The organism is Limosilactobacillus reuteri (genome assembly GCF_013694365.1).
GTDB classification, from domain to species: domain Bacteria; phylum Bacillota; class Bacilli; order Lactobacillales; family Lactobacillaceae; genus Limosilactobacillus; species Limosilactobacillus reuteri_E.
Window position 1 is genome coordinate 749,727 of record NZ_CP059275.1, and the last position, 230,686, is coordinate 980,412.

Annotated in this window: 285 protein-coding genes, 2 tRNA genes and 6 pseudogenes (2 of these 293 only partly in view); 292 read left to right on the top strand and 1 reads right to left on the bottom strand. The window is 39.5% G+C overall.

From position 1 onward, the window contains the following. The 254 genes and pseudogenes from HHK02_RS04350 to HHK02_RS05595 form a co-directional block, all read left to right on the top strand. Positions 1-41: the 3' portion of a sirohydrochlorin cobaltochelatase gene (locus HHK02_RS04350; RefSeq protein WP_063164357.1), read on the top strand. It extends 736 nt beyond the left edge of the window; the window shows 41 of its 777 coding nt (coding positions 737-777); its start codon lies beyond the left edge, outside the window; its stop codon occupies positions 39-41. Next, positions 42-1,436, top strand: a complete 1,395-nt coding sequence (gene cobA, locus HHK02_RS04355) for a uroporphyrinogen-III C-methyltransferase (protein ID WP_003675134.1) — start codon at positions 42-44, stop codon at positions 1,434-1,436. After that, entirely contained in the window at positions 1,437-2,195 is a 759-nt protein-coding gene (cobK, locus tag HHK02_RS04360) for a precorrin-6A reductase (protein WP_003675135.1), read from the top strand. Beyond that, positions 2,196-2,921, top strand: a complete 726-nt coding sequence (gene cobJ / locus HHK02_RS04365) for a precorrin-3B C(17)-methyltransferase (protein ID WP_003675137.1) — start codon at positions 2,196-2,198, stop codon at positions 2,919-2,921. Continuing rightward, on the top strand, positions 2,922-3,977 hold the full coding sequence (locus HHK02_RS04370) for a cobalt-precorrin 5A hydrolase (RefSeq protein WP_152697233.1): 1,056 nt from the start codon (positions 2,922-2,924) through the stop codon (positions 3,975-3,977). Further along, positions 3,978-4,739 (top strand): cobalt-precorrin-4 methyltransferase, encoded by a 762-nt coding sequence (locus HHK02_RS04375; RefSeq protein ID WP_035159597.1) that lies wholly within the window; start codon positions 3,978-3,980, stop codon positions 4,737-4,739. Next, complete coding sequence (locus HHK02_RS04380) at positions 4,740-5,294, top strand: decarboxylating cobalt-precorrin-6B (C(15))-methyltransferase (RefSeq protein WP_003669930.1); 555 nt, start codon at positions 4,740-4,742, stop codon at positions 5,292-5,294. A gap of 6 nt (positions 5,295-5,300) precedes the next feature. Continuing rightward, on the top strand, positions 5,301-5,900 hold the full coding sequence (locus tag HHK02_RS04385; RefSeq protein WP_003669929.1) for a cobalt-precorrin-7 (C(5))-methyltransferase: 600 nt from the start codon (positions 5,301-5,303) through the stop codon (positions 5,898-5,900). Continuing rightward, positions 5,901-7,052 (top strand): cobalt-precorrin-5B (C(1))-methyltransferase CbiD, encoded by a 1,152-nt coding sequence (gene cbiD / locus HHK02_RS04390; RefSeq protein WP_152714863.1) that lies wholly within the window; start codon positions 5,901-5,903, stop codon positions 7,050-7,052. Then, complete coding sequence (locus HHK02_RS04395; RefSeq protein ID WP_003675149.1) at positions 7,053-7,739, top strand: cobalt-precorrin-8 methylmutase; 687 nt, start codon at positions 7,053-7,055, stop codon at positions 7,737-7,739. Beyond that, the gene (gene cbiB, locus HHK02_RS04400; protein WP_063164354.1) at positions 7,740-8,699 is read left to right on the top strand and encodes an adenosylcobinamide-phosphate synthase CbiB; all 960 of its coding nucleotides are present in this window, start codon (positions 7,740-7,742) and stop codon (positions 8,697-8,699) included. It begins immediately after the preceding gene. Then, entirely contained in the window at positions 8,700-10,064 is a 1,365-nt protein-coding gene (locus HHK02_RS04405) for a cobyrinate a,c-diamide synthase (RefSeq protein WP_063164353.1), read from the top strand. After that, positions 10,065-11,153 (top strand): pyridoxal phosphate-dependent aminotransferase, encoded by a 1,089-nt coding sequence (locus HHK02_RS04410; RefSeq protein ID WP_003675156.1) that lies wholly within the window; start codon positions 10,065-10,067, stop codon positions 11,151-11,153. Beyond that, complete coding sequence (locus HHK02_RS04415; RefSeq protein WP_003675157.1) at positions 11,154-11,720, top strand: cob(I)yrinic acid a,c-diamide adenosyltransferase; 567 nt, start codon at positions 11,154-11,156, stop codon at positions 11,718-11,720. Continuing rightward, positions 11,721-12,560 carry a GNAT family N-acetyltransferase gene (locus HHK02_RS04420; protein ID WP_181462808.1) on the top strand — a complete coding sequence of 280 codons (840 nt, stop codon included), beginning with the start codon at positions 11,721-11,723 and terminating at the stop codon, positions 12,558-12,560. Continuing rightward, positions 12,561-13,010, top strand: a complete 450-nt coding sequence (locus HHK02_RS04425) for a flavodoxin (RefSeq protein ID WP_003669920.1) — start codon at positions 12,561-12,563, stop codon at positions 13,008-13,010. Then, complete coding sequence (locus HHK02_RS04430) at positions 13,011-13,439, top strand: EutP/PduV family microcompartment system protein (protein ID WP_003669919.1); 429 nt, start codon at positions 13,011-13,013, stop codon at positions 13,437-13,439. It abuts the gene before it with no gap. Then, positions 13,440-14,000, top strand: coding sequence for a cadmium resistance transporter (locus HHK02_RS04435; protein WP_003669918.1), 561 nt, complete (start codon positions 13,440-13,442; stop codon positions 13,998-14,000). Next, positions 14,001-14,633, top strand: coding sequence for a histidine phosphatase family protein (locus HHK02_RS04440; protein ID WP_003669917.1), 633 nt, complete (start codon positions 14,001-14,003; stop codon positions 14,631-14,633). Then, positions 14,634-15,428 (top strand): tyrosine-protein phosphatase, encoded by a 795-nt coding sequence (locus tag HHK02_RS04445; protein ID WP_003669916.1) that lies wholly within the window; start codon positions 14,634-14,636, stop codon positions 15,426-15,428. After that, entirely contained in the window at positions 15,429-15,776 is a 348-nt protein-coding gene (locus HHK02_RS04450; protein WP_003675166.1) for a BMC domain-containing protein, read from the top strand. Next, entirely contained in the window at positions 15,777-16,964 is a 1,188-nt protein-coding gene (locus HHK02_RS04455) for an acetate/propionate family kinase (protein ID WP_003669914.1), read from the top strand. Then, positions 16,965-18,086, top strand: coding sequence for a 1-propanol dehydrogenase PduQ (locus HHK02_RS04460; RefSeq protein ID WP_035159581.1), 1,122 nt, complete (start codon positions 16,965-16,967; stop codon positions 18,084-18,086). Further along, positions 18,087-19,514 (top strand): CoA-acylating propionaldehyde dehydrogenase PduP, encoded by a 1,428-nt coding sequence (pduP, locus tag HHK02_RS04465; protein WP_003669912.1) that lies wholly within the window; start codon positions 18,087-18,089, stop codon positions 19,512-19,514. After that, positions 19,515-19,988 (top strand): GlcG/HbpS family heme-binding protein, encoded by a 474-nt coding sequence (locus HHK02_RS04470; RefSeq protein WP_003669911.1) that lies wholly within the window; start codon positions 19,515-19,517, stop codon positions 19,986-19,988. Further along, on the top strand, positions 19,989-20,576 hold the full coding sequence (locus HHK02_RS04475; RefSeq protein ID WP_003669909.1) for a cob(I)yrinic acid a,c-diamide adenosyltransferase: 588 nt from the start codon (positions 19,989-19,991) through the stop codon (positions 20,574-20,576). 6 nt (positions 20,577-20,582) lie between these two features. After that, positions 20,583-20,855, top strand: a complete 273-nt coding sequence (locus HHK02_RS04480; RefSeq protein WP_003669907.1) for a EutN/CcmL family microcompartment protein — start codon at positions 20,583-20,585, stop codon at positions 20,853-20,855. After that, positions 20,856-21,359: a PduM family microcompartment protein gene (gene pduM, locus HHK02_RS04485; RefSeq protein ID WP_003669906.1), complete on the top strand. Its 504-nt coding sequence runs from the start codon at positions 20,856-20,858 to the stop codon at positions 21,357-21,359. Next, the gene (locus tag HHK02_RS04490) at positions 21,360-22,004 is read left to right on the top strand and encodes a phosphate propanoyltransferase (protein ID WP_003669904.1); all 645 of its coding nucleotides are present in this window, start codon (positions 21,360-21,362) and stop codon (positions 22,002-22,004) included. Then, entirely contained in the window at positions 22,005-22,292 is a 288-nt protein-coding gene (locus tag HHK02_RS04495) for a BMC domain-containing protein (RefSeq protein ID WP_003669902.1), read from the top strand. Then, positions 22,293-22,862 carry a BMC domain-containing protein gene (locus HHK02_RS04500; protein ID WP_003669901.1) on the top strand — a complete coding sequence of 190 codons (570 nt, stop codon included), beginning with the start codon at positions 22,293-22,295 and terminating at the stop codon, positions 22,860-22,862. Further along, positions 22,863-23,219, top strand: coding sequence for a glycerol dehydratase reactivase beta/small subunit family protein (locus tag HHK02_RS04505; protein ID WP_181462809.1), 357 nt, complete (start codon positions 22,863-22,865; stop codon positions 23,217-23,219). After that, positions 23,220-25,067, top strand: a complete 1,848-nt coding sequence (locus HHK02_RS04510; RefSeq protein WP_085680280.1) for a diol dehydratase reactivase subunit alpha — start codon at positions 23,220-23,222, stop codon at positions 25,065-25,067. Next, entirely contained in the window at positions 25,068-25,583 is a 516-nt protein-coding gene (locus HHK02_RS04515; RefSeq protein WP_003669895.1) for a diol dehydratase small subunit, read from the top strand. It begins immediately after the preceding gene. Continuing rightward, complete coding sequence (locus HHK02_RS04520; protein WP_003669893.1) at positions 25,584-26,294, top strand: propanediol/glycerol family dehydratase medium subunit; 711 nt, start codon at positions 25,584-25,586, stop codon at positions 26,292-26,294. Then, positions 26,295-27,971, top strand: coding sequence for a propanediol/glycerol family dehydratase large subunit (locus HHK02_RS04525; RefSeq protein ID WP_003669892.1), 1,677 nt, complete (start codon positions 26,295-26,297; stop codon positions 27,969-27,971). Continuing rightward, entirely contained in the window at positions 27,972-28,688 is a 717-nt protein-coding gene (gene pduB / locus HHK02_RS04530; protein WP_003669200.1) for a propanediol utilization microcompartment protein PduB, read from the top strand. It begins immediately after the preceding gene. Beyond that, entirely contained in the window at positions 28,689-28,967 is a 279-nt protein-coding gene (locus HHK02_RS04535; protein ID WP_003669890.1) for a BMC domain-containing protein, read from the top strand. Beyond that, positions 28,968-30,062, top strand: coding sequence for a helix-turn-helix domain-containing protein (locus HHK02_RS04540; protein ID WP_003669888.1), 1,095 nt, complete (start codon positions 28,968-28,970; stop codon positions 30,060-30,062). Next, on the top strand, positions 30,063-30,896 hold the full coding sequence (gene eutJ, locus HHK02_RS04545; protein WP_003669887.1) for an ethanolamine utilization protein EutJ: 834 nt from the start codon (positions 30,063-30,065) through the stop codon (positions 30,894-30,896). It begins immediately after the preceding gene. Further along, positions 30,897-31,604: an MIP/aquaporin family protein gene (locus HHK02_RS04550; RefSeq protein WP_003669884.1), complete on the top strand. Its 708-nt coding sequence runs from the start codon at positions 30,897-30,899 to the stop codon at positions 31,602-31,604. Continuing rightward, entirely contained in the window at positions 31,605-32,528 is a 924-nt protein-coding gene (locus HHK02_RS04555) for a hypothetical protein (protein ID WP_181462810.1), read from the top strand. Beyond that, positions 32,529-33,173: pseudogene (locus HHK02_RS04560) on the top strand (sugar phosphate isomerase/epimerase family protein); the annotation flags it as partial. Next, the gene (locus HHK02_RS04565) at positions 33,174-34,286 is read left to right on the top strand and encodes an AI-2E family transporter (RefSeq protein WP_181462811.1); all 1,113 of its coding nucleotides are present in this window, start codon (positions 33,174-33,176) and stop codon (positions 34,284-34,286) included. Beyond that, the gene (locus tag HHK02_RS04570; RefSeq protein WP_152697230.1) at positions 34,287-35,012 is read left to right on the top strand and encodes a B3/B4 domain-containing protein; all 726 of its coding nucleotides are present in this window, start codon (positions 34,287-34,289) and stop codon (positions 35,010-35,012) included. Further along, positions 35,013-35,465, top strand: coding sequence for a MarR family winged helix-turn-helix transcriptional regulator (locus HHK02_RS04575; RefSeq protein ID WP_003664931.1), 453 nt, complete (start codon positions 35,013-35,015; stop codon positions 35,463-35,465). It begins immediately after the preceding gene. Then, the gene (locus HHK02_RS04580) at positions 35,466-35,993 is read left to right on the top strand and encodes a DUF1836 domain-containing protein (RefSeq protein ID WP_035159628.1); all 528 of its coding nucleotides are present in this window, start codon (positions 35,466-35,468) and stop codon (positions 35,991-35,993) included. Further along, on the top strand, positions 35,994-36,518 hold the full coding sequence (locus HHK02_RS04585; protein ID WP_003669873.1) for an NAD(P)H-binding protein: 525 nt from the start codon (positions 35,994-35,996) through the stop codon (positions 36,516-36,518). After that, positions 36,519-37,382 (top strand): P-loop NTPase family protein, encoded by an 864-nt coding sequence (locus HHK02_RS04590; protein ID WP_181462812.1) that lies wholly within the window; start codon positions 36,519-36,521, stop codon positions 37,380-37,382. Beyond that, complete coding sequence (locus tag HHK02_RS04595; protein WP_035159564.1) at positions 37,383-38,711, top strand: hemolysin family protein; 1,329 nt, start codon at positions 37,383-37,385, stop codon at positions 38,709-38,711. It abuts the gene before it with no gap. Beyond that, positions 38,712-39,179 (top strand): class Ib ribonucleoside-diphosphate reductase assembly flavoprotein NrdI, encoded by a 468-nt coding sequence (gene nrdI / locus HHK02_RS04600; protein WP_003669868.1) that lies wholly within the window; start codon positions 38,712-38,714, stop codon positions 39,177-39,179. It begins immediately after the preceding gene. Continuing rightward, the gene (locus tag HHK02_RS04605; protein ID WP_003669866.1) at positions 39,180-39,605 is read left to right on the top strand and encodes a VOC family protein; all 426 of its coding nucleotides are present in this window, start codon (positions 39,180-39,182) and stop codon (positions 39,603-39,605) included. Further along, the gene (locus HHK02_RS04610) at positions 39,606-40,775 is read left to right on the top strand and encodes a CynX/NimT family MFS transporter (protein ID WP_181462813.1); all 1,170 of its coding nucleotides are present in this window, start codon (positions 39,606-39,608) and stop codon (positions 40,773-40,775) included. After that, entirely contained in the window at positions 40,776-42,257 is a 1,482-nt protein-coding gene (gene zwf, locus HHK02_RS04615; protein WP_035159561.1) for a glucose-6-phosphate dehydrogenase, read from the top strand. Next, positions 42,258-43,694: an NADP-dependent phosphogluconate dehydrogenase gene (gndA, locus tag HHK02_RS04620; protein ID WP_003669861.1), complete on the top strand. Its 1,437-nt coding sequence runs from the start codon at positions 42,258-42,260 to the stop codon at positions 43,692-43,694. 405 nt (positions 43,695-44,099) lie between these two features. Next, positions 44,100-44,267: a hypothetical protein gene (locus HHK02_RS04625; protein ID WP_003664220.1), complete on the top strand. Its 168-nt coding sequence runs from the start codon at positions 44,100-44,102 to the stop codon at positions 44,265-44,267. Beyond that, on the top strand, positions 44,268-44,834 hold the full coding sequence (locus tag HHK02_RS04630) for a VanZ family protein (RefSeq protein ID WP_181462814.1): 567 nt from the start codon (positions 44,268-44,270) through the stop codon (positions 44,832-44,834). Beyond that, positions 44,835-46,181, top strand: a complete 1,347-nt coding sequence (locus HHK02_RS04635; RefSeq protein WP_098046534.1) for an amino acid permease — start codon at positions 44,835-44,837, stop codon at positions 46,179-46,181. It abuts the gene before it with no gap. Beyond that, positions 46,182-46,637: a Fur family transcriptional regulator gene (locus HHK02_RS04640; protein ID WP_035159873.1), complete on the top strand. Its 456-nt coding sequence runs from the start codon at positions 46,182-46,184 to the stop codon at positions 46,635-46,637. Then, complete coding sequence (locus HHK02_RS04645) at positions 46,638-48,077, top strand: MFS transporter (protein ID WP_181462815.1); 1,440 nt, start codon at positions 46,638-46,640, stop codon at positions 48,075-48,077. Then, positions 48,078-48,617: a DNA-3-methyladenine glycosylase I gene (locus HHK02_RS04650; RefSeq protein WP_181462816.1), complete on the top strand. Its 540-nt coding sequence runs from the start codon at positions 48,078-48,080 to the stop codon at positions 48,615-48,617. It abuts the gene before it with no gap. Continuing rightward, positions 48,618-49,805: a methionine adenosyltransferase gene (gene metK, locus HHK02_RS04655; RefSeq protein ID WP_003670795.1), complete on the top strand. Its 1,188-nt coding sequence runs from the start codon at positions 48,618-48,620 to the stop codon at positions 49,803-49,805. It abuts the gene before it with no gap. After that, positions 49,806-52,226, top strand: coding sequence for a leucine--tRNA ligase (gene leuS / locus HHK02_RS04660; RefSeq protein ID WP_181462817.1), 2,421 nt, complete (start codon positions 49,806-49,808; stop codon positions 52,224-52,226). Further along, entirely contained in the window at positions 52,227-52,490 is a 264-nt protein-coding gene (locus HHK02_RS04665; protein WP_003664210.1) for a type II toxin-antitoxin system HicB family antitoxin, read from the top strand. After that, complete coding sequence (locus HHK02_RS04670; protein ID WP_181462818.1) at positions 52,491-54,140, top strand: putative polysaccharide biosynthesis protein; 1,650 nt, start codon at positions 52,491-52,493, stop codon at positions 54,138-54,140. Next, the gene (locus HHK02_RS04675) at positions 54,141-55,001 is read left to right on the top strand and encodes an NAD(P)H-hydrate dehydratase (protein WP_181462819.1); all 861 of its coding nucleotides are present in this window, start codon (positions 54,141-54,143) and stop codon (positions 54,999-55,001) included. Continuing rightward, on the top strand, positions 55,002-56,405 hold the full coding sequence (pepV, locus tag HHK02_RS04680; RefSeq protein ID WP_013923795.1) for a dipeptidase PepV: 1,404 nt from the start codon (positions 55,002-55,004) through the stop codon (positions 56,403-56,405). It begins immediately after the preceding gene. Further along, positions 56,406-56,903 carry a universal stress protein gene (locus HHK02_RS04685; RefSeq protein WP_035159876.1) on the top strand — a complete coding sequence of 166 codons (498 nt, stop codon included), beginning with the start codon at positions 56,406-56,408 and terminating at the stop codon, positions 56,901-56,903. Beyond that, positions 56,904-57,935, top strand: a complete 1,032-nt coding sequence (locus HHK02_RS04690) for a glycoside hydrolase family 73 protein (RefSeq protein ID WP_181462820.1) — start codon at positions 56,904-56,906, stop codon at positions 57,933-57,935. Continuing rightward, on the top strand, positions 57,936-58,568 hold the full coding sequence (locus HHK02_RS04695; protein ID WP_003664204.1) for a deoxynucleoside kinase: 633 nt from the start codon (positions 57,936-57,938) through the stop codon (positions 58,566-58,568). Further along, the gene (locus tag HHK02_RS04700; protein WP_019251768.1) at positions 58,569-59,177 is read left to right on the top strand and encodes a hypothetical protein; all 609 of its coding nucleotides are present in this window, start codon (positions 58,569-58,571) and stop codon (positions 59,175-59,177) included. Next, on the top strand, positions 59,178-60,194 hold the full coding sequence (gene rbsR, locus HHK02_RS04705; protein WP_003670804.1) for a ribose utilization transcriptional repressor RbsR: 1,017 nt from the start codon (positions 59,178-59,180) through the stop codon (positions 60,192-60,194). Beyond that, complete coding sequence (rbsK, locus tag HHK02_RS04710) at positions 60,195-61,118, top strand: ribokinase (RefSeq protein WP_085680957.1); 924 nt, start codon at positions 60,195-60,197, stop codon at positions 61,116-61,118. Further along, a complete protein-coding gene (locus HHK02_RS04715; protein ID WP_181462821.1) occupies positions 61,119-61,349 on the top strand; it encodes a hypothetical protein in 231 nt (76 codons plus the stop codon). Further along, complete coding sequence (locus tag HHK02_RS04720; protein WP_078009457.1) at positions 61,350-62,030, top strand: CPBP family intramembrane glutamic endopeptidase; 681 nt, start codon at positions 61,350-61,352, stop codon at positions 62,028-62,030. Then, positions 62,031-62,309 (top strand): heavy metal-binding domain-containing protein, encoded by a 279-nt coding sequence (locus HHK02_RS04725; RefSeq protein ID WP_085680961.1) that lies wholly within the window; start codon positions 62,031-62,033, stop codon positions 62,307-62,309. After that, positions 62,310-62,393 (top strand) — tRNA-Leu (locus HHK02_RS04730). It abuts the gene before it with no gap. Between the two features lie 3 nt (positions 62,394-62,396). Continuing rightward, positions 62,397-62,792 (top strand): ASCH domain-containing protein, encoded by a 396-nt coding sequence (locus tag HHK02_RS04735; protein ID WP_181462822.1) that lies wholly within the window; start codon positions 62,397-62,399, stop codon positions 62,790-62,792. After that, positions 62,793-63,128, top strand: a complete 336-nt coding sequence (gene folB / locus HHK02_RS04740; protein WP_003670811.1) for a dihydroneopterin aldolase — start codon at positions 62,793-62,795, stop codon at positions 63,126-63,128. Next, complete coding sequence (gene folK, locus HHK02_RS04745) at positions 63,129-63,641, top strand: 2-amino-4-hydroxy-6-hydroxymethyldihydropteridine diphosphokinase (protein ID WP_003670812.1); 513 nt, start codon at positions 63,129-63,131, stop codon at positions 63,639-63,641. Next, positions 63,642-64,220: a GTP cyclohydrolase I FolE gene (folE, locus tag HHK02_RS04750; RefSeq protein ID WP_098046606.1), complete on the top strand. Its 579-nt coding sequence runs from the start codon at positions 63,642-63,644 to the stop codon at positions 64,218-64,220. Beyond that, positions 64,221-65,480, top strand: coding sequence for a bifunctional folylpolyglutamate synthase/dihydrofolate synthase (locus HHK02_RS04755; RefSeq protein ID WP_181462823.1), 1,260 nt, complete (start codon positions 64,221-64,223; stop codon positions 65,478-65,480). Next, positions 65,481-66,068, top strand: a complete 588-nt coding sequence (locus HHK02_RS04760) for a non-canonical purine NTP pyrophosphatase (RefSeq protein ID WP_098046604.1) — start codon at positions 65,481-65,483, stop codon at positions 66,066-66,068. After that, positions 66,069-67,232: a dihydropteroate synthase gene (gene folP / locus HHK02_RS04765; RefSeq protein WP_085680589.1), complete on the top strand. Its 1,164-nt coding sequence runs from the start codon at positions 66,069-66,071 to the stop codon at positions 67,230-67,232. Next, positions 67,233-67,568 (top strand): hypothetical protein, encoded by a 336-nt coding sequence (locus HHK02_RS04770; protein ID WP_003670821.1) that lies wholly within the window; start codon positions 67,233-67,235, stop codon positions 67,566-67,568. It abuts the gene before it with no gap. Beyond that, positions 67,569-67,841: a hypothetical protein gene (locus tag HHK02_RS04775; RefSeq protein ID WP_003670823.1), complete on the top strand. Its 273-nt coding sequence runs from the start codon at positions 67,569-67,571 to the stop codon at positions 67,839-67,841. Beyond that, a tRNA-Gly gene (locus HHK02_RS04780) sits at positions 67,842-67,912 on the top strand. Beyond that, positions 67,913-68,851 (top strand): L-lactate dehydrogenase, encoded by a 939-nt coding sequence (locus HHK02_RS04785; protein ID WP_003670825.1) that lies wholly within the window; start codon positions 67,913-67,915, stop codon positions 68,849-68,851. Next, positions 68,852-69,667: a bifunctional hydroxymethylpyrimidine kinase/phosphomethylpyrimidine kinase gene (gene thiD, locus HHK02_RS04790; RefSeq protein ID WP_003670827.1), complete on the top strand. Its 816-nt coding sequence runs from the start codon at positions 68,852-68,854 to the stop codon at positions 69,665-69,667. Next, complete coding sequence (gene argS, locus HHK02_RS04795) at positions 69,668-71,356, top strand: arginine--tRNA ligase (RefSeq protein WP_181462824.1); 1,689 nt, start codon at positions 69,668-69,670, stop codon at positions 71,354-71,356. It abuts the gene before it with no gap. Further along, positions 71,357-73,522 (top strand): PBP1A family penicillin-binding protein, encoded by a 2,166-nt coding sequence (locus tag HHK02_RS04800; protein WP_003670830.1) that lies wholly within the window; start codon positions 71,357-71,359, stop codon positions 73,520-73,522. After that, positions 73,523-73,894 (top strand): YlbF family regulator, encoded by a 372-nt coding sequence (locus tag HHK02_RS04805; protein ID WP_003670831.1) that lies wholly within the window; start codon positions 73,523-73,525, stop codon positions 73,892-73,894. It begins immediately after the preceding gene. Next, a complete protein-coding gene (locus HHK02_RS04810) occupies positions 73,895-75,079 on the top strand; it encodes a metallophosphoesterase family protein (protein WP_085680583.1) in 1,185 nt (394 codons plus the stop codon). Further along, entirely contained in the window at positions 75,080-77,572 is a 2,493-nt protein-coding gene (locus tag HHK02_RS04815; RefSeq protein WP_181462825.1) for an ATP-binding protein, read from the top strand. Further along, the gene (locus HHK02_RS04820) at positions 77,573-78,511 is read left to right on the top strand and encodes a peptidylprolyl isomerase (protein ID WP_003670836.1); all 939 of its coding nucleotides are present in this window, start codon (positions 77,573-77,575) and stop codon (positions 78,509-78,511) included. Beyond that, complete coding sequence (locus tag HHK02_RS04825; RefSeq protein WP_003668512.1) at positions 78,512-78,742, top strand: hypothetical protein; 231 nt, start codon at positions 78,512-78,514, stop codon at positions 78,740-78,742. It begins immediately after the preceding gene. After that, a complete protein-coding gene (locus HHK02_RS04830; RefSeq protein WP_085678897.1) occupies positions 78,743-79,177 on the top strand; it encodes an HIT family protein in 435 nt (144 codons plus the stop codon). After that, a complete protein-coding gene (locus HHK02_RS04835) occupies positions 79,178-79,915 on the top strand; it encodes an ABC transporter ATP-binding protein (RefSeq protein WP_078009441.1) in 738 nt (245 codons plus the stop codon). Continuing rightward, the gene (locus tag HHK02_RS04840; protein ID WP_098035276.1) at positions 79,916-81,118 is read left to right on the top strand and encodes an ABC transporter permease; all 1,203 of its coding nucleotides are present in this window, start codon (positions 79,916-79,918) and stop codon (positions 81,116-81,118) included. Then, on the top strand, positions 81,119-81,760 hold the full coding sequence (trmB, locus tag HHK02_RS04845) for a tRNA (guanosine(46)-N7)-methyltransferase TrmB (protein WP_003670841.1): 642 nt from the start codon (positions 81,119-81,121) through the stop codon (positions 81,758-81,760). Next, on the top strand, positions 81,761-81,919 hold the full coding sequence (locus tag HHK02_RS12575; RefSeq protein ID WP_224758104.1) for a YSIRK-type signal peptide-containing protein: 159 nt from the start codon (positions 81,761-81,763) through the stop codon (positions 81,917-81,919). Beyond that, positions 81,920-82,375, top strand: a complete 456-nt coding sequence (locus tag HHK02_RS04850) for a hypothetical protein (protein WP_169470908.1) — start codon at positions 81,920-81,922, stop codon at positions 82,373-82,375. It begins immediately after the preceding gene. Continuing rightward, positions 82,376-82,783: a hypothetical protein gene (locus HHK02_RS04855; protein WP_181462924.1), complete on the top strand. Its 408-nt coding sequence runs from the start codon at positions 82,376-82,378 to the stop codon at positions 82,781-82,783. It begins immediately after the preceding gene. Further along, positions 82,784-82,879 (top strand): annotated as a pseudogene (locus HHK02_RS13005) (glutaminase A); the annotation flags it as partial. 3 nt (positions 82,880-82,882) lie between these two features. Then, positions 82,883-83,221, top strand: a complete 339-nt coding sequence (locus HHK02_RS04865) for a PepSY domain-containing protein (protein WP_078009437.1) — start codon at positions 82,883-82,885, stop codon at positions 83,219-83,221. Next, positions 83,222-83,542: a thioredoxin family protein gene (locus HHK02_RS04870; protein WP_085678888.1), complete on the top strand. Its 321-nt coding sequence runs from the start codon at positions 83,222-83,224 to the stop codon at positions 83,540-83,542. It begins immediately after the preceding gene. Next, positions 83,543-84,190 carry a YtpR family tRNA-binding protein gene (ytpR, locus tag HHK02_RS04875; protein WP_085678885.1) on the top strand — a complete coding sequence of 216 codons (648 nt, stop codon included), beginning with the start codon at positions 83,543-83,545 and terminating at the stop codon, positions 84,188-84,190. Next, positions 84,191-85,495: a UDP-N-acetylmuramate--L-alanine ligase gene (gene murC, locus HHK02_RS04880; RefSeq protein ID WP_085678882.1), complete on the top strand. Its 1,305-nt coding sequence runs from the start codon at positions 84,191-84,193 to the stop codon at positions 85,493-85,495. Continuing rightward, on the top strand, positions 85,496-86,209 hold the full coding sequence (locus HHK02_RS04885) for a Bax inhibitor-1/YccA family protein (RefSeq protein ID WP_003668494.1): 714 nt from the start codon (positions 85,496-85,498) through the stop codon (positions 86,207-86,209). Between the two features lie 46 nt (positions 86,210-86,255). Then, positions 86,256-86,783: a YoaK family protein gene (locus tag HHK02_RS04890; protein ID WP_231124905.1), complete on the top strand. Its 528-nt coding sequence runs from the start codon at positions 86,256-86,258 to the stop codon at positions 86,781-86,783. Continuing rightward, positions 86,784-86,912: a hypothetical protein gene (locus HHK02_RS12880; RefSeq protein ID WP_269204226.1), complete on the top strand. Its 129-nt coding sequence runs from the start codon at positions 86,784-86,786 to the stop codon at positions 86,910-86,912. Next, positions 86,913-89,579, top strand: coding sequence for a DNA polymerase I (gene polA / locus HHK02_RS04900; protein ID WP_085678879.1), 2,667 nt, complete (start codon positions 86,913-86,915; stop codon positions 89,577-89,579). Next, on the top strand, positions 89,580-90,410 hold the full coding sequence (gene mutM, locus HHK02_RS04905; RefSeq protein WP_003670851.1) for a bifunctional DNA-formamidopyrimidine glycosylase/DNA-(apurinic or apyrimidinic site) lyase: 831 nt from the start codon (positions 89,580-89,582) through the stop codon (positions 90,408-90,410). It begins immediately after the preceding gene. Continuing rightward, positions 90,411-91,010, top strand: coding sequence for a dephospho-CoA kinase (coaE, locus tag HHK02_RS04910; protein ID WP_152711746.1), 600 nt, complete (start codon positions 90,411-90,413; stop codon positions 91,008-91,010). It abuts the gene before it with no gap. Then, positions 91,011-91,475 carry a transcriptional regulator NrdR gene (nrdR, locus tag HHK02_RS04915; RefSeq protein ID WP_003668489.1) on the top strand — a complete coding sequence of 155 codons (465 nt, stop codon included), beginning with the start codon at positions 91,011-91,013 and terminating at the stop codon, positions 91,473-91,475. After that, the gene (locus tag HHK02_RS04920) at positions 91,476-92,837 is read left to right on the top strand and encodes a replication initiation and membrane attachment family protein (protein WP_085678866.1); all 1,362 of its coding nucleotides are present in this window, start codon (positions 91,476-91,478) and stop codon (positions 92,835-92,837) included. Beyond that, entirely contained in the window at positions 92,838-93,779 is a 942-nt protein-coding gene (gene dnaI / locus HHK02_RS04925) for a primosomal protein DnaI (RefSeq protein ID WP_003670857.1), read from the top strand. It abuts the gene before it with no gap. Beyond that, positions 93,780-94,292 (top strand): translation initiation factor IF-3, encoded by a 513-nt coding sequence (infC, locus tag HHK02_RS04930; RefSeq protein ID WP_003664107.1) that lies wholly within the window; start codon positions 93,780-93,782, stop codon positions 94,290-94,292. It abuts the gene before it with no gap. Then, positions 94,293-94,490 (top strand): 50S ribosomal protein L35, encoded by a 198-nt coding sequence (gene rpmI, locus HHK02_RS04935; RefSeq protein ID WP_003664106.1) that lies wholly within the window; start codon positions 94,293-94,295, stop codon positions 94,488-94,490. Beyond that, entirely contained in the window at positions 94,491-94,844 is a 354-nt protein-coding gene (gene rplT / locus HHK02_RS04940) for a 50S ribosomal protein L20 (RefSeq protein ID WP_003664105.1), read from the top strand. It begins immediately after the preceding gene. A gap of 348 nt (positions 94,845-95,192) precedes the next feature. Then, entirely contained in the window at positions 95,193-95,378 is a 186-nt protein-coding gene (locus HHK02_RS04945) for an Eco57I restriction-modification methylase domain-containing protein (protein WP_181462826.1), read from the top strand. After that, complete coding sequence (locus HHK02_RS04950; RefSeq protein WP_231124906.1) at positions 95,379-96,119, top strand: methylase; 741 nt, start codon at positions 95,379-95,381, stop codon at positions 96,117-96,119. Beyond that, entirely contained in the window at positions 96,120-97,337 is a 1,218-nt protein-coding gene (locus HHK02_RS04955; protein ID WP_181462827.1) for a hypothetical protein, read from the top strand. It abuts the gene before it with no gap. After that, a complete protein-coding gene (locus tag HHK02_RS04960) occupies positions 97,338-97,694 on the top strand; it encodes a hypothetical protein (protein WP_181462828.1) in 357 nt (118 codons plus the stop codon). It begins immediately after the preceding gene. Continuing rightward, on the top strand, positions 97,695-98,618 hold the full coding sequence (locus HHK02_RS04965) for an IS30 family transposase (protein ID WP_181462829.1): 924 nt from the start codon (positions 97,695-97,697) through the stop codon (positions 98,616-98,618). Further along, complete coding sequence (rlmD, locus tag HHK02_RS04970) at positions 98,619-99,992, top strand: 23S rRNA (uracil(1939)-C(5))-methyltransferase RlmD (RefSeq protein ID WP_181462830.1); 1,374 nt, start codon at positions 98,619-98,621, stop codon at positions 99,990-99,992. Then, entirely contained in the window at positions 99,993-101,000 is a 1,008-nt protein-coding gene (locus tag HHK02_RS04975) for a diacylglycerol kinase (protein WP_181462831.1), read from the top strand. Further along, entirely contained in the window at positions 101,001-102,425 is a 1,425-nt protein-coding gene (gene gatB, locus HHK02_RS04980; RefSeq protein ID WP_003664499.1) for an Asp-tRNA(Asn)/Glu-tRNA(Gln) amidotransferase subunit GatB, read from the top strand. It begins immediately after the preceding gene. After that, positions 102,426-103,898: an Asp-tRNA(Asn)/Glu-tRNA(Gln) amidotransferase subunit GatA gene (gatA, locus tag HHK02_RS04985; protein WP_099979545.1), complete on the top strand. Its 1,473-nt coding sequence runs from the start codon at positions 102,426-102,428 to the stop codon at positions 103,896-103,898. It begins immediately after the preceding gene. Further along, a complete protein-coding gene (gene gatC, locus HHK02_RS04990) occupies positions 103,899-104,216 on the top strand; it encodes an Asp-tRNA(Asn)/Glu-tRNA(Gln) amidotransferase subunit GatC (RefSeq protein ID WP_003668759.1) in 318 nt (105 codons plus the stop codon). Next, positions 104,217-105,332, top strand: a complete 1,116-nt coding sequence (locus HHK02_RS04995) for a CamS family sex pheromone protein (protein ID WP_003664505.1) — start codon at positions 104,217-104,219, stop codon at positions 105,330-105,332. Next, a complete protein-coding gene (gene ligA / locus HHK02_RS05000) occupies positions 105,333-107,375 on the top strand; it encodes an NAD-dependent DNA ligase LigA (RefSeq protein ID WP_181462832.1) in 2,043 nt (680 codons plus the stop codon). Beyond that, positions 107,376-109,649, top strand: a complete 2,274-nt coding sequence (gene pcrA / locus HHK02_RS05005) for a DNA helicase PcrA (RefSeq protein ID WP_099979542.1) — start codon at positions 107,376-107,378, stop codon at positions 109,647-109,649. Beyond that, positions 109,650-110,777 carry an ATP-grasp domain-containing protein gene (locus tag HHK02_RS05010; protein ID WP_003672668.1) on the top strand — a complete coding sequence of 376 codons (1,128 nt, stop codon included), beginning with the start codon at positions 109,650-109,652 and terminating at the stop codon, positions 110,775-110,777. After that, positions 110,778-111,353 (top strand): xanthine phosphoribosyltransferase, encoded by a 576-nt coding sequence (locus HHK02_RS05015; RefSeq protein WP_003672669.1) that lies wholly within the window; start codon positions 110,778-110,780, stop codon positions 111,351-111,353. Further along, positions 111,354-111,980 (top strand): glycoside hydrolase family 73 protein, encoded by a 627-nt coding sequence (locus tag HHK02_RS05020; RefSeq protein ID WP_181462833.1) that lies wholly within the window; start codon positions 111,354-111,356, stop codon positions 111,978-111,980. It abuts the gene before it with no gap. Continuing rightward, positions 111,981-112,754, top strand: a complete 774-nt coding sequence (locus tag HHK02_RS05025; RefSeq protein WP_035160390.1) for a (S)-acetoin forming diacetyl reductase — start codon at positions 111,981-111,983, stop codon at positions 112,752-112,754. Then, the gene (gene rpsI, locus HHK02_RS05030; protein WP_003664516.1) at positions 112,755-113,150 is read left to right on the top strand and encodes a 30S ribosomal protein S9; all 396 of its coding nucleotides are present in this window, start codon (positions 112,755-112,757) and stop codon (positions 113,148-113,150) included. Next, positions 113,151-113,594: a 50S ribosomal protein L13 gene (gene rplM, locus HHK02_RS05035; protein WP_003672672.1), complete on the top strand. Its 444-nt coding sequence runs from the start codon at positions 113,151-113,153 to the stop codon at positions 113,592-113,594. Continuing rightward, entirely contained in the window at positions 113,595-114,365 is a 771-nt protein-coding gene (gene truA / locus HHK02_RS05040) for a tRNA pseudouridine(38-40) synthase TruA (protein WP_078009224.1), read from the top strand. It begins immediately after the preceding gene. Further along, complete coding sequence (locus HHK02_RS05045; protein ID WP_085680800.1) at positions 114,366-115,169, top strand: energy-coupling factor transporter transmembrane component T family protein; 804 nt, start codon at positions 114,366-114,368, stop codon at positions 115,167-115,169. Continuing rightward, positions 115,170-116,033: an energy-coupling factor transporter ATPase gene (locus tag HHK02_RS05050; protein ID WP_181462834.1), complete on the top strand. Its 864-nt coding sequence runs from the start codon at positions 115,170-115,172 to the stop codon at positions 116,031-116,033. After that, complete coding sequence (locus tag HHK02_RS05055; RefSeq protein ID WP_139561401.1) at positions 116,034-116,861, top strand: energy-coupling factor transporter ATPase; 828 nt, start codon at positions 116,034-116,036, stop codon at positions 116,859-116,861. After that, positions 116,862-117,245, top strand: coding sequence for a 50S ribosomal protein L17 (gene rplQ / locus HHK02_RS05060; RefSeq protein WP_003664528.1), 384 nt, complete (start codon positions 116,862-116,864; stop codon positions 117,243-117,245). Beyond that, positions 117,246-118,190: a DNA-directed RNA polymerase subunit alpha gene (locus HHK02_RS05065; RefSeq protein ID WP_003664530.1), complete on the top strand. Its 945-nt coding sequence runs from the start codon at positions 117,246-117,248 to the stop codon at positions 118,188-118,190. It abuts the gene before it with no gap. After that, positions 118,191-118,580 (top strand): 30S ribosomal protein S11, encoded by a 390-nt coding sequence (rpsK, locus tag HHK02_RS05070; RefSeq protein WP_003664532.1) that lies wholly within the window; start codon positions 118,191-118,193, stop codon positions 118,578-118,580. Then, a complete protein-coding gene (gene rpsM / locus HHK02_RS05075) occupies positions 118,581-118,946 on the top strand; it encodes a 30S ribosomal protein S13 (protein ID WP_003672679.1) in 366 nt (121 codons plus the stop codon). It abuts the gene before it with no gap. After that, positions 118,947-119,066 (top strand): 50S ribosomal protein L36, encoded by a 120-nt coding sequence (rpmJ, locus tag HHK02_RS05080; RefSeq protein WP_003664535.1) that lies wholly within the window; start codon positions 118,947-118,949, stop codon positions 119,064-119,066. It abuts the gene before it with no gap. Continuing rightward, complete coding sequence (infA, locus tag HHK02_RS05085; RefSeq protein WP_003664537.1) at positions 119,067-119,285, top strand: translation initiation factor IF-1; 219 nt, start codon at positions 119,067-119,069, stop codon at positions 119,283-119,285. Between the two features lie 6 nt (positions 119,286-119,291). Continuing rightward, positions 119,292-119,945 (top strand): adenylate kinase, encoded by a 654-nt coding sequence (locus HHK02_RS05090; protein ID WP_278930513.1) that lies wholly within the window; start codon positions 119,292-119,294, stop codon positions 119,943-119,945. After that, on the top strand, positions 119,946-121,262 hold the full coding sequence (secY, locus tag HHK02_RS05095) for a preprotein translocase subunit SecY (RefSeq protein ID WP_003672683.1): 1,317 nt from the start codon (positions 119,946-119,948) through the stop codon (positions 121,260-121,262). It begins immediately after the preceding gene. Beyond that, positions 121,263-121,697 (top strand): 50S ribosomal protein L15, encoded by a 435-nt coding sequence (gene rplO, locus HHK02_RS05100; RefSeq protein ID WP_085680806.1) that lies wholly within the window; start codon positions 121,263-121,265, stop codon positions 121,695-121,697. After that, on the top strand, positions 121,698-121,880 hold the full coding sequence (rpmD, locus tag HHK02_RS05105; protein WP_003664541.1) for a 50S ribosomal protein L30: 183 nt from the start codon (positions 121,698-121,700) through the stop codon (positions 121,878-121,880). Next, complete coding sequence (gene rpsE, locus HHK02_RS05110) at positions 121,881-122,390, top strand: 30S ribosomal protein S5 (RefSeq protein ID WP_085680809.1); 510 nt, start codon at positions 121,881-121,883, stop codon at positions 122,388-122,390. It begins immediately after the preceding gene. Next, positions 122,391-122,747 carry a 50S ribosomal protein L18 gene (gene rplR / locus HHK02_RS05115; protein ID WP_003664543.1) on the top strand — a complete coding sequence of 119 codons (357 nt, stop codon included), beginning with the start codon at positions 122,391-122,393 and terminating at the stop codon, positions 122,745-122,747. Next, on the top strand, positions 122,748-123,284 hold the full coding sequence (rplF, locus tag HHK02_RS05120; RefSeq protein ID WP_078009227.1) for a 50S ribosomal protein L6: 537 nt from the start codon (positions 122,748-122,750) through the stop codon (positions 123,282-123,284). Then, on the top strand, positions 123,285-123,683 hold the full coding sequence (rpsH, locus tag HHK02_RS05125) for a 30S ribosomal protein S8 (protein WP_003664546.1): 399 nt from the start codon (positions 123,285-123,287) through the stop codon (positions 123,681-123,683). Then, positions 123,684-123,869, top strand: coding sequence for a type Z 30S ribosomal protein S14 (locus HHK02_RS05130; RefSeq protein ID WP_003664547.1), 186 nt, complete (start codon positions 123,684-123,686; stop codon positions 123,867-123,869). After that, positions 123,870-124,412, top strand: coding sequence for a 50S ribosomal protein L5 (gene rplE, locus HHK02_RS05135; protein WP_003668784.1), 543 nt, complete (start codon positions 123,870-123,872; stop codon positions 124,410-124,412). It begins immediately after the preceding gene. Continuing rightward, positions 124,413-124,721 (top strand): 50S ribosomal protein L24, encoded by a 309-nt coding sequence (gene rplX, locus HHK02_RS05140; RefSeq protein ID WP_152720417.1) that lies wholly within the window; start codon positions 124,413-124,415, stop codon positions 124,719-124,721. It begins immediately after the preceding gene. Continuing rightward, complete coding sequence (rplN, locus tag HHK02_RS05145; RefSeq protein ID WP_003664550.1) at positions 124,722-125,090, top strand: 50S ribosomal protein L14; 369 nt, start codon at positions 124,722-124,724, stop codon at positions 125,088-125,090. Beyond that, positions 125,091-125,357 carry a 30S ribosomal protein S17 gene (gene rpsQ, locus HHK02_RS05150; protein ID WP_003664551.1) on the top strand — a complete coding sequence of 89 codons (267 nt, stop codon included), beginning with the start codon at positions 125,091-125,093 and terminating at the stop codon, positions 125,355-125,357. Further along, positions 125,358-125,564, top strand: a complete 207-nt coding sequence (gene rpmC / locus HHK02_RS05155) for a 50S ribosomal protein L29 (RefSeq protein ID WP_003664552.1) — start codon at positions 125,358-125,360, stop codon at positions 125,562-125,564. Next, a complete protein-coding gene (gene rplP, locus HHK02_RS05160; RefSeq protein WP_003664555.1) occupies positions 125,565-125,999 on the top strand; it encodes a 50S ribosomal protein L16 in 435 nt (144 codons plus the stop codon). It abuts the gene before it with no gap. After that, positions 126,000-126,665, top strand: coding sequence for a 30S ribosomal protein S3 (gene rpsC, locus HHK02_RS05165; RefSeq protein WP_003664556.1), 666 nt, complete (start codon positions 126,000-126,002; stop codon positions 126,663-126,665). Then, complete coding sequence (gene rplV / locus HHK02_RS05170; RefSeq protein WP_003664558.1) at positions 126,666-127,013, top strand: 50S ribosomal protein L22; 348 nt, start codon at positions 126,666-126,668, stop codon at positions 127,011-127,013. Beyond that, positions 127,014-127,292: a 30S ribosomal protein S19 gene (gene rpsS / locus HHK02_RS05175; RefSeq protein ID WP_003664560.1), complete on the top strand. Its 279-nt coding sequence runs from the start codon at positions 127,014-127,016 to the stop codon at positions 127,290-127,292. Next, a complete protein-coding gene (gene rplB / locus HHK02_RS05180; RefSeq protein ID WP_003664563.1) occupies positions 127,293-128,138 on the top strand; it encodes a 50S ribosomal protein L2 in 846 nt (281 codons plus the stop codon). Then, positions 128,139-128,435: a 50S ribosomal protein L23 gene (gene rplW / locus HHK02_RS05185; RefSeq protein ID WP_003664564.1), complete on the top strand. Its 297-nt coding sequence runs from the start codon at positions 128,139-128,141 to the stop codon at positions 128,433-128,435. Next, positions 128,436-129,059: a 50S ribosomal protein L4 gene (gene rplD, locus HHK02_RS05190; protein ID WP_003664566.1), complete on the top strand. Its 624-nt coding sequence runs from the start codon at positions 128,436-128,438 to the stop codon at positions 129,057-129,059. Next, positions 129,060-129,719 (top strand): 50S ribosomal protein L3, encoded by a 660-nt coding sequence (gene rplC, locus HHK02_RS05195; protein WP_003664567.1) that lies wholly within the window; start codon positions 129,060-129,062, stop codon positions 129,717-129,719. Further along, positions 129,720-130,028, top strand: a complete 309-nt coding sequence (gene rpsJ, locus HHK02_RS05200; protein ID WP_003664569.1) for a 30S ribosomal protein S10 — start codon at positions 129,720-129,722, stop codon at positions 130,026-130,028. Further along, positions 130,029-132,116, top strand: coding sequence for an elongation factor G (gene fusA, locus HHK02_RS05205; protein WP_003672254.1), 2,088 nt, complete (start codon positions 130,029-130,031; stop codon positions 132,114-132,116). After that, complete coding sequence (gene rpsG, locus HHK02_RS05210; RefSeq protein ID WP_003668788.1) at positions 132,117-132,587, top strand: 30S ribosomal protein S7; 471 nt, start codon at positions 132,117-132,119, stop codon at positions 132,585-132,587. Beyond that, a complete protein-coding gene (gene rpsL, locus HHK02_RS05215; RefSeq protein ID WP_003664576.1) occupies positions 132,588-133,007 on the top strand; it encodes a 30S ribosomal protein S12 in 420 nt (139 codons plus the stop codon). Further along, entirely contained in the window at positions 133,008-133,682 is a 675-nt protein-coding gene (locus HHK02_RS05220; RefSeq protein ID WP_099979536.1) for a prepilin peptidase, read from the top strand. Beyond that, on the top strand, positions 133,683-134,858 hold the full coding sequence (locus tag HHK02_RS05225; RefSeq protein ID WP_013923833.1) for a DUF998 domain-containing protein: 1,176 nt from the start codon (positions 133,683-133,685) through the stop codon (positions 134,856-134,858). It begins immediately after the preceding gene. Continuing rightward, positions 134,859-138,494, top strand: coding sequence for a DNA-directed RNA polymerase subunit beta' (gene rpoC / locus HHK02_RS05230; protein ID WP_003672258.1), 3,636 nt, complete (start codon positions 134,859-134,861; stop codon positions 138,492-138,494). Then, positions 138,495-142,103: a DNA-directed RNA polymerase subunit beta gene (gene rpoB, locus HHK02_RS05235; RefSeq protein WP_003664582.1), complete on the top strand. Its 3,609-nt coding sequence runs from the start codon at positions 138,495-138,497 to the stop codon at positions 142,101-142,103. Then, positions 142,104-142,706, top strand: coding sequence for a TetR/AcrR family transcriptional regulator (locus HHK02_RS05240; protein WP_003664584.1), 603 nt, complete (start codon positions 142,104-142,106; stop codon positions 142,704-142,706). It abuts the gene before it with no gap. After that, positions 142,707-145,199 carry an ATP-dependent Clp protease ATP-binding subunit gene (locus HHK02_RS05245; RefSeq protein ID WP_003672260.1) on the top strand — a complete coding sequence of 831 codons (2,493 nt, stop codon included), beginning with the start codon at positions 142,707-142,709 and terminating at the stop codon, positions 145,197-145,199. Continuing rightward, complete coding sequence (locus tag HHK02_RS05250; RefSeq protein WP_013923834.1) at positions 145,200-145,667, top strand: CtsR family transcriptional regulator; 468 nt, start codon at positions 145,200-145,202, stop codon at positions 145,665-145,667. Further along, positions 145,668-146,696: an alcohol dehydrogenase AdhP gene (gene adhP, locus HHK02_RS05255; RefSeq protein WP_003672262.1), complete on the top strand. Its 1,029-nt coding sequence runs from the start codon at positions 145,668-145,670 to the stop codon at positions 146,694-146,696. A gap of 129 nt (positions 146,697-146,825) precedes the next feature. After that, positions 146,826-147,347 (top strand): annotated as a pseudogene (locus HHK02_RS05260) (IS30 family transposase); the annotation flags it as partial. A 35-nt stretch (positions 147,348-147,382) separates the two neighbouring features. Beyond that, positions 147,383-147,904, top strand: a pseudogene (locus tag HHK02_RS05265) (IS30 family transposase); the annotation flags it as partial. Next, positions 147,905-148,567: pseudogene (locus tag HHK02_RS05270) on the top strand (amino acid ABC transporter permease); the annotation flags it as partial. Next, positions 148,568-149,308 (top strand): amino acid ABC transporter ATP-binding protein, encoded by a 741-nt coding sequence (locus HHK02_RS05275; protein WP_085650388.1) that lies wholly within the window; start codon positions 148,568-148,570, stop codon positions 149,306-149,308. Continuing rightward, on the top strand, positions 149,309-151,111 hold the full coding sequence (gene aspS, locus HHK02_RS05280; RefSeq protein WP_085650389.1) for an aspartate--tRNA ligase: 1,803 nt from the start codon (positions 149,309-149,311) through the stop codon (positions 151,109-151,111). Then, a complete protein-coding gene (locus tag HHK02_RS05285; protein WP_087215898.1) occupies positions 151,112-151,960 on the top strand; it encodes a fructosamine kinase family protein in 849 nt (282 codons plus the stop codon). 156 nt (positions 151,961-152,116) lie between these two features. Then, positions 152,117-152,554, top strand: a complete 438-nt coding sequence (gene dtd, locus HHK02_RS05290; protein ID WP_003665822.1) for a D-aminoacyl-tRNA deacylase — start codon at positions 152,117-152,119, stop codon at positions 152,552-152,554. Next, entirely contained in the window at positions 152,555-154,792 is a 2,238-nt protein-coding gene (locus tag HHK02_RS05295) for a RelA/SpoT family protein (RefSeq protein WP_181462835.1), read from the top strand. Next, positions 154,793-155,128, top strand: a complete 336-nt coding sequence (locus tag HHK02_RS05300) for a hypothetical protein (protein WP_181462836.1) — start codon at positions 154,793-154,795, stop codon at positions 155,126-155,128. Next, positions 155,129-155,869, top strand: coding sequence for a 16S rRNA (uracil(1498)-N(3))-methyltransferase (locus HHK02_RS05305; RefSeq protein ID WP_181462837.1), 741 nt, complete (start codon positions 155,129-155,131; stop codon positions 155,867-155,869). It abuts the gene before it with no gap. After that, positions 155,870-156,829 carry a 50S ribosomal protein L11 methyltransferase gene (gene prmA / locus HHK02_RS05310; RefSeq protein ID WP_181462838.1) on the top strand — a complete coding sequence of 320 codons (960 nt, stop codon included), beginning with the start codon at positions 155,870-155,872 and terminating at the stop codon, positions 156,827-156,829. 33 nt (positions 156,830-156,862) lie between these two features. After that, on the top strand, positions 156,863-157,168 hold the full coding sequence (locus HHK02_RS05315; protein WP_003668153.1) for a hypothetical protein: 306 nt from the start codon (positions 156,863-156,865) through the stop codon (positions 157,166-157,168). Continuing rightward, the gene (locus HHK02_RS05320; RefSeq protein WP_003668154.1) at positions 157,169-157,348 is read left to right on the top strand and encodes a hypothetical protein; all 180 of its coding nucleotides are present in this window, start codon (positions 157,169-157,171) and stop codon (positions 157,346-157,348) included. Beyond that, complete coding sequence (locus tag HHK02_RS05325) at positions 157,349-158,308, top strand: L-lactate dehydrogenase (RefSeq protein WP_003665815.1); 960 nt, start codon at positions 157,349-157,351, stop codon at positions 158,306-158,308. Then, positions 158,309-158,485, top strand: a complete 177-nt coding sequence (locus HHK02_RS05330) for a hypothetical protein (protein WP_003671106.1) — start codon at positions 158,309-158,311, stop codon at positions 158,483-158,485. After that, on the top strand, positions 158,486-159,562 hold the full coding sequence (locus HHK02_RS05335) for an Ldh family oxidoreductase (protein ID WP_152726815.1): 1,077 nt from the start codon (positions 158,486-158,488) through the stop codon (positions 159,560-159,562). It abuts the gene before it with no gap. Then, the gene (locus HHK02_RS05340) at positions 159,563-160,978 is read left to right on the top strand and encodes a C69 family dipeptidase (protein ID WP_181462839.1); all 1,416 of its coding nucleotides are present in this window, start codon (positions 159,563-159,565) and stop codon (positions 160,976-160,978) included. It abuts the gene before it with no gap. Further along, positions 160,979-162,118, top strand: coding sequence for a helix-turn-helix domain-containing protein (locus HHK02_RS05345; protein ID WP_181462840.1), 1,140 nt, complete (start codon positions 160,979-160,981; stop codon positions 162,116-162,118). Then, positions 162,119-162,793 (top strand): hypothetical protein, encoded by a 675-nt coding sequence (locus tag HHK02_RS05350; RefSeq protein ID WP_086141341.1) that lies wholly within the window; start codon positions 162,119-162,121, stop codon positions 162,791-162,793. Next, positions 162,794-163,900 (top strand): LysM peptidoglycan-binding domain-containing protein, encoded by a 1,107-nt coding sequence (locus HHK02_RS05355; protein ID WP_181462841.1) that lies wholly within the window; start codon positions 162,794-162,796, stop codon positions 163,898-163,900. Beyond that, positions 163,901-164,332 (top strand): phage holin, LLH family, encoded by a 432-nt coding sequence (locus HHK02_RS05360; protein ID WP_181462842.1) that lies wholly within the window; start codon positions 163,901-163,903, stop codon positions 164,330-164,332. Then, positions 164,333-164,635, top strand: coding sequence for a hypothetical protein (locus HHK02_RS05365; RefSeq protein WP_003663688.1), 303 nt, complete (start codon positions 164,333-164,335; stop codon positions 164,633-164,635). Then, positions 164,636-165,238, top strand: coding sequence for a hypothetical protein (locus HHK02_RS05370; RefSeq protein ID WP_181462843.1), 603 nt, complete (start codon positions 164,636-164,638; stop codon positions 165,236-165,238). After that, complete coding sequence (locus tag HHK02_RS05375; protein ID WP_181462844.1) at positions 165,239-165,901, top strand: hypothetical protein; 663 nt, start codon at positions 165,239-165,241, stop codon at positions 165,899-165,901. It abuts the gene before it with no gap. Further along, positions 165,902-168,223, top strand: a complete 2,322-nt coding sequence (locus HHK02_RS05380; RefSeq protein ID WP_181462845.1) for an SGNH/GDSL hydrolase family protein — start codon at positions 165,902-165,904, stop codon at positions 168,221-168,223. Continuing rightward, complete coding sequence (locus HHK02_RS05385) at positions 168,224-168,661, top strand: hypothetical protein (RefSeq protein WP_181462846.1); 438 nt, start codon at positions 168,224-168,226, stop codon at positions 168,659-168,661. A gap of 3 nt (positions 168,662-168,664) precedes the next feature. Then, entirely contained in the window at positions 168,665-171,184 is a 2,520-nt protein-coding gene (locus HHK02_RS05390; RefSeq protein ID WP_181462903.1) for a phage tail protein, read from the top strand. Continuing rightward, entirely contained in the window at positions 171,185-172,027 is an 843-nt protein-coding gene (locus HHK02_RS05395) for a phage tail domain-containing protein (RefSeq protein WP_086131862.1), read from the top strand. Next, positions 172,028-176,527, top strand: a complete 4,500-nt coding sequence (locus HHK02_RS05400; RefSeq protein ID WP_181462847.1) for a phage tail tape measure protein — start codon at positions 172,028-172,030, stop codon at positions 176,525-176,527. It begins immediately after the preceding gene. Positions 176,528-176,698: 171 nt separating this feature from the next. Continuing rightward, a complete protein-coding gene (gpG, locus tag HHK02_RS05405) occupies positions 176,699-177,055 on the top strand; it encodes a phage tail assembly chaperone G (RefSeq protein WP_086131864.1) in 357 nt (118 codons plus the stop codon). Next, complete coding sequence (locus tag HHK02_RS05410) at positions 177,056-177,685, top strand: major tail protein (RefSeq protein ID WP_086131865.1); 630 nt, start codon at positions 177,056-177,058, stop codon at positions 177,683-177,685. It begins immediately after the preceding gene. Continuing rightward, the gene (locus tag HHK02_RS05415) at positions 177,686-178,105 is read left to right on the top strand and encodes a hypothetical protein (protein ID WP_003663709.1); all 420 of its coding nucleotides are present in this window, start codon (positions 177,686-177,688) and stop codon (positions 178,103-178,105) included. Then, positions 178,106-178,480, top strand: a complete 375-nt coding sequence (locus tag HHK02_RS05420; RefSeq protein ID WP_003663710.1) for an HK97-gp10 family putative phage morphogenesis protein — start codon at positions 178,106-178,108, stop codon at positions 178,478-178,480. It begins immediately after the preceding gene. After that, the gene (locus HHK02_RS05425; protein WP_003663711.1) at positions 178,481-178,726 is read left to right on the top strand and encodes a phage head completion protein; all 246 of its coding nucleotides are present in this window, start codon (positions 178,481-178,483) and stop codon (positions 178,724-178,726) included. Then, positions 178,727-179,140, top strand: coding sequence for a head-tail connector protein (locus HHK02_RS05430; protein ID WP_181462848.1), 414 nt, complete (start codon positions 178,727-178,729; stop codon positions 179,138-179,140). Continuing rightward, complete coding sequence (locus HHK02_RS05435; protein ID WP_181462849.1) at positions 179,141-180,283, top strand: phage major capsid protein; 1,143 nt, start codon at positions 179,141-179,143, stop codon at positions 180,281-180,283. Beyond that, positions 180,284-180,892 (top strand): HK97 family phage prohead protease, encoded by a 609-nt coding sequence (locus HHK02_RS05440; protein WP_181462850.1) that lies wholly within the window; start codon positions 180,284-180,286, stop codon positions 180,890-180,892. It abuts the gene before it with no gap. Next, complete coding sequence (locus HHK02_RS05445; RefSeq protein WP_085680630.1) at positions 180,893-182,152, top strand: phage portal protein; 1,260 nt, start codon at positions 180,893-180,895, stop codon at positions 182,150-182,152. Continuing rightward, positions 182,153-182,308, top strand: a complete 156-nt coding sequence (locus HHK02_RS05450) for a DUF1056 family protein (RefSeq protein ID WP_003670983.1) — start codon at positions 182,153-182,155, stop codon at positions 182,306-182,308. Beyond that, positions 182,309-182,671 (top strand): hypothetical protein, encoded by a 363-nt coding sequence (locus HHK02_RS05455; RefSeq protein ID WP_003670981.1) that lies wholly within the window; start codon positions 182,309-182,311, stop codon positions 182,669-182,671. It begins immediately after the preceding gene. Beyond that, complete coding sequence (locus HHK02_RS05460) at positions 182,672-184,378, top strand: terminase large subunit (RefSeq protein ID WP_181462851.1); 1,707 nt, start codon at positions 182,672-182,674, stop codon at positions 184,376-184,378. After that, entirely contained in the window at positions 184,379-184,846 is a 468-nt protein-coding gene (locus HHK02_RS05465) for a phage terminase small subunit P27 family (protein ID WP_085680634.1), read from the top strand. Positions 184,847-184,891: 45 nt separating this feature from the next. Next, positions 184,892-185,686 (top strand): HNH endonuclease, encoded by a 795-nt coding sequence (locus HHK02_RS05470; RefSeq protein WP_180875000.1) that lies wholly within the window; start codon positions 184,892-184,894, stop codon positions 185,684-185,686. Further along, entirely contained in the window at positions 185,687-185,857 is a 171-nt protein-coding gene (locus HHK02_RS05475) for a hypothetical protein (protein ID WP_172397134.1), read from the top strand. After that, positions 185,858-185,980, top strand: coding sequence for a hypothetical protein (locus HHK02_RS12885; RefSeq protein ID WP_003663930.1), 123 nt, complete (start codon positions 185,858-185,860; stop codon positions 185,978-185,980). Continuing rightward, on the top strand, positions 185,981-186,598 hold the full coding sequence (locus HHK02_RS05480) for a hypothetical protein (protein ID WP_152703912.1): 618 nt from the start codon (positions 185,981-185,983) through the stop codon (positions 186,596-186,598). Between the two features lie 450 nt (positions 186,599-187,048). Continuing rightward, positions 187,049-187,513, top strand: coding sequence for an ArpU family phage packaging/lysis transcriptional regulator (locus HHK02_RS05485; protein ID WP_181462852.1), 465 nt, complete (start codon positions 187,049-187,051; stop codon positions 187,511-187,513). Next, positions 187,514-187,657: a hypothetical protein gene (locus tag HHK02_RS05490; RefSeq protein WP_003663725.1), complete on the top strand. Its 144-nt coding sequence runs from the start codon at positions 187,514-187,516 to the stop codon at positions 187,655-187,657. Next, entirely contained in the window at positions 187,658-187,963 is a 306-nt protein-coding gene (locus HHK02_RS05495; RefSeq protein WP_063164146.1) for a hypothetical protein, read from the top strand. After that, the gene (locus HHK02_RS05500) at positions 187,964-188,182 is read left to right on the top strand and encodes a crAss001_48 related protein (protein WP_003663729.1); all 219 of its coding nucleotides are present in this window, start codon (positions 187,964-187,966) and stop codon (positions 188,180-188,182) included. Next, positions 188,183-188,317 (top strand): hypothetical protein, encoded by a 135-nt coding sequence (locus HHK02_RS12890; RefSeq protein WP_003663731.1) that lies wholly within the window; start codon positions 188,183-188,185, stop codon positions 188,315-188,317. Further along, positions 188,318-188,554: a hypothetical protein gene (locus HHK02_RS05505; RefSeq protein ID WP_003663733.1), complete on the top strand. Its 237-nt coding sequence runs from the start codon at positions 188,318-188,320 to the stop codon at positions 188,552-188,554. Continuing rightward, the gene (locus HHK02_RS05510; RefSeq protein ID WP_035152792.1) at positions 188,555-188,737 is read left to right on the top strand and encodes a hypothetical protein; all 183 of its coding nucleotides are present in this window, start codon (positions 188,555-188,557) and stop codon (positions 188,735-188,737) included. Beyond that, entirely contained in the window at positions 188,738-189,484 is a 747-nt protein-coding gene (locus HHK02_RS05515; protein ID WP_003663736.1) for a hypothetical protein, read from the top strand. Continuing rightward, positions 189,485-189,910, top strand: a complete 426-nt coding sequence (locus HHK02_RS05520; protein WP_003663737.1) for a hypothetical protein — start codon at positions 189,485-189,487, stop codon at positions 189,908-189,910. Beyond that, positions 189,911-190,357, top strand: coding sequence for a hypothetical protein (locus HHK02_RS05525; RefSeq protein WP_003663739.1), 447 nt, complete (start codon positions 189,911-189,913; stop codon positions 190,355-190,357). Beyond that, the gene (locus HHK02_RS05530) at positions 190,358-191,020 is read left to right on the top strand and encodes a DNA methyltransferase family protein (protein WP_152703911.1); all 663 of its coding nucleotides are present in this window, start codon (positions 190,358-190,360) and stop codon (positions 191,018-191,020) included. Continuing rightward, on the top strand, positions 191,021-192,007 hold the full coding sequence (locus HHK02_RS05535; protein WP_003663742.1) for a site-specific integrase: 987 nt from the start codon (positions 191,021-191,023) through the stop codon (positions 192,005-192,007). After that, positions 192,008-192,916, top strand: coding sequence for a DnaD domain protein (locus tag HHK02_RS05540; protein ID WP_063164148.1), 909 nt, complete (start codon positions 192,008-192,010; stop codon positions 192,914-192,916). Beyond that, complete coding sequence (locus tag HHK02_RS12895) at positions 192,917-193,039, top strand: hypothetical protein (RefSeq protein WP_269204227.1); 123 nt, start codon at positions 192,917-192,919, stop codon at positions 193,037-193,039. Continuing rightward, positions 193,040-193,219 (top strand): hypothetical protein, encoded by a 180-nt coding sequence (locus tag HHK02_RS05545; protein ID WP_063164150.1) that lies wholly within the window; start codon positions 193,040-193,042, stop codon positions 193,217-193,219. Beyond that, positions 193,220-193,423, top strand: coding sequence for a DUF6877 family protein (locus HHK02_RS05550; protein WP_063164151.1), 204 nt, complete (start codon positions 193,220-193,222; stop codon positions 193,421-193,423). Then, positions 193,424-193,705 (top strand): MerR family transcriptional regulator, encoded by a 282-nt coding sequence (locus HHK02_RS05555; RefSeq protein ID WP_035152807.1) that lies wholly within the window; start codon positions 193,424-193,426, stop codon positions 193,703-193,705. Beyond that, entirely contained in the window at positions 193,706-193,966 is a 261-nt protein-coding gene (locus tag HHK02_RS05560) for a hypothetical protein (RefSeq protein ID WP_152703908.1), read from the top strand. Further along, a complete protein-coding gene (locus tag HHK02_RS05565; RefSeq protein ID WP_003663756.1) occupies positions 193,967-194,137 on the top strand; it encodes a hypothetical protein in 171 nt (56 codons plus the stop codon). Next, on the top strand, positions 194,138-194,353 hold the full coding sequence (locus tag HHK02_RS05570; protein ID WP_063164154.1) for a helix-turn-helix domain-containing protein: 216 nt from the start codon (positions 194,138-194,140) through the stop codon (positions 194,351-194,353). Beyond that, entirely contained in the window at positions 194,354-195,010 is a 657-nt protein-coding gene (locus HHK02_RS05575; RefSeq protein ID WP_152703907.1) for a LexA family protein, read from the top strand. Further along, complete coding sequence (locus HHK02_RS05580; protein WP_063164156.1) at positions 195,011-195,652, top strand: hypothetical protein; 642 nt, start codon at positions 195,011-195,013, stop codon at positions 195,650-195,652. It abuts the gene before it with no gap. After that, positions 195,653-195,826 (top strand): hypothetical protein, encoded by a 174-nt coding sequence (locus tag HHK02_RS05585; protein ID WP_180874996.1) that lies wholly within the window; start codon positions 195,653-195,655, stop codon positions 195,824-195,826. 111 nt (positions 195,827-195,937) lie between these two features. Further along, the gene (locus HHK02_RS05590; protein WP_152703906.1) at positions 195,938-196,141 is read left to right on the top strand and encodes a hypothetical protein; all 204 of its coding nucleotides are present in this window, start codon (positions 195,938-195,940) and stop codon (positions 196,139-196,141) included. Beyond that, positions 196,142-196,486 carry a hypothetical protein gene (locus HHK02_RS05595; RefSeq protein ID WP_181462853.1) on the top strand — a complete coding sequence of 115 codons (345 nt, stop codon included), beginning with the start codon at positions 196,142-196,144 and terminating at the stop codon, positions 196,484-196,486. 20 nt (positions 196,487-196,506) lie between these two features. On the opposite strand, the pseudogene HHK02_RS12585 reads toward HHK02_RS05595, so the two are convergent. Further along, a pseudogene (locus tag HHK02_RS12585) lies at positions 196,507-196,614 on the bottom strand (IS30 family transposase); the annotation flags it as partial. A gap of 170 nt (positions 196,615-196,784) precedes the next feature. On the opposite strand from HHK02_RS12585, the gene HHK02_RS05600 reads away from it, so the two are divergent. From HHK02_RS05600 to HHK02_RS05790, 38 genes are all read left to right on the top strand, one after another. Continuing rightward, entirely contained in the window at positions 196,785-198,560 is a 1,776-nt protein-coding gene (locus HHK02_RS05600) for an ATP-binding protein (protein WP_181462854.1), read from the top strand. Then, entirely contained in the window at positions 198,561-199,808 is a 1,248-nt protein-coding gene (locus HHK02_RS05605) for an SIR2 family protein (RefSeq protein ID WP_181462855.1), read from the top strand. Continuing rightward, complete coding sequence (gene rfbD, locus HHK02_RS05610) at positions 199,809-200,654, top strand: dTDP-4-dehydrorhamnose reductase (protein WP_181462856.1); 846 nt, start codon at positions 199,809-199,811, stop codon at positions 200,652-200,654. Next, positions 200,655-201,773, top strand: coding sequence for a UDP-galactopyranose mutase (gene glf, locus HHK02_RS05615; RefSeq protein ID WP_181462857.1), 1,119 nt, complete (start codon positions 200,655-200,657; stop codon positions 201,771-201,773). Next, complete coding sequence (locus tag HHK02_RS05620) at positions 201,774-203,165, top strand: MATE family efflux transporter (protein WP_181462858.1); 1,392 nt, start codon at positions 201,774-201,776, stop codon at positions 203,163-203,165. Then, complete coding sequence (locus HHK02_RS05625) at positions 203,166-204,446, top strand: O-antigen polymerase (RefSeq protein ID WP_181462859.1); 1,281 nt, start codon at positions 203,166-203,168, stop codon at positions 204,444-204,446. Between the two features lie 33 nt (positions 204,447-204,479). After that, complete coding sequence (locus HHK02_RS05630; protein ID WP_231124909.1) at positions 204,480-205,445, top strand: glycosyltransferase; 966 nt, start codon at positions 204,480-204,482, stop codon at positions 205,443-205,445. Next, positions 205,446-206,441, top strand: coding sequence for a glycosyltransferase family 2 protein (locus HHK02_RS05635; RefSeq protein WP_181462861.1), 996 nt, complete (start codon positions 205,446-205,448; stop codon positions 206,439-206,441). It begins immediately after the preceding gene. Continuing rightward, on the top strand, positions 206,442-207,437 hold the full coding sequence (locus HHK02_RS05640; protein ID WP_181462862.1) for a glycosyltransferase family 8 protein: 996 nt from the start codon (positions 206,442-206,444) through the stop codon (positions 207,435-207,437). Further along, positions 207,438-208,478, top strand: a complete 1,041-nt coding sequence (gene rfbB / locus HHK02_RS05645) for a dTDP-glucose 4,6-dehydratase (protein WP_181462863.1) — start codon at positions 207,438-207,440, stop codon at positions 208,476-208,478. Beyond that, positions 208,479-209,060, top strand: a complete 582-nt coding sequence (rfbC, locus tag HHK02_RS05650) for a dTDP-4-dehydrorhamnose 3,5-epimerase (protein ID WP_016496657.1) — start codon at positions 208,479-208,481, stop codon at positions 209,058-209,060. Continuing rightward, on the top strand, positions 209,061-209,930 hold the full coding sequence (rfbA, locus tag HHK02_RS05655; protein WP_181462864.1) for a glucose-1-phosphate thymidylyltransferase RfbA: 870 nt from the start codon (positions 209,061-209,063) through the stop codon (positions 209,928-209,930). 54 nt (positions 209,931-209,984) lie between these two features. Then, positions 209,985-210,584, top strand: coding sequence for a sugar transferase (locus HHK02_RS05660; RefSeq protein WP_231124917.1), 600 nt, complete (start codon positions 209,985-209,987; stop codon positions 210,582-210,584). Next, positions 210,585-211,343 carry a CpsD/CapB family tyrosine-protein kinase gene (locus tag HHK02_RS05665; protein WP_181462866.1) on the top strand — a complete coding sequence of 253 codons (759 nt, stop codon included), beginning with the start codon at positions 210,585-210,587 and terminating at the stop codon, positions 211,341-211,343. Further along, positions 211,344-212,219, top strand: a complete 876-nt coding sequence (locus HHK02_RS05670; RefSeq protein WP_181462867.1) for a YveK family protein — start codon at positions 211,344-211,346, stop codon at positions 212,217-212,219. Then, entirely contained in the window at positions 212,220-213,224 is a 1,005-nt protein-coding gene (locus tag HHK02_RS05675) for an LCP family protein (RefSeq protein ID WP_181462868.1), read from the top strand. A 108-nt stretch (positions 213,225-213,332) separates the two neighbouring features. After that, the gene (locus HHK02_RS05685; protein WP_003671596.1) at positions 213,333-213,476 is read left to right on the top strand and encodes a hypothetical protein; all 144 of its coding nucleotides are present in this window, start codon (positions 213,333-213,335) and stop codon (positions 213,474-213,476) included. Next, the gene (locus HHK02_RS05690; protein ID WP_181462869.1) at positions 213,477-213,713 is read left to right on the top strand and encodes a hypothetical protein; all 237 of its coding nucleotides are present in this window, start codon (positions 213,477-213,479) and stop codon (positions 213,711-213,713) included. Beyond that, a complete protein-coding gene (locus HHK02_RS05695; RefSeq protein WP_181462870.1) occupies positions 213,714-214,217 on the top strand; it encodes a hypothetical protein in 504 nt (167 codons plus the stop codon). Next, complete coding sequence (glpK, locus tag HHK02_RS05700; protein ID WP_181462871.1) at positions 214,218-215,720, top strand: glycerol kinase GlpK; 1,503 nt, start codon at positions 214,218-214,220, stop codon at positions 215,718-215,720. Next, positions 215,721-215,906 carry a 2-hydroxymuconate tautomerase gene (locus tag HHK02_RS05705; protein ID WP_003663508.1) on the top strand — a complete coding sequence of 62 codons (186 nt, stop codon included), beginning with the start codon at positions 215,721-215,723 and terminating at the stop codon, positions 215,904-215,906. Continuing rightward, the gene (locus tag HHK02_RS05710; protein ID WP_181462872.1) at positions 215,907-217,736 is read left to right on the top strand and encodes a cation:proton antiporter family protein; all 1,830 of its coding nucleotides are present in this window, start codon (positions 215,907-215,909) and stop codon (positions 217,734-217,736) included. Continuing rightward, entirely contained in the window at positions 217,737-219,140 is a 1,404-nt protein-coding gene (locus HHK02_RS05715) for a C69 family dipeptidase (protein WP_181462873.1), read from the top strand. Then, complete coding sequence (locus tag HHK02_RS05720; RefSeq protein WP_181462874.1) at positions 219,141-220,808, top strand: FAD-dependent oxidoreductase; 1,668 nt, start codon at positions 219,141-219,143, stop codon at positions 220,806-220,808. Further along, entirely contained in the window at positions 220,809-221,372 is a 564-nt protein-coding gene (ahpC, locus tag HHK02_RS05725) for an alkyl hydroperoxide reductase subunit C (protein WP_109913769.1), read from the top strand. Further along, entirely contained in the window at positions 221,373-222,254 is an 882-nt protein-coding gene (gene sdaAA / locus HHK02_RS05730; RefSeq protein WP_078010088.1) for an L-serine ammonia-lyase, iron-sulfur-dependent, subunit alpha, read from the top strand. Next, complete coding sequence (locus HHK02_RS05735; protein ID WP_085719963.1) at positions 222,255-222,917, top strand: serine dehydratase beta chain; 663 nt, start codon at positions 222,255-222,257, stop codon at positions 222,915-222,917. Next, positions 222,918-223,145, top strand: coding sequence for a hypothetical protein (locus tag HHK02_RS05740; protein WP_181462875.1), 228 nt, complete (start codon positions 222,918-222,920; stop codon positions 223,143-223,145). Continuing rightward, positions 223,146-223,610 carry a hypothetical protein gene (locus tag HHK02_RS05745; protein WP_087215316.1) on the top strand — a complete coding sequence of 155 codons (465 nt, stop codon included), beginning with the start codon at positions 223,146-223,148 and terminating at the stop codon, positions 223,608-223,610. After that, positions 223,611-224,771, top strand: a complete 1,161-nt coding sequence (locus tag HHK02_RS05750; protein ID WP_086118402.1) for an RNA-guided endonuclease TnpB family protein — start codon at positions 223,611-223,613, stop codon at positions 224,769-224,771. 69 nt (positions 224,772-224,840) lie between these two features. Further along, positions 224,841-225,278: an IS200/IS605 family transposase gene (gene tnpA, locus HHK02_RS05755; protein WP_181462876.1), complete on the top strand. Its 438-nt coding sequence runs from the start codon at positions 224,841-224,843 to the stop codon at positions 225,276-225,278. 162 nt (positions 225,279-225,440) lie between these two features. After that, positions 225,441-225,710, top strand: coding sequence for a 30S ribosomal protein S14 (gene rpsN, locus HHK02_RS05760; RefSeq protein WP_003667006.1), 270 nt, complete (start codon positions 225,441-225,443; stop codon positions 225,708-225,710). Further along, positions 225,711-226,562 (top strand): metallophosphoesterase family protein, encoded by an 852-nt coding sequence (locus HHK02_RS05765; protein WP_181462877.1) that lies wholly within the window; start codon positions 225,711-225,713, stop codon positions 226,560-226,562. It abuts the gene before it with no gap. Further along, positions 226,563-227,786, top strand: a complete 1,224-nt coding sequence (locus HHK02_RS05770; RefSeq protein WP_181462878.1) for an MFS transporter — start codon at positions 226,563-226,565, stop codon at positions 227,784-227,786. Next, on the top strand, positions 227,787-228,488 hold the full coding sequence (gene ubiE / locus HHK02_RS05775) for a bifunctional demethylmenaquinone methyltransferase/2-methoxy-6-polyprenyl-1,4-benzoquinol methylase UbiE (RefSeq protein WP_003671575.1): 702 nt from the start codon (positions 227,787-227,789) through the stop codon (positions 228,486-228,488). Then, positions 228,489-229,586 carry a 5-methyltetrahydropteroyltriglutamate--homocysteine S-methyltransferase gene (locus HHK02_RS05780; RefSeq protein ID WP_181462879.1) on the top strand — a complete coding sequence of 366 codons (1,098 nt, stop codon included), beginning with the start codon at positions 228,489-228,491 and terminating at the stop codon, positions 229,584-229,586. It abuts the gene before it with no gap. Further along, positions 229,587-230,486, top strand: a complete 900-nt coding sequence (locus HHK02_RS05785) for a prenyltransferase (protein WP_181462880.1) — start codon at positions 229,587-229,589, stop codon at positions 230,484-230,486. It begins immediately after the preceding gene. Then, positions 230,487-230,686: the 5' portion of a polyprenyl synthetase family protein gene (locus HHK02_RS05790; RefSeq protein ID WP_181462881.1), read on the top strand. Its footprint extends 781 nt past the window's final position; only the first 200 of its 981 coding nucleotides appear in the window; its start codon is at positions 230,487-230,489; its stop codon lies off the right edge, out of view.

Sequence of the window (230,686 nt, forward strand, 5' to 3'; positions counted from 1 at the left end):
TGTTTATTGCTAAATTACGAACGACAATTGAGAGGGGATGAATGAGTGGTAGAGTAACGCTCCTCGGTGCAGGTCCTGGGAATCCTGAACTATTAACATTAATAGGTAAACGGCGGCTGGGAGAGGCTGACGTAGTATTATATGATCGGTTAATTGATCCATCATTATTATCATTTACAAATGATGATGCGGCCCTAGTTGATGTTGGGAAAATGCCTCTGCGCCATAAAGTGAAGCAGTCCCAAATCAATGAGATGTTAGTTGATTATGCAAACTCAGGGAAAAAAGTGGTTCGGTTAAAAGCTGGCGACCCATATGTCTTTGGTCGTGGTGGCGAAGAGGCTCAGATACTACAACAGCAGGGAATTAATTTTGAAATTATTCCTGGAATTACTAGTGCTATTGCTGGGTTAGCGGCTGCTGGGATTCCGATTACCCATCGTGATTTTGCGTCGAGCTTCCACGTGATTACGGGACATCATAAAAAGGATGGGCAGCAACTCGACTGGGAAAACATCGCTAACCAAGAAGGAACGATTGTTTTCTTGATGGGGATGGCGCAACTGCCTAATATATGTCATCAATTGATAGCACATGGAAAAGCGATGGAAACCCCTGTTGCAATTATTCAGTGGGCAACACAATGGCGACAAAAAATGGTCAGTGGTAACCTTTCAAACATTGTGGAATTGGTGAATAAAAACGGGTTATCATCACCAGCACTAATAGTAGTAGGGAATGTTGTTAAGCTTAGTAAGCAGTTGAATGTTGCTAAGCCGCTTGCAGGAATCCATGTATTAGTACCATATAGTAAGAGGCAGCGATTATTTAACTGCTTGGAAGATTTAGGCGCAACTGCGGACTTTTATCAGCGATCAATAGTGGAATCCGTCCCAGCTAAGTTACCTGTTCTTGATTCATATTCGTCAATCCTATTTGATGATTATCTTGCTTATAAAGAATTTATTAAATTACTTACAGCAAGCAAAAAAGATATTCGCGCATTGGTAGGTAAAAAGATTCTTGCAGGTAATCAAAGTGTTGCCAAACATCTTGCAACACAGGGGTTGTTAGTAGATGAAGTTGTTACAACGACCAAACTTTCTGATGATGTACTTGAAGTTGGCGGTCAAAATTCGTCTTATTCACATAAAGAATTTCTTAGTCTCTACCAACGAAAAGAACAAACACATGAGTTGCCGTTTGACCTTGCAGAATTTAATGCAGTGATTTTCCCTAGCACTGCTAGTCTACGGGATTTTAAGAGTACGTTAAATGAAGAGCAGTTTAAGCAATTAAAGGACCTAACAGCCTTTGTGATGGGACAATCCATTTATGATCTTGCAACGCAGAATGGTTTTAAAAAAGTAATCAATTGTCAGCCAAATATCAAAGCAACAATTGAGCAGGTAAAGGAGGAGTTAGCAAGTGAATAAATGATTCTTTTATTGGGTGGAACTACAGAAAGCTTAGCCGTTGCGGATGAATTGACTAAACATAAGGTTCCGTTTGTCTTATCGGTTATTAGTGATTATGGTGCGGAACTGGCCCGCCGTCATGCTAAAAACATTGTTGAAACAACATTTACTGATGAAAGTCTGTTAAGTTTTTGCCACGATAACCAAATCAGCTTCATTCTTGACGCTACTCATCCTTTTGCCCGAGTCATTTCACAACTAGCAATGGACAAGGCAAATGAACTCCAAATACCTTATTTGCGTTATGAACGCCAGAATATTTACAGCAAAAACGCCAAATTAAAAATGGTGGACTCATTAGAAGAAGCTTGTGAGTATTTAAGGACGGTAAAGGGGAACGTTTACTTATCAACTGGAAGTAAAACGGCACCGGAATATGCGGAAAAATTGGGCGTTGACCGATTACACGTCAGGGTCTTACCAACAACCCGCGTAATGGAGAATTTAACTGCAGCGGGGTTTATTGCATCTCAAATTGACGCGATTCAAGGCCCCTTTACAGTAGCATTAAATTATGAATTATTTAAGCGTGCCAATTCAGTTGTGGTTGTTACAAAAGAAAGCGGGCGCCAAGGCGGAATTCAGGAAAAAATTGCCGCATGTGAACAATTACAAATTCCGTGTATTATTATTCGTCGACCGCAATTAAATTATCCTGCGGTAGTTGCTGATTTGAGCGAGCTAAAAGAGTATTTGGAGGAAAATTATGAGTGGTAGATGTTATATGTAGTTGGATTAGGACCAGGATCAAAAGAGTTGATGACAGAAGAAGCACGCCAGGTAATTGAAAATACTCATACGATTGTCGGTTATGCTACTTATGTTCGTTTGATTGAGGACATGATTGAAGGCAAGGAGTTAGTTGTTACTGGAATGCGTGGCGAGATTGAACGGTGTAAAAAAGCGCTTGAAATTGCAGCAACAGGAAAGGATGTTGCGATTATTTCAAGTGGTGATGCCGGTATTTATGGGATGGCAGGACTAGTTCTTGAATTAGCAGGCAAGATGGATACCCATATCGATGTCAAAGTGATTCCTGGTGTAACTGCAAGTATTGCAGCAGCAGCGCATCTTGGCGCACCATTGATGAATGATTTTTGTCACATTAGTTTGAGTGACCTAATGACACCGTGGGATGTAATTACAGAACGAGTCGATGCAGCAGCTAAGGCTGATTTTGTAATTTGTCTTTATAATCCACGTAGTAAAGGTCGTCCACACCATCTTCGTAAGGCTTTAGATATTATTCTCAAGTATAAGTCGCCTGATACTGTCGTTGGAATTGGTAAAGATGTTGCTCGGCCAAAAGAGATTGATAAGGTTACAACGATTAAAGATCTTGATGAAACTGAAATTAATATGACTTCAATTGTCATCGTTGGTAATAAAAATACATATGTTGAAGATGGCAGAATGATTACTCCACGAGGTTATACCTTATGAATGAAACGGTTTGTGATCATAGCGTTAACAGCAGGTGGTGCGAAAACTGCCCGTCAATTGCAAGAACACTTACAAGAACAGTCATATCATACGGAAGTCGTCTTACCACAACGGTTAGCTCAAGGGAAAGAAAATTATTATCCTAAGGGCGAATTTACAGCGACGATGCATCGACTATTTAAACAGTATGATTGTGTTATTTGCATAATGGCAACGGGGATTGTAGTCCGTTCATTGGCAGCAGTAATTGTTGATAAGACGGTAGATCCTGCTGTTATCGTAATGGACGAGCAGGCTAACAGCGTAATTAGTCTTCTTTCAGGACACGTTGGCGGAGCAAATCAATGGACAAGATTAATTGCTAGGTTAACAGGAGCAACCCCGGTTATTACAACCGCAACAGATACGGAAAAGGTTCAATCACTTGATATTTTGGCAAAACGAGTTAATGGTTGGTACCCAAATTTTAAAGAAAACACGAAAAAAATAAACCGATTATTAGCTGAAGGTAACAAGGTTGAACTATATATTGAACCCTACTTACGACACTATGTAAAGCAGTTCGATGGATTTGAAGTATTAACAAAGATAAATGAGCATCAAGATGGGGTGCCGTTAGTTATCGTTTCAGATCATTCTAGATTCGCTAAAAATAAAGATGCTATCCACGTTATTCCGCGGGTTAATGTCCTTGGGATTGGGTGTCGGAAGAATGTCACTAATGAGATGATGCAACAAACATTTGCTGAATTTTGCGCAAAACATCAGTTATTATGGGAATCAATTGTAAAGATAGCCTCAATTGATATTAAAAAGAATGAACCAGCAATTCAATATTTAGCTCAGGTATTTAATATTCAAGCGGAGTTCTACTCGGCTCACGAACTGCAGCACGCAAGCATTAATTATCCTGAGTCGGCTTTTGTCTTGAAGACGGTTGGAGTTGGAAATGTTGCTTGTGCAGCTGCTGATTATGCGAGCGGTGAGCGGAACGCTACAGAAAGATACGCTAACCACGAAGTAACAATAGCACTTAGTCGGTTACACGAGATATAGATGGCAATTGTAAGTTTTGTAGGTGCAGGTCCTGGTGAAACAGACTTAATTACGTTAAAGGGATATAAATTATTATCTGAGGCTGATGTAGTAATTTACGCCGGTTCATTAATTAACACAGACTTACTAGATTATTGCAAAGATGGTGCTGAAAAGTATGATAGTGCCAAAATGACCTTAGACGATATCGTTGATCGAATGGAAGAATCAGTAAAAAACGGTAAATCAGTCGTACGGCTACAAACTGGTGATTTTTCAATTTATGGGTCAATTCGTGAACAAATTGAAGAAATGAAAAAACGCGGAATAAAATATCAATGTGTTCCTGGGGTCAGTTCATTTCTTGGTGCAGCTTCAAGCATGGGTGTTGAGTATACAGTCCCAGAAGTTGCGCAGAGTGTCATTATTACAAGAATGGCGGGACGTACGCCGGTACCAGAAGGCGAATCGCTTAAATCATTAGCTCAGCACCAAACCTCAATGGTAATTTTCCTTTCTGTTCAGGGAATTAGAAAAGTAGTTGAACAACTTGAGGAAGGCGGATACCCATCAGATACGCCAGCTGCAGTTATTTATAAAGCAACCTGGCCTGATGAAAAAGTTGTGCGCGGAACACTAGCAGATATAGCTGAAAAGGTCCATGACGCTGATATTCGCCGGACTGCATTGATTATGGTTGGAAAGTTCCTTGGGGATGAATACAATTACTCACACCTTTATGATGCAGGCTTTAGTACAATGTTCCGTAAAAAGAGTAAGTAAATGCGTGATGATGAGTTCTTAAGAAATAAGGTACCGATGACTAAATCAGAGGTACGGGCAATTAGTATTGACAAACTAGATTTAAGCAATAAGAAATCGATGTTAGATGTTGGTGCAGGAACTGGGAGTATTAGTATTCAAGCTGCCCGTGAATTTAAACAATTAGCTGTAACGGCAGTTGAAATGAATCCAGATGGTATCGATATCATTCAGCAAAATATAAATAAATTTGGCTTGAATAATATCAAATTAGTTCAGGGTACCGCTCCAGCAGATATACCAGACCAAAAATATGATGCAATCTTTGTTGGCGGTAGCGGTACACACCTTAATGAAATTATTCGTTTTGCAAGCACTCATTTAAATGAAGGCGGTGCAATTGGCTTGAACTTTATTTTGTTTGAGAATGCAATGCAGGTTGAAAAATTATTACAAGATAATGGATTTAAGGAGATTGAATTAATTGAAGTCGGTGTTTTGCGCTGGCATAAATTAGGCAAAGGACATTTCTTTAAGCCGAATAATCCAACAATTATTGTGAGCGCACAAAAGTAGGTGGCAATGATTACAGTATTAGGAATCGGTCCAGGTGATCAAGAATACATGCTGCAAGGAACACACAAATATCTAGCCCAAGCGGATGTGGTGATTGGTTCATCACGACAATTGGCTATTTTTTCAGATATGGCGGAAAAACACATGAAACTACCTCGGTTAGCTGAATTAAAAGATTACTTAGAAGCTAATCCACAAAAGAATATAGTGTTGCTTGCGTCAGGTGACCCGCTCTTATATGGTATTGGAACCTGGGTAAAGAACCAATTGGGTAGTCAGAATATCAAAATTGTTCCGGGGATTAGTTCAGTTCAATATATGTTTCACCAATTACAAATATCGATGAATGACTGTTACCTAACGAGTAGTCATGGTCGTACGCCAGACTTTGATTTCTTGTTAAAACATCCGAAAGTGGGAATGGTAACTGATAAGGTAATTGGCCCCTACGAAATAGGTCAGGAAATAAAAAAACGTGGTCTCCATCGAATTATTTACGTGGGGGAGAAGCTTAGCTATCCTGATGAACAAATAACTAAGTATGATGAGCAAACGATTGAGAATCGTGATTATGAGATGAATGTGGTGATTATTACCAATGCGTGAATGGCCGTCACACCAAACAATAATTCAGAAGATAATTACGTTTACTATAACGGGCGTAAACTGCGGAAAGGATTTACAACCGGAACAACGGCGACTGCAGCAACAGTAGCGGCAATTAGGACGTTGCTAAATCAGGAGCCGCAAGAGACGGTAACAGTACATGCGGCTAATGGTAAAATAGCAATTTTTGATGTTGAACAAACGGATTTTGATGAACAACAAGCAAGCTGCGCGATAAAAAAAGATGGCGGTGATGATCAGGATGCAACTGATGGCGCGCTGATCTTTGCAACGGTAAAGTTACGTGACGATAATGAGATTCATCTTGATGGCGGTAAAGGCGTTGGGAGGGTAACTAAAGAAGGCCTTGCCAATAAGCCCGGAATGCCAGCCATAAACCCAACACCACGGCGGGTTATCAAGGCGGCGGCACGTGAAGAATTAGGTGAGAAGCGCGGCGTAGATATCGTTATTTCGGTTCCAGAAGGCGAAAGAATAGCAAAGCTTACCTATAATCCGCGGTTAGGAATCGTTGGTGGCATTTCGATTTTAGGAACAAGCGGTGTTGTTACTCCGATGTCTGAATCGAGTTGGAAACACTCAATTTCAATTGAGATGAATATTCATAGAAAACGTGGCGATAACACGATTGTATTAGTTCCAGGAAACTATGGTGAGGACTTCGCCAAGGATGAGCTTGGGATCCCGAATGCCAAGATCGTACAGATGAGTAACTTTGTTGGTTATGTTTTACATGAAACTCAGCGGCTTGGTTTTACTAAAGTGCTAATTGTTGGAGACTTAGGGAAAATGATTAAAGTTGCTGGCGGAATTTTTTCTACTCATAGTAAAGATGCGGATGCTCGCGCTGAAATAATGGTTGCTAACCTTGCTTTAATGGGTGGCGTGCCAACAGCATTTTTACGAAAGATTAACCAGTGTTTAACAACAATTTCAATGATTAAAATGATTGATGAAGCCGGTTATCAAGACGTATACCAGATGATTGCCGATAAGATTAAGCTGCGTGCAGAAAAATTACTTGCCCATCGTGAACCACACGTTGAAATTGATGCAGTAATATTTTCTCGTGAGAGCGGCTTCTTAGCTGCAAGCAAACCGTTTCAGGAGATCAAGGGTGAGTGGCAATGAATGGAAAAAGAAAGTTATATTACAATTCCCCATCAAATAACCGATAAGAGTTTTCAAATTATTCAAGAAGAGATTGAAAAGATAGACCCTGATTATCGATTTGAGAATCCGTTACAAGAAGCAGTAATCAAACGGGCAATTCATACAACTGCTGATTTTGATTATTTAAGGAATTTGAAGTTTACCCATAATGTATTGGAAAAAATAAAAGGTGTCTTGATGAATCGGGGAGTTATCTATACTGATACTACCATGGCATTGTCGGGAATTAATAAGCGGCGATTGGATAAACTTGGTGTGAGCTATCATTGTTTGATTCGTGATCCTCAAGTTATCGAAATGGCTAAAGAGAAGGGGATTACTCGTTCGATGGCCGCTGTTGAAGTAGCAGCTAATGATTCACGACAAAAAATATTTATTATCGGGAACGCACCAACTGCCCTTTGCAAAATCATTGAGATGGTCAATGAAAATCAATTGGAAACAGCAGCCGTAATTGGTGTACCGGTTGGTTTTGTTGAAGCAACTGAGAGTAAGCAGGCACTGTATGAATCAAATATTCCGGCAATTGTAGCACTCGGTAGAAAGGGTGGAAGTAATCTGGCTGCGGCACTGATTAATGCCGTGATGTACAACATGGATATTGAAAAGTTAGGTGATGAATATGGCCGTCACACCAAACAATAAATGAACATTGTAATTATGGTATTGCTCGCGTTTGTCCTCGATCTTTTGATTGGTGATCCTCATCCTTGGCCACACCCAGTAAAAGCAATTGGACGATTAATCGCAGTGTTAACAAAGAAGTTTAATAAGCCGGAGTGTTCTAGGAAAAAGCGTAAATACTTAGGCGTAGCAACATGGCTGATTACGGTCGGTGGCACTGGTCTTGTAGCCTATGTCGTAATGCAATTAGCAATGTTTAATTACTATTTATACATGATTGTAGGGACATACTTAAGTTACACTTGTTTGTCTGCTCGGCAATTAGCAATTGAAGCAGAAAAAATAATGAAAAGTCTTAAGCAGGGAAACCTCAAAAAAGCGCGTTACCAAGTAGGCATGATTGTTGGTCGCGATACCGAGAATTTAAGTGCTGAAGAAGTTACTAAAGCAACAATTGAGACTGTTGCCGAAAATACGAGTGACGGTGTGGTCGCCCCGCTGCTGTTTTTAATTATCGGCGGGCCGGTTCTCGGATTAATGTATAAAGCAATTAACACGCTAGATTCGATGGTTGGATATAGAAATGAAAAGTATCGGGATTTTGGTGAATTTTCCGCTAAGGTGGATGACATCGCAAACTACATCCCAGCCCGATTAACGTGGCTTTTCCTAATAATCAGTAGTTGGATACTTCGTGATGATACTAGCGAAGCGGTTGCAGTTGGTAAAAGAGATTGTGAGAAGCATTTAAGTCCCAATAGTGCATTTAGTGAGGCGGTAGTAGCAGGAGCACTTCATCTTCAGCTGGGCGGCCCGCACTATTACTTTGGCGAGTTAGTAAAAAAGCCATATATTGGAAATAATCATCTAGTAGTTGCGGCTAACTGGCATTTAAGGCGGACGATTACGATGTTATATATGGCATCATTGCTTAGCTTAGGATGTTTTGAACTTATTAGATTATTAATTGTTTGGAAGTGAATGAAAAAAGTTTTGATTGCAGGGGTAACAAGTGGCTCAGGCAAAACGACAGCAGTTCTTGGAATATTAAAAGCATTGAACGACCAGTATAAAATTCAATCATATAAAGTAGGGCCTGATTATGTTGATACAAAATTTCATACTAGAATAACTAAACGTCCCGCACGTAATCTTGATAATTATCTCGTACCTGAACCAGCAACGTTAAATTATTTATTCACAGCTGATACAAAAGGGATTGATTTAGGAATTGTTGAAGGCGTTATGGGATTATATGACGGACTTGGGACAGATAAAGATGCTTATTCGACTGCTAGTATCGCCAAACAATTAAATATTCCAGTTATTTTAGTAATTAATGCGCGTGCTACTTCTACTTCAGCTGCAGCAATCTTAAAGGGATTTATTGAGTTTGATCCTGCTGTGCCGATAAAGGGAGTCATTATTAATAATGTAATGAGCAAAAATCATTATGAACTGATTGCAGGAGCGATTCATCGATACTTGAACTTACCGGTTTTAGGTTACCTACCGCATAATGAAGCATTGAGTTTGCCATCACGCCAATTAGGATTAGTCCCAGATGATGAGTTGCCAAACATTGATAAAAAAATTTCATTAATAGCAGAAGAAGTTAAGAAACATATTGATCTTGAGCAATTAGTTGAAATTGCCCGACCGCTTACTAATATTTATCGCGATCCATTTTCCAAAATAAGGGTAAAACTCCGGTTGGGCCTCGCTAAGGATAAGGCGTTTAACTTCTACTATGCGGATAACTTAAGCTTGCTTAAAAAAGCGGGTGTTGAATTAGTTCCGTTTAGCCCTCTTAAAGACGAGAAGCTTCCTAATGTGGATGCTTTGTATTTTGGAGGCGGCTACCCAGAAGAGTTTGTTGCCCAGCTGGCCGCAAATGTAGCAATGAAAAACGAAATAATGGCATTTTCTCAAGCCCAAAAGCCAATTTATGCTGAGTGTGGCGGCCTGATGTACTTGGGAAAAACATTACGAGAAGAGAATAAGAAGTACTCAATGGTTGGGATTTTTAATGGTGAGAGTCAAATGACCCCGCGTTTAAAGAAATTTGGCTATTGTGTTGCCTATCCTAAACAAGATTGCTTGCTAGGAAACAAGGGACAAAAAATTATTGGACATGAATTCCACCATTCTACGTTTACACCCCCAGATAAGCATCTAACTTCAGTACTCAATATGCAGAAAATTCGGGATAACAAGATAGTGGATACATGGGATGGCGGATATCAAGTAAGAAGAACATTTGCTAGCTACCTTCACGTTCATTTCTATCAAAATCAGCAATTATTTATTCAATTTTTGCGTAATTTAGGAGCTGAGATGCAATGAGTGAGCAAGATTCATCATGGCGGAAATGTTGAGGAAATTGCGGAAAAATTGAATGTTCCCATGGAGGAAATTAAGGATTTTAGCGCAAACATTAATCCACTCGGCTTCCCTTCGGATCTTTGGAATGTATTAGTTCAATCATTTGCTAACATTGAAGTTTATCCTAACCCTAAGTACCCGGAACTAAAAAAGGCGATTGCACAGCATCTGGGGATAAATTCAGATGACGTATTTGTGGGAAATGGTGCAACAGAAATATTAGACGAAACAATTAGGGCTGAAAAAGCAACTGATGCCTTGGTCTTAGCACCAACTTTTGGTGAATATGAACGGTTGTTTGAGCGGATCGGAGTAAAGACGCACCATTATTATTTGCAAGAAGAAAATAATTTTGCGTTAGAAATAAATGAACTTATTGACTTATTAAAAACTCATCATGAAATAACGGTTATTTGTTTAACCAGCCCTAATAACCCAACCGGTCAGATGATTTCCCTAAAGGATCTACGGAAGCTTGCTGATTTTTGTAACAAGCATCATCGGCTACTAATCTTAGACGAATCATTTATAGATTTGACAATTGATGAGCAACCAAGCTTTGTCAATGAGTTGACAGACCAGGATAGAGTATATATTGTTCGTGCGGCAACTAAATTTTTTGCAATACCTGGATTACGGTTAGGCTATGGAATTACAAAAAATGCCAAGCTTAAAACTTTGCTGAAGATTCAAGAAAATACATGGTCAGTTAATGGAATTGCCGATGTGTTTGGTCAAAATATGTTTAGAGCTAAAAAGTATATTGAATTAACCCATCAATGGCTAGATGTACAGCAACCAGCACTATATGATGCACTTAAAAAGATTCCAGCAATAAAAGTTTTTCCTAGCATTACTAATTTCTTCTTATTCAAATGTACTGAGCCTGATTTACGAGAGAAATTGATAAGACAGCGAATTTTGATTCGACAGTGCGACGATTATGAGGGACTTGGAGCACAATATTATCGAGTGGCAGTGAAAGGTCCCCAGGATAATGTATTGCTTGTGAATACGCTAAAGGAAATTTTAGGGCGTGATGAACGATGAATGAAAATCTACACCAAGAATGGCGACAAAGGTCAAACAAGGATCATCGGAAAGCAAATCCTCTTCAAAAGCGATCCACGTGTTGAGGCATATGGAGAAATCGACGAGCTTAATTCGTGGGTTGGCTATACCAGATCGCTTTTAACCCCACAAACAGCAAAGCTATCTAATGAATTAGAAGAAATACAACAGCTGCTATTCGATTGCGGGCACGATTTAGCAACTCCTGCTGAAGATGAACGACATTCATTTGAATTTCATCAAAAAGAACCGACAGCTTGGCTTGAACAAAAGATTGACACTTATACAGAAACGGTGCCAGCAGTTAAAAAATTCATCCTTCCGGGTGGCAGTCAAGTAGCTTCAGCGCTACATGTTGCGCGAACAACTACTCGCCGCGCAGAAAGACGTATTGTTCTATTGATGCAGGAAGAGGAAATAAACCAAGACGTGCTGACCTTCATTAATCGCCTTTCTGATTACTTCTTTGCAGCTGCCCGATATGCCAACTACCTTGATCAACAACAGGATGTACTCTACCGCAACAGTAAAGACGTGTTTCATTAGATGGCAAGAGTTGGGGTATTAATTGGTAGCTTAAGTAAAGATTCATACAGTCGAAAGGTAGCTGATTATTTTACTGCTCTTCCTACTAGTCTTGAGTTTGTAGAGTTGAATTACTCAATTTTACCGTTCTATAATCCGGATTTAGAAAAAAAGCCGCCAATCGAATGGCAAGCTTTTAGAAAAGCAACAGATAGTGTTGACGCATTACTGATTGTGACACAAGAGTATAATTATTCGATTCCAGGGGGATTGAAAAACGCATTAGATGTTCTTTCAGTTCCTTCGCCCAATCAGCATTTGATGGGAAAGCCAGTATTAGTAATGACTGATTCTGCAGGCGAAAAAGGCGGTATTATTGCTAATGCGCACCTTCACCAGGTATTACGGTACTTGGGGATGAGGGTAATGAATTGTACAATTGCGATTGGTAATGTTCAATCAGTCTTCAAGGATGGCCGTAATCATGATGTAAAACTCGCAAGCCGTTTAGCTCAGGATATTAAAGATTTTGCCAAATTTATTGGTGAGAGTAACTTGCCATATCAAGCATGTATTGATATGGGGCATAATTTCTGCTATTCGCCAAATGAATTGGCATTATTAGATGGTTCAGGAACTAAGATTGCGACAATCACATTGGATAATTCAGAGAGAAAAACGGTAGTGATTAAGGAAGTTACAGTGGCTCCTGAATATCGCGGTCAAGGACTCGCAAATAAGATAATGACAACGCTAATGTGGCTTGTTGAAGGAGCAGATCGCCAAGTAAAGGCTAATTGTTCATTTGCTAAAAGCTATTTAGAGACACATCCGCAATTTCAAAATATTTTTGTAAAGTAAATGTTAACGGCACATGTAGTTTATGCCACAATGACTGGCAATAATGAGGAAGTTGCAAATATTGTTTGTGATAGTTTAACGAATTTAAACGTAAAAGTGATTGAGTCAGAGATTTCTCAGACGGATGTTACTGAGTTTGCTAAGGCCGACATTTTAGTTGTATGCGCATATACATATGACGAAGGCGCAATGCCCGAAGAGGGACTAGATTTTTATGATGACCTCCAGGAAACTGATTTGACGGGCAAGGTTTATGGAGTTGCGGGCTCAGGCGATAAATTCTATGGTGAATATTTTAATACAACCGTTGATCACTTTGATGAAGCATTTAAAAAAGCAGGGGCAACATCAGGGGCTGAAAAAGTGAAGATCGATTTAGAGCCTTATGAAGAAGATATTGAACGCTTAAATACATTTGCAAAAGGATTGGTTGAAACTGCAACTAAGTAAATGAAAAGGACTATGTTTATTGGTGCAATCGCTTGTGGAAAAACAACACTTACCCAACGTTTAGAACATCAGCAAATTAGATATAACAAAACGCAAGCTGTTGAGTTCACTTCAAATATTATTGACACACCAGGTGAATACATGGAACATCACAATATGATGAGCACGCTCCGTGTAACTTCAATGGATGCGGATATCGTGGTTTTATTGCAAAGCGCTGTTGATAAGCGATTGGTTTTCCCTGCTGGTTTCTGCTCAATGTTTAGTAAGCCAACAATCGGCGTTATTACTAAAATTGATTTGGTAAATGACCCAGCTGATATTGAATATTCAAAAAAACTATTGCTTAGTGCCGGAGTCAAAAAGGTTATCCCCATCTCCGCCGTTAAAAATATCAATATCGATAAATTGCTTGCAGAACTTAACTAAATGAATCTTTTGGCAGTCATAATGATTTTTATCGGGTTGAACATTGATACCTTCATTGCCTTATTATTCGTTTTACGAAACTATAACTATCGATTGCCAATTATTACTTTTGTTACAGCAACGATTACGTTATGGATTTTAGGAGTAGTGTTAGGAAAAGGCTTAGCAGCGCTTTTTCCTGACTGGATTACTGGCTTTATGGGAATCGTTTTAATTTTTCTAGCAGTATTCGGTCAAAATGACGATGATAATGAGAACATTAACACTGGCTTTATATCATTATTCTTGTTTTGTTTAAGCCTTGGCGGTGATAACTTAGCCGTTTATATTCCCTGGGCGGTAAATTTATCGTGGCTGGAAATACTCCAAATTGGAATAATTTTTACAATTTGTTCAGTTATCCTTATCTTATTAGGGAAAGCAATTATCTCATTCGGTCCGATTGCAGGATTATTAGAAAAATATGGTAATTATGGAAGTAAGATCGTATACGTTTTAGCAGGATTATATATAATTTGGAATAGTCATTTAATAAATCACTTGTGGATATTGATTAGTTAAATGACAACTCTTCTTTTAATCCGTCATGGTGAAACTTATGCAAATCGGCTAAATTATATTCAGGGAACGCTAAATAATAGGCTTGCAACACTAACAGAGCAGGGGATTGCAGATGCAAAAGCCTATCAAGAAGTGTTAAAGCATAACCAAATTGATTTTGCTTACACTAGTCCGTTAAAAAGGGCATTAGCAACCAGTAAAATCATTTGTAATCACACCAATATTAATGTGCGGGTTGATTCACGACTGTCAGAAATCTCATATGGACAGTGGAACGGAACGGCGATTGCTGACTTGAAAAGGCAGTACACAACATATTTTGATTCGGAAACCAATGATGTTTATCCGCACTCGATTGAAATCAACAATGGTGAAAGCTTCGCACATGCACGGAAGAGAGTCTGGACGTTTGTTACTGAAATTTCACGAGAATATCCTAGTCAAACAATCTTAGTTGTGACACACGGCTGGGTAATCAAAAATATTATCTCTTTGTGTTTGAATAACACAGACGGTACTGCTTTTAAGAATCCGCGAAATTTGAGTGTTAGTAAAATTCAAGTTGATCCGGTGACTGGAAAGCAGAAGGTATGTTATTATAACAGGCCACTTAAAGGAATTGGTAAATTATGAATGACGACGCACCAGCGGATCTTGACGTTTAATAACGGTTTTAATTTTCGTGATCTTGGCGGGTATAAGACGCTAAACGGTCAGGTCTTAAAATGCAACACTCTCGTTCGTTCTGCGCATCTCTCCTATTTTGATCGATTTGAGCAACGAGAACTTTATAGGTATGGCATAAGGGCAGTGATTGATTTCCGCTCAACATCAGAAGTTGCATTGTATCCGGACCAATTAACATCATTGATAAAGTATATTCGAATACCAGTATTTGATAATGATATTACTGAGAGCAACGTTGATATTATTGAAGCGCGGAAAGTATTTTCTAAAGATCCGCGAGCGGGCTTTAATCGGATGCTATCTGTGTATCGCCAATTTGTTACTAATGAGCAAGCGCAGGAAGCTTTTCATCAATTTATAAAAAAACTATGCTTGCATTCAACGCAGGGCGGAATTTTGTTCCATTGTTCAGCAGGAAAAGATCGAACAGGGTTAGCAGCTATTTACTTGCTAAGTTTGCTCGGTGTTCCAGAATCCACAATTTATGAGGATTATATTTTAACTAATAAAACTTCTGTTAAAAGAATAAAGGAACGGTTGCGCTTTGCTGTGGAGGCTGATTTGGGTGAGAATTACTTGCACTCAATTTATGATCTTTCAACAGCTAACAAGTGTTATTACAATCAGGCAATCTCTCTAATCAATTCTAAATATGGCGGAATGCAAAATTATTTACATGATGTATTGCAAATTAGTAATTCAATGGTTGAACAGTTAAAGTATCTATACTTAGAAAAGTAAATGGCTAGACAGGATATTCAACGAACAATTCAAGAGTATGTTCCAGGTAAGCAGGTGACATTAGCCCATATTGTAGCCAATCCTACGCCAGATATTTACGAAAAATTGGGAATTCAGACACCTAAAAATGCACTTGGGATTCTAACAATTACGCCTAGTGAAGCATCAATTATTGCTGGTGATATTGCAACAAAATCCAGTAACGTTACGTTAGGTTTTATTGATCGTTTTAGTGGGTCAGTTGTTATCGTCGGTGAAGTTTCCGAGGTTGAATCGGCTTTGCGTCATGTTGTTGATAAACTGCATGCATTACTAGGTTTTGATGTTCCTGAGATTACACGAACATAGATGTCTAAAAAAATACTTGCAATTAATTCTGGTAGTTCATCAATCAAGTTTAAACTTTATTTGATGCCAGAAGAAAAATTATTAATTAGCGGCTCTGCAGAAAATCTCGGTTCTTCAACAAGTCAGCTTTCATATAAAACTGAAAAAACTGGAGAAACTAGACAACTACCATTAAAAAATCATTCAGAAGCAATTGATCATATAATTGATGTTCTGATGACAAGCGGGGTTGTCAAGGATAAGTCTGAAATTTACGGTGTTGGTCACCGTATCTCTCATGGTGGGAGCTACTATAAGCATGCAGTAGCGGTCACTCCAGAAGTAGAAAAACGAATTGATGAATTAAGGGTATTATCCCCTCTCCATAATCCAAATGGTTTAGCGGGAATAAAGGCTTTTGAGAAATTTCTTCCAGATGCCAAAGAAGTTGTTACTTTCGATAATTCGTTCCATCATACGATTCCTAAAAAGGCTTATATGTATGCTTTGCCATATGAGTTTTATGAAAAATATCAAATTCGTCGTTATGGTTTCCATGCTCCTTCCCACCAATATGTTTCTGAAAAGGCACGGGAATTATTTGGAAAAGAAAAGACGCGCCGCATGATTACATGCCATTTGGGTAATGGATCGAGCGTTTCAGCAATTTTAGACGGGAAGTCAGTTAACTCATCGATGGGCTTTACGCCTTTAGCAGGGGTTGTAATGGGAACCCGTTGTGGGGATATTGATCCAGAAATAATTCCATTTTTAGAAGAAGAACTTAACATTGATTCTCACGAAATGCGCCGAATCATGAATGAAGATTCCGGTTTAAAGGGATTATCAGGGATTTCTAATGATGAACGGGAAATTGAAAGTGCGGCTAAAAATGGTAATGAACGTGCTCAGTTAGCATTAGATGTATTTGTTCACTCGATTCAGCAATATATCGGTGCTTATACAACTGATCTTGATGGATTAGACACCTTAGTATTTACTGCGGGAATTGGCGAACATGCTGCTTATATTCGTAGTCAAATTTGTAAAAACCTTGATTATCTTGGGGTTAAGATTGATGAAGAAAAGAATAAGCAGAATGCGCTTAGCATTGAAGCACCGGATAGTAAAGTTAAGGTTGCAGTTATTCCGACAAACGAAGAAATTATTATTGCTCGTGATGTAATGAATGTAACTCAGCAACAGTAGATGGAAAAATTTAGTATGCCAACCCGAATTTATTCGGGAACAGATAGTTTGAAGGAATTAGAAACCCTTCATAATGAACGAATTTTGTTAGTTTGTGACTCATTCTTACCTGGTAGTGACACATTAAAGGAAATTGAGAGTCATATTAACAAGAGTAATAAATGTGAAATTTTCTCTGATGTTGTCCCTGATCCACCACTAGATAAAATCATGGAAGGGGTTCAACAGTTCTTAAAGCTGAAACCAACAATTGTAATTGGTATCGGTGGTGGTTCTGCAATGGACACCGGTAAGGGAATTCGTTTCTTCGGTGAAAAGCTTGGCAAGTGCAAAATTAATGAATATATTGCAATTCCAACAACCAGCGGAACCGGTTCAGAAGTTACTAATACTGCGGTTATTTCTGATACTAAGGAACACCGGAAGATTCCGATTCTTGAAGATTACTTAACACCAGATTGTGCATTGCTTGATCCTAAGTTAGTAATGACAGCACCAAAGAGTGTTACTGCCTACTCAGGAATGGATGTATTAACTCATGCTCTTGAATCATTGGTTGCTAAGGACGCTAATTTGTTTACCGTTGCATTATCAGAAGAAGCCATTGATGCGGTAACTAAGTATCTTGTTGAATGTTATCGTCATGGCGATAATGTCGATGCACGAAAGATCGTTCACGAAGCATCAAATATTGCCGGAACAGCCTTTAACATTGCTGGACTAGGTATTTGCCACTCAATTGCCCACCAATTAGGTGCTAACTTCCATGTTCCTCATGGTTTAGCAAACACAATGTTATTGCCATATGTTGTTGCATACAATGCTGAACACTGTGAAGAAGCCTTACACAAGTTTGCAATTGCCGCTAAGAAAGCCGGAATTGCTGCACCTGGCGTTGGTGACCGTTTGGCTGTTAAGCGGCTGATTGCAAAGATTCGTGAAATGGCACGGCAAATGAATTGTCCAATGACTCTCCAAGCATTTGGAGTTGACCACGCAAAAGCAGAAGCAGCTGCTGATACGGTTGTTGCTAATGCGAAGAAGGATGCAACATTCCCAGGCAATCCAGTTGTTCCTTCAGATGATGATCTGAAGATGATTTACGAAGCAATAATTCGTTAAATGCAGATTAACGATATTGAAAGTGCTGTTCGCAAGATCCTAGCAGAAGAATTAGATAATGCTAGCTCTAACAGTGCGGCAGTTACTAATGATGATGGACATCGTGGTATTTTTACTAATGTTGATGACGCAATTGCTGCTGCTAAAGCTGCCCAAGAAGTATATCGTGACAAGCCAATTGCAGTGCGGCAACAGGTGATTGATGCTATCAAGGAAGGTTTCCGTCCTTACATTGAAAAGATGGCAAAGGACATTAAAGAAGAAACCGGAATGGGAACAGTCGAAGCAAAGATTGCTAAGTTGCACAATGCTTTGTACAACACTCCTGGTCCAGAAATTCTTGAACCGGTTGTCGAAAATGGTGATGGCGGAATGGTTATGTATGAACGGTTGCCATACGGTGTTATCGGTGCTGTTGGTCCAAGTACTAACCCATCCGAAACAGTTATTGCCAATGCAATTATGATGCTTGCAGGTGGAAATACCCTTTACTTTGGTGCTCACCCTGGTGCTAAGAATATCACTCGTTGGACGATTGAAAAGATGAATGATTTCATTGCTGATGCAACTGGTCTTCACAATTTAGTTGTAAGCATTGAAACACCAACAATTGAATCTGTTCAACAAATGATGCAACATCCTGATATTGCTATGCTTGCCGTAACCGGTGGACCAGCTGTTGTTCACCAAGCAATGACTAGCGGTAAGAAGGCTGTTGGTGCTGGCCCTGGTAATCCTCCTGCAATGGTTGATGCTACCGCTGATATTGACTTAGCTGCTCATAATATTATTGCTTCAGCTTCATTTGATAATGACATTTTATGTACTGCTGAAAAGGAAGTTGTTGCCGAAAGTAGTATTAAGGATGAATTAATCCGCAAGATGCAAGATGAAGGTGCATTTGTTGTTAACCGTGAACAGGCTGACAAACTCGCCGATATGTGCATCCAAGACAACGGTACTCCTGATCGGAAGTTTGTTGGAAAGGATGCAACCTACATCTTAGATCAAGCTAATATTCCATATACTGGTCACCCGGTAGAAATTATTTGCGAATTGCCAAAGGAACACCCATTGGTAATGACTGAAATGTTGATGCCAATCTTACCAGTTGTTTCTTGCCCAACATTTGATGATGTTTTGAAGACTGCTGTTGAAGTAGAACAAGGCAACCACCATACTGCAACTATTCACTCCAACAACTTAAAGCATATTAATAATGCTGCTCACCGGATGCAATGTTCGATCTTCGTTGTTAACGGTCCATCCTATGTTGGAACAGGTGTTGCTGATAATGGTGCTCACTCAGGTGCTTCAGCATTAACAATTGCTACGCCAACTGGTGAAGGAACTTGTACTGCAAGAACCTTTACGCGTCGTGTTCGTTTGAATTCGCCACAAGGGTTCTCAGTTCGTAATTGGTACTAAATGAATGAAGAACAAATTAGCAAGATTGTTGAAAGCGTAATCAATAGTAATAATTCTAAGAACCTGTTTGATCGTCATAAGATGGAAAAGGTAATTGATGCAGCGGTTGCCCGTGCCAATGAACTTGGTGTAGGGGTAACAATCGCAATTATGAAAGCTGATCAAGTGCTTCAGATGAGTTACCACATGCCAAATGCTAACTTAGTAAGTTGTACGCTTGCACCTAAGAAGGCATGGTCTGCACTTGCTATGAAGGAACCAACAAAGGATATTAGCAAGGATATTCAACCTGGTGCCGGATTATACCAAATGGAAACGATGCTTGATGGTCGCTTAGCTTCATTTGCTGGTGGTATTCCATTGAAGATCAATGATGAAATTATTGGTGCAATTGGTGTTAGTGGCGGATTAGTTGAAGAAGATCAATCAATCTGTGAAGCTGCTGTTGCAGAATTCTTGAAGGAGAGTAAATAGATGGCTATTTACACAAAAGGTGGTGACAAAGGAGAAACAAGCTTATTTGACGGTACAAGAGTTCCTAAAGACTCTTTGCGGGTTGAAACTTATGGAACTTTTGATGAGTTAAATGCCAATATCAGTTTGGCAGATAAGTTTTGTGAAAGTAAACGTAATAAAAAACTTTTGCAAGAAGTCGAATATAAGATGTTTTTCCTTCAAGGTGAGATAGCTACCGAAAAGCGGCAATATTTTACTGATAAGAGCAAAATTATTACTGATGAAGATACCCGTCGATTAGAGAAAGTGATTGATGAGTATACAGCTAAGCTACCACCAGTTCATAGCTTTATCTTACCGGGTTCAAGTACTGCTGGTGCACAACTCCATGTTTGTCGGACAATTTGTCGGCGAGCAGAAAGATTATTTGTCAGATTATCAAAAGATGTTAAGTTTCGTCCTGAGTTAGAGCGATACGTAAACCGACTATCTGATTTTCTGTATATCGTGGCTCGTGATGAGGACTATGAAGATTTATTAAATACCGTTACTGATGATGTAATTAAAATTTATCAACGTTATCAGGAAAAAAAGGACGTGCGTTAATTGTATATGGCGAGAGTAGTAGGCAGTGTTGTTGCAACCCAAAAAGATCCATCATTAGTAGGGAAAAAGCTAATGATTGTTCAACAAATTAATTCAGATCAGCAACCGGTTAGGTTTGAACAAGTAGCTGCTGATACAGTAAATGCCGGAATTGGCGATAATGTATTGATTGTAAGGGGTGCAGGTGCAAGACGTGCTGATAAAGAGCGTGATGAGGATCAAACTAGGGATGTTAATGATTGTACTATTGTAGGAATAATTGACCGTTTTGATAAGTAGATGGATAGCCTATTACAACAGGTTATGCACCGGTTAGAAGAACGGAAGCATACTAGTACGGAAGTTTCTTTTAATCAGCAGGTTACCCCACCTAGTGACCAGATTTTCTTGCGGAACGGTAAAGTTATTCTTAGAAATATATCAATTAGCCTAGTGAAGGATTTGTATTCAATGGAAAAGACTAATGCTTGGGTTAACTGGGTATTAGAAGGAATTAGCTATGATGTTAAATTCTACTTTTTGATTAATGAACAGATGGTTAATTTTATTCCACGAATGATGATTTTAGACTGGCCAATCCTCTTTGTTGTTAATAACGAATCGCCAGTGATTGCCAGTCATAATCGAATTATTACAAGAGGAGAGATAGCTGCTAAGCCAGATAAATCGATTCTTGTCAGATATCAACAGCAGCTTATCACTGATGAAGCAGTTGATATTTGTAACTATAAAAAAATAAAAATTAAGATTAGGACTGAAGAAAATTGTATATGGCGAGAGTAGATGGATGAAGAACATTTAAGAACGCTTATTCGGGCTATTATTAAGGAAACACTTAATCCTAATCTTGTTCCGATTGGTGTTTCAAATCACCATGTTCACCTAACTGAAGAAGATTTTCAAAAACTCTTCCCAGGGCAAAAAATTGAAATGCTCAAAAAGTTACGCCAACATGCTGATTTTGCGGCAAAACAAACAGTGGATTTAATCGGACCAAAGGGAACAATCAAGCATGTTCGATTAATGGGGCCATACCGTTCACATTCACAGGTTGAAATTGCCCGATCTGAAAACTTTACTCTTGGAATTGATGCACCGATTAGAATGTCCGGTGACCTTGATGGTACCCCATCGATTAAAGTTCGTTCACCATATGCCGAAATTGAGGTTCAAGGTGTAATTGTTGCTAAGCGGCATATTCATATGAGCCTTGAAGATGCTAAGCGGTTTGGTGTTAAACTTGGTGATCCTATGCAGGTTGAGGTTGATGGTGACGGCGGACGTAAGACGATTTTTGATGATGTTGTTGCTCGTCCACGTGAGGATTTTGTTCTTGAAATGCATATTGATACAGATGAAGCCAATGCGGCAAATGTTGGACTAGGTAACAATTCTTACGGGAAGGTTATCATTAAAAAGAAAGATTAAATGAATAACGCATTAGGAATGATTGAAACTAAGGGTTTAGTTGCATCAATTGAAGCAGCTGATCAAATGGTAAAGGCAGCTAACGTAACATTAACAGGTCAGGAAAAGATCGGTAGTGGATTGGTAACTGTTATGATTCGTGGTGATGTTGGTGCTGTAAAGGCAGCTGTTGACGCTGGTGTCCAAGCTGCTGAAGGCGTTGGCGAAGTTGTATCATCTTACGTAATTCCACGTCCACATGAAGAAGTTGAAAAGATCTTACCAGGATCAAATAGTGACGCTGAATAAATGAAGTCTTTAGGCTATGTAGAATGTAATGGATTATCTGGTGCTATTGTTGCTGCTGATCGAATGCTAAAAACTGCGGACGTTGACCTTAGTAGTATTCAAAATACTAAGGGAAATGGCTGGGTTACATTACAAGTTAGCGGTGAACTATCTGCCGTAACGGTTGCTGTTGAGGCCGTTAAGGATTATTTGCCGGATGTATATGTAACTTCAACGGTTATTGGTCGTCCTGCTTCGGGATTAGATTCTTTAGGGAAAACTGATTTATTAAACCAAACTCCAAAGAAAAAGGAAGCTAATAAGCCGGTTGAGCCAACAATAACTATACAACCGGAGTCGGTTAAAGATAGCATTGAGGAAAAAGTAGATGAGCATGCTGATGAACCTTCTATTGAAGATCGTGAGTTAGCAAACGATTCTAAAACAGTAGACGGTCCTGATGATAAAGACCAGGATGTAAGTTCTAATGAAAAGGTCACATGCAACATGTGCGGTGATCCAAAGTGTCCACGGAAACTAGGCGAACCACACAAAAAGTGCATTCATTACAACGAATTAAAGAAAAAATAGATGAACAATGATTCAGAGCGTCCCTCAATTATCGTAGGTGTTGAGAATGGAACAGCTATTCCTCAAAATGCAGCACCGCTTTTTAACGGAATTGAAGAAGAACAAATACCGGTGGCGGTTAGAGAAATCGACATTGATAATGTTGTAAGTCGGGCATACCAGTCGGCCCTCGCCTCACGATTATCAGTAGGGATTGCTTTTGATGGTGATCGATTTATCGTTCACTATAAAAACTTAAAAGAAAACAAACCACTATTTGATAAAACAATTAGTGATGGTAAGCAACTACGAGTTCTAGGAGCAAATGCAGCGCGACTAGTAAAGGGAATCCCCTTTAAGGAAATGGTAAACAGGTGAATGGCAACTGAAAAAGTAATAGGTGTTGATATTGGTAATTCTTCCACTGAAGTAGCGTTAGCTGATGTTGCTGATAATGGAACAATTAACTTTATTGGCTCTGGAATAGCCCCTACTACTGGTATCAAGGGTACAAAACAAAATCTGGTTGGAATTAGAGATTCCATCAATCAAGTCCTTAATAAGGCTAATTTAACGATTAATGATATTGATTTAATTCGGATTAATGAGGCAACGCCAGTTATCGGTGACGTAGCGATGGAAACAATTACCGAAACAGTCGTAACCGAATCGACCATGATCGGACATAATCCTGATACTCCCGGTGGTATTGGAACTGGTGCAGGAATAACAGTTAGACTATTGGATCTTGTCAAAAAGACGGATAAAAGTCAAAACTATATTGTTGTTGTTCCTAAGGATATTGATTTTGAAGATGTTGCTAAACTGATTAACGCCTATGTTGCTTCGGGCTATAAGATTACAGCTGCGATCCTAAAAAATGATGATGGTGTGTTAGTTGATAATCGATTGAATAAATCAATTCCGATTGTTGATGAAGTTGCCATGATTGATAAAGTCCCATTAAATATGCTGGCGGCAGTTGAAGTTGCTGGTCCGGGACAAGTTATCTCGCAACTTTCAAATCCATATGGAATTGCTACCTTGTTTGGATTGAATCCAGAAGAAACCAAGAATATTGTTCCTGTCTCACGTGCACTTATTGGTAACCGTTCTGCCGTTGTCATTAAGACACCAGCAGGGGATGTTAAGGCACGGGTAATTCCAGCCGGAAACATTATCATTAACGGCGATACCGGAAAAGAAGAAGTTGGTGTTTCAGAAGGTGCTGACGCCATTATGAAGAAAATTTCCAGTTTCCGTCACATTAATGATATTACTGGAGAATCAGGGACTAACGTTGGTGGAATGCTTGAAAATGTTCGCCAAACAATGGCTGATTTAACCGGAAAGAAGAACAGTGAAATTGCTATTCAAGATCTATTAGCGGTAGATACACAGGTGCCTGTCGAAGTTCGCGGGGGCTTGGCTGGTGAATTTTCAAATGAATCAGCAGTTGGTATTGCTGCGATGGTTAAGTCTGATCATCTTCAAATGGAAGTAATTGCTAAATTAATTGAAGATGAATTCCATACGAAGGTTGAGATTGGTGGTGCCGAAGTTGAATCTGCAATTCGCGGTGCATTAACGACACCGGGAACAGATAAACCAATTGCAATTCTTGATTTAGGTGCCGGCTCAACAGATGCTTCAATTATCAATAAAGAAAATCAAACTGTAGCAATTCACTTAGCTGGTGCTGGTGACATGGTTACGATGATTATTAACTCTGAATTGGGATTAAATGACATTCACTTGGCAGAGGATATTAAGCGCTATCCATTAGCTAAAGTCGAAAATCTATTCCAAATTCGTCATGAAGATGGATCGGTACAATTCTTTGAAGATCCGCTTCCGTCATCATTGTTTGCTCGTGTTGTTGTAATCAAACCAGATGGGTATGAACCGGTTACGGGTAATCCAAGCATTGAGAAGATCAAGCTGGTTCGTCAAAGTGCTAAGAAGCGGGTATTTGTAACCAATGCATTACGAGCTCTTAAGTACGTCAGCCCGACAGGAAACATTCGTGATATTCCGTTTGTTGTAATTGTCGGTGGATCTGCTCTTGACTTTGAAATACCACAACTAGTAACAGATGAGTTAGCACACTTTAACTTAGTTGCCGGACGTGGGAATGTTCGTGGAGTAGAAGGCCCACGAAACGCGGTTGCAACAGGATTAATTCTCCGTTATGGCGAAGAAAGAAGGAAGCAATATGAACAATGAATGAGTGAAGTTGATGATTTAGTAGCAAAGATCATGGCACAGATGGGAAATAGCTCATCTTCCGATAGTTCAACAAGTGCTACTTCAACAAATAACGGTAAGGAAATGACAGCAGATGACTATCCTCTTTACCAAAAGCACCGTGATTTAGTAAAGACACCATCAGGAAAGAAACTTGATGATATTACTTTACAAAAGGTTGTAAATGATCAAGTTAATCCAAAAGAATTACGGATTACTCCAGAAGCTCTAAAACTTCAAGGTGAGATCGCAGCAAACGCTGGTCGGCCAGCAATTCAAAAGAACTTACAACGGGCAGCTGAATTAACACGTGTTCCAGACGAACGTGTTTTGCAAATGTATGATGCATTACGGCCATTCCGTTCAACGAAGCAAGAATTACTAGATATTGCTAATGAACTCCGTGATAAATATCATGCAGAAGTATGTGCAGCTTGGTTTGAAGAAGCTGCAGATTACTATGAAAGTCGAAAGAAGCTCAAGGGTGATAACTAGATGGCTGATATCGATGAAAATTTACTTCGTAAGATCGTTAAAGAAGTTTTAAACGAGACTAATCAAATTGATACTAAGATCAATTTTGACAAGGAAAATAATAGTACCGCAACTGCTACTGAAGAAGTTCAACAACCAAACAGCAAGGCAGTTCCTGAAAAGAAACTTGATTGGTTCCAACCAATTGGCGAAGCAAAACCAGGGTACTCAAAGGATGAAGTTGTAATCGCAGTTGGTCCTGCCTTTGCAACAGTTCTAGATAAAACAGAAACTGGGATTCCTCATAAAGAGGTACTTCGTCAAGTAATTGCCGGAATTGAAGAAGAGGGACTTAAAGCACGAGTAGTTAAAGTCTATCGTTCATCAGACGTTGCTTTCTGTGCTGTTCAGGGTGACCACTTATCTGGTTCAGGAATTGCAATTGGAATCCAATCTAAGGGAACAACTGTTATTCACCAAAAAGACCAGGATCCATTAGGAAACCTAGAATTATTCCCACAAGCTCCGGTTCTTACACCAGAAACTTTCCGGGCAATTGGTAAGAATGCAGCAATGTACGCTAAAGGTGAATCTCCAGAACCAGTTCCAGCTAAGAACGATCAACTTGCTCGTATTCACTACCAAGCTATTTCAGCAATTATGCATATTCGTGAAACTCACCAAGTTGTTGTTGGAAAGCCTGAAGAAGAAATCAAAGTTACGTTCGATTAAATGAAGCGTCAAAAACGTTTTGAAGAACTAGAAAAGCGGCCAATTCATCAAGATACATTTGTTAAGGAATGGCCTGAAGAAGGTTTCGTTGCAATGATGGGTCCAAATGACCCGAAGCCAAGTGTAAAGGTTGAAAACGGTAAAATTGTCGAAATGGATGGCAAGAAGCTGGAAGACTTTGACTTAATTGACCTCTACATTGCTAAGTATGGAATTAATATTGATAACGTTGAAAAAGTTATGAATATGGATTCAACTAAAATTGCACGGATGTTGGTTGATCCAAATGTCTCACGTGAATCCATCATTGAAATTACTTCTGCACTAACTCCAGCGAAAGCCGAAGAAATCATTAGTAAGCTTGACTTTGGTGAAATGATTATGGCTATCAAGAAGATGCGTCCGCGTCGGAAGCCGGATAACCAATGTCACGTTACCAACACGGTTGATAACCCAGTTCAAATTGCTGCTGATGCTGCTGATGCTGCGCTTCGTGGTTTTCCAGAACAAGAAACTACTACTGCCGTTGCCCGTTATGCACCATTTAATGCTATTTCAATCTTAATTGGTGCTCAAACAGGTCGTCCTGGTGTATTAACACAATGTTCTGTTGAAGAAGCAACCGAATTGCAATTAGGAATGCGTGGCTTTACCGCTTATGCTGAAACTATTTCAGTTTATGGTACTGACCGGGTATTTACTGATGGTGATGATACACCATGGTCTAAAGGATTCCTTGCATCATGTTATGCATCGCGTGGTTTGAAGATGCGGTTTACTTCAGGTGCTGGTTCAGAAGTTTTGATGGGTTACCCAGAAGGTAAGTCAATGTTATATCTTGAAGCACGTTGTATTTTACTTACCAAGGCTTCAGGTGTTCAAGGACTTCAAAACGGTGCCGTAAGTTGTATTGAAATTCCAGGTGCTGTTCCTAACGGTATCCGTGAAGTTCTTGGTGAAAACCTATTATGTATGATGTGTGATATTGAATGTGCTTCTGGTTGTGACCAAGCATACTCACACTCAGATATGCGGCGTACTGAACGGTTTATTGGTCAATTTATTGCCGGTACTGATTACATTAATTCTGGTTACTCATCAACTCCTAACTACGATAACACCTTTGCTGGTTCAAACACCGATGCAATGGACTACGATGACATGTATGTTATGGAACGTGACTTAGGTCAATACTATGGTATTCACCCAGTTCAAGAAGAAACAATTATTAAGGCTCGTAACAAGGCTGCTAAGGCATTACAAGCTGTATTTGAAGATCTTGGACTACCTAAGATTACTGATGAAGAAGTTGAAGCTGCTACATATGCTAACACTCATGATGACATGCCAAAACGTGACATGGTTGCAGATATGAAAGCTGCTCAAGATATGATGGATCGTGGCATTACTGCTGTTGATATTATTAAGGCTCTTTATAACCATGGATTTAAGGATGTTGCTGAAGCTGTATTGAACCTTCAAAAGCAAAAGGTTGTCGGTGATTACCTTCAAACTTCATCAATCTTTGACAAGGATTGGAATATCACTTCTGCCGTAAATGACGGGAATGACTACCAAGGTCCAGGTACTGGATACCGTCTATATGAAGACAAGGAAGAATGGGATCGAATCAAAGATCTTCCATTCGCACTTGATCCAGAACACTTGGAACTATAGATGAATGACTTTCTAAATTCTACTAGCACAGTTCCCGAATTTGTCGGTGCTAGTGAAATTGGTGACACTATCGGAATGGTGATTCCACGTGTTGACCAACAATTACTAGATAAATTGCATGTTACAAAACAATATAAGACACTAGGAATTTTGAGCGATCGTACTGGTGCTGGTCCGCAAATCATGGCAATGGATGAAGGTATCAAGGCTACTAATATGGAATGTATTGATGTTGAATGGCCACGTGATACCAAAGGCGGCGGTGGTCACGGATGTTTAATCATCATTGGTGGTGACGATCCAGCTGATGCACGTCAAGCAATTCGTGTTGCTCTTGATAATCTTCATCGAACATTTGGTGATGTTTATAATGCCAAAGCCGGGCACCTTGAACTACAATTCACGGCACGGGCAGCTGGTGCAGCTCACCTCGGATTAGGCGCAGTTGAAGGGAAAGCCTTTGGATTAATTTGTGGTTGTCCTTCAGGTATTGGTGTTGTTATGGGAGATAAAGCACTAAAGACTGCTGGTGTTGAACCATTAAACTTTACTTCTCCTAGTCACGGAACAAGCTTTTCTAATGAGGGATGCTTGACCATTACAGGTGATTCAGGTGCCGTTCGTCAAGCTGTTATGGCTGGACGAGAAGTTGGATTAAAGTTGTTGTCACAGTTTGGTGAAGAACCAGTTAATGATTTCCCATCATACATTAAGTAGATGGGACAAGAAGCACTTGGTTTAATTGAAACTAAAGGACTTGTAGCATCAATTGAAGCTGCCGATGCAATGGTTAAGGCAGCTAATGTTAAATTGATCGGTCAAGAAAAAATTGGTCACGGATTAGTAACTGTTATGGTTCGTGGTGATGTTGGTGCTGTTAAAGCATCAGTTGACGCTGGTGTTCAGGCTGCTGAAAATATTGGGGAAGTTGTTTCTAACTACGTAATTCCACGTCCTCAATCTGAAGTTGAAAAGCTCTTACCAAATAAAGAATAAATGTACGAATATTCATCAAAGTTTCTTAACGACATCCAAAGAGTTACTAAAACTTTTCAAGATCTCACTAAGAATAATATTGTTTTCACAAGTGTGACTGGCACTGTTGTAGATTGTAATACGCTTCTTTTTGATTCAAATGTATCCCTAGATCATTTAAGGAAACTAGGATTCAAAAACTACTTTCTTTTTCCACTGGCTGTTAATTGTTCTTTGAGCGGATTTTTTATTCTTGATGCCTCACATATTGATGTTGACTTTATTAAATTGTGTGGAAAATATATCGAAACATCACTCAAAGAAATCATTAGTGATAAATCCAATCAAATTATTATCTTAGATCCAATTGAGGCTTCCAAAGCTTCCTCACTGGCTCAATCCCTTAACAGCATTTTAAGTATTTCTGAGGCTCCAACTGGTGCTGGCGTCTATCCGCTTCCTTCGAATTTCACAGTCAATGGTAATAATGCAGGGGATTCGTCACCATCTGATATTGAAAAAAATATCATGATGGCATTAAAATATATCAACTCTAATCTTGAAAAATCATTAACCCTTGAAAACGTTTCTCAAAAAATATACTTATCTCCTTCATACTTAAGCCGAATCTTTAAGAACTACTTTAATGACAACTTCATCAATTACATCAATTTGCAAAAAATTGCTCTTGCACAAGAAAAGCTTATTTTTACAAATACGCCAATAAACAAATTAGCTCATTCGGTCGGGTTCTCACAAACAAGTTACTTTACCAAGATTTTTAAACAGAAAGTCGGGATGACGCCTTCAAAATATCGTAAATATAATTCTGCAATTAAGAAAATTTATACCATTCCGCGAAATCTTGAATGGCGATCTAATAAATCCGTTTATGAAATCTCAAAAGACTTTTTTAATAAGAACGAAATCTCATTTAAGGCACGTGATTTAAATGGATATCCTTATATCTATTCAATCAATGATTTAAGCGATGTCCGTAATAAAGCTGGTTGGGTTTATACAGTAGATTGCTCACAACCAATTATCCCCGCAAGCGAAATAAACGTTTTTGACCGTTCAGTAATACAATGGATTTATACTGAAAAAATCATTTAAATGGAAAAAGAAATATTAAAGAATAGTAATGAACAATTAAAAAAATTTGCAACGATTGTTAATGGTGATAAGCCCATGCGCAAAGTTAAGCCTGAAGAAAAGCTGAAGACAGGAGTAGACTTAGGAACTTCTTCAATTGTTTTAACGGTCCTTGATTCTAAAAATAGAATTGTGTATGGAGCATATGAATATGACCATGCGGTTCAAGACGGGATCGTAGTTAACTTTATGGAATCAGTTAATATTTTAAGGCGCCTAAAGGAAAAGGCTGAGAAAGTGCTGGGATGTGAACTTAAGACAGCCTGTGGTGCAATTCCTCCGAAGACTGGTGAAAAAAGTGCTAAGGTGGTTGCCAATGTTATTGAAGAAACAGGGATGATCTGTACAGGCATTGAAGATGAACCAACAGCGGCAGCCAAGTTTCTACGATTAGTTAATGGTACGGTCGTTGATATTGGTGGTGGAACCACTGGAATTAGTGTTTTTAAGAATAATAAGCTCATTCATGTTATTGATGAAGCAACGGGCGGTTTTCACATGACGCTTGTCTTGGGCGGACGCTATAAGATTAAGAATGACGAAGCAGAACAACTAAAGCGTGACAAAGATAAAGAACCCGAAGTGTATGCCGTTATTAAACCAGTTGTTGAAAAGATGGCAGCAATTGTTCAAAACATGGGTGCAGAAGTTATCGACCCAGTAATCGTTGTGGGTGGTGCCACTAATTTTACGGAATTTACAACCACATTTAGTAAGACTTTAAAACGTAAAGTTTATAAGCCGCTTTATCCACAATTTGTAACGCCATTGGGTATTGCAATGTTTGATGATTAAATGCATGGATTTATTGGCGAATTTTTTGGCACCATGGTTTTAATCCTATTAGGAGCAGGATGTTGTGCTGGTAATAGTTTGAATAAAACATATGGGAAACAAAGTGGTTGGTGGTTTATCTGTATTTCATGGGGCTTAGCAGTTACAACGGGAGTTTATGTTGCAGGATTTCTGGGTTCATTAGGGCACTTAAATCCCGCTGTAACAATTCCTTTTGCTATTTTTGGCTTATTCCCATGGAGTAACGTTATACCTTACTTACTTGGTCAATTTCTTGGTGCGTTTGTTGGTGCAGTATTAGTAATTATTCAATTCTATCCACAATTTAAAGCAACCCCAAATGAAGAGGAAGGAAATAATGTTGGTATTTTTGCTACTCGTCCAGCGATAAATAGTCCAATTTTTAACTTTTTCTCAGAAGTGATTGCGACCTTTGCATTTATTTTCATCTTATTAAATCTTGGTAACTTTACACAGGGATTGAAGCCATTTATCGTAGGAATGGTTATTGCTGTTGTTGGTACATGTCTTGGTACGACAACAGGTTTTGCCTTAAACCCGGCTCGTGATTGGTCACCACGTTTGGCATATACTATTTTGCCGGTTCCAAATAAAGGAGCTGCAGAATGGTGGTATGCTTGGGTTCCAATGTGTGGTCCAATTGTTGGGGGCCTTCTTGCATGTGCTTTACAAACAGCGCTTGTTTAAATGGAACAATGGTTGCCGCGTCAGCCATTAATCTTGACACCAACTATTCCATTGATGTGGACAGTGGGATGGCTTTGTACAATGTCAGCATATATTATTTTAGGTGGAGAACCCCCATCCCCAAATCAGTTGCAGGACTCTGCTTTACTGGTTTCAGCTGTCATTTTAGTGATGAATATGTATAACCTGATATTAATTTATCAACGAGCAGAAAAATATCGAAATCTGTCCCCTTATGCACCAAGGGCTTTGTTATTAGCTATTGTTTTAATTATTTCGATTGTCTTAGCTTGGGGACAGCCTAAAGTAGTATTAATTCCTAGCTACTTAAATATATGGGTCATGATATTTATCGTTTTAAATTTCTTACAAGCTCTTTTGGGACAATTTTTTGCTCTCCTGGAACGACCGCAATCACGTCGAAAATTTGCTTCGATGTATTGGCCAATAGTAGTTCTATGCGCTGCAGGGATTGTAATTCCGCCAAGTTTAGAATTACATAATGGTTGGACTTTACCGTTTATTATTGGTGATTGCTTTTTACTCATCTTCTTTATTGCAAGAAGTTGGCAAGAGATGCCAAGAATACTTGTTAAGGTTCCAGCTAATAACAGTATTATCTATGAAATGTTAGTTGGAATTAATCTTGCAACGATAATTTCAACGGTGATGATTGGAGTCCTTTTTATTATTTTTAGCTTTATTAATAATGAAATAAGCGAAGTGTCGGCGTCCTTTGCGCTTAGTCCAACAATAAATGGAATCAGTGGATTAATAATAGGAGCCATGCAACGTTATAATAATGATTATCGGTACGGACACGTAAAAGGACATCCGCAAAGATATATTTACTGTGGGATTTTCTTGGTGATTATTTTCATAGGACTAGGTTTTATTTTAAGAAAAGCTAATAATTTCTGGTAAATGAAGTTTCAGGATCATCATTCAGAAGTAGTGGCCCCTGAAAAACAGTATCCTGACCTATATCGCTTTATCGAATTTACAACTGAAAAGCTCCTTTATTTAGCTGATGATCTTGATGTTCAAGTTTTGGTTCATGGTGGTTATGCTGGTCCTGAGTCACGTTACTTTGTTTCACTCTACCCTAGTGTAGAAGACGCCCGAAATGCTGTTTATCAGCGGTTGGATCGTTTTGCAGATGCTGGTGGAGAGCATATCATGTTTGAAAACTCAATTGCGCCAGTTTTTGCTTATGGCGATCCCCTTCAAGAAGATGAAATTCTTGCACATGATTATCGACTTGCCTTTGATACATCCCATTGTTTTATTGAACTTCATGGGAATAATCAGAAATTGGCCGTATCCCTAGCGCATTTAAAAGATCGTACCGTTCATTACCACCTAGTTGATTCAATGGGCGAAACTCATGATAGTCTTACTCTCGGCACCGGTAAAATTGACTGGGCTAACGTTTTGCCTCACTTAAATCCAGCTGCTACTAGTATTTATGAAATTAACTTACACGATCAAAATAATTGTCGTGAACAAATTGACAGTCATAATTATTTAGTTAAACTTTACCAAAAGCTTAATAATAGAGGAGTTTAAGTGAAGCAATATATTAATCACCGTCATATTTCTTTAGTATTAGCCCTATTTATCCTCTACTTAGCAATCACTTACTGGGAAGTTGTTGCTAAATTTATCCAAACAATTTTTTCGGCAACCATGCCTCTTTTAATAGGAGGAATAGTCGCCTATATCGTTAACCTATTATTAAGACAGTATGAATACCTTTACTCGCATTTATTTAAGAAGCCAAGTTTGCAAAAATTCAAGCGGCCAGTTGGAATAATAATGTCCTACTTAACAATCCTCCTAATAATCACCATCGTCTTTGCTCTGGTAATTCCCGAACTTATTACGTGTGTAAAACTACTTATTGCAAATCATAGTCACATTATCAACCATTTTATTGATTACTTTGAACATAGCAGTGATTTTAAGGGCTTCATCAATAGCTTTGATACCAGTAAAATTCAATGGGATAAAATTGGTAAATACCTTACATCTGGTGTTGGTGGAACTTTCCGGACGGTTATTTCAACAGCCTCGTCTGTATTTTCAGTTGCCACAACCGCAATTATTGCGTTTTTCTTTTCAATCTACCTCTTGATTTATAAAGAGATGTTGCAACGTCAATTTACTAAATTACTTTCAACATACTTTAGCCGATACCAGGCACAAATAATTAAAGTTCTGAAAGTTTTTGATGAAAGTTACAGTAACTATATTGTTGGGCAATGTAAAGATGCCGCTATTCTTGGAATCTCGTGTTTTATTGGGATGACGATCTTACGAATGCCATATGCTTCAATGATCGGAGTTGTAACTGCATTTGGTGCATTAATTCCAATCATTGGGGCAATCCTTGGAGCGAGTGTCGGAGTAATTATCATTTTCGCCGTTTCTCCACTTCAAGCCGGTATTTTCTTGATCTTTATTATTCTTCTTCAACAGTTAGATAACCGCATTACCTATCCACTAGTTGTTGGAAGATCAATTGGTCTCCCAAGTGTATGGGTATTTGCTGCAGTTATTATTGGTGGAGGAATTTCCGGAATTCTTGGAATGATGTTCACTGTTCCTTTATTTGCAGCCCTTTATAAATTGTTAAGTGCTGATGCAAGAAACAGAATAACAATTCAAAAAAATGAGTGAATGAAGCAAGTGACGATTGATCCAAGTTTTTGGGAACTTTTTCCAGATGCACAGGTAAATATCTTGTTTGCAAATGGCATTGATAACCATGATACTGATGACAACTATGATGAACGAAAGAAACTATTAGCAAATGCTGCTCATGAGGCTGATAAGTTTCTAACCAATGAGACTTTTCGTTTGAATCCAGTTGTTGATCAATGGCGTCAAGCATTTCAACAATTTAAGAAAAAGAAAGGTGCGCGCTCATCAATTGAGGCCTTATTGAAGCGTGCCAATCAAGGACGGAAATTTGAACCAATTGAACCTCTTGTGGATGTCTACAATAGTATTTCTTTAAGCTACGGTGTTCCAGTGGGCATTGAAGATCGAAATAAGATTGCTGGCAACCTTCATCTTGGTGTTGCAAAAGGTGGCGAAGCATTTCGGCCAGTCGGTGCTGAAGAAGATGAACCTGCTTTGGCGGGGGAAGTTATTTATTATGACGATGAAGGTGCTGTTTGTCGTTGTCTAAATTGGCGTGAAGCTCAACGAACAATGTTGACAGAAGATTCTCAAAATGTAGTTGCGGTTATGGAAGCAATTAATCCAGAACAAATTGAACGCGCTAATGAAGCGATGGAAGAATTGAGTAAGTTAATTAACCAGTACTTTGGTGTAAATACATCGCAAGTTTATCGACTAACTAAGGACCAACCTGCTGCTGATGTTCCAGATAACTTATAAATGATTGATATTTTACGTGAAATAGGGATGATTGATCGAGCACTCGATTCGATTGCCAATATTGAGTTCAAGCAAATCGACTTAGCACGTGGTCAATACCTGTATGTTGTTCGTATTTATGAGCATCCAGGAATTATTTCAGAACAATTATCAAACTTGATAAAAGTAGACCGAACAACGATTGCCCGTGCTGTAAAAAAGCTTGAAAAAAATGGCTTTATTGAAAGAAAAAGTGATCCAACGAATAAGAAAATTAAACGACTTTATGTTACTCAAAAAGGAAAAGAGATTTATCCTTTTATTATTCGTGAAAACCAATTTTCAAATAGTGAGGCATTGAAAGGCTTCTCGGAAAAAGAGGCTCAGCAGGTTCATGACTATCTAGTTCGTATCCGCCAAAATATTGATGGCGATTGGGATACCGTAAAGCATGGGGGCAAACGTCAATATTAAATGGATAAATTAGAAGAATATCAACGATGGCAAAATAATTTAGCACGGGTGCGGTTTCCACGATGGAAAGAATTACCTACACTAGGTTTATATGTTGACCAGGTGGTGGCGATTGTAAATGAACAATTAAATCATTTAGGAATTGAGCCACTTACAAAATCAATGGTAAATAATTATGTGAAAAAGAAAGTTATTCAAGCACCGATTAAGAAAAAGTATGCCGTTAACCAATTAGTAGATCTTTTGCTTATTGGATTGTTAAAATCGAATTTTTCACTGGATGATATTCGTGCAGGAATTGCTCAGGTTACTATGAATTCTTACCCGCAAGCTGCCTATGACCGCTTTGTTGAAATTTTGAATGCACTTTTAGCTGGAGAAGAAATTCCAAGTAATAATGTGATTAATACACAAAATGATCGCTTAATGACATTAGCACTGAAATCAGTTTTATCGCGAATGGATGCAGCTCAATTATTAACAGCCATGCAAAAAGTCGCTCAGCCTGCGCCGTTGGAAAATAATTAAATGGGTCGGATAGTTTTTATTAGTCACCGGCATGACGATTTAGTACCAACTATTATCAAAAGGGTTCCAGAAGCAGTTGCTCTTACTAGTTTTAAATTTGAAATTCAGCGTGGGGATATATTATGTTGGCTTCCCACTGTTAATGAGTATGTAGATGATGAAGTCCAAGAGTTAGCCGAATTGATTGATCACTCACTGTTTTTACCGTCAAAAATAGTAATGCTTTCGATTGCAGGAACAGCAGATGATGCGACAAATCAGCAACTACAGGAATGGTATGGGCAACAGGCAACTCAGACTGTCCTTGCTCATCAATATGCGGTTAAAATGATTGATGAATTTGAGTTGCCCTATACTATTATTAGAGCTTTGCCAATTACTAATGAAGAAACTTCACTTAAGGTTGTTAGTGAAGGCAATCCTTTAGAAGGTAAAGAGATTGGATTAGGACAAGTAGCACAGATAATTGAACAGGCAGTTACTACCGATGATTTTCGGAATCAATCGATTGGAATTGCACCATAAGTGAGCAGTATTACAATTAATGATTTAGTCTATGATGCTAAATCAGGAGATCAATTAGATAACGTTTCATTAGAACTAAAGTCACCACAAGTAGTCGGAATTTGCAGTAACGATACAGGCGCAGCAACTGCATTAGAAGATTTATTATCTGTTCGTGGAAAAATCTTAAATGGGGATGTAACAATTAACGGGGTTCCATTCAAAAAATATAAGCGCCAAAGCAAAAATGAAATCGGCCGAATTGATGATGTGGTTTTAAAAGGAAAGACAGTGGCGAAAGCTGTTGACCACGCATTACATCATCGTAAAAATGCTTTGAAGCCAAAACAAGCACTCCAAATGCTTAAATCATTGAAATTTGAACCTGATCAAATGATTGCTTCATTAAACGAGGCACAACAACTAGAACTGCGGATAGCACTTCTCCTTGCTTGGCAATGTCCAATCGTAATTTTGAGTGATGCCTTTGATGGCTTAGAGGAAAATAAACGGCAAATGATTGGTCACCTTGTTAAAGACTATGCTCAAAAGGTCGATGCCTTAGTGCTTTTCACAAGCAAAAATATTTCAACATTGATGCGGTTTGCTCATACTCTTTATTACTTTAATGGCAGTCATTTGACTTCTGCACGTGATTTGTCGATGAATGATGGAGTAGATTGTACTGTGACAGTAATAGGAACTGGTTTCCCAATCGACAATGCAGTAAAGTTAGGGGCACACATGTTGGAAGAAGCAGGTAATGAGACCCGTTTCCTTTTCACTGGAAATATTCAAACATTACTGCCATTACTAGAGCAAAGCACCATTACTGATGTCAGAATTGAAGATGCAACGATTGAAGATGAATTGATGGCTTACTAATTGAATGAGGGCCAACTATTCACTAATTTTGTAATTATAATCATTACATTTATCTTTGCGGCATTTTTTGTGGCAGCCGAATTTGCTTTAGTGCAAGCACGGGTAACAGCCCTAGAAGAAATGCAAGCAAAGCGCGATAAACCATCTACCAAAATAAACCGCGCAATCAAAATGGTCACCAATCTAACAGAATACCTTTCGACCACTCAAGTAGGAGTTTCAATTTGTGGAATTATTCTCGGTTGGGTCGGTGAAGGAACGATTGAAGCACTCTTAGCTGATGCACTTTCGTTACCAAGCTGGTCACTAAACAATAGTGTCATCCATGTTGTAAGTGCCATTGTGGGAGTTCTTCTTCTAACATATTTCGAAGTAGTTTTAACAGAGATTGTACCCAAAAACATCAGTATTGATATTCCAATTAAGACCCTGATGTTCGTTACCACCCCACTGCACTATTTTCACATTACTTTTTATCCTTTCGTTTGGTTGCTTAATAGTTCTGCCAACGGAATTGTTAAAATGTTAGGCATGAAGCCAGCTGACGAGAGCCAAGACGTCCTTTCGCAAAGTGAGATTATTAGCCTATCTCGAAACGCTGTTAAAGGCGGTGAACTTGAGCACAATGACTTGCTATATATGGAACGAGCCTTTGACTTTAACGATAAGGTTGCTAAAGATATTATGATCGATCGTACTCAATTAACAGTTATTGATATAAATAAAACCGTAAATGACGCGATTAAACTATATCTTAAGACGAAATATAGCCGCTTACCGGTAGTTGCTGATAAGGATAAGGATAAGATTTTAGGTTATGTTTTTAACTACGATCTAATTCGGCAAAAGCAAATCAACGGAGATGTATCTTTAGCAAAAGTTCTTCGCCATATGCCTACTACTCCTGAGACTACCTCAATTACCGAAGTCCTTAAGTTAATGATTAGTACTCGGGTGCCCATGGTAGTCGTTGTTGATGAGTATGGGGGTACTAGCGGAATTATTACTGACAAGGACATTTATGAAGAACTATTTGGAACAGTAAGAGACGAGATCGACAAGGTTTCAGATAACATGATTTCTAAAATTGATGAAAATCAATACCGGGTTGATGGAAAAACGACCATTTATGATTTTGAACGCTTCTTCCATGTTGAACTTAAAGATTCTGAAGATAGCGATGTAGTAACTTTATCAGGATATGTGTTAGATAATTATCATAATATTCATGAAGGAGAAACGATCAAACTAGCCAACCTTGAGTTAAAAATTCAAGATTATCGTCATTCATATATTGATAGTTTTATTGTTACCACTTTATCAAAGTAAATGGCACCAATGAATATTATTTATATCTCGCTTGAGGGAAATACCCGTTCCTTCTTAACGCGGATGCAGGGATATGCTAAACAACAGCACAGTATTAGTGAAGATCGTCCACTTATTGAATTAAAAGAAGTTAGCGATCAAACGCTTCCTGCCGATGAAACAGAACCCTTCTTTGCCTTCGTACCCACATATTTAAATGGTGGTAACGGGATCGATTCTGGTTTCACTGAAATTATGACAAATGCATTAGGTGAATATATTTCCTACAACGATAACGCTAAAAAATGTGTCGGCTTTGTAGGTAGTGGTAATAAGAATTTTAACGAACAATATTGCTTAACTGCTCGTAAATACGCGCGAAACTTTGACGCGCCATTTCTCGCAGACTATGAATTACGAGGCACTTCACAAGATATTGAGCGAATTTATACTATCTTAGCTAAACGGTGGAGCGAAGTTAACGCCTAAATGACGGCTATATACCCATACCTAACATTTGAAAATGCGAAGGAAGCAATGGCTTATTATGAACAAGACTTTGGCGCTCAGATTACATATCACGAGTCTCTGACAAAAGAGCAGGCGGAAAGTCTTGGATTACCAGTTGATCAATTGAACCAGACAACAATGCGTGGTGAATTTATGATTGCTGGACAAAAGATTATTTGTGCAGATGCAACGATGGGCAATCCCCAAACGTCTACACTAATTTCAATTTTACTCGATTTTGAAGAAGAGGAAGATAAAGCACGTGATTTGTTTAATCGTTTAGCAAAATCAGACAATCAACGTGTGACGGTACCATTTGGTGATTGGATCCTAAATAATGTAATGGGGCAGATTGTAGATAAGTATGGGATAACATGGCTGATAAGTGCTAATAAACAAGGCTAATTGAAAAAACTCAAAAAGCATAGTCCGCTTCTAATCCTTGGATTATTCTTCCTTGGGATCTGTATGCGGATGCCGATTACAGCAATACCGTCTGTCATTAAAGATATTGCACAAACTTTTAATGTAGAAACTACTAGCTTAGGAATTTTAACCACTATTCCCCTCCTTTGTTTTGGATTATTATCATCAGTAGTTTCAGCACTCGCTCAAAAAATTGGTAATGAACTAACGATTGAATTAGCAATGATTTTAATGTTTATTGGTTCTTACCTACGAATTTTAAATTTCTCCTCGTTAATGATCGGAACAATATTAATCGGGGCTGCCATCACTTGTATTAACGTCTTATTACCTGCGATTATTTCTGACAAACTTCCTAATCAAATTGGAAGTGTGACCGGGATGTATAATGTCGCGATGACTTTATTTGCTGCAATTGGCGCTTACGCAATTACTCCAATCACCCATGCTACTAGTTGGCAAACCGCTGTTATCATTATTAGTATTGTTGCTTTAATTGCAGCAATTATCTGGGTACCAAACTTACGCTATAATCAACGTGCCACTAAAGAAAGCAGTTCTACTGAGCGTGGAACTAACATGTGGAAAAATGCAAATGCATGGTGGTTACTCTTATTCTTCGGGGGACAATGTTTCGTATTCTATAGTATCGTTGCCTGGTTACCTACAATTGCCATGGACGCTGGATTAAGCAGTGATAATGCAAGTTTAGTTGCTGGATTACTACAGCTATTATCAATGCCATTCGCCTTTGTAATCCCAGTGATTGCCACTAAGATGAAAAATCGGCAACCAATTATGCTATTTGCAGGAATCATTTCTTTAATTGGAACTGGAATGATGTTCTTCCCTGTAAATTCTCTTGTTTACTATATATTTGTTGCCCTATTTCTTGGTGCCGGTACAACTACTACTTTCGTTCTTGCAATGACCTTGTTCGGACTAAAGACTAAGAGTTCTGCCGATACCCGAAACCTTTCTGGAATGGTCCAATCAGTAGGATACTTAATTTCTGCATTAGGTCCTATCGTTGTTGGAAACCTTTATTCACAAACACATAATTGGTTTGCAAGTTTAATCGTGATTGCTATTGCAGCTATCTTCTTCACAGTCTGTGGTGTAATAGCAGAACGTAAACAATTTGTTTAATTGGCTACAGAAAATAAGGCTGTCATTACATTATTTGGTGCGACTGGTGACCTTGCAAAGCGTAAACTTTATACTGCTTTGTTCAAGTTATATCAAAAGGGTTACCTAGCTGACCATTTTGCATTACTAGGAACCTCCCGTCGTCCATTGACTGACGAAGAATTCCAACAAATCGTTCGTGAATCTATTAGCAATATTCCAGAAACTGAGGATGGCCAAGCAGAAGCATTCTCAAAACACTTTTTCTACAAGTCACATGATGTTACTAAACCAGAACATTACGAAATCCTTAAGCAACGCCTTGCCGAATTAGATGAACAATTTGGCGCTGAAGGCAACCGTCTCTTCTACATGTCAATGGCACCACAATTCTTCGGTACTATTGCATTGAACTTGAAGAAGCAAGGATTATTAACTGACAATGGCTTTAACCGTCTTGTTATTGAAAAGCCATTTGGTCGTGACTTTGAATCTGCTAAGAAGCTTAACGATGAATTATCACAAACATTTAGTGAAAATCAAATTTTCCGGATTGACCACTACCTTGGTAAGGAAATGGTTCAAAACATTCAAGCATTACGTTTTGGTAACACCATGATTGAATCACTCTGGAATAATCGTTACATTGATAACATCCAAGTAACTTTAAGTGAAAAGCTTGGTGTTGAAGAACGTGCCGGTTACTATGACCAATCTGGTGCATTACGTGATATGGTGCAAAACCACATCATGCAAATCGTTGCTCAATTAGCAATGGAACAACCAGTTGCATTTACTGATGCTGATGTTCGAGTTGAAAAGATTAAGGCTCTTCGTAGTCTTCGCCTCTACACGCCATCAGAAGCAGCTGCTAACTTTGTCCGTGGACAATATGATGCTGGAGAAGGAACTAACGCTTACCGTCATGAAGATGGTGTTGATCCAGAATCTGGTACTGAAACCTTTGTTGCTGCTAAGTTAATGTTTGATAACTATCGTTGGTCTGGTGTACCATTCTACGTTCGGACTGGTAAGAAGTTAGCAGACAAGTTTACTCGTATTGATGTTGTCTTCAAGAAGCCATTAATCGATATCTTTGCTAACCCACGTTCTGAAAGTGACCAATCCCTTAACTCAAACGTATTAACTATTTTTGTTGAACCTAACTCAGGTTTTGCAATCCAATTAAATGCTAAGCGCGCAGGTCAAGGCTTCACAACAGAACCTGTTGATTTACGCTTCTTGCAAAGTGATTCTGATAAGAAGGAATCTCCAGAACCATATGAACGTCTTTTCCATGATGCACTTGAAGGTGACCACACAAACTTTGCCTCATGGGCTGAAATTGCTTATGCATGGAAGTTCGTCGATGTTATCCGTAAGCTTTGGGATATTGAAAAGCCTCAATTCCCTAACTACACTCCTGGTTCCATGGGTCCAGCAGCTTCTGACGAACTCTTGGCTCGTGATGGACGTAAGTGGGTTTATCGTTTAAATCATTAGATGTCTGATCAAAAAGCACAAATTGGTGTTGTTGGTTTAGCTGTTATGGGTAAGAACCTTGCACTAAACATCGAAAGTCGTGGCTTCACGGTTGGTGTATACAACCGTCACCGTAACCGTACTGACGATATGATGCGTGACCACAGCGATAAGAAGTTAGTACCTAGCTACACTGTTAAGGAATTCGTAGACTCACTAGAAAAGCCTCGTCGGATTCTTATGATGGTTAAGGCCGGTAAGCCAACTGATGCTCTTATCGACGAATTATTGCCATTACTTGACAAGGGTGATGTTTTAATCGATGGTGGTAACACTAACTTCCACGATACTATGGCTCGTAACGCTAAGTTAGACAAGTCTGGTATCAACTTCATCGGAATGGGTGTTTCCGGTGGTGAATTAGGTGCCCTTCACGGTCCTTCACTTATGCCAGGTGGTCAAAAAGAAGCTTATGACTTAGTTGCTCCAATCCTTACTAAGATTGCTGCTAAGGCTGAAGAAGATGGCAAGCCATGTGTTGCTTACATTGGACCAAATGGTGCTGGTCACTATGTTAAGATGGTTCACAACGGTATCGAATACGGTGATGAAGAATTAATCGACGAAAGTTACAACATCATGCGTAACGTATTAAAGATGCCTGTTGATGACATTGCTAAGACCTTTGCTGAATGGAACAAGGGTGAATTAAGCAGTTACCTTGTTGATATTACTGCTGATATCCTTACTCGTAAGGATGACCTTGGTGACGACAAGAACAAGCCTATTGTTGACATGATCCTTGACCGTGGTGCTAACAAGGGTACTGGTAAGTGGAGTTCAATGACTGCCCTTGATGGTGGTGCTCCTCAATCAGTTATTACAGAAGCTGTTTACGCTCGTTACATTTCAATGATGAAGGACGAACGTGTACAAGCAAGCAAGGAATTGCCTGTTGAAACTGAAGCTATTTCAATCGACGACAAGAAGGAAATGATTGAAAAGGTACGTCAAGCTCTTTACTTCGGTAAGCTTATGAGTTACGCACAAGGTTTCGAACAAATGCGGATCGACTCCGAACGTTACGACTGGAACCTTAAGTATGGTGAATTGGCTCAAATTTGGCGTGCAGGATGCATTATTCGTGCACAATTCTTACAAAACATTACTGATGCCTTCACTAAGAACCCAGACTTGAAGAACTTGCTTCTTGATGATTACTTCAAGGATATTGCTAAGAAGTACCAAAAGGCAACTCGTGACGTTGTTACTCTTGCTGTTAAGGCTGGTATTCCTGTTCCTTCACTTAGTGCTGCTATCAGTTACTACGACTCATACCGTTCAGAAGTACTTCCTGCTAACTTGCTTCAAGCTCAACGTGATTACTTCGGTGCTCACACTTACGAACGTACTGACCGTCCTGGTAACTTCCACTACAGCTGGTACGAAGAACAATAATTAATGTCTTTAGACCTGGTTGAGTGCGCGAGCAGAGCGAGTGCACGAAACAGAAAACCACCTGCTATGCGGGTGGGCGATAAAAATTATATAAAAAAGGCCTCTTTTGCCTTAAGATGTAGGTGTTCAAGCCAAAGTCAATAAGGGAAAAGAGGTTATATAAATATGGCTAATAAATTAAATAGGAGTAGTATTGGACTTCAACTTGTCTAGCAGCCTTATCCAGTTAATTTCAGCCTTATAGCTACTTCTTGTTCATCGATGCAGTACTTTGCCTTAGACTTCCTTCAGATTCCACCTCACGGTGGACACTCTTGTCCTCAGCTCATGGTTCCGACTACTACGGCCCATAGCGGACTTTCACCACCTAGCTAATACCCATGCCGGGCGCACTAGTAAAAGCCGATGATTACAAATGAACAAAGAGCGCACGATATTGCTCTTACCTTACTACAATCACGAGCAAAAGATCTAAAGCCAATCGAAGCGTATCATGAATATGTTAATTCATTATTACCAATCTTAAAGGAGATTGATAAGGACTTTCCCAACGGTATTAAAGAGCACCTTTAATTGTACGCATTAGTTCACTGGATCCCATTTTTTATTTATTTTTTTGCAGGGTCTGTCCTTGTCACCCATAATCACCTTTGGGAAAAATTTCCTAACTTCAGCCAGCATATTACAATTGCAACCTTTTTTATCTATTTAACTGCTATCGACTGGCTCTGCCTAACCCCTTCAATGTTTAATTTTAGTTCTGCTAATAAACTTTTATTTTACTTTCACGGCGTACCATTTAATATCATCCCCCTCCAAGGACTCAGCCAAGAATTTTTCTTAAACATTGTGATGACTTTGCCACTAGGAGTTTATCTTTATTTAATTAATCACCAAATGCCCTTCAGTCGTGCTATTCTCTATGGCTTTTTCTTCAGCTTATTTATCGAGTATAACCAATTTGTTTGCGACCTTCTTTTCCATATTGGAAGGCTTGCCGATGTGGATGATTTGATTAGCAATACCATCGGAACTACAATTGGTTTTGCAGTAATGATCATACTTGATCAAACAATTTTTCATCAAGCTATTAAACAATTTATGCTAGTGGGTGGAAAATCTGATAAACTGAATAACTGAATGGCAGAAAAACAAGAATTTACGCGTAAACTTAAAAGTCGTCATATTCAATTAATGGCGCTTGGTGGAACGATTGGGACGGGATTATTTCTCGGATCGGGGAAGGCAATTCATGCTGCTGGTCCAGCAATCCTTTTAGCATATTTAATTACTGGGATTATTTGTTTTGGAATTATGCGGGCCCTCGGAGAGTTGCTTCTTTCCGATTTACATTATCATTCGTTTATGGATGCAATTCGTGATTATCTTGGTAATCGCGTGAGTTTCGTAATGGGTTGGGCCTATTGGGTGTGTTGGCTAGCATTGGCAATGGCCGAAGTTACCGCCATTGGCTTATATTTTCAACTATGGTTTCCTCAAGTTCCCCAATGGTTACCTGGATTAATAACTCTCCTAATTTTATTGGGATTAAATCTAATGACTGTTAGTACGTTTGGTGAACTCGAATTTTGGTTTGCCCTTATTAAAATTTTGGCAATTGTTATTTTAATTGCCGTTGGTGTCATTTTAGTTTTACTTCATTTTCATTCGGCAAGCGGCTATCTCGCTACTCCTGCTAATTTAGTTAATGATGGGGGCTTTTTTGCTACCGGGACAAAGGGCTTCATGCTTTCTTTTCAAATGGTTGTATTTGCCTTTGTTGGAATTGAAATGGTAGGGGTGACAGCGGCTGAGGCAGAGAATCCTAAAGTTGTTATTCCTAAGGCAATTAATGGTATTCCTGTTCGAATTATGCTCTTTTATATCGGTGCTTTGGCTGTCATTATGTGCATTTATCCGTGGAGTAAACTTTCACCAAGCAATAGTCCGTTTGTCCTTGTTTTTCGCGACATCGGTCTTCCGGGGGCTGCTAGTATCGTTAATTTTGTAGTAATTACTGCTGCGGCTTCTGCTTGTAATAGTTCTCTATATACAACTGGTCGGATGCTAGCTGAGTTAACCTCTACTGCTCATCGGCCTGTTATCCGTAAGATTAGTCGCTTATCTAAGCGGTCGGTGCCTGCAACAGCGGTTATTATTTCTGCAGTCGTTATTGGAATTGCCGCTATCTTAAACTTAGTAATGCCAGAAGGAGTTTTTACTTTTGTTTCCAGTATTGCTACCACGAGTTTTCTCTTTGTATGGGCTGCTATCATCTTGGCACATTTAAAATATATTCGTCAGCATCCGCAATCAAGGACTTTTAAGATGCCAGGCGCACCTTTTACTGACTATGTTATTTTAGTTTTTCTTTTTATTGTGCTAATTGTTTTATGTATGGAGAAACAAACTTTAATTGCGCTTATACTAACTTTAGCTTGGTTTGCAATTCTTGCCGTTGCTTCGTTAACACAAAAGAAAGCATAAATGGCAGAAGCAGAATTTGATCGAGCTCTTGACCATCTCCGTGAAAACAAGGTTCGTCTTACTCCCCAACGGAAAACTATCTTAAATTACTTAATCAATCATCATACTCATCCAAGTGTCGAAATGATTTATGATGACCTTAAAGACACAGTTGACAATATCAGTATGGCAACTGTTTACAATACTCTAAAACTCTTCGTTGATTATAATCTCGTAATTGAGCTAAAAAATGGAGACGGCAGTACCCACTTTGATTATTTCGGCCACCCGCATTATCATGTCGTCTGCGATAATTGTGGTAAGATTTCTGATGTTTTTGATGAACATTTTACTGCAATCACGAAAGAATTAACGGTTATGACTCATGAAAAGACTGGCTATCTAGTTACAGGAAATAACATCGAAGTCCATGGCATTTGTCCCGAGTGTCAACGTAAATTACATTTGAATCGTTAGATGGATCAAAGTATCGTACGCAATGGAAAAAGTTATAGTCGCTTTTGGTTTATTTTTACTTTACTAGTTGGTACCTTTACGATGTCGATTAGTCAATCATCGTTGTCAACTGCCTATCCAACCTTAATGAACGCTTTTGGGATTTCAGCATCAACCGTTCAATGGCTGACGACTGGTTTTATGCTCGTAATGTGTGTCAGCATGCCAATTAGCCCGTGGATGCTCAATAATATGAGTTTTAAGACAATGTTCATTGGAGCACTGGGACTATTTGATATTGGATCCTTGATGATTGTTTTAACCCCCGCGTCTTGGGGAATTAATGGCTTCTGGTTTATGATGATTGGACGAGCCATGGAAGCATTTGCTGTCGGAGTTTTATTCCCATCATACCAAACTGTTTTGCTTGAGATTACGCCTAAAGAAGAGCGGGGATCAACAATGGGAATTGCTGGTTTGGTAATGGGATCCGCCCTTGCCTGTGGACCGATTGTTTCAGGAATTGTTCTAAAGTTTTTTAGCTGGAAGAGCCTTTTTATCCTCTTTATGCTTGTTATTTCGGCAATTATTTTAATGGCTGCTAGCGGACTGATCCAAGATGTAATGGAACGACATGAAACGAACCTTGATTGGCTATCAGTAATCTTACTAATTGGGTTAATTGGGACTATGTACGTTGTTGACCAAACTGGAAAAAAGAATCCTGCATGGGGAATAAATGCAGGGATCTTTATCATTAGTCTTATTGCGGTTACCTGGTTCTGCATTCGGCAGCTTCACCTCAAGCACCCGCTATTGGAATTACGGGTATTGAAGACTTTTAATTATGATTTAGCAATTCTTTTAACGTCGATTTCATATATTGCCTTAATTGTAACGACAATTATTTTCCCCCTTTATTATCAGGGATTATTAAAAGTTAGTCCATTTGTTTCTGGAATGGCCCTAGTGCCTGGCGCTGCTTTTCTTAGTATCCTGAATCCTTTGTCAGGAAAGTTAGCTGATAAAATTGGGTTTAAACCGACAATGCTGGTGGGAATGTTTATGATTATCATTGGTTGGGTTGCTGGATTAATCGTCCTCAATCATCTCAGCTTATTGGGAATGATCCTTTGCGCAATGGTGATTGAAGGTGGAAATGCCTTTGTAATGATGCCGGCCGTCACACTGGGAGCAAATGCCTTACCTGATGAATTAGTGCCTCACGGAACAGCTGTAATTACAACAGTCCGGCAAGTTCTCGGATCCGCGGGTGTTACTATTTCAACACTGATCTTAACGGTTGCTACTACAAATGCACTTCAACGGGGAAGTTCGGCGCAAGTCGCTTCCCTTCACGGCTATCATTTAGTATTTATTGGCATGATCGTCACTGAATTGATTGGTCTCGTACTAGCATTTATGCTAAAAAATACTAATAAGGAAAAAAGTACAAAATAAATGACACTTAAACGACCACAATGGGCAAATGCGACACCAGAAATGCAAGACTATTATGATCACTACTGGGGATTTCCAGTTCATGATGACCAGCAGTTATTTGCAATGCTATCTTTAGAATTATTTCAGGCTGGTTTAACTTGGCAGACAATCTGGCGGCGACGGGAAGCATTTAATCAGGCATTCGATAACTTTAATATTGAAAAAGTGGCATCATTTACCGATGAAGATATTAATCGATTATGCGAGGATGAAACTATTATTCGTAATCGTCTTAAAATATTAGCGGTAATTAATAATGCACAAGTGATTTTAAAATTACGGAAAACGGGAAAGACGTTTGATAATTATGTGTGGCGCTTTGTTGATGATCAGCCTCAAGACTTGGAGTTAACTACCGATATTGAATTAGCTCCTAAAACGCCTGCTTCGGAAGAAATAGCCAAACAAATGCGGAAGGATGGATTTAAATTTGTTGGTCCGACAATTATTTACTCTTTCATGACAGCGGTGGGGATGGTCAATGCCCGTTTAAAGTAAATGGCAGAACGACATTTATTTACATCCGAATCAGTATCAGAAGGACATCCAGATAAGATTGCTGACCAAATCAGTGACGCGATCTTAGATGAATTGCTTAAGAAGGATCCTGATTCACGGGTTGCAGTTGAAACCTCAGTTACTACTGGACTAGTATTAGTCTTTGGTGAAGTTTCTACTAAGGCCTACGTTAATATCCAACAGATTGTGCGGGACACAATTCGTAAGATTGGTTATACAGATGGTAAGTACGGTTTCGATGCTGATAATTGTGCTGTTATCACTGCAATCGATGAACAATCACCGGACATTGCGCAAGGGGTTGATGACTCCTTAGAAACGCGTGAAGGTGAAGCTGATCCGCTTGATAAGATTGGTGCCGGTGACCAAGGATTGATGTTTGGTTACGCTACTGACGAAACACCTGAATATATGCCATTAACATTGGTTTTAAGCCATAAGTTAATGCGTAAGATTGCTCAACTACGTAAGGATGGCGTTATCTCTTACCTTCGTCCGGATGCAAAGGCCGAAGTAACTGTAGAATACGATGAGAATGACAAGCCGTTACGTGTTGACACCGTTGTTTTAAGTACTCAGCATGATCCAGAGGTTTCGCTTGATCAAATCAAGAAAGATATTAAAGAACAAGTCATTGAAGCGGTTATTCCAGCTAAGTACCTTGATGATCAAACTAAGTACTTCATTAATCCAACAGGTCGCTTTGTAATCGGTGGACCGCAAGGGGATGCCGGCTTAACAGGACGGAAGATTATTGTTGATACTTATGGTGGGGCTGCCCATCACGGTGGTGGAGCCTTTTCTGGAAAGGATGCTACTAAGGTTGACCGTTCTGCTAGTTATGCTGCTCGTTACATTGCTAAAAACATTGTTGCAGCGGGCTATGCTAAGAAGGCCGAAATTCAAGTTGCTTATGCCATTGGTGTAGCAGAACCAGTATCGATCATGATTAATACTTATGGTACCGGTACCCGTTCAGAAGAAGAATTAATTGCCGCTGTTCGAAAAGTGTTTGATTTACGTCCAGCTGGAATTATTGAAATGCTCGACTTGAAGCGGCCAATTTACAAGCAAACTGCTGCTTATGGTCACTTTGGTCGAACTGATGTGGACTTACCATGGGAACACCTTGATAAAGTTGATGAATTAAAAGAAATTTTAGGCTAAATGGCTTACGATCATAAGACGATTGAAAAAAAGTGGCAAAAGTTTTGGAAAAAGAATGGAACTTTTAAAGCAGACCTTAATAAGGATCAAAAGAAGTACTATGCACTAGACATGTTCCCATATCCATCTGGTCAAGGACTCCACGTTGGTCACCCAGAAGGCTATACCGCTACGGATGTAATGTCACGGATGAAGCGAATGCAAGGATTTAATGTCTTACATCCAATGGGGTGGGATGCATTCGGTTTACCAGCTGAACAATATGCATTAAAGACTGGCCATAACCCTAAGGACTTTACGAACAAAAATATTGATCATTTCCGTGACCAAATCCAATCACTTGGATTCTCATATGACTGGGATCGTGAAGTAAATACAACTGATCCTAAGTTCTACAAGTGGACTCAATGGATTTTTGAACAGCTCTACAAGAAGGGGCTTGCTTACGAAAGTGAAATTATGGTTAACTGGGCCCCTGATTTTATGGGTGGAACAGTTGTTGCCAACGAAGAGGTTGAAGATGGCAAGACTAAACGTGGTGGCTACCCCGTTTACCGTAAGCCAATGCGTCAATGGGTTTTAAAGATTACTGCTTATGCGGACCGTTTGATTGATGACCTTGACCTTGTTGACTGGCCAGAAAGCGTTAAAGAAATGCAACGTAACTGGATCGGTCGTTCAGAAGGTGCTTCAGTATTTTTCCCAGTTGTGGGGGATGAAGATACTAAGATTGAAGTATTTACGACGCGGGCAGATACGCTCTTTGGTGCTTCTTATGTTGTTCTTGCTCCCGAGCAAGAATTAGTTGACCAATTGACAACACCAGAACACAAGGCGGAAGTTGAAAAGTACAAGGAAGAAGCGTCACGGCGGTCTGATCTTGAGCGGACTGACTTAAACAAGGACAAGACTGGTGTATTTACTGGTTCTTACGTTATTAATCCAGTTAACGGTGAAAAACTACCAATTTGGATTAGTGATTACGTGCTTGCTTCATATGGAACTGGAGCAGTAATGGCTGTTCCTTCCGGAGATCAACGTGATTATGACTTTGCTACTAAGTTTGACTTGCCAATTAAGCCTGTTATTGAAGGAACAGATGTGTCAGAAGGTGCTTTTGATGGTGACGGTAAGCACATTAATTCTGGTTTCCTTGATGGCTTGAACATTGCTGATGCAAAGCAAAAGATGATCGATTGGCTTGAAGAACACGATGCTGGTCATAAGAAAGTTAACTACCGTCTTCGTGATTGGATCTTCAGTCGGCAACGTTACTGGGGTGAACCAATTCCAGTTATCCACTGGGATGATGGGACAACCTCATTAGTTCCAGAAGATGAACTTCCACTTGAATTACCAAAGACTGATAACATCGAGCCATCAGGAACTGGTGAAAGTCCATTAGCAAATGTTGAAGATTGGGTTAACGTTTATGACGAAAATGGTCGTCATGGTCTTCGTGAGACTAACACCATGCCACAATGGGCCGGTTCATCATGGTACTGGCTCCGGTACACTGATCCTCATAATGACAAGGAATTTGCCTCAAAAGAAGCTCTTGATTACTGGTCACCAGTTGATCTCTATGTTGGTGGAGCTGAACACGCTGTTCTTCACTTGCTCTATGCTCGATTCTGGCATAAGGTTCTTTATGACCTCGGTCTCGTACCAACTAAAGAACCATTCATGAAGCTTGTTAACCAGGGGATGATTCTTGGTTCAAACCATGAAAAGATGTCGAAGTCCAAAGGTAATGTTGTTAACCCTGATGACATTGTTGACCAATATGGGGCTGATACTTTACGTCTTTACGAAATGTTCATGGGACCACTTGAAGAATCAGTACCTTGGGATGAAAAAGGACTTCATGGTGCTAATAAGTGGGTTCAACGTGTATGGCGGTTGTTGATGGATGATAATAACCACCTCCGTGACCGGGTATCCACTTTCAATGATGGTAAGCTTACCAAGGTTTACAATCAAACTGTTAAGAAGGTTACCGAAGACTACGAACGGATGCACTTCAACACGGCTATTTCTCAATTGATGGTCTTTGTAAACGAAGCCTACAAGGTTGATGATTTACCAGTTGAATACATGAAAGGCTTTGTAAAGATGATTGCACCAATCATGCCTCACATGGCTGAAGAACTCTGGAGTCAATTCGGTGAGAGTGATACAATCACTTACCAATCATGGCCAACTTACGATCCAAAAGCTTTAGTTGAAGATGAAGTTGAAATGATCGTCCAGGTTAACGGTAAGGTACGGGCTAAGATTAAGATGGCCAAGGATACTGACCGCGATGAAGCACAACAACTTGCTTTAGCAAACGAACATGTTAAGAAGTTTACTGACGGCAAGGATATTAAGAAAGTCATTGTTGTCCCTAACAAGATCGTTAACATTGTTGCAAAATAGATGGAAATAGTGAGTTATCCAGCAATTTTTACCCCGAAAGATAATGAAATTCAAGTTGATTTCCCAGATTTGCCGGAAGCATTTACCCAGGGGAAAACAATGGATGAGGCGATGGATTTTGCTAAATTGGGCTTAGCAATTACCCTTAATGATAAACTCGGCCACTTTGAAGAAGCCCCTTCCGTAAGCTCATTAGAGGTGTTAAAGCAACAACATCCAGATCAAATCATTAAAATGGTAACTGTCGATTTGGAACAATACTAGATGGAAGAAAATAAAGTAAATGATTTGAGCAGCACCGCAGTTAAAAAAGATTCGCGAACAAAAATGATTACAGGATCAGCTTGGATGACAGCTGGTAGTATTACTTCGCGGATCTTAGGGGCGCTGTACATTATTCCGTGGGTTACATGGTTAGGAGCTTACAGCAACGAAGCGAATGCCTTATATGCTCAGGGGTACAATATTTATAATATGTTTTTAGTGATTGCAACGGCGGGAATTCCTTCTGCAATTTCTAAAATGGTCGCGCATTATAACGGAATAAATCAGTATGGGGTTAGTCGCCGACTGTATCATTCTGGAATGTACGTTGCAATGGCAATGGGTGTAATTTGTACAACGGTGATGATGTTTGGGGCTCGTTTAATGGATAATGGGGATCCAAATATGATTCCGGTTATTCGCTCATTAGCTTGGGCTATTTTGATTATTCCGGGGATGTCGATTACCCGAGGATTTTTACAAGGCTATAACTGGATGGCACCATCAGCAATTTCACAATTTGTTGAACAGCTTTTCCGGGTTATTTATATGTTGGCTGCAACGTATTTCATTATGAAGATTCAAAATGGCAATTGGGTTAGTGCCGTTTCCCAATCAACATTTGCGGCCTTTATTGGGGCAATCGGTGCAGTGATCGTCTTAGGGATTGCCTGGATGCGTCACCAACGCGAAATGAATGACTTAGTGGCACAAGGTGAAGTAAATACTGAAGTTTCAACCCAAACATTAATTTTTAAGATTATTTATCAGTCAATTCCGTTCATCATTATTGAATCAGGGGTAACGATTTTCCAATTAATTGATCAATATACTTTTAAACGGATGATGCCATTAGTCGGTCACTTTACTAAGTATCAGATGGATGTTACTTATGCATTGTTTGCGTTTAATGCCAATAAGCTTTACATGATTGTTATTTCATTGGCTTCTGCATTAGCCGCAACAGTTATTCCTTTGCTTGCGACAGCCCGGGCTCAGAACGATCAAGAGGATATGCGAAAACAGATTCAAAATGTTCTCTTGTTATTCTATTTCGTGATGATTCCGGCAGCCCTTGGATTATCCGCGGTTGCTCAGCAAATCTACACCGTCTTTTACCGTTATGATGCGGCAGGGGTCGTAGTACTGCAATTTGCGGCTTACATTTCGATTATGTTAGGCTTGTATACTGTAGCCGCAGCAATGATGCAGGGGATTTCTGAGAATAAGAAGATGATGATGTTCTTAGCCATTGGAATCGTAATTAAGTTTATCCTCCAGTTCCCTTGTATTTGGATTTTTGAAGGATTAGGACCACTGGTTTCAACCGGGATTTCAATGTTTGTGATTAACTATTTAATCTTGCATTCCTTTAACATGGAATTCCACCTACGTTTTGATAAGATGGCCCTGCCAACTAACCAGATTTTGGCTTACTCCTTAGTGATGTTTGCCGGGGCAAAGATTGTAATGTTAATCATTGGCCATTTTGTTAGTCCGTATGGGCGTTACACTGCTTTCTTCTCCTTGATTCCGGGGGTAATAGTCGGAGCTGGAATTTATCTCTATCTCTGCTTAAAGTCACGATTAGCCGACCAGCTATTGGGACCACGAGTAGCAAGATTACGAATAATTTTACACATTAAATAAGTGAAAAAACTTACTGACCAAATCTTAAAGGATGTTATTACTCCCCGTCCTGAAAACAGTTTTAAGGGTACTTTTGGTAAAGTTACCCTTATCGGCGGCAATCGTAATTTTGGTGGCGCAATTATCATGGCATCAACCGCGGCCGTCTGTGCTGGAGCTGGGCTTGTAACAACTGCCACTGATGAAATCAACGCTAGTGCCCTCCATGCGCAGTTGCCAGAAGCGATGTTCGCTGATTTTACTGATGATGCCCTAGTTGCTGACCTTATTAAAGCTGCTACCAGTGTGGTCGTTGGGCCAGGCCTCGGAAATGATGAAACAAGTTTACGAATTTTGAAGAATGTTTTTGCTCATACAACCGAGAAACAAAATGTGATCATTGATGGGTCGGCAATTACCCTGATGGCGATGGAAAAGCTTGAACAGCCACAAGGAAATATCATTTACACTCCACATGAAATGGAATGGCAACGACTCTCTGGAATTAAAATTGGCGATCAAACTGAAGATAAGAACAAGGAAGCCCAAGAAAAACTTAGTGCTACCGTTGTCTTAAAGAAGCACCACACAGAAATTTATACTGATGACCAAGTATATCAACTGCCAATCGGTACCCCCGCCCAAGCAGTTGGTGGAATGGGTGATACTCTTGCTGGAATGGTTGGAGGTTTCACTGCTGAATTTAACGAGAAGGCAGATAAAGCCGTCCTCGCTGCCGTTTATGCGCACAGTGCGATTGCGGAAAAGATCGCCGAAAGCCAATACATCGTCCTTCCCCACCAAATTAGCCGTGCTCTCCCAGCCTTCATGAAAAAGATGGAGGGGATGAATGAAGATCACCATATTGGATTTTTGAATTAATTGACTGATTGGATGAAAGCCGCAGAGGCACAAAAAGAAAACTATTTAAATGATCTCGTAGCATTAATGAAGATCCCCAGTGTCCGTGATGATTCAGCGGCAACAGATGAATACCCGCTTGGTCCTCGTCCTGCTCAAGCGCTAAAAGCATTTTTAGAGATGGCAGAACAAGACGGTTTTAAAGTAAAGAACATCGATAACCTTGTTGGATATGCTGAATGGGGTGAAGGTGATGAGACACTTGCCATTTTAGCCCATCTTGATGTAATGCCTGCTGGTAAGGGTTGGGATACGGATCCATTTGACCCAGTTATCAAGGATGGCAACTTATATGGTCGTGGTGCTTCTGATGATAAGGGACCTGGAATGGCTGCTTACTATGCCTTGAAATATTTGAAAGATCAAGGCGTAAAGTTTAACAAGAAAGTTCGTTTTATCGTTGGAACTGATGAAGAAAGTAACTGGACTGGAATGCACCGTTACTTTGAAGTCGAACCAGCCCCCACACTTGGTTTTTCACCAGATGCGGAATTTCCAGTAATTAATGGTGAAAAGGGTCAAGTATCACTCTTACTTGATGTCCCTGCTGGCAATGGGGATGCTTCAATACAACTAGTTAGTTTTGAATCTGGTTTGCGTTTCAACATGGTACCGCGGGAAGCAGTTGCCCTTATTCGGACAGATAACCCTCAAGAAGTTACTAATGATTTTGGTCACTTTATTGAAGAAAATCCGGTTGAAGGTAATATTGAATCAACAGATAAAGGTCTTAAGATTACTGTCATCGGAAAAGCTGCCCATGGAATGGAACCAGAAAAGGGAATCAATGCAGCAACATACCTTGCAAAGTTCTTAAATCGATATGACTTTGGTGGGGGCGCAAAGAGTTTCATTGAATTCTTAGCTGACTATCTTCATTTAGATACGCGAATGGATGGTTTTAATGGTGCTTACACTGATCCAGTAATGGGTGAATTAACTATGAATGCCGGAATCTTAAACTTCGATGCGGACAAGGGTGGTCACATTGATATGAACTTCCGCTTCCCTAAAGGCATAACACCAGATAAGTTAGAGGATACTGTAAAGGCGATTGCCGATAAATTACAAATTAAAGTTACGCAAGGCCCATCTCAAGCTCCACATTATGTTGATCCAGATGATCCAATTGTTAAGACATTAATGCAAGCTTATATTGATCAAACTGGAGATACAGACGCAAAACCAGAAGTTGTTGGTGGAGGAACTTATGGTCGTTTGATGAAGCGGGGGGTTGCATTTGGTGCTTTAATGCCACATACGCCAAATACAATGCATCAGGCTAATGAATATCAACCTGTGAATGATTTAATTACATCGATGGCAATTTACATGGAAGCAATTAATAATCTCGTTACTGATTAAATGAGTTATCAAAATATTCTTGTTGGTGTCGATGGTTCCAAGCAAGCTGATATGGCTTTTGAAAAAGCGGTTGACACTGCTAAGACCAATGATGCCAAGTTGTATTTACTAAGTATTATCAACGGTGAACGTTATCCAAGTACTGGTCCTGGTGGATACGGCTTTGTTAGTCATAGTATTTATGATTCAGCAATCGAAACGATGCAAAAGAAGTTAGCTGACTACAAGAAAAAAGCAGAAGCCGCTGGAATAAAAGATGTTAAAACTGATGTAAAGGTTGGTAACGCTAAGGTTGAACTTGCGGAACGTTATCCTAAAGAAAATGATATTGATTTAATCATTATTGGCGCAACCGGATTAAATGTTGTCGGACGGCTACTTGTCGGTTCAACTGCTGCTTATACTATTCGTGAAGCACCATGTGACGTTACCGTTGTTAAGACAAACTTAAAGAATCAAAAATTGGATATCAAGGAAACGACATATCCTGAAATGTAAGTGTTAAACCGCCGTGTTATTACTAGTGCATTAATTGTTTTAACAAGCCTTAGCGGGCAACCGGTTAAAGCGGACGTTATCCAACAAGCACAATTTGATGCAAATGAAGATGTAAAACGTGCAAAGCCGATTGACGAAGAGGCCTTAGTTAATCATGATGAAGAATATATTGATGCTTATTTAACAGAATATGAAAATGCTGCTCAAGCAAAGGCAAGTGAGCAAAATAATGCTTTGACAGGTACAGAGGAAGCGCCAGAGCATGAAACTATTCAATCTTCAACTGAAAACTCTGCTGAACAAAGGCAGCTGCTAGAAGAAGATAAAAAAGATGAGCAGGTTTATCAACCTCAACAACCATCCGCAGTCCAAGCACAATTTATTAATCGAATAGCCCCAGCTGCTCAACAAATTGGTCGGGAGCATGATTTATATCCATCAATTATTATTGCGCAAGCGGCCTTAGAGAGTGATTGGGGATGCAGTACGTTGGGAAAGGCGCCTAATAATAATCTTTTTGGGGTTAAGGGGTATTTTGCCCGGCAAACAGTTGCTCAACCCACGACTGAATATGATAAGCAAGGCCATAAGTTTCAGGTTATTAGTAATTTTCGACAGTATGCAAGTGAATACGAAGCGTTAAGGGATTATGCGCAAACATTAGAAGACCCACTTTATCAAGGAGTTCACCGTCAAAATACCAAAAATTATCGTGAAGCTACACGGGCACTTCGCGGACGATATGCAACAGATCCTGAGTATGATCGGAAGCTAAACCAGCTGATTGATACTTACCAACTTACTAAATATGATGATCAATTTAACACCAGCAATGAACGGGCTAATCCTGTTCCAATGACTGACAGGAAAGAGGAGAGTGAGGCGATGCCAATTGTTGCCAAACATCCCGTTCAAGCGAGAAAGAACGATGTTAATATCCCTCAATATGTTCCTTTGCTTGGTGGAGTAGGGACGGCAGGAATGATTGAAATGTTTCGTCGTTTGTTGAAGAAAAGGAAAGAGCATGATTAAATGGTGATTATTACAGCAGGGATGATTGGTGTCGGTAAAACAACTTTAACTGGGAAGATTGCCGAACACTTACATACAAAAGCATTTTTTGAACCAGTCGGAGAAAATCCAGTTTTACCACTGTATTATAAAAATCCAAAACAGTACGGCTTTTTACTCCAAATTTATTTTTTAAACAAGCGTTTCTCAATGATTAAACAAGCACTTACTGATGATAACAACGTGCTTGACCGTTCTATTTACGAAGATGCCTTGTTTACGCGAGAAAATAACGCCGAGGGTAACATCACTGATACTGAATTAGAAGTATACTTAAAGCTTCTCGACAATATGATGAGTGACCTCCAACAGTTACCTAAGCGCGCACCAGACTTAATGGTTTATTCTGAAACTGATTTTGAAACAATCTTATACCGGATTAAAAAGCGCGGGCGGGATTACGAGCAAATTGATACTAATCCAGAGTTAAAGGATTACTATTACAAGATGTGGAGTGCCTACAAGCAATGGTACAAGGATTACGATGCTAGTCCAAAAATGAAAATTGATTTAGAGCGTTATGACCTTGAAGATCCTAAGAACGTTGATGCGGTCTTAGCAATGATTGATGAACGGTTGAAGTCATTACGCTAAATGAGAAAAGAAAGTGAAAGTGAGAATCGCGTTCAATTAACAATGGCCAAGCAGCAAGGAACATTGATTGAGGTTCATAACTTGCCAAATGATGATTATTTTAATGTCGGATTTGTGGTTGCCCTCGATCCAGTATTTTGTTTGATGATCAGTATTGATTGGGATGGTAAAATCAACGGATTAATTGCTATTCGGATTAAGAGTATTCTTTATACAGAACGCCATAGTGACTACTTAATGACGGTTTCTGAAAAGACTAAAGTTGCCCATGATCACAACTATTTTGATATTTGGCAAGTGCAAAAGTTTATTGATAACCATCCAGAAATTACTCAGGGGAACCTATTATCAAATCTTCTCAATGATTCCTATGAGAACCGTCTTCCAGTTGTGATTGGCACTGAAAAGTATAAGGGGAGTGATGATTTTACAGGGATAATTACTGATCTCACACCCATTAAAGTAACAATTCATTACTATAATGACCATGACCTGTCATCATTGTGGGAATATGATATTTTGCGAGCAAAGATTGACTATCTCCGTGTTCGTGGTACTCAGATGGCAACTGGGAAACAGATTTTTAATGATATTTTTAACGAAATGTGAATGAAAAAGAAAATAACAATTCGTGATTTAGCAAAAGAAGCTGGTGTTTCTGTAACCACTGTTTCGCAAATTTTAAATAATAAAGGCGATCGATTCAGCACAGCAACTCAGGAACGAGTTTTAGCATTACGGGACAAATATAAATACGTTCCTGACTTTAATGCTCGGAATTTAATTTTAAAGAGTGCCAAGACAATTGGGGTATTAGTTCCTAATATTGCTAACCCATTTTTTGGTACTTTTGTCGAGGGAGTGCAGAGTATTGCCCGTGAAGCAGAATTTATTCCACTTGTCTTTAGTGCCAACCGTGACCCAAAATTGGAAAAATATTACCTTTCCCAGATGATTGAACGATCAATTAGTGGATTAGTGATTGCTAGTGCAACGATGACTACAGAGACAATTAAAGAAGTTATCTCCTTTAATGAGATTCCTTACATCTTGTTTGATCAAAATCATACGCAGGAGGGTGATCGAGTTCAAACGAATGATTACCTTGGTGGCCAAATCGCGGCTAAACACCTCATTGAACTTGGTCACAAACATATTGCCGTTCTTACCTCTGACAACCCTACTGAAAATTTAAATCACCGAATGAATGGGTTCAAAAATATTATTCAAGAAAATAATCTAAGTTTAGATCCTATTCACGATGTTATTCGGGCACCCTTGACGAAGGATGGCGGATATAAAGCAGCAAAAGATGTTTTAGCAACTGGTGCTTCTGCTGTTTTTGCGGCGAACGATGAGATGGCAATTGGATTATTGCGAGGATTGCATGAATTAGACGTTAAAGTTCCCGAAGATATTTCTGTAATTGGTTACGATAATATCTACTGGGACGACTATGTTTATCCACGATTAACTACAGTACAACAACCAATTTTTGACCTTGGCGCTGGAGCTACTAAAATGCTCATTGAACAGATTAGTCATAGTAGTGCGGAAGCCCGCGTTCAAAACTTTCCGGTAAAATTAATTAAACGAGATAGTACAAGTTCCTATCGTCCAAAATAAATGACAAATCATGTAACAATTGTAGGCAGTTTAAATGTTGATACAACAATGAAAGTTAAGCGGATGCCATTACCTGGGGAAACAATTGCCGCTTTAAGCAAGACTAATGCTGCTGGGGGAAAGGGAGCAAACCAAGCCGTTGCTGCTGCTCGTTCAGGCGCTGAAACAGCTTTTGTTGGTCAAGTTGGTGATGACGCTGGTGGTAAGATGATGATCAATGACCTCAAGAACAACAACGTCGACACAACAGGGATCCACGTTGACGATCAAGCAGGTACTGGATCTGCAGCCATCTTGCTTGATGAAAGTGGTCAAAACAGTATCTTAGTGTACGGAGGAGCTAACCAACAATTAAGCGTTAAGGGAGTAGAAGATGCTCGTGATCAAATTGCCGCTGCTGATTTCGTGATTGCTCAATTTGAAACTCCACAAGAAGCTACTCTACGGGCATTCCAAATTGCAAAGGAAAATGGTGTAAAGACAATCTTAAATCCTGCTCCTGCTCATGAAATTAACCCTGATTTATTGAAGTTAACAGACTTAATCATTCCAAATGAAACAGAGAGTGCTGCTTTAACAGGAATTATTGTTACAGACGAAACTTCAATGCTTATGTCAGCTGCAAAGTTTGCTCAAATGGGTGTCCGAAACTTAATTATTACTGTTGGTGCAAAGGGTGCCTTCTACTGTACTCAAGATGGCTACAACTTTATTCCTGCTTTTAAGGTTAATGCTGTTGATACCACTGCCGCTGGTGATACCTTCATCGGTGCGCTTTCATCCCAATTAAAGCCTGATATGAGTAACATTGAAAAGGCAATTGTCTACGCTCAACGTGCAAGTTCATTAGCTGTTCAAAAGCTTGGTGCATTACCATCAATTCCTACTTATGACGAAGTAGTTGCTGCATCAAAGAATAACTAGGTGAAAGCAGAATTTATTCTTAAGGTGGTTATTCCGCCATTTATCATCTTTGCGATCCTCGTATGGCTAACTGCCGAACATTATATCTCTGGCTGGGTGATGTACCTTCTCTGGGTAATTGGTTTCGTGGTTGCAAACATCATTGTGACAAAAGTTTCTACCCGGTGGAGTATTCAACGAATGCGTGAGAAACGGGCAAAGGAAGAGAAAAATAATGATAAAAGTAATTAAATGATAAAAGTAATTAAACAATCGTGGATATTTAGGGTGATTTTAATTGCGCTGATGTTAATTGCAATTGAGATTCCCCCGATTGCAGTTAATTTTGCTCTACGTTATTCAAAGACCAACCAGCTTATCGTGGACGGGTTCATGGTCTTATTCATCTGTTTAATGCTAGCGATTATTTGGTGGGCACACCGGACATATGAAACTTATAACCAATTAGGACAGCCGGCGGGAATAAAGGTTGGCTGGATTATCGGTGGTTATCTAGCGATTATTTTGGGAATGGATGTCCTTAGCTACCTTAATCAACTTATCTATCATCAAACTGAAACAGCGAACAATGCAGCACTAGGAAGCATGCTTGGTCATAATGAAGTAATTACGATCGTATTTTGTTTTTCGGCAGTTGTTCTAAGTCCAATTGCTGAAGAATTTATTTTTCGTGGTACATTGACAAATATGTTCTTTAAGCGTGGCAACATCTGGCCGAAAGTTATCTTCTCGGGGGTAATCTTTTCTACCGGTCATATGAGTACCAACCCCATTAGCTTTTTGATCTATGCTTATATGGGGATGGTCTTAGCATATGTTTATTTGCGAACGGATGACATTCGAAATTCGATTGCAATTCATATGATTAATAATGCGATTGCGATGTATGTTCTCTTGGTTCAAGTTATCTAAATGTTTTTATCAACTGAGGGATTTCCTCAAGCCCACCGCATTTTAGGGATTGTCAATGCCACCAGTCATTTAGCGATGCCTACCGAGGCAATTGATTCATTTGAGTCCATGGACCAATTATTTAGTGATGTTCAAGAAAAATTAAAGCGGCGGGCCAGTGAAAAAGGTGCAGATGGTATTGTTGGGGTTCGTTTTACTACGGATGTTGCCAATATGCAGGTTGCACCCAAATTCTTGGTCCTAACCGCATATGGAACAATGATTCAATTTGTTAAATAAGCCTCAGTGGCGGAACTGGCAGACGCGCAACGTTCAGGTCGTTGTATGGTTATCCATGTACAGGTTCGAATCCTGCCTGAGGCATCAATGAAAGTTTTATCAATTCATCCCGAATATGGAATGGAAATCTTAAATGATACAAAAACAGAGGAATACCAGACATGGACAACTAAATATCGTGGTGACCTCCTAATTTGCAATAGTGCGAAGAAGACACATGGGGCGGTAGCTAGTCATGCGTTATGTGTTGCTAAGATTACTGGAATTGAGGAACAATATGACGGTGAACAAAAATATTATGCATGGGTGATTGCACCCTTTGAGGAAGGTGGTTCTTATTGGATTGAACCATTAAAAGTTAAGGGACAGTTAAAATTGTTTAACGTCGATGACCGCTTGATTAAACCTGCGCCGTTTACTAATCCTTTCTCAAAAGCTGGGGAACAATGGTACCAGGAAAAGATTGCGCCCTTAATCTATTAAATGGCATTTAATACTTACAATGGTGTGTTTGCGGAAGAGAAAAAGCTTGGTCAAAAAATTGAAATTGACTGTGAAATGGACTACCCAATTGAAACGATGGTTAAAACCGATGAATTAGAGGAAACTGTCAGTTACGCTGATGTTTATGAAACAATTGCGGAGTTTGTTGCCCACCATAATTACAATTTGATTGAGAGCCTTGCTAATAATTTATTGCATGAGCTTTTCAAAACATACCCAATGCTTAATGGTATTCGCCTTCGTATTCGTAAGTATAGTGTGCCAATTGCCGGAATTTTTGATAATGTCGAAATTGAAGTAGCAGGGAGCAAGTAAATGACTGAAGTTTATCTAAGCATTGGCAGTAATATGGGCAACCGGTTAGCAAACCTTCAAAAAGCTATTCAGATGCTGAATGTGCCGCCTAAAATTGATATTACGGCGATCTCCTCAGTGTATGAAACAGAACCGGTGGGAGGTGTCAAACAAGATTCTTTTTACAATATTGCGGTTAAAGTTGCAACTGGGTTAACAGCTCAGCAACTCCTTGACCATCTTCACAATATCGAACAGGAGTTACATCGACGCCGGCTCATTCATTGGGGACCACGGACAATTGACCTTGATATTATTGATTTTGGTCATCAACATATTAAAACCTCAACGTTAACAATTCCTCATCCAGAAATGGCTAACCGGCAGTTTGTTTTATTACCAATGCGCGAAATTACTAATCAAAATGATCCTTATTATCAACAATTGGATCATTTATTAAATAAGACTCCAGACCATAATTGGCTTAAAAAGATATATGGACGAGAGGTATTTTCATGGACCAACAAAAAATAGATGGACCAACAAAAAATAGCAAAGGCTGTTAAAGATTTATTAATTGCAATCGGTGAAGATCCGGAACGAGAAGGATTGGCAGAGACGCCCCAGCGCGTTGCCAAAATGTACCAAGAAGTTTTTTCTTCTCTTAACCATCAACCAGAAGAAGTGGCGAACTATAAGGCCTTTCATGTTGATGATGTGCCAGAAATGGTATTAGTGCAGCACATTCCTTTTTATTCAATGTGTGAACACCATTTGCTGCCATTCTTCGGATACGCGAATGTGGCTTATGTTCCTAAAGATAAGAAAGTTATTGGCCTAAGTAAGATCCCCCGGTTGTTAGATTTTGTAACGAAAAAACCGGGGATGCAAGAACGCGTTACAACAGATTTAGTAGCCGAGTTGCAACGAATCCTTGATCCAGCCGGGATTGCAGTAACCATTGCGGCCCGCCACCTTTGTATGGAAATGCGAGGTGTTAATAAGGCCGGTCAATTTACGTATACTGATAAGTTTACAGGTCAATTTAAGACTGACAGTGATTTGAAACAAGAATTTCTAAATCAAACGAGGAATTATCGTGCAGACCTATGAGTGCAGACCTATGAACAAATTAACGCGGGCTTTAACCGCCAAATGTTGGGAGGACAACAGGATCGGGTAAAATTTTTACGACAAATTCTTACTCGTTTAAAAAATCCTGACCAGCGATTTAAGATTATCCATATTGCGGGGACAAACGGAAAAGGCTCGACTGGGACAATGTTAGAACAGGGTTTGCAAAATGCTGGATATCGGGTCGGTTATTTTAGCAGTCCTGCTTTGGTAGATGATCGGGAGCAAATTAAGGTTAATGACCATTTGATTAGTAAAAAAGATTTTGCGATGACTTACCAAAAGATCACCGAACGCTTACCAATTGATCTTTCGCCTGATGATATTACCATTTTTGAGTGGTGGACCTTAATAATGCTGCAATATTTTGCGGATCAAAAAGTGGATTGGGCAGTCATTGAATGCGGTTTAGGCGGTCAAGATGATGCAACCAATATTATCAATGCGCCTTTTATTAGTGTGATAACACATGTTGCCCTTGACCATACGCGGATCTTAGGCCCAACGATTACCCAAATTGCCCAAGCTAAAGCAGGGATTATCAAGAATGGGACTAAGCAAGTGTTTTTAGCGCCGCACCAAGAAAAAGACACTCTCACAATTATTAAGGCAAAGGCTCATCAGCAAAGAGTGGGATTAACGCAAGCAGATACCCAGTCAATTGTCGATGGAAAGGCAATCCTGAAAGTTAATCACAAAATTTATAAAGTTCCTTTTAATTTATTAGGGACATTTCAAAGTGAAAATTTGGGCACCGTTGTCAGTGTATTTAATTTTCTTTTTCAACGAAGACTTGTTACTTCTTGGCAGCCTTTACTATCAACGCTTGCGACAGTGAAGATTGCTGGTCGAATGCAGAAAATCGCTGATCATCCTTCTATTATTTTGGACGGGGCTCATAATCCAGATGCAGCCAAACAACTTACCGAAACTATCTCTAAGTTTCCCCATAATAAAGTAATTATGGTTCTTGGTTTTCTTGCTGATAAAAATATTAGTCAGATGGTTAAAATTTATCAGCAAATGGCAGATAAGATAATAATTACTACTCCTGACCATCCAACTCGCGCCCTTGATGTAAGTGAGTTGAAATCAGCTCTGCCTCAAGCGATTATTGCCGATAATCCCCGAAAAGGGTTAGTGGTGGCAAAAAAGATTGCGGAGCCGAATGATTTAATTATTGTAACGGGTTCTTTTTATACGATTAAAGATATCGAGGCCAGTTTAGATGAAAAATAAATGAAAAATAATTTTATTATTGCAACCCATAATATTCATAAGATTAAAGAAATTGAAACCATTCTAAATTTTTACCGCCAACATGGTGAGGGGTATCGAAAAAAGTTGCCGCAACAAGCTTTTCCTCCTGAATCAACAGTGAGCTATGAAGAAAATGCAAAGGCAAAGGCTCTCTTTATCAGTCAAAAGCTACCAGCAGCAAAAATAATCGCTGATGATTCTGGCTTAGAACTCCCGGCTTTTCCTGGAAGGTACGGGGTGGAGACAGCGCGAGAATTGGCGCAAGAAGTTCCTAATGGTGATTTGAATAATTACTTGATCCATTTGGTTGATGGTAAATCCCGACAATTTATAATGAAAACAACAATTGCCATGGCGGTAAATAATCAAGTGGTTAAAATTGGTCATGGTCAATTAGGGGGGACGATTGCTCATGCTGAAAGGGGAGCCAATGCGACAGGTTTTGATCGGATCTTTATCCCAGCCGGGGAATCGCAAACACTTGCCGAAATGGATCAGCCAACCCGTATTTCTTATTTACATCGTGCACGGGCTGTTAAAAATTTATTAGATCAATTAGGAGAATGAATGAAAGTTACTGAAAATTTAGTTACTAAAGACCATTCGAAGTTAGTGTCCGCGATTTTAGCCGACCAAGTTAATCGCCACCAGCAGCTTTTATTGACTTGGGAGTGTCCAGATGTGGAGACGGCTGGAATGGTGGAGCAATTTATCCGTCATTTTGATACCCCCGTCGTTTATGTTGAAAAGCGCGTAGAATTTTCTTTTCCGCTCCTTTCCCTAAAAGAACTAATAGCGCGGGTGAAAGAGTGGTGGGATAACGACGACGAATTAATTGCTTCTCTTGAGCAGGTCTACCGTCGTCACCAAATTATTTGGCGTGCAGGTCGGTTTACCTTTGACCTGACAGAGCAACCAGTGATTTATGGGATTTTAAATGTAACTCCTGACTCGTTTTATGATGGGGGCAAATTTCAATCCCACTCCGCTATCGTCAATCAAATTGCTAAGATGGTAGCAGCCGGTGCAAACGTAATTGAAGTCGGTGGGCAAACTACGAAACCGGGTGGCTTTAAAGAGGTTGATCCGGAAGAAGAAATTGCGCGAATTATGCCGGCTATTCAGTTTCTTCGTGAAAACTATCCCCAGATTGCGATCGCAGTTGATACGTATAAACTCCCGGTAATGGCAGCGGCAATTGAGGCCGGGGTAGATATTATCAATGATGTGCAGGCATTTAATTCAAAACAAAAACTAATTTTGATGGCTAAGGCAAATGTTGGAATGGTAACGATGCATAGCAGCCGAACCCATGACTATGATAATCTCACCGTAGCGATGCAGAAATTCTTTGAACACAATCTTGGGACAATAGCGGCTGCTGGCATTGATCTTGAACGAGTGATTTTAGACCAAGGAATTGGCTATGCAAAGGTTGCTGACGGTTACCAAGATTATGCGATGATGCGCAACATTGACCAGCTTAATTACCTCCATCGCCCAATTATGGTTGCGATCTCCCGAAAAGGTTTTGGTCAAAAATTATTTAATCTAGCAAAAGAAGACCGTCTCGGCGTAACATTGATTGCTGAGACAGCAATGTATTTGCGAGGCGGTCGTGTTTTACGAGTTCATGATGTTGAGGAAACTAGTCAGTTAGTGAAAATGATCGATACTATTGAAAATAGTTACTGGTTTAGATCCACCAACAGCCAATTCCTAAGGCAATAAATGTTAAAAATAATAGTGGCGGTCTTAATCATTATTTTGATTCTCACCACTACCACTGGTCTGCATGCAAAAATTGAACGGAAAGTGACTAACTGGCTTGAACTAAGCCGTTTATTCTTCTTCCTTTTATTGACCGCTTCGATTGTCCATACCTTTCTTCATTTCAAGACTCAGCTTCTGAGCAACCTAGTATGGATCATCTTTTTAATTCTAATCTATATCTTAATGGAAACTGCTTTCCGCCTTAAACGGGAAACTTTTGGCAATCCCTACCTCACAGCCTTACTTTTTATTGCCCTTATTATTGCCTTAGGAATTGGCTGTTGGTGGATCTAAGTGGCAGATTTTGAAATTGGCGATATTGTAAAAGGAAAGAAATTTGGTCCCCTCGAACATGAATTTTCTGGTGTTGTTGAAAAGGTTTATACTAATTCAATTATGGTATCCATCCAAGATTTTGATCCGTCTGATAAAAGCGGGGTTAACGAATTAAATGGCCGCGCTGTTATTCGCCAAAAAGAAGCTAAGATGGTAAAGGCTGTTCCTCGTGAAGAAGAAAAGGATGACGAAGAAACAGTAGAAGATGCTAAATCTTCAAAAAAATCTTAAGCGGGTATAGTTTAGTGGTAAAACTCAACCTTCCCAAGGTTGCGTCGCGAGTTCGATTCTCGTTACCCGCTATGCTTGATACGTATAGGCATAAAGTTGTATTAATAGGTGATGGGGCTGTCGGTTCATCATTTGCCTTTTCATTATTGCAGTCAACAAATGAAGTGGATGAATTGGTACTGGTAGATCGAACAAAGTCAAAAGCAGTTGGGGATGCGGCTGATCTTGCTGATATTACACCCCTGACAAACCCAGTAAAGATTTATGCGGGAACCTATGAAGATGCCGCTGATGCTGACGTAGTTGTTATCACGGCGGGGATTCCCCGTAAACCTGGCGAAACACGTTTAGACCTAGTTAATAAAAACACTACGATTCTTAAGTCAATTATTAAACCAATTGTTAAAAGTGGATTCACTGGCGTTTTCGTTATCTCGAGCAATCCCGTTGATATCCTTACAACAATTGCGCAGCGAATCAGCGGTTTTCCTAAAGAACGGGTTATCGGGACCGGAACTTCTCTTGATTCAATGCGGCTTCGAGTTCTCTTAAGTAAGAAATTACACCTATCTGTCAATGTCATCGATGCCCTAATGCTTGGCGAACATGGTGATACTTCTTTTGCGGCCTTTAACGAAATCACAATCGGCGGGAAAGCCCTCAACATAATTACTGCCCTTTCAAATACTGATAAAAGCGAAATTGAAAAAGCAGTTCACGAAGCTGGCAGTCAAATAATTGCCAATAAAGGGGGTACTTTCTACGGGATTGCTAAATGCCTCTCGTATATTACACGGGCAATCATCGAAAACCGGAACCTTGTCCTGCCAATTTCGGCTCCGCTTGATGGACAGTATGGAATTAATGATCTGTACTTAGGAACACCCGCCATCATTAATAGTCAAGGAATCGGCCAGGTCGTTGAATATCCATTAACATCAGATGAAGTTAAAAAGATGCAACAGTCTGCTGAAGCAATGCATCAAGTTTTAGCGAAGATTGAGATCTAAATGACAAACCCTACAATTCAAGCTGTCACAATTGCAGGTCATGATTCGGATGGGAGTGCTGGAATGCCCGCGGACCTTCATGCCTTTTTTGCGGATGGCGTATATGGTCACGGTATTTTAACTGCCGCTGTTTCCGGAAATTCTTATGGGATCACCTCTTCTCAAGTAATGCCGCAAGAATTTATTGCTGAACAGTTTAAGGTGTTAAGTGAAGATTTTGACATCAAAGCAGCCAAAACTGGAATGCTTGCTAATGATGATGTAATTAATGTCGTTGCTGATAACTATTCGCCTGAACATTTTGGCCCGTTAGTTGTTGACCCTGTGATTATTACTAAGCACGGAGCAATGTTGCTTGAACAATCCGCCTATGAACTATTTCGTGAACGAATTATTCCCCTTGCAACTGTTATTACCCCTAATTTCTATGAAGCTCAAAAGTTAACAGGAATCGAAATGAGTACAGATGAAGAACGGGTTAAAGCAGCTCATTATCTCCAAGATTTAGGGGCAAAAAATGTGGTGATTAAGGGCGCGCATAATGATGATAGCCAAACAACTGTTGATGACTTTGTTCTTCTTGAAGACGGTGATAGCTTCTGGCTCAAAAAACCTTTTGTTAAGACTGATCGATTGAATGGAACCGGGGATAGCTTCTCCGCGATCATTGCTGCCGAGCTTGCGAAGGGAAATAATGTTAAAATAGCAGTAACAAAGGCTAAAGATGCCGTTTACGCAGCAATCGCAAATCCATTAACGGTTGGTCATAAATTTGGTCCAATCAACCATTGGGATGCGCAAAAGGAGCTGCATTAGATGAGCGATAAGCAACAAGTTGCAGCTGCATTGGCACAAGCATTGCCAGAGATGGATGTTAAAGAAATTGAAGCTAAGATTGAACGGCCAAAAGATTCTAGTAATGGGGATTATGCCTTCCCAACATTCTTTTTAGCTAAGACCTTACATAAGGCACCGCAAATGATTGCAAGTGAATTAGTTGAAAAGGTTGACCAAGACGGTTTTGAAAAGGTAGTTGTTGCTGGTCCATATATCAACTTCTTCCTCGACAAAGCCCAAGTTGGTGCTAAGATTTTGCAAACTATCTTAGCGGATCCTGAACATTATGGTGAGATTGATCTTGGTCACCAATCAAATGTTACGATTGATTATTCATCACCAAACATTGCTAAGCCTATGGGAATGGGTCACCTTCGTTCAACCATGATTGGTGAAGCTGTTGCCCGGATTCTTGAAAAAGTTAACTACAACTTAATTCGGATTGATTACCTTGGTGATTGGGGTACTCAATTTGGTAAGTTAATGGCTGCTTATGAGATGTGGGGAGACGAAGCGGAAGTTAAGAAGGATCCAATTAATACTTTGCTTAAGTACTATGTGCGGATCAATAATGAAGCTGACGAACATCCAGAATATACTGAAGCAGGTCGTGACTGGTTTGCTAAGCTCGAACATGGTGACGAAGAAGCATGGCGGCTTTGGCACTGGTTCCGTGAAGTTTCTCTTGAACGGTTCCAACGTGTTTACAAGATGCTAGATGTTAACTTCGACTCATTTAATGGGGAAGCTTTCTCTGCTCAAAAGATGGAAGAACCTATCCAATTGTTACGGGATAAGAACTTATTGAAGCCTAGTCGAGGTGCAGAAATTGTTGACCTTGATGAATATAACTTACCACCATTACTCATCATCAAGAGTAATGGAACGACAACTTACATCACTCGTGATTTGGCAACTGCACTTTTCCGGAAGCGGATGTATGGTCATGCTAAGTCCCTTTACGTTGTCGGTGCCGAACAAGAAACTTACTTTAAGCAATTACGTGCGGCCTTAAAGGAAATGGGCTTCAACTGGTGGGATCAAATTGAACACATCTCCTTTGGTTTAATGAACTTAAACGGTAAGAAGATGTCTACGCGGAAGGGTAATGTTGTTTCCCTTGAAGACGTATTGAATGATTCTATTGATTTAGCACGGAAGCAAATTGCCGAAAAGAACCCTGACCTTGAAAACGCTGATGAAGTTGCTAAAGAAGTCGGCGTTGGTGCCGTTATCTTCCATGATTTAAAGAACTACCGTCGGAATGCCGTTAACTTCAAGCTTGAAGATGTTGTTAAGTTTGAAGGTGAAACTGGTCCTTACGTTCAATATGCTCGTGCTCGTGCCGAGAGTATCTTACGTAAGGGTGGTATCCGGGACTTTAGCAATGTTGACTTGACAAATGCCGGTGCTGAAGCTTGGGAATTAATCAGCTTCCTTGGTCAATACAGTGAAGCAATCAAACGGGCTGCATTAAACTACGATCCATCAGTAATCGCTAAATATGCCCTTGAATTGGCTAAAAAGTTTAACCAATACTACGCTCACACTCGGATTCTTGATAAGGACGAAGCTCAACCAGCACGGTTAGCTCTTACTCAAGCAGTTAGTGATGTGCTCAAGTCAGCCCTTAACTTACTTGATATCAAGGCACCAGATGAGATGTAAATGAATCGTGAACCACAATCTAATTCAGATTTGAAAGAGCGAATCATGAAGTGGTTAAAAAAGACTTGGGCGTCGTTCCGAGTTTGGTTTAAGCACTATTGGCAGCTCTTTGTTGCGATGCTGAAAAAGTTCTGGCATCGTTATCAATTAACGCGATGGATCATTGTTATTTTTCTAGGAATTTTCTTAATTACCAGTATCCATTTGACGTTTGTTGCTAAAACTGCAGATGTTAAAAATCTTAAGAACAGGTTGCAACGGCCAACAATGATTTATGACCGTAGCAATCAATCAGCCGGGAGCCTCTATGCTCAAAAGGGAACTTATGTGGAATTAAAAGATATTTCATCAAATGTTCCTAACGCGGTTCTTTCGACTGAAGACCGGAATTTCTATCATGAACACGGCTTTTCAGTCAAAGGGTTAGGCCGGGCTGGCGTCTTACTAGTGAAAAATAAACTTCTTCACCGTGACTATATCTCCGGTGGGGGTAGTACTTTAACGCAACAACTGGTTAAGAATGCCTTTTTGACTCAACAACAGACCTTCTCCCGAAAGGCTCGGGAAATTTTTATTGCGGTTGAGGTAGAAAACCAATACAGCAAAAATGAGATTTTAACAATGTACCTCAATAATGCCTACTTTGGTCATGGGGTATGGGGAGTTCAAGATGCGGCAAAGCGTTACTTTAATGAAAACGCCAGTCAGCTAACAGTACCCCAAGCAGCCACCCTGGCCGGAATGCTGACGTCGCCAGGGATGTACGACCCAGTAGAACATCCAACAGCAACGAAGCAACGACGGAATATGGTTCTTCAGTTGATGGTTGAAAATCATAAGCTGAGTCAAAGTGCGGCGGATCAATATAAGCAAACACCGTTGAATATTACCAACGGCTACGTGCCAAATGATAGTTATAAGTACCCGTACTTCTTTGATGCGGTCATTGCCGAAGCAGAAAGCCGTTATCATATTTCGGAAAAAGATATCATGAATAATGGTTATCGGATTTATACGACGCTGGACCAAGATCAGCAGCGGTCAATGCAGCAAACTTATGACGATGACGATAACTTCCCACAGAACTCGGCTGATGGCACAATGGTTCAATCAGCCTCGATTGCGATGAATCCGAAAAATGGGGGAATTACCGCGGTCGTTGGTGGGCGTGGAAAACATGTCTTCCGTGGATTTAACCGTTCTACGCAGATGCGGCGGCAGCCCGGGTCAACGATTAAGCCGATTGTTGTATATACACCAGCCCTAGAGCATGGATATTTCTATGATTCAACGCTTCAAGATAAGAAACAATCGTATGGAACTAATAATTACACGCCAAAGAACTATGATGATACCTATAGCGGGACGGTACCGATGTATAAGGCTCTTTATGAGAGTCTTAACGCTCCAGCAGTCTGGTTATTAAATAAGATCGGGGTCAATCGTGGTTATGATATGGCAAAGAAGTTTGGTTTGCCAGTTGAAAAGGGTGATAAGAACCTTGCCTTGGCCCTCGGTGGTATGACCCGCGGAGTATCACCGCAACAAATGGCTCGTGCCTATGCAGTCTTTGCCAATGATGGTTTGATGCCATCACCGCACTACATTACCAAGATTGAAGATGCCTCTGGAAAGGTGATCGCCAAAAATGATGGTAGCAAGAATAAGCGGATCATTTCTGGTAAGACAGCCAAAGAAATGACTAGTATGCTAATTGGCGTATTTGATCACGGAACTGGTGAAACGGCCAAACCAAGTGGCTATACGCTTGCCGGTAAAACGGGGACCACAAACTCAGGGGTAAAAGGCGATGATTCCAATGATCGTGATAAGTGGATCGTAGGTTATACGCCCGATGTAGTGGTTGCAACATGGGAAGGCTATGATGATACAAACCAAAGCCACACCCTAAACGATATTTCTGAACGGAGCATTAACTACCTTTACAAGAATGAAATGAGTGCGATTTTGCCAAATACTGCTGGAACCAAATTCACGGTTGAAGATGCTCAAACACGGGCAAAAGAAAAGACAAAGGGTTCCTCTAAAGGATGGGGATCATTCCTCAAAGATGGGGGCGACTTTGTAAATAACTTCAACCAATCAGTAAATAACTTTGGTAATAAGGCAAGTCAATGGTGGAGCAATGTTCGATCGCTTTTCTAGATGGTTGTAAATATTTATGATACTGCAAATGAACTTAGTCGCCAATTGCGCGAAACTCAAGAATATCAAGGATTACAAAAGGCTTTTGAAGCATTAAAGGCTGACAGTGACACCTTTGACACTTTCAAGAAGTTCCAACAAGCTCAAGCAGATGCTCAACACAAGCAAATGACTGGTCAACAACCAACTGATGATGAAATTAAAAACATCCAAAACCTTGCCAAGGAAGTAAGTGGCAAGAAGGTTGTTCAAGACTTGATGAACCAAGAACGGCAAGTTGATAGCATGCTTCAACAATTGAATAAGACAATTACAAGTCCAATTCAAGATCTTTACAGTGAAGTAATGCCAAAGATGCCAGGACAAGAATAAATGAGATTTATTCATACAGCCGATTTACACCTTGATAGTCCTTTTTTAGGGTTGACTTCGATGCCCAAGCCGTTATGGGAACGCGTCCACTCATCGACGTTTACTGCTTTTCAAAAGATTGTTGACGATGTGATTGCCTTAAAAGTTGATTTTGTTTTAATTAGCGGGGATATTTATGACCGTGATCAGCAAAGCATTGCCGCTACCGATTTTTTCATCAAGCAATGCGAACGACTTAAGCAGGCACGCATCCCCGTTTATCTACTTTATGGTAATCATGATTATCAAATTGTCCAAGACACGGGAGAACTGCCAGCAAACGTTCATGTTTTTGGCAATCGCGTAACGACTACCACCCTTACTTTGGCAAATCATGACAGTGTTGCTATCTCCGGCTTTAGTTATGATCAACGCTGGATTCAAGAAGATCAAGTGAAAAAATATCCACCAAAACGAAACGAAACCTGGCACATCGGGATGCTTCATGGAGCAGTTCGGCAAAGTCAAGATAACCACTATGCTCCGTTTACGACCGATGAATTAATCGATAAAAATTATGATTATTGGGCACTTGGTCATATTCACAAGCACCAAATCTTGAATGAGAAGCCGCCAATTATTTACAGCGGTAATCCACAGGGACGGCATAAAAATGAAGCCGGACAGCACGGCTATTATTTGGTGGAAAGTCAGGGCAATAAACTTGTGCCGCAATTTAAACCAGTTGCGGAAATTGAATGGACAAGTCTAACCGTTAATGCTTTACCAACTAGTAGTCTTGCTGAAGTAGAGCGATCCCTGTCGCAAGCAATTGATGACAAACTAAAAAATGCACCATTCCAACTGGTAGAGCTTACGATTGCTAACATTGAACAACTTTCACCAACGATTCGGCACCTGCTTGCAAATGGGGATGTCCTTGAACACCTGCAGGACCAAAATGCAGATAATGGTAAATGGTGGATCTATGACCTCTTGCTCCACCAGCAAAATTTGTTGCCATCAATGACTGATCTAGATGAACAGTATTGGCAACAAGCCGCCCAAGAAGTATTTACCCCTGCTAATATTACAGAATTAACAAAAAGTTTAGCACGGGATGCTGATTTAGCCGCTAAGTTGACAAACCTTGATCTTCAGCAACTGAAGCAAGCGACGACTCAATTATTGCGGCGGGAGGATTAAATGAAAATAAAGAAAGTTCATATCGATGGCTTTGGCAAATGGCATGATCAAGATTTTGACTTTACAGCTAACCCCCAAATAATTTATGGCCCTAATGAAGCCGGAAAGACAACTCTAATGGCCTTTCTTGTTAGTGTTTTATTTGGCTTTGCGGATGGGCGGGGAAAGAATCGGTTTGCTCAGTATATTCCGAAAACTACTTCTAGTTATGGTGGAAGTTTATTAGTTGAGATCAACGGCCATGATTACGTGATTAAACGGCAACGCGGTCGGAATGGCGGTAAGGTTAGTGTGACTGATTCACAAGGACGTCAAGGTGGTGAGCAAGAATTAAAGCAACTGCTTGGCTCAATGGATCGGTCGCTCTATCAAGCCCTTTTTAGTTTTGGTCAACGAGACTTAACAGCTGTGGACGAGCTTAATCGGGATGAATGGCAACAACATCTGCAGCAACTAGGGGCTGTTGGCAGTGCACAGTGGGACCAGTTAATTGATCAGTACCAGAAACAAGCTGACCATCTCTATAAACCGCGCGGACGGAAATGGCCGCTCAATCAAGATCTTCATCAATATGCAAATTTGACAGATAAAATTAACCAAGCGCGTGGTAAATTTCACCGTTATCAGGACCTGCAGGCAGATTTGAAGACAAACAAAGAAAAATTGCGGCAAGCACAGGCAGAATTGCAAAAACAACAGCCACTTTTGCAAAAATTAGCACATTTACAGCAGTTGTGGCCGGTTTACCATGAATGGCAACATAGCCACCAAACTCGACCAATTGCTGACTATTTAACTGATCAGCAAGTTACGACGGCTCAAGAACTACAAGTTAGGGAAAAGGAACTTCGCCGCCAACAACAGGTTTATCAACAGCGCTTGGCAAGGATCGATCATCAGTCTCCACAAGCAACTAAGCATTCGCCACAAAGCATCCCGGAACTTCAACGCCTCAAGGAGCAAGCGGTTGAGTTACAAGCGGAGGAGGCTTTACAGCACCGTCAACAAACGCAAGCTAATCAGTGGCAGCAGGAATTAACTGCAATTAAAACACGCTACCACCAGCCCTTGCCGGTGCCCTTAACTCCTCAAGAAAAAGCAGAACTTGCCCGCCTTCTTAATGTCCAACCGCTTTCTCGGGCAAATACGAACCAGTCAAATGGCGATCCTTCTCGCGCCGCAATGATCGGAATCATCGGCGGCTTTGTCCTTTTTATCATTGGATTATTAGCGAATGCCACTTTTATTACCGCTATCGGAGCAATTGCGGCCTTTGCGACAGTTATGTATCTTTATTATCAACGCCAAGGAAGTCATTCTGCTCCAGTAACGACAGATTCCCAAGCAATCATGGCGTTTGGCCAAAAACATGGCTTACAGGATTTTCCGCCTGATCAATGGCTATTAATCCAGGGAGATTTACAACGAAATGCCGAATTAGCTGCCCAGCTCCAAACTGCCAAACAAGATCAGCAAAGATATGACCACCAACTTGCTATCTTTAACCAACAATTGCCACCAGCTTTGCAAAGTCTAACTTTGGCGGCTGTTAGGACTAAATTGGATGATTTGCTGGAACAAGGGCAACAAGCGCGCCAGGATATCCAAGCGAATACCCGGGAAAAAGCAACGATTGCTAACAATTTAGCCCAGCTCAATCAAGACTACAGTAAAATTCATCAGCAAAAACTGGCGATTTATCAGCAAGCAGGGGTGCACGATGATAACCAGTTTACCCAGTACTTAGCAAATCGTTCTGCAGCACAATCACAAGCCTTGGCATCAGATGCCTATGGACAACAATTGACCGCAGAAGACCGCCAAGCCCTTGCTGCATACGCAAATAGAGATGAGCTAATGACGGCTTTAGCGAAGACTCGGTACCAGCTTGATCAGCTCAACCTAACAATCTCTCATACCCACGAAGAGATTCAAAAAGATAAAGTCGAAATTGATAGTTTAGTTAAAGATGGAACCCTCAGCAATCTGGAACAAGAACGGGCTAACCTAGCCGCTAAGATTTGGCATGAAGTACAGGAATGGTTAAGGTACCAATTGACAATTCAGTGGATTAATAAGGCCCTGATAGGAGCTTCAGCTGATCGTTACCCTGCAATCATTCGCCAGGCAGAACAATATTTTGCCTTGTTAACCGCTCATCGCTATTCCCGGATCCGTTTAACGGCCGATGGAGTCAAAGTGGTACGAAGGGATCAAGAAGTCTTTTTAGTGGAAGAATTGTCGCAGGGAACGGCTGAACAATTGTATATTGCGCTCCGGCTTGGCTTTGTCACCGTGATGAGTGATCAAGCTAACTTCCCAGTAATTATTGATGATGGGTTTGTTAATTTTGATAACGTTCGACGGCAACGAATGCTGGCCTTGCTAGAAAAAATTGCTGAGAAGAATCAGGTTATCTATTTTACTGCTGATGATCGGATTAAGGACCTTGACGTTAAAATTCTTGACCTGCAAGCATTAAACCGTGAATAAATGAAATCCAAAAAGTTAATTGCTATCATTGCGGGGGCCGCATTGATGATGCCGCTTGCTGCCTGTGGAAATAAAGCAGTCGCTACTACTAGCGGCGGTAAAATCACTGAGAGCGAATACTACAGCAGCATGAAGCAAACCAGTGCTGGTAAGCAAGTGCTTCAACAAATGATCTTAGATAAGGTTTTGGAGAAGCAATACGGTAAAGAAGTCAGTGATAAGCAAGTTAACGCGCAATATAATACCTACAAGAACGAGTACGGTTCAGACTTTAATGCTTATCTTCAAAGTCAAAACTTAACTGAAAAGTCATTGAAGCAACAAATTCGGTCAAACTTACTCTTGACTGCAGCTGCTCGTCATTACTCCCACATTACTAACAAGCAAATCAATAAGCAATGGACCAAGTACCAACCTAAAGTTCAAACTGCGACGATCCTTGTTGGTAGTAAGTCTGATGCTGAAGATATCATTAACCAATTAAATGACTCCAGCAACAAGTACAAGACTTTCAAGAAGCTTGCTAAGTCCAAGTCAACTGATAGTCAAACCAAGAACAACGGTGGTAAGCTTCCAGCCTTTGATAATACTGATAACCAACTTGACTCAGCTTACAAGAAGGCTGCCTTTAAGTTGAAGACGGGTGAATATACTACGACCCCAGTTAAGACTGATGACGGCTACCAAGTAATTTACATGATCGAACACCCAGCTAAGGGTAAGAAGAGTCAACACATCAATGACTTGAAGAACCAAATCGTTCAAGAAAACATGAACAACCAAAACTTCATGCGGAAGGTTGTTTCAAACGTCTTGAAGAAGGGTAACGTTTCAATCAAGGAAAACGATGTTAAGAATATCCTTGATGACTACCTTAACTCAAGCGCCACTACAAGCAGCTCCAGCAATAACAGCAGCAGTACTAGCTCAAATAAGTAAATGCAACGGCTAAAAGAAATTCAAGAGGAATTCAAACGGCTCAGCAGCGAAGTTTCACAGTTGAAGAACAGCATCGATGAACTACAAGCTGCCATCCCTGGTGTGCAAAAATTTATTAACGATGTTGAACGTGATGTTAAGAAGTGGAAATTCAAGACTGAACCCCGGCTGAACCGCATTCAGATTATTCTGGATGTGCTCAAGATTGATCAAAAGGAACAGCAGAAGTAAATGGACAATAATTGTATTTTCTGCAAAATCATTAACGGTGAGATTCCTAGCTACACAGTCTACGAAGATGACGTTGTAAAGGCCTTTCTTGATATTTCGCAAGGAACTCCTGGTCACACCCTCGTCATTCCTAAGAAGCACGTTCCCGATTTATTTGTCTACGATGCTGATCTCGCTGCCCAAGTATTTTCCCGTATCCCCAAGATTGCACGGGCAGTCAAGGCTTCTAACCCAGCTATCAAGGGAATGAACGTGGTTAACAATAACGGTGAAGTCGCTTATCAATCTGTCTTCCATTCCCACTTCCACTTGGTTCCACGGTACACTAGCGATGATGATTTTAAGATGATTTTTAAGGACAATTCTGGTAACTACAACGATGAAAAGTACAAAGAAATCCAACAATCAATCATCGATCAAATGAAAGAAGACTAGATGGCTTTAGAGATAAATAAACTTGTTGGTGGATATTCCCAGATTCCTGTGTTGAAGGATGTCAGCTTTGATGTCCAACCAGGTGAATTAGTTGGTTTGATTGGACTAAATGGTGCCGGAAAGTCAACAACGCTAAACCACGTTATTGGCTTGCTGCGACCATTTTCAGGATCGATTAAAATTAATGGTCTTACTATTCAGGCTAACCCGGAAGAATATAAAAAGGAGATCGCCTATGTTCCCGAAACGCCAATTCTTTATGATGAATTGACCCTCCGTGAGCATATTGATTTAACGATTATGGCGTACGAGTTGGACCACGATGAAGCATGGCAACGGGCGACAAAACTATTAAAACTTTTTCGGCTGGATAATAAGCTCGATTGGTTCCCCGCTAACTTCTCTAAGGGGATGAAGCAAAAGGTAATGATCTGCTGTGCCTTTATGACGAAGGCTAAGCTGCTGATTATCGATGAACCATTCTATGGGTTGGACCCTTTGGCAGTTCATGACTTGCTAGACCTGATTGAGCAAAAGAAGAAGGAGGGCGTTGCGGTTTTGATGTCGACCCACGTCCTTGATACGGCGCAACGGTATTGTGACCGCTTTGTCCTATTGGCAGATGGAAAAGTCCGGGCACATGGAACCCTCGATGAATTGCGAGCTGCTGGGAATCATGCCGGCGAATCCTTAGATGAGATTTACTTGCATCTTGCAAAGGGTGATCGTAATGAATAAATGAATAAGTTATTTAGCAAGCGTCGCAGTCAACACTTTATGCTCCTACTGCGTTACTGGCGGTTAGTCTTCAATGACCACTTTGTTATCGCCTTATTTTTCCTGTTCGGAGCCTTGGCGTATGGCTACTCCCAATGGCTGCCAACCTTGGGACCGCATGAATGGTGGACCCGGTTGATCTTGATCGGCTGGTTTACGGTCATCGCCCAAATCGGTCGTCTTGCTACCCTAATCAAAAAGCCGGACCCAGTCTTTCTCTTGCCACAAGTTGAAGGAATCCATCGTTACCTTAATCAGGCGACCTGGTATAGTCTGATCTTAGCGGAAATAATGACGGTGGCTGGTGCCTTTATCGCCTTGCCGTTCGCGTTGACAACGGAAAAACTCAACAGTGCCGAGATTGTGACCATTTTTTTAGTCGCCATTGTTAATAAGGCCGATTGGATGCACGTAGCTCGTAAATCATTGAGTTTGCGCTGGGGTGATCAACAGTGGCGAACCCGGCTAGAATACTGGGTAAACCCGCTGCTCGCTTCAATCGCAATGTGGCTGGTTAATCCCTACGTCGGTCTTGTAGTAGCGGTGCTTTTGTACTTAGCAGTAATTGTTTACTATCGTGATCTCGCTGTTAATTGGCGGATTGCCGTTAAAGCAGAACAGGATCGGATGTACAGTGTCTACCGTTTCTTTAACCTCTTTACTGATGTGCCAAGTGTTCAAGGAAATACCAAACGGCGGAAGTGGGCAGATGGCCTGATCCGCTGGCTGAGCAAGGATGGTCAACCCTGGTCTTACTTATACGCCCGCGCATTTGTCCGGAGTACCGAAGTGAGCGGGATTGTCAGTCGGTTGACCCTGCTAGGAATGGTGATTGTCTTCTTATTGCCAGCAGGTTGGCTGAGTACTCTGGTGGTCGTACTCTTTATTTACTTGATTGCGACCCAACTGATGCCACTCTATGACCAGTATGAATCAAATGTCTTTACTCACATCTATCCAATCCCTGCTAGTCAGCAACAGGCGGACTTTAAGCAGCTGTTGGCCAAGGTAACGGCGCTTGAGGCACTATTGATCGCCCTTGCTAGTATCGGTTGGCAGTTGAATGTCGGCCAGATGGTAATTAATCTTATTATTGCGGCAGTGGAAGTGGTCTTATTAAGCCGTTTCTACTTCAATGTCAGAGTCAAAAAACTAATGAAATGAATGCGTGTGAAACATAAAAAGTGGGCTGATCCATTAATTGCTGCCCATCCAGAACTAATGATTGATAATGCCACTCAATTTAAGGGTAAGTGGCAATCACGGTTTGCAAAAGAACAACCCCTCCACTTAGAAGTTGGGATGGGGAAAGGTCAATTTATCATTGGCATGGCGAAGGCTCATCCAGAAATCAACTTTATCGGATTAGAGATTCAGCGGACTGTTGCGGCAATTGCCCTCAAAAAAGCACTTGAGGAAGACTTGCCAAACTTGCAATTGATTTGTGGGGATGGAGAAGACTTGCAAGAATACTTTGAAGATGGGGAAGTTGCGAAGATGTACCTTAACTTCTCTGATCCATGGCCGAAGAAACGCCATGCTAAGCGGCGTCTGACCTACAAGACCTTCTTAGCAACCTATCAGCAGATCCTCCAAGATCAAGGGGTAATTGAACTGAAGACTGATAACATGGGTCTCTTTGAATTCTCCTTGGAAAGCATGAATAACTATGGGATGATCTTTGATGGCGTCTGGTTAGACCTGCACCACAGCGAAGAAAATGAACATAATGTTGAGACGGAATATGAACAAAAATTTGCGGCGAAAGGCCAACCAATCTATAAGCTAATTGCTAATTTTAAGTAAATGTCGAAGAACAATGCACAAGAATATGTACGCAAAATGGAGCAACAACGGCAACGATTTGGGTTAAGAAAACTCAGTGTTGGTGTTGCGTCTGTGTTACTAGGAACTACTTTTATGGTCGGAGGTACAGTAGCACACGCTGATAGCATACCTACATAGATGGAAGAAGCAACAACAGCAAATACCGATATTACGCAGCTGGTTTCTACTTCTGTTGTACAAGCTGATAAACAAACTAATGAGGAACAAAACGCAGCCGAAAATACTAGTAGTAATTCACAAAAGGAACAACAATTAGTAAATAAAACAAGTGATGAGAGCACAGATCAACTGAATAATAAAAAGAATCAAGAACTAGTAAAGGATAACGAGTATGAATCGATTACTAATTTAAACAAAAATAACGTCAATACACAAAATACTCCAGTTGAAGAAAGTAAGGTTTCTCAATCTGCTACCGAACAGAATGCAAGAATTGATTTAACGTTTGTTGATGATGACGATAACGGAAAGATAGTAGATTATTCAGAATATTTGCCAAGCGAAGATAATGGTCATCATTATGCATACGGTAAAGTTGGCGATAAGGTTAGTCCGAAAGCATACAATAAATAAATGTCACCGGACGTGTCACATCAGTGGAAGTCTCAAGCAGTTGAAACAACGGAATCATTTGATAAATTACTTGATCTTGATCATTGGAATTCATTAGCCAATGGAAGTGCTTTTGATAATCAATCAGTAGTTTATACGGTAGACTATACAAAAATAAAAATTGGCGATTACGTTCCAAATAATCAAGTGTATTTTAATACAGCAGATGCCGAAGTATCAGCTGACGGGACGCACGAGACAGTATATCGTTACTTCTACTACGGGATGACCGATGAAAATGATGAAGGGATTAACACCGATCATGTAACTAAGCAGCATTATGGTGGCCGCCAAGCTCTTGAGTTTACGCGTACAAAGACTATCAATACTGATGGGCAAGTGACCATCAGTAAACACTGCTTAAAATAGATGAATCTTAATGACGCAATTCAAGAATGTTGGAGCAAAATTGACGAAGGACAGGTAGCGACATATATTCCCGCTTTAGCAAAAGTTGATCCTTATTAAATGAATGCAAACAATAACTCCCTCAACCCCTGGTTGATTCCAGTCACATTAGGTGCGTCTGGAATCGCCGGTTTTATCGCTGGTAAACTTTTTGGTAACCGCCAAATATCTGCTGAGCGGATCTTAAAATTAGTCAAGAACGATTTTGCAAGTGAAGGTTCTCTAACCGGTAGCTGGATCAATAATAAAGCAGTACCTTTCCAACGATTTGCGGTTAAAACCCATGCTTATGAAGGCGGCGTTTCTCGTCTAGAAGATGGCGAAGAAGTAGATTACGAGTTTATTGCTGACGCGTATACTGGTAGTCTATTGGAATTAAAACGAATTGAGAATAACTAAATGGAAAGATTACCACAATTAAAAGAAGATCAATTAATTGAAACTATTAGCAATAGCAAGGTTGTCCTTTTCTTTACAGCTGGTTGGTGCCCAGATTGTCGTTTTATTAAGCCGGCAATGCCTGAGATCGAACAAGACTTCAGTGATTATACTTTCTATGAAGTTGATCGCGATGAAAACATCGACCTCGCTGCTGAATTAAATATATTTGGAATTCCAAGTTTCATTGTATATGATAATGGTAAAGAAATTGGTCGATTTGTCAATAAAGATCGTAAAACTAAGCAACAAGTTGAAGATTTTTTAAACAATTTGAAGTAAATGTTAATTTCAAGTTACAATCCCAATGAATTAGGCGACATTTTAGTCGTTATTACCGCTCCAGATGCGGATAACCAAATTACTAAGATTGCTGATGATGTAGCTCAGATCACCGCTGAAAAAGATGGTGCATTACTTGGCTATAACTTTATGAACGCCAGCAAGGTCTTACCAGAATTAACAAGTGAAAACGGGCAAGTATTTTTAGATGCAGCCCAAGTTGAAAAATTAAATGCAAAGTTACAAGAAGCGGGCTTTGATAAGCTCTTAACGGCTGACGAAGATCCTAAATTTGTGGTCGGTTATGTTGAAAAGATCACTGACCATCCTAAGTCTGACCACTTAAAAGTAACGCAAACACGGATTGCTGATGATAAGACTGTCCAAATCGTATGTGGATCTCCTAATGTTGCAGAAGGTATTAAAGTCGTAGTTGCTCGGCCTGGTGCGATGATGCCAGACGGTAAGATCATTTGGCCTGGTCAATTGATGGGTGTTGATAGTGACGGAATGCTCTGTGGTTTCCGTGAACTACGGATTAAGAATGCTCCCGATGAAAAGGGCCTATTCATTATCCCTGATGACTGGCAAGAAGTCGGTGAACCGGTTGATTTTGCTAAGGCCGATACGTTTTACCCAGAAAACTAAATGGAACAAAATACATATTACTTTGTTGGTATTAAAGGGACCGGGATGGCCGCTTTAGCACGTATCCTTCATGACAAAGGACACCAAGTACTAGGTTCAGATATTGAAAAGGAAACATTTACACAAGCGCCATTATTAGCGGCGGGAATTAAAATTTTGCCATTTGATCCAGCCAATTTGAAACCAGGGATGATTGTTATCCAAGGAAACGCTTTTGATGATGATCACCCAGAGATTAAACGAGCACATGAATTAGGCCTTAAAATTTTAAGTTACCCTGAGGCTGTTGAAAATGAGGTTAAGAATCATACTAGTATTGGGATTGCCGGAGCACACGGTAAGACCAGTACGACTGCATTGTTATCACACGTATTAGCGGCAGTTGAACCAACTAGCTACTTGATCGGTGATGGAGTAGGTAAAGGAAATGCGGATGCACGCTTCTTTGTTTTTGAAGCCGATGAATACCGTGATCACTTCCTTGCCTACCATCCAGACTATGCAATTATGACAAACGTTGACTTTGATCACCCTGATTACTTCAATGATTTGGCAGATGTCCGTGATTCATTTGAAACATACGGTAAGCAAGTTCAACGGGCAATTTTTGCTTGGGGAGACGATCCTAGTCTTCGTGACTTAAATGTTGATGTTCCGGTTTACTACTATGGAACTAATCCAGATGATGATTTCCGGGCAGAAAGCATTCAACGGACACCAGAAGGCTCAACATATGATGCTTACTTCCGCAACCAAAAGCTTGGCACATTTACCATTCACTTATACGGTGAACACAGTGTTCTTAATAGCTTGGCGGTACTAGCGGTTGCATACATGGAGCACATGAACATGGATGAGATCCAACAGGAACTAGCCAACTTTAGTGGGGTAAAGCGTCGTTTCAGCGAAACTGACATTGCGGATACGACCATTATTGATGACTATGCTCACCATCCAAGCGAAATTAAAGCAACAATTGATGCGGCACGGCAAAAGTACCCAGATCGTGAAGTTATCGCTGTTTTCCAGCCTCACACATATTCACGATTGGCCGCTTACATTGATGGTTTTGCAGAATCGCTTAGCCGAGCAGATAAGACTTTTGTTACCCCAATCTTTGGCTCAATTCGTGAAAATGCTGGAAATGTTTCTAGTGCTGATTTGGAGCAACGGATTGAAGGTAGTGAAGGTATCGACATGGATACCATGGACAAACTTTTGCAATACCACAATGCGGTAGTTGTTTTCATGGGTGCCGGTGACGTTGAAAAGTACGAAGAAAAGTACAAAGAATTGTTAAAATAAATGAATAACTTTTCTCAAGAGCCAGGGCGTCGGGTTGTTACTGACGCAGCTGGTTTGAATAGTTTCTTGACCCGAATGTATGGAAATATGACGCTGGCAGTTCTTGTTTCTGCATTTAGTGCTTACTTGACCATGGGGGTATTCCGGAGTGCGGTTTTCGGTTTCTTTAGTGCTCACCCTGGAATGGTTTGGGTTATCTTATTGCTACCGATTGCTTTGTCAATGGGGGTAAGCTTTAGTGCTACCCGGAACCCAGTTGGGGCATTTGTTATGCTGATGCTGACGGCAATAATCTATGGTGTCGAGTTTGCAATTATTGCTGGTGTTTATTCGGGAGCAAGCATTGCCTCAGCTTTCGTATCATCCGCGGCTGTTTTTGTCACGATGGCTTTGTATGGGACCATTACTAAGCGCGACTTAAGCAAGTTTGGTGCTCACGCGATGGCTGCCTTGATTGCTTTAATGATTGCTTACCTTATCAACATGTTCTTACAAAGTCCGGCCATTGCTTACATCTTCTCCTTTATTGCTGTTATTATCTTTACTGTTTTAACAGCTTGGGATGCACAAAAGATGAAGCAGATCTACATCAACTATGGTGGCGAAGTATCAACAAACGGTTTAGCTGTTCTAGGTGCCCTTCAATTGTACTTAGACTTTGTAAATCTCTTTATCTCACTTCTTCAAATTTTTGGAATGAGTGACCGAAATTAAAGTGTGAAACAATCTTCTCGACAAGGCGATGGGCTAAGCTAGGACGATGATTAGCACGGCACGGGCTGATTATCGTTCGTACTTAGACTCGAGCCTTGTGTTGATTACATTTATTCTTGGATTAGCAATGGTCAGCAGCCTGCATGCCCATTTAAGAACTGATTATTGGCGAGTAGTTTGTTTATTGCCGATTTTATTAGTAGGAGCAATTATCGGTTTTCTCCCCGATAGCTTCCCTGACTATTTGATGGTACCAGCTGTTTCATTTGGGCTTGCAATGCAAAGTGCCACTTTTAGCAAAATCGAGGGGCTCGGCTATAACAGTGTCTTTACAAGCGGCAGTGTCAAAAAAGCTGCGGTTGCCTGGAGCGAATATTATTTTCATCATGATCGCTCGCAACGATCAGCTGCCTTTAGTTATTTAATGATCGTGATCTGTTTTACGCTCGGCGCGATCATTTCTGCGCAGTTGCTTCCCTTTTTCCGAATGAAAACTATCTGGATTGCCACTTTTTTGATTCTCGTAACTGATAGTTCTTATTACTTAACTAAAAGGAAAAAAGTTAATAAGTAGATGGATAAACTCATTAACTATCAAAAGCCTGCAGAAGCACGTCTCTTTGCCCTGCTCCTCACTTTTAGCGGTGGCTTCATCGATGCTTTTACATATATCAAATGTGGGCGCACAATGGCAGCAGCCTAAATGACAAAACAATTATTGTTAATTGACGGAAATAGTATTGTTTTCCGGGCATTTTTTGCTATGCATAATCAAATGGACAAATTTACAAATAAGGACGGCTTGCATACAGCTGCAATTTATGGCTTTAAGTTGATGCTTGACCATGTGTTGCAAAACTTTAAACCGGATGCGGCTTTAGTAGCCTTTGATGCAGGAAAAGTAACCTTCCGGACGAAGATGTATGATGACTATAAGGGTGGTCGAAACAAGACGCCTAATGAATTGACCGAGCAGATCCCTTATGTGCGCGAATTGATCAAAGACTCTGGATTACATAGTTATGAATTAGCTAACTATGAAGCTGATGATATTATCGGTACTTTGGCTAAGCAAGCGGATGATGCTGGCTACAAGACGTTGATCGTAACTGGAGATCGAGACCTTACCCAGTTAGCAAGTGAGAATACGACCGTTGCTGTTACCCACAAAGGAGTTACTGATACGGAGCACTACACGCCAGCGCATGTCGAAGAAAAATTAGGAATTACGCCGCGCCAAATAATTGATATGAAGGCACTGATGGGTGATTCTTCCGATAATTATCCTGGTGTAACTAAAATCGGGGAAAAGACTGCAATCAAGCTTGTAAAACAGTTTGGTTCAGTTGAAGAGCTTTATGACCATATCGATGACCTCAAAAAGAGTAAGATGAAAGAACATTTGATTGAGGATGAAGAGGTTGCTCGCCAATGTAAGACATTAGCAACAATTCTTCGGGATGCTCCGATCAAGATTGGCTTAGATGATCTGCAATATCAGGGCCCACAAACGGATGACTTGATTAAATTTTACAAAGAGATGGGCTTTAAATCTTTCTTGAAAAAGATGGATATCGATGGGGCTGGAGAGGAAGACGAAGCTGAGATTGCTCCAATTGACTACACAGTTTTAACTAAAGATAACTTAGATGACCTAGGACAATTAACGGGTGAAGTAAGTTTTTACCTTGAAATGTCAGAAGAAAATTACCACACGTCACCATTCGCTGGTTTTGTGATCGGCAATGAAGGACACTGGTTTACGAGTCGAGATGTGGACCTGCTTAAAGAGGCGCCTCTCAAGGATTTACTCCAGAGTGATAGTGTTGAGAAGAATGTCTTTAATGCCAAGGCACAAATCGTTGGGCTTCATCGCCTCGGTATTCCGCTTGAAAACATTAATTTTGATCTACTTTTGGCATCTTACCTTCTAAATACTAATGATAATAGTAACGACCTGGGACAAGTAGCTCAGGAACACGGTTACGATGATGTCCGAACAGATGAGGAAGTTTATGGTAAAGGTGCTAAGCGCGCTGTGCCTGATGATGATAAGACCTTCTTTAGTCACCTGGCTACGAAGGCGCGGGCAATTGAACAGCTGCGCAAGGATCTTTTTGCCAAATTAGACGAAAATAAGCAAACGCCACTATATACTGATATTGAATTACCGCTAACCCGGGTTCTTGCAAAAATGGAAATTGCGGGTGTCCATGTAGATGCACAAACTTTGAAAGATATGGGTAGTAAATTAACTGAACGGCTATCAGAAATTGAAAGTCAGATCTATCAAGAAGCTGGCGAGGAATTTAACATTAACTCTACTAAGCAACTAGGCCATATTCTGTTTGAAAAATTGAAATTACCAGTGATCAAAAAGACCAAGACCGGTTATTCCACTGCAGTTGATGTGCTGGAGAAGTTAGCTGATAAGTCACCGATTGTTGAGCAAATTTTGGAATATCGTCAAATTGCTAAGCTTCAATCTACCTATATCACTGGTTTGCTGAAAGTTATCCATTCAAATGACCAGAAGATCCATACGCGCTACTTACAGACATTAACGCAGACTGGTCGCTTGTCTTCTGTTGATCCTAATCTGCAAAATATTCCAGTACGGTTGCCGGAAGGGCGCTTAATCAGAAAGGCATTTGTTCCTAGTCATGAAGGTTGGCAAATCTTCTCTTCAGATTATTCGCAAGTTGAATTACGGGTTCTTGCTCACATCACTGGTGACAAGAACCTTCAGGAAGACTTTAAGAATGGTGAAGATATTCATGCTAGTACAGCTCGCCGAATTTTCCATCTAGCCCCTGATGCCGAGATTGACCGTAATATGCGGCGTCGGGCAAAAGCAGTTAATTTTGGAATTGTTTACGGGATTAGTGATTACGGACTGGCACAACGGATTCATGTTAGTCGTGCAGAAGCTCATGAATTTATTCAAAATTATTTCCATGAATTCCCCGGTGTAAAGAAATACATCAATGACACGATTGCGTTTGCTAAAGAAAATGGTTATGTTGAGACGATTACTCACCGTCGTCGTTACTTACCAGATATTCATGCCAAAAGTTTTAGCAAGCGATCATTTGCAGAGCGGACTGCAATGAATACGCCAATTCAGGGGAGCGCTGCTGATATCATTAAGATTGCGATGATCCGGATGCAAGATGAGCTTGAGAAACGTCATCTAAAGGCAAAAATGCTCTTGCAGATTCATGATGAATTAGTCTTTGAGGCTCCAAAGGAAGAAATCCCGGTTCTATCGGAATTGGTGCCAAAAGTAATGGATTCGGCCGTTAAGTTGGATGTGCCGCTTAAAGTAGATAGTAAGTATGGGGATACCTGGTATGACCTTAAAAAATAGATGCCTGAATTACCAGAAGTTGAAACTGTTCGCCGCGGTTTGCTGAAGATTGCCGCTAAGCGTAAAATTAACGCGATCGATGTTTATTATGGTAAAACGATTACCAATGACGTTGAAGATTTTCGGCAGGCGTTGATTGGACAGACGATTGAAAATGTTGATCGGCGAGGGAAATATCTTCTTTTTCGTTTTACTAATGATTTGACGATGATTTCACACCTTCGCATGGAAGGAAAATATTACAACCAACCGATTGGCGGACCAATTGATAAACATACCCATGTTGTCTTTGAATTTACGGACGGCACGGAATTATGTTATCAAGATACCCGTAAATTTGGGCGGATGACACTGGTAAAAACCGGTGATGAGATGAATGTCGGCGGATTGAAGACGATTGGCCCTGAACCGACAGAAGACGCCTTTACGTTGCCATACTTTACAGCTGAATTAAAAAAGAGTCGGGGAAAAATTAAGCCATTCTTGCTTAATCAGCGTCATGTCGCCGGTCTGGGTAACATTTACGTTGATGAGGTGCTATGGATGACGGGGATAAACCCGGAGCAACCAGCCAATACTTTAACGGCTAGCCAAATTACTGAATTACGGAAAAATATTATCAAAGAATTGGCGACAGCGATTAAGTACAAGGGAACCACTGTGCATAGTTTTACGAATGCATTTGGTGATGCCGGCGCTTTCCAAGATCGCTTAAAAGCTTATGGTCATGCGGGAGATGAATGTCCGCGTTGTGGCACGAAAATGGTTAAAATTAAGGTTGCTGAACGTGGAACGACATTTTGTCCACACTGTCAAGTATTGAAGGAATAAATGACAAAAATAGTTGGATTAACAGGTGGAATCGCAACCGGCAAGACAACGGTAAGCACTATTTTGCGCCAGGCTGGGATTCCGGTGATTGATGCTGACCAAGTAGCGCGGCAAGTCCAGGCACCAGACTCGGTTGGGTTAACACGGATTGTCAAAGTATTTGGTCCAAAAGTACTTTTGCCAACTGGGGAGCTCAATCGGCAAGCCTTAGCAAAAATTGTCTTTAATGATAAAGAAGCGTTGAAAAAACTCAATGAGATTCTTCAGCCATTAATTTACGATGCTATCTTTGCGCAGGTTAATACTTTAAAAAAACAGGGTATTCCGCTCGTGGTGTTAGATGTACCATTATTATTCGAGCAACATTATGATGGAGATTGTGATTATGTGGTAGTTGTTTATACTGATCCACAAACGCAGCTTAAACGGTTAATGGCTCGTGATCATTGTTCTAAAGAGGAAGCGCAAGCGCGAATTGCTGCCCAAATGCCATTATCAGATAAAGAAGCGCGGGCGGATTTTAAAATAAATAATAATGGTGACCAGGCTGCCCTGCAAAAACGAGTCGCATCCCTAATAAATCAGCTAAAAGCAGAGTAATTGCGCTGTCCACATTGTCACAAAAATGGATCACGGGTTGTCGATAGTCGGCCAAGCGAAGACGGAAGCTTTATTCGTCGTCGTCGTGAGTGCATTCATTGTGGCTTTCGTTTTACAACCTTTGAACGGTACGAGGAAACGCCACTACTAGTAATTAAAAAAGATGGCACGCGCCAAGAATTCAGTCGCCAAAAGATCCTCAATGGGATTGTGCGCTCGGCAGAAAAACGACCGGTTAGTATGGAGCGATTGACCAAGATTGCAGATAAAGTGGAAAAACAAATCCGGAGTATTGGTGAAAGCGAAGTCTCCAGTCAAATTATTGGTAAATTTGTGATGAACGAATTAAAAGGCGTCGATGAGATTGCTTATATTCGGTTTGCAAGTGTTTACCGCCAATTTAAGGACGTTGATGCCTTTATGAGCGAACTTGAAACCATGATGAAGGCAGAACATAAAAAATAAATGACTGCAGCAGCTTTTGACCCGCAAGCCGGTTATGTTGTTACGGCCAGCACTGCATTTATTAGTTTTAATGACCAGACTTTTGCAACATTTTATCAGCCAATTTTAGGACCAGTTGCGTTTAGCTTTTTTTATGCGTTAAAAGCGCGCTTGTTGCCTAATCCTACGATTGCTAACCGGACCTTGCAAAGTGACCTGTTAGCCCAGGTAAATGCTGGGGGTCGACAAGTACTGGAGGCTCTTCATCGTTTAGAGGCAGTTGGCTTAGTGCAAACTTATTTCCAGCACGATGAGATCGGGGACGTATACGTTTATGAATTGCAGCCGACCCTTACTCCAGAAAAATTTTTAGCTGATAACTTGCTGAGTATTTTACTTTTAGAGGAAGTAGGAGAAGATGCGTTTGGACGTTTGACTAAGCAAAGTCGGCAATACAAGCTTGCTTCTTCTAACACTTCACTAACTAATGTGAGTCACAACTTTTTTGAAGAATTTCATATTAACTCGCAGTCAATTACTGAAACACCACAAGCGATTTTAACGGCGCGAAAACAGGCACCAGTAGAAAAGCAACCCCAGTTAACTGCGGGGATGAGCGATGACTTTGATTGGTCAACCCTCATTCACTTGCTGGCTAATCAGCCAATTGTCAGTGCAGACCTGGAAAATAATCGAGACCTAATATTGTTAGAACATCAATTATATGGGATTGATGTGCCAACGATGAAGACATTGGTTTTGCGGTCGATTGATCTGCAAACCAATCATTTCAATCCGAAAAAATTTAAGCAAATTGTTGCGTCTACCTATAATATTGTCTATTCTTCAACGACAAAAGTAGCGGAAAAAGAAGCGCCGGTGACAAATAGAAATAGTGAACTGACTAGTAAAGATCAGGAGTTATTGGCGACAGCTAAGGATTACTCCCCAGTCGAATTTCTTCAGGTTCTTAAAGGTCAAACGGGTGGCTACGTAACTTCAGGTGAACGTCATATTCTGACAGGTTTAGTAGCGCAAGAAAAACTTACCCAAGATGCCATTAATATCTTAACTTGGTATGTGATTAGTGACCGGGGGAATTCTACTTTGACAGCTAATTTTGTCGATGCAATTGCCAATAACTGGCTCCAACATGGCGTAATTAATGGGGAGCAAGCCATTGTCCAATTAAAGACTTTTAACAAGCAGTCGCAAGAAAAGAAAAAGGAAACAAAGACGCCAAAGAAAAATAAGTGGCGCAAAATGATTAAGGAACCGATGCCAGCATGGAGCAAGAAAGACACGAGTGAGTTGATGAAAAAGGCTTCCTCACAAGAAATTGCCAAACTGCGTGAACGGATCGCTAATCGTAAGAAGAAGTAGATGCAGTCACTAAACAAAACTTTACAAGAGTTAATGCGCGGTCAAAACATCGCAAACAATATCCAACAAACGATGAAGCAAGTTTATGCGGATAAAGATGTTCAAGCATTCTTAAACGAAAATCGTGACCGTCTTAGTAAAGAAGCAATTAAACGGGGACAATCAAAGCTTTATGAGTTTTTTCATGAAAAGCAATTAATTGAAAAAGGCGTGCCAACTGTTGCCCCGGGATATTCTCCGCAATTGGTTATCAGTGCAGGCCAAATTGACGTAACCTACGTTCCAACTAAACAGTTATTAGAACGCCAACGACAACGTTATATTCAACGACTAGTTAACTCGATTAATATGCCTAAGTTCATTAAAAATGCGTCATATGATGATTATTATTTAAATGAAGATACCCAAACTGATACACGCACAAAGGCAATTCAAGCAGCCATGGACTTTACAGATAATTACCAAAAAGATAATTTTCAACCAGGACTTTACCTATATGGAAAATTCGGAGTCGGAAAAACATACCTCCTTGGAGCAATCGCTAATGAACTCGCTAAGAGTAAGGGAGTTGCAACAACGATGGTTCATTTCCCTAGTTTTGCTGTTGAAATGCGGAATTCAATTAAGCAAAATAATACTGGCGAAAAGTTGGATGCTATTAAACGGGCGCCGATTTTAATGCTTGATGATGTTGGGGCCGGTGCAATGACAACATGGGTAAGAGATGATATTTTAGGAGTAATTTTAGAATATCGGATGCAAGAAGAATTACCAACTTTCTTTAGTTCTAATTTTTCAATGGATGAGTTGCAAAATAACCACCTTGCTATCAATGCGCAAGGCGATAATGAGCCTCTCAAAGCGGCTCGCATTATGGAAAGAATCAAGTACTTATCACGTGAGATTGAAATGGAAGGAAAAAATTTGCGTGATAAGGGATAAATGATTGTCAATAACGGTATTCGTGCACGGGAAGTGCGGTTAATCGGTCAAGATGGTGAACAATTGGGCATTAAGTCTAAGCGTGAAGCGCTACAATTAGCTGAAGAAGCTAACTTAGATCTAGTATTAGTTGCACCAAAGGCACGCCCAGCTGTTGCCCGCATTATGGATTACGGGAAGTACCGTTTCGAGATGCAAAAGAAAGAGCGTGAAGCTCGTAAGAAGCAAAAGACGATAACGGTTAAGGAAATTCGCCTTAGTCCATCAATTGATACTAATGACTTTAATGTTAAGTTAAAGCGTGTTCGTAAGTTCATTGAAAAGGGCGATAAGGTACGGATTTCATTACGGTTCCGTGGTCGTGCTATTACCCATAAGGATATCGGTCGTGACATGATTGAACGAATGGCTGAAGAAACTTCAGACATCGCTACTGTTGTTCAACGTCCGAAGATGGAAGGGCGGAGTATTTTCTTAACTCTTGCTCCGGCTGCTGATAAAGCAAAGAATTAAATGCCAAAGATGAAGAGTAACCGTGCTGCTGCCAAGCGTTTCAAGCGTACAGCTAATGGTGGATTCAAGAGTGGAAACTCATTCACTAGTCACCGTTTCCACGGTAAGACTAAGAAGCAACGTCGTCAATTACGTGGTTTGAGCATGATGGACAAGACCAACGTAAAGCGTTACAAGAAGTTATTACCATTTAAGTAAATGCGAGTTAAAGGTGGAACTGTTACGCGTGCACGTCGCAAGCGCATTATGAAGTTAGCAAAGGGTTACCGTGGTTCAAAGCACCGTCTTTTCAAGACTGCTAAAGACCAAGTAATGAAGAGTTACACTTACGCTTTCCGTGATCGTAAGGTCAACAAGCGTAAGTTCCGTGAACTTTGGATTGCTCGGATTAACGCTGCTGCACGTATGAACGACATTAGTTACAGCAAGTTAATGCACGGCTTAAAGGTTGCTAACATTGATATTAACCGTAAGATGTTAGCTGATTTAGCTGTTAACGATGCAGATGCATTTAAGGCACTCGTTGACGAAGCTAAGAAAGCTCTTAACTAACGGCTTTTTTTAGTGCGCCCGGCATGGGTATTAGCTAGGTGGTGAAAGTCCGCTATGGGCCGTAGTAGTCGGAACCATGAGCTAAGGACAAGGGTGTCCACCGTGAGGTGGAATCTGAAGGAAGTCTAAGGCAAAGTACTGCATCGATGAACAAGAAGTAGCTATAAGGCTGAAATTAACTGGATAAGGCTGCTAGACAAGTTGAAGTCCAATACTACTCATCGTTAGTTCGTCTATGGTAAGATGATGGTAGGTCATTTGTGGTGTCCTTTCTTTTGATGTATGGGTATTCAAAAGTCTACCACAAATGGCTTTTTATTTTTCTAACTTAATTTTACAAACCGCGATATGAACAATAAAAAATTTAAATTTGATGTGGTAATTGGGAACCCGCCTTATCAGGATGAAACTAAGGGAGATAATAAAAGATACGCTCCTCCAATTTACGATAAGTTTATTGTTGAAGCATATAAAATAGGTAAAATTGTAGAATTAATTCATCCAGGTAGATTTTTATTTAATCGCGGTTTGTAAATGAAGATTAATAAAGAAGAAATTAGCCTCTTTGACGAACAGCAGTTTGAGACACATGACAAAAAATTTGAGCTTAAAAACGTTATAGAAGATGACAATCTAATAAAATCAAAAGATCGTGTCCAACACCACGGGGAGGTTTTTACTCCTAAGTGGATGGTCAAGAAAATGCTAGCTGAGCCATCAATTCAGGAAAAACTTCATAATTTACATGCCACTTTTTTTGAGCCCAGTGCTGGAGAGGGAGCTTTTTTAAAAGAAATTTTACACCAGAAACTAAATCATGTAGACCAAATATCTAACAAAACTACGTGGAAAAATAACGCTTTGTGGGCTTTGATGAGTATTTACGCAATTGAATTGCTAGAGGATAACTTGATAAAAGCAAAGCAGGCAATGATGGATATATTCATAAATCATTATCAAGCATTTATACAAAAAGAGTTAAGTAGTAATACTGATCTATATAAGTCGGCAAAATATGTCATCAATGCTAATATTGTGCAGGGGAACACACTAACTTTTAAGAACTCAGAGGAGAAATTAATAGAGTTTAGGGAATGGATTCCTTATGAGAATAAAGTAAAACAAGAAATATTTACATATAAATCCTTATTTAACAATGATGATATAAATGATGTGAATGCTAATGAAGGGCAGCTAAGTCTTTTCGGTGATATAGAAAATGATGATTCTAAAGCAAGTAAGCCAGTATTAATTACGAAAGTATATGAGAAATAATTGCTTTTTAAGAAAAGAAGAGCTTATTTTTTATACAACTTTGATGAATTTAGCAAGACCTTTAAAAATAATATTGATCTGTTGAGAAAGCTTATTTATAACGATAAACCTCTTAATTTAGATGATTCCGTTATAACCGTACAAATAATTAATATTTGCTCGATAATTAGTAATTACCATGATGAAAACTATGTTGATTTATCTAATAGAGTAATAAAAGATATATATCAAAAGTATCAAATATTAGTTGAAGATAATCCGAATGGAAATAGACCTTTTGAATTAAGTGACATAGGTAAGGCCTTATTGAGCTTTTTTAAGAGTAAAAGAGATAGTCGAGCAAATAAAATTAGAGATATAAATAGAAAGTTAGATAAGGACATTTCAAATTATGTTTTGAAACACGGTGTAGAAATTAAGCAAATGATTCCCGTTGAAAAAATATTAACTAATTGGATATCGCAAACTAATCCAGCTATACGCATGTTAAGTTTGACACATCAAAAAACTGAAAAGAAAATTATAGAAAGTAATCTATCAATTAAAAATATTCCTAATAGTATAATGGATATCTTTACATCAAATATCCCTACTGACGATTACTATACTTTGATAAGGCAGCAAACTATAGAATCTATTGCAGGTATTGGCAATGCTTTATTCATTGGAATCCTGCAAAAGGAAAAATATTATACAACGTATTTTAATGACTTCCTTAGTCTACTCTCTTTAGTAACGAAAAGACTTAACTTTGATAGTGATATTTTAGAAGAGGGAAGAATGTTGGTACTAGATGTTAGTATGCTAATACAAAATGTAATTAAGACAGAAAATTCTCAAGTGACATTACGAAAAGCTCTAGATTATAATATTGAAATTTTATGCAGTGCTTTAATTGAGAGCTTATTAAGAGAACAATATAGAATAAAGAATGAACAAGTTATGTATATAAATTATAGCAATGTAACTCTAGGATCATTATTAAATCCTGACATGAATGCTAATGGACCATTTAGTAAAGATCATCTATTAACGTTAGCTTATTTTTTAATCAATTCTGGAGAAAATAACGATATAGGACATAATTATCAAAATAAGCTAGCACATCTATTTAACGTTTATAAAAATTCACTTTCTTTAAGTGCAGTATGTCTATTAATGTATCTTTTAACCGATGTCTTAAATACTATTTATGCTGGATTGTTGGATTACGAATAGTTGGATACACCGTATACAATTAAAACGCTTATTGACAATTACACTTATTTTATGGATTTAGTAAGTAGACATCTTGAAAGCATAAATAGCATGGATGACTATGTTCGTTGGCTTATTAATAATAAAATTTTGAATTTAAAAGAGTGTATACCACTCATTATTGACGATAATAACCAAAAGTTGATTAGAAATCTGATAACAAGGATCGAAAAAAATCAAAGTAAACTTATTGGAGATATTGTTAAATTTATTAATCATAATATTTTAGATATCTTTGAATATGATAGTTTTGATTTACATGTTTTGATTTACATGAAGCAACTCTTAACTTTATTAAAAATTATCAGAATGGCATAAATGGGCACCACTATCTTATCATTTTCAGACCGCGTTGTCATTGAAACTTTACTTCATGAACACCGTTCGCTTCGCTATATTGCTGACTATCTAGGCTTCAGTAAAACAACGATTTTCAATGAATTACATCGTCTCCCTTTACCTTATAATGCTAAGCGATCTCAACAGGATCATGAGACAAAGCTTAAGTTACGTGGACGTAAATATGTGCTGACTGCTAATCTAAAACGCTTGGTTGAAGACAAAGTCAAGATTCAGAAGTGGTCGCCTGAACAGGTTGCTCATATGGTTGGGATTGCTTATAAGACCATTTACAACTGGATTGACCAAGGTATACTTGACATCCAACCATCGGACTTACCTGACCGAGGCATTCGTCGTCATCGGGCGAAAGAAACTCGGGGAACATTTAGTCATGGCCGTTCAATTGAAGAACGTCCACAGGAAGTTAAGACTCGTAAAACGTTTGGTCACTTTGAAGCTGACACTGTTCTATCTGGTAAACGAAGAGGACAAGCGGTGGCCACTTTTGTCGAACGGCAAAGTAGATTAACCGTGGTTAAACGCCTTGAAAGTCGTAGTAGTCAGGCAATGACAATGGCCATGCTAGAATTAGCGAAACAATTAGGACCCAAACTTAAGACCATCACCGTCGATCATGGTAAAGAGTTCGCTAACTATCGTGAGATTGAAGAACAGACGGGCATTAATCTTTACTTTGCCCATGCTTATTCGCCGCATGAACGAGGTAGTAATGAGAATCGTAATCGGGTCTTGCGTCGTTTTATCCCTAAAGGCAAGCCAATTGAAGAGATCAGTGATCAAGAACTAATTCAGATTAACTGGTACTTAAACTCTCGGCCACTTAAATGTCTCAACTGGCGATCACCCATTGAAGTCTTTATGCGAAAAATGCTTCGATGATTGAAATTAAACATTCCAGTACATAAAAATGAAGAATATCCAGCGAAGGTAGTGGATTTATCTTACGAGGGCAATGGGGTCGTTAAGATTGATGATTTTCCCGTCTTTGTTCCTAATGCCCTTCCCGGTGAAGAGATTACGGTAAAGATCACCAAGGTAACCAGCCACTTTGCTTGGGGACGGGTAATGGACTGGCAGACGAAGAGTCCAGACCGCGTTGATGTTAAGGATAAAAAATACATTCAAACGGGAATTGCGCCGCTTGGTCATTTGAAATATGATGCTCAGTTGAAATTCAAGCAACACCAAATTCAAGAATTATTGGCCAAAGCACACTTAGATGAGATTGAAGTTTTGCCAACGATGGGGATGGAAAAGCCTTATCATTACCGCAATAAGGCCCAAGTACCAGTAAAAATGGTCCGCGGTCAATTAGAAACCGGTTTTTACAAGCGGGGGAGCCACAGTTTAGTACCGATTGAAGATTTCTATATTCAGGATCCAGAAATTGATAAGGCCATTGTGGTTGTTCGTGACTTATTACGGCAATACCACATTACGCCATATGATGAACAAACTGGTAAAGGTGTGATTCGCACAGTAATGGTTCGGCGGGGATACTACAGCCATGAAATGATGGTGGCCTTAGTCACGAATACGAAGCGGTTGCCAATGGAAAAACAAATCGTGGATGGTATCGTTGCCGGAGTTCCAGAAGTAAAAAGTATTGTGCAAAACATCAATGATAAGCGAACGAACCGCTTGCTCGGCGATAAGAATAAAACATTATGGGGTGCTGATGAAATTCATGATCAGCTCCTCGGGATTGATTTTGCAATTTCACCATTATCCTTCTACCAGATTAATCCGCGACAGACTGAACGCCTTTACCAGACAGCCATCGACAATGCTGGCTTGGACGGCAATCAAACCGTTATCGATGCCTATTGTGGAATTGGCACGATCTCCCTTGCAGTAGCTAAACACGCTAAGCAAGTTTACGGGGTCGAAATTGTTCCCGCCGCGATTGAAGACGCCAAACATAATGCTAAACGGAATGGTATTAAGAACGCCAAATTTGTTGTTGGTAAGGCGGAAGATCAATTTGCTAAGTGGCAAGCAGAAGGACTCAAACCAGATGTTGTCATCGTTGATCCACCACGGAAAGGTCTTGCTGAAAGTCTGATCGAAGCCACCGGTAAAATGGGACCAAAGAAAGTGATTTATGTTTCTTGCAACCCTGCTACTTTAGTTCGGGATATCAAGCGGTTCGCTGACCAAGGCTACTATGTAACAAAGCCAATTCAGCCGGTGGACCAATTTCCACAGACGACGCATGTGGAGAGCGTTACTTTGCTTCAACGTGACGAATAGGTGCGAAAACGTGCTCGGATAATTTATAATCCTACCTCAGGCCGTGAAACATTGCGAAGTGATTTAGTTGATATTCTCGCAATTTATGAGAAAGCTGGATATGAAACTAGTGCTTTTGCGACTACTCCTGCGCCTAACTCGGCTAAGAACGAAGCCACCCGTGCTGCTGAAGACGGTTTTGATTTGATTGTAGCTGCTGGTGGAGATGGTACTCTGAATGAAGTGGTTAATGGAATTGCTGGGTTAGAACATCGGCCAACATTAGCGATTATTCCAGCAGGGACGACTAATGACTATGCACGGGCATTACGGATTCCTCGTGATGATCCGATCGCTGCGGCTAAGTTAATCTTAAAGAAGAATAAGAAATTTAAGATTGATATTGGTCGGGCTGGTGAAAATTACTTCATGAACATTGCTGCTGGTGGAACGATGACTGAATTAACCTATGAGGTCCCTTCGCAAATGAAGTCCCTCTTTGGTTACGCAGCATACTTCGCCAAGGGAGCAGAGTTAATGCCGCGGATTAAGCCAGTCGACATGCTAATCAAGTATGATAATCGGGAATACCGGGGCAGTGCTTCCATGTTTATGATTGCCTTGACTAATTCGGTCGGCGGTTTTGAACAGATTGTGCCGGATGCTTCACTTGATGATGGAAAATTTACGATGATTATTGTTAAGAAGAGCAGCGTGATCGATATGCTCAGCTTAATGGCAAAGGCACTTCAAGGAAAGCACCTTGATGATCCGCGCATTATTTATGCTAAGGCAACCGATATTGAAGTTATTCCGCTAAACAAGGATGACCGCTTGATGGTTAACCTGGACGGAGAATACGGTGGCGACGCGCCAATGAAATTCCATAACCTTAAACAGCACCTAGAAGTAATTGCTAACTTGGATGAGATTCCAGAAGATGCGATTACAACTTCAGCTGATTTTAAGCGGGTCGAAGAGGACTTTATGAATGGCATTGACGATTATAAAGATCGCGAAAAGAAATAGATGAACTTTCAAACAACAATCGGTCTAGAAGTCCACGTTGAATTAAAGACTAATTCAAAGATTTACAGTCCATCCCCCGTTGAATACGGTGACCAGCCTAACGCAAACACCAATGTCATTGACTGGGGTTACCCTGGTGTATTGCCAAGTTTAAATAAGGGCGTCGTTCGTGACGGAATCATGGCTGGACTTGCTCTTCATGCTCAAATTGCCCACCACATGCACTTTGATCGGAAGAACTACTTCTATCCTGATAACCCGAAAGCCTACCAGATTACTCAATCAGATACACCAATCGCTCATGACGGTTGGATTGAAATTGAAGTAAACGGTAAGAAGAAAAAGATCGGTATCAAAGAAATGCATATTGAAGAAGATGCTGGTAAGAACACTCACACCAGTAAGTATTCATATGTTGACTTGAACCGGCAAGGAACACCGCTGATCGAAATTGTTTCTAAGCCAGATATTGCCTCGCCTGAAGAAGCGGTGGCTTACTTGGAAGCATTGCGTCAACGGATCCAATTTACAGGGATCTCTGACGTGAAGATGGAAGAAGGATCCATGCGGGTTGATACCAACATCTCAATTCGGCCAATCGGTTCTGACAAGTTTGGGACCAAGACAGAAATGAAGAACATCAACTCCTTTAATTATGTTCGGAAGGCCCTCGCATTTGAAGAAAAACGGCATCAAAAAGTATTGATGGCTGGTGGACACATTGGTCAGGAAACACGTCGTTATGATGAAGCGACTGGTGAGACTATTCTGATGCGGACAAAGGAAGGTTCGGATGATTACCGTTACTTCCCAGAACCAGACTTGCCACCAGTAAACGTTAGCGATGAATGGATTAGTGAAATTGAAAGCGAAATGCCAGAAATGCCTGGTGAGCGTCGTGAGCACTATGTTAAGGATCTTGGCTTAACTGATTACGATGCGATGGTTCTTACCCAGACTAAGGAAATGTCTGATTTCTTTGAAGAAGCTGTTAAGGACGGTGGCGATCCTAAGCGGGTAGCCAACTACTTAATGAACGATGTAAACTCATACTTGAACGATAAGCAAGTTGACTTACAAGATACTAAGCTTACTCCAGCTAACCTTGCCGGCATGGTGAAGTTGATTGAAGACGGAACAATTTCTTCTAAGATGGCTAAGAAGGTCTTCAAGGGAATCTTAGATGGTGAAGAACCAAATGCTTACGCAAAGGAACACGGTCTTGTTCAATTATCTGATCCTGCGCAACTACAGCCAATTGTTGATGAAGTTCTTGATAACAACGAACAATCAATTGAAGACTTTAAGAATGGTAAAGACCGGGCTGTCGGCTACTTAATGGGTCAAATCATGAAGCAAACGCGTGGTAAGGCTAACCCACAAGTTGTTACTCAATTATTGATGAAGTCTTTGAAGGCTAAATAGATGGATTTTTACCAAACAAGCTTGAGTCAATTGCACGATGACTTGGTAAATAAGAAAATCAGTGCAACTGAATTAACAAAGGAAACTTTTGCCCACATTAAGGGTAACGAAGATCAAGTTAAAGCCTTCATCAGCTTAAATGAAGACCAAGCACTGAAGCGGGCAGCTGAGATTGATGCAAAGGGCATTAGTGCTGATCAATTAACTGCAGGGGTTCCGCTTGCAGTTAAGGATAATATTTTAACTAAGGGCCTTACAACGACGGCTGCTTCTAAGATGCTTGAAAACTTTAACCCCGTATATGACGCGACAGTTGTTGAAAAGTTAAATGCCGCTGATTACATCAACGTTGGTAAGACTAACCTTGATGAATTTGCCATGGGGTCATCTACTGAAAATTCAGCATTCTTTACGACTCATAATCCATGGGATCTTACACGGGTTCCTGGTGGTTCTTCCGGTGGTTCTGCTGCTGCTGTTGCGGCCGGAGATGTTTTAGGTGCGCTTGGTACTGATACTGGTGGTTCTATTCGGATGCCTGCTTCCTTTAACGGTGTCGTTGGGATGAAGCCTACATACGGTCGTGTATCACGCTGGGGAATCATTGCCTTTGGTTCAAGTTTTGACCAAGTCGGCTGGTTGACCCAAAATGTTAAGGATAATGCCTTGTTGACCGCCCTCATCAGTGGAAATGATGAACGGGATATGACATCCTCACTTAAAGAAGTTCCAGACTGGGCAGCCCAATTAAACGAAAATACGAATGTTAAAGGCTTACGGATTGCTGTGCCAAAGGAATACTTTGATGGCTTAGACGAAGATGTTCAAGAAGTAATCAAGGCTGCTTTGGACCACTTAGAATCCCTCGGCGCAATTGTTGATGAAGTAAGTTTGCCACACACCAAGTATGGGGTTCCTGCTTACTACATTTTAGCCTCATCTGAAGCATCTTCTAACCTCCAACGTTACGATGGTATCCGTTATGGCTTCCGAGCTGCTGATGTTAAGAACTTGGAAGACGTTTATGTTCGTTCTCGTTCGGAAGGTTTCGGTGAAGAAGTTAAGCGGCGGATTATGTTAGGGACCTTCTCTCTCTCTGCTGGTTTCTATGATGCTTACTTTAATAAGGCCGCTAAAGTTCGCCGTCTTATTGCCCAAGATTTTGAAGACGTATTTAAGGATCATGATGTAATCGTTGGTGCTACTGGTGCTTCAACAGCATTTAAGATTGGTGCGGAGATTGATGATCCACAAACTATGTACATGAACGACGTATTGACTGTTCCCGTTAATATGGCCGGTCTTCCTGCAATGTCCATTCCTGCTGGTTTCTCTGCTAAAAATGGCATGCCAGTTGGTCTGCAAATCATCGGAAAAGCATTTGACGAACAAACAGTTTATAACACTGGATATGTCTTTGAACAGACAACTGATTTCCATAAGAAGACACCACAGTTAGGAGGTCAAAACTAAATGGCCAGTAAAATCACTGAGCAACAAGTAGAACACGTTGCTGAACTTGCTAAGCTTGAGTTCCCTAAGGATGAACTTGGTAAGTTTACCACTCAACTAGGAAACATTATTGATATGTTTGAAGACCTCGAAGCGGTTGATACCGATGGCGTTGAACCAATGACATCAGCAACCGATCGGGTAAATGTAATGCGTGAAGATAAGGCAGTTAAGAGTTCTAAAGACGAACAAGAAGCCTTGCTTAACAATGCTCCTGAAACTGATGGTGGCTACATCAAGGTTCCAGCAATTCTTGACGAAAGTGAGGACGGCGAATAAGTGAAGCGAAAGGCAAAAAAAATAGCCGTTAGTGCTGCCGTTTTGATGTGTACTGTCTTGCTTGCATCATGTGGTTTTGGAGGAAAGTCGTCATCGAAAAACTATTCAACGACTGGTTCAAGTAATGGTACTTATCAAGGTGTGATTAAAAATGGTCGTTACCGAACAAGTAAAGCTCGAGGTATAAATGTCTCACAAAATGATAATCAATATAACCTTAAAAGCTTTGAAAGTGGTTTGACTCAGGTTTCAAAACGGGTCTTTTCAACAAAAAGCTATATTTTCCAAGAAGGTCAATACCTTAGTAGTGGGACGATTGAAAACTGGCTTGGCCGAAAAACAAAGAGTAATCCTGAAGGGCTAAACCCTGCTCAAGGAAAGAAGAGTAACCCTAACCCAGTCTATATTCAACAAATTGAAGAACAAGATTATATGCAAGAAAGTGGTAATTCCATGAAATTGCGGGGGATTACGATTGGGATTGGAATAAATTCCGAATACAACTACCAAACTAAGACAGGAGGACCAACTTTAACTAAGAAGATTAGTGATAGTGAGGTTCGTCGTCAAGGTGAAATCGCGGCACAAAAGGTTCTTCAACGAGTGCGGAAAAAGTCAGGCGTTGGAAATGTTCCAATCGTGATTGCACTATACAAACAAGCACCAGATGATAGTTTAGTTGGTGGTACATTCTTTGCTTATAGCAAGAATAGTGGTAATACGATTAGTAGCTGGCGGAAGTTAAATTATAAGAATGTAGTCCTTCCAAAGGCTAGTGCAGCAACAACTAATAGTTCTGATCAAACTGATGACGATAGTTTCTCAAACTTTAAGAGTCAGATTCAAAGTTTCTTCCCTAACTTGAGCGGAGTTACAGCGCAAGCACAATATGAAAATGGAACTTTGTCGGGGATGCACATTACCGTTACTACTCAGTTCTATAGTCAAAGTGAAATTACTAGTTTTACCCAATATATTACCCGGGCAGCAAAGAAGTACCTGCCTAATGGGATTCCGATTGATATTAAGATTCAATCTGATTCAGAAATTCAAGCGGTTGTTTATCGGAATGCTGGTTCTGATAACTTCCAGTCGCATATTTTTGATTCTTATTAAATGAGTGAAAAACAGACGCCAGTAAAAGAATTAACCCTTCAAGAAGCTCAAGATGAGATTAAGCCATTACGAGCAAAATTGACTAAATGGGGAAAAGAATATTATGAACAAGATAATCCAACCGTAGAGGATCATGTATATGACCGTGCGTATCAGCGATTAGTACAGCTGGAAGAACAATTTCCACAATTAGTCTCTGCTGATTCGCCAACTCAACGAGTAGGAGGAGCAACAGAAAGCCAATTAACAAAAGTTCGGCACGAAATTCCGATGTTATCGATGGGGGATGTCTTTTCGATTGAAGAATTGATGGACTTTAACCAACGACAACAGGAAAATCGGGATGTCGAAGTTGAGCCCGAATATAATCTCGAACTAAAAATCGATGGTCTTTCTCTTTCACTTGTTTACGAGAATGGAAAGTTAGTTCAAGGTTCTACGCGTGGCAATGGAACGATTGGTGAAGATGTTACTGCTAATGTCCGAACTATCAAGTCAGTTCCCGCAGAATTACCAGAACCATTATCGATCGAGGTTCGGGGCGAATGTTATATGCCAAAAGCGGCTTTTGCAAAGTTAAATGCTAAACGCGAAGCAGAAGGATTGCCGGTTTTTGCTAATCCTCGGAATGCAGCAGCCGGAAGTTTGCGGCAATTAGATCCGAAAGTAACGGCGCAACGTGAACTAGATACATTTATATATTATGTTCCTGAATATCAAAAGTTGGGGGTGAAGACCCAAGCGGAAGCACTTGATCGTATGCGAGAATTAGGGTTTAATGTTAATCCTAATAATCGAGTTGTTCATAACCGTGAAGAGATTGAGAAGTATATTGAAGAATATACAGCTCAACGAGACAAGCTCACTTACGGGATCGATGGAATTGTTGAAAAAGTAAACAACCTTGATACGGAAGTTGCCCTTGGGAATACAGTTAAGGTGCCACGCTGGGAAATTGCTTATAAATTCCCTCCCGAAGAGCAAGCAACGATTGTCCGTGATATTGTCTGGACTGTCGGTCGGACCGGCAATGTAACGCCAACAGCAGTTATGGACCCAGTTCAATTAGCGGGTACAACAGTTAGTCGAGCTTCTTTGCATAATCCTGATTACTTGCGTGAAAAAGATATTCGGATTGGTGATACTGTTTACCTGCATAAAGCGGGTGACATTATTCCTGAAATTTCAAAAGTAGATCTAACTAAACGTCCTGCAGATTCAGTTGAATATGAGATTCCAACGAAGTGTCCGGTCTGTAGCTCAGAATTAGTTCATCTTGATGGTGAAGTTGCGTTACGCTGTATTAATCCAATGTGTCCAGCGCAAATTAAAGAAGGCTTAGCACATTTCGCTTCCCGGAATGCCATGAATATTGATGGACTTGGTCCTAGAATCATTGAACAGCTATGGGATAAAGAATTGATTCATGATGTTGCCGGTTTATATCGACTTAATCATGACCAATTATTAACTTTAGATAAATTTGGCGAGAAATCGACCTCTAACCTATTGACATCGATCGATAATAGTCGTAATAATTCTGTCGAGCGCTTATTATTTGGTCTTGGAATTCGGCATGTTGGTGCGAAAGCTGCTCGAATTATCATGGAACATTTCGGTGACCTTGATAGCTTAATGAAGGCTAATGATGATGAGATTTCTGCGATTAGTGGAATTGGTCCAACAATTGGCGAAAGTATCGTAACTTATTTTGCTAATCAACAAGTTGTTAAATTAATTGACGAATTACGAGAAGTTGGGGTAAACTTTGCTTATCTTGGCTCACGGTCAAATGCTAATCCTGATAGTGAATGGAATGGTCGGCGAGTAGTACTGACTGGTAAGCTAACTGAAATGACTCGTGGGGAAGCAAAATCATGGCTTGAAAACCACGGGGCTAAGGTAACCGGAAGCGTCTCAAAGAAAACAGATATTGTCATTGCGGGTGCTGATGCTGGTAGTAAGCTAACAAAAGCTCAAGACTTGGGTATTGACGTATGGAATGAACAGCAATTCAGCCAAGCAATGAAGGAGGAACAGTAAGTGAATAACGGGCAAGCATTATTAGAAGGAATGAATGATAAGCAATCCGAAGCAGTATTAACTACAGAGGGACCATTATTAGTAATGGCCGGTGCTGGATCAGGAAAGACACGGGTTCTTACACACCGGGTTGCTTACTTAATTGAAGAAAATGGTGTATTACCATGGAATATTTTAGCGATTACTTTTACCAACAAGGCTGCGCGCGAAATGAAAGAGCGGGTCGGTAAATTACTTGGTGAAAGTGCTAATGAGATTTGGGTATCGACTTTTCACGCATTATGTGTTCGAATCCTCCGTCGTGATATTGAAAAAATTGGCTATAATCGCGCCTTTACGATTGCTGATACAAGTGAGCAACGGACGTTAATGAAGCGGATTTGTGCAGAATTAAATATTGATACTAAAAAATTTGATCCCCGCAGTATTTTAAGTGCGATTTCTAATGCTAAAAATGCTTTGTTGACGCCAGATGACTATAGCAAAGAAGCTAATAGTATGTTTGAAAACATGGTCGCGCGAGCATATAAGCTTTACCAACAAGAGCTAGAAACTAATCAAGCATTAGATTTTGATGATCTGATTATGAAGACCATTGAGTTATTGGAAAGTGATCAAGAGACGCTTGAATTTTATCAAGATAAGTTCCACTACATCCATGTTGACGAATACCAGGATACGAATGATGCCCAATACCGGTTAGTTAATCTATTAGCGCAAAAGTACCAAAATTTGTGTGTGGTAGGGGATGCAGATCAGAGTATTTATGGTTGGCGTGGAGCTAATATGAACAATATTTTGAATTTTGAACATGATTATCCCCAAGCTAAGACGGTAATGCTTGAGCAAAACTATCGATCAACGCAAACAATTTTAAATGCGGCAAATGAAGTTATTGCTAATAACCTTTATCGAAAAAAGAAGAATCTGTGGACAGAAAATGGTCAAGGGGACAAAATTTCGTATTACCGCGCGCAAAATGAACATGATGAAGCGCAGTTTATTGTTTCGAAGATTAAAGAAGAACAAGAAAAGCATGGCTATCACTTTAATGACTTTGCAATTCTTTATCGGACTAATGCACAATCACGGATGGTTGAAGAAACTTTCTTGAAGAGTAGTATTCCCTATACGATGGTTGGTGGCCATAAATTCTATGACCGGCGTGAAATTCGTGATATTTTAGCATATTTGACCTTAATCGTTAATCCTGCCGATTCAATGAGCTTTGAACGAGTTGTTAATATGCCCAAACGAGGAATTGGTTTAACTAGTGTGGAACATCTTCGCAATTTCGCTAATGAAAATGGCTGGACATTATTAAAGGCAGCTCAAAATGTTGATACTGCTAGTGAAATTACTGCACGAACACGAAATAAAATTGATGAATTTGGTCAATTAATGGCTAACTTGACTAAACAAGCAGAATATCTCACATTAACTGATTTAACTGAACAGATTTTAGAGTTAAGTGGCTACAACAAAATGCTAAGTGATGATCGAAGCCTTGAAGCACAAGCTCGTCGTGAAAACCTTGATGAATTTAAGTCGGTTACACAAGAATATGATGAGCAGCATAAAGACGATGATGATCCTAACTTGCAAAAAATTATTAACTTTTTAGCTGATTTGGCCCTTGTCTCAGATCAAGATGATGTTGATGAACAAGCACCAGCTGTAACTTTAATGACATTACATGCAGCTAAGGGACTTGAATTTCCAGTTGTTTTCCTTGTGGGAATGGAAGAAGGTATTTTCCCATTATCGCGAGCTTTAATGGAAGATGATGAATTGGAAGAAGAACGTCGCTTAGCCTATGTTGGAATTACACGGGCAAAGAAAAAGCTTTATCTTACTAATGCCTTTTCACGTTTACTTTATGGTCGTATCCAGCGTAACCAACCATCACGATTTGTAGAAGAAATTGATTCTGAGTTGTTACAGTTTGAAAATAGCCCATCAGGTAATAGCATTAAAGATAGTAAACTGCCATTTGATCGTGCTGCCGCAACCGCTACTACCTACCGTGATCAGCAAAAGCGAACATATCGCAGTGCTGGCAAGCGGGTTAAACCAATTACTAACACCGGAACTGGGGCCGATAAGGTTGGCTGGAAAACTGGCGATAAGGTTGAACACAAAAAGTGGGGCCAAGGAACAGTGGTCAAAGTTAACGGTAGTGGTAATGATATGGAATTAGATATTGCCTTTCCAAGTCAGGGTGTAAAGCGCTTATTGGCAAGTTTTGCCCCAATTACGAAAGTACAAAAATAAATGGGCAGAGATGCTATTTACCCAGGTAGTACTTTAGGAATTATTGGAATTAATCGCAATGGGGCAGCACTTATTGCAACAGCGAAGAAGGCAGGCTTTAACGTTGGTGTGTATGTGAATCGTTCTCAGCCATTAGTAACTAAAATGGCTGATTTTACCATTGTAGGGGCAATGAACGATCGGACAAAACTAACTCAGTTTGGTGAAGCATGTGATGCAATTATTTATCAAACCCCTAATGTCGATTCTCGCGTCATGCACTTTTTGAGTCAATATGCAGTGATTCCTCAGGGGATTAATGCTCTTGAGATTGTTCAAGACCGATTAATGGAACGTGCTTTCTTAGATCAGGTAAATATTAATATTGCTCCATATATGACGGTGGTTAGTTTAGATGATGTTTACCAATCAATCGATTCCATTGGCTATCCTGCGTTGTTAAAACCCATTCAACGAGGAATTGGGGAAAATTCAATGCTGATTGAGCGTCAATCTGATATTACTCGCGCCGCTGATTTTATTGATACGGGTACATATTTACTAGAATCGTGGATTGAACATACAAATGAATATACTATGACAGCGGCAACTGATGGAAAAGATACAGAGATTTTCCCACTTGCTCAGCTTCATTACAATGACAAGCGCCAATTGATTTCTGTTGCGACACCAGCAAATATTCACGATGATATGTTAAAAGAGATGCAACGGATTGTAAAAAGTGTTGCGGCATCTCTTGAATATCGGGGGGTATTTTCGGTTAACTTTTATGTTACTTCTACTGGTACTCTTTATGTAAAGAATATTGAACCAGGGTTAACGTCGATTGCTAATATTTATGATGTCACAGCAAATGTTGACCAGTATGAAGAACAATTAAGAAGCACTGTTGGAATGCCCCTACATGTTATTACACCATTACAAATTGGCTTATTGATGGTCGTTCGTAATTATCAATCACGAGCAATTCAACGGCAATGGTTGCTAAAGAATAACTGGCAATTTAGGTTCTTTAATGATGTTGGGGATGACGATCAGGCAATTCTAGGCTTTGTCTGGGTAACTGGCGGCGATAACTTGGCAGCCTTAAAGAATCAGGTTGACGATACTGAAGTTTGGAACGAATAAATGAAAGAGTTAGAAGAAAAGATTAAGGAATACGGGACTGTTTTACCGGGTAATGTTTTAAAAGTAGATGCTTTTTTAAACCATCAAGTTGATCCTCAATTAATGTTACATATCGGTCAAGAATTTGCCAAGCTTTTCGCTAATGAAGGCATTACTAAGATTTGGACAGTCGAATCATCCGGAATTGCTCCAGCTGTAATGACTGGGTTGGAAATGAATCTCCCAGTTATTTTCGCTCGTAAGCATAAGAGTCTTACTCTTAACCAAAATATGTATACTGCTGATGTATATTCGTATACTAAGAAAACAACCAATCGGATTTCAATTTCTAAAAAGTATGTAGATGCTAATGATAAGATTTTAATGATTGATGATTTCTTGGCTAATGGTCAAGCAGTAGAGGGATTATTAGAAATTGCCGATCAAGCAGGGGTTCAAGTAGCGGGTGCAGGAATAGTTATTGAAAAGAGTTTTCAACCTGGAGCTGGTGAACTAAAAGAACGTGGAATTCGTGTCGAATCATTGGCACGAATTCAATCATTGAGTGATAATAAAGTTGAATTCGTAAAAGACTAAGTGGCAAAACGGAAGCGGAGAAACAAAAACCGCCATATGGGTAGAAATTGGATTATTAGCATTCTTGCTGTTATTGTTATCTTTTTGGGTGTTTACGTTGGGCACCATTTTTACCGAATCTGGAATCAGCAACGAATTGAACAAGAGGCACGTGAAAAGGATCGCCGAGCGAAGCAATTATTTATTCAGCAAGTTGCTCCTGAAGCCCAGGCAATGCAAAATACCTATCATGTCTATGCATCAATTACGATTGCCCAAGCGATTCTTGAATCTCAATGGGGAACAAGTCAGTTAGCGTCACAATACCATAATTTATTTGGAATTAAGGGAACGGGAGCAAATTCACGAGTAATGACAACTAAAGAATATATTAATGGTAAGTGGATCGTTACTAAGGGACGATTCCGCGTTTATGATAGTTGGAGTGATTCTATTAAAGACCATACGCGCTTGATGTTAAATGGAACAGACACCAATCAGCAAAATTATGATCGAGTTGTCCATGCGACTAATTATCAAGAAGCAGCTCGGGGATTGCAAGAAGCAGGGTATGCGACTGATCCTGATTATGCACAAAAATTAATTTCGGTGATTAAGGCGTATAAATTATATAATTATGATAAGTAAATGACTAAAAAGGTAGCGTTAGTAACTGGAGCAAGCCAAGGAATTGGTAAAGCAATTGTAGAAAGATTGGTTAAGGATGGTTTTGCGGTTGCTCTCGTAGCATTAAACGAGGCAAAGCTCCAACAAGTTGTTGATGAACTGACTAATAATGGTGGGGAAGCATTACCACTTGTAGCCGATGTAGCAAATAGAGAAGAAGTGTTTGCAGCTGTTGAGAAGACAGTCGAACATTTTGGAGATCTTAATGTAATCGTTAATAATGCTGGATTAGGTCCTACTACCCCAATTGATTCAATTACACCTGAACAATTTGAAAAAGTATATGGCGTAAATGTTGCTGGGGTTTTATGGGGAATTCAAGCTGCCCACAAGGCATTTAAGGAGCTCGGTCATGGTGGTAAGATTATCAATGCTACATCTCAAGCTGGTGTTGTTGGTAATCCTAATCTTGCACTTTATTCCGGAACAAAATTTGCTATTCGAGGAATTACGCAGGTAGTAGCTCAAGATTTGGCAACTGAAGATATTACGGTAAATGCTTTTGCACCAGGAATTGTTAAGACTCCGATGATGTATGATATTGCGCATCAAGTTGGTCAAAATGCTGGTAAGAGTGATGAATGGGGAATGGAAACCTTTGCCAAGAACATTGCAATGAAGCGTCTTTCTGAACCAGAGGATGTTGCTAATGTGGTAAGTTTCTTAGCTGGTCCTGATTCAAATTACGTTACTGGACAAACAATTATTGTTGATGGTGGAATGCAATTCCATTAATTGGCTCAACAAGTACAATACAGTGGTACTGGTCGGCGTAAGGATGCAACCGCACGTGTTCGCTTAGTACCAGGTTCAGGTAAGATTACGATGAACGGCAAGGCAATTGAAGACTACATTCCATTTGCCAACTTACGTGCTATCGTTAACCAACCATTTGCTGTTACTAAAACAGAAGGTCAATACGACGTTTTAGCTAACGTTAATGGTGGTGGATTCTCTGGTCAAGCAGGTGCAGTACGTCACGGTATCGCCCGTGCACTTCTCGCTGTTGATCCAGACTTCCGTGACGCTTTAAAGAAGGCTGGTCTCTTAACTCGTGACCCTCGTATGAAGGAACGTCGTAAGCCAGGTCTTAAGAAAGCTCGTAAGGCTGCTCAATTCAGTAAGCGTTAAGTGAGAACGACATACATCGCAAAACCTGGTGAAGTTGAACGCAAATGGTACGTTGTCGATGCTAAGAATGTCCCAATGGGTCGTTTAGCATCTGCAGTAGCATCAATTTTGCGCGGTAAGAACAAACCAACATTTACTCCACACGTTGATACTGGTGATTACGTTATCGTTATCAACGCTGCGCAAGTTAAGTTAACTGGTAAGAAAGCATCTCAAAAGATGTACTACCGTCACTCAAACTACCCTGGTGGTTTGAAGCAACGGACTGCTGGTGACTTCCTTGCAAAGGAACCAGAGAAGTTATTGGAAACTGCTATCAAGGGTATGCTTCCACACAACTCTCTTGGTCACAAGCAAGGTTTGAAGTTACATGTTTATGCTGGTGAAGACCACAAACATGCTGCACAAAACCCAGAAGTTTTAGACATTACTAACTTAATCTAAATGTATCGTTATAAAATAACCTTTGCTTATGATGGAACCAATTTTTCCGGTTTTCAAATTCAACCAAATAAGCGGACAGTAGAACAAACATTAAAGAATGCAGTAAATAAAATTGCTAAGCACCCAAAGCCTGCTATTCCTGTTATCGGCTCAGGAAGAACAGACGCAGGGGTGCATGCTCTTAATCAGGTTGCGCACTTTGATATTCCCTATCATTTAAGTAATGAATCTATGAGAAAAGCCCTCAATAGTATTTTGCCACTGGATATTTTAATTAAGAAGGCCGAATTAGTGGATAATGATTTCCATGCGCGATACAGTGCTCATCGTAAGACTTATCGTTACCGGGTTGATCAGGGGGAATTTGTGAACCCATTTAAACGCAACTATACTTCTCATTTTAAATATCCTCTTAACTTAGAAAAGATGAGAAAAGCAGCTAATGATTTAGTTGGAACTCATGACTTTACAAGTTTTGTTGCGTCGGGGAGTCAAGCAAAAAGCAATGTTCGGACGATTGAGAGTATCACGATTAAACGAGATGAATTAAGAAATGAAGTCGTCTTTGATTTTACTGGTAATGGTTTTCTCTATAACCAAGTCCGAATAATGGTGGCTTTTCTTTTAGAAATCGGGAGCAATCAGCGGCCAGTAGATGACGTGTCTCGAGTCCTTGAGGCAAAGGATCGGACATTGGCACGGATGACGGCTCCAGCAAGTGGTTTATATTTAGTTAATGTAGATTATGGAACAAATGATGAAAAGGATTGAATGAATAGTAAAATCGTATTTGGTAGTTATGTACCAGTAAAATCGATCCTCCATCGTCTTGATCCACGAATAAAACTAATCATGTGTATTATTTACGTTATTTTAATTTTCTTCGTGAATAATTTTTTAGCTGCTATATGGCTTTTATTAGCGCTCCTTGCGGCAATTAAGTTAAGTAATGTTGGTTTAAGACAATATTGGCAAGGGATTAAGCCGTTATTTTTAATTATTTTGATAACAGTAGCGTTTCAAATTTTATTTAGTAGTGGCGGAAAGGCGTATTGGCATTGGGGAATTATGGCAATAACCCGTGACGGCCTTATTAATTCATTAATTATTTTTTATCGGTTTATTGTGATTATTACTGCCTCAACTGTCTTAACTGCCACTACGCAAACTTTTCAAATTGCAGATGCCTTGGCATGGTTAATGAAACCATTACAAGTGATTAAAGTTCCTGTCAACCAGATTACGTTAATGCTTTCCATTGCATTACGCTTTGTTCCAACTATTATGGATGAAACTAATAAAATTATGAAAGCTCAGCGGGCCCGCGGGATTAATTTTAACGCTGGAAATCTTTTGACACGGATTAAACATTTAGTTCCGATTCTTATCCCATTGTTTGTCAACTCGTTTAAGCGTGCTGAAGAATTAGCAACGGCAATGGAAGCACGAGGGTATGATCCTAATGCACCACGGACTCATTATCGTCAATTAGTTTGGCATAAAAATGATGCTTGGGCTGGCTTGGCGCTATTGATTGTGACAGTTGGTCTAGTTTGTATTCGAATATTTTTCTAATTGGCTAAAGCAGCAATTACAGTAAAAAAACTCCACTATACATATCCTAATTCTACTAATGAAGCCTTACATAATGTCTCATTAACAATTAAAGAGCAAGAATTTGTTGCTATTATTGGACAAACCGGAAGTGGAAAGTCGACATTGGTTTCATTAATTGATGGATTAATAAAGCCCAGTAGTGGGGAACTTAATGTAGCAGGTTTAGAAATTAATGCAACGACAAAAACTGAATATTTAAGTAAAATCCACCATCAAGTCGGTTTTGTATTCCAATTTCCTGAACAGCAACTATTTGCAGAAACAGTTGCGGAGGATATTGCTTTTGGGCCTCATAATTTAGGGTGGCCTGCAAAAAAAATTGAAAAAGCAGTTGATGAAGCATTAAAAATGGTGGATTTGCCCTTAGAATTAAAGTCACACTCCCCTTTCGCACTTTCTGGAGGACAAATGAGGCGAGTAGCGATTGCTGGCGTTTTAGCAATGGATCCCCAAATTTTAATTCTTGATGAACCAACAGCAGGACTGGATACTCAAGCAACTAATGATTTACTTAAACTTATTAAAGATCTTAACGAGAAGGGAACAACGATTATAATGGTTACTCACCATATGGAGCAGGTGGCCTATTATGCTAACCACGTAATTGCAATGAGCAATGGGCAGGTTGTTGCGGATACTACTCCTCAGCAATTATTTAGGGATGCTCAACGATTAAAAAAACTATCATTGACTTTGCCTGTTTCTGTCGAGGTTGCGCAATTCCTTAGTAAAGATGGGATAACCTTAAAAAATACAGAACCGCTTACGCTTGATGTGTTAGCAGATGAAATAGCAGAAGCGATGAGGAGAAAAAGAAAATGAGTGACTGGAATAAAGATTCGAAAACTTGTATTTACATATCCAGACAGTAAATACCCCGTTTTAAAAAATATCAATCTGGATTTTGAACCAGTTTCTTGGACAGCGATTATTGGTCATAATGGTAGTGGAAAGAGTACATTAGCCCGATTAATTGATGGATTGCTTAGTCCTACTGCAGGATCGATTGAAGTTGACGAAATACAAGTTAACGAAAGTTCTTTAGGCAAGATTCACCAGCATATTGGATTCGTTTTTCAAAACCCTGAAAATCAGTTTGTAGGAGCAACCGTTGCTGACGATGTTGCATTCGGACTTGAAAACCGACAAGTAGATCGAAATAAAATGGAGGAAAAGATTGATAAAGCCTTAAAGATGGTAGGAATGAGTGATTATAAAAACACAGCTCCTATTAATCTCTCAGGAGGACAAAAGCAACGGGTAGCACTTGCAGGAATCCTTGCATTAATGCCTAAGATAATAATCCTTGATGAGGCCACTAGTATGCTTGATCCTTTAGCACGACAAGAAATTTTAGCTTTATTACAAAAATTAAAAAAAGAATATAATCTTTCAATTATTTCAATTACACATGATCTTAAAGAAATTGAATTAGCAGACAAAATAGTTGTATTAAATGATTCGCAAGTTGTAAAACAAGGTGCTCCATCGGAAATCCTTAAAGATAAAGAATTATTACTTGAAATTGGAGTAGGAATTCCCGCAAGCCAGCAACTGCAGAAATTATTGGTTGAACGAGGAATTAATGTTCCAAATAGATATTTAAATTTAGAGGAGCTAAAAAATTGGCTAAAGCAGCAATTACAGTAAATGAGTTACCGTAAATTAGGACGTACAAGTTCACAACGTAAGGCTTTATTACGTGATTTAACCACAGATTTAATCGTTAATGGTCGTATTACCACTACTGAAGCACGTGCTAAGGAAGTTCGTAAGACCGCTGATAAGATGATTACACTTGCTAAGCATGGTGATTTAGCTTCTCGTCGTAAGGCTGCCGCTTTTGTACGTAATGTTGTTGCTGATGTTAAGGAAGATGGCGATGATATTCGTGTACAATCTGCTCTTCAAAACCTTTTTGAAGAACTTGCTCCAAAGTATGCAGATCGTAACGGTGGTTACACACGCATCTTGAAGACTATGCCTCGTCGTGGTGACGGTGCACCAATGGTTATTCTTGAATTAGTGGACTAAATGATCGAATTTGAAAAGCCAAATATTCACAAAGTTGAAGAAACAGATAACTACGGTAAGTTTGTCGTAGAACCACTTGAGCGCGGTTATGGAACCACTCTCGGTAACTCGTTAAGGCGTGTATTAATTGCATCTTTGCCAGGTGCAGCGATTACGAGTATGCAAATTGATGGTGTTTTACATGAATTTAGCACTGTTGAAGGTGTAACTGAGGATGTTACGCAGATTATCCTAAATCTTAAGAAAGTTTCTTTGAAGCTTGATTCTGAGGATCAAAAGAATCTTGAATTAGATGTTAAAGGACCTGCTGAAGTAACTGCAAGTGATATCCAGGGTGATAATGAAGTTACAATCTTAAATCCTGATCTGCATATTGCAACTGTTGCTGATGGCGCAGAATTACACATCAAGTTAACTGCTGATAAGGGTCGCGGTTACCTTTCTGCTAACGATAATAAGGCCCGGATGGATGATTTAGCAATTGGTGTTTTACCGATTGATTCCATCTATACCCCAATTGAACGTGTAAATTACACTGTTGAAAATGCACGGGTTGGTCAACGTAACGATTATGATAAGTTGACGCTGGATGTTTGGACTGATGGTTCATTAACACCAACTGAAGCAGTTAGTCTAGGTGCGAAGATTTTGACTGAACACTTAGCTATGTTTGTTGATTTAACAGAAACGGCTCAAAATGCTCAAGTGATGGTTGAAAAAGAAGAAACACACAAAGAGAAGATGCTTGAAATGACTATTGAAGAGCTTGATCTCTCTGTACGTTCTTACAATTGTTTGAAGCGAGCTGGTATCAATACTGTTAAGGAATTAACTGATAGAACAGTGTCTGATATGATGAAGGTTCGGAACTTAGGACAAAAGTCGTTAGAAGAAATTAAACTTAAATTAAATGATCTTGGTGTTTCATTTCGCCAAGACGACTAAATGGCAACCAAAAAAGGTACGCGTAAGCGTCGTGCAAAAAAGAATGTTGAAACTGGTGTTGCGCACATTCACTCAACATTTAACAACACTTTGATCATGATTACTGACGTTCAAGGTAACGCTGTAGCATGGTCTTCAGCTGGTGTTTTAGGCTTTAAGGGAAGTCGGAAGTCCACTCCATTTGCTGCTCAAATGGCATCAGAAGCTGCTGCTAAGCAAGCTATGGAACATGGTATGAAGACTGTTGAAGTTGAAGTTAAGGGTCCAGGTTCAGGTCGTGAAGCTGCTATCCGTGCACTTCAAGCAACTGGATTGGAAGTTACTGCTATTCGTGATGTAACACCTGTTCCTCACAATGGTTCTCGTCCTCCAAAGCGTCGTCGTGTTTAAATGGCTCGTATTGCAGGTGTCGATTTACCTCGTGACAAGCGAATCGTAGTCGGCTTAACATATATTTTTGGTATTGGTGATTCTACTGCTAAGAAGATTCTTGAAAATGCTGGTGTATCAGAAGACATCCGTGTTCGTGATTTAACTCCAGATCAAGAAGAAAAGATTCGTGCACAAGTAGATCAAATTCAAGTTGAAGGTGATTTACGGCGTGAAGTTTCAATGAATATCAAGCGTCTTCAAGAAATTGGATCATACCGTGGTATGCGTCACCGTCGTGGCCTACCTGTTCGTGGTCAACACACTAAGAACAATGCTCGTACTCGTAAGGGTAAGGCTGTAGCTATCGCTAATAAGAAGAAGTAGATGAAAGTAAGACCATCTGTTAAAAAGATGTGTGAGCACTGCAAGATCGTTAAGCGTAACGGTCGTGTTATGGTTATTTGCTCTGCTAACCCAAAGCATAAGCAACGTCAAGGTAAGTAAGTGGCAAAAGCCGATGTAATTGAAGTAGAAGGTAAAGTAACTGAAACTTTGCCTAATGCAATGTTTAAAGTTGAATTGGAAAACGGAGCAGAAATTTTAGCACATGTTTCTGGTAAAATTCGGATGCACTACATTAAAATTTTACCAGGGGATCGTGTTAAAGTAGAAATGTCTCCATATGACCTTACAAAGGGTCGGATTACTTTCCGGTTCAAGTAGATGAGTATGAATCTTGTATTAATGGGTCTTCCAGGTGCCGGTAAAGGTACTCAAGCTCAAAAGATCGTTGAAGATTTTCCAATTCCTCATATCTCAACTGGAGATATTTTTCGGGCAGCCATAAAAAATGAAACTCCCATGGGAATTGAAGCTAAGAAATATATTGATAAAGGTGAACTTGTTCCGGACGAAGTTACTAACGGTATCGTTAAGGAACGGTTAGCTCAAGATGATACTAAAGATGGCTTTATGCTGGATGGATTTCCTCGTAATCTTAACCAAGCAGCAGCTTTGGATAAGATGTTAGCAGAGAGTAATCGGCATCTTGATGCTGTGATCAATATTCACGTCGAACCGGATGTATTGGTAGAACGTTTAAGTGGACGTTTTATTTGCCGTAACTGTGGAACAACGTATCATAAGCTTTACAATGCTCCTAAAGTTGAAGGCACATGTGACGTTTGTGGTCATCATGAATTTTATCAGCGTGATGATGATAAGCCTGAAACGGTTAAGAATCGTCTAGATGTTAATATTAAGTTGAACACACCACTGGTAGACTATTACCAAAAGAAAGGTGTTTTGCACGAAATTAATGGTGAACAAGATATCGATAAAGTTTACGAAGATATCAAGAAAGTATTAACAAACCTAAACTAGTTGTTCACAGCCGTCAAAAATACATTCAAGGTAAAAGATATCCGTAAAAAGATTTTCTTTACATTGTTTGTATTGATTGTCTATCGGATTGGGGCAGCGATTACCGTTCCTGGAGTTAACGCTGCTGCTTTGCAGGAAATCTCCTCAACCGGTTTAGCATCAATCCTCAATACCTTTAGTGGTGGTGGATTGGAGAATTACTCTTTATTTGCAATGGGAGTTTCTCCATATATTACTGCGCAAATTGTTGTTCAACTATTACAAATGGATATTGTTCCGCGTTTTGTTGAATGGAGTAAACAAGGAGAAGTAGGACGGCGAAAACTTAATCAAGCAACCCGATGGTTAACGATTGTACTTGGATTTATCCAATCAATCGGTATTACCGCCGGGTTTAATGCATTGAGTACTATTCGTTTGGTTAATCATCCTGGTGTTCAAACGTATTTAACAATCGGTTTAATTTTAACTGCAGGTACAATGTTTGCTACTTGGATGGGAGACATGATTACTGAACGTGGCTTGGGTAATGGTGTTTCCATGTTAATTTTTGCTGGTATTGTTGCGCAAATGCCAGGTGGAATTCGTCAGTTATGGGATGACCAAATTGCTGGTGAATCTGGTTCTGCTTTGTGGATGGGAATTGGATTTGTTACTCTTGTTATTGTTGCAATTTTAATTATTGTAGCGTTTGTGACATGGGTACAACAGGCAGAAAGACGTCTACCAATTCAATACACAAGACGAACCACTACTTCACCATCCAGTAGTTATCTTCCCTTGAAGATTAACGTATCAGGTGTTATTCCTGTTATTTTTGCTGGTTCTTTTATCTCAACCCCGCAAACTATTCTTATGGCTTTCCAGCAAAACCATGGTGGGGATAGTTGGTATCAAATCATGACGACCATTTTTAACATGCAATCTGGTCCTGGGATCGCACTGTATGTATTTTTGATTGTTGTATTTACCTTTTTCTATGCCTTTGTTCAGGTTAACCCAGAAAAACTTGCTGAGAATTTGCAAAAGCAAGGAAGTTATATTTCTGGAGTGCGTCCTGGAAAGGGTACACAAGACTATATTTCTTCATTGTTAATGCGATTGAGTACAGTAGGTTCATTATTCTTAGGATTGATCTCCTTAATTCCGTTAATTGCAAGTAACGTATGGAACCTAAGTCAGTCAATTGGTTTAGGTGGTACAAGCTTACTGATTATCGTACAAATTGCTTTAGATGTTGTTCGGCAGTTAAACGGACTAACAATGAAGCGCGAATATATTGGATTTATTCGAGAACCTAAAGGAGGAAATGACTAAATGAAGTTAAACGAATTGAAGCCAGCTGCTGGTTCTCGTTCTAAGCGTCTTCGTAAGGGTCGTGGACTTTCATCAGGACACGGTTTTACATCTGGACGTGGTACTAAAGGGCAAAAGGCTCATGGAAAGACCCGTTTAGGATTTGAAGGGGGTCAAATGCCACTTTACCGGCAAATTCCAAAGCGCGGATTTACCAACATTAACCGGAAAGAATACGCAATTGTTAACTTGGCATCATTAAACAAGTTTGATGATGGTACAGAAGTTACTCCACAATTATTGATGGAAAGTGGCTTAGTTAAGAACTTGAAGAGCGGCATCAAGATTCTTGGTAACGGTAAGCTTGAAAAGAAATTAACTGTTAAGGCTAATAAGTTTTCTGCTTCTGCAGTTTCTGCAATTGAAGCTGCTGGTGGTAAAACTGAGGTGATGTAGATGGCTCAAGTAAAAGTTACCTTAATTCACAGTGTTGCCCACCGACAACCTACTCAACGTCGTACTGTTAAGGCATTGGGATTAGGTAAGATCAATAGCTCAGTTATCTTACCAGATAATGCGGCAACACGCGGTCAAATTTTTAAGATCGCTCACTTGGTTTCTGTTGAAGAAGTTAAGTAAATGGCATCATCAGAATTCATTGATCCAACAAAGTTGGATTTAGACGATCAAGTTGTAGCCATCAACCGGATTACTAAGGTTGTAAAAGGTGGGCGTCGTATGCGTTTCGCTGCTTTAGTAATTGTTGGTGACCGTAAAGGTCATGTTGGTTTTGGTACTGGTAAGGCTCAAGAAGTTCCAGAAGCTATTCGTAAAGCTCAAGCAGCTGCTGAAAAGAACTTGATTACTGTTCCTATCGTTGGAACTACTATTCCACACGAAGTTATTGGTGTATACGGCGGTGGAAAGATCATGTTAAAGCCAGCTGTTGAAGGTTCTGGAGTTGCTGCCGGTGGTGCGGTTCGTAATGTTATGGACCTTGCCGGTGTTGCGGACGTTACTTCTAAACGTCTTGGCTCTAACACACCTGTTAATGTTGTTCGTGCAACATTTGAAGGTTTGAAGCAATTAAAGAACGCTGAAGAAGTTGCAAAGTTACGTGGTGTTTCAGTAGACCACTTAGCAGAATAAGTGATTTCTAAACCAGACAAGAACAAGATCCGTCAACGTCGTCATTTACGCGTTCGCGGTAAGATTTCTGGTACTGCGGAGCGCCCACGCTTAAGTGTTTACCGTTCAAACAAAAACATTTACGCTCAATTAATTGATGACGTAAAGGGTGTGACGCTCGCAAGTGCCTCCACAAATGATAGTGAAGTAAGTGGAAAGACTAAGACTGAACAAGCTAGTGGTGTAGGAGCATTAATTGCTAAACGCGCTAACGAAAAGAACATTACTGAAGTTGTGTTTGATCGTGGTGGATACCTTTACCATGGACGTGTTCAAGCCTTGGCTGAAGCTGCTCGTGAAAACGGACTTAAATTCTAAATGAGTCGTATTGGTTACAAAGAAATTGATTTGCCAAGTGGTGTTGAAATTTCTCAAGATGGTAATGTAGTTACTGTTAAAGGTCCTAAAGGTACTTTATCTCGTGAAATTTCACCATTAATCAAAATGACTATTGATGGTAACGTTGTAAAGTTTGATCGTGATGCTGATACTAATAAGTTAAAGATGTTACACGGAACTACTCGTGCTAATGTTAACAACATGGTTGAAGGTGTTGTTAATGGTTACAAGAAGGTTCTTAAGCTTGTTGGTGTTGGTTACCGTGCTCAACTCAAAGGTAACAAGTTGATTTTAACTGTTGGTTACTCAAACCCAGTTGAAATGGATAAGCCAGAAGATGTTGAAATTAACGTACCTGACAATACTACTATCGAATTAAGCTCAATTAACAAGGAACACCTTGGTAATTTTGCTGCTGAAGTTCGTGCTGTACGTTCACCTGAACCATACAAAGGTAAGGGTATTCGTTACGAAAACGAACACATTATCCGTAAGGAAGGTAAGACTGGTAAGTAAATGTCTATGAGTGATCCAATTGCAGATTTCTTAACTCGTATTCGTAATGCTAACATGGCTCAACACGAATCAGTAGAAGCACCTGCATCAAAGATGAAGAAGGACATCGCTGAAATCTTAAAAAACGAAGGTTTCATTCGCGATGTTGAATACGTTGATGATAACAAGCAAGGCATCATCCGTGTGTTCTTAAAGTACGGTAATGACGGTCAACGTGTTATTTCTGGCTTAAAGCGCATTTCTAAGCCTGGTTTACGTACATACGTTAAGTCAGATGCTGTGCCTAAGGTTCTTAATGGATTAGGTATTGCTATCATTTCAACATCTGAAGGTGTTGTTACTGATAAAGTTGCTCGTGCCAAGAAAATTGGTGGCGAAGTTATCGCTTACGTTTGGTAATTGGCTAAAAAATCAATGATTGCTAAGTGCAACCGTCCAGCTAAGTTCTCAAGTCGTGAATACACGCGTTGTGCACGTTGTGGACGTCCGCACTCTGTTTACCGTAAATTCCACCTATGCCGGATTTGCTTACGAGAACTTGCCCACAAAGGACAAATTCCTGGTTTGAAGAAGGCTAGCTGGTAAATGGAAAACCGTTTGAAAGCTAAATACGAAAATGAAATTCGTCCAGCATTGATTGAAAAGTTTAACTACTCTTCAGTTATGCAAGCACCAAAGATTGACAAAATCGTTTTAAACATGGGTGTTGGTGATGCAACTACTAACTCCAAGAATCTTGACGAAGCTGTTGAAGAACTCGGCTTGATTTCTGGTCAAAAACCTTTAATTACTAAGGCAAAGAAATCAATCGCTGGTTTCCGTCTTCGTGAAGGTATGTCAATTGGTGCTAAGGTAACCTTACGTGGTGAACGTATGTATGATTTCTTAGATAAATTAGTTAATGTGGCATTGCCACGGGTTCGTGATTTCCATGGTGTAAGTAACAAGGCGTTTGATGGTCGTGGTAACTACACTCTTGGTATCCATGAACAATTAATTTTCCCAGAAATTGATTATGATAAAGTTAACCGAGTTCGTGGTTTAGATGTTGTTATTGTAACAACTGCACAAACTGACGAAGAATCCCGTGAATTACTTGCTCAACTCGGTATGCCGTTTGCTAAATAAATGTTCATTAAAACAGGTGATAAAGTTCGCGTAATCGCTGGTAAGGATAAGGGCAAAGAAGGTACTATTAAAAGGGTACTTGCTTCTCAAAACCGCGTTATCGTTGAAGGTGTAAATATCGTTAAGAAACACCAAAAACCAAGCAACTCAAATCCTAATGGTGGCGTTATTGATACAGAAGCTGCAATTAATGCTTCAAACGTAATGCTGATTGATCCTTCAACAAATGAACCAACTCGTGTAGGTTACAAGTTCGTTGATGGTAAGAAGGTTCGTGTTGCGAAGAAGTCAGGTAAGACACTTGACTAAGTGATTCAACAAGAAAGTCGGTTGAAGGTCGCTGATAACTCCGGTGCTCGTGAAATCTTAGTTATTAAGATTTTAGGTGGTTCCCGAGTTAAAACAGGTAATATTGGTGACATCATTGTTGCTACTGTAAAGCAGGCAACACCAGGTGGCGTTGTCAAAAAGGGTGACGTTGTTAAGGCCGTTGTTGTACGGACTAAACATGGTATTCACCGTAAGGATGGTTCATACATTAAGTTTGATGAAAATGCCGCTGTTTTAATTAACAACGACAAGAGCCCTAAGGGTACCCGTATTTTTGGCCCAATCGCTCGTGAGCTTCGTGGAGACGACTTCATGAAGATCGTTTCATTAGCTCCAGAAGTTCTCTAAATGAGTGAAGAACGTAATGCACGTAAGGTTTACCAAGGCCACGTTGTTTCTGATAAAATGGATAAGACTATCACTGTTGTAATTGATACTTACAAGAGTGCACCTATCTATGGTAAGCGTGTTAAGTACTCAAAGAAGTACTATGCTCACGATGAAAACAACGAAGCTAAGACCGGCGACACTGTACAAATTATGGAAACTCGGCCATTATCAGCTAAGAAGCGTTTCCGTCTTGTAAAGATTGTCGAAAAAGCTGCTACCCTTTAAATGAAAAGTAAAGATTATGTACAAGAACTGAATGGATTAACCACTGATAAGCTACTTGACCGTGAAAAGGAACTGAAGGAACAATTGTTTAACTTACGTTTCCAATTAGCAACCGGCCAGTTGGAAAATACTGCAAGTCTTAAGCAAGTACGCAAAGATATTGCACGGGTTAAGACAGTTCTTCGTCAACAAGAATTAAACAAATAAATGTTAGTACCAAAACGTGTAAAGCACCGTAAGGTTCAACGTGGTCATATGCGCGGTGAAGCTAAGGGTGGAAAAACTGTTACTTTTGGTGAATTTGGTTTACAAGCTCTTGATTCACATTGGATTAGCAACCGTCAAATTGAAGCTGCTCGTATCGCTATGACGCGTTACATGAAGCGTGGTGGGAAAGTTTGGATTAAAATCTTCCCACAACTCTCATACACTAGTAAAGGTGTTGGGGTCCGGATGGGTAACGGTAAAGGTGCTCCTGAAGGATGGGTTGCTCCAGTAAAACGTGGCAAGGTAATGTTTGAAGTAGGGGGCGTTTCTGAAGAAGTCGCTCGTGAAGCTTTACGTCTTGCCGGTCACAAGTTGCCAGTTCGCACTAAGATCGTACAACGTGAGGAAGTAGGTGGACAATCTAATGAAAAGTAAGTGGGTCAAAAGATCAATCCTAATGGTTTTCGTGTTGGGGTCATTCGTGATTGGACTGCAAAGTGGTACGCTGACAAGGACTTTGCTGATTACCTTAACGAAGACCTTCGAATCCGTAAGTATATTGAAAAGCGACTTGCTGATGCCTCTGTATCAACCGTTGAAATTGAACGTGCAGCTAACCGCGTAAACGTATCAATTCATACTGCCAAGCCAGGAATGGTTATTGGTAAAGGTGGTTCAGAAGTTGAAGCACTTCGTAAAGAACTTAACAAATTAACTGGTAAACGTGTTCACATTAACATTGTGGAAATTAAGAAGCCAGATTTAGATGCTCACCTTGTTGGTGAGAGTATTGCACGGCAATTAGAAGCTCGTATTGCTTTCCGTCGTGCTATGCGTGGAGCTATGCAACGTGCTATGCGTGCTGGAGCTAAGGGTATTAAGACTCAAGTTGCTGGTCGTTTGAACGGTGCAGATATGTCACGGATCGAATCATACTCAGATGGTACTGTTCCATTACATACACTCCGTGCTGATATCGATTATTCTTGGGACGAAGCTAACACTACATACGGTGTTCTTGGTGTAAAGACTTGGATTTACCGTGGTGAAGTACTTCCTACTAAGAAGAACTCAAACAATGATGAACAAGGAGGGAAGTAAATGGCTGAAAATATTACGTCAGCTAAGGCTACTGCCAAGATGGTACGGGTTTCTGCTCGTAAGGTTCGTCTTGTATTAGATGCCATTCGTGGCAAGAGTGTTGCCGAAGCATTTGCTATTTTGAAGTTCACCCCTCGTGGTGCCGCTTCAGATGTTGAAAAAGTATTAAAATCTGCTGTTGCAAACGCTGAAAACAATTTCGACTTAGATCGTGCTTCATTGGTTGTAAGTGAAGCCTTTGCTAACGAAGGACCAACTCTTAAACGGTTCCGTCCTCGTGCAAAGGGTTCTGCTTCTCCAATTAACAAGCGGACTAGTCATATTACAGTGGTTGTTACAGAACGATAGATGGGTCGTAGTTTGAAAAAAGGACCTTTCGCTGATGCTTCATTACTGAAGAAGGTTAAGGAGCAAGAAGGTTCTGAAAAGAAGACTGTCATCAAGACATGGTCACGTCGTTCTACCATTTTCCCAAGTTTTATTGGTTACACATTTGCAGTATATGATGGTCGGAAGCACGTGCCAGTTTACGTACAAGAAGACATGGTTGGTCACAAGTTAGGTGAATTTGTTCCTACTCGAACTTTCCATGGTCATGCTTCTGATGACAAGAAGACAGGTAAGTAAGTGGGAATTCGTAAATATAAAGCAACCACTAACGGTCGCCGTAATATGAACGGTTACGACTTCGCTGAAATCACGAAGACAACACCTGAAAAGTCATTATTGGCTCCGTTAAAGCACACTGCTGGTCGTAACAGCTATGGTCATATTACTGTTCGTCACCGTGGTGGTGGTACAAAGCGTCAATACCGTATTATTGACTTTAAGCGAATTAAAGATGATGTTCCAGCAACTGTTAAGGCAATTGAATACGATCCAAATCGTACTGCAAATATTGCTTTACTTGTTTACGCTGATGGTACTAAATCATACATCATTGCACCTAAGGGCTTGAAGGTTGGCATGACCGTTCAATCTGGTCCTGATGCTGATATCAAGGTTGGTAATGCTCTTCCTTTAAAGAACATTCCAGTTGGTACTGTTATTCACAATATTGAATTAAAACCAGGTAAAGGTGGTCAACTTGCTCGTTCAGCTGGTGCCTCAGCTCAATTACTTGGTAAGGAAGAAAAATACGTATTAGTACGTCTTTCTTCTGGTGAAGTTCGTATGGTCCTTGCTACTTGCCGTGCTACTATCGGTACTGTTGGTAATGATGAACACGCCTTAATTATTAAAGGTAAGGCTGGTCGTACTCGTTATGCTGGTCAACGTCCACACGTTCGTGGTTCTGTTATGAACCCTAACGATCACCCACATGGTGGTGGTGAAGGTAAGCAACCAGTTGGTTTACCATCTCCTCTTTCTCCATGGGGTAAGAAGACCGTTGGTAAGAAGACCCGTTCACACAAAGCTCGTTCAAACAAGTTCATTGTTCGTGGTCGGAAGCGCGGTCCACATACTCGTTAAATGGAAGCACGCGACATTATTTTACGTCCAGTAGTTACTGAAGCTTCAATGGCTGGTATGGACAACAAGCGTTACACTTTTGATGTTGATTTACGAGCAACTAAGACACAAGTTAAAAATGCTGTTGAAGAAATTTTTGGCGTTAAAGTTGTAAAAGTTAACATTATGAATGTAAAAGGTAAGTTAAAGCGCCAAGGTCGTTACGAAGGATACACTAAGCGTCGTCGTAAGGCTATTGTTACTTTATCTGCCGACTCAAATGAAATTAAGTTGTTTAACGACAACAACGAAAACTAAATGACTAGCGTTAATTTATATAAACAAGATGGTAGCCAAAACGGTACTGTTGAATTAAACGATGCAGTATTTGGTGTTGAACCAAATGAAAATGTTGTATTTGATGCAATTTTGCGTCAACGTGCTTCATTACGTCAAGGTACACATGCTGTAAAGAATCGTTCTGCAGTTAGCGGTGGTGGTAAGAAGCCATGGCGTCAAAAGGGTACTGGTCGTGCTCGTCAAGGTTCTATCCGTTCTCCACAATTCCGTGGTGGTGGTATTGTTTTTGGACCTACTCCACGTTCATATAAGTACAGCCTTCCTCGTAAGGTTCGTCAACTTGCAATCAAGTCTGCCCTTTCCCAAAAGGTTCTTGATAACAGCTTTGTAGTAGTTGATGCATTAAACTTTGATGCACCAAAGACAAAGGAATTCGCTGATGTTATGGGTAACTTAAACGTTGCTGAAAAGACATTAGTTGTTGTTACTGATGACGACAAGAATGCTGCTTTATCAGCACGTAACTTAGCTAATGCTACAGTTGTTACTCCAGCAGGTGTTAACATCTTGAACGTTGTTGATAACCAAAAGATTGTTATCACTAAGTCAGCTCTTTCTCAAGTAGAGGAGGTGCTCGCATAAATGACCAAAGGAATCTTAGGTAAAAAGGTTGGAATGACTCAAGTATTCACTGACAATGGTGAATTAGTTCCAGTTACTGTTATCGATGTTACACCAAACGTTGTAATGCAAATTAAGACCGTTGAAAACGATGGTTACAGTGCTGTACAACTTGGTTTTGATGACAAGCGGGAAGTTTTGAGCAACAAGCCTGAACAAGGTCATGCAGCAAAAGCAAACACGACCCCTAAGCGCTTCATCGGTGAAATCCGCGACGCTGAATTAGGGGACATTAAAGTCGGAGACGAAGTTAAGGCTGACGTTTTCGCAGAAGGTGAAACTGTCGACGTTACGGGTACTACCAAGGGTCATGGTTACCAAGGTAACATCCATAAGGATAACCAATCTCGTGGACCTATGGCACACGGTTCTCGTTACCACCGTCGTCCTGGTTCATTGGGTGCCATTATCAACCGGGTTTTCAAAGGTATGAAGCTCCCTGGTCGTATGGGTGGCAAGACTGTTACCATGCAACACTTACAAGTTGTTAAGGTTGATCTTGACAACAACGTATTACTCATCAAGGGTAATGTTCCTGGTGCAAACAAGTCTTACGTAACTATTAAGAACTCAGTTAAGGCTAATACTAAGAAGAGTCTTAGCAAACAACACAATAAATAAATGGCAAAACAAAAGATTCGTATTCGGTTAAAGGCTTATGAACACCGTATTTTAGATCAATCTGCTGATAAGATTGTTGAAACCGCTAAGCGGACAGGTGCTCAAATTTCAGGTCCTATTCCATTACCAACTGAACGGACTATCTATACTGTTATCCGTTCACCACACAAATTTAAGAAGTCACGGGAGCAGTTCGAAATGCGCACACACAAGCGTTTAATCGATATTGTTGACCCAACACCTAAGACCGTTGATTCATTAATGAAGCTCGATCTTCCTAGTGGTGTTGATATTGAAATTAAGCTTTAAATGGCTAATAAACGTGAATACCCACTTGCTAAGACTCGTAACATCGGTATCATGGCACATATTGATGCCGGTAAGACGACTGCAACTGAGCGGATTCTATATTACACTGGTAAGATTCACAAAATTGGTGAAACCCATGATGGTGCTTCACAAATGGACTGGATGGATGAAGAAAAGGAACGTGGTATTACTATCACGTCAGCAGCTACTACTGCTGTTTGGAAAGATAACCGGATCAACATCATTGATACTCCAGGACACGTGGACTTTACTGTCGAAGTTGAACGTGCATTACGTGTTCTTGATGGTGCTGTAACAGTTCTTGATGCTCAAGCTGGTGTTGAACCACAAACAGAAACTGTTTGGCGTCAAGCTGACCAATTTAACGTTCCACGGATCGTTTTTGCGAACAAGATGGATAAGATTGGGGCTAACTTTGATTACTCAGTTCAAACTATTAAAGACCGTTTGAATGTTACTCCTCTTCCTATTCAAATGCCAATTGGTGCTGAAGATGACTTTATCGGTTTAGTTGACCTTGTTAAGATGGTTGCCTATGTTTATGACGAAGATAAGCTCGGTACTAACTGGGATACTGTTGAGATTCCTGATGATATGAAGGAAGAAGCTCAAAAGCGTCATGACGAAATGGTTGAAACATTAGCTGATATTGACGATAACTTAATGGAAAAGTACCTTGAAGGTGAAGAAATTTCTGTTGATGAAATCAAAGCAGCTATTCGTAAAGGTACTTTGGAAGAACAAATTTTCCCTGTATTAGCTGGTTCAGCTTACAAGGATAAAGGTATTCAAATGATGCTTGATGCTGTTATTGATTATCTTCCATCACCACTTGATGTTAAGCCATTCGTTGCTCATGATGCTGATGGAAATGAAATTGAATTAACAGCTGGTGATGATAAGCCATTTGCTGCCTTAGCATTTAAGATTGCTACTGACCCATTCGTTGGTCGTTTGACATTCTTACGTGTTTACACTGGTTCACTTCAATCAGGTTCATACGTTCTTAATGCTACTAAGGACAAGCGTGAACGTATCGGTCGTTTGCTTCAAATGCACTCTAACCAACAACAAGAAATTCCAGAAGTATTCTCTGGTGATATTGCTGCTGCTATTGGTTTGAAGAACACTACTACTGGTGATTCATTAACTGATCCTGACCATCCACTTCAACTTGAATCAATGGACTTCCCAGAACCTGTTATCCAAGTTTCTGTAGAACCTAAGTCTAAGGCGGACCAAGATAAGATGGACAAGGGTCTTCAAAAGCTTGCTGAAGAAGACCCAACATTCAAGGCTGAAACTAATCCTGAAACTGGTGAAACTTTAATTGCTGGTATGGGTGAGCTTCACTTGGACATTATTGTTGAACGTCTTCGTCGGGAATTCCACGCTGAAGTTACTGTTGGTAAGCCACAAGTTTCATACCGTGAAGCATTTACTAAGACTGCAAGTGCTCAAGGTAAGTTTGTTCGTCAATCTGGTGGTAAAGGTCAATACGGTGATGTATGGATCGAATTTACACCACTTAAAGAAGGGGAAGGATTCGAATTTGAAGATGCCATCGTTGGTGGTGTTGTTCCTCGTGAATTTATCCCTGCTGTTGAACAAGGATTAAAGGAAGCTATGCAAAATGGTGTTCTTGCAGGTTACCCACTTGTTGACATGCATGCTAAACTTTATGATGGTAGTTACCACGAAGTCGACTCTAGTGAAGCCGCCTTTAAGGTTGCTGCATCATTAGCACTTAAGAATGCTGCTAAGAAAGCAGATCCTGTTATCCTTGAACCAATTATGAAGGTTGACATTGTTGTACCACAAGACAACATGGGTGATGTTATGGGTCAAGTAACAGCTCGTCGTGGTACCATTGATGGTATGGAAGAACGTGGTAATGCTCAATTAATCCACTCATTTGTTCCACTTTCTGAAATGTTTGGATACGCTACTGCATTGCGTTCAGCAACACAAGGTCGTGGTACCTTCACTATGACTTTCGATCACTACTCAGCTGTTCCTAAGTCTGTTCAAGAAGATATTATTAAGAAAAACGGTGGCAATAACTAAATGCCACGTAAAGGACATGTACAAAAGCGTGAAATTTTACCAGATCCAATGTACAACTCAAAGTTGGTTACTAGCTTAATTGATCACTTAATGATTGATGGTAAGCGTGGAACTGCTACTAAGATTTTATACGCTGCTTTTGATGAAATTAAGAACGAAACTGGTAATGATCCAGTTGAAGTATTCCAACAAGCAATGGAAAATGTTATGCCTGTCTTGGAAGTTAAGGCTCGTCGTGTTGGTGGTTCTAACTACCAAGTTCCGATTGAAGTTCGTCCAGACCGTCGTACTACATTAGGTCTTCGTTGGATTGTTCAATACGCACGTTTGCGCGGTGAACATACAATGGTTGAACGTCTTGCACGTGAAATCATCGATGCTTCAAACAATACTGGAGCTTCAGTTAAAAAGCGTGAAGATACGCACCGTATGGCAGAAGCCAACCGTGCATTCGCACACTACCGCTGGTAAATGCCAACCATTAACCAATTGGTACGTAAAGGCCGTAAGAGCCACAAGGGCAAGTCAAAGTCACCAGCTCTTGGTTATGTTTACAACACTTTCAAGAAAGAAGAAATTAAGACTCCATCACCACAAAAGCGTGGAGTTGCTACTCGTGTGGGTACTATGACTCCTAAGAAGCCTAACTCAGCTTTACGGAAGTACGCCCGTGTACGTCTTTCAAACTTAATCGAAGTTACTGCTTATATTCCTGGTATTGGACACAACCTCCAAGAACACTCAGTTGTTTTAATTCGTGGTGGTCGTGTTAAGGATTTACCTGGGGTTCGTTACCACATCATCCGTGGTACTCTAGATACTGCTGGTGTTGAAGGCCGTATGCAATCACGTTCTAAGTACGGTGCTAAGAAGCCTAAGGATAAGAAGTAAATGTTAGTTTTATTATTTTTATTTGGTGTTTCTGTCGCTTCATTTATTACTTCTTGTTGCTATCGTCTAGGCAATAATTGCTCTTTAATCATTCCTCAGCGGTCATATTGTGACAATTGCCATTCTATTTTGCGATGGTGGCATCTCATCCCTATTTTTAGTTTTATCATCCTTCGCGGTCAATGCTTTTATTGTAAACAAAAAATTAGTTTATATCTGCCTGTAATTGAATTCTTATCCGGGATTGCTTTTATCACTTTCATCAGCTATGAACCTATTCATGACTTAATCATTCTTCTCTTTCTCACTAGCTTAATCTTCTTAACTTCTACTGATTTTTTTAGTCATGTAATCTATTCCTATTCACTATTGGGACTATTTCCTATTTCCTTATTATCCATTCCACAAAATTATTTTTACAATTTGATTTTTGCCTGTATTCTAGCAGTCAGTTTACTATTGTTCACTATTTTTACTAAGACACTAGGAATTGGTGATATTGAATTTTTATTTGTAATATGTCTGATATGGGGATGGTACCAAACACTCATAATTATCCAATGGAGTTCTTTAATCATGCTATTCATCTTTTTGTTTACAAGAAAAAAGAAACTACCATTTATCCCCGCACTAGCTTTCACTACTATTCTGTGTCTTCTTATACAAGGCTGTTAATTGGCAAAAAAATATCAGATAGAAATTCCTGACTCAGCATTTAAAAAGACAGACTTCTCTACGAACGAAGAGCTCTCTCTTAGTGTTAATCATAAACAAATTAATATCCGTCCAATAAATGTGAGTGATCAACTACCTAAAATTAACATTTTCTGGTATGTGATTCCTTCAATTATTTTAGCTGCAATATTTTTAGCTTTTTTTAGCGCCAGAAAAATTAACACGGTCCCGATAACAGGTGATGATTATTCCATTGCTAATGGTGCATTAATCTTAGGAGTATGTAGTGGAATCCTATCGTTTTTGATAACTTTTATTATTACTAAAATTCTCGGAAAAGGGCCCAGCAAGGATTTTCATTGGCGGAGTTTGCCAACAATTACGATTGCATGTGGACTAATCATTGCATTCTCACTATCGGCAATTTTTTGGTTATTTGGCCAGATGTTTAAGGATGCACGGTTTGATATTTATACAGCAACTGCTTTTGTATTTGTAATTATTGCGGCAATAAATTATATTATGATTAACTTGGCTTTAACATTATCATCGGGAGTTATCACCAATTTATTAACAATAATGATCATTGGTGGAATGCTTTTTTCAATGCTGACGAATTCTAAACGAGATTGGTGGCGTTATAATTTTAGTTTTTTAGGAACGGCAAAAAATTCCACCAGTTTGCAATTTAATATAACTTTGATTTTTACTGGATTACTAATGATTGCTTTAGTTGATTACTTGTTTGTAAATATTCAACGTCGGTATCATGGTTATAAAATTCAAGTATTGCGGTGGCTGTTAATTATGCTAGCTATCTGTATTGCTTCTATTGGTCTTTTTCCCAATAATCCAGAATTTCACGTTTTACATGACAGAATTTCAATGTGGCTTGTTTATATTATGCTAATTCTGATTGTAGTTATTAGGTGGGTTCTACCCGAAGTCACTAAACAATTTTTGGTGATTTCTTATACGATTGGAGCCGCAATGAGTATCGAATATATTGTTTTTAAGTTAACTGATTATCTTTCTTTAACTGCATTCGAATTATTTGAATTTGGCTTAGCTTTTTCTTGGTTGCTCTTATTACTACAAAATATTGAAAACCTCGCTCAATTTGGGCAAAACTTATTTGTAGTAAAACTCAAACCAGTAAAAGATGATACTAATTAATTGATTGATGTCAATAAATTTGAAAGTATGCAGATCGGTCTGGCATCTCCAGATAAGATCCGTAGTTGGTCATATGGGGAAGTTAAAAAGCCCGAGACTATTAACTACCGGACATTAAAGCCAGAAAAGCAAGGTCTGTTTGACGAACGAATCTTTGGCCCAACCAAGGATTACGAATGTGCGTGTGGAAAGTACAAGCGTATCCGTTACAAAGGTCGTGTTTGTGACCGTTGTGGTGTTGAGGTTACTAGTGCAAAAGTTCGTCGTGAACGGATGGGGCACATTGAATTAGCTGCTCCTGTATCTCACATTTGGTACTTTAAAGGAATTCCAAGTCGAATGGGACTTGTATTAGATATGAGCCCACGTTCACTTGAAGAAGTTATTTACTTTGCTTCATATGTTGTTCTTGACCCAGGTGATACTCCACTTGAAAAGAAACAACTTTTAACTGAAGCTGAATATCGTGATAAAAAAGCAGAATATGGTGACCGTTTCAAAGCTGAAATGGGAGCTGCTGCTATTCAAAAACTTTTAGCCGATGTTGACTTAGAAAAGGAAGCTGCTGAATTAAAAGAAGAATTGAAAGAAGCTACTGGTCAAAAACGGACTCGTGCTATTCGTCGTCTTGATATTCTTGAAGCTTTCATTAAGTCAGGAAATAAGCCTGAATGGATGGTTATGGATGTAATTCCAGTTATGCCACCTGACTTGCGGCCAATGGTTCAACTTGAAGGGGGACGTTTTGCTACCTCCGATTTGAACGATTTATATCGGCGGGTTATTAACCGTAATAACCGGTTAAAGCGACTTCTTAAATTACAAGCACCTGGAATTATTGTTCAAAATGAAAAACGGATGCTACAAGAAGCTGTTGATGCATTAATTGATAATGGTCGCCGTGGACGTCCAGTAGCTGGACCAGGTAATCGTCCATTGAAGTCACTTTCTCACTTACTTAAGGGTAAGCAAGGACGTTTCCGTCAAAACTTACTTGGTAAGCGTGTTGACTACTCTGGTCGTTCCGTTATTGATGTTGGTCCATCATTGAAGTTGAACCAAATGGGATTACCAGTTCCAATGGCACTTGAATTATTTAAGCCATTTATTATGCATGAATTGGTAAAACGTGGCCTTTCCGCTAACGTTAAAGCTGCTAAGCGTAAGATTGATCGCAGTGATGATGATGTCTTTGATGTATTGGAAGACGTTATTAAGGAACACCCAGTTCTATTAAACCGGGCACCTACTCTTCACCGGTTAGGTATTCAAGCGTTTGAACCAATCTTGGTTTCTGGTAAGTCAATGCGTCTTCACCCATTAGTATGTTCAGCATATAACGCTGACTTTGATGGGGATCAGATGGCTATTCACGTTCCATTATCTGATGAAGCTCAAGCGGAGGCACGTTTGTTAATGCTTGCTGCTCACCATATTCTTAGTCCTCGTGACGGAGAACCTATTGTTTCACCATCACAGGATATGGTTATTGGTAACTACTACATGACTACTGAAGATAAGGGTCGTGAAGGTGAAGGAATGATCTTCAAAGATACTGATGAAGCTGAACTTGCTTACCGCAATGACTATGTTTCATTACAAACCCGTGTTGGAGTTCAAGTATCTGCATTCCCTGAAAAGCCATTTACTGATGAACAACGAGGCAAGATCATGGTGACAACTGTTGGTAAGCTTCTTTTCAACCGAATTATGCCAAAAGATTTTGCTTACATTAACGAACCAACAGATGCAAATATTCAAAATGGTGTTGATGATCGTTTCTTCCTTGAACCTGGTCAAGATATTCATGAATACCTTGAAAATGCACCATTAGTTCCACCATTTAAGAAGGGCTTCTTATCTGACTTGATCGCTGAAGTATACAAGCGTTACAAAGTTACGAAGACTTCTCAATTCTTGGATCGTATTAAGGACTTAGGTTACTACGAATCAACTATTTCTGGTCTAACGACTGCTATGTCTGATATTCATGATTTACCAGAAAAACCAGAAATTCTTGATAAGGCACAAAAGCAAGTTGCTTTAATTACTAAGCAATTCCGTCGTGGTTTAATTACAGACGATGAACGTTATGAACGAGTAATCGGTGCATGGAACGATGCTAAGGATGAAGTTCAAAACAAGTTAATTGAACACATGGATATCCATAACCCAATTAACATGATGTCCGACTCTGGTGCGCGGGGTAACATTTCAAACTTTACTCAGTTAGCCGGAATGCGTGGATTGATGGCATCACCAAACGGTAAGATTATGGAATTACCTGTTAAGTCAAACTTCTATGAAGGACTTTCAGTGTTGGAAATGTTTATTTCATCACACGGTGCTCGTAAAGGTATGACTGATACAGCCTTGAAGACTGCCAACTCAGGTTACTTAACTCGTCGTCTGGTTGATGTTGCGCAAGATGTGGTTGTTCGTGAAAAAGACTGTGGTACTGATCGCGGACTTGAAGTTACTGCTATTACAAACGGTAACGAAATGATTGAACCACTTTATGATCGAATCATGGGCCGTTACACTATGAAGTCTGTCTTTGATCCTAAGACTGGTGAAAAGATTGTTGGTAAGAATGTCCTTATCGACGAAGAAATGGCTCAAAAGATTGTTGATGCCGGCGTAAAGAAAGTAACTATTCGGTCAGCATTTACTTGTAACACTGAACATGGTGTATGTGAACGTTGTTATGGACGAAATGCAGCTACTGGTGACCGTGTAGAAGCTGGTGAAGCTGTCGGAACTGTTGCCGCTCAATCAATTGGTGAACCAGGTACTCAGTTAACCCTTCGTAACTTCCACACTGGTGGGGTTGCTGGTAACGATGATATTACTCAAGGTCTTCCACGTATCCAAGAAATTGTTGAAGCACGTAATCCTAAAGGTCGGGCAACAATTACAGAGGTTACTGGTGAAGTTGTGTCTATCGAAGAAAATCCTGCTGAACGGACGAAGGATATTACGATTAAGGGTGAGACTGATACCCGAACTTACACCCTTCCAATTACAGCACGGATGAAAGTTGCTGAAGGTGATTTCATTCACCGTGGGGCACCACTAAATGAAGGTTCGATTGATCCTAAGGAATTAATCCAAGTTCGTGATGTTCTTTCTACTGAAACTTACCTCTTATCGCAAGTTCAAGGTGTTTACCGGATGCAGGGTATTGACTTGTTAGATAAGCACGTTGAAATTATGATTCGTCAAATGATGCGGAAAGTTCGTGTCATGGATCCAGGTGATACCGACCTTCTACCGGGTCAATTGATGGATATCAGTCAATTCCGTGACGCTAACAAGGATACCTTAGTTGCTGGAAATATTCCTGCAACAGCTCGTCCTGTTATTCTTGGCATTACTAAGGCTGCCTTAGAGACAAACAGTTTCTTGTCCGCTGCTTCATTCCAAGAAACTACACGTGTATTAACCGATGCTGCTATTCGTGGTAAGAACGATCCGTTGGTTGGATTGAAAGAAAATGTTATTATTGGTAAGATTATTCCTGCAGGTACTGGTATGAGTGCTTACCGGAACATCAAGCCAAAAGAAGTTAGTGTAGCTGCTTACTCAATTAAAGATATTGAGGCTAAGTTAAAAGAAGAAGATAAGCAAAACTAATTGGCTGGACATTTAGTTAAATACGGTAAACACCGTACCCGTCGTAGCTACTCGCGAATTAAAGAAGTTCTCGAATTGCCAAACCTTATTGAAATCCAAACCGATTCTTACAATTGGTTCATGGAAAAAGGTTTGCGGGAAATGTTTGATGATATTATGCCAATTGATGATTTTCAAGGAAAACTTTCTTTGGAATTCGTTGACTATCAACTTTTAGAACCTAAGTATACTGTTGACGAAGCTCGTGAACACGATGCTAATTACTCAGCACCACTTCATGTTACTTTACGGTTAACTAACCATGAAACTGGTGAGATTAAGTCTCAAGATGTATTCTTTGGTGACTTCCCATTAATGACTGACCAAGGTACATTCATTATTAATGGTGCCGAACGAGTTATTGTTTCACAATTAGTTCGTTCACCAGGTGTCTACTATAGTGAAGAAAATGATAAAAATGGTCGGCCAAACTACGGTGCTACCTTTATTCCAAACCGTGGCGCATGGTTAGAATACGAAACTGATGCTAAAAATGTTTCATATGTTCGAATCGACCGGACCCGTAAGTTACCAATGACTGAATTGATTCGTGCATTGGGCTTTGGCTCTGACGATGAAATTATTGACATGTTCGGTGGCGATAGTGAGACATTATCATTAACCTTGGATAAAGATGTTCACAAGAACGCTGAAGATTCTCGGGTTGAAGAAGCCTTAAAGGACATTTATGAACGGCTTCGTCCTGGTGAACCAAAGACTGCTGATTCAGCACGGAGCTTATTAACAGCTCGTTTCTTTGATCCAAAACGTTATGATATGGCACCAGTTGGTCGTTATAAGACAAATAAGAAGTTAATGCTTAAGTACCGTTTACTTGGACAAACTTTAGCTGAAACTTTAGCTGATCCTGATACTGGTGAAGTATTAGCACAAAAAGGTGATACGGTAACTAAGGAATTGCTTAATAAGCTTGAACCTTACTTAGACCGTGATGACTTTAAGACTATTACTTACACTCCATCAGATGAAGCGGTTGTAACTGAACCAGTTAAGTTACAAAAGATTTTAGTATATTCTAAGACTGATCCTGATCGAGTTGTACCTATTATTGGTAACGGTCATATCCCATTAGAATACAAGCACATTGAACCAGCTGATATTCTTGCTTCCTTAAACTACTTCTTTAACTTACAAGAAGGTATTGGTAGTACAGACGATATCGACCACTTAGGTAACCGTCGTATTCGTTCAGTTGGTGAATTACTTCAAAACCAATTCCGGATTGGTCTTGCACGGATGGAACGAGTTGTTCGTGAACGGATGTCAATTCAAGATCCTGACACTGTTACTCCACAGCAATTAATCAATATTCGTCCAGTGGTTGCTTCTATTAAAGAATTCTTTGGTTCATCCCAACTTTCCCAGTTCATGGACCAAACTAACCCATTAGGTGAATTAACTCATAAGCGTCGTCTTTCAGCTCTTGGTCCTGGTGGTTTAACTCGTGACCGGGCTGGATATGAAGTGCGGGACGTTCACTATACTCACTATGGCCGGATGTGCCCTATTGAAACACCAGAAGGTCCTAACATTGGTCTTATTAACAGTCTTTCATCTTACGCACGGGTAAATAAATATGGATTCATCGAAACTCCATACCGTCGTGTTTCCTGGAAGGATCACAAGGTAACTGATAAGATTGATTACTTAACTGCTGACGAAGAAGATAACTTCATCATTGCTCAGGCTAACACGCCATTAAATGATGATGGTTCATTTGTTGACGATCAAGTAATGGCTCGTGATAAAGATGACTACATCGAAACCAGTGTTGAAAACATTGACTACATGGATGTTTCTCCTAAGCAAGTTGTTTCTGTTGCCTCTGCATGTATCCCATTCCTTGAAAACGATGACTCCAACCGTGCATTGATGGGTGCTAACATGCAACGACAGGCTGTTCCTTTGATCAATCCTCATGCTCCATTGGTAAGTACTGGTATTGACTACAAGGCTGCCCATGACTCTGGGGTTGCGATGATTGCTAAGAAGCCAGGAACGGTTGAATATGTAGATGCTCGTGAAGTACGGGTTCGTGAGGAAGATGGAACACTTGATACTTACAAGTTAATGAAGTTCCGTCGTTCAAACGGTGGTAAGAACTACAACCAACGCCCAATTGTTAAGGTTGGCGAACATGTTGATGCTGATGACGTGTTAGCTGATGGTCCATCAATGGAACAAGGTGAATTAGCTCTTGGACAAAACCCATTAATTGCCTTCATGACTTGGCAAGGATATAACTTCGAAGATGCCATCGCCATTAATGAACGATTAGTTAAAGACGATGTTTATACTTCTATTCACATCGAATCATACGAATCTGAAGCACGTGAAACCAAGCTTGGACCTGAAGAAATGACGCGGGAAATTCCAAACGTTGGTGACGATGCTTTGAAAGATCTTGATGAAAACGGAATTGTTCGTGTCGGTGCCGAAGTTCATGATGGAGATATTTTAGTAGGTAAGGTTACTCCAAAGGGAATGACTGAATTATCTGCCGAAGAACGTCTTCTTCACGCTATCTTTGGTGAAAAGTCACGTGAAGTTCGTGATACTTCATTACGTGTTCCTCACGGTGGTGGCGGAATCATCCAAGATGTTAAAGTCTTTACTCGTGAAAATGGGGATGAATTATCACCAGGTGTAAATACAATGGTTCGTGTTTACATTGCACAAAAGCGGAAGATCCAGGTTGGGGATAAGATGTCTGGACGTCATGGTAACAAGGGTACTGTTTCTATCGTTGTACCAGAAGAAGATATGCCATACATGCCAGATGGAACTCCGATTGATATTATGCTTAGTCCAATGGGTGTGCCAAGTCGTATGAACATTGGTCAGCTTCTTGAATTGCACCTAGGAATGGCTGCTCGTCGTCTTGGAATTCATATGGCTACTCCAGTATTCGATGGTGCATCTGATAAAGATGTTTGGGATGCTGTTCGTGAATCTGGATTCCCAGAAGACGGTAAGACAATTCTTTATGACGGTCGTACCGGTGAACCATTTGAAAATCGGATTGCTGTTGGTTCAATGCACTACCTTAAGTTAGCTCACATGGTTGATGATAAGATTCACGCTCGTTCAACTGGTCCTTACTCACTTGTTACTCAACAGCCATTAGGTGGTAAGGCACAATTTGGTGGACAGCGTTTCGGTGAAATGGAAGTTTGGGCTCTTGAAGCTTATGGTGCTGCTTACACTCTTCAAGAAATCCTTACTTACAAGTCAGATGATACTGTTGGTCGTGTTCGGACTTATGATGCAATCATCAATGGTCAACCAATTCCTAAGCCAGGTGTTCCAGAATCATTCCGTGTTCTTGTTAAGGAATTACAAGCATTAGGTCTTGATATGAAGGTTCTTGATGGTAACAACAAGGAAATTCAGTTAAAGAACATGGACGAAGATGATGATGAAGTTGTAAATGTTGATGCATTAGCTAAATATGCAGAAGAACATAAAACAGACGATAAGAAGAACGAAGAAGAAAACAAGTCTGAAGCAACTTCAACAACTACCGATGACAAAACTAATCAAAATTAAATGAAGCGAGCAGAACAATTAGAAAAGACAAGACAAGCAATCTTAAAAACCGCTACAAAGTTATTTTTACAAAAGGGATTTGGTGAAACTTCAACACGGGATATTGCCAAACAGATTGGAATTACGCAACCGGCTTTATACCACCACTTCAGCGATAAAGAGGTTTTATATCTGGATGTAATGACAAATTTATGTGGAAAAGTTCGCCAAGATATTAATAAAGTAATGCGTAAACATGATTTGTCACCGAATGAACAATTATGGCAAATCACCAAGGCATTAAAAAAACATCATCCATTAAGTATTTATGACCAATACAATCAGGCAATGCGCCTATTATCGAAGAGTGCACAGCAAAAGCTTAATATGATCTTTACAATGGATTATCTAGAACCAATTGCAGCATTTTTCCGTCAACCAGATGTAGGGTTACGTCCTGATATTCTTCCTAAAGAAGCTGCTGAATTATTTATTGCAGGACTAACTCCAATTTTTGGCACTTCGCAATTAATTGGTGGCCATTCAATTACACCAGAACAACGTGACCAATTAATCCTAGACTGCATTATTAACGGTTTATCAAATTGGGGCGGAAAAAATTAAATGGATAATATGTTCACGCCAAGTGCAAAGCATGTTCTAGCAATTGCACAAGAACAAGCAAAATACTTTAAACACCAAGCAGTAGGGACTGAACACCTTCTGCTTGCCCTCTCAATGGATAAAGATGGGATTGCTAACAAAATATTTGAACAATTTTCTATTACGAACGATGATATTCGTGAAGAAATTGAACGCTTAATTGGCTATGGAACGATGGAAAATCTGGGAGCTTCAGATTATCTCCCATACTCACCAAAAGCAAAGCAAGTATTATCGTTAGCAGGTAAAGAAGCCCAACAAATGCATGCATTGAAGATTGGCACTGAACACTTATTATTAGCCTTAATCGCTGATGAAAGTGTTCTATCTTCACGGATTTTATATAGTCTAGATGTTGTGCCACGACAGATGAGAAAAGTAATTTTACGGCGGTTAGGGATTGCTGATAGTCAGCAACGCAATCCTAATCGTCAATCATCTCGTCGACGGATTCAGCAAACTGGTACACCAACATTAGATAAACTAGCTCGTGATATGACAGAACTTGCTCGGAATGGTCAGCTTGATCCTGTAATTGGTCGAAATAAGGAAGTTAAACGTGTGGAACAGATTCTTAGTCGTCGTACCAAGAATAACCCAGTTTTGATTGGAGAACCGGGAGTAGGGAAGACGGCAATTGCTGAAGGACTTGCTCAGCGGATGGTTGATGGTAAGGTTCCAGCTGAATTGGCTAATAAACGTTTGATGATGCTTGATATGGGATCATTAGTTGCAGGTACCAAGTATCGAGGAGAATTTGAAGATCGTCTTAAAAAAGTAATTGATGAGATTCAAAACGACGGGCATGTGATTCTTTTTATTGATGAACTCCATACCTTAATTGGTGCTGGTGGTGCTGAAGGTGCAATTGATGCCTCCAATATTTTGAAACCGGCCTTAGCGCGAGGCGAGTTGCAAACAATTGGTGCTACTACGCTTGATGAATATCAGAAATATATAGAATCGGATGCAGCACTTGAACGACGCTTTGCCACTGTTCAAGTTGATGAGCCGACTACTGACCAAACCCTACAAATCCTGCGAGGACTACGACCAAAGTATGAGGAGCACCATCATGCTAAAATTACTGATGAAGCGCTAGAAGAAGCAGTTAAATTGTCAGATCGTTATATTTCGGATCGATTCTTGCCAGATAAAGCAATTGATCTTATTGATGAATCGGCAGCTATGGTTCGAATTGATGCTGAAGATAAGAAAAATCATCAGCCTTCACTAGAAAGTCAGTTAGAAGATTTGCGAACCCAAAAAGAAGAAGCAATTGATAATCAAGACTTTGATCGTGCAGCTACTCTTCGTCAACAGGAGTTAGCACTAAAAGATAAGATTGACCGTAAAAAACAACGCACTCAACAAAAAGATTCTCATAACTACAAATTGAAAGTAACTGGTGAAAACATTGCACAAGTTGTTGCTGAATGGACAGGAGTTCCTTTAACTCAATTGAAGAAGAGTGAAAGTGAACGATTGGTTAACTTGGAAAAGGTTCTGCATCAACGAGTAATTGGTCAAGATGAAGCAGTTACCGTAGTCGCTAAGGCAATTCGGCGTGCACGAAGCGGTCTTAAGGATCCTAGTCGGCCGATTGGTTCTTTTATGTTTTTAGGACCGACCGGGGTAGGAAAAACAGAGCTTGCCAAGGCATTAGCTGCTGCAATGTTTGGCTCGGAAGATAATATGATCCGGATTGATATGTCCGAATATATGGAAAAATATAGTACTAGTCGCTTGATTGGTGCCGCTCCAGGATATGTCGGTTATGACGAGGGTGGCCAACTAACTGAAAAAGTACGGCAACATCCATATTCAGTTGTCTTATTAGATGAAGCTGAAAAGGCACATCCGGATGTATTTAATTTATTACTTCAAGTTTTAGATGATGGTTACTTAACTGATGCAAAAGGTCGGCGCGTTGATTTTAGAAATACCATTATTATTATGACTTCTAACCTTGGAGCAACTCAGCTTCAGGATGAAAAAGAAGTTGGTTTTGGGGCAAAAGATATGTCACAAGACTATAATGCGATGGCAGCGGCGATTAAGCAACAAATGAGGTTATACTTCCGCCCAGAATTCCTTAATCGGATTGATGAAACGATTATCTTCCATTCATTACAAAAGAAAGAGCTTCATCAAATTGTTAAACTCATGGTTAATGATTTAAATAAACGGGTAAGTGAGCAAGGCATTAACTTGAAAGTTACGCCTGCTGCAATTGATGTAATTGCAAAGCTTGGTTACAATCCTGCTTATGGAGCTCGTCCGCTTCGTCGTGCCTTACAAGATCATGTTGAAGATGATTTGAGTACTGGACTACTTAGTGGTGAAATCAATGTTGGAGATGACGTAACAGTAGGTGCGCATCACGGTAAAATTACTTTTAAAGTAAAAAAGCCAGATGAAGATAAAGCTGTTGAATTAAAATTGAATAGATAAATGGAGAATAAAAGTATTTCAGATATTATCGAAGCATACTTAAAAGAAATACTTGGTGACTCAGCTCAGGTCGAAATTCGTCGTTCTGAGATTGCCAACCAGTTTGATGTGGTACCGTCACAAATTAATTATGTTATTAAAACGAGGTTTACCATTCAAAATGGTTATTTAGTAAAGAGTAAGCGTGGAGGCGGCGGATATATTCGAATCGAGCGAGTTAATTTACTTGATGACGTAAATGTGCTAAACTCACTTATTCAAGCAATTGGCGACTCGGTTCGTGAACGTGATGCTTTTGATATTGTTCGAACGTTATATGAAGAAGACGTGATTACGAGACGTGAAGGAGACTTAATGCTAGTTGCATTATCTAAACAAGCACTAGCAGTTAATGATAGTAAGATTGAAGATCAACTTCGCGCCCGTATATTAGTATCATTCTTGAATCGACTTCGCTATGAAAGTTAAATGAAAGCTGCTGTTATTAACGATCCAGTAGACGGTTTTGTTACTGTTAAAGATGTTCAACTTCGGGATTTAAAGCCCGGTGAAGCTTTAGTTGACATGGAATATTGTGGCCTTTGTCACACTGATTTACACGTTGCTGCTGGAGACTTTGGTAAGAAGCCAGGTCGTATTATCGGTCATGAAGGGGTTGGTCGTGTATCTAAGGTTGCCCCTGGGGTTACTTCATTAAAAGTTGGCGATCGTGTATCAATTGCATGGTTCTTCAAGGGCTGTGGACACTGTGAATATTGTTTAACAGGTCGTGAAACTCTTTGTCGGAATGTTCTTAATGCGGGTTACACTGCTGACGGTGCAATGGCTGAACAATGTATCGTACCAGCTGACTACGCTGTTAAGGTTCCAGAAGGTCTTGATCCTGTTGAAGCTACTTCATTAACTTGTGCTGGTGTTACGATGTACAAGGCATTAAAGGTTGCTGACATCAAGCCAGGTCAATGGGTATCAATCGTTGGTGCTGGTGGTTTAGGTAACTTGGGTATTCAATTTGCTCACAACGTATTTGGTGCTCATGTTATCGCTGTTGATGGTAATCCTGATAAGCTTGAAGCCGCTAAGAAGAATGGTGCTGAAATTTTAATTAACCGTCATGACGGTGATGTTGATAAGCAAATTCAAGAAAAGGTTGGCGGTGTTCACGCTGCTGTAGTAACAGCTGTTTCTCCCTCTGCATTCGATCAAGCAGTTGATTCACTTCGCCCAGATGGTAAGCTTGTTGCCGTTGCGCTTCCACAAGGTGACATGAAGCTTAACATTGCTAAGACTGTTCTTGATGGTATCATTGTTGCTGGTTCATTAGTTGGTACACGTCAAGACTTAGCTGAATGTTTCCAATTTGGTGCAGAAGGTAAGGTTCACCCAATTGTTAAGACTCGTAAGTTAAGCGAAATTAATGATATGATCCAAGAACTTAAGGATAACAAGGTTGTTGGTCGGAATGTTGTTGATTTTGTTCACAACGATAACGACTAATCCTAAATTTCAAGAATAAGTTAGCCACTGGACTCAAATAAATAATACTGACCAATTGATTATTGGTTGATGGAGCTGTGATATCTCTTGGTAGAAGGCCTTACGATAGATATCCATTGACGAATGTCGTCCGAAATTGGTCATTGGGAACTAGACACTATTCAAGGTCATAAAGATGGCAAGGATAGCGTTGTTCTAGTAATGACTGATCGTTTTTCACGGGTTAATATTACGAGAAAAATTACCAGTAAAACTGCATATGCAGTGAATCATTTTTTTGTTGAGTTGCGTCAGAAGCTTGGCAAGAATGCTTACTATCGCATTTTTAAAACAATTACTTCTGATAATGGTTCTGAATTTAGTGAGTTAACGCGAGTTCATGACCATGTTTTTTACACTGACCCATATTCTCCTTGGGAACGCGGATCCAATGAAATCAATAATCGTTTTCTCCGGAAGGAGATTACTAAGGGCCAAGCTATTAATGATTATAGTAGTGCTCAGATCATAGCGACTAATGATTGGATGAATCACTATCCACGAGCTATATTTAATGGACATTCGTCAATGGATATCTATCGTAAGGCCTTCTACCAAGAGATATCACAGCTCCATCAACCAATAATCAATTGGTCAGTATTATTTATTTAAGTCCAGTGGCTAACTTATTCTTGAAATTTAGGATATCCGAAATTGGTCATTGGGAACTAGACACTATTCAAGGTCATAAAGATGGCAAGGATAGCGTTGTTCTAGTAATGACTGATCGTTTTTCACGGGTTAATATTACGAGAAAAATTACCAGTAAAACTGCATATGCAGTGAATCATTTTTTTGTTGAGTTGCGTCAGAAGCTTGGCAAGAATGCTTACTATCGCATTTTTAAAACAATTACTTCTGATAATGGTTCTGAATTTAGTGAGTTAACGCGAGTTCATGACCATGTTTTTTACACTGACCCATATTCTCCTTGGGAACGCGGATCCAATGAAATCAATAATCGTTTTCTCCGGAAGGAGATTACTAAGGGCCAAGCTATTAATGATTATAGTAGTGCTCAGATCATAGCGACTAATGATTGGATGAATCACTATCCACGAGCTATATTTAATGGACATTCGTCAATGGATATCTATCGTAAGGCCTTCTACCAAGAGATATCACAGCTCCATCAACCAATAATCAATTGGTCAGTATTATTTATTTAAATGAAGAGCTATAAAAAACAAAATACTGTTCTTAGCTATTGGCGTTACTTTGCTAAAGGGATTAAATATACATTAATCATTACAGTTGTCTCTGTTATTTTTGGTTTCCTATTAGGAACTCTCTTTGCACTAATGCGGCTTTCAAAGAACAAATTCTTACATTCAATTGCTGTTTGCTACATTGAATTTCTTCGGGGTACGCCAATGATGGTTCAAATAATGTTTGTTTACTTTGGGATTGGCGCAATTATTCAATCACTTCCGGCTCTCCTTGCTGGGATTATTGCCGTTTCACTAAATTCCGGTGCCTACGTTGCTGAAATTATTCGTTCTGGGATCCAATCCATTCCACTTGGACAAACAGAAGCTGCTCGAAGCTTGGGGATGAGCAAAAGCGAAACATTCAGATATGTGATTATGCCCCAAGCACTTAAAAATATTTGGCCAGCATTAGGAAATGAGCTTATTACTTTATTAAAAGATAGTTCATTAGTTTCTGTGATTGGTGTTTCCGAATTGATGTATCAAACACAATTAGTGCAATCAGCAACTTATAAAGGAGTTTTACCTCTATTCATCACAATGATTATCTACTTTATCCTCACATTTACACTATCCAGGATTTTGCTTTACTTTGAAGGGAGAATGAAACATGCCCACTAAATGCCCACTAAAATGATTGAAATTAAAAACTTACAGAAAAAATTCAAAAATAATATTGTCTTAAAAGATATTTCCGAACATGTTGATAAGGGCCAAGTAATTTGTGTGATTGGCCCTTCAGGAGCAGGTAAAAGTACTTTTCTCCGCTGTTTAAATGCACTCGAACAACCAACAAGCGGACAAGTTCTTTTTGAAGGACAGAATCTGATTGGCTTAAGTGATAAAAAACTCGACCAATTGCGAGAAAAGATGGGAATGGTTTTTCAAAGCTTCAATCTTTTTCCTAATATGACAGTCCTTAAAAATATCACAATTGCACCAGTTAAAGTTAAAAATATCAATGAAAAAGAAGCAACTAAAACTGCAATGGAACTACTAGAAAAAGTTGGTTTAAGCGATAAGGCTCAACAATATCCGGATCAACTGTCAGGAGGGCAAAAACAACGGGTTGCAATTGCCCGGGCCCTTGCGATGAGTCCAGCAGTAATGCTCTTTGACGAACCAACGAGTGCCCTTGATCCTGAAATGGTTGATGAGGTACTAAAAGTAATGCGCGATTTAGCTGAATCGGGAATGACAATGGTGGTTGTTACTCATGAGATGGGGTTTGCTCGTGAAGTAGCAGACCAAATCTGGTTCATGGCAGATGGATATATTCAGGAAACTGGAAATCCAGAAGAATTTTTTGCCCACCCTACTAGCCCACGAGCACAAGACTTTTTGAAAAAGATTTTGAAATAAATGAAGAGAACAAATTATGCTGGGGATACAAATGAACAGCAAGTTGGACAAGAAGTTGTCTTAAAAGGTTGGGTAGCTAAGCGTCGTAACCTAGGTGGACTTATCTTTATTGATTTATGGGATCGGGAAGGAATTGTTCAACTAGTATTCAACGAAAAAGAAAATCCAGAAGCATTTGAAATCGCAAATGCGGTTCGTAACCAATATGTTCTTGAGGTTCAAGGAAAAGTTCAATTACGGGCAGAAAAAGAAATTAATCCAGATATGAAGACTGGAAAAGTTGAAGTAGCCGTTGATAAGGTTAAGGTATTAGCAAAATCAGAAACAACGCCATTTGATATTACTGATGGTGTTGATGCTTCTGAAGACTTACGGATGAAGTACCGTTACCTTGATTTACGGCGCCCAGAAATGATGCGTAATTTGAAGTTGCGGAGTAAGGTTGCTTCGATCGTGCACAATTATTATGATAATGAAGGCTTTATGGATGTTGAAACCCCTGATTTAACACGGTCAACACCAGAAGGAGCACGTGACTACATTGTTCCATCACGTGTTTACCCCGGTCATTTTTATGCTTTACCACAGTCACCACAATTATTTAAGCAATTGTTAATGGCAGCCGGAGTTGATAAGTACTATCAATTAGCACGTTGTTTCCGGGATGAAGACCTTCGTGGTGACCGTCAACCAGAATTTACGCAAATCGATACTGAAATGAGTTTTGCAACTCCTGAAGACATCCAAACAGTTACAGAAGGTTTAATTAAGCGGGTAATGAAGGAAATCGTGGGGGTAGATGTTAAGACTCCATTCCCACGGATGGAATGGCAAGAAGCCATGGACAAGTACGGTTCCGATAAGCCGGATACTCGTTTTGGGATGTTGATTCATGATCTTTCTGATATTGTAAAGGACAGTTCATTTAAGGTTTTTGCTAATACTGTTGCTGATGGTAACTATGTTCGTGCAATTCGCGTTCCTGGTGGAGCAGATAAGTATTCCCGGAAAGACATTTCTAAGTATGAAGAATACATTAAGCGTTTTGGTGCAAAGGGACTTGCATGGGTTAAGGTAACTGCTGATGGTTACAATGGTCCAGTTGCTAAGTTCTTAAATGATCAAGTTGCCCAAATCAATGAAGAAATGGATGCCAAAGAAGGGGACTTAATCCTCTTTGTTGCTGGTAGTTTCCACGTTGTATCAGATTCACTTGGCTACCTTCGTCGGGCAATCGCTGAAGAGCTAGATATGATTAAGCCTGACCAATGGAACTACTTATGGGTTGTTAATTGGCCAATGTTTGAATATGATGAAGGCTTTGGAAAGTGGATTGCCGCTCACCACCCATTTACAATGCTAAATGAAGAAGACTTACGTTATCTTGAAGATGGGGAAGATCCTCATAAAGCTCATGCTCAAAGTTACGATATTATCTTGAATGGTAACGAGATCGGTGGGGGATCAATTCGTATCCACGATCCAAAGATTCAAGAAAAAGTTCTCAAAGCTCTTGGATATACAAAGGAACGTGCAGAAGCTCGCTTTGGATTCTTACTTAAGGCCTTAACAATGGGAATGCCACCTGAGGGAGGACTTGCCTTTGGTTTGGACCGATGGGTTATGTTACTAGCTCAAGCTGATAGTATTCGGGATGTTATTCCATTCCCTAAGAACTCGAAGGCAGTTGAACCATTAACGGCAGCTCCAGGCAAAGTTAGTGAACAACAACTTGATGATCTTAAAATTGAATTTGATGAAAAAATTGATTATAAGCTCGATCAAGATCCAGATGAACAATAATTGGAAAGTCCAAATATAGCATGGTTTAAGCGCCTTCCATTAAAAAATCTCACTTCTGTTAAACCAGTCAGTGGTGGTGATATTAATTTAGCATATCAAGCCACAACTACTGATGGAAATAGGTACTTTATAAAGGTCCAACCTAACCATTCACAAGATTATTTCAGTCATGAAATTAATGGTCTCAAAGCTATCGGTAAGGTCATTAATACCCCAACCCCACTTTACCATGGTGAAATCGATGGGAATGCCTATTTAATTTTAAACTGGCTTGATGAAACTTGGGGTAATCAAGCCGACCTGGGATTAGCAGTTGCCAAAATGCACCAACAGCATAATGAAGAATTCGGCTTTATGGATAATCATCAAACCAAGGCCCTCGTAAAAGATAATTCTTGGAATTCAAGCTGGCTTGATTTTTATATTAATCAGCGCCTAGAACCAGAAGTACAAGTGGCAAGCCAACGTGGCCGATGGAATAAATGGCGACAAGAACATTACCAACAAATGGTTAATAAATTTACTGATTACTACCAACACCATGAAGTCATCCCTAGTCTTCTTCATGGTGATTTATGGGCCGGTAACTTCTTATTTGCTGGCGATCATAAACCATACTTAATCGATCCAGATGCATTATTTGGGGATCGTGAATTTGATTTAGCTATGACAACTGTTTTTGGCGGTTTCGATAATAGTTTTTATCAGGCATATAGCAGCGTCTTTCCTTTTGATGATCATTTAGAGGAACGCCTTTCGTGGTATCGTTTCTATTACCTATGCATGCATTTAATCTTATTCGGCGAGAGCTATGGTGGCGCAGTCGATCAAATTTTAAGTCAATACTAAACTGTGACATAAGTTAAGTTACTTTCATAAAAAGCAAATACGCAGTACAACAATGGCCTCTAATGTCCGGCAAACCGAACGTTAGAGGCCTATTGTTGCTTGTGGGGGCTCCCAGAGGCTAGCTTCGCGTCGAAAAACGAAGTCACAAGTGACTTCGTGCGAGTCGTTTTACAAAAAGTAAATCATGCAGCAGTTTCAATTGATGATGAAGTTGTTGGTAAAATTGGCCTTGGCTATTTTCTCTTAGTCGGTTTTGCTCCAGATGATACCGAAGAAAAATTAGACTACTTAGTACATAAAATTACTAATCTTCGTGTTTTTGAGGATGAAAACGGTAAGATGAATAAGGGGCTACGGGATGTTAATGGTGCAATTTTATCAGTCTCCCAATTTACCCTTTATGCTGACACTAAGCATGGAAATCGTCCTGGATTTTCACAGGCTGCTCGTCCTGAGATTGCTGAACCGTTATATGATCTTTTTAATCAAAAACTAGCTGCTACTGGTATTCCTGTTGAAACCGGACATTTTGGAGCCATGATGAAAATTGATCTGGAAAATGATGGTCCCACGACAATTATTTATGAACGCTAAATGTCAAAAGAAAAGGAATTGACACATGAAGATGTTCAAAAGATAGTTAGTTCTTATATGAATGAAGAACACTTTGCTTTAGTTGAAAAGGCATATCATTTTGCCGAGGTAGCTCACCATGATCAACGACGTAAATCTGGGGAACCGTATATTATTCATCCTATCCAAGTTGCGGGGATCCTTGCTAATCTTCATATGGATCCCGAAACAGTTTGTGCAGGATATTTACATGATATTGTAGAAGATACTGGCGCAACCTTAGATGATATTAAAGAACTCTTTGGACCAACTATTGCAATGATCGTTGATGGTGATACAAAGCTTGGTAAGATTCGTTACAAATCAAATAAAGAACAAATGGCTGCTACTCATCGTAAATTATTACTTGCAATGTCAAAGGATATTCGGGTAATGATTGTCAAGCTTGCGGACCGTCTTCATAATATGCGCACTCTTAAGCATTTGCGTCCTGATAAGCAGCGCCGCATCTCAAATGAAACCCTTGAAATTTATGCTCCAATTGCGGATCGCTTGGGTATCAGTACTATTAAGTGGGAACTAGAAGATCTATCATTACGGTACTTAAATCCGCAACAATATTACCGGATTGTCCATTTAATGAATTCACGGCGCGATCAGCGGGTTGACTATATTGATGAGTCAATTAAGTTGATAAAAAAGGCGATTGCAGATTTGGACTTAGGACCGAATGTTGAAATTTATGGCCGGCCTAAACATATTTATTCTGTCTACCGTAAAATGGTTACTCAGCATAAGCAATTTAGCCAAATCTATGATCTTCTTGCAGTTCGAATTGTCGTTGACTCAATCCGGGACTGCTATGCTGCTCTTGGAGCGATCCATACTAATTGGAAACCAATGCCTGGACGGTTTAAGGATTATATTGCAATGCCTAAGACTAACGGGTACCAATCCTTGCATACAACAATTATTGGACCAGAAGGACGGCCATTAGAAGTACAGATTCGAACTCACAAGATGCATGAAATTGCTGAATATGGGGTTGCTGCTCACTGGGCATATAAAGAAGGAAAGACTAATGGAATCCAACAAACTCAGGATAGCCAAAAGCTAAATGTCGTCAAAGAAATCCTTGAATTACGAAGTGAAAGTCAAGGCACAGATGAATTTATGCAGGGGATTCAGAGCGATATATTTACTGATAAGGTCTATGCATTCACCCCTAAAGGTGACGTAATTGAAATGCCTAAGGGATCTGGACCACTTGATATGGCTTACCAAATTCATACTGAAGTTGGTAATCATACAACTGGAGCTAAAGTAAATGGACGGATTGTACCCCTTGATTATGAGATCAAAAATGGTGATATTGTTGATATTTTGACTTCATCATCATCAGCTGGTCCGAGTCGTGATTGGTTTGATTTGGTTTCAACGCGGCGAGCTCGTAATAAGATTCGCCAATTCTTCCGTGCACATGATCGAGAAAAGAACATTGAAGAAGGAAAACAACTTCTTGAAAACGAACTCCGTGAAGCAGGATATTCGCCAGCAGAATTAATGACTGATGAAAAATGTGAGGAAGTTGCTCAAGAGACTCATTACAATAGTAGTGATGATATGTTTGCGGCCCTAGGATTTGGTGACTTGGCTCCCGTTGGTATTAGAAATCGTTTTACTGCTGATATCCGTCAGCAAGTTGAAAGCGACCGCCAACAAGCAGCAGAAAAAGCTGTACTAGAAGATCACCAGACTCTTGAGAAGCCAAATGAACGTGAAAAGCAAAAACAGGCTAAGGCATCGAGCGAGGGCGTAATTGTTGAAGGAGTTGACAATCTTCTTGTTCGTTTAAGTCATTGCTGTAGTCCAATCCCAGGAGATGCTATTACTGGCTACATTACAAAGGGACGGGGAGTATCGGTTCACCGGGATGATTGTCCGAATATTAGAGCTGCCCGTAAGAATGGCGAACGAATTGTTAGTGTATATTGGGCAAATCCTAATGGCGACAAAACAAACTACAATGCTGACTTGGAAGTTCAGGGATACAATCGAAATGGCTTATTAAATGATGTTTTACGTTCAGTAAATAACAGTACTCGCTTCTTAAATTCAGTTAACGGAAAAGTTGACCATAACAAGATGGTAACAATTAGTTTGATTATCGGAGTACGTAATTTACGACAGTTGCAATTAATCATGGATGGTTTAAAAAACATTCCAGATGTTTACGTTGTCAAAAGAATTATTCGATAGATGAATTTTATGAAAAAAGCATGGGAACATTTAGACAAACCATTATGGCTAGCTAGTGTTTTAATTGGGATTGTATTGACGCTCGTTGTTGATAAGCTTCCATTTGTTACGCGAGTGGTAATGGTAGAGATTGTCTTAATCCTTATTAATGGTATTTTTAGTATTTGGTCCGGTTATTGGATTTATAAGCACCAGCGAAAATGGGGCGAGTTATTCATTTTTCCAATCCTTTACTTGATAACTGCGTATTTCTTTATGCCCCGATATACTTATTATTTTGCCCTTGCTTACTTAGCGCTTGCGTACTTATCCTGGGCAATGCGTCAACAAAAGTAAATGCAACGCTATTTTGTTAATGTAACTCTAGCTGATGAAGTAACATTGCCATCTGAAGCAGCCCACCACTTGTTAAAGGTAATGCGCGCAGAGGTTGGAACAAGTGTTGAGCTTGTATTAGCCGACCACTGTGTTTACCTTGCGACTCTTAGTACTACAGAACCAACGGCGACATTAAAAATCAATCAGAAGTTAGATGCTGATAGTGAATTGCCAGTTTCGGTAACGCTTGCCTGCGGAATTCCAAAGACTAAAGAGAAACCAGAATTAATTGTTCAAAAGGCAACTGAATTGGGGGCAGACAAAATTGTTTTCTTCGATGCTGCTCGCTCCATTAGTCATTGGCAGGGAAATAAGCAGAAACGAAAGATCGAACGTCTGCAAAAAATAGCTGAATCAGCAGCAGAACAATCCCATCGAAATAAAATTCCGCAGGTTGAATACAGTGCAAATCTTGATCAATTGTTAGCCGATTATCCCGCTACCAAACGGATAGTTGCTTGGGAAGAATCAGCTAAACAGGGTGAAACAAGTGCTTTAGCGCAACAATTTAATGCCCTTAACCCGGGAGACTCGCTCCTTGCCATTTTTGGTCCAGAAGGTGGATTAACGGAAAATGAAATTGCTAAAATGAATGAAGCTGGCGTGGTAGCATCAGGTTTAGGACCACGAATTCTACGAACTGAAACAGCACCTTTATATTTCATGGCGGCTATCTCATATGCAATGGAATTGTCATAAATGGATTGGATAGCAATAAAGGTAATAACTTCTAGTGAGGCTGTTGAAGCAGTTAGCTATATTTTGACGGATATGGGAGCACAAGGCGTTCAAATTGAAGATGCCGCTGATTTTGCAAACTTACATGAGGGAAAGTATGGGGACCACGGTGAATTTATTGATCCATCATCAATTCCGCACCGAAAAAATGGCGCAGCAGTATCTGGATATTTCCCACAAAACGTATTTGTTCCTGAACTATTGCCAACTATCCATCAACGAGTAGCAAAATTAAGGGATTATGGCCTGAATCCAGGAGAAAATGATGTCTCAGCAGCGACTGTCGATAATCAACAATGGGCAACGGTTTGGCAAAAATATTATCACCCATTAAGAGTAACGGATCAGTTAACGATTGTTCCGCAATGGGAAGAATATGAGCCAGCAGATCCTCAAGAAAAATTAATCTTTCTTGATCCAGGAATGGCTTTTGGTACCGGAACTCATCCAACTACTCGTTTAATGCTAGAGGCCCTTGAAAAAACAATTGTTGGTAATGAATATGTAATCGATGTCGGGACAGGCTCTGGTGTTTTAAGTATTGCCGCCAAGCACTTAGGGGCAGGAAAAGTTGATGCTTATGATATTGATGAAGTAGCTGTCAGCTCAGCAAAAAAGAATCTTGCACTAAACCCGGTCGCTAAAGATATTAAGGTTGGCGTAAATAGCCTATTAGATGGGATCCATACCCAGGCAGATTTGATTGTTGCTAATATTCTTGCGGAAATCATCGTGCCTCTTATTCCTCAAGCATATGAAAATCTTAAGCCAGGTGGCAAATTCCTTGTTTCTGGAATTATCGATGATAAGGCTCCGTTGATTCGTCAAAAGTTGCAAGAGCAAGGATTTATAATTGACGATGAACAGCAGATGAAGGACTGGTACGGAATGATTACCCACAAGCCAATCGAGGTGAAATAAGTGGTTACCATTCTGAATCGAACTAAGCAGTTTATGCGCGACAATGATTTAATGTATAAAAAAGAGTACATTCGGCCAATGATGACACCCCAACACGTATATGTGTTCCGCTTTGGTAAACACAGACTAAATAATCGGGTAATTGTTCGTTATTCCCATACTTGGACCGGACGATTAAAAATTAACGAGATTGATGTTCGGTTGCATCACCAACATCATCCCCGTATTTTCTTGACTGAGTCCGACTTAATCGATTACTTAAGTCATCATTTAGAAAAAGAAAAGAAACGCGAACAAGAACGACCACATATTAGTAAAGTTGATAATGAAAATGATTAGGTGAGTCTCTTAATTGCTATTCTTATCTGCTGGTTGCTATGGAAGATTGGGGTTTTAACGGTTAAGTTCATTGGCCTAATCCTTCTTATTCTATTAATTGGAACATTAATTCATGTTTTACTTTGGCCAGCGATCCTTTTAGCAGTCATTATCTTAGGAGCAGGATTATTCACTAACTAAATGTCTAAGAATCATCAAAAAGTTGTTCTTGTTGGTGACGGTGCTGTCGGTTCAAGTTACGCCTTCGCAATGGCACAACAAGGAATTGCTGAAGAATTTGCTATCGTTGATATTATTAAGGAACGGACTGAAGGGGACGCAATGGACCTTGAAGACGCTACTGCCTTCACCGCTCCTAAGAACATCTACTCAGCAGATTACGACACTTGCAAAGACGCTGATTTAGTTGTTATTACTGCTGGTGCTCCACAAAAGCCTGGTGAAACTCGTCTTCAATTAGTTGATAAGAACTTGAAGATCATTAAGTCCGTTGTAGAACCAATCGTTAAGTCTGGTTTTGACGGAATCTTCTTAGTTGCAGCTAACCCAGTTGACATCCTTACCTATGCTGTTCAAAAGCTTTCTGGCTTCCCTAAGAACAAGGTTGTTGGTTCAGGTACTTCACTTGATTCCGCACGTCTTCGGGTTGCTCTTGGTAAGAAGCTTCATGTTGACCCTCGTGATGTTATTGCTAACATTATGGGTGAACATGGTGATTCCGAATTTGCTGCTTACTCAAGTGCTACTGTTGGTGGCAAGCCATTACTTGACATCGCTAAGGATGAAGGCATTTCAGAAGATGAATTACTTAAGATTGAAGATGATGTTCGTAACAAGGCATACGAAATCATTAACCGCAAAGGTGCTACCTTCTATGGTGTTGCCACTGCTTTAATGCGGATTTCAAAGGCTATTCTTCGTGATGAAAATTCTGTTCTCCCTATCGGTGCCCCAATGAACGGTGAATACGGACTTAACGACCTTTACATCGGTACTCCAGCTGTTGTTAATGCTTCTGGTGTTGCAAAGGTTATTGAAGTTCCACTTAACGACCGTGAAAAGAAGGCTATGGCCGACTCTGCTAAGCAATTGGAAGAAGTTGCTAAGAACGGTATGGCAAAGTTACAAGGTAACAACTAAATGGAAGATCGAGAATTAGTAATGTTTTGGCTCGCAGGTGATCATAAGTTAGCAATTCGAAAGGGGCTTACTTCGGCAATTTTAGCGAGTGAACTTAGAAAAAAGGGTTATAAGGATAAATTAATAGAAGACTTTCTTGATGATTTTGCACGTGACTTAAAAAATGATCAAAAATAGATGAGAATTCAAGCAACCGATGAACGGCATTATCTAGTAGAAGTTTTTACAAAATTGGGATTTAACCAAGATGACAGTCAATTATTAGCAGACACTCTAGTTGATGCGGATTTACGCGGGATCTCATCTCATGGGATTCAACGATTAGCATGGTATCGTCGGATGATTAAAGAGGGAACGATTATTCCACAAAATAAGGTCAAAATTATTCGTGAGTTACCAGGATCCGTCCTTGTTGACGCTAATCAAAATATGGGACAGCTCGCAACGGTTTTAGCGACTCAAAAAATAATTGAAAAGGCTAAGAAAACAGGGGTGGCAATTGCTGTTATTCGCAATTCGAATCACTTCGGCACCGCTGGTTACTATACAAGATTAGCGTTAGAAGCTGGATTGGTAGGAGTTGCCCTTACTAACACTCGTCCCCTGGTAGTCCCAACTAATGCTACTCAGGCTTTTCTTGGGTCTAATGCTTTTGCGTTTGGCTTTCCTGCTTCTCCACATCCATTTATGTTTGATGGTGCCACTTGTGTTGTTTCAGGTGGAAAAATTCAAGTTCATGCTAAAAAAGGCGAACCGTTGCCAGGCGAATGGGCAGTTGATAAAGATCGGCAGGTAGTAACTGATGCGCAAGAGGCAGAAGATATTCTTGCCACCGCGGCCTTTACTGAAGGGGAACAAAAAGGTGGAGGAGTTCTCACTCTTGGCGGAAATGATGAGGAAAATTCTAATTATAAGGGGATGGGAAATTCTATCGTAATTGAATTATTGACGGGTATTTTAGCTCAAGGCTCTATCTCTGCCGATACTGTTAGTGGTAAACATGATTTTAGTCAATTTGTAATGGTTCTTAATCCAGCATTCTTTGGTGATCCAGAGGTATTGAAGAAAGATGCCACATCAATGCTAGATCGAATTCGTCAGCTTGAACATATTCCTGGTAAAGAAATTTGGGTACCCGGTGATCGTGAGTACCGTTTATTAGCAGAAAATAAAGAAAAAGGTGTCACGATTGATGAAAAGACCTATCAAGAAATGAAAGAAATAGGAACTGAACTTGGTATTGATGTTCCTTAAATGCAAAATAAAGATGCTTGTACATCAATTATGGTCGGTAAAAAGGCTTCTCTCGACGGTGCTAATTATATTGCTCGTAATGAAGATCGCGTAAAAGCAATTGAACCCAAGCGATTTTTAGTAAAACCGGCAGTAAAAGGACGCCACGAAACCTACGTATCACCTTACAATAAAGTAACTGTAGCTTTGCCGGAAGAGGGAATTCGTTATACTTCTACACCTACCCTTGATCAAACAGCCGGACCTAATGAAGAAGATGGAATTAATGAAGCAAATGTAGCAGCTTCCTTTACTGAGAGTGTTTATGCAAATGATCGGGTGTTAGCATATGATCCATACGTAAAAAATGGCCTGGCAGAAGACTCACTTTGTACTTTAGTATTACCGTATATTCATTCTGCCCGTGAAGGAGTTGAATATACTGGAAAATTAATTGCTGAATTGGGCTCTGCTGAGGGAAATGGAATGCAATTTGCAGATGCAGATGATATTTGGTATATGGAAGTAGTAACTGGTCACCAATGGGTTGCAGTTCGTATTCCTGATGATTGTTATGCTGTTACTCCTAACCAGGTAGCAATTGAAGATATCGATTTTGACGATCCTGATAATCATATGTGGGCTGATGGAATTCAAGAATTTGTTGAAGAACACCAATTAAACCCTGACCATGACCGGTGGGATTTCCGTCATATTTTTGGTACCAGTACACAAAAAGACCGTCATTACAACACACCGCGGACCTGGTTTGCTCAACGTTACCTTAGTCCTAATGCTTCATTAGGCCAACGTCCCGAAGATTCTGAAATGCCATTTATTCGTAAGGCTGAATTTAAGATTGCTAATGAAGACATCCAATATGTTCTAAAATCGCATTTTAATGAGACACCTTACGATCCAATGGGGGATGCTCCTGAACGTAAGACTTACCGAGCTATCTCTTTATCACGGACGGCCCAATCACATATTTTACAAGTGCGCAATCTGAATAAATATAAAACAAGTATTCATTGGATTGAATTAGGGGTCCCAGCCTTTAACCCTTATGTTCCATTTTTTGCTAATGCTGACGATACTGATGAATCGTATCGAAACGTACCGGAAAAAATGAACTTAGAGTCTGCATTCTGGTTAAATGAAGCCTTAGCAGAGGTTGTTGAAAGTCATTATCAAGAATTTATGGAAAAAGATGAAGACTACCAAAAGGAGCTAAATGAATGGGCACGCCGTAAAATTGCGCAGGTTGATAAAGAAGCAGCTAGTCTTGAAAGGCAGGCATTAACTGATTATCTAACTGGGCAAAATCATGAAATAGCTACCCATTATAATGAACGGACAAAGGCCCTCTTCTTTGAATTATTAACTGAAGGCTGTGAGCTTTCAAAGATGTCATTTAAGATGGATCCTAACCTTTAAATGAGTATAATAGTTTTGCATCAAGGAGAATTTAATGGAGGTAAACTAAAACTTTTAAGAAAATCAAATGGATTAACAATGAAGGAAGTTGGAGAAAAAATTAATAAGTCAGCTTCTTTTATTTCGATGATAGAAAAGGGACAAAGCAAACCGGAATTTAGTACTATTGTTGCTTTGGGAAAAATATTTAATGTTAGACATACTTTTTTTCTGAATGATATTTCGATTCCCTATCCAACTGAAACAACTTTCTTTCGTGAACAAATTGCAGTGCCGAAACGGGATTCTGAGCAAGCAAAAAATAAAAGTATAATGATTGCTTACTGTGATTCTTTAATAAGTAATAAATTTAATCTTAGATCATTTCAATTACCTAGATATGCTCTAAAAAATAGTACTTTTAGATGTATAGATTTTGAGCAAATTGATAGCATTGCATCGCAAGTAAGGACACAATTTTCTTTAGGAATGGGGCCAATAAGTAATATGACTTTACTTATTGAAAGAATGGGAATTAGAGTTAATTTTATTGATTTTGAAAATGATAAAATAGATGCCTTGACTGAAAAAATTGGAAGCCAGTATTTCATATCAATTAATAGTAGAAGAACTTCAAGCGTTAGAATTAGATTTAATTTAGCTCACGAATTAGGACATATTCTTCTGCATTCTGGATATAGTCACAATGACATTAGTAATAATTCAAAGCATAAACGTATAGAACAAGAAGCACAGCACTTTGCAAGTGCATTATTAATGCCTGAAAAAGGTTTGGCGTTGGATATGGCACAAACTAATATGAATTTCTTGAAAGGTTTAAAACTTCACTGGTTAGTTTCTCTACAAGCTCTTATCTATCGTGGACATGAAATCGGAATAATTACAGACCGGCAAGCCCTTTTCTTAAGGCAAACTATATCACGTAATGGCTGGAGAAAAGAAGAACCATATGATCATACTATTGGTATTGAGTATCCTTCTTATATAAAAAGTGCAATTAAATTTTTGGTGAAAGATAAAGAAAGGTTCTTAGCAGAGCTATCGGAAGAATCTGGAATTTATCAAGATGAACTCTCAAAGTATTTTTATTTGTCAGAAAATAGCAATAAAAATAATATAAATCTTAAAATAGTTAGGTAGATGGATAATAATAATTCCCTTTTAGTTGCAAAAGCAGTTGCGAAAGATGAATTAGAAAAAGTTTTCGATAAAGAAACACAACTGATAACTAATCAGTGTATAGCATCAGGATATAAGAAGGTTATGGATTTTTATAAATCTGCACCTGAGTGGTTTTTTGAAGGACGAGGAGAACGAATAATTCCAGAACTTAAAAATACTGCAGTTGAATTTTGCATGATGCGTGCATGTGATAGAAAACTTTTACCTTTTTCATATGATCTTGAAAAGAACGCAAGAAAGACTGGGCAATTTTTAAAACTTTCAAGTGGTAAGGCAAGTTTAACTATAAATCAAACACAAAATAGCAGAAAAAGTAGCAGGGACGCGAAGTTCAGAAAGGAATTATTGCGTACATTTACTACTAGTTTGAATTTATTTAATTTAGATGATGAATTTGTGCCAAGTAAGTATTACTTTGAAGTGAATCATGGCTATCAAACTAGTAAACCATTATTTACCGTTGCTGGAATACCAGATGGTAACCATGGTTGGATAATATCAAAAAAGCTTAATAATGGTTTCATTATTCTTAGTGATAGTGAAAAGGACGATTTACAAACTGTTTCAAAAGATATTGAAGGTTTCCAACCTGAAGAATTTAAAGAATTTCTAAATGAAACAAAGGATGAATAAATGCGTAATCAATTTATCGATGTTTCAAGTTACCAACCAGATACTGTTGCCTTTTTCCAAGCTGCGAAAGCTCAGGGAGCACTAGGGGTCGTTGTTAAGTTAACGGAAGGGTCTGAAGATGGTTCGGCTTATGTTAACCCACGTGCGGCCGCTCAAATTCGTAATGCCTTAGCGGTTGGCTTGCGCGTTTCATGTTACCACTTTGCTCGTTATACATCAGTGGCCGATGCACAAAATGAAGCGCGGTTCTTCGTTAAGATCGCTAAGCAGTTCGGTATGTACGACGATACTCTGATGATTGATGATGCGGAAGTTCATTCGGCAGCAGATTATCAATCAGCATCCTTAGCCTTCCTCCAAGAAGTAGAAGCGCTCGGTTACAAGAATACCGGGATTTACTCCATGAAGTCCTTCTTCACTGGTGGCATTCTTAATTCACATGGCTTTGATTCCCGGAAGATTTGGATTGCCGGCTATGGTGTGACTGAACTAGGGATTGATAATGCAAGTGCTTGGCAATATTCCGATCATAACATCATGGGAATTGATACCAGTTATGACTTTGATGGAGCATTTACGACTGATTCAGTATCAGGCAATGTTCCGCAAGTTGTTATTCCAGAACCTAAGCCGGTGCAACACGTCGGCCATCCAGCAAGCGGAACCTACATTGTCCAACCAGGTGATACGTTGAGTGGGATTGCAGAAAAATACGGAACCACTTACCAGAACCTCGCAGCAATCAATGGTATTGGAAATCCAAACATGATCAATGTTGGTCAAGTCCTCAAAGTCACCGGAAAAGCATCAAAAGAAAATACTTACTTTGTTCAATCGGGCGATACGTTATCCGGAATCGCCACCAAATTCGGTACCACTGTTTCAGACCTCGTAAGCCGTAATCACATTGCTAACCCGAATGTAATTTATGTTGGTCAAAAACTCTACTTAGCCGGTAACGGACAATCCAATGCTTACACTGTCCAAGCAGGGGACACCTTAAGCGGAATTGCAGCTAAGTTTGGCAAGACCTGGCAAGCACTCGCGCAGAAGAACAGGATTGCAAATCCTAACGTAATTTATGTTGGTCAGACAATCCAAATTTAAATGAACGTTATTAGCGAAATCCCATCATATTTAATTACGGTTACCGCTTCGGTAGCCTTTTTTATTGCCCTGAAACTAATGCAAAACTTTATTCATGCCAAGGTTATCCATGCTAAAACCGAAACCTCCCGCGCCGCTTGGTCTTGTGCAGCTCAACTTGCAGATAACGCGGTTGCTTCTTTAGTCGGCAAAGACATGGCCGGTCACGAGAAGTTCCGACAAGCAACCGATATTGTCCAACAGGCACTCAAACAACAAGGTATCAAGAATATCGACCTTAATGCCATCGAGACCCTTGTTCAATCAGCTTATGAAAAGTCCTCATTGACACCAACCGTTGATCCGACATCACAACAAGAACAACCAACTAAACCTGCTACTATTCCAGCCGGCCAAGCACCAGCAATTGATCCAATGAAAGGGGAAAAATAAATGCACATCTTTACAATCCATTCCTTCCTGAGTCTTAGTTGGGCCGAATGGGGATCTATTCTAGTAATTGGAACCGCAGTATTTGGCGGGGCGCATAAATTAATTGGTAATCTAATTGATAAAGTCCTTAATCCAATCAATCAGAATCTTCAAAAACTTAATAAGAACATTGAAGACTGGAACGAATGGCACAAACATGCCAATAAGAGATTTGAAAATGGCGATAAGCACTTTATTCGCCACGATGAACAATTAAGAGATCATGAACGTCGAATTACAAATTTGGAGGAACAAAACAAATGAATGTTATTGTTAGCTAACCAATCAGATTCTAATTCATCAATTTTGGTTACAGTGCTTATAGCACTCATAAGTGGGGTTACGGCTTCTTTATTAACGGGTATTTTCACACTAATTAGTAGTTCTAAGGCGAGAGCTACTGAAACAAAAATAGCCAGAATGAAAACCGTTTCCGAATTAGTGTATGAGAATGAAATTGAGAATCTTAGTGAGTTAAAAAAGTATACGGTGAGGTTAGCAAATGATATACATGAATATACATATCGACCAAGTGACCCTGTTGAATTAATGAAAATTGTTGGGGATCCAAAAAAGTATAATCAACGAATAAAAGTATTGGCAAGGAATATTCAAGAGGATATAGCGATGATTGATTTCTCACTATCAGTAACAACTAATAATAAGTTTAAAGATGAAGTGTTCTCTAATGCTGATGAACTTTTAAAAATTGCAAAAACAATTTTGGCCATTGATGATGATAAAGAAAAAGCGTACTTAGAGCAAATAAAGTTAAAAGAGAAAAATAGAAAATTCTTAGCTTCTGTTAATAATTATGTAGATGAACAACTAAGATTATTGCCAGCCATGATTAATAGCTTTAAATAGATGGAAAAGATGAAATGGGGAGAAAAAGTAGTTGAAGAGATATATCGTTTCAAGAATCATGAACAAAAATTACCAGCAATAGATGTTCAACTTGTAGCTTGGAAGTCAGGAAAAGTAGGATTAAAGATTACAAATTATATAGGCAATCCTATACATTATGAAACCAAAATTATCTCTTTCTATAATAAAACCGGTGTTTATAATACATTTACTTTTATAATTCCTAAACTTGATTGTCTATTTACAACATTAAATAAAATCCGACCATTTAAAAAGGAGGCAGTGTATAATCCTAAAATTCTTAAAAATCAAGATACTGTTATTATTAGTATGCTTAAAAATAATGAAAGATTTAGAGAAGAAAATCCATTTAGAATTCCAGCATCATTAGATACAGCCTATGCTAATACCTCTAATAATAAAATTACAAGTGATTTTCGCAGAATTCTTTTGTTAAAAGATTCTACAAGTGGTAATACATACGTTTATATATTATCATTACATAATCAACGTTTTGTTTTGATAAAACGAAAGTACGGAATAATGATGTATGCAAAACCACTTATTTTTACGAATAAAGAATCTAAAAACGTTGAAATATACGATGTAAAAAGTTTGATAGATAAAAGCAAGAATATTGATGAATCAGCATTAGAATATTAAATGCAAACACAGGTCGTAACTTTAGATGTCTTAAAACCAATCGGGACCACTGTTGACCTATCCGATAGTTTTAATGCTCGAGTAGGGGACAAGATGACTCCCTTTCAATTATTTATTACTGAAGGTGGTGTGGCCAAAGATCTTAAGGGAATACATCCGGAACTAGAAGCCGAAGTCGGCAATGGTGCTTTACGTAATGGCGTAGCAGTCATGGCCGCTGGTGCTAAGGGCGTTCACTGGGTCGGTAGTACCAATAATGTCACTGGCTATAATCAATTAACCTTAGCTTTCCCAGCCGAAGTATTTCCCCAATCCGGTTTCTGCTACGGTCATTTAATCCTAGCCAATGACGCCGGCGTCCGCGAAACATCCGTTGACATCTGGTTCCAAGTCCTTGATGGCACACCATTAATGGGACTAGTTGCGGATCATTATGATTCAGAATTGCAACTGGAATTAGCAAAGGCAAAGAATGCTAATGACCAGTTTTCTCAGGAAATGCGAAAAACGTATGGCTTGGAAGTAACGGCAGCTGAAAATGCCTTAATTCAAGCTACAAATCACCTAAATAGTCTTGCAGCTACTGCCGGTGATATTGAAGCAAAAATTAAGGCAAATGATATTGCAACGAAAACCGAACTGGCGAATACTCAGCGTGATATTACAACCACCTTAGCACAAGTAGCTATTAATCCAGAAGCTTTTGATACGTTATCCGCACTACAACAAACATATCCTAATGGGAAGGCTGGATTGTTTATAGTTGCTGAAAATGATCATAAGTATATGTATATTGATCATACATGGAAGGATTGTGGCCCCTTTGTTGGTGCTGGTCTTTTAGATAAAAGTGTTAATGTTAATAAGTTAAGTCAAGTCCTTCAAGATTCATTAGTCCCAACTGTTGAAGAAGTACCGATTACTGGGCAATGGAGTGGCTACGTTTCAATTCAGACAGGACATAATGTTGACAATGATGATACTTATTATTCTGATGCTATTCCGGTAACACCAGGAGAGGTTTATTTAGTCAATGGAACGACATACTTTGATGCTCGAACAGTTATTTTATGGGACACTAAGGAAAATATCGTTGGATACTTTCCACAGTCTTTAACGGATAAAGAACTTGATTCAAAGCAAGCGTTTATATTTGCTATTCCGCAAGGCGCTATAACTATGTATATCAACACTAAAAAGGGGAATGGTAATGAACGCCATCTTTACAAAGTAAAGAATTTTGATCGAGTTCAAGATGCCACAACAGATTTTGTTTCATCTGTTGTTAATGGTAAGCAGGCAAAATGTCAGCCGGTAAAATTGACTAAATGTAATAATGATGGTTATTGGCAGTATCAATACGGTTATTACCAATACGATACTGATGGAACAACGAAGGTAGTCGGGTACAATCAAATTTCTATTAAACCGTTTGAAACCTATCGAATTAAGGGTAACTCCTACTTCGAAGCTAATCTATATAATATCTATGATTATGCAGGTCGATTGATTGAAAGTTTTCCTAATAATAATTTAGATGCGCAATTCTATGATCAAACTTTTACCGTTCCTTATAATGGTGCTTTCCTGAAAGTTAACCAGCACAAAGATGGCCCTGAGGTTGCCTTAGAAAAAGTAATCGAATGGCACGATAAATCACCAATTGCTGGTAAGAAATGGGTTGCCATTGGTGATAGTTGGACGGCTGCCAACACTTTAGGGAATACAGTAGCTAATTACACTAATTATGTGGCAGATCGGCTAGGTGTAACTATGGTTAACGCTGGTGTTGGTGGTACTGGCTATGTCGCTCAAAATGGTAACTATGGAGATCAATTCTATAATCGACAAATTCCTGCTGATGGTGATGCTTATACAATCCTTGGAAGTTTTAATGATGTATTCGTTGATGGCTTTAAATTCGGTGATGTTCGCGATACAGATAAATTAACTCTCTGGGGTGGTATGAAAGCTACACTAGACCACATCTGGTCAATTAAAGATGATGCAGCAGTTGGCATCATCGCTCCCGGGCCTTGGGGTGCATTCAATCCTCAAAATGAAAATAACTGGGATAAACTCAATATGAAAGCTAGTGAGATTGGGGAACAGTATGTGGCTACAATGAAGAAGTTTTCAGATTACTACTCATTGCCATTCCTTGATTTGTATCATCAATCGGGATTACGGCCGTGGGATCCTAGCTTTGTAGCAAAGTATTATCATGGTACAAGTGACACTGATAGTACGCATCCTAATACCAATGGTCATCGGATTTTTGCACCGAAAATCATAGATTATCTCAGTAAATTATTTAACTAAATGGGAGAAACTAATAATCTCAAATATATTGAAGAAACATCGCCACAAGCATTGATTGACGTGCTTAATTTCGATTTTGAGCAGACGGCCAATCACTATAATTCTTTCTGCCAGCTCATCAATGACCGGTTAGCGATTCGTAATTCATTGCATTACAATCACAGCTCAATTGATCCTGATTTCAATCGCAGAACTCGACTTGACTTGATAAAAAATATCCGTGATTTGAACCAGGCCTTTAATAAGCTCGCAAGTCTGCTTAATCAATCGCCATTCAGAAAGGTAGATAAAGGGCGGATTATTCCTTATGACTTCACTGCTTGGATTGATGTCGGCATTAAACTAACGAAAGAGCAAATCAACGACTACATCAAGCAAGTCGAAAACGTCCTAAAAGAATTATTTGATTTCAAAATAAAATATCGTCTTAACGACTAATTGATGACACCTCATAAAGAGACAACTAAGGAGCCGATTGGAGACATTATTCTCTGGCCAACAATGCAAAGCGAATGGTCTAAGAATTCGACCTTTCAATTGACTTTCTCAGTATTTGACTATGATTCAGCATTGTATGATCCGCTAGATGTTGAAAGTTCGATTGTGCTTGAGGGACAGGAATATATCGTAAAAAATTGTGTTGAAAACTTTGATACGAACACGAAAAATATCACTGCCTGGCATGTCTATAATGAGATTAGTCGAATTTATAAACGAAGTGACCTTACCTTGAATAACAATCAGGATAGTAATGCTAGTAAGGATCAGTCTTATGGAGTTGAGGACTTACTAAAGGCATGGATTGATGGCAATAAGCTAGGCTTTAGCTATGAAGTTCATGGTAATTTTGATAAACAATCAACTCCTAAGTTTGATAGTGGCAGTGGTAAAGAGATGCTTAGTAAGATTACTGAGTTATGGCCAAGTGCAGTTATATATCCAGACAACAAGAAGATACGGGTGTATTCAGAAGATGAGTTCTATAAGGATAATGGTCGAGTGATTGATTTTCCGAGGGATGCAAAGTCAGTTAAAACTACTCGGGACAGTCAATCAATTATTAACATGATTCGTTGTGTTGGTGGTAAGCATGAGGTTCAGCACACTGTTTATACCGGAACAGGTGGAACTAATGCTAATGGGCCAACTGAGCCAGTTAATGGTGATTGGACACCAGTTATTCAGTATGCTGCTAGCCTTTATGGAATAAAGCCAAATGATCAGCAGCTTAATGTTTTACGGGCACAAATTCGTTTGGAATCGGGCGGTCGGGAAGATGCTCAACAGCCTGGAGCTGATCCAGATGGTGATGGCTCTGGTCCGGCACTTGGGTTACTTCAATTTAAACAACGAACTTTTAATTATTATTGTCGAGAACCGTATACTAATGTTAAATGTGGCTTTGATACGTTAGTTACGTTCTTCAATATTCCTAATGCGCTAGGACAAATTAATGGTGTTACTGGTTGGAGTCCTCATGGTGCCCCAATCACGAAAGATAAATTGATCATTTCACCACCTAATCCGTGGGGATGGCCTTTTCCAGATGTTGGAGAAGGTCATTTTTCATTGGGGCAAACTTTTGGAACACACCCTCAAGATGGAGTAGGGCGAACTAATGGTTTTCACGATGGCCTTGATTTTGGTTCTGTCGATCATCCTGGACGCGATGTTCATGCGATTCATGGTGGAAAAGTCCAGGATATTGGATACATTGCTGGACTGGAAAACTATATAACTATTGTGTCGAATGATTATTTAATTTGCTACCAGGAAGCATTTTTGAATCGAGGAGATATTACTGTTCAAGTTGGGCAAGAAGTTAAAACGGGGGATGTCATTGGCCACCGTGATACTAGCCATCTTCATATCGGAATTACTAAGCAAAAGAATTTAATGACTGCATTGAAAAGTGCCTGGTCAAATGATGGAACCTGGCTTGATCCCTTACAAGTTATACGTGATGGTATCGGTGGTAAAGAAACTAATGATACTGTCGGGAATGATACAACTACAGAATCACAAGAAGAGTATTACTTCCAACCGTTTATGGTAGTTGATCAAAAGTCAATTGACGAATGGGGAGAACATCCTGGGCCTGATCTTGTTGATGAAAGATTTCAAGATGCAGATGCAATGCGTAAATATGCCTTAACTACTCTTAAACCTGATCCAGATTTAAATATTGAAGTCACGCTTCAGGGGAATTCATTTGTACCTGTTGCCGGTGAAATTCTAAGGGTGCTTGCGCGTGATAAATATTCAGGTAGTTATAAGACCGTTGGCTATACGATTTATCCGGAAGCTAAGGGACAAGATAATCAGATTACGTTAAATAATTCAAAAACGACTATTTTAGATTATCAAAACCAGAAAGCTAAACGTCTGCAGGAAGCTCTTGAAGAACAACGACTTCGGATTAGTGGATTAGCAAATAGCATGGATCAGCAATCCAAGTCATTAACGCAAGTCGTGAATGATAAGAAAGAGACGGATAAGAATATGGAAGCAGTAGACCAGAATATTTACTGGATGCAAAATGGTCAGCATAATTTAGTAACTACGATGACCGGCGGAACTGCTTCCAGCGAAAAATATAATGACAGTCCAGTACTTGAGGTAGAGCAAGGCACTCTCAGAAGCAATGAATTTAACCTCAACGGTGCCTCCTCCATCTCAAGTTGTCTCATGGCTAAGTTAAACGCGACTGATAATTCAATTTACGCCACTACTTATGTCGAGTTCCTAAAAAGCGATGGTAGTTCTGCTGGCAAGTCGAATGTTGTCTATATCGTCAATAACGGCGCTTGGCAATCCGCCGGCACAGTCAATATTAAGATTCCAGCCGGAACTACTAAAGGAAGATTAATTTTCGATGTTTCCGGATCTGGTAAGGCATACGTATCACGGGCTCAAGTAAATCTAGGTTATAGAGTGACGGATTGGGGAAGTTTGAAGTGAGTGGTCGTAATCGCTGTAAACATTCTTTACATTAAAATCGATGATCAAAAAGAAGTGGCCAGCACAGATATTACTGACCACTTAACTTTTCTTGGCTTAACTGAATCGCCTAGTATTGTTAATAATTACCGTGATGATTCCCAACAAGATGGTCAAATTTGGAGTTATTCCCGTTATGGCCAAACGACGATCACCGCTAAGTTCTTATTACAGTTCTTTGATCGAAAAGACTTTAAGATGGCAAAGCATGAGATTTATCGTGTCTTTGCACAAAAAGGAATCTTTAGGTTAAGAACAGGAGTTGAGCCGGATATTGTCCGTTACTGTCGGGCTAGTTCTTTTGAGATTAAAAGCGAACCAGAAGAAGTTAACTATTGTACGTTTGAAGTGCCTTTCGAAAATCCTAGTGGGATGCGATTTAGTAAATTGCATACGGATGAGATGAAAGATGAGGATTTCTCAGACTTGAATATGAACATGGATGAGGAAACTCCTTCATACCATTTCAAAGGCCAGAATAAGTTTTCTATCCTTAATGATAGTGATATTACAATCGATCCTGTTGAACAGCGTCATGATCTAAAAATTACTATTAAGCATAATGGTGGAAAATTCACGGTAAAGAATACAACTACTAATACTTCTTGGACGTACAATCAAAATCTATCTGGAAACGATACTCTCTTGTTAAAGGGACGCCGAACATTTAAGAATAACAATCCGGATAGTGCCAATACCGATTATGGGTATATTACTTTAGCGCCTGGAAAGAATAACTTTGAAGTTACTGGTGCAGATGACTTGGAAATTACATTTAGTTTCCCATTTATGTATCTTGGTTAGATGACCCAATCATTAGGACATTTGGCAGCAACTGTTAGTTTGGATATTGATCCGTTTAAAGCGGCTAATGGTGTTTTAAAAGCGCAAATTAAATCAACAGCCAATGCTTTGCGTGCGCAAGAAGCGGCACTGAAAGCATCCGGTGGAAGTATTAATAATATACGTGCTGCTTATGCGACTATGAGTCAACAAATGCGCAATTATAATGCGCAACTCCAGAATGCTAAGAAAGCAATGGATGATACTACCAGGAGCGAGCAGTCACGAACTAAGGCAGCAACCCAATATAATAAAACGTCTGCGCAAATTGAACAATTACGTGGACGAATGCAAGCTCTTAATCGTGATATTGAATTGCAGTCGAATAAGTGGACACAACTTGCTAATCGCACTCAACATTTTGGAAATGTGGCCACCAATGTTGGTTCTAAAATATCTGGTGTCGGTCGAGGGATGTCGACTTATTTAACAGCTCCAATTGCGGCAGGGTTAACATATTCCGCTAAGAAACTCGTTGACTTCCAAGATCAAATGACAAAGGTCAAGAACGTTATTCGAACTTCCGGAGAATCAGCTGCAGAAACGAATGCCGCATATAAAACGATGACTGCAGATGCCCGAAAGTATTCTGACGAGTACGGTGTTAGTCAGCAAAAGATTGCTGCCGGGTATCAAGATCTAGTAAAGCGTGGTTATACATCTAAAGCAGCAATTGGAGTAATGCGGAACGAACTTAAAGCATCTGTGGCCACTGGGGATGACTTTAATGATGTAATCAAAGTTGCTTCGCAGACAATGGAATCTTTTGGACTGGCTACTGATAAAGCAGGACGTCCAATCAAGAATGCTGCAGTCATGCAGCGTAGATCTACTAAAACATTAAATGAGTTAGCCTATGCTGCCGATGCCACATCAACTGATTTTCAATCACTTGGTGTGGGAATGTCATATGTTGGCTCAACTGCTCATCAAGCAGGTTTTAGTCTCTCGGAAACTGCTAGTGCAATGGGGATCTTGTCTAATAATGGTCTAGAAGCAGACAAAGCTGGTACTGGTCTACGAAAGGTTATCAATTCACTAATTACGCCAACCGCTAATGGTCAAAAAGCTTTAGCAAGTATTAATTTAAGTACTAAAGATTTTCTTACTAAGAGTGGAAAGTTAAAATCAATGTCGTCTATTTTTAAGACGTTAAATGACCATATGAAAGGCTTATCTGGTCACCAAAAGAATGATATTTTTCATGCGTTATTTGGAACAACTGGACAACAAGCTGGGGCAATTTTAACCGAAAACGCTAATCGGTTACGTGAACTTAATAAAGAAGTTCAAAACTCTGCCAAGCGGGATTATATCGGCGACTTGTCACAGAAAAACCTTCAATCTCCTAAAGCACAATTAGCAATCTTCAAGGAGTCTTTAACTAACGCTGGAATGGATATGGCTAAGTATGTTCTGCCAGCAGTGATTCCGTTAGTACAGAATATTTCCAAACTTGCTCATGGCTTCGGAGATTTATCACCGGCTGTTCAGAAGGCAATTGTAGCAACTACTTTATTCACTGCCGGAGCTGGCCCGTTGTTCTTAATTCTTGGTAAGTTGACGAGCGGTGCTGGTAAAACTGTCCTCACTTTTGGTAAGCTTGCCGCTGGTTTAGGCCGAGCCCAGACTGCAATGAAATTAGGAGCCAGTGGGTTAGACGTTATTGGCTCAGCTTTTTCAAAATCAACGTTTCAAGCTGCAAAGTTTGGAACAACCATGACTGGTGCAGGTGGTCGGGCGGTTCAAGCTGCTAACGGTGTTGGTGCTGCGACTGTCGCTTTACAAGGTACCGGTGTAGCTGCAGGTGAAGCAGGTGCTGCTACTGCTGCGGCTGGAGTATCTTTAGGAACAGTTGCCGCTGTTGCTGGAGTTGCTACTTTAGCCATTGCCGGCGGAATTACTGTTTGGGAGCTTTGGGGTAAGAAAGCTGTTGAATCATCACAACGAACGGATCGTTGGGGATCTGACGTGGGTGCAGCTGCTGATAAAGCTCTTGGAAAATTTAAGGATACTTCAACTGGTATTCAAGCAGCTCTAACCGATATGGATACTGCAACAAAAACTTCTACTAAAAGTATGGCAGATTCATTTGATCGCGAATTTAGTCAAATGGAATCAGATGCCCGGAAACATTTAGAAGGTGTTAAAAAGGCTGAGAAAGATATGTCTCCAGAAGTTGCTGCTGCAGTTGATCGGGAAGCACAGCATGAAAAAGATACGATGAATAAGATCCTTAGTAATGCTGATCAAGCCAGGACAAGAGCAAATACAATCCTACAGACTTCTAATAAGAATGTCGCTAGTTTAAGCGATACTCAACGAGTAATGTTGCAAAATAATCAGCAACAGATTGTTGATGATGAACTCAAAATGTGGAGCTTAACTGGTAATCAGCGTAAAAAAGCAATGGCAGCATTAAATAACGATGTTGCTAATATGTCTCATCGCCAACGTAATACAGCATTGGCCGATTTGCGTACTCAATCTGATAATATGCGTAATGAATATGCAAAACAGGAAAATAGTCTTAAGCGTCAATTAAAAGCTGGAACTATTAATCAAAATGAGTATGCGGCTGGTATGCGAGCTAATAAAAAAACTCTTCAAGACTATGTTGATAAGGCTTCTGCTGAATATATTCGGTTAGCACGTGCAAATGGGCAATCTACAAGTCGCATTAAAGAAGATATGCAAGCAGAAGGATTAAGTTATTCGGCTGGAATGAAACAACTGGATAAGCTGGCCAAAAATGCTGAAAAGAATTCTAAGAGTATTGCTGTTTCCCTTGACGGTCTCAAAGGTAAAACTAAGGATGCCGCTAAAATGTGGAATGACTTAGTTTTCGATCCCAAAACTGGTAAGGTTCGGACCAACGCCCAGGAGGAAGTTAACAAGGCTGTTAATTCCAAAGATCAATGGAACCAAATTAAACTTCTGAAAAAGGAAGGTAAGTTAAGTACCAATGCTCAACAAATGGTGGCAGCTGCATTAATCGAAAATGGTAAATGGGATAGCATGAGTTGGAAAGAGCAGAAAGCTTGGTTGAAAGACGGATTTAGTGAAACAATTGTTCAAGCTTTAGAGAAGTCGGGAAAATGGAATAATCTTGATCTTAAGACCAAAGAAGCAATTGTTAAGGCTAAAGGTAAGCAAGAAATGGCCGACATTCTGCTTGAATCCGGTGCATGGAATTCCTTGTCATTAAAACAACAGGAAGCAGTAATTACTAATAAGGCAACTAAGCCAATTTATGAAGCCTTGCAAAGTTCCGGACAGTGGAATAATTTAACCTTAAAACAACAGGAAGCGATTATTGACGCTAAAGGAACTCCACAATTAGTTGATGCATTAGTGCAGGCTAACCAATGGAATAATCTTACATTTAAGCAGCAGCAAGCATTAGTAACAACTAAAGGGACTGCTGATGTAATGGATGCTTTGAATAAGATCGGACGATGGAATCAATTATCGCCTAAACAACAAGAAGCCATTGTTAATGCCAAAGGTTCTGGCCAATTAGGGGAATTAATTTCAAAGTACAATCTTTGGAAAGGGATGCCAGCAAGTACAGTTAAGCAAATTGTTGCAGAAGATAGAGCCAGTGGAAACTTAAAGGCTGCTAATGATGCAATTCTTGCTTGGCAACGTGCTAACCCTGGCGCTCCTAAAAATGCTTTAGCCGTTGATAATGCTAGTGGACCATTTCGAAATGCTACTGGGAGTGTATTTAACTGGAATGGAACTGGTGCAAACTCAAAGTCAGCCAATGGGTTTGATAATGCTTCTGGTCCGTTTGGTTCTGCTACTGGTTCAGTCGGAAATTGGAATGGGACTGGCGCAAATACTAAAACTGCTAAGGCTAATGACCAAGCTACCAGTGTTATTAAAGGAGCTATTGACTGGATTAACAAATGGAATAGTACAAGCCCAATTGTTCAGACTATAAAGACTGTCCATGAGTTTGTTACTAAGCATCACGCTAAAGGTACTAACTATCACCCAGGTGGTCCGATGGTTGTTAATGATCAACCTGGACCGGTCTTTCGAGAAGCTGTTCAATTCCCGGGGGCAGAACCATTTATTCCGTTTGGTAGAAATGTTCTTTTAGATGCACCTCGTGGAACAAAAGTTGTTAAAGCTAGTGATACTGCTAAGATGTTTAAGCACTTACCACAATATGCTAATGGTACTGATGATGCCGTTTCTGTATTAACTAACTTTAAGCCTAATATGCAAAGTACCCAAGTTGTAAATAATTACAATAACGGTGGCCAAAGTAATAATGGGATGCAAAAAGAGATGTTAGATCGGATGGACCAGATGCTTAATCGCTTTGGGACAATGCTGGGCTTAAATGCAGCTCAACTTTCTGCAATTAAAGCCGGCGCCTTTGACAAGAACCAGTTTTATAGTATTGAAGGAACTGATCAAGCATTATTTGATAATCAACATCTTTAGATGATTGATGATTCAATCAAGAGTCTCACAGATTTCATTAAAAATAAAATGCGCGATGGATATAAATGGAATGAGGTCAGTAAGCTAACACTTTCAGATTTGAAATTAATGAATTACGTCTTTGAAGAAAAGCAGACAACCATTGATAAAGCATTCCCATTCTTATTCTAGATGCCATATAAATTAAAAGTAAAAACAGATGGCAAAGAAACAATCTATGAACGAAAAGAAGCCCCAATGCTTGAAAATCTATTAGATGCATTAAAGGTTCAACGTCAAGAAATAGTGATGTACTCTGATCCCAAAAAATTGCCAACAGATAAAGATAATGAACGATTATTAAGTTTACGGGCTGAGTTTGCTGCTAATTTTTGGAAGAATGGATTGACTAAAAAGGATGTTCTTTCAGGAGTTACGGCTATAGAAGGGTTAATTAGCATTGTTAATGCAATTAATGAAACTCTCGGTTCTCCTCTAAGTGAAGATGACTTAGAAGAGAAAAAGGATAACGAAAAGCCAAAAAAATAAATGGGAACACCAAATGCAAAAGTTGCTAAGTTTGGAGCCTCTAATTTTGAATACGGGGTACTAGACGAGAATGAAAAGATTAAAGATACCCGAAAGATGAGCGGGTTAAGTGAAGTTAAGCTGGAGCTGACTAACGAATTAAAGACGTTAGCAGCCGATGACGGCCCTTACTTGGTTCTTTCTGGTGGAATTACCGAAGCTAAGGAAACCATCAACCTTTATGATATTGATTCCATCATGAAGAAAGACTTGTATGGAATTGATATTCAGAACGGTACAGAAGTTTATACTAAGAATCTTGTACCAAATTATGTTGCTACTATGTTCCGGACAAAGCTTTCAAACGGGAAGCATTGTTGGGTTGGTTTAACCAAGGGGATGTTCTCCTTACCAGGTATTTCAATCAAGACTCAGGACGGTGCTCCAGACCCAGAAGCAGATGAAATTGAAGGTAATTTTGTTCCGCGTGGGGATGCGGATACTGGAACCATCCTTTTAATCGGTCGGGAAGATAATGAAGGATTTGATTTTGCTAAGTTCCATGCAATGGTCTTTGGGGAAGAAGCTCCAGTAACTGATCCAACCAGTACAAAAGATACTAAACCAGAAACTGTTGTTGATAAAGGGTAAATGAAAACTCCAGAGATGCAAGTAGCCGATTATCTAACGAATGATGAGCGCCTAGTCGCGATGATGGATAAGTTGCGACAAGATAAATTATCATATGTTCCAATTTTTACTAGTACGCCTGATGATCCATTTATTAAAGCGAGTTCAGCACCGTGGATTCGGATCACCCCTATACCTGGGGATGATGCAATCTATAGTGACGATGCTCGCTTTTTTGAATACCCACGTGTACAAGTTGATTTTTGGATTCGTGAAGAAAATGATGACCGGCTAATGGATGTTCAAGAACGAATATATGAAACCCTCCACAGTCATGGCTTTGAACGTTACTACAAGAATTCTTATCCGGATCCGGACTTGGATAATTGCATAATGGTCACAGCTAACTTTGAAGGGTTTGAAGAAAGGAATGATATTTAAATGGCAGTGACCGGTGAAGCAGAGTTGATTGCTAACTTAACTAAACTTGAAAAGACGGAAGAAAAGAAGGCACGAAAAGCAACGCGTGATGGTGCTAAAGTCTTTCAAGAGAAATTAAAAGAAGTTACTCCAGTTGCAAAAAGTGGCGATCACTCTAATATGACCCCTTTAGCCGAACATACCAAACACGGTAATTTGAAGACTAATGATGGTGATTACTCAATGGATGTTGGTTATGACAAAGAAAAAGGTTGGATTGCTCACTTTCCCAATGCGGGAACTTCTAAACAACATCCACAGCACTTTATTGAAAAAGCGCGGGCACAATCTAAAAAAGAGATACTTGCTAAATATATTGAGGACTTGAAAGTATGAGTGTGGGCAGAAGTTCCTAAGCTGTCAGTCCGTGAATTTGTCCAAAACAGTTCAAACGTGGGGTTCAGAAAAGAATCACCCACGTTTTTAATTGCCTTCAAAACTCTTAAGGAAATTCAATCGAATTGGTTAATTAACTGGCGAGGAAAATGGTATGAAATCACGGGAATGGATCCTGATTATGCAAAGCGGGATCTAACTAAAATTACCGCTCAGGAGGTTATTCAAAATGGCAGTGACCGGTGAATGGAGACAGACCACACTTTCTCGAGTGATAAACAATTCTTTGCCAATCTAAAAAACTACTGCAAAATTGACCAGGACTTTGATGATGAAATTCTTAAAATAATTGTTGATGCTGCCGCATTGATGATTGCAAGGGCAATTAAATGGGAGAGTAAGCCTGCTGACTACTCTGACGAACCGCGATTCAAAATTGCACTTATGAAGCAGGTGAAAGAAGACTTCTACGAGCGAGGAATTACTGCAGATAGTTACCGACCAGTTCTTTCATCAGGAATTGATGGCCTTATTAATCAAATAAGTAGTGAGGTGAATACCAATGAAACTACGGAACATGACGGAACGGATAACATTTTACTCAGTCCAAATGGGGATCAATCCGGAAACTCATCGACCGATCAAGGATCAGAAAGTTAAATGTTTCGCGAAAAAATTAAAGAATTGATTGCTCAAAAAGAAGGTAAACGAGCATTAATTAAAGAAAAAACTAATGAAATGCGCCAACTACTCTCAAATGAAGACGCAACTGATGAAGACTTAACACGAGCTAAGTCATTACGTTCTGAAATTGAAGCTGCTGAAAAGGAAGTTCGGAGTATTGAAGATGACCTTAAGCTTTACCGTAAAGCAGCTAAGGGTAATCCAGCTCCAGATCCTCATAAGCGTTCCCAAAATAACGAGGACGAAAATGAAGAAAAACGTAATTTCAACGCATATCTTCACCAAGAACATCGTGATGGTACTACTGGAATTACTTCTTCAGACGCAAGCGTTACTATTCCTGAATCAATCATTTACAATCCTGAAAATGAAATTAAAACAGTAACTGATCTTAGCCAATTTGTTCAAGTATTTAACGCCACAACTGCTTCTGGTAGTTATCCAATTCTTAAAAAGGCAACTGCTCAAATGCATACTGTTGAAGAACTTGCAAAGAATCCTGATCTTCAAAAACCTGAATTTCTTAAGGTAGCATGGCAAATTGAGACCTATCGTGGAGCAATTCCTATTTCACAAGAATCGATTGATGATTCAGCAATTGATTTAACTGGATTAGTTGCTCGAAACGCAAAAGAACAATCCTTAAATACAAAGAATGCGGCTATTGCTACAATTTTTAAGGGATTTTCAGCTAAGACCGTTGATGGCTCTAATGCAATCGATGACCTAAAGAAAATTTGGAATGTCGATTTAGATGTGGCTTACAATAAGATGATTATTGCCAGCCAAAGCTTCTACAACTGGCTTGATACATTGAAAGATAAGAATGGACGTTACTTACTTCAAGATAGTATTTCTAGTCCGTCTGGTAAAGCGGTCTCTGGAATCAACGTTGCTGTAATTGAAGATGACTTATTTGGAGCAAAGGGTGAAGCTCATGCCTTTGTTGGTGATCCATACCGTGCAATTATTTTAGCAAATCGAAAAGATCTCCAGGTACGGTGGGTTGATAATGACATTTATGGTCAATATCTCCAAGCGGTTCTTCGTTTAGATGTGAAGAAGGCCGATGAAAACGCTGGTTACTTTGTTACTGGTCCATCAGCAGCGTCAAAATAAATGAGAACGGCAACTGATGAAGATGATGAACCAGTAATTGAAGGTTATGCAGCCAAATACAATAAGCCATCCGAAGTTTTGGGTGGCTTTACTCGCTTTATTGAGCAAATTGCTCCAGGAGCGTTCGATGATGCTGATATGTCAAATGTAGTAGCAACGATCAATCACGATCCTAACCAGGTACTGGGACGATCAGGGGTGAACATGACTTTATCTTCTGATGCAATTGGCTTGAAATTCACTGTTAAGCCAACTGATACATCATTTGCGCGTGATTTGATTGCCAATATCAAGGCAGGCGTTATTAATCAATGTAGCTTTGCCTTCACAGTGGCCAACACAGATGAGGCCCAAGATTGGGAAGAATCTGACCAGGATGGAGTTGATTATGAACGAACTATTCGACAAATTGATCGTTTGTTCGATGTATCAGTAGTTACAACACCTGCTTATCCAGATACAGAAGTTCAGGTTGGTCAGCGTTCAATCAATATGGTTAAGCAAATGCAAAACCAAGAAAATAAAGATGTTACTGATCAGAAACGTAAAAAGATGTTACGTGAATTAGAACGACAAGAATTATTGAAGACACTCGAAGGAGGAAATTAAGTGTTATTTCATACCGAGAAACGCGACTGGGCACAAGATTATATCGATCAGGGAATTCTTCCGGGGGTTAGCAATATGCCATCTTATAGTGGAATCGGTGCTCTTAGAAACTCTGATGTGCTGACTGCAGTCTCTCATGTTGCTAGTAATGTAGCTCGATTTCCGATTGTCATTTTGGATGATGATAAAAATGCAGTAAAGAATATCAAAAGTGTTGATTATTTGCTGAATAAGCACCCAAACGATATGTTATCTGCTTATCATTGGCGTTTCCTAATGACTGTTAATGCGATTCTAACAGGGGATGGTTTTTCACGGATAATTCGTGATCCTCATACAAAAGTACCTTTAGAAATACAATATTTTCCACCATCGCAAACCTATATTGATGATTCTGATGTGACGAATATTAAATATGAATTTACTCCCATCAATCAAAAAGGCGGTGGCCAAACAATTGTTGTGCCGGCTGAAGATGTAATTCATTTTATGTTCTTTACCTACGATGGTATTCATGGCCGGTCGCCATTGTTGTCTTTGGCTGATGAGATTGGGTTACAGGATGATGGAATTAAAACATTACGGCGGTTCTTTAAATCAGGTCTTAAAGGTGGATTGCTAAAAGCTAAGGGTAAGTTAAGTCCGGAAGCGCGTCTTAAAACTAGAAAGGCGTTTGAATATGCGCAAGCTAATAGCAATGCTGGTAGTCCAATTGTTACGGATGATACATTTGATTATTCACCAATTGAGATTGATACCAATGTTTTGCAACTAATTAACAGCAACAACTATTCAACTGCTCAAATTGCCAAAGCGTTGCATATTCCAGCATATAAATTAGCAGTTAATAGTCCTAACCAATCGATTAAACAGTTAAATGAAGACTTCATTACTTCTGATTTACCTTATTACTTCAAGCCGATTGCAAGTAACCTGGAAATGACAATGCTGACTGATCGGCAACGTCATAACTGCCACATCGAATTTGATACACGCAAAGAAACAGGGATGTCAATGGACGATGTACAAAAGGGAGTTACAAATAACGTCATTACTCCTAATGAAGGACGAGTTCGGATGGGGTTAGTTAAATCTGATAATCCAGACTTAGATCGCTTCCAATCAACCTTGAATACTGTCTTCCTTGATAAAAAAGAAGAGTATCAGAAACAATCAACAGCGAAGGGAGGTGGAATCGATGACAAGCGACTTGGAAACTCGACAGTTAATGATGCCAATTCAGATGAGAACGGCAACTGAATGAAGTTCTGGAAATTAAATGAACCAATTATTTTATTCTTATTAGCTTGTATCTGTTTAGCAGTTACAGGCTTTTTATTTTCCACGAAGATTGGCTTACTAATTATTTCAATTGAATTATTCGTAATGGCTTTTATCTCTTATGAAAGGGGGTGAATGATGACTTCGGATTCTAAAAAGGTCGTTCAGTCAGAAAGTCGGTACGATAAGTATATTTTGTGTGCTGATTGGCATGAAATGAATAAACGTTGGTCGACTGATATTTCATTGTTTACTTCTTTTTATGGAGCAGTAACCGTAAACCAAAGTGATCATCTAATTTGTACAGATATAGAAGTACGACATTACATTTGCCCAGATATCGTCGATGGTATTAAAAAGGTTAACGAACTAGAAGTTGATGCCTCGTCTATCCAATTATTATCTGTTGAAGAACTGATGAGTTTAATCAACACCTTTAAAATGCGTATTTGTATAACCAGACATCCCAAATTATTTAGTAATAAGTGTGGTGACTAAATGAATTACGCTAAAGATTATGCTGAAAAGGTCGTGGCTGGCAAAATAATTGCTGGTAAAAAGGTGATTTTAGCTGCAAAAAGATACTTAAATGACCTTAAAAAAGCGGATAATGATGGCTTTGAATACTTTTATGATAATGAACGAGCTAATAAAGTTATTCAATTCATGGAGATACTTCCGGATCCAAAAACAATGCGGGCATATCCTTTAGCAGATTTTCAGCGGTTCATTATTGCTAATATGTATGGCTGGTGGAAAAAAGACAAGCCATCTGAACGGCGCTTCCGAAAAGGAATGTTATCAATGGCTCGAAAGAATGGTAAGTCGATCCTTATTTCCGGCATTGCATTGTATGAGTTCTTGATGGGTAACTCACCCGAATTCTCCCGGCAAATATTTTGTACTGCTAACGACAAAAAGCAAGCGAATATCGTTTTTAATATGATTAAGAAACGTTTGAATGCTCTACGTTCTAGTGATGGTGATACAAAACGTGGAACAAAGGTTAACCGTGACCTTATTAGTAACTTAGATGATTATTCTTATGTTCGTTCTCTTTCTAAGGAAACTGGAACGGTTGATGGTTTTGAACCTCATGTTGGTATCCTGGACGAGTATGCTGCAAGTAAGACCACTGAAATGATGGAATTACTAGAATCCGGTCAGGCCTTACTTCATAACTCACTTATTATGATTATCTCAACAGCCGGCTTTGACTTGAATGTTCCAATGCATACAATTGAATATCCCTATGCGACAAAGGTTTTGAAAGGTGAAATCACTGATGATACTTATTTTGCCTATATTGCTGAACAAGATAATGTATCAGAAGTTGATGATAAAAGAACTTGGATTAAATCCAATCCAATTCTAAGTGTCCCAGCTTTACAAGACCAAGTATATGGGTATTTAGCAAAGCGGTGGAAAGAAGCTAAACAGAAAGGAACAAAGAATTCTGTTCTAGTTAAGAATTTTAATATGTGGCGACAAGCCGAAGAGGATAGTTATATGGATATAGATACTTGGAATGCAGCACAAATTGATCCAATTGACATTGATGGACAACGGGTTTGGTTTGGTATTGACGTTGGTAAATCATCTGACCTCTATGCGATTAGTTGGCTAATTCCTCAAGAGGGTTATTGGTATGCTGATTCTTATGCGTTTGTCGGCACTAAATATGGCTTGGAAGCTAAGATTAAAGCAGACCGCTTAGATTATGTCCGGTTGCAAGGGATGGGCCAATGTGAAATTACAAAGCTTGAATCCGGAGTTATTGATGTTGAACGGGTATATGAGTGGCTGGATGGATTTGTTAGAGAACATAATCTTGATGTTCAGGCAATTTGTTATGACCCGGCACAATATGGAACCTTGTTAACTCAGATTGAAAAAGGTCATCCGGAATGGCAACAAATATCTGTTCGCCAAGGGACATTAACTCTTTCAATGCCAACTAAGCAATTTAGGGATGATGTTTTAGACAAGCGAGTTCGACATTCTGGCAATGAAATTTTGACTGGTGCAATGGCTAACGCGATCCTTAAATCAGATAACAATGGTGTCCGGATTGACAAGAACCGTTATTCAAATAAGATTGATGCTGCTGATGCCTTGCTTGATGCGTATGCTATTTGCTTCCGTGAAAATATTGATGATTATCTAACAGATGAGGATGTGTTTAATGATGACTTCGGATTCTAATTGGCAAGAAAGCAAAAATTATTATCACAGTCAACGGGCCACCTTAGAGTGGTTGAACAAGAAGCAAAATATAAGGCAGAATTTATGGCTGCTGATGGTTTGCCTGAGTTACAAAAGACTCCGCCGGCACATTTAGATAAAGTGGCCAAAGCGGAATACCGGCGAATTATTGGTTCTATCGGAAAGCTGCCATTGCGTAACTTGGACCGGAGCGAATTGGAATTATATTGTACCTGGTACAGCATTTACAAAGATGCTTCCGTTCAATTAAATAAGGAACAGTCCAAGAAAAGAAAGAACATTGCTAAAATCAATAGCGCAATTAAGACAATTGATAAAGCAACCAGGGCAATAAAGGGTCTTGCATCTGATCTTGGGCTTAATGTTAATTCACGTTTGCAGATGAATATGCCACAAACCGACAAGGAAGAGCATCAATCCTTGCGTGATAAGTTTAGGATTTCATGAATGGCTACCGTCTTTTATTTTGCCTTCATACATATTAGAAAGGGGATGAGTATATTGAAACCAACCAAGCTAGCCTTTATCAATGGGAAGCCAACACTAGTATCCTATGACGAGGTAGTTCGCAAGGATAACGACAAAGCATATAACTTCCATCGTAATGTTGAAGAGAATGATTATGTTAAGTTTTATCACTCAACAGAATGGAAGCATAAGCGGCAAGAGATACTTGAACGTGATTATGGATTGTGTCAGCGTTGTGGAATGGATGCAGAACTGGTTGACCATATCATCCCCAGCAAGGACGATTGGAATGATCGACTTAACGATGACAATTTACAATCACTCTGTCAGGGATGCCATAAGATTAAAACGAAACGTGAATGGATGAAACATCATAAAGGATTGGAACGTTATATGAATATCAATATTGTTTGTGGTTTGCCTGCAAGTGGCAAGACAACATATGTAAATCGACACATGACTGAGCATGATCTTATCTATGATTACGATGAGTTAATGCATGCGTTATCTGGTTTACCGATGCAACAAGGTAACCATGACATTCATGATTACATCACACTATTCTTTGATCAGATGTTACGAAAGTTAAAAGCAGAACAGACATTCAATAATGTTTGGATCATCAAGACATTACCAGACAAGCGAATCGATACGTTGCTTAGTAACTATCATCAAATCAATCACATTGTTATCATGACTGATCCAAACGTCTGCGAGGAACGATTACGTGAACGGAAAGAACAAATTTCATTTCAGAAGATTTTGAACGGCTTCAAAACGGCTGATTTTACCGGCTACCGGGTCGTCAAGAATGGATAAATGGTTAGTGAAGCACAGCAAAGAGCCAAGAAAAAATGGGACGATAAGAATAAGGATAAGAACCGGATATATCGTTATCGTTCATATGCTCGTAAGTTTATCCGTGATTTAGCTACTGATGACGACTTGAAAGAACTAGAAGAATTAATACATAAAAGATTAAATGATTAAATGAAAGAGTTTATCTGGAAACATGAGGATGCAGTTATCGTTAATGCTCTCGTAGCAATATCAGTTGCAAGTATCAACTTTGCAATTGCATATGCGATAATAAAAAAAGCTAATCGCAAATAGATGAGTATTGCACTATTAATTGGCAGCAACTTTAATAAAAAAATGATAGGTACCTACATTGAAAAATTCTTTTTTACTGATAAAGGATATTTTAATTGGATAGCTATAACTAGCATAATAGCTATCGGTACTTTTATATGGACAATTTGGTTTAACAATAAAAAGTATAAAGCTGATTTGGTGTCAAAAGGTAGGATAGATTGGATGAATCAAGTTAGACCATTGTATGCTCAATATCTGGCAGCAGTTCCCAAGTATATGTATCTTTACAACAAGGCTATGGTAGATGGAGATAAGCTTGCTAAAGAGTCATTGGATGACAAAATGGATGAGATAAAAAGATTATATTATGAATTAAATTTATATATCCCAAATAATGATTCCAATAAAAGCATACTGGTCGATATAAAGTTGCTATGGGGCGAACTTAGCTATATTGGTGATTACTATGATTATGGTATTAGAAGAAATTACTTTGCCGCCAAAATTAACAAATATAATGGTATGAGTTATGATACAGAAGTAGATAAATATATTTCCAAGTTAATCAATAAGGCTTCGATGGACGGCAACGAATATTTTAAGAATGAATGGGAGAAAATAAAAAAAGGGCAATGAGTGTGCCCACCGTGGATCTTAGCTAGCAATGCGACTCGTTAGCATTGCTATATACCATAATTATCAATGTACGGGTGAAGAAGGAGGCTGCCGAATAACCTCCTTTCTTCTGATAATCATGATATAAAAACTTAGTAGGGCTTTGCACCCATATAGCCTTGAAGCCTAAGTATAATCAGGACCATACAATCACCGCACCCGGTCGTAGTTTTCCGCCTACTCCTGTAACGATATTGTTGTCCATTCATACGGTAATCCTTTAGCCGCTGAGTTAGATTACGTACTCTTCTGCTGATTACAGCACGGTTGCTACGAGACTATCAGAGTAGCATGTAAATTTAATGATCTAAAGGAAATCTTCCAAAACGCATAAACCAAATTTAATCGTTACCGTAAATTTATTTTGAAGTTAGTTAATGATAGTCTCAACGTGGATTATGGGTGGGGCTTTTGAAAGAATTAGATGTTGACGGAACTACTGATAATGTTCGCTATTTCTTTAAGGACGAATATGCACGCTTATGTCGCTTAGCAGGTGGAGGAATTAAGCTAACATCCCCACAAATTGACGGAATGCCAAGAGCAAGTGCTGCTGGTAATTCAATGGAAAATCAAATGGTTAAAGTTGCTAATTACCATCTCTTGATTGAGACAATCGCTCAAGCACTCAACGCATGTAGTCTTAGAAGTAGGCGAATATTAATTGCTAAGTTTATTCAGAATAAAAAAGATTGGGAAGTAGCTAATCAAATTGGTTATGAAAAAACGCGCTACTATCATTACTTAAAAATTGCTTGTAGTGAGTTTGCGGATACACTGGAGAGATATACTAGTTTGCTCGGGGATGCTGACTTACTAGAAGATCTTCATGCATATAAGGACGAAAAAAGTGAACAACGAGTGAACAAACAGTGAATGACAAATAAAGTTAAAGAAGCATTTGGTGGATTAATCAGTGTAGTTGTCCTTTTATTCTGTGCCTGTATTTGCGGAATAATACTAGGCGGCTTGATTTCAGCCAATATCTTTTTATGGCACTGGATAATTAGCATGCTGTAAATGATTAGATACAATGGCGATGTAGTTTATTCCGAATCAGGGAGTGGGATAAAAGCTACTAGCAGAATACTATTTAACGAGGCACAGGTAACAGCAATTAAATCAATTGCCAGGGATGAATTTAACAAACAAGCTGATTATGGGATTGTCTATGTTGTTAAAGATATGAAGTTGGATGACTATGGTAAGCTCGAATTAATTCATGTCTTTGAAGAACTACATGATGCGCAACGATACGCAGCCGATCATCCCAGAGCTGTAATCATACCGAGAGAGGTTCAAAAGCATGACCAAATCAAAAAGTAAATGACAAGTAAACGAAAAGTACTTCAGCAATTATCAAAGGAGCGAAAGGATCTGTTAGGCAAAATAGACCGGTTAGCTCAATTTATTGTTAAAGATGGGCCTAAGCTTTCATCCCCATTGGAATTAACACTACTAAATGCTCAGCTAAGGTCAATGCAAACTTATTTGGAAAACTTGGATGCAAGAATTATTTATATGCGGGGTACGACTAATGATTAGATGACAGAACTATTAATTATCGGCGCCGTCTTGATTTTTACTGTTGGTTTTATCTTAGGGACTGTCCTATCGATAAAACAAGCAAACTTTGAGGAACGGCGAACTAATCAGGTGAGAAAATACAATGACAAGTAAATGAAGATTAATCGACGAACTTTACATAAAATCCTTGTTGAGTATCAAAAATTAATGAAGAGCGATGAGAGAAAAAAAGTGTATTGGATTAATCACTTAATGATGAAAGACCTGGCAAGAAAATTTGAGCTACCCTTCTACAAGGGGACAAAGTATCGTGGCAAAAAACACTGGTTAGCTAATTCTTCACTTTATTGGGAATTGAGAAAAATTGAGGAAAATCAGAAGAGGGGATGAATGCGGACACGAATAATTTTTCATAACGGTCTTAAATTATCAGTACGAGAAACTACCAGAGAGATCATTAATCAATCTCTTTATGGTGACGAGATTATTGTTACTCGATTTAATCTTGGTCACTTAGAGCGTTTCAGAATTAACTACGATGATATGGCTAAACTAGTTGCAATTGATGAATGAATGGAAACTAAGATTAACAGTGAATTAACCCAATTTGAACAACTCGTAAATGATGCTAACGGCAATCAGCTCATTACAGGTTTAAACGGCCGGCAGTATCTTCTTGATCATGATGGGGATGCAGCTTTACTTAATGATCCGATCATTGCTCATCCCCTCCAGCTGAACCAATTAACTAGCTTAATTGAGTGGTTGGAAAGTGAAGGATCGTCAATTAACGATGCACTAAAAATCCATGTGGTTAGTCCGACTAAGGTTGAGGTAATTGGAAACTTAGCTAAGGGTGGTCAACGTCCTTGTTTTGCTGAGGTTCGGGCAGTGGTTGATAGTCTTAACTTAGAAAGTTACTTAGATCAGGAAAGCATGATCATTATGCTGCAGTCACATTTCGAGGAGAATGACGACCGAAATATCATTCTGAAAGTTGTCAGCAATCTTCGTGATGAAAGCATTCACCAACAAACCGATGACGGTGTAAGCCAAAGTGTTCAGATTAATTCTGGTGTTGCTAGCGTTGATGAAGTGAAAGTTCCTAATCCTGTTAAGTTAATTCCTTTCCGGACATTCCAGGAAGTTGATCAGCCAGCAAGTAAGTTTATCTTCCGGATGCGTGAGGGGATGCAATCAGCATTATTCATGGCTGATAATAACCAATGGCAAGTAGAAGCAAAGAATAATATTAAGAAGTATATTCAGCAGCTAGAGCAAGAAACGTTTGGCGAGATTAAGTATCCGGTGATTGCATAAATGAGTAAGAAGAAAGCTATTAATTTTGATTTATCAGAAATTGCAGATGGTGGTGTGCAAGTTAAGCTTAACCGTGCGTTGCAACAAGTTGCAGACAATATCCTTGATCCCAATACAGACCCAACTAAAAAGCGGAAGGTCCAACTTAATATCACGTTAGCCCCTAATGAAAAACGGGATGCCTCAGATGTCACAGTTGAAGTTAAGACCACCCTTGCTCCAGAAGTGGGAGTACCAACTACTATGCTTTTAGGCCGTGATATTAACGGTAAGGTTCACGTTAACGAGTTGAAGTCAGGCGTTAAAGGACAAACTTACATTGATCCAGATGATGGTAAGGCTAAGACGGACACTGGCGAACCAGTTGAAGAAGTTGAAAAAGAAGAAAAGCGCAAGATCATTGATTTGCAAAAGCAGGAGAACTAAATGGAAACATCAGAATTTAGAAATAAAATGGCTGAATTTGGCTTGAATTTGAAACAAAGTAAGATCGAAGACGCGCTGATGGTAATGATTGACTATTACGAAGTAGCAAGAGTAAGTCAAACAAGAGTAGGCCGGTTTCAGATGTATGGCCGTCCTAAATTATCTAAGTCGGTTCAAAAAAGGATTGCTAAGGTTGTGATGGAGTATTCCTTAACTGAATTAGATGAACGGGATAAGCCAATGTATTGCCTAGAAGTAGGTGGCAGCTATGCAACATCCCCACGTTACCTAAAAGAGGTCCCTGGAGTTAATACTCAATATCAAGGCGTAAATATTAACTTTTCAGTCACACAAGAACGCTCAGAAGCTAAGGCATTCACCTATGATGAGACAATTGATGTAATGGGTAAATTGCCATTTATTAAGCTTCAACGACGCGCATTGTAAATGCAGTTTGATACAAAAACCGTTAATAAGCTGTTAGAAATTGACGAGTCATATAAGGCTCCGGAAAGAATGCTGCAACTAATGCTTGATGATCAAAAGCGTCCAGAAGTCTTTAAGAAGTTCCTAGAAGTTTCAACGGACCTAAAGTTTGACTGGTTCCATGAATATTTTGAAGATGAGCAAGCTGAACGGAAAAGCAAGAAGCAGGATTTTACCCCTGATAGCATTGCGACCTTGCTTAATAGCTTAGTTGATAGCGATAAATCTAATGGCCACTATTTCGAGGTAGCTGCAGGGACAGGTGGAATTTTAATCAAGCGCTGGTGGGATGACTGTACAAATGATCGGGTTGGTAATCTATTACATGCTGATCCTAACTTAAAATTCTTGTCAATCTTTACTTATGACCCTAGAGCTTATTGGTATCAGGTAGAAGAAATGTCAGATAGAGCAATTCCTTTCTTGTTATTCAATATGGCAATTAGGGGGATGAATGGAGTAGCAATCCAATGTGATTCGTTAAGCAGGAAAGCAAAGGATGTTTATTTTATTCGTAATGATACAAGTAACTTTTTAGCATTTAGTGAAGTTATCAAAATGCCCCACACTGCTGAACTACAAGAACTTTATAACATTTCCGAATGGGTTGATAAGTTTGACTGAATGGTACAAGTTGGAAAAAAGAGAGCTATTAAGTTCTGGAAGTATTACAAGGAATGGTATGAAACCTACAAATACGGGGATGTCCGTGATGTTACTTACCAAAGATATATTTTGACAGGTAAACAAATTAAGAAACTTGCTCCAGATCTAATGCTAGATAAAATAACCCGAGCTGATATACAAAAGCTCATCAATGCTTATGGACAAACGCATGAAAAAGTAACTGTTCGTAATTTCTATCGCTTACTAGAAGCACCAATCAGAGATGCGGTCTATGAGGGATGGATTTCCCGTGATCCATGCTACAAGATTCGTATTACCTCTCAAGTTAAGAAGAAAAAGAAGCTTAAGAAGTGGCTAGAAATGGATGAGGTTCATAAACTTGAACAAGTCTTTAATGCTGATCAAAGCGGATATGGTGACTTCTTTGATTTTACGTTACGTACTGGCTTGCGATTTGCTGAGGTTCTTGGCCTTACTCCAGCTGATGTTGATATGAATAACATGTCTATTTACGTCAATAAGACACTGAACTACAAGAAAATAGATTACTCTCAAGTTAAACCTGGGGACTTTATGCCGACTAAGAACAAGTATTCTGTTAGGCAAATCCTAATTGATTTTAAGGCATTAACTGACCTACAACGCCACCTGGATGGAGTAAAAGAAGATGAGTCAATCTGGGCTCATTGGTATGCTAGTGACTCTCGTACTAATACCCGAGGTGGTAATCACATTTATAATTCAGTGTTTAATAAAGAGTTAAAGGAAATGTGTGACCAGGCGGGAGTACCACCAATTTCAGTTCATGGTTTGCGTCATACTCATGCATCCCTGCTAATTGCTAACCGTGTTTCAATTCAAAGTGTTGCTAAACGGTTAGGCCACGGCAATACAGAAACAACCCAACGTGTCTATATCCACCTGCTAGACAAGCTAGCAAACGAGGATAACAACAAGATTATGTCTGTAATGACAGGGATTTGAATGGCACAGCGCAGAATGTTTAGTCAGAAGGTTACTGAGACAGATAAGTTTCTTGATATGGGACTTACCGCTCAATCACTTTACTTCCATTTGGGGATGAATGCTGATGATGACGGTTTTGTTGGCAATCCCAAGTCAATTAAACGCATGATTGGCGCTAGTGAAGATGATCTAAAGGCATTGGTTGAGAAGGACTATTTAATTGTCTTTGATGATGGCGTAGTCGTTATTAAGGATTGGTTAGTTTCCAACTATGTTAAAAAGGATCGATACACCCCGACAATTTATACCGACGATATGAAATTAATTGGTCTTGATAAGAATAAACGGTACCAATTTGTATCCGATCTGGAACCAGAACGGAACCAAGTTGGAACCGAAATGTCTCCAGAATGTATCCAAGATGGAGACAAAATGGAACCAAACTGTATCCAAAGTGGTTCCAAAAATAAAAATCAAATTTCAAGTGAAAACTCTCAATCTCAACAGGGACAAGGCTTTAACCCCATGGAACCAAATTGGAACCAGAATGGAACCGAAATGGATCCTCAGGTTAGGTTAGGTAAGGATAGAGTTAAGTTAAGTAAGAGTAAAGATAATTTAAATACTACTACTAGTACTACTCTTAATTCATATTATAAAAAGCTTGAATCTCCAAAATCACAAAACGAATTAAAAGCGTTCGTGAATGAACTTGGTGGTGACGTGGTAGCATTTGCCATCACTTCCATGTTTGAGAATGCTGATCGTCCAACATTTGCATACTTACGTTCAATTCTCAATCGTTATCAGCAACAGGGATTAACTAATCTTGCAGCAGTCCAGCATGATAATGATGTTTATAACGGTAAGTCAGTTGTTGTTACTGGTGCTAAGCCTAAGATTCCTGTTTATCATCTGGGGGAATAAATGTCAGAAAAAGATACTGCAGTAGAAGTTGAAAAACTTGCTAATAACGTAATTGATCAAGCTTTTTTACTAGTAACTTATGTGATCAATTTAAGCACGCTGAAACTTACAGCCATCATCTGAATGATTACTTTAATTGCAGTAGCAAGCACAATTGTGATGATGATTAGTCTGTTTAATGCGAATGTTCCATTTGCTTTATTTTCAGCTTTAATTCTCTTATGGGCTTGCTTAGCTGATACACCTCAAGATTGGTGGTCAAACGAAAAAAGCACCGGTGCTGACGACACCGATGCCAAGTAAATGAAAGATGGAACAAAGCGTCTTCGCAAATTAATGGAGGAATACGACTTTCCTCTTGAAGCGATTGATGATATTCTTTACCGCCTTGGCTGGCATTTTCTTAGTGGTGGGCAACCTACCGATGATTATGTATGGACGCAGGTTCGTTACTTTGAGAACTTAGTTAAGTTTGGCAAAGTAGCACGAAAGGAGAAAGTTAAATGAATGAAAACAAGAGAAACTATGAGGACAAGGGAAGAAATTAATTCCCCAATGCTCATGGAGCGAGAAGCTGCTAAGTATTTACGAATTAACAATAGTACGTTAGTTGAGTTGCGAAAGTATGGCTTCATTAATTCCTTAGACTTGGGTGCAAGAAAGTATCCTAAGTGGGAATTAGATCGGTTCATTAGTAAGTGGACTGATAGTCAAGAATCAATTGAGGATGCGCTTGAACAAGCTAAGCGAGAGCATGAAGTTAAGGACGAAAAGATCGTCCATCTATAGATGAGAACAAATCAAGAAGAAAAAATCCAATCAGATAAAGAAAGGCTGAGTATTCTTCAATCTGAGTTGGCTTTCTATAAGAAGCTAACAAAACGACAGGAAAAGCTTATTAAAAAGCTGCTCAATGCTATTAGCGGTAGCAAAGAACAGCTTCATCAAATTGCGGGTGATACGAGTTATTTACGTGAACGTTTTTCTCCTTTTGACAGGAAAGTATACCTTGAGAAAGTTAAAAGAATTACTGAAGATCATCAAGAATGAGTGACAGATAAACAATTTGAACTAGCAAAATCCTTTGCAAATGCAGTAACCGTTGTTGAATATCAAAAGGAATTATCCAAGACTGATAAAACAACTAATCCACATTTAGCAGCAGAAATATATCAAAGTGCTTATGAATACGGATTAAAGACGTTCAAAGATGCAGACTAAATGTCATTTAATTTACAAAGATTAAAAGCGGAACGTATGGCAGAAGGATATACTCAAGAAGAATTCGCAAAGAAATTGGGGATGTCTAGAGGAGCCTATGCAAAACGTGAAGCGGGAATTGTTGATATTAGTGTTGAAGATTTATCGCGTATAATGGATGCACTTGGTTATGATGTTTCAAAAGTATCGATTTTTTTTGCTCCATCCGTTCGCTAAATGAGGAATAGCTCTGAAGTGGTTGACTACCTCAATAATTTACGTGAAGAGCAGAAAGTTTCTATAAGTGAACTTGCTAGACGCGTTAATATGTCAAAGTCAACTGTCTCACTATATTTTAAGAAAAAACGCGAATTCCCAGTAAATAGGCTTGATGAATTTGCTACTGCTTTGCATACCACACCTGAAAATGTACTAGGTGTTATTGATAATAAAACAAAAAAAAGGCCAACTAATATAATTTATCCATTGGGAGATAACTTTCAACGCATCAGCATCCCCCTCATTGGTGAGATTGCCTGTGGAGACCCAATCACTGCCGAAGAAAACATTGAAGGCTACGTCGAAGAGATTTTTGAGAAGCCGGTTCCAAAAGGTAACCTCTTTGCTCTCCGTTGTAAAGGTAAGAGTATGGAGCCAACCATTCATGATGGGTCGATTGTAACCATTAGAGAACAACCGACAGTGGAAGACGGTGAAATCGCCGCTGTCCTTGTTGATGGTGATAATGAAGCAACTCTGAAACGAGTTAAACATCAAGGAAATCTAATTATGCTAATGCCAGATAATAAAGAATTCGACCCAATTATCTTAGATAAAGATAATCCAGGCCGAATTGTTGGTAAGGCTGTTCACGTTTCATGGAGTATTAAATAAATGACTGTTTTAGCTGCCATAAGCACACTTTTTTATATTGTTACATTTCTAGCCGTTTTAGTTTTAGTAGGTTTCTTAATAACTTTACTAGTCGGAAAGCTATCAAAAAATATTAAAACTAAGAAAGTTGGAAAAATCGGATCTTTAATCACTGTTTTAGTTGCAGTGTTAGCATTAATAATTGCTGGTATAACAGATGCGAGTTACCGACAAATAGCAACAAAGCATAATCAGAGATTCGATTACTACGCTCAAAAATATGAAGCACTTTATATAAAAACAGCTAAAAAAGCAGAGGAAATTGGTAACTCTGAAACTGAAAAGTGGTCAGATGCTATCGACAATAGTGATAGTGCAGATGATTTTGATGTAGATGAAACTATTACTGATGCAATGGTAGACAATGCAGGTGATATCGCTGATGTTGATGCGAATATGAAAAAGATTAAGGAATATACCGAAGGAATGAAGGCTAACGAGACCCAAGATAGAAGTTTCGACAAATATAATAAATCATATAAAGAACTCAAAAATTTAACTAATTTAGTTACTTCTCCTTCTGGTAGTTACAACAGTTTTTCTGATGATTTTAGCAAATATGATACATCAGCGGCTAATGCTTATAAGGAATTAAATCAGTAAATGAAGGAAGAAACAGATTTTTACATTTACTTATGTAACATTGCAGGTTCATTACTTCAAGGTGGTCCTCTAGAATTAGAAGGAAAAACATACGTTGGTGATGAAGCTCGGAAAAAGGGAATGCAGATTATCGATCTCATTCGTGTGTTAGATGTTTATTTTAAGGGCAAATAGATGAATAAAGAATCTACTGCAAATCAGGAGCAAGAAAACTGGCGTCAATGGGGACGTGCAGAAAGCTATGCAAATAGCCCAGAATATATTGAAGCACACCAGAATGATTAGATGAAAAAATCTAATAGTATCAACTCCTTTTTAAAGAGTTTAAATTATTGGCAAACTATTAATTTGTACGTAACCTTAAAGCAATCATACATGGACATTTCCTATAAGGATGCTAAAGCAGAAGCAATTGTAAATTTTCATGATGAAGATATACTCCGCCATATGCTTGAGGAAGCAATTAACAGTCCTAACTCAAAGTATTAATTGCCCCCTGAAGTTATTAAAATTTGTGGGATTCCTTTTGCGATACTAGGTATCTTAAGTAGCATTGCAACATTTACAAGTTTTTTAAATCAATGGCGTAACCCTATTCTGCTCGTATTCGTTACTTCACTACCACTATTATATATTATTGGATTACTTACCCATAATAATACCCTAACTAAACGCATTGAAAAAATTAACTCTAAAAGTAAAAAAATCAAAAAGAAACTGAAGCGTAAATCAAAAGCATACCGTAAACTTAGGTCGAATCGTGATGGCCTAGTAAAGCAACATTATATTGACCTAAATGACCCGAAATGTCAATTTAAGTTAGAAAAAAAGTAGACCCGAAATGTCAATTTAAGTTAGAAAAAAAGTAGTTGCTCATCAGTGACATACTTCATGAATACCTCGTAAGGTGTTTGATAGCCCAATGACTTGCGAGGAATGTTGTTCCGGTAACTCATTATTTGCATATTTATATAACCTCTTTTCCCTTATTGACTTTGGCTTGAACACCTACATCTTAAGGCAAAAGAGGCCTTTTTTATATAATTTTTATCGCCCACCCGCATAGCAGGTGTTTTTTTGTTTCGTGCATTCGCTCTGCTCACGCGCTCAACTAGGTCTAAAGACATTAATCATGAATAATAGGTGGATTTTAGGACCAGTTGTAAAAGTAAGTGCTGCAAATATATTGTTTACAGTAAATCCAAATGATATAAAAACAAAGATTCAGAATGGAATTGTTCAAGCTGTAAAAGGTGTAAATGACTATGTATATTTTAGAATTAATGCTCGATTGATAGTTATTGCTAAAATATATATAGTTGATGACAGTAGTAAGCCTTACATAAAAGATGAACCTAATTCAAAATTTAAGGATGAGTATATATTAAGTGCTTATCCAATTGGGGAAATTAAGAATGGTAAGTATACAGCTGGGGTGAATAATTTGCCTATGGTTGGACAAAATACATACTATGCAGGAGAAGAGATACTAAAAATAATTTTTAATAATGAAACTAATGATACAGCAGGTTTAAAAATTGGGTGCTTGACCAATAATGAGTTTATTACACCTTATTTAAGTGGAAATAAGATCCTATCTGGGCATATTGCTATATTAGGAAATACTGGTTCTGGAAAGTCAACAACTGCCAAAGTTATTTTTAAGCAATTAAGTGAAGATCATAAAAAGTTAAAAGATAAGACAAAGTTTCTGATCTTTGATGTGCATGATGACTATAAATTTTTAGGAGATCAATCAGAGGGAAAGTATTTCAATGCTAGTGAGATAGGAGTAGGTCCTAAAGATTTTGATATTGAAGATTGGGAATCATTATTGCAGCCTTCGGAGAAAACTCAGAAACCGATTTTAGATCTTGGATTAAAACTAGCTATAATAAGAGATGATGAAAAGATAATAAAATTATACTTCTTGATAATAAGAAATTTATTTACAAATGGGGCAATGTCAGCTGTTTTGCGATATCAGATTACTGATGAATATTTAAGAAGTATTTATAATTTAGTGCCAAAAGCCAAGGTATGCGAGAAAAGCAATGTACAAGAAGCATGGAGTAAATTTAACCCTCAATATGGAAATACGCCTGAAAAAGATGGACAAAAAAATTTCTTCGATAACTTAAAAGACCTGTGCGATTACCAAGATGAGAGTCTAAGAGAAGTGCTTGATGAAATTGATGATAATCAAAAGCAAAGAGATTTTTCAATTAGCGATTTAGCATGGGCAGTAGATTTAGCAATAAGGATTGAAGAGAGTGAAGGTAATAATAGTATTCGTGCACACACAGAAGGAATTTTAACTAGATTAAGGGATTTGGAAACAAAATATTCTGAAAATTTCTTTTCCCCTAATAAATCGATAGTCAATGATATAGAAAATAATGAAAGTAAGTTTATAATCTTACAAGTATCAAGTTTTGATGATGATTTACTAAAATTATTTTCAACTTATCTGACTCGAAAAATTCTAACTAAGAAAAAAGAAGAAAAGGACAGAGATAAGTTAGCACCTTGCTATCTAATCTTTGATGAAGCACACAGATATATGCTTCAAAATGGGAATATAAATAATATTTTCGACAGAGTAAGCAGAGAAGGTCGAAAGTTTGGAACATACTTAATAGTAATAAGTCAGAGACCTAGTGAGCTCTCCACAGTTGTATTATCACAGATAAAGACATATTTTATCCATAGAATTCAAAATAATATAGATTTAAGATTTATTCTAGAGAATGTTCCAACTATAACTCAATTAGATGTGAAAAGACTACCACTAATGCCAATAGGGACGGTCTTAGTTTCCAGTGAAAATGATTATTCATATGAACTAAAAGTAAATGATAGAGGAATTCCAAAAACATCAAAGTCAATTTTGCCATTTTTGAACTAAATGAATCAAGAAAATTATAAGTATTACATTATAAAGGCAAACGATTTGGGAAATATAGAATTTACTGATCTGGTAGAGAAGGAAAGCCAGCCGGAAACAGACAAAATAGAGAAAAGTCAGAAAAAAGCAATTTGGAAAAAGGTGGAAAAATTAGGTTTACAGGAAAGCACAGCTGATGATATAAAAAAGAAAATATTTAGTTTTTTAGATGAAGATGTAAATATTAATATAATGTTAGGTTCGGGATGTTCAACGCCTGCAATAAAACTAATGGGTCAAACTTTTTTGGAGTACCGAAACGAAAAAGGAAGAAAGAAAACACGACAAAACGAAATTGACAACATTTTAAAAGACTTTGATCAAAAATATAAAGATAATGAAAAAAATATTGAGCTTTTCATATCTTGGCTAGGACATAAGATTGCTTCTGAAAAAAATCCTGGAAAGTACCAAAAAACTCGAAATGAACTTTTGAAGAAATTAATTGATTCCACAAAAAAGCCAAAGAGTGAGGATGATGGAGGTAGCGTACTAAAAACATATCGAGAATTTTTTAGGAAAATTGCCGAAACTAGATTAGATGTCAGTGATAATAATGACATTATAAATGTATTTACTACAAATTATGATTTATTTATTGAACGAAGTCTAGATGCGGAAAACTATCAATATACTAATGGATTTACGTCAGGAATTGAGCAAAAATTTTCAATTAGGGAATTTCATCTTAGAAAAGTAGATGTTGATGAGAGATACCGTGATAAATGGTCGCCAATAAGACCATATTTCCGTGTGTTTAAATTACATGGGTCAGTTAATTGGGAAAAGGCTGCGGATGAAATTATACAAATAAACAGCTATGAAGAAATACCTGAGGATAAAGAAATAGTGATTGCACCAAGCGATTCAAAATACGCAGATTCCCAAGGCACCCCATATTCAGACCTTTTTCGTGAGTTTGGAAACTTAATTAATAAAAGAAATTCTGTTTTGTTTATTGATGGTTATGGCTTTCCAGATGAGCATATAAATCATTTACTACTACAGGCATTAAAGAACAATGACTTTGCCCTTGTAGCTTTTATAAATTTTGAAGAATTGTCTACCAATAAAAATTTGTTTAATTTTATAAAAAAAGCCTCAAGTAATGCTTATTTTATCTCTGGAACTGAAGCCAATGCCAATGCTCATTATTTTGAGAATATAGTGACTCTATTTGAACCCATGGAGGAGAACAATAATGAATAAATGACAAAAATTTTAATTACAGGTGCTAATGGTCAACTCGGTTCAGAATTACGGAACTTATTAGATGAACGTGGAATTGCATATGACGCCTTTGATTCTAACCAAATGGATATCACTGATCAAGCTGTTGTAAATGAAAAGATTAGTGCGCTTAAGCCGGAAGTAATCTATCATTGTGCCGCTTATACCGCCGTTGATAACGCTGAAGATGTTGCCAAAGACCTCAATTGGCAAGTAAACGCTGATGGTACGCGTAATGTTGCCGAGGCCGCTAAAAAAGTTGGCGCTAAGATGGTTTACATCAGTACCGATTATGTCTTTGATGGGACCAATGAAGGCGAGTATGAAGTTGATGCGCCCACTAATCCACGAAATGAATATGGTAAAGCTAAACTTGCCGGTGAAAAAGCAATCCAAGAAACCTTAGCTGATTACTACATCATTCGGACATCCTGGGTCTTTGGTAAATACGGTAAGAATTTTGTCTATACCATGCTTCGTCTTGCCAAAGACCATGATCAGCTCACCGTCGTTAACGATCAATTTGGCCGCCCAACGTGGACTAGAACCCTAGCGGAATTTATGACTTACTTAGTCGATCATGATCAGCCATTCGGCACCTACCAGCTATCTAATGAAAATAGTTGTTCCTGGTACGAATTCGCCACCGAGATCTTAAAGGATAAAGATGTTGAAGTCGCTCCAGTTGATTCATCAGCATATCCGGCCAAAGCTTACCGTCCTCGCCATTCAGTGATGAGCTTGAAGAAGGCAGAAGATACTGGGTTTGAGATTGTGGATTGGCAGACTGCGTTAGGTGAGTTTATGGGGGAGATTGAAGAGTAGATGAAAAAATATGACTATCTAGTAGTAGGTGCGGGCCTTTTTGGTGCGACCTTTGCCTATGAAGCTGCTAAACGTGGTAAGCGTGTAAAAGTAATTGAAAAACGAGACCACATTGCTGGTAACATCTATACTAAAGAAATAGATGGCATCCAGGTTCATCAATATGGCGCTCATATTTTCCATACGTCTAATAAGAAAGTGTGGAATTATGTAAACCAATTTGCAGAATTTAATCGCTATACGAATAGTCCGGTAGCTAACTACAAAGGCGAAATGTACAACCTCCCATTTAATATGAATACTTTTAGTCAAATGTGGGGTGTGCGGACACCAGCAGAAGCAATGGCAAAAATCAATGAGCAACGCCAAGAGATGGCTGGTAAAGAACCACAAAACTTAGAAGAACAAGCCATTTCCTTAATCGGTCGCGATATCTATGAAAAACTCATTAAAGGTTATACCGAAAAGCAGTGGGGACAAAAGGCAACTGAATTACCAGCCTTTATTATCCGGCGTCTGCCCGTGCGATTAGTTTATGATAACAACTACTTTAATGATACCTATCAAGGAATTCCAATTGGCGGCTATACTCAGATTGTCGAAAAAATGCTTGAGAGTGATTTGATTGATGTTGAAACTGGAGTAGACTTCTTTGATAAGAAGGATGAATACCTTAAAGATTATCCAAAGATTGTTTTTACCGGGATGATTGATCAATTCTTTGATTATCAGTTAGGTGAATTGCAATACCGTAGTTTACGCTTTGAAACTGAAGAAAAGAACGTAGGCAACTATCAAGGTAACGCAGTAATTAATTATACTGATGCTGAAACACCATATACCCGAATCATTGAACATAAGCATTTTGAATTCGGTAAAGGTGATAAGGATAAAACAGTGATTACTCGTGAATATCCGGCTGATTGGCATCGGGGTGATGAACCATATTACCCAATTAATAATCAACGGAATAACGAACTTTATAAGCAATATGCAAAGTTAGCGAGCGAAGAGGCTAATAATGTGATTTTCGGTGGTCGTTTAGGTCAATATCGTTACTACAACATGGATCAAGTATTACATGCAGCATTGACGGCTGTTAAAGAAGAATTTAAATAAATGCAAAAAGAATTAAAGAAAAATTTTATCTTTGCTTTTTTGGCACAAGGAATCTCCCTTATTGTTAGTTGCAGCACTAATTTAGTTTTACCTAAAGTATTAAGTGTAGTTAACTATAGTTATTGGCAGCTATTTATCTTTTATAGTACATATATTCCATGTTTAGCATTAGGATTAAATGATGGTGTTTATTTAAGATATGGTGGTATTTTACGGTCCAAACTTGATGGGAATACTGTTAAAAGTCAATTTGGAGTAGGAATAATTTTTCAAACTATTTTAGGAATGATTGTTGGGACAGTTATGATTCTATTTTCTGACTCAGCAAATCGTCAAAAAGTAATTTTCTTAGTAGTTGTTTATTATTTATTCTATACTTGTCATAATTTTTTGGGATATATATTTCAAGCAATTAACGAAACAAATATCTATTCAAAATCAATAATTATTATTCGGATTGTTTTTCTTTTATCACAAATCATCCTGATGTGGTTAGGGTATAGAGAGGTATATCCCTATATAGTTTTATATATTGTGTCAATTGCTCTTGCCTTAGGATATCTGTTGATTCGAATTCACCCCGAATTTCATATATCTCAATTTGATATTAATCTTGGAGTTCGTGAGTCCTTAATTAGTATGCGGGTCGGAATTAGTTTGATGATTGCTAATATTTGTTCCTTACTAATTTTGGGTGTAGGTCGTCAAATTGTTGATATGAAATGGGGATTAGTTGCTTTTGGTAAAGTTTCATTTTCTCTAACATTAATGAATTTTGCTCTGACATTTATCATGCAAATTGGATTAGTCCTATTTCCGGCATTAAGGAGACTATCTTCAGATGAACTAAAGGGATATTATGGTAAATTAACTTTAGGATTGTTCTATATTTTACCGTTGATGTATATTGTGTATTTACCAGTTCAATATATTCTAGAATTATGGTTGCCAGACTATAAAGAAAGTATTAGTTATTTAGCAACAGTATTACCAATTTGTTATTTTGACAGTAAGATGAATTTAATCGGCAATACCTTCTTTAAGGTATTAAACAAACAAGTATTATTACTAAAAATTAATATTATCACTATTGTTATTAGTTCAATTTTTGGATTAATTTCTGCATATATATTTAACAGTATGTATTTTGTGATAGTGGGAATGGTATTGGCAATCATTTTTAGAAGTGTATTAGCTGATACTTTATTAAGCAAAGATATTAAGACTAATGTCAGTGCTTTAGAAGTAGCAGACGTTATTCTTGCTATTATTTTTATGTTTGTGTCAAATAGTTTTGACTGGAGAGTAGCATTAATTATAATATGTGCTTTATATATTCTTAGAATCTTTTTAGTTAAGACTAAGATATTAAAAATTAAGGAGTTTAAGTGAATGATTTTAAGATTATTTTTAATTTTCATAGCCCTAGTTTTTATAACATATCAGCTATTTGGGCATGATTTTTTAGCACCTGCCTTTTTGTTTTGTGTAATGTATGCAGTATCAATTGGGTGTGCTTTAATCAATTATCAGCAATGGGGACTGAACGATTATTCTCAAGAGGCCTTTAATATATATCTTTTTGGGGCCTTGTTATTTATTTTTGTATCGTATTTAGTTAAATTGTTAATTTTGCCTAATAATAATCTAGAAGTGCCTGATTATACCGATCGAATTAATATTAATACTGGAATAACAGTGGTGCTGACGTTTATAAACCTAATAGTTTTAGTATTATGGGTTAAAAATATAAAAGCAATTGGTGGTGGTGGCTCTTTAAGTCAAGCCCTTGAAAATTATCGAATTAATACATCGTATTCAATTGGGGGGGCAGGGATGCCAGGATACCTGCAACAAATGTCAAAAATAACAACAGTTAGCGGGTATATATATGGATTTATTCTTATATACAATATTGTTCATCATACGGTAAAAAAAGATGATTATTATCTTTGTCTGCCTAATACAATTATTTACGTTTTGTTTAGTCTTTTTGATAGTAATCGATTAAATATTTTAGGGGTAATTGCGTCATATGTCGTCTATTATTACTTTATGAAAAGTAGTAAAGGAAAGGGTTTTAAAACCTTAATTAGATTAACTGAAATTTTTATTGTTCTATTAATTGTTTTTTATGGAGTTAGATTAATGATTGGTCGATCTTCTTCACAAGGAAATAATTTTATTGAGTATATAAGTATGTACGCAGGAGGACCAGTTAAATTATTTGATATGTTTATAAAAGATCCTGTGCAAAATACTGGAATTTGGGGAAAAGAGACATTTCCATCCTTATTAAAGACATTTAGGTCACTAGGATATGATATTCCTCAATATATCTCAAAAAAGGAATTTAGATTTTATAATGGGATAAACTTAGGAAATGTGTACTCTGCTTATCGAAATTGGCTATCAGATTTTGGAATTAATGGAGTATATATTTTACAAACGATTTTTGCATTGTTCTATAGTTGCTATTACTATCTATTGCGTAAAGTGGGATATAAAAAGCATATTTTAGCCTTAATTATTTATGGTTACATGGCCGAAGCAATTTTTTTGCATCCAATTGATGATTGGTTGTTCTCAATGTTTGTTTCTGTTGGTTTTGTTATATATATTGTTGGTTTTTGGTTGTTATATATAATGATTACTAAAAAATTTAAATTATGAATGGTTATTAATCAAAGTAAAGCCGTTATCATGATGACTACTTATAACGGCGCTAAATATGTAGAAGAACAATTAAACAGTCTTGAAAATCAAACTTTTCAGAATTGGGATTTGTATATTAGTGATGATGGTTCAAGCGATCAAACGCTTCAAATTTTAGAAAAACATATGGCTCAAGATGATCGTATAAAGAAGATCTTACATCATTCTGATCATCATGGTGCATTTAATAATTTCTATAATGTAATGAGATATGTTAAATCACTTCCTAATGAGAACTATCAATACTTTTTTTATTGTGATCAAGATGATATTTGGATTAATGAAAAAATGGCAATTGAAATCGAACGTTTAGCTGATGAAGCACAACCTTCTCTTTGCTATTCAGATCTTGAATTTATGACTGCTGAAGGTAAAGACACAAAAACAAAGATGTCAGAATCAACTAATATTGATGTCACGGGAAATCCATACAATCTTTTCTTTAGTTATCGCTATATTTGGGGAACTACAATGGCTCACAATCGGCAATTGTGGGAACAAGTCTATGTAGATGAAAATACTGAAAAATATAATATGTCTCATGATAATTATATTGGTAAATACGCTGCCATGACTGGGAAAATTAAATTTATTGATCGTCCTCTTGTTCTATATCGGCGAACTGGAAATAATGTTTCTGGAACACCAGGGAACTACGGTAAACTAGGTATGCTAAAAAGATTATTTACTAAGTTACCACAAATAGTAAATCAACATGCAGCAGTATACTGGGATGACTTGTACTTTATAGAGACACTTAGTAAGCAGAATGATTTTAGTACGGAGCTACAAACAGCATTGAATAATGGTGGAATAAAGTCTTTGCAATTTTTAAAAAAATATGAAATTAAGACTTCTAATAGTGTAATCAGCAATGCTTCAATAAAAACTATATTGCTATTTAAATTATATAAATATACAAAGACTTTTAAACGGAAAATGTCGTTTCAGAATTAAGTGAAGACATTAACAATTTCAGTTGCAGCTTATAATGTAGAAAAAACGTTAGATAAAACATTAGAGTCATTCAATGATGCTCGAGTTTATAATGATTTAGAAGTATTAATTGTTGATGATGGTTCTAAAGATAATACAAAATTGGTAGCTCAAAAATATGAAAAAATTGCTCCACAAACGTTTAAATATGTAGAAAAAGAAAATGGGGGACATGGTTCTACAATTAATAAAGGAATTTCATTAGCGACAGGTAAGTATTTTAAGGTTATTGACGGTGATGATTGGGTAGATACAGATGCGTTAATTAAATTTATTGATGAATTAAAGCATTTAGATTCCGATATGGTTTTAACAAATCATGTTGAGGTATATCCAAATCGTACCAATAAAGTTTGCTTAGTTAAAGGAATGGAAGCAAATAAAGAATATACTTGGAATAACGACTTCGATATCAAACGAGTAGTTCTTCACACTTTAACTGTTAAAACAGAGTTATTGAAAAAAAATAATGTTCATATAACTGAAAATTGTTTTTACGTTGATGTGGAATATGTGGTTTGGGCAACCTATGTTTCTCAAACAATTACATATTTAAATCTTTATTTATATATGTACCGATTAGGTAGCAGTGATCAAAGTGTTAATAAAAATAATATGTTGAAGAATGTGGGAATGCAAGAAAAAGTTTCATATCAGTTAGTACGGCTCTATGACAGATTTACAAATAATGGTATGAAACCAAACCAAGACAGTACTATTTTTAATACATTTAAGCGATCCATTGGAAGTACAATGAGAACATATCTTTTGTTAAAAACAAAGGTAGCTAAAAACAAAATAACTATATTTGACCAGAATATTCATAATATTTCTGAAGTAAGCTATCAACGATTAAATGATGATCGGTTTATTCACTTAATTAGATCAAATAATTATGCACTGCTCCCCTTTACAAAAATTCTATATCGACTTTGGGTGTTAAAATATGGTTATTAAATGAAAACTATTTATAATATTGTATATGCTACTGACGATACATTTGCTCCAGTCTTAGGAACTTCTTTGTTATCGTTATTAAGAAATAATAAGGAAGCTGAAAAAATAAATTTTTTTATTTTGGATAGTGGGATTAGCAAAGAAAATAAACTTAGAATAGAAAAAATTTGTGATAATTTTGTTAATGCATCCCTGAATTGGATCAAAATAGAATCAATATCTAAAAAAATGGGAATTGATGTAAAAAATGATAGAGGATCATTTAGTCAATACTCTAGATTATTCATTGGGGACGTTTTGGATAATTCAGTAGAAAGAGTGTTGTATTTAGACTGTGATACATTAATTCTTTCCTCACTGAAAGATCTTTGGAATATTGACCTTGAAGGAAATATAATTGCAGCATTAAAAGACGCATTTAGCAAGTACTATCGTAAAAATATTAATCTTGTAAATGATGATTTAATGTTTAATTCTGGAGTAATGCTTATCGATTTAAAAGCGTGGAGAGATAATAAAATTAAAGAAAAGGTAATTTCTTTTATAAGACAGCGCCATGGAAAAGTACAACAGGGGGATCAAGGAGTTCTTAATTCAGTGTTAAGTAACAAAACGTATGCCCTTGATCCTAGGTATAATCTCGTTTCTATTTTCTATGATTTAAATTATAGAGAAATAAAATTATATCGATCACCAGTTAATTTCTATTCAGAAAAGATAATAGCAAAAGCTAAAGAAAATCCAGTAATATTACATTTTACTAGTAGTTTTTACTCAATTCGGCCATGGTTTAAAAATAGCAATCACCAGTGTAAAAAAATATGGTTGAAGTTTTATCAAGAAACTCCATGGAAAAATCAACCTCTGCAAATAGAAATGAGTAAAAAGAAAAAATTAATTAATATTCTTTTTGAGTATGGATTAAAAGATACCGTTTTATTGGGTGCAGGAGTCTTTCAGAAATATGTAAGGCCATTAAAAAATAGATTTAATTAAATGGAAACATTTAAGAATATTATTGTTACCGGGGGAGCCGGTTTTATTGGCTCCAACTTTGTTCACTATGTTGTTAACCATCATCCGGAAGTTGAACACATTACGGTTTTAGATAAACTGACTTATGCTGGTAATCCGGCCAATCTTGATGGCTTGCCAAAGGATAAAGTTGAACTTGTAGTCGGGGATATTTGTGATAAAGACTTAGTTGATAAGTTGGTAAGCAATGCTGATGCCGTTGTGCATTATGCGGCGGAAAGTCACAATGACAACTCCTTGATTGATCCCACCCCATTTATCCAAACTAACATTGTGGGTACTTCAGTTTTAATCAATGCTTGTCGCAAGTATGACGTCCGTTACCACCATATTTCAACTGATGAAGTATATGGTGATTTACCATTGCGTGAAGACTTACCCGGTCATGGTGAAGGAAAAGGAGAAAAGTTTACTCCAGAATCACCATACCGGCCATCCAGTCCTTATTCCTCATCAAAGGCTAGCTCTGATTTGTTAGTGCGGGCTTGGGTTCGGTCATTTGGCTTACGGGCAACGATTTCCAATTGTTCTAACAATTATGGTCCTTACCAACACATTGAAAAGTTCATTCCTCGTCAGATTACTAATATCTTGAGCGGCATTCGCCCTAAGCTTTACGGTTCAGGCAAGAATGTGCGGGACTGGATTCACACCAATGATCATTCACGGGCGGTTTGGGATATTTTGACCAAGGGGAAGATTGGTGAAACTTACCTGATCGGAGCCGATGGTGAAAAGAACAACAAGGAAGTTCTGGAAATGATCTTAGAGTTAATGGGCCAACCTAAAGATGCTTATGACCATGTTAAAGATCGTCCTGGACACGATTTGCGTTATGCCATTGATGCCACGAAGCTCCGGACTGAACTCGGTTGGGAGCCCAAATTTACTGACTTTAAGACCGGTTTACAACACACGATTGATTGGTATACGGAACACCAAGATTGGTGGAAAGATGAAAAAGCCGCGGTTGAAGCAAAATATGCGAAAAACGGTCAATAAATGGGAAAATTAAACGTTCAGACAACGAAATTACAAGACGTTAAAATTATTACACCAGCAGTTTTCGGTGATCACCGGGGCTTCTTTGAAGAAACATACTCTGATCGGGACTTTAAGAACGCTGGCATTGATTTTAACTTTATTCAAGATAACCAGTCGCTTTCAACGCAGGCAGGTGTTCTTCGTGGCTTACACTTCCAACGGGGGAAGGCAGCGCAAACAAAATTAATCCGGGTCGTTACCGGTGCCGTTCTGGATGTGATTGTTGATTTACGAAAAGGTTCACCAACATACAAGCAATGGGAAGGTTATATCTTATCGGCAAGTAATCACCGTCAACTCCTGGTTCCGCGGGGCTTTGCGCATGGCTTCTTGACCTTAACTGATAATGTTAACTTTGTTTACAAGTGCGATAACTATTACGATGCAGAAGCTGATGGGGGAATTTCCTTTAAGACGCCGGAATTAAACATTGACTGGCCAATTGAATTTGATAAGGCCATTACTTCCGAAAAGGATGCCGCACAACCAACCTTAACTGAATTTGAAAAAGATAACCCATTTGTTTATGGTGAAATTTAAGTGAAAGGAATAATTTTAGCCGGTGGATCAGGGACTCGTCTGTACCCAATTACGCGTGGTATTTCGAAACAATTGATTCCGGTTTATGATAAGCCGATGATTTATTATCCCTTATCGACTTTGATGTTGGCTGGTATTAGAGACATTCTGGTGATTTCAACGCCCGAATATATGCCACTATTTCAAGACTTACTAGGAGATGGTACTAATTTAGGACTGAGCTTCTCTTATAAGGTTCAAGAAAAGCCCAATGGACTTGCCGAAGCTTTTATTCTCGGGGAAGACTTTATCGGTGATGATAGTGTCTGCTTGATCCTAGGTGACAACATTTATTATGGCGCTGGTTTGTCTGAATTGGTTCAATCTGCAGCACAAAAAACTGATGGCGCCACGGTCTTTGGCTACCATGTCAATGATCCAGAGCGTTTTGGCGTGGTCGACTTTGATGACCAGATGCATGCCTTATCGATTGAAGAAAAGCCGGCTCATCCTAAGAGTAATTATGCGGTGACTGGTCTTTACTTCTACGATAATCAAGTAGTTGATATTGCTAAAAATATCAAGCCATCAGATCGCGGCGAACTTGAAATTACTGATGTTAACAAGGAATACCTGCGTCAAGGCAAACTTGACGTCAAGTTAATGGGGCGTGGTTATGCCTGGTTAGATACCGGCACGCATGATTCAATGCTCGAAGCAGCCAACTTCATCGCCACGATTGAAAAACGGCAAAACTTAAAGGTGGCTTCTTTAGAAGAAATTGCTTATCGGATGGGTTACATTAATAAAGACCAATTAGTTGAACTTGCTCAACCATTAAAGAAAAATGACTATGGTCAATATTTATTACGGTTAGTACAACAGAACTAGTTGTTAGAAAGTAAGGCTGTCTCGCTCAATAAAGAGCAAATTAAATCACGCTTTATGTATCACAGTATTAAACGGATCTTTGACTTTATGGCAGCTATATGCGGGGTTATAATTTTAAGTCCTGTAATGCTTGTTATCGCAATTTTAATTAAGGTTGAGGATCATGGTCCCGTTTTTTACAAACAAGTACGAGTAGGGAAAAACGGAAAGAAATTTAAAATGTACAAATTTAGGTCGATGTTTGTAAATGCCGATAAAATGTTATCTAAGCTAAAAGAACAGAATGACGTTGAAGGTCCAATGTTTAAAATGAAAGATGATCCACGGATAACTAAAGTGGGGCATTTTATTCGTAAGCATAGTTTAGATGAATTACCGCAGTTTTTAAATGTAATCAAAGGTGATATGAGCTTAGTTGGGCCTCGACCACCGCTACCATCTGAAGTGGCAGAATACAGTGATTATGATAAACAACGGTTGTATGTTACTCCTGGATGTACAGGATTATGGCAAGCAACCGAACGAAATGAAGTTGGCTTTAGTGAAATGGTTCAATTAGATATTCAATATATTCAGCGTGCTAGTTTTATGTTTGACTTATGGATTATCTGGAAAACTGTTGAAATAATAATTAAACCAAATGGATCTTATTAGATGTCATTATTTCATCGAACACAACAACAATCAACAGATACCATGGATAATGGGGCCAAATTGATTACCGTTGCTCATCCGAAGAGCCCAATTTCCGAACAGTTTCGGACGATTCGGACCAATATTAATTTTATGGCGATTGATAAGCCGATTAAGACCTTAGCCATGACTTCCGCCAATGTAAGTGAAGGGAAGTCAACAGTGACGGATAATGTTGCTGTAGTTTGGGCACAGACTGGTCAAAAGGTATTGTTAATCGATTCTGATTTGCGGCGACCAACCCTTCATGCAACTTTTAACAAGAGTAATCAACACGGGTTAACAACGATCCTAACTAGTGGTACTAATTCCGTTGATTTACGCGAAATTATCCAACCTAGTGGGGTTGATAACCTTGATATCTTAACCGCCGGTCCGATTCCACCTAATCCCGCGGAATTATTAAACTCACAACGAATGAAAACATTACTGGATACAGTTAAAGGTATTTACGATATGGTCATCGTGGATGTGCCACCAATGTTAGAAGTTACTGATACGCAAATCCTTTCACGTCACCTAGATGCGGTTATCTTAGTTGTAAAGCAGGGACAAACCCAAAAATTAGCCGTTAAACGGGCAGTTGAATTATTAAACTTAGCACACGCTAATTTGTTAGGTTATGTAATGAATGATGTCAATTCTGAAGGCGATGCGGCTTATGGATATGGTTATGGCTACGGTTATGGCTACGGTTATGGAGAAGATGCAGGTAAATAAGTGAATAGTTCACAACAAACAGCGAATAATACAATTGATCTGCATCGGTTAATGATGCTCTGTCGTAAACATATTAAGATGTTAATTATCTGGACATTACTGGCCGGAGTACTGGGGTATGTCGTCGCCCAGTTCGTCGTGGTACCAAAGTATACAGCGACAACCGAAATCTTAGTTAACCAAAAGCATGAAAATAACGATAACGGTCAGGCCTATAATAATCAGCAAGCGGATATCCAAATGATTAATACCTATAAGGATATCATTACGAACCAAGTGATTTTGAGTAAGGCTAGTAAGCAACTGAAAAATCCAGTTCGTGTTATCAAGCCTGCTCAACCAGCAGAATATCGGCGTAATGCGGATGGTACGCGTCGACTAATTAAAGAAGCCCAACCGGCGGTTGTTGAACGTGGCGGCAAGAGCTATAACCTCTCAAGTGATGAATTAAAAAAGGCCATTAGTGTTTCAACTCAGCAAAATTCACAAGTGTTTTCACTTCAAGTTAAAACTGATGATCCGCAAGAATCGGCAGTGGTTGCTAATACCGTTGCTAATGTCTTTAAGCAACAAATCAAGAAGATCATGAGTGTTAACAATGTGACAATTGTTTCCCGGGCAAGCACACCAGATGAACCATCGTTCCCGAATAAGAAGTTATTCGCCTTAGCTGGTGCTGTATTAGGTTTGATCCTCAGTTTCTTATACATCCTAATCGGCGACTTAATGGATACTAGTGTGCACGATGATGATTACCTTACTAATGAAGTTGGCTTAACTAATCTGGGCCATGTGAACCATATTGAGATGAGTCGGGACTTTAAAATTAATAATCAAGAAAGTCGGCGCCAAAACAACGGTAATCGACGGGTCTAAATGTCAGACGAAAATAATCGACCCTTGAATAATAATAATGATGATGGTATGCAACGACAGGAACATCACCATCATCACCATAGACATCATCGGCGACACCGGGGATGGAAGATCTTCTGGTCAGTTGTGGGGATATTAGTCCTCGTAGCCCTGTTCTTTGCGGGGATGGCATGGCACAACCTAAAATCAACGACTGATGATATGTATAGTAGTGCGGGTGCTACCAAGTCACGGGATGCGCAAAAGGTGCTTGACCAAAAGAAACCCGTTTCAATCCTCCTGTTAGGAACTGATACTGGGGCGCTTGGTCGGGACTATAAGGGTCGGACGGATACGATCATGGTAATGACCTTAAATCCAAAGACAAAGACCACTACGATTGTTAGTCTTCCCCGGGATATGAAGGTTAACTTACCAGATTATCCGCAATATTCACCAGCAAAGATCAATGCTGCTTATACTTATGGGGGAGTCAAGGAATCGATTAATACAATCCAAGACCACTTCAATATCCCAATTGACTACTATGTGTTAGTTAACATGGGTGGTTTGGAAAAGGCAATCAACCAAGTCGGTGGGGTTGATGTCAAGTCCCCATTGACGTTTGATTATGAAGGCTATCACTTTGAAAAGGGTGAGACCTACCATATGAACGGAAAAAAAGCCCTTCAATTCAGTCGGATGCGATACGACGATCCTGATGGCGACTATGGCCGACAACAACGACAACGGTTAGTAATTATGGCCTTGCTTAAGAAGTCCGTTTCATATAAGACAGTCCTTAACCGATCATTCTTACGGTCAGTATCTGATAACTCACAAACTGATCTAACCTTCAATGATATGATGCGGTTAGCGCAAAGCTATCGTGATACAAACGAACACATCGTTCAAGATCATGCGCAAGGACGAGGTCAAAATGAAGATGGTCAAGCCTTTGAGGTGGTGCCGACGAGTGAGCAACAACGGATCACCAACTTGTTACAAAATAGTCTAAAAAATTAAATGGATGACTTCGCTAACCGAGTTTCCACGCAGATTGTTGAACCCGAAAAAGATGCTAGTATGTCAAAGCTGATAAAGTATAATGAGAAGCTTAATGAATATATGTAATTGATTGCCAAACTCAACCACCATTTGAGTGACCGGCAGATTGCAGATGAGTACAGTGTCAGCCGGGCAGCCGTTTCGCAATGGCGGCGCGGAGTAATTACCCGTGCCCACCAGCTTCGTGCTAAAATGAAAGGAGAGTTTTGAGTGGAAAAACATGAAATCGACCATCAAGCTAAGTGGCTCCATATTAAATATGATGGCGAAGATCGTGATGATGAGTGCGTTAATGAGCTTAGCATTTATCAGAACGCTGACGAGCCTGAGCTGCAAATGCTGGTGTCAAATATTGATTTTGATAATATCAGCCATGATAATACTTTTACACTGACAAAAGAGGATGCGAAGATATTGATTGAGTATTTAAAAGATTGGATTAACTAAATGAAAATGAAAACACCGGTTCAGATGACTGATGATTTGGCACGCTTTATTAAGGAAAACCGGGAAGACGCGGCTTATCCTCATGAATCACTCTATGTTGATTTGTTAGAACAGTGGAAAGTTTTAAGTCGTTATCAGTTAGAATACGCTGATAAGGAAAGTAAACGCCTTTATAATGCCTACTGGAACTCCATGGCACGGTGGTATGAGGTTTTTAATAACGAACGGAACCACTTATTAGAGCCAACTGCTGTGCCAAGCGAGGATTTAATGGACTTCTATGCTGGTTTGATTGAAGACCTCATGGATCACGTCCTTGATTTGGTACCACCATCGCCCCATTCGACGATTATTAAATTAACTGACTTCCGGGTTTTGTTGAGTAACGAGTTACAAAAAATTACCCAACTTGACCTCGAGATTCAAGGTCCGATTGACTTTGCGATGATCATGGATTATTGGAAGATGTTGGGTGAAAGTTTTGATCGGGAAAAGATCAAGTAATTGAGTGAACAACAATATATCATGGCGATTGACCAGGGAACGACGAGCTCACGGGCGATTATCTTTGACCATGACGGAAATAAGGTTGCGATCAGCCAACAGGAATTTCCTCAATACTTCCCGCAGCCAGGGTGGGTTGAACATGATCCCCTGGAGATTTGGGATAGCGTTCAGTCGGTGATTTCAAACGTAATGATTAAGTCCCAGATCAAGCCCTATAAGATTGCGGCGATTGGGATTACTAACCAACGGGAAACGACGGTTATTTGGGATCGCCATACCGGGAAGCCGATTTATAACGCAATTGTCTGGCAATCAAAGCAAACGAGCGATATTGCCGAACAATTGATTAAAGATGGTTATAAGGATATGATCCACAAGAAGACTGGCTTAGTGATTGATTCATATTTTGCGGCCACCAAGATCAAGTGGATTCTTGACCATGTCCCTGGTGCCCGAGAAAAAGCGGCGAAGGGTGACTTAATGTTCGGGACCATCGATACTTGGTTACTATGGAAATTATCAGGACGGCGGGTCCACGCAACGGATGTGACTAACGCTAGCCGGACGATGCTTTTTAATATCCATACCCTCGAGTGGGATCAAGATATCCTTGATTTGCTTGAGATTCCGCAGTCGCTTCTGCCAGTAGTAAAGCCAAGTTCAGCAATCTACGGTTATACCGGTGATTACCACTTCTATGGTGTCCAGATTCCAATTGCCGGGATTGCGGGTGACCAGCAAGCAGCTCTCTTTGGTCAAGCAGCCTATGATAAAGGTTCAATCAAGAACACCTATGGGACTGGAGCCTTCATCGTCATGAATACGGGACTAAAACCCACGCTTTCGGATAACGGCTTGTTGACGACGATTGCGTACGGTCTGGACGGACAAACTCATTACGCGCTTGAAGGGAGTATCTTTGTGGCCGGTTCTGCCGTTCAATGGTTGCGGGATGGCCTTAAGATGTTTAATAAGGCAAGCGAGTCCGAACAAATGGCTGTCGATGCCAAGACAACAGGCGGCGTTTATGTTGTCCCCGCCTTTACGGGATTGGGCGCACCGTACTGGGATCAGGAAGTGCGGGGCGCAATGTTTGGTCTTACCCGGGGAACTGAGCGGGGACATATCATTCGCGCGACCTTGGAAGCAATCGCCTACCAGACCAAAGATGTTGTCGATACGATGGTTAAGGATACCCAGTTACCATTAACAGCACTGACGGTTAATGGGGGAGCATCACGGAACAACTTTATGATGCAGTTCCAGGCCGATATTTTACAAACGCCAATTAAGCGGGCAGCAATGGAAGAAACAACCGCCCTGGGAGCAGCCTTCCTCGCTGGATTGGCCGTTGATTTCTGGGAAGACCAGGATGAGTTACGAAAGCTATCACGGATTGGCGACCAGTTTGATCCGCAGATGGATCCACAAGAGGCAACTGACTTGTATCGGGGATGGCAACGGGCCATTGCAGCTGCGCAGTTTTATGGGAAAGATTAAATGCCATTAGTTCATATTGACTTGATTGAAGGCCGGACCGATGAGCAGTTAAAGGCTCTCGTAAAGGATGTTACAGCAGCAATTTCAAAGGATGCCAACGTTCCTGCCGAACGGGTGCATATCGTGTTGAATGAGATGCGCAAAGACCGCTATAGTGTAGCTGGTAAGATGGTCAGCGACAAGTAAATGCAACAATTATCACTGTTAATCGTTATGTTAGCGGCGTTAATTATTCCTATTATTATGGCGCGGTTTAAGGTTTCCTCAATTCCGACCGCCATTGCTGAGATTATCACGGGGATTATTCTGGGAAAAAGTTTCTTAAATATCGTTAACCCCAACTGGACCCTCAATATGATGTCGTCGATGGGGGTTATTATGTTAATGTTTTTGTCCGGGATGGAGATCAATTTTGACCTGTTCCGCAAAACGCCCGGGAAAAAGCGTGATAGTAAGTCGCCGGTAATTATGGCTTCACAGGCATTTGGCCTCATTGTTATTTCTTCATTTGTGATTGCCTTAATTATTAGCAGTTTGCACTTATTTAGCGATATTTTGTTAGCAACAATTATTTTTTCAACCGTCGCCCTCGGAGTTGTTATCGCGACGTTAAAGGAAAAGGATATTTTACAAAAGCCAGTGGGGCAGACCCTACTACTGACGGCGGTCTTAGGGGAAGTGGTCCCGATGCTTGCATTGACCTTCTATGCATCCATTAATGGGGGTAATGCCAAGCGCTTGGGCTTAATTGTCTTCCTTTTCTTGGCAGCTTTTTTCCTCTTGCGGCGGTTTAAGCAACCGTTTATTTGGTTTAATAAAATTTCCAAATCAACCACTCAACTTGATATTCGGTTAGCTTTCTTCTTGATCTTTGCCTTAGTAACAATCGCCGAAACGGTGGGAGCAGAAAATATCCTGGGAGCCTTCCTAGCCGGGATGGTCATGAAACTGCTTGAACCAAGTGAAGCAACTGAAGACCGGTTAAACTCAATTGGTTATGGTTTCCTGATTCCGTTCTTCTTTATCATGACGGGTGACCGCCTTGACTTGAAGAATTTATTTGCTAACCACCAAGCGCTAGCCCTGATTCCGATTTTGGTCATCGGCTTTTTACTTGCTAAATTGCCAACCATGTTTATTTATCGGCGGCGTTTTAAGCCCCGTAATTCATTTGCCGGCAGCTTTTTAGTAGCGACAACGATTACCTTGGTATTACCAACCTTGCAAGTTGCGCGGAATTTGCATGTAATTACTGGTGCGCAATCGGATGCCTTTACATTGGCCGCCGTGATTATCTGTATCATTGCGCCAATCGTCTTCAATTCAATGTATAAGCTTGAAAAATCTGATTTGATCAAGCAAAAGGTTAATTTTATCGGAACCAACACCTTAACTGTTCCAATTTCTCAACAATTATATAAGAACTGGTATGACGTACGGATGGTTACGGACAATGAAAATAACTTCAAGACCTATAATAGTCAGGTGAAGCATTTAGAGTATCTCCCGACTCTTGACGCGGAGACCCTGGAGCAGGGAGGCTACTTTGATTGTGATATTGTTGTTGTTGGGTTCTTAAATGATCATAAGTCAGCGCGTTTAGCTCAGATCGCCAAAGAGCATGGGGTAAAACGGGTTATTGCCAGTCAAAATAATCCCCGTCTTGATCCCAAAGATGTTAGTGCTCTTCGGGAAAAAGGGATTGAGATCTTTAATAGTTTCAATGTTCAAAGCAGTGTCCTGCGGGCCTTGATTGAATCACCATTGATCTTGCGGATGCTGACCGATACTGAAGCCGGACTATACGAAGCAACCGTCCTTAATTCACGTTATACTGGACGTGAACTGCATACATTGCCATTTGTTAATGATATTACGATTAGTCGGATTTTCCGGAAGCGCAAGCCAATCGATCCGCATGGTGATACGATTATCGAGTATGGTGATCATATCCTCTTTACGGGGGACCGGAAAGCAGCCGAAGAGGTTCGTGAAGCCTTGCGCGGCGTTAATTAAATGGGGAATAAATTAACTGCATGTACAAGTATATTAATTGGAAAGGATGCTAGTATCGACGGCACGATCATGATTGGTCGAAATGAAGATGCTAAGGCTGCCTGGCCCAAGCACATGGTTGTTCACCAGCGTGGCGAAATGCCCAACCACTTCATCTCTAAGGATACCCGTTTAGAGATTGACTTGCCAGAAGAAAGCGCTCGGTATACGGCTACTCCCGAATGGACAGATAAAGATGGTTTATTTGAAGAAGACGGGATTAATGAATATGATGTGGCAATGAGCGCAACCGAAAGTGCTTATTCTAATCCCCTCGTCTTGGGCTATGATCCGCTAGTTGAAAATGGGTTAAATGAAGAAGCGATGATCACCGTGGTGCTACCATATGTTAAGACGGCACGTGAAGGAGTCCAACGCCTTGGTAACTTGATCGCGAAGTACGGAACCGGCGAAACAAACGGGGTACTTTTCGCCGATAATGATGAAGCATGGTACTTCGAAACCGGAGCAGGTCACTACTGGGTTGCGCAACGGATTCCGGATGATTCATACGCGGTGGTCGCCAACCAACTGGCAATTCAAGAAATTGACTTTAATGATACGAATAATTTCATGTTCCATCCCGGAATTCAAGAATTTGTTGAGAAGCATGACTTAAACCCTGATCCATCGACTTTCAATTTCCGTAAAATCTTCGGGACAGCTGACCGGTCAGATGCGATTTACTCTGAACCGCGGGTATGGGTTGGTCATCAAATGTTTAGCCCCCGGCAAGCAACGGACGAGACACCGGAATCCACTGAATTGCCATTTATCATGAAACCGGATCATAAGTTATCGATTTTTGATGCCCAGAACTATCTCAGTAACCACTATGAGGGAACCGAATTCGATCCCCTTGGTCACAGTGAACATGCCCATAAGTACCGGCCAATCAGTTTAGCTAAGACCCAAGAGTCACATATTTTACAGATGAACCGACCGGGTGCTAATATTCACTGGTTAGCAATGGGGGTCGCTGCCGAAAGTACCTATGTGCCATTCTTCAACGGCATTACCGATACGCCTGCCCCGTACAAGCGTGGGAAGCTACCGGCTCAGCTCAACTCTGCTTACTGGATTTTCAAGCATGCCAGTGTGCTAGTTGACAGCCACCTACACGATTTTCTTCCATTATTACGGGATGTTCAGAAGGAACGAAACGCCGCGGCCATTAAGATGATTGCGGAAACTGATCGTCGCCTCCCAAGCCTCAAAGGAGAAGCACGAGCAACCTTCTTAACGCGGCAAAGTGACGACTATGCGACCGATACTTTGAATGCTTATAAGAAGTTAAGCCTTGAATTGATTACCAGGATGACTGATTATTGTGAATTAAACTTTAATACAGATGAGAATCTGTAAATGGCAGAACAACATTTATATGATTTAATCATCGTTGGTGCTGGACCAGCGGGATTATCTGCTGGTTTATATGCTGGACGCGCAACCTTGGATACGTTGATTTTAGAAGGAGATGCTGTCGGCGGTCAGGTAACAACGACCTCGGTGGTTTATAATTATCCAGCTGTCGAAAAAGTCGACGGTACTCAATTGATGAACCAGATGCAAAGCCAGGTCGCTAGCTTTGGGGTTGAAATTCAACATGATGCGGTTGAAAAGTTTGATCTTACTGGTGAAGTTAAGACATTGATTGGCAAGAGTGGTCAAAAATATACTGCCCGAAGCGTAATTATTGCGACTGGTGCTAACCCTAAAAAAGTTGGTTTTCCCGGTGAAAATGAATTCCGTGGACGGGGAATTGCTTATTGCTCAACTTGTGATGGCGAACTTTTTACCGGTCTTCAAGTCTTTGTCGTTGGTGGCGGATATGCGGCCGCTGAAGAAGCTGACTATTTGAGCCGCTTTGCCAAGCACGTTACTGTTTTAGTTCGTGGCGATCATTTTACATGTCCTGTATTGACGGCTAAGCGTGCCTTGGATAATCCTAAAGTTAGTGTGGAATACAATACTGAGGTAAAGGAAGTTAGTGGGGATGATTACCTTACTACTGCTACCTTGGTTAATAATAAGACTGGCGAAGAGACGGTTTACCATGTCGATGATGGTGACCAGACATTTGGGATGTTCATTTATATTGGTACGCAACCAGCAACGAAAGCATTAGCTAATATCCTTGATTTGGATGATCGGGGCTATATCATGACGGATGAAAATGGTAAGACAAACATCGATGGCGTTTACGCTGCTGGGGATGTTATCCATAAAAATCTTCGCCAGATCGTGACAGCTGCATCCGATGGGGCGGTTGCTTCTACTGCTGCAGAACGATACATTATTTTGCAAAAGGAAAAGCAAGGTATCCCGATTCATGCAGAAACTAATAAAAAGCCTGCTAAGACCGTGGGACAGACAAGCGAACTTAGTCAACAAGAAAACACCACGCCGCATGAAGGAAACTGGCTGCCAGCTGAGATTGACCAACAGTTACAACCAATCTTTGCCCGTTTGACTAAGGATATTAAACTCCAAGTGTTAACCAATGGGACAGAGCTTAGCAATCAGTTAGTTAGCTTTGTTGAAGAATTTGCTTCACTTGATAAGCACCTGCAGATGGAGACTAAACCGGCGCCAGCGGACGTAAAGTACTTACCACAATTGCGCTTGCTTGATGCGGATGGTAATGATACTGGCTTACATTATGCGGGGATTCCAACTGGTCACGAATTAAACTCCTTAGTTCTAGGTGTCTACAACGTTGCCGGTCCTGGACAAACAATTGCACCAGAAATGGTAGGACGAATTAAGAAACTTGCGCCGACTAAGATTCGGATTGGCGTTTCCTTAACTTGTCATTTCTGTCCTGATGTTGTTGCGGCTTGTCAACGGATGGCTTCTCTCAACACGGGAATTACTGCTACAATGATTGATCTACAACACTTCCCAGAATTACGGAAAGAAAAGAAGATCATGAGTGTTCCAGCGGCGATGATTGATGATGACCCGGTTATTTTTGGAAGTCAATCATTGGAAGAACTAGTTACGGCAGTTGAAAAACATCATCAAAATTAAATGAACTTTTTAGGACATGAAATTGAAGATTTTAAGGTAAATGCTTATCATGACGGTGAAACAACCGAAGTATCCAAGAAGGATGTTTTAGGTAAGTGGAGTATTTTCTTCTTCTACCCAGCTGACTTCTCATTTGTTTGTCCAACTGAATTGGAAGCTTTACAAGATAAGTACGAAGACTTCAAGAAAGCAAACGCTGAGATTTACTCTGTTTCTGAGGATACCGAATTTGTCCACAAGGCATGGGCTCAGGCTTCTGACAAGATTGGCAAGATCAAATATCCAATGCTTGCTGACCCAGCTGGTAAGTTAGCCCGGATGTTCGATGTTCTTGACGAAGACGCTGGTCAAGCATACCGGGGAGTCTTCATTGTTGATCCTGATGGTATTATCCAATCCTACACAATTAATAATATGGGAATTGGTCGGAGTGCTGATGAGATCTTACGGACACTTCAAGCTGCTCAATTTGTTCGTGAACATGGTGACCGGGTCTGCCCAGCGAACTGGAAGCCAGGCCAAGATTCAATTAAGCCAAGTCTTGATCTAGTTGGTAAGCTTTAAATGTATCAAAGTGTTAAAGATTTAGTGCGAACTGCAGAAATTCAGCAAAAAGCATTGTCCGAACTAGTGATTGAGGCAGAATGTCATGAATCTGGTAGCAATCGAAAAGAAGTTTGGCAACGGATGCGATCAAACTTACTGACGATGCGAGCCGCAATTAAACAAGGTGAAAATGAGCTGGGAGTTCGGTCAAAAACTGGTTTAACTGGAGGCGAAGCGATTAAGCTGAAAAAATATCGTGCAAAAGGAAAGACCCTCTCTGGTGATGTTATGATGGCTGCCGTGGAAAATGCGATCGCAACTAACGAGGTTAACGCAGCAATGGGAGTCATCTGCGCAACCCCGACTGCCGGTTCATCCGGGACTCTTCCTGGCGCTCTTTTTATGTTAGAACAACGATTAGGCCTTAGTGAAGATCAGATGATTCGCTTCTTATTTACTGCTGGTGGGTTGGGCTTAATTATTGCCAATCATGCGGGAATTGCTGGCGCGACAGGCGGCTGCCAAGAAGAAGTTGGTTCAGCATCGGCAATGGCTGCCGCGGCGGCTGTTGAAGCAGCGGGTGGTAGTCCAGAACAAAGCAGTCAAGCATTGGCAATTGCTCTTAGTAACTTGTTAGGCTTGGTATGTGACCCGATTGCCGGTTTGGTAGAAATCCCTTGTGTTAAAAGAAATGCGATTGGAGCTGGAAACGCGTTAATTGCAGCTGATATGGCACTCGCTGGTTGTACGAGTATGATTCCGGCCGATGAATGTATTTCTGCTCTTGATAAGGTTGGCCGGTCAATGTCAGTTGATTTACGGGAAACAGGCCTCGGTGGACTGGCTGGAACCCCAACTGGACAGGCGATTAAGACGAAAATCTTCGGCAAGGAAATTTGAATGAAAAATAACTATAAAAGTGTTTTTGACATTATTGGACCAGTAATGATTGGTCCTTCTAGTTCGCATACTGCAGGGGCGGTCAAGATTGGTCGAGTCGCAAATAAACTTTTTGGCACGGTTCCACCTAAAGTAACCGTTCACTATTATGGATCTTTTGCTCGGACGCATCGTGGTCATGGAACAGACTATGCAATTGCGGCGGGATTGCTAGGATTTGCGCCAGACGATTCACGAGTTCCATCGGCGCCAATGATTGCTCGCCAAGGAGGAATGGACCTTCGCTTTGTTGAAGAAGAGGGTGAAAGCCCGATTCACCATCCTAACACAGCCATCCTTCAAATGACTGGTGATAAGACGAGGGTAACGGTTGCTGGTTGTTCGATCGGTGGCGGGATAATTGAAATTAGGGCTATTAGCCTTGATGGTGTTGATATTTTACCAGCGGGTCCCTTACCAATTGTTATCTTTCGCGATTATAGTAAACAGATGGCCAATGCACTGGCGATCAATACTGATTTGGAAGAAAAAGCACCATTTACCCGGCGACAAGTATTACGGGCAGATGATTGTGATATTTATGTTTACGATATTAAAAAACCGATGCAGCCAGCGACGATTGCTTATTTTGAAAAGAAGTACCCGGCTGCAATTTGTCTTTAGATGAACGAAGCTGCTCAGCAACGGGCAGCCCGGGCTAAAAAGGCAATGGCAGCCCGAAAAGAGGCTGAAAAAGAGCGGCAAAAGCGGGAGGCAATTCTCGCCAAGCAAAAAGCACTTGCTGAAAAGGCTGCCAAAGAAGATCGAAAAGCAGAAAAGAAACCGAAGAAAAAATCTGGTGGTCATTGCGGCTTCTGGTCATTTCTTGACTTTCATAAAAAGAAAAAGTAAATGAACGAAAAAGTAGTTTTTGATCAACTAAGTAAAGATGTAGCTGATCAAGTACGTGTAAGGCAAACATATAAATACTTTAATGGGACTGATCGTTCTAAGGGTCTTTATGATGAAGCCATTAGAATGGGGGAGGATGTCCTTCAAGAGCATAAAGAGGGATATAATGAACCACAAGCAATGGTCGACCTTGTTGATCAAGCGATTTATAATTCGCGAAAAGCATTAAATGGTCAGCAAACGGATAAGCATTCGTTGAAGATGCAGTTATCACGAGCAGGTCAGTTCTTACGGAGCCAGGAGTTTGCTGGTTTACCTATTAAGACACAACAATACTGGGAACGTGAGATTACGGCAGCCCGTAATATTGAAGTGGCTTCAAATACTGATCAAGCCTTAGCCAATAAGACAGCTATTAAGGTGGCAACAATGTTTGATACAATGGAACAGATGCGGCACAATTAAATGAACAAGGTCATTAAAGGGATCAAACTTCGCTTGTACCCTAACCAATCCCAACGGGATCAGTTATGGCAAATGTTTGGTAATGACCGCTTCGTTTGGAACCAAATGCTCAGTATGGCTAAGGAGCGTTACCAAAACAATCCCAGTAGCCACTTCGTCAATGAGTATGGTATGAACTACCTCTTGAAACAGCTCAAGCGTGAATATCCCTTTCTCAAGGAAAGTGATTCCACCAGTTTCCTAGTGGTGAACCATAATCTTACCGAGGCCTTTAAACGATTGTTTAAGCACCAAGGTGGCTATCCCCGCTTTAAGAGCCGCCATGTGGCCTATCAGGCCTACACTGGCCGATCAACGTGCAAGGTACTTGCCAAGCGGCGGTTACAATTACCAAAACTCGGAAGTATACGCACGAGTAAAACGACTCTTATTGGTGAGGCCAAAATTAAGCGTTATACGGTCAGTTATGACCCGACGGGTCGTTACTACCTCTCCCTGCAAGTTGAAACAACCGTTGAACGGTTACCGAAAACGGGGCAAATGGTCGGGCTTGATGTAGGCCTGGCCGACCTTGCGATTAGTTCTGATGGTGTCAAGTACGGTACCTTCAACGCTAAATTGTTAGAACATCAAGTAACGAAGTGGCAAAGTAAATTCAGCAAGCGGCGCCACCGGGCAACCGTTGCCGTTCGCCAATGGAATCACAACCACCAAGATACCAAGTTAGCACTCAATGATTATCAGAACTGGCAACGCGCCCGACTTGTTAAAGCCCATTATCAACAACGAATTGCCAACAAGCGCAAGGATTACCTCCACAAGCTAACGACGGCTCTAGTTAAGCAGTACGACGTGATTGTTATTGAGGATTTGAAAGCCAAGAATCTCCAAAAGAATCACCACTTAGCGAAGTCGATCGCTAACGCTAGTTGGTATCAGTTCCGGACGATGCTGGAATACAAGTGTGCTTGGTATGGCAAACAACTAGTCTTGGTGAAACCAAACTATACCAGTCAAATCTGTTCGCATTGTGGCTTTAACAGTGGCAAGAAGCCACTTGAAGTTCGCGAATGGACTTGTCCAAAGTGTGGCGTTCACCACGACCGAGATGTTAATGCGGCAGTTAACATCTTGCAAAAAGGATTAAAAGCCGTTGGCTAGATGAATTGCCCCCTTTTTTACGCCCGACGGGCGTATATGGGAAACGTGAATTATGGTATAATCGTTGGTATGAAAGATACAAACAGACTTACATATGGCCGAACATTGGTCTACAACCTTAATTACCACATTATTTGGGGAACCAAATACCGAAACAAAGTCCTTACCGGTCGGGTCGAGATCGCCTTCAAACGGATTATCCATGAGATCGCCGCTAAATATGGCTTTGAAATTGCCCACATGGAAATTGGAAAGGACGACCATGTGCACTTGTTAGTTAGTGCACCACCCAAATTATCGGTGACGAATATTGTTCGTTGGCTGAAAGGCGGTACTGCCTATCAGCTATTTCGGGAATGTCCGGAATTACAGCGAAGCTATTGGAAAAAGGAGGGCCGTCACTTGTGGTCGCCCAGTTACTATGTTGAAAGTATTGGGGCCGTTAATGAACAAGCCGTTGCCAAGTACATTGATGATCAACGGAAAAAGGAGGTGGAACTAGAATGATTTTCAACAGCCTCTTTAATCTATACGAACATTATTTAAGATATCGTGGAAATTAACCACAAGGCTCAAGTCTAAGTCCGAACGATAATCAGCCCGTGCCGTGCTAATCACCGTTCTATCCTTAGCCCACCGCCTTGTCGAGAAGGTTAATTCCCACTCACTATGGCAAAAAAGTCAAAGATTGCTAAATTACATCACCAAGAAGCTTTAGTAAAGAAATACGCTGAAAAGCGCAAAGAATTAAAGGCGAAGGGCGACTACATCGGTTTATCCAAACTTCCTCGTAACTCTAGTGCGGTTCGTCTTCACAATCGTGATCGTTACGATGGCCGACCACATGCTTACATGCGTAAGTTTGGAATGTCACGGATTAAGTTCCGTGAACTAGCACACAAGGGTCAAATCCCTGGTGTTCGTAAGGCTAGTTGGTAAGTGAAAAAGAGGATCGCAGTCTTTTCAGATACGCACGGAAATCTAACAGCGTTGCAGGCAATGTATCGCGATAGCATAGCGCAACATGTTGATGAATATTGGTTTATTGGTGATTTACTGATGCCAGGCCCAAGTGTAAAACCAATTTGGGAGATTTTGCAAGAAATGAAGCCAACAGTAATTGTACGAGGAAACTGGGATGACCTAGTTGTTCGTGGCGCTCGCGGGATGATGGATATGGAGCGTCCTTCCCACATTTACTTTGCACGGTTAGCCCAGTATGTTGCGGAACATGCCCCTGACGGAATGATTGATGAAATTGCAAGTTGGCCGATGCACGTGACGAAACGCGTGGGTCTCCTTAATTTTGGCATCTCCCATAATTTGCCGTGGCTTAATATGGGTCAAGACCTTTTTCCCACGCAAGTTAGTGAAAATTTTGATAAGCTGTTTAATGTCGCTGGCGAACCAGTTGATATTGCAATTTATGCCCATGTTCACCATGACCTTTTGCGGTATGGGAGTGATGAACGCATGGTTTTAAATCCCGGAGCAGTCGGCGAGCCATTCAACCACTGGCAACCTCTCCAGCGTGATTTGCGAGCCCACTATCTAATTTTGGAAGTAGACGATATTGGTTTAGCTGAAACTAGCTTCCGTCATATTGGATATAGTCGCGATCAGGAAAAACAAATTGCCGATAAGAGTGATTTGCCATACCGTGACCTTTACAAGAAGATGATGGTGACGGGACGGGCTTATACCCATGATGATGAACTTTTAACTGAATATAATAATCAATACAATTATGCTGACGAATACCGTAAATACGCGAAAAAATTAAATGGTTAAATGGATTCGGAAGTCGCAAGAGGAAAATTTCCTCACGGTTGGCACCGAACTTTTTACACCCTCTGGCTCGGCGCGTTCATCACCGGGATGGGCTACTCGATGACGATGCCGTTTATCTCACTTTTTATTGCAGAATTAGGAAACTTTACGCGTTTTCAGCTCAACATTTACTCCGGACTAGCATTTGGGGTGACCTTCATTAGCCAAGCCATTGTTTCACCGTTCTGGGGCAGTCTGGCTGATCGCAAAGGACGAAAACTGATGTGTATGCGTGCATCGGGAGTAATGGCTTGTACAATCTGTGCAATTGGATTTGCCCAAAGTGTCTGGATGATTATTGGCATGCGGTTCCTTCAAGGAGTCTTTTCCGGCTACATTAATAACGCTACTGCTTTAATGGCTGGCGAAACACCGCATAATAAATCAGGCTGGGTAATGTCAGCGATGACTACTGCGGGGGTGGCCGGCAATTTGGTTGGTCCTTTGCTTGGTGGTTTCCTATCAGGATTGTTTGGGTACCGAATCCCATTTTTCATCACCGGAGCACTAATGTTTTGTGTCTTTCTCAGTACGTGGTTATTGACGGTAGAACATTTTACCCCGATTAAAAAAGAAGCGATGAAGCCAATGAAAGAAATCATTCATAATCTGGATAATCCACCATTGATCTTCGTTATGTTCTTAACCACAATGATTGTTACTTCTTCTACCATGTCAATTGATCCAATTATCAGTTTGTATGTTCGGCAATTAATGGGCGGCCACGGCAATATTGCCTTTGTCGCTGGGATTGTTGCTGCTACTCCAGGACTAGGAACATTGCTTGCCGCTTCAAAGGTTGGTCACACGATGGACCGGATTGGACCAGAAAAAGTATTACAGATTGGGATTCTCACGGCCTTTATCCTCTTTATCCCCATGAGCATTACTAAGTCTCCATGGGCCTTGGCATTTTGGCGCTTCTTGCTTGGGTTAGCAAACGCGGCGTTAATGCCTGCTACCCAAACGGTCTTAACCCTTGACGTCCCAACCGAAGCATTCGGCCGGATCTTTAGTTACAATCAATCTTTCCAGGCTGCGGGTGCGGTGTTAGGGTCAATTCTTGGGTCATTCATTTCGGGAATTTCTAGTTATGAAATGGTCTTTGTCATTACTGGTTTGACTCTCCTGCTTAACTTTATCTTGGTGATGTTGGTTAGACCAAAGAAGCAACTTACAGAATAAATGGTTCAAACAAATAAATTATTAAATGAACACGAAGTAAATAACTTATTTTCCCGGGTTGCCCCCCGCTATGACTTATTAAACAATGTGATTAGTCTAGGAACGCAGAAAATATGGCGACACGAACTTTTTAACCAGCTTCAAATTAAGCCTACCGATAACGCCTTAGATGTTTGCTGTGGAACGGGAGACCTCACAATTGCCCTGGCTAAGCGGATCTCTGCTGGACGAGTAACCGGGCTTGATTTTAATAAAGAAATGTTGGAAATCGCTAAAGAAAAGACAAAGATGATTGGCAACCTCTTCTTGGTACAAGGGGATGCCATGGCGTTGCCGTTTGATGACAATAGCTTTGATATCGTCACCATCGGCTTTGGCTTACGAAATGTTCCAGATGCAGATAAGGCGCTCAGCGAGATTTACCGGGTCCTCAAGCCAGGTGGGCAATTCGTTAGCTTGGAAATGTCGCAGCCGACCAATCCAATTATTAAAGTCGGCTGGAAAGCTTACTTTACGGCCTTTCCATTGATGGCCTCATTAGCTGGTGGACATTACCGCGATTATCAATATTTAAAGAAAACCAGCCAACAATTTGTCTCCGCCCACCAACTGGCGCGGATGATGAAGGCAGTCGGATTTAAGGAAGTCCATTACCAACCATTGAACTTTGGCGCAGCTGCATTACATTTTGGCGATAAATAGATGACTGAATTTACTAAGAGAACCACATCACCATTTCGCTTTGATATTGTTGGCAGTTTCTTACGCCCAAAAGAATTAAAGGAAGCTCGCGCTAAATATCAGGTGGGACAAATTACGAAAGCAGAATTAACCGCAATTGAGGATAAAACTATCATTGACTTAATTAAGAAAGAAGAAGCAGCCGGTTTACACGCCGTTACTGATGGTGAATTCCGTCGTAGCTGGTGGCACCTCGACTTTATTTGGGGATTGGAGGGAATTGAACAGTCAACTTCTAATGCAGGATATGAGTTTCATGATGAAACAACAAGAGCTGAAACGGCAAAGTTAGTCGGTAAAGTAAGTGGAAATAATCATCCCTTTGTTGAGCACTTTAAATTTACACGTGACCATGTTAGTACTGGCACGCAGGTTAAACAAACAATCCCTTCGCCTGCTCAAGCCTTCTTTGAATTTTTGCGCCCAGAAAACATTGCTAGTGTCAATAAATATTATCCGTCATTTGATGCTTTTGCGACAGACCTTGTAACTGCTTATCGCCAAGTAATCGCCGACCTTTATGCAGCTGGATGTAAGACATTACAGTTAGATGATTGCACCTGGTCAGCATATGCCGATTTTGCCCAACATCCTGAACATATCAAATCTGCAGGTTTTAATATTCAACAACTTGAGAAATTAGAAGAGACGTCTGTCGAACTAAATAATGCTATTATTTCTGACCAGCCTCACGATTTAACTATTAATACTCATGATTGTCGCGGCAATTACCATTCAACATGGGCTGCTACTGGCGGTTATGGTCCAGTTGCTGATCCACTTTTTACCAAGGAAAATGTAACTGCTTTTTATTTAGAATATGACACTGAACGAGCTGGCGGATTCGAGCCACTTGAAAAAGTACCTAATGATAAGTATGTCGTATTAGGACTAGTTACATCTAAATCCGGCCAGCTTGAGGATCGTGAAGCAATAATTAACCGTATTCATGAAGCAGCTAAGTTTCACCCACTCAATAAGCTTTGTTTAAGTCCACAATGCGGTTTCGCTTCAACAGAAGAAGGAAATATCCTGACTGAAAAACAACAATGGGCATAAATGTCGTTAAATGTTTTTTTGGAATTAGTAGAAATTAAGGCCAAAACTGCTAGTATCTTACCGATGCTCCTCGGGGTTTGCCTTAGTGTCTATTATTATCATTCACTAAACCTGCTAAATTCAGTTCTGTTTTTCATCGCAATGCTATTATTCAATATGGCGGTTGATATGATGGATAATTATAATGATTATAACAATGCCATTGATACCGTTGATTATAAGAAAAATACAAATATTATTGGGCGGGAAAATATTTCACCGCGTTTAGTTCTCGGTCTCTTGCTTGCCTTTAGTATAGTAGCCGGCTTAATCGGAATCTATGTAGTTACTCGTGTTGGCCTTCCGTTACTATGGATGGGAATCTTTTGTTTTGCGATCGGCATTCTTTACTCTTCTGGTCCATTTCCTTTGTCAGGGTTGCCAGTTGGTGAATTTGCCTCGGGATTTACAATGGGGTTCATGATTACCCTTATTTCTGTCTTTATTAATGTTGGCCAGCAATTTACATGGTCCTGGGCAAATATCGGGGTCGTCTTTCTCGTTGCTTTACCGGATGAATTGTGGATTTCCAACCTATTATTAGCAAATAATATTTGTGATGCGGGTGAAGATGAAGACAATCGCCGTCATACAGTTATTCACTTTATTGGGCAGAAAAATGGTCTATATGCATTTGCTATTAAGAACGTTTTAGCATTTTTAGCTATTATTTTCGCCGCGGTTCTTCATTTCGTACCATGGACAGTCTTGTTAACCTTATTGATTATCCCATTTGTGGTTAAGCAAACAAGAATGTTATTTGCTAAGCAAGTTAAGAAAGAGACATTTCCATGTGCAGTTAAAATATTATTAATTGGCTCACTGGTTCAAGTCGTAACGTTTGCGATTGGGCTAATTTAAATGAAACAATATTTTTTCCATACCTATCCGGCGATTAATAACGCTCTAGGTAAAGTAAATCAAACAATTAATGACCGGATTACAATTAAAAATCCCCAACTACACGATGCCCTGCAACAGATGGCCTCAAATGGCGGTAAATACCTTCGCCCAGCATTCTTCCTTTTATTTGCAAATATCAATCATCAAACTGCCGATGA

Excerpts from the sequence above, each read along its gene's own strand:
- cobA (WP_003675134.1), top strand. The coding sequence starts at position 42 with ATGAGTGGTAGAGTAACGCTCCTCGGTGCAGGTCCTGGGAATCCTGAA.
- cobK (WP_003675135.1), top strand. The coding sequence starts at position 1,437 with ATGATTCTTTTATTGGGTGGAACTACAGAAAGCTTAGCCGTTGCGGAT.
- cobJ (WP_003675137.1), top strand. The coding sequence starts at position 2,196 with ATGTTATATGTAGTTGGATTAGGACCAGGATCAAAAGAGTTGATGACA.
- HHK02_RS04370 (WP_152697233.1), top strand. The coding sequence starts at position 2,922 with ATGAAACGGTTTGTGATCATAGCGTTAACAGCAGGTGGTGCGAAAACT.
- HHK02_RS04375 (WP_035159597.1), top strand. The coding sequence starts at position 3,978 with ATGGCAATTGTAAGTTTTGTAGGTGCAGGTCCTGGTGAAACAGACTTA.
- HHK02_RS04380 (WP_003669930.1), top strand. The coding sequence starts at position 4,740 with ATGCGTGATGATGAGTTCTTAAGAAATAAGGTACCGATGACTAAATCA.
- HHK02_RS04385 (WP_003669929.1), top strand. The coding sequence starts at position 5,301 with ATGATTACAGTATTAGGAATCGGTCCAGGTGATCAAGAATACATGCTG.
- cbiD (WP_152714863.1), top strand. The coding sequence starts at position 5,901 with ATGGCCGTCACACCAAACAATAATTCAGAAGATAATTACGTTTACTAT.
- HHK02_RS04395 (WP_003675149.1), top strand. The coding sequence starts at position 7,053 with ATGGAAAAAGAAAGTTATATTACAATTCCCCATCAAATAACCGATAAG.
- cbiB (WP_063164354.1), top strand. The coding sequence starts at position 7,740 with ATGAACATTGTAATTATGGTATTGCTCGCGTTTGTCCTCGATCTTTTG.
- HHK02_RS04405 (WP_063164353.1), top strand. The coding sequence starts at position 8,700 with ATGAAAAAAGTTTTGATTGCAGGGGTAACAAGTGGCTCAGGCAAAACG.
- HHK02_RS04415 (WP_003675157.1), top strand. The coding sequence starts at position 11,154 with ATGAAAATCTACACCAAGAATGGCGACAAAGGTCAAACAAGGATCATC.
- HHK02_RS04420 (WP_181462808.1), top strand. The coding sequence starts at position 11,721 with ATGGCAAGAGTTGGGGTATTAATTGGTAGCTTAAGTAAAGATTCATAC.
- HHK02_RS04425 (WP_003669920.1), top strand. The coding sequence starts at position 12,561 with ATGTTAACGGCACATGTAGTTTATGCCACAATGACTGGCAATAATGAG.
- HHK02_RS04430 (WP_003669919.1), top strand. The coding sequence starts at position 13,011 with ATGAAAAGGACTATGTTTATTGGTGCAATCGCTTGTGGAAAAACAACA.
- HHK02_RS04435 (WP_003669918.1), top strand. The coding sequence starts at position 13,440 with ATGAATCTTTTGGCAGTCATAATGATTTTTATCGGGTTGAACATTGAT.
- HHK02_RS04440 (WP_003669917.1), top strand. The coding sequence starts at position 14,001 with ATGACAACTCTTCTTTTAATCCGTCATGGTGAAACTTATGCAAATCGG.
- HHK02_RS04445 (WP_003669916.1), top strand. The coding sequence starts at position 14,634 with ATGACGACGCACCAGCGGATCTTGACGTTTAATAACGGTTTTAATTTT.
- HHK02_RS04450 (WP_003675166.1), top strand. The coding sequence starts at position 15,429 with ATGGCTAGACAGGATATTCAACGAACAATTCAAGAGTATGTTCCAGGT.
- HHK02_RS04455 (WP_003669914.1), top strand. The coding sequence starts at position 15,777 with ATGTCTAAAAAAATACTTGCAATTAATTCTGGTAGTTCATCAATCAAG.
- HHK02_RS04460 (WP_035159581.1), top strand. The coding sequence starts at position 16,965 with ATGGAAAAATTTAGTATGCCAACCCGAATTTATTCGGGAACAGATAGT.
- pduP (WP_003669912.1), top strand. The coding sequence starts at position 18,087 with ATGCAGATTAACGATATTGAAAGTGCTGTTCGCAAGATCCTAGCAGAA.
- HHK02_RS04470 (WP_003669911.1), top strand. The coding sequence starts at position 19,515 with ATGAATGAAGAACAAATTAGCAAGATTGTTGAAAGCGTAATCAATAGT.
- HHK02_RS04475 (WP_003669909.1), top strand. The coding sequence starts at position 19,989 with ATGGCTATTTACACAAAAGGTGGTGACAAAGGAGAAACAAGCTTATTT.
- HHK02_RS04480 (WP_003669907.1), top strand. The coding sequence starts at position 20,583 with ATGGCGAGAGTAGTAGGCAGTGTTGTTGCAACCCAAAAAGATCCATCA.
- pduM (WP_003669906.1), top strand. The coding sequence starts at position 20,856 with ATGGATAGCCTATTACAACAGGTTATGCACCGGTTAGAAGAACGGAAG.
- HHK02_RS04490 (WP_003669904.1), top strand. The coding sequence starts at position 21,360 with ATGGATGAAGAACATTTAAGAACGCTTATTCGGGCTATTATTAAGGAA.
- HHK02_RS04495 (WP_003669902.1), top strand. The coding sequence starts at position 22,005 with ATGAATAACGCATTAGGAATGATTGAAACTAAGGGTTTAGTTGCATCA.
- HHK02_RS04500 (WP_003669901.1), top strand. The coding sequence starts at position 22,293 with ATGAAGTCTTTAGGCTATGTAGAATGTAATGGATTATCTGGTGCTATT.
- HHK02_RS04505 (WP_181462809.1), top strand. The coding sequence starts at position 22,863 with ATGAACAATGATTCAGAGCGTCCCTCAATTATCGTAGGTGTTGAGAAT.
- HHK02_RS04510 (WP_085680280.1), top strand. The coding sequence starts at position 23,220 with ATGGCAACTGAAAAAGTAATAGGTGTTGATATTGGTAATTCTTCCACT.
- HHK02_RS04515 (WP_003669895.1), top strand. The coding sequence starts at position 25,068 with ATGAGTGAAGTTGATGATTTAGTAGCAAAGATCATGGCACAGATGGGA.
- HHK02_RS04520 (WP_003669893.1), top strand. The coding sequence starts at position 25,584 with ATGGCTGATATCGATGAAAATTTACTTCGTAAGATCGTTAAAGAAGTT.
- HHK02_RS04525 (WP_003669892.1), top strand. The coding sequence starts at position 26,295 with ATGAAGCGTCAAAAACGTTTTGAAGAACTAGAAAAGCGGCCAATTCAT.
- pduB (WP_003669200.1), top strand. The coding sequence starts at position 27,972 with ATGAATGACTTTCTAAATTCTACTAGCACAGTTCCCGAATTTGTCGGT.
- HHK02_RS04535 (WP_003669890.1), top strand. The coding sequence starts at position 28,689 with ATGGGACAAGAAGCACTTGGTTTAATTGAAACTAAAGGACTTGTAGCA.
- HHK02_RS04540 (WP_003669888.1), top strand. The coding sequence starts at position 28,968 with ATGTACGAATATTCATCAAAGTTTCTTAACGACATCCAAAGAGTTACT.
- eutJ (WP_003669887.1), top strand. The coding sequence starts at position 30,063 with ATGGAAAAAGAAATATTAAAGAATAGTAATGAACAATTAAAAAAATTT.
- HHK02_RS04550 (WP_003669884.1), top strand. The coding sequence starts at position 30,897 with ATGCATGGATTTATTGGCGAATTTTTTGGCACCATGGTTTTAATCCTA.
- HHK02_RS04555 (WP_181462810.1), top strand. The coding sequence starts at position 31,605 with ATGGAACAATGGTTGCCGCGTCAGCCATTAATCTTGACACCAACTATT.
- HHK02_RS04570 (WP_152697230.1), top strand. The coding sequence starts at position 34,287 with ATGAAGCAAGTGACGATTGATCCAAGTTTTTGGGAACTTTTTCCAGAT.
- HHK02_RS04575 (WP_003664931.1), top strand. The coding sequence starts at position 35,013 with ATGATTGATATTTTACGTGAAATAGGGATGATTGATCGAGCACTCGAT.
- HHK02_RS04580 (WP_035159628.1), top strand. The coding sequence starts at position 35,466 with ATGGATAAATTAGAAGAATATCAACGATGGCAAAATAATTTAGCACGG.
- HHK02_RS04585 (WP_003669873.1), top strand. The coding sequence starts at position 35,994 with ATGGGTCGGATAGTTTTTATTAGTCACCGGCATGACGATTTAGTACCA.
- nrdI (WP_003669868.1), top strand. The coding sequence starts at position 38,712 with ATGGCACCAATGAATATTATTTATATCTCGCTTGAGGGAAATACCCGT.
- HHK02_RS04605 (WP_003669866.1), top strand. The coding sequence starts at position 39,180 with ATGACGGCTATATACCCATACCTAACATTTGAAAATGCGAAGGAAGCA.
- gndA (WP_003669861.1), top strand. The coding sequence starts at position 42,258 with ATGTCTGATCAAAAAGCACAAATTGGTGTTGTTGGTTTAGCTGTTATG.
- HHK02_RS04625 (WP_003664220.1), top strand. The coding sequence starts at position 44,100 with ATGATTACAAATGAACAAAGAGCGCACGATATTGCTCTTACCTTACTA.
- HHK02_RS04635 (WP_098046534.1), top strand. The coding sequence starts at position 44,835 with ATGGCAGAAAAACAAGAATTTACGCGTAAACTTAAAAGTCGTCATATT.
- HHK02_RS04640 (WP_035159873.1), top strand. The coding sequence starts at position 46,182 with ATGGCAGAAGCAGAATTTGATCGAGCTCTTGACCATCTCCGTGAAAAC.
- HHK02_RS04645 (WP_181462815.1), top strand. The coding sequence starts at position 46,638 with ATGGATCAAAGTATCGTACGCAATGGAAAAAGTTATAGTCGCTTTTGG.
- HHK02_RS04650 (WP_181462816.1), top strand. The coding sequence starts at position 48,078 with ATGACACTTAAACGACCACAATGGGCAAATGCGACACCAGAAATGCAA.
- metK (WP_003670795.1), top strand. The coding sequence starts at position 48,618 with ATGGCAGAACGACATTTATTTACATCCGAATCAGTATCAGAAGGACAT.
- leuS (WP_181462817.1), top strand. The coding sequence starts at position 49,806 with ATGGCTTACGATCATAAGACGATTGAAAAAAAGTGGCAAAAGTTTTGG.
- HHK02_RS04665 (WP_003664210.1), top strand. The coding sequence starts at position 52,227 with ATGGAAATAGTGAGTTATCCAGCAATTTTTACCCCGAAAGATAATGAA.
- HHK02_RS04670 (WP_181462818.1), top strand. The coding sequence starts at position 52,491 with ATGGAAGAAAATAAAGTAAATGATTTGAGCAGCACCGCAGTTAAAAAA.
- HHK02_RS04685 (WP_035159876.1), top strand. The coding sequence starts at position 56,406 with ATGAGTTATCAAAATATTCTTGTTGGTGTCGATGGTTCCAAGCAAGCT.
- HHK02_RS04695 (WP_003664204.1), top strand. The coding sequence starts at position 57,936 with ATGGTGATTATTACAGCAGGGATGATTGGTGTCGGTAAAACAACTTTA.
- HHK02_RS04700 (WP_019251768.1), top strand. The coding sequence starts at position 58,569 with ATGAGAAAAGAAAGTGAAAGTGAGAATCGCGTTCAATTAACAATGGCC.
- rbsR (WP_003670804.1), top strand. The coding sequence starts at position 59,178 with ATGAAAAAGAAAATAACAATTCGTGATTTAGCAAAAGAAGCTGGTGTT.
- rbsK (WP_085680957.1), top strand. The coding sequence starts at position 60,195 with ATGACAAATCATGTAACAATTGTAGGCAGTTTAAATGTTGATACAACA.
- HHK02_RS04720 (WP_078009457.1), top strand. The coding sequence starts at position 61,350 with ATGATAAAAGTAATTAAACAATCGTGGATATTTAGGGTGATTTTAATT.
- HHK02_RS04725 (WP_085680961.1), top strand. The coding sequence starts at position 62,031 with ATGTTTTTATCAACTGAGGGATTTCCTCAAGCCCACCGCATTTTAGGG.
- HHK02_RS04735 (WP_181462822.1), top strand. The coding sequence starts at position 62,397 with ATGAAAGTTTTATCAATTCATCCCGAATATGGAATGGAAATCTTAAAT.
- folB (WP_003670811.1), top strand. The coding sequence starts at position 62,793 with ATGGCATTTAATACTTACAATGGTGTGTTTGCGGAAGAGAAAAAGCTT.
- folK (WP_003670812.1), top strand. The coding sequence starts at position 63,129 with ATGACTGAAGTTTATCTAAGCATTGGCAGTAATATGGGCAACCGGTTA.
- folE (WP_098046606.1), top strand. The coding sequence starts at position 63,642 with ATGGACCAACAAAAAATAGCAAAGGCTGTTAAAGATTTATTAATTGCA.
- HHK02_RS04760 (WP_098046604.1), top strand. The coding sequence starts at position 65,481 with ATGAAAAATAATTTTATTATTGCAACCCATAATATTCATAAGATTAAA.
- folP (WP_085680589.1), top strand. The coding sequence starts at position 66,069 with ATGAAAGTTACTGAAAATTTAGTTACTAAAGACCATTCGAAGTTAGTG.
- HHK02_RS04770 (WP_003670821.1), top strand. The coding sequence starts at position 67,233 with ATGTTAAAAATAATAGTGGCGGTCTTAATCATTATTTTGATTCTCACC.
- HHK02_RS04785 (WP_003670825.1), top strand. The coding sequence starts at position 67,913 with ATGCTTGATACGTATAGGCATAAAGTTGTATTAATAGGTGATGGGGCT.
- thiD (WP_003670827.1), top strand. The coding sequence starts at position 68,852 with ATGACAAACCCTACAATTCAAGCTGTCACAATTGCAGGTCATGATTCG.
- argS (WP_181462824.1), top strand. The coding sequence starts at position 69,668 with ATGAGCGATAAGCAACAAGTTGCAGCTGCATTGGCACAAGCATTGCCA.
- HHK02_RS04800 (WP_003670830.1), top strand. The coding sequence starts at position 71,357 with ATGAATCGTGAACCACAATCTAATTCAGATTTGAAAGAGCGAATCATG.
- HHK02_RS04805 (WP_003670831.1), top strand. The coding sequence starts at position 73,523 with ATGGTTGTAAATATTTATGATACTGCAAATGAACTTAGTCGCCAATTG.
- HHK02_RS04810 (WP_085680583.1), top strand. The coding sequence starts at position 73,895 with ATGAGATTTATTCATACAGCCGATTTACACCTTGATAGTCCTTTTTTA.
- HHK02_RS04815 (WP_181462825.1), top strand. The coding sequence starts at position 75,080 with ATGAAAATAAAGAAAGTTCATATCGATGGCTTTGGCAAATGGCATGAT.
- HHK02_RS04820 (WP_003670836.1), top strand. The coding sequence starts at position 77,573 with ATGAAATCCAAAAAGTTAATTGCTATCATTGCGGGGGCCGCATTGATG.
- HHK02_RS04825 (WP_003668512.1), top strand. The coding sequence starts at position 78,512 with ATGCAACGGCTAAAAGAAATTCAAGAGGAATTCAAACGGCTCAGCAGC.
- HHK02_RS04830 (WP_085678897.1), top strand. The coding sequence starts at position 78,743 with ATGGACAATAATTGTATTTTCTGCAAAATCATTAACGGTGAGATTCCT.
- HHK02_RS04835 (WP_078009441.1), top strand. The coding sequence starts at position 79,178 with ATGGCTTTAGAGATAAATAAACTTGTTGGTGGATATTCCCAGATTCCT.
- HHK02_RS04840 (WP_098035276.1), top strand. The coding sequence starts at position 79,916 with ATGAATAAGTTATTTAGCAAGCGTCGCAGTCAACACTTTATGCTCCTA.
- trmB (WP_003670841.1), top strand. The coding sequence starts at position 81,119 with ATGCGTGTGAAACATAAAAAGTGGGCTGATCCATTAATTGCTGCCCAT.
- HHK02_RS12575 (WP_224758104.1), top strand. The coding sequence starts at position 81,761 with ATGTCGAAGAACAATGCACAAGAATATGTACGCAAAATGGAGCAACAA.
- HHK02_RS04850 (WP_169470908.1), top strand. The coding sequence starts at position 81,920 with ATGGAAGAAGCAACAACAGCAAATACCGATATTACGCAGCTGGTTTCT.
- HHK02_RS04855 (WP_181462924.1), top strand. The coding sequence starts at position 82,376 with ATGTCACCGGACGTGTCACATCAGTGGAAGTCTCAAGCAGTTGAAACA.
- HHK02_RS04865 (WP_078009437.1), top strand. The coding sequence starts at position 82,883 with ATGAATGCAAACAATAACTCCCTCAACCCCTGGTTGATTCCAGTCACA.
- HHK02_RS04870 (WP_085678888.1), top strand. The coding sequence starts at position 83,222 with ATGGAAAGATTACCACAATTAAAAGAAGATCAATTAATTGAAACTATT.
- ytpR (WP_085678885.1), top strand. The coding sequence starts at position 83,543 with ATGTTAATTTCAAGTTACAATCCCAATGAATTAGGCGACATTTTAGTC.
- murC (WP_085678882.1), top strand. The coding sequence starts at position 84,191 with ATGGAACAAAATACATATTACTTTGTTGGTATTAAAGGGACCGGGATG.
- HHK02_RS04885 (WP_003668494.1), top strand. The coding sequence starts at position 85,496 with ATGAATAACTTTTCTCAAGAGCCAGGGCGTCGGGTTGTTACTGACGCA.
- HHK02_RS04890 (WP_231124905.1), top strand. The coding sequence starts at position 86,256 with ATGATTAGCACGGCACGGGCTGATTATCGTTCGTACTTAGACTCGAGC.
- HHK02_RS12880 (WP_269204226.1), top strand. The coding sequence starts at position 86,784 with ATGGATAAACTCATTAACTATCAAAAGCCTGCAGAAGCACGTCTCTTT.
- polA (WP_085678879.1), top strand. The coding sequence starts at position 86,913 with ATGACAAAACAATTATTGTTAATTGACGGAAATAGTATTGTTTTCCGG.
- mutM (WP_003670851.1), top strand. The coding sequence starts at position 89,580 with ATGCCTGAATTACCAGAAGTTGAAACTGTTCGCCGCGGTTTGCTGAAG.
- coaE (WP_152711746.1), top strand. The coding sequence starts at position 90,411 with ATGACAAAAATAGTTGGATTAACAGGTGGAATCGCAACCGGCAAGACA.
- HHK02_RS04920 (WP_085678866.1), top strand. The coding sequence starts at position 91,476 with ATGACTGCAGCAGCTTTTGACCCGCAAGCCGGTTATGTTGTTACGGCC.
- dnaI (WP_003670857.1), top strand. The coding sequence starts at position 92,838 with ATGCAGTCACTAAACAAAACTTTACAAGAGTTAATGCGCGGTCAAAAC.
- infC (WP_003664107.1), top strand. The coding sequence starts at position 93,780 with ATGATTGTCAATAACGGTATTCGTGCACGGGAAGTGCGGTTAATCGGT.
- rpmI (WP_003664106.1), top strand. The coding sequence starts at position 94,293 with ATGCCAAAGATGAAGAGTAACCGTGCTGCTGCCAAGCGTTTCAAGCGT.
- rplT (WP_003664105.1), top strand. The coding sequence starts at position 94,491 with ATGCGAGTTAAAGGTGGAACTGTTACGCGTGCACGTCGCAAGCGCATT.
- HHK02_RS04945 (WP_181462826.1), top strand. The coding sequence starts at position 95,193 with ATGAACAATAAAAAATTTAAATTTGATGTGGTAATTGGGAACCCGCCT.
- HHK02_RS04950 (WP_231124906.1), top strand. The coding sequence starts at position 95,379 with ATGAAGATTAATAAAGAAGAAATTAGCCTCTTTGACGAACAGCAGTTT.
- HHK02_RS04965 (WP_181462829.1), top strand. The coding sequence starts at position 97,695 with ATGGGCACCACTATCTTATCATTTTCAGACCGCGTTGTCATTGAAACT.
- gatB (WP_003664499.1), top strand. The coding sequence starts at position 101,001 with ATGAACTTTCAAACAACAATCGGTCTAGAAGTCCACGTTGAATTAAAG.
- gatA (WP_099979545.1), top strand. The coding sequence starts at position 102,426 with ATGGATTTTTACCAAACAAGCTTGAGTCAATTGCACGATGACTTGGTA.
- gatC (WP_003668759.1), top strand. The coding sequence starts at position 103,899 with ATGGCCAGTAAAATCACTGAGCAACAAGTAGAACACGTTGCTGAACTT.
- ligA (WP_181462832.1), top strand. The coding sequence starts at position 105,333 with ATGAGTGAAAAACAGACGCCAGTAAAAGAATTAACCCTTCAAGAAGCT.
- HHK02_RS05010 (WP_003672668.1), top strand. The coding sequence starts at position 109,650 with ATGGGCAGAGATGCTATTTACCCAGGTAGTACTTTAGGAATTATTGGA.
- HHK02_RS05015 (WP_003672669.1), top strand. The coding sequence starts at position 110,778 with ATGAAAGAGTTAGAAGAAAAGATTAAGGAATACGGGACTGTTTTACCG.
- HHK02_RS05025 (WP_035160390.1), top strand. The coding sequence starts at position 111,981 with ATGACTAAAAAGGTAGCGTTAGTAACTGGAGCAAGCCAAGGAATTGGT.
- truA (WP_078009224.1), top strand. The coding sequence starts at position 113,595 with ATGTATCGTTATAAAATAACCTTTGCTTATGATGGAACCAATTTTTCC.
- HHK02_RS05045 (WP_085680800.1), top strand. The coding sequence starts at position 114,366 with ATGAATAGTAAAATCGTATTTGGTAGTTATGTACCAGTAAAATCGATC.
- rplQ (WP_003664528.1), top strand. The coding sequence starts at position 116,862 with ATGAGTTACCGTAAATTAGGACGTACAAGTTCACAACGTAAGGCTTTA.
- HHK02_RS05065 (WP_003664530.1), top strand. The coding sequence starts at position 117,246 with ATGATCGAATTTGAAAAGCCAAATATTCACAAAGTTGAAGAAACAGAT.
- rpsK (WP_003664532.1), top strand. The coding sequence starts at position 118,191 with ATGGCAACCAAAAAAGGTACGCGTAAGCGTCGTGCAAAAAAGAATGTT.
- rpsM (WP_003672679.1), top strand. The coding sequence starts at position 118,581 with ATGGCTCGTATTGCAGGTGTCGATTTACCTCGTGACAAGCGAATCGTA.
- rpmJ (WP_003664535.1), top strand. The coding sequence starts at position 118,947 with ATGAAAGTAAGACCATCTGTTAAAAAGATGTGTGAGCACTGCAAGATC.
- HHK02_RS05090 (WP_278930513.1), top strand. The coding sequence starts at position 119,292 with ATGAATCTTGTATTAATGGGTCTTCCAGGTGCCGGTAAAGGTACTCAA.
- rplO (WP_085680806.1), top strand. The coding sequence starts at position 121,263 with ATGAAGTTAAACGAATTGAAGCCAGCTGCTGGTTCTCGTTCTAAGCGT.
- rpmD (WP_003664541.1), top strand. The coding sequence starts at position 121,698 with ATGGCTCAAGTAAAAGTTACCTTAATTCACAGTGTTGCCCACCGACAA.
- rpsE (WP_085680809.1), top strand. The coding sequence starts at position 121,881 with ATGGCATCATCAGAATTCATTGATCCAACAAAGTTGGATTTAGACGAT.
- rplF (WP_078009227.1), top strand. The coding sequence starts at position 122,748 with ATGAGTCGTATTGGTTACAAAGAAATTGATTTGCCAAGTGGTGTTGAA.
- rpsH (WP_003664546.1), top strand. The coding sequence starts at position 123,285 with ATGTCTATGAGTGATCCAATTGCAGATTTCTTAACTCGTATTCGTAAT.
- rplE (WP_003668784.1), top strand. The coding sequence starts at position 123,870 with ATGGAAAACCGTTTGAAAGCTAAATACGAAAATGAAATTCGTCCAGCA.
- rplX (WP_152720417.1), top strand. The coding sequence starts at position 124,413 with ATGTTCATTAAAACAGGTGATAAAGTTCGCGTAATCGCTGGTAAGGAT.
- rpsQ (WP_003664551.1), top strand. The coding sequence starts at position 125,091 with ATGAGTGAAGAACGTAATGCACGTAAGGTTTACCAAGGCCACGTTGTT.
- rpmC (WP_003664552.1), top strand. The coding sequence starts at position 125,358 with ATGAAAAGTAAAGATTATGTACAAGAACTGAATGGATTAACCACTGAT.
- rplP (WP_003664555.1), top strand. The coding sequence starts at position 125,565 with ATGTTAGTACCAAAACGTGTAAAGCACCGTAAGGTTCAACGTGGTCAT.
- rplV (WP_003664558.1), top strand. The coding sequence starts at position 126,666 with ATGGCTGAAAATATTACGTCAGCTAAGGCTACTGCCAAGATGGTACGG.
- rpsS (WP_003664560.1), top strand. The coding sequence starts at position 127,014 with ATGGGTCGTAGTTTGAAAAAAGGACCTTTCGCTGATGCTTCATTACTG.
- rplW (WP_003664564.1), top strand. The coding sequence starts at position 128,139 with ATGGAAGCACGCGACATTATTTTACGTCCAGTAGTTACTGAAGCTTCA.
- rplD (WP_003664566.1), top strand. The coding sequence starts at position 128,436 with ATGACTAGCGTTAATTTATATAAACAAGATGGTAGCCAAAACGGTACT.
- rplC (WP_003664567.1), top strand. The coding sequence starts at position 129,060 with ATGACCAAAGGAATCTTAGGTAAAAAGGTTGGAATGACTCAAGTATTC.
- rpsJ (WP_003664569.1), top strand. The coding sequence starts at position 129,720 with ATGGCAAAACAAAAGATTCGTATTCGGTTAAAGGCTTATGAACACCGT.
- fusA (WP_003672254.1), top strand. The coding sequence starts at position 130,029 with ATGGCTAATAAACGTGAATACCCACTTGCTAAGACTCGTAACATCGGT.
- rpsG (WP_003668788.1), top strand. The coding sequence starts at position 132,117 with ATGCCACGTAAAGGACATGTACAAAAGCGTGAAATTTTACCAGATCCA.
- rpsL (WP_003664576.1), top strand. The coding sequence starts at position 132,588 with ATGCCAACCATTAACCAATTGGTACGTAAAGGCCGTAAGAGCCACAAG.
- HHK02_RS05220 (WP_099979536.1), top strand. The coding sequence starts at position 133,008 with ATGTTAGTTTTATTATTTTTATTTGGTGTTTCTGTCGCTTCATTTATT.
- HHK02_RS05240 (WP_003664584.1), top strand. The coding sequence starts at position 142,104 with ATGAAGCGAGCAGAACAATTAGAAAAGACAAGACAAGCAATCTTAAAA.
- HHK02_RS05245 (WP_003672260.1), top strand. The coding sequence starts at position 142,707 with ATGGATAATATGTTCACGCCAAGTGCAAAGCATGTTCTAGCAATTGCA.
- HHK02_RS05250 (WP_013923834.1), top strand. The coding sequence starts at position 145,200 with ATGGAGAATAAAAGTATTTCAGATATTATCGAAGCATACTTAAAAGAA.
- adhP (WP_003672262.1), top strand. The coding sequence starts at position 145,668 with ATGAAAGCTGCTGTTATTAACGATCCAGTAGACGGTTTTGTTACTGTT.
- HHK02_RS05275 (WP_085650388.1), top strand. The coding sequence starts at position 148,568 with ATGCCCACTAAAATGATTGAAATTAAAAACTTACAGAAAAAATTCAAA.
- aspS (WP_085650389.1), top strand. The coding sequence starts at position 149,309 with ATGAAGAGAACAAATTATGCTGGGGATACAAATGAACAGCAAGTTGGA.
- HHK02_RS05295 (WP_181462835.1), top strand. The coding sequence starts at position 152,555 with ATGTCAAAAGAAAAGGAATTGACACATGAAGATGTTCAAAAGATAGTT.
- HHK02_RS05300 (WP_181462836.1), top strand. The coding sequence starts at position 154,793 with ATGAATTTTATGAAAAAAGCATGGGAACATTTAGACAAACCATTATGG.
- HHK02_RS05305 (WP_181462837.1), top strand. The coding sequence starts at position 155,129 with ATGCAACGCTATTTTGTTAATGTAACTCTAGCTGATGAAGTAACATTG.
- prmA (WP_181462838.1), top strand. The coding sequence starts at position 155,870 with ATGGATTGGATAGCAATAAAGGTAATAACTTCTAGTGAGGCTGTTGAA.
- HHK02_RS05315 (WP_003668153.1), top strand. The coding sequence starts at position 156,863 with ATGCGCGACAATGATTTAATGTATAAAAAAGAGTACATTCGGCCAATG.
- HHK02_RS05325 (WP_003665815.1), top strand. The coding sequence starts at position 157,349 with ATGTCTAAGAATCATCAAAAAGTTGTTCTTGTTGGTGACGGTGCTGTC.
- HHK02_RS05330 (WP_003671106.1), top strand. The coding sequence starts at position 158,309 with ATGGAAGATCGAGAATTAGTAATGTTTTGGCTCGCAGGTGATCATAAG.
- HHK02_RS05335 (WP_152726815.1), top strand. The coding sequence starts at position 158,486 with ATGAGAATTCAAGCAACCGATGAACGGCATTATCTAGTAGAAGTTTTT.
- HHK02_RS05340 (WP_181462839.1), top strand. The coding sequence starts at position 159,563 with ATGCAAAATAAAGATGCTTGTACATCAATTATGGTCGGTAAAAAGGCT.
- HHK02_RS05345 (WP_181462840.1), top strand. The coding sequence starts at position 160,979 with ATGAGTATAATAGTTTTGCATCAAGGAGAATTTAATGGAGGTAAACTA.
- HHK02_RS05350 (WP_086141341.1), top strand. The coding sequence starts at position 162,119 with ATGGATAATAATAATTCCCTTTTAGTTGCAAAAGCAGTTGCGAAAGAT.
- HHK02_RS05355 (WP_181462841.1), top strand. The coding sequence starts at position 162,794 with ATGCGTAATCAATTTATCGATGTTTCAAGTTACCAACCAGATACTGTT.
- HHK02_RS05360 (WP_181462842.1), top strand. The coding sequence starts at position 163,901 with ATGAACGTTATTAGCGAAATCCCATCATATTTAATTACGGTTACCGCT.
- HHK02_RS05365 (WP_003663688.1), top strand. The coding sequence starts at position 164,333 with ATGCACATCTTTACAATCCATTCCTTCCTGAGTCTTAGTTGGGCCGAA.
- HHK02_RS05370 (WP_181462843.1), top strand. The coding sequence starts at position 164,636 with ATGTTATTGTTAGCTAACCAATCAGATTCTAATTCATCAATTTTGGTT.
- HHK02_RS05375 (WP_181462844.1), top strand. The coding sequence starts at position 165,239 with ATGGAAAAGATGAAATGGGGAGAAAAAGTAGTTGAAGAGATATATCGT.
- HHK02_RS05380 (WP_181462845.1), top strand. The coding sequence starts at position 165,902 with ATGCAAACACAGGTCGTAACTTTAGATGTCTTAAAACCAATCGGGACC.
- HHK02_RS05385 (WP_181462846.1), top strand. The coding sequence starts at position 168,224 with ATGGGAGAAACTAATAATCTCAAATATATTGAAGAAACATCGCCACAA.
- HHK02_RS05390 (WP_181462903.1), top strand. The coding sequence starts at position 168,665 with ATGACACCTCATAAAGAGACAACTAAGGAGCCGATTGGAGACATTATT.
- HHK02_RS05400 (WP_181462847.1), top strand. The coding sequence starts at position 172,028 with ATGACCCAATCATTAGGACATTTGGCAGCAACTGTTAGTTTGGATATT.
- gpG (WP_086131864.1), top strand. The coding sequence starts at position 176,699 with ATGCCATATAAATTAAAAGTAAAAACAGATGGCAAAGAAACAATCTAT.
- HHK02_RS05410 (WP_086131865.1), top strand. The coding sequence starts at position 177,056 with ATGGGAACACCAAATGCAAAAGTTGCTAAGTTTGGAGCCTCTAATTTT.
- HHK02_RS05415 (WP_003663709.1), top strand. The coding sequence starts at position 177,686 with ATGAAAACTCCAGAGATGCAAGTAGCCGATTATCTAACGAATGATGAG.
- HHK02_RS05420 (WP_003663710.1), top strand. The coding sequence starts at position 178,106 with ATGGCAGTGACCGGTGAAGCAGAGTTGATTGCTAACTTAACTAAACTT.
- HHK02_RS05430 (WP_181462848.1), top strand. The coding sequence starts at position 178,727 with ATGGAGACAGACCACACTTTCTCGAGTGATAAACAATTCTTTGCCAAT.
- HHK02_RS05435 (WP_181462849.1), top strand. The coding sequence starts at position 179,141 with ATGTTTCGCGAAAAAATTAAAGAATTGATTGCTCAAAAAGAAGGTAAA.
- HHK02_RS05440 (WP_181462850.1), top strand. The coding sequence starts at position 180,284 with ATGAGAACGGCAACTGATGAAGATGATGAACCAGTAATTGAAGGTTAT.
- HHK02_RS05450 (WP_003670983.1), top strand. The coding sequence starts at position 182,153 with ATGAAGTTCTGGAAATTAAATGAACCAATTATTTTATTCTTATTAGCT.
- HHK02_RS05455 (WP_003670981.1), top strand. The coding sequence starts at position 182,309 with ATGATGACTTCGGATTCTAAAAAGGTCGTTCAGTCAGAAAGTCGGTAC.
- HHK02_RS05460 (WP_181462851.1), top strand. The coding sequence starts at position 182,672 with ATGAATTACGCTAAAGATTATGCTGAAAAGGTCGTGGCTGGCAAAATA.
- HHK02_RS05470 (WP_180875000.1), top strand. The coding sequence starts at position 184,892 with ATGAGTATATTGAAACCAACCAAGCTAGCCTTTATCAATGGGAAGCCA.
- HHK02_RS05475 (WP_172397134.1), top strand. The coding sequence starts at position 185,687 with ATGGTTAGTGAAGCACAGCAAAGAGCCAAGAAAAAATGGGACGATAAG.
- HHK02_RS12885 (WP_003663930.1), top strand. The coding sequence starts at position 185,858 with ATGAAAGAGTTTATCTGGAAACATGAGGATGCAGTTATCGTTAATGCT.
- HHK02_RS05480 (WP_152703912.1), top strand. The coding sequence starts at position 185,981 with ATGAGTATTGCACTATTAATTGGCAGCAACTTTAATAAAAAAATGATA.
- HHK02_RS05490 (WP_003663725.1), top strand. The coding sequence starts at position 187,514 with ATGACAAATAAAGTTAAAGAAGCATTTGGTGGATTAATCAGTGTAGTT.
- HHK02_RS05495 (WP_063164146.1), top strand. The coding sequence starts at position 187,658 with ATGATTAGATACAATGGCGATGTAGTTTATTCCGAATCAGGGAGTGGG.
- HHK02_RS05500 (WP_003663729.1), top strand. The coding sequence starts at position 187,964 with ATGACAAGTAAACGAAAAGTACTTCAGCAATTATCAAAGGAGCGAAAG.
- HHK02_RS12890 (WP_003663731.1), top strand. The coding sequence starts at position 188,183 with ATGACAGAACTATTAATTATCGGCGCCGTCTTGATTTTTACTGTTGGT.
- HHK02_RS05505 (WP_003663733.1), top strand. The coding sequence starts at position 188,318 with ATGAAGATTAATCGACGAACTTTACATAAAATCCTTGTTGAGTATCAA.
- HHK02_RS05510 (WP_035152792.1), top strand. The coding sequence starts at position 188,555 with ATGCGGACACGAATAATTTTTCATAACGGTCTTAAATTATCAGTACGA.
- HHK02_RS05515 (WP_003663736.1), top strand. The coding sequence starts at position 188,738 with ATGGAAACTAAGATTAACAGTGAATTAACCCAATTTGAACAACTCGTA.
- HHK02_RS05520 (WP_003663737.1), top strand. The coding sequence starts at position 189,485 with ATGAGTAAGAAGAAAGCTATTAATTTTGATTTATCAGAAATTGCAGAT.
- HHK02_RS05525 (WP_003663739.1), top strand. The coding sequence starts at position 189,911 with ATGGAAACATCAGAATTTAGAAATAAAATGGCTGAATTTGGCTTGAAT.
- HHK02_RS05530 (WP_152703911.1), top strand. The coding sequence starts at position 190,358 with ATGCAGTTTGATACAAAAACCGTTAATAAGCTGTTAGAAATTGACGAG.
- HHK02_RS05535 (WP_003663742.1), top strand. The coding sequence starts at position 191,021 with ATGGTACAAGTTGGAAAAAAGAGAGCTATTAAGTTCTGGAAGTATTAC.
- HHK02_RS05540 (WP_063164148.1), top strand. The coding sequence starts at position 192,008 with ATGGCACAGCGCAGAATGTTTAGTCAGAAGGTTACTGAGACAGATAAG.
- HHK02_RS12895 (WP_269204227.1), top strand. The coding sequence starts at position 192,917 with ATGTCAGAAAAAGATACTGCAGTAGAAGTTGAAAAACTTGCTAATAAC.
- HHK02_RS05545 (WP_063164150.1), top strand. The coding sequence starts at position 193,040 with ATGATTACTTTAATTGCAGTAGCAAGCACAATTGTGATGATGATTAGT.
- HHK02_RS05550 (WP_063164151.1), top strand. The coding sequence starts at position 193,220 with ATGAAAGATGGAACAAAGCGTCTTCGCAAATTAATGGAGGAATACGAC.
- HHK02_RS05555 (WP_035152807.1), top strand. The coding sequence starts at position 193,424 with ATGAAAACAAGAGAAACTATGAGGACAAGGGAAGAAATTAATTCCCCA.
- HHK02_RS05560 (WP_152703908.1), top strand. The coding sequence starts at position 193,706 with ATGAGAACAAATCAAGAAGAAAAAATCCAATCAGATAAAGAAAGGCTG.
- HHK02_RS05570 (WP_063164154.1), top strand. The coding sequence starts at position 194,138 with ATGTCATTTAATTTACAAAGATTAAAAGCGGAACGTATGGCAGAAGGA.
- HHK02_RS05575 (WP_152703907.1), top strand. The coding sequence starts at position 194,354 with ATGAGGAATAGCTCTGAAGTGGTTGACTACCTCAATAATTTACGTGAA.
- HHK02_RS05580 (WP_063164156.1), top strand. The coding sequence starts at position 195,011 with ATGACTGTTTTAGCTGCCATAAGCACACTTTTTTATATTGTTACATTT.
- HHK02_RS05585 (WP_180874996.1), top strand. The coding sequence starts at position 195,653 with ATGAAGGAAGAAACAGATTTTTACATTTACTTATGTAACATTGCAGGT.
- HHK02_RS05590 (WP_152703906.1), top strand. The coding sequence starts at position 195,938 with ATGAAAAAATCTAATAGTATCAACTCCTTTTTAAAGAGTTTAAATTAT.
- HHK02_RS05600 (WP_181462854.1), top strand. The coding sequence starts at position 196,785 with ATGAATAATAGGTGGATTTTAGGACCAGTTGTAAAAGTAAGTGCTGCA.
- HHK02_RS05605 (WP_181462855.1), top strand. The coding sequence starts at position 198,561 with ATGAATCAAGAAAATTATAAGTATTACATTATAAAGGCAAACGATTTG.
- rfbD (WP_181462856.1), top strand. The coding sequence starts at position 199,809 with ATGACAAAAATTTTAATTACAGGTGCTAATGGTCAACTCGGTTCAGAA.
- glf (WP_181462857.1), top strand. The coding sequence starts at position 200,655 with ATGAAAAAATATGACTATCTAGTAGTAGGTGCGGGCCTTTTTGGTGCG.
- HHK02_RS05620 (WP_181462858.1), top strand. The coding sequence starts at position 201,774 with ATGCAAAAAGAATTAAAGAAAAATTTTATCTTTGCTTTTTTGGCACAA.
- HHK02_RS05625 (WP_181462859.1), top strand. The coding sequence starts at position 203,166 with ATGATTTTAAGATTATTTTTAATTTTCATAGCCCTAGTTTTTATAACA.
- HHK02_RS05630 (WP_231124909.1), top strand. The coding sequence starts at position 204,480 with ATGACTACTTATAACGGCGCTAAATATGTAGAAGAACAATTAAACAGT.
- HHK02_RS05640 (WP_181462862.1), top strand. The coding sequence starts at position 206,442 with ATGAAAACTATTTATAATATTGTATATGCTACTGACGATACATTTGCT.
- rfbB (WP_181462863.1), top strand. The coding sequence starts at position 207,438 with ATGGAAACATTTAAGAATATTATTGTTACCGGGGGAGCCGGTTTTATT.
- rfbC (WP_016496657.1), top strand. The coding sequence starts at position 208,479 with ATGGGAAAATTAAACGTTCAGACAACGAAATTACAAGACGTTAAAATT.
- HHK02_RS05660 (WP_231124917.1), top strand. The coding sequence starts at position 209,985 with ATGTATCACAGTATTAAACGGATCTTTGACTTTATGGCAGCTATATGC.
- HHK02_RS05665 (WP_181462866.1), top strand. The coding sequence starts at position 210,585 with ATGTCATTATTTCATCGAACACAACAACAATCAACAGATACCATGGAT.
- HHK02_RS05675 (WP_181462868.1), top strand. The coding sequence starts at position 212,220 with ATGTCAGACGAAAATAATCGACCCTTGAATAATAATAATGATGATGGT.
- HHK02_RS05695 (WP_181462870.1), top strand. The coding sequence starts at position 213,714 with ATGAAAATGAAAACACCGGTTCAGATGACTGATGATTTGGCACGCTTT.
- HHK02_RS05705 (WP_003663508.1), top strand. The coding sequence starts at position 215,721 with ATGCCATTAGTTCATATTGACTTGATTGAAGGCCGGACCGATGAGCAG.
- HHK02_RS05710 (WP_181462872.1), top strand. The coding sequence starts at position 215,907 with ATGCAACAATTATCACTGTTAATCGTTATGTTAGCGGCGTTAATTATT.
- HHK02_RS05715 (WP_181462873.1), top strand. The coding sequence starts at position 217,737 with ATGGGGAATAAATTAACTGCATGTACAAGTATATTAATTGGAAAGGAT.
- HHK02_RS05720 (WP_181462874.1), top strand. The coding sequence starts at position 219,141 with ATGGCAGAACAACATTTATATGATTTAATCATCGTTGGTGCTGGACCA.
- ahpC (WP_109913769.1), top strand. The coding sequence starts at position 220,809 with ATGAACTTTTTAGGACATGAAATTGAAGATTTTAAGGTAAATGCTTAT.
- sdaAA (WP_078010088.1), top strand. The coding sequence starts at position 221,373 with ATGTATCAAAGTGTTAAAGATTTAGTGCGAACTGCAGAAATTCAGCAA.
- HHK02_RS05735 (WP_085719963.1), top strand. The coding sequence starts at position 222,255 with ATGAAAAATAACTATAAAAGTGTTTTTGACATTATTGGACCAGTAATG.
- HHK02_RS05740 (WP_181462875.1), top strand. The coding sequence starts at position 222,918 with ATGAACGAAGCTGCTCAGCAACGGGCAGCCCGGGCTAAAAAGGCAATG.
- HHK02_RS05745 (WP_087215316.1), top strand. The coding sequence starts at position 223,146 with ATGAACGAAAAAGTAGTTTTTGATCAACTAAGTAAAGATGTAGCTGAT.
- HHK02_RS05750 (WP_086118402.1), top strand. The coding sequence starts at position 223,611 with ATGAACAAGGTCATTAAAGGGATCAAACTTCGCTTGTACCCTAACCAA.
- tnpA (WP_181462876.1), top strand. The coding sequence starts at position 224,841 with ATGAAAGATACAAACAGACTTACATATGGCCGAACATTGGTCTACAAC.
- rpsN (WP_003667006.1), top strand. The coding sequence starts at position 225,441 with ATGGCAAAAAAGTCAAAGATTGCTAAATTACATCACCAAGAAGCTTTA.
- HHK02_RS05770 (WP_181462878.1), top strand. The coding sequence starts at position 226,563 with ATGGATTCGGAAGTCGCAAGAGGAAAATTTCCTCACGGTTGGCACCGA.
- ubiE (WP_003671575.1), top strand. The coding sequence starts at position 227,787 with ATGGTTCAAACAAATAAATTATTAAATGAACACGAAGTAAATAACTTA.
- HHK02_RS05780 (WP_181462879.1), top strand. The coding sequence starts at position 228,489 with ATGACTGAATTTACTAAGAGAACCACATCACCATTTCGCTTTGATATT.
- HHK02_RS05785 (WP_181462880.1), top strand. The coding sequence starts at position 229,587 with ATGTCGTTAAATGTTTTTTTGGAATTAGTAGAAATTAAGGCCAAAACT.